At 63.5% G+C, this 229,792-nt stretch carries 207 protein-coding genes, 3 tRNA genes and 21 pseudogenes (2 of these 231 cut by a window edge); 128 read left to right on the forward strand and 103 right to left on the reverse strand.

Annotated features, from left to right (window positions below):
• The 5 genes from HQ394_RS13220 to HQ394_RS13240 form a co-directional block, all read right to left on the reverse strand.
• Positions 1–467 carry the 5' end (the start) of a hypothetical protein gene (locus tag HQ394_RS13220; protein ID WP_190260625.1) on the reverse strand. It extends 709 nt beyond the left edge of the window, so 467 of the gene's 1,176 nt are visible here — the first part of the coding sequence; its start codon is at positions 465–467; its stop codon lies beyond the left edge, outside the window.
• Positions 468–510: 43 nt separating this feature from the next.
• Positions 511–1,155, reverse strand: coding sequence for an acyltransferase (locus HQ394_RS13225; RefSeq protein ID WP_190260626.1), 645 nt, complete (start codon positions 1,153–1,155; stop codon positions 511–513).
• Positions 1,152–2,111 carry a Gfo/Idh/MocA family oxidoreductase gene (locus HQ394_RS13230; RefSeq protein ID WP_190263299.1) on the reverse strand — a complete coding sequence of 320 codons (960 nt, stop codon included), beginning with the start codon at positions 2,109–2,111 and terminating at the stop codon, positions 1,152–1,154. The genes HQ394_RS13225 and HQ394_RS13230 overlap by 4 nt, the downstream gene beginning before the upstream one ends.
• Positions 2,108–3,223 carry a DegT/DnrJ/EryC1/StrS family aminotransferase gene (locus tag HQ394_RS13235; RefSeq protein ID WP_190260627.1) on the reverse strand — a complete coding sequence of 372 codons (1,116 nt, stop codon included), beginning with the start codon at positions 3,221–3,223 and terminating at the stop codon, positions 2,108–2,110. Before HQ394_RS13235 ends, HQ394_RS13230 begins: the two co-directional genes overlap by 4 nt.
• 10 nt (positions 3,224–3,233) lie before the next feature.
• Complete coding sequence (locus HQ394_RS13240) at positions 3,234–4,406, reverse strand: glycosyltransferase family 4 protein (RefSeq protein WP_190260628.1); 1,173 nt, start codon at positions 4,404–4,406, stop codon at positions 3,234–3,236.
• Between the two features lie 1,399 nt (positions 4,407–5,805).
• On the opposite strand from HQ394_RS13240, the gene HQ394_RS13250 reads away from it, so the two are divergent.
• The 3 genes and pseudogenes from HQ394_RS13250 to HQ394_RS13260 all read left to right on the forward strand — a co-directional run bounded on the left by HQ394_RS13250 (position 5,806) and on the right by HQ394_RS13260 (position 8,153).
• Positions 5,806–6,990, forward strand: a complete 1,185-nt coding sequence (locus HQ394_RS13250; protein WP_190260630.1) for an IS701 family transposase — start codon at positions 5,806–5,808, stop codon at positions 6,988–6,990.
• Positions 6,991–7,151: 161 nt separating this feature from the next.
• A pseudogene (locus HQ394_RS13255) lies at positions 7,152–7,503 on the forward strand (IS21 family transposase); the annotation flags it as partial.
• Positions 7,503–8,153, forward strand: a complete 651-nt coding sequence (locus HQ394_RS13260) for an ATP-binding protein (RefSeq protein WP_190260631.1) — start codon at positions 7,503–7,505, stop codon at positions 8,151–8,153. The pseudogene HQ394_RS13255 and the gene HQ394_RS13260, both read left to right, overlap by 1 nt.
• Positions 8,154–8,659: 506 nt before the next feature.
• Here HQ394_RS13260 and HQ394_RS13265 read toward each other — a convergent pair.
• Complete coding sequence (locus HQ394_RS13265) at positions 8,660–9,823, reverse strand: IS110 family RNA-guided transposase (protein ID WP_190260632.1); 1,164 nt, start codon at positions 9,821–9,823, stop codon at positions 8,660–8,662.
• A 223-nt stretch (positions 9,824–10,046) separates the two neighbouring features.
• Here HQ394_RS13265 and HQ394_RS21575 point away from each other — a divergent pair, with 223 nt between their 5' ends.
• The 5 genes from HQ394_RS21575 to HQ394_RS13280 all read left to right on the forward strand — a co-directional run bounded on the left by HQ394_RS21575 (position 10,047) and on the right by HQ394_RS13280 (position 15,766).
• The gene (locus HQ394_RS21575) at positions 10,047–10,691 is read left to right on the forward strand and encodes an IS110 family transposase (protein ID WP_223291571.1); all 645 of its coding nucleotides are present in this window, start codon (positions 10,047–10,049) and stop codon (positions 10,689–10,691) included.
• Between the two features lie 75 nt (positions 10,692–10,766).
• Positions 10,767–10,961 (forward strand): transposase, encoded by a 195-nt coding sequence (locus HQ394_RS21580; protein WP_223292103.1) that lies wholly within the window; start codon positions 10,767–10,769, stop codon positions 10,959–10,961.
• On the forward strand, positions 10,874–11,080 hold the full coding sequence (locus HQ394_RS21585; protein WP_223291572.1) for a hypothetical protein: 207 nt from the start codon (positions 10,874–10,876) through the stop codon (positions 11,078–11,080). The genes HQ394_RS21580 and HQ394_RS21585 overlap by 88 nt, the downstream gene beginning before the upstream one ends.
• A gap of 541 nt (positions 11,081–11,621) precedes the next feature.
• The gene (locus HQ394_RS13275) at positions 11,622–14,735 is read left to right on the forward strand and encodes a LamG-like jellyroll fold domain-containing protein (RefSeq protein ID WP_223291573.1); all 3,114 of its coding nucleotides are present in this window, start codon (positions 11,622–11,624) and stop codon (positions 14,733–14,735) included.
• Positions 14,660–15,766: a hypothetical protein gene (locus HQ394_RS13280; RefSeq protein ID WP_190260634.1), complete on the forward strand. Its 1,107-nt coding sequence runs from the start codon at positions 14,660–14,662 to the stop codon at positions 15,764–15,766. Before HQ394_RS13275 ends, HQ394_RS13280 begins: the two co-directional genes overlap by 76 nt.
• Positions 15,767–15,777: 11 nt before the next feature.
• On the opposite strand, the gene HQ394_RS13285 is transcribed toward HQ394_RS13280, so the two are convergent.
• The 5 genes from HQ394_RS13285 to HQ394_RS13310 all read right to left on the reverse strand — a co-directional run bounded on the left by HQ394_RS13285 (position 15,778) and on the right by HQ394_RS13310 (position 21,423).
• Positions 15,778–16,887, reverse strand: coding sequence for an ExeA family protein (locus HQ394_RS13285; RefSeq protein WP_190260635.1), 1,110 nt, complete (start codon positions 16,885–16,887; stop codon positions 15,778–15,780).
• Between the two features lie 84 nt (positions 16,888–16,971).
• Complete coding sequence (locus HQ394_RS13290; RefSeq protein WP_190260636.1) at positions 16,972–17,577, reverse strand: CpsD/CapB family tyrosine-protein kinase; 606 nt, start codon at positions 17,575–17,577, stop codon at positions 16,972–16,974.
• Positions 17,517–19,541: a GumC family protein gene (locus HQ394_RS13295; protein ID WP_190260637.1), complete on the reverse strand. Its 2,025-nt coding sequence runs from the start codon at positions 19,539–19,541 to the stop codon at positions 17,517–17,519. Before HQ394_RS13295 ends, HQ394_RS13290 begins: the two co-directional genes overlap by 61 nt.
• Before the next feature lie 554 nt (positions 19,542–20,095).
• Positions 20,096–20,812 carry a surface lipoprotein assembly modifier gene (locus tag HQ394_RS13305; protein WP_190260639.1) on the reverse strand — a complete coding sequence of 239 codons (717 nt, stop codon included), beginning with the start codon at positions 20,810–20,812 and terminating at the stop codon, positions 20,096–20,098.
• A 32-nt stretch (positions 20,813–20,844) separates the two neighbouring features.
• Positions 20,845–21,423, reverse strand: coding sequence for a polysaccharide biosynthesis/export family protein (locus tag HQ394_RS13310; RefSeq protein WP_190260640.1), 579 nt, complete (start codon positions 21,421–21,423; stop codon positions 20,845–20,847).
• Between the two features lie 255 nt (positions 21,424–21,678).
• Here HQ394_RS13310 and HQ394_RS13315 point away from each other — a divergent pair, with 255 nt between their 5' ends.
• Positions 21,679–22,695 carry an IS1595 family transposase gene (locus HQ394_RS13315; protein WP_190260641.1) on the forward strand — a complete coding sequence of 339 codons (1,017 nt, stop codon included), beginning with the start codon at positions 21,679–21,681 and terminating at the stop codon, positions 22,693–22,695.
• A gap of 17 nt (positions 22,696–22,712) precedes the next feature.
• On the opposite strand, the gene HQ394_RS13320 is transcribed toward HQ394_RS13315, so the two are convergent.
• Entirely contained in the window at positions 22,713–23,144 is a 432-nt protein-coding gene (locus tag HQ394_RS13320; RefSeq protein ID WP_190260642.1) for a hypothetical protein, read from the reverse strand.
• A 174-nt stretch (positions 23,145–23,318) separates the two neighbouring features.
• On the opposite strand from HQ394_RS13320, the pseudogene HQ394_RS20040 reads away from it, so the two are divergent.
• From HQ394_RS20040 to HQ394_RS13335, 5 genes and pseudogenes are all read left to right on the forward strand, one after another.
• Positions 23,319–23,450 (forward strand): annotated as a pseudogene (locus HQ394_RS20040) (IS3 family transposase); the annotation flags it as partial.
• Positions 23,451–23,564: 114 nt separating this feature from the next.
• Complete coding sequence (istA, locus tag HQ394_RS13325; protein WP_190260643.1) at positions 23,565–25,064, forward strand: IS21 family transposase; 1,500 nt, start codon at positions 23,565–23,567, stop codon at positions 25,062–25,064.
• Positions 25,061–25,939 (forward strand): IS21-like element helper ATPase IstB, encoded by an 879-nt coding sequence (gene istB, locus HQ394_RS13330; protein ID WP_317628934.1) that lies wholly within the window; start codon positions 25,061–25,063, stop codon positions 25,937–25,939. Before istA (HQ394_RS13325) ends, istB (HQ394_RS13330) begins: the two co-directional genes overlap by 4 nt.
• A 142-nt stretch (positions 25,940–26,081) precedes the next feature.
• Positions 26,082–26,198: pseudogene (locus tag HQ394_RS21590) on the forward strand (hypothetical protein); the annotation flags it as partial.
• Positions 26,175–26,549 carry an ATP-binding domain-containing protein gene (locus tag HQ394_RS13335; RefSeq protein ID WP_456151613.1) on the forward strand — a complete coding sequence of 125 codons (375 nt, stop codon included), beginning with the start codon at positions 26,175–26,177 and terminating at the stop codon, positions 26,547–26,549. The pseudogene HQ394_RS21590 and the gene HQ394_RS13335, both read left to right, overlap by 24 nt.
• A 377-nt stretch (positions 26,550–26,926) precedes the next feature.
• Here HQ394_RS13335 and HQ394_RS13340 read toward each other — a convergent pair whose 3' ends face one another.
• Both HQ394_RS13340 and HQ394_RS21220 read right to left on the reverse strand, forming a co-directional pair.
• Positions 26,927–28,177, reverse strand: coding sequence for a right-handed parallel beta-helix repeat-containing protein (locus HQ394_RS13340; protein WP_190260644.1), 1,251 nt, complete (start codon positions 28,175–28,177; stop codon positions 26,927–26,929).
• A gap of 84 nt (positions 28,178–28,261) precedes the next feature.
• Positions 28,262–28,783 (reverse strand): peptidoglycan-binding domain-containing protein, encoded by a 522-nt coding sequence (locus HQ394_RS21220; RefSeq protein WP_190260645.1) that lies wholly within the window; start codon positions 28,781–28,783, stop codon positions 28,262–28,264.
• A gap of 336 nt (positions 28,784–29,119) precedes the next feature.
• Between HQ394_RS21220 and HQ394_RS13350 the strand changes: the two genes are divergently transcribed.
• Positions 29,120–30,040, forward strand: a complete 921-nt coding sequence (locus tag HQ394_RS13350; RefSeq protein WP_190263301.1) for a transposase — start codon at positions 29,120–29,122, stop codon at positions 30,038–30,040.
• A gap of 199 nt (positions 30,041–30,239) precedes the next feature.
• Here the strand turns inward: HQ394_RS13350 and HQ394_RS13355 are convergent.
• Positions 30,240–30,567: pseudogene (locus HQ394_RS13355) on the reverse strand (IS21 family transposase); the annotation flags it as partial.
• Positions 30,568–30,864: 297 nt separating this feature from the next.
• Between HQ394_RS13355 and HQ394_RS13360 the strand changes: the two are divergent.
• Positions 30,865–31,095: a ParB N-terminal domain-containing protein gene (locus tag HQ394_RS13360; protein WP_190260646.1), complete on the forward strand. Its 231-nt coding sequence runs from the start codon at positions 30,865–30,867 to the stop codon at positions 31,093–31,095.
• A gap of 878 nt (positions 31,096–31,973) precedes the next feature.
• Here the strand turns inward: HQ394_RS13360 and HQ394_RS13365 are convergent.
• Complete coding sequence (locus tag HQ394_RS13365) at positions 31,974–33,530, reverse strand: glycoside hydrolase family 71 protein (RefSeq protein WP_190260647.1); 1,557 nt, start codon at positions 33,528–33,530, stop codon at positions 31,974–31,976.
• A gap of 294 nt (positions 33,531–33,824) precedes the next feature.
• Here HQ394_RS13365 and HQ394_RS13370 point away from each other — a divergent pair, with 294 nt between their 5' ends.
• A complete protein-coding gene (locus HQ394_RS13370; protein ID WP_456151614.1) occupies positions 33,825–35,138 on the forward strand; it encodes a transposase in 1,314 nt (437 codons plus the stop codon).
• Positions 35,139–36,301: 1,163 nt separating this feature from the next.
• Positions 36,302–37,654, forward strand: a pseudogene (locus tag HQ394_RS13375) (transposase); the annotation flags it as partial.
• A 163-nt stretch (positions 37,655–37,817) separates the two neighbouring features.
• Here HQ394_RS13375 and HQ394_RS13380 read toward each other — a convergent pair.
• The 3 pseudogenes from HQ394_RS13380 to istA (HQ394_RS13390) all read right to left on the reverse strand — a co-directional run bounded on the left by HQ394_RS13380 (position 37,818) and on the right by istA (HQ394_RS13390) (position 41,590).
• A pseudogene (locus tag HQ394_RS13380) lies at positions 37,818–38,947 on the reverse strand (IS4 family transposase).
• 268 nt (positions 38,948–39,215) lie between these two features.
• Positions 39,216–40,066: pseudogene (istB, locus tag HQ394_RS13385) on the reverse strand (IS21-like element helper ATPase IstB).
• Between the two features lie 23 nt (positions 40,067–40,089).
• A pseudogene (istA, locus tag HQ394_RS13390) lies at positions 40,090–41,590 on the reverse strand (IS21 family transposase).
• A gap of 517 nt (positions 41,591–42,107) precedes the next feature.
• Here istA (HQ394_RS13390) and radC point away from each other — a divergent pair.
• Together radC and HQ394_RS13400 are read left to right on the forward strand one after the other, a co-directional pair.
• Positions 42,108–43,049, forward strand: a complete 942-nt coding sequence (gene radC, locus HQ394_RS13395; RefSeq protein WP_223291574.1) for a RadC family protein — start codon at positions 42,108–42,110, stop codon at positions 43,047–43,049.
• A gap of 75 nt (positions 43,050–43,124) precedes the next feature.
• Complete coding sequence (locus tag HQ394_RS13400; RefSeq protein WP_456151434.1) at positions 43,125–45,446, forward strand: CHASE2 domain-containing protein; 2,322 nt, start codon at positions 43,125–43,127, stop codon at positions 45,444–45,446.
• Positions 45,447–45,489: 43 nt separating this feature from the next.
• Here HQ394_RS13400 and HQ394_RS13405 read toward each other — a convergent pair whose 3' ends face one another.
• The gene (locus HQ394_RS13405; protein ID WP_190260650.1) at positions 45,490–46,317 is read right to left on the reverse strand and encodes a hypothetical protein; all 828 of its coding nucleotides are present in this window, start codon (positions 46,315–46,317) and stop codon (positions 45,490–45,492) included.
• A 293-nt stretch (positions 46,318–46,610) separates the two neighbouring features.
• Here HQ394_RS13405 and HQ394_RS13410 point away from each other — a divergent pair.
• From HQ394_RS13410 to HQ394_RS20045, 4 genes and pseudogenes are all read left to right on the forward strand, one after another.
• Positions 46,611–46,869: pseudogene (locus HQ394_RS13410) on the forward strand (transposase); the annotation flags it as partial.
• Between the two features lie 177 nt (positions 46,870–47,046).
• On the forward strand, positions 47,047–48,018 hold the full coding sequence (locus HQ394_RS13415) for an IS481 family transposase (RefSeq protein WP_190260651.1): 972 nt from the start codon (positions 47,047–47,049) through the stop codon (positions 48,016–48,018).
• Between the two features lie 18 nt (positions 48,019–48,036).
• A pseudogene (locus HQ394_RS13420) lies at positions 48,037–48,279 on the forward strand (transposase); the annotation flags it as partial.
• A 162-nt stretch (positions 48,280–48,441) separates the two neighbouring features.
• A pseudogene (locus tag HQ394_RS20045) lies at positions 48,442–49,210 on the forward strand (IS3 family transposase); the annotation flags it as partial.
• Positions 49,211–49,336: 126 nt separating this feature from the next.
• Here the strand turns inward: HQ394_RS20045 and istB (HQ394_RS13435) are convergent.
• Both istB (HQ394_RS13435) and istA (HQ394_RS13440) read right to left on the reverse strand, forming a co-directional pair.
• A complete protein-coding gene (istB, locus tag HQ394_RS13435) occupies positions 49,337–50,215 on the reverse strand; it encodes an IS21-like element helper ATPase IstB (protein WP_317628949.1) in 879 nt (292 codons plus the stop codon).
• A pseudogene (gene istA / locus HQ394_RS13440) lies at positions 50,212–51,799 on the reverse strand (IS21 family transposase). Before istA (HQ394_RS13440) ends, istB (HQ394_RS13435) begins: the two are co-directional and overlap by 4 nt.
• A gap of 113 nt (positions 51,800–51,912) precedes the next feature.
• On the opposite strand from istA (HQ394_RS13440), the pseudogene HQ394_RS13445 reads away from it, so the two are divergent.
• Positions 51,913–52,152 (forward strand): annotated as a pseudogene (locus HQ394_RS13445) (ATP-binding protein); the annotation flags it as partial.
• On the opposite strand, the pseudogene HQ394_RS13450 reads toward HQ394_RS13445, so the two are convergent.
• The 3 genes and pseudogenes from HQ394_RS13450 to HQ394_RS13460 all read right to left on the reverse strand — a co-directional run.
• Positions 52,147–52,848: pseudogene (locus HQ394_RS13450) on the reverse strand (DDE-type integrase/transposase/recombinase); the annotation flags it as partial. The pseudogenes HQ394_RS13445 and HQ394_RS13450 overlap by 6 nt on opposite strands.
• A gap of 976 nt (positions 52,849–53,824) precedes the next feature.
• Positions 53,825–54,082: a hypothetical protein gene (locus HQ394_RS13455; RefSeq protein ID WP_190260653.1), complete on the reverse strand. Its 258-nt coding sequence runs from the start codon at positions 54,080–54,082 to the stop codon at positions 53,825–53,827.
• Positions 54,083–54,280: 198 nt separating this feature from the next.
• Positions 54,281–58,099, reverse strand: a complete 3,819-nt coding sequence (locus tag HQ394_RS13460) for a FecR domain-containing protein (RefSeq protein WP_456151435.1) — start codon at positions 58,097–58,099, stop codon at positions 54,281–54,283.
• 130 nt (positions 58,100–58,229) lie between these two features.
• On the opposite strand from HQ394_RS13460, the gene HQ394_RS13465 reads away from it, so the two are divergent.
• On the forward strand, positions 58,230–58,937 hold the full coding sequence (locus HQ394_RS13465; protein WP_223291575.1) for a Crp/Fnr family transcriptional regulator: 708 nt from the start codon (positions 58,230–58,232) through the stop codon (positions 58,935–58,937).
• Between the two features lie 171 nt (positions 58,938–59,108).
• Here HQ394_RS13465 and HQ394_RS13470 read toward each other — a convergent pair whose 3' ends face one another.
• Positions 59,109–60,449, reverse strand: coding sequence for an IS1380 family transposase (locus tag HQ394_RS13470; RefSeq protein ID WP_190260656.1), 1,341 nt, complete (start codon positions 60,447–60,449; stop codon positions 59,109–59,111).
• A 543-nt stretch (positions 60,450–60,992) separates the two neighbouring features.
• On the opposite strand from HQ394_RS13470, the pseudogene HQ394_RS13475 reads away from it, so the two are divergent.
• Positions 60,993–62,125 (forward strand): annotated as a pseudogene (locus tag HQ394_RS13475) (IS4 family transposase).
• 163 nt (positions 62,126–62,288) lie between these two features.
• Here HQ394_RS13475 and HQ394_RS13480 read toward each other — a convergent pair.
• The 5 genes from HQ394_RS13480 to HQ394_RS13500 form a co-directional block, all read right to left on the reverse strand.
• Entirely contained in the window at positions 62,289–63,434 is a 1,146-nt protein-coding gene (locus HQ394_RS13480; RefSeq protein WP_190260657.1) for an IS3 family transposase, read from the reverse strand.
• A 45-nt stretch (positions 63,435–63,479) separates the two neighbouring features.
• The gene (locus HQ394_RS13485) at positions 63,480–63,728 is read right to left on the reverse strand and encodes a type II toxin-antitoxin system VapC family toxin (RefSeq protein ID WP_190260658.1); all 249 of its coding nucleotides are present in this window, start codon (positions 63,726–63,728) and stop codon (positions 63,480–63,482) included.
• A complete protein-coding gene (locus HQ394_RS13490) occupies positions 63,728–63,973 on the reverse strand; it encodes a type II toxin-antitoxin system Phd/YefM family antitoxin (RefSeq protein ID WP_190260659.1) in 246 nt (81 codons plus the stop codon). Before HQ394_RS13490 ends, HQ394_RS13485 begins: the two co-directional genes overlap by 1 nt.
• A gap of 198 nt (positions 63,974–64,171) precedes the next feature.
• Entirely contained in the window at positions 64,172–64,621 is a 450-nt protein-coding gene (locus HQ394_RS13495) for a transposase (protein ID WP_456151436.1), read from the reverse strand.
• Between the two features lie 7 nt (positions 64,622–64,628).
• The gene (locus HQ394_RS13500; RefSeq protein WP_190260661.1) at positions 64,629–66,080 is read right to left on the reverse strand and encodes a phospholipase D-like domain-containing protein; all 1,452 of its coding nucleotides are present in this window, start codon (positions 66,078–66,080) and stop codon (positions 64,629–64,631) included.
• Between the two features lie 143 nt (positions 66,081–66,223).
• On the opposite strand from HQ394_RS13500, the gene HQ394_RS13505 reads away from it, so the two are divergent.
• Together HQ394_RS13505 and HQ394_RS13510 are read left to right on the forward strand one after the other, a co-directional pair.
• Positions 66,224–66,745: an ETC complex I subunit gene (locus tag HQ394_RS13505; protein WP_190260662.1), complete on the forward strand. Its 522-nt coding sequence runs from the start codon at positions 66,224–66,226 to the stop codon at positions 66,743–66,745.
• A tRNA-Arg gene (locus tag HQ394_RS13510) sits at positions 66,736–66,812 on the forward strand. The genes HQ394_RS13505 and HQ394_RS13510 overlap by 10 nt, the downstream gene beginning before the upstream one ends.
• 101 nt (positions 66,813–66,913) lie before the next feature.
• Here HQ394_RS13510 and HQ394_RS13515 read toward each other — a convergent pair.
• Positions 66,914–67,807: an SDR family oxidoreductase gene (locus HQ394_RS13515; protein WP_456151437.1), complete on the reverse strand. Its 894-nt coding sequence runs from the start codon at positions 67,805–67,807 to the stop codon at positions 66,914–66,916.
• Positions 67,808–68,032: 225 nt separating this feature from the next.
• Here HQ394_RS13515 and HQ394_RS13520 point away from each other — a divergent pair, with 225 nt between their 5' ends.
• The gene (locus HQ394_RS13520; protein ID WP_190260664.1) at positions 68,033–68,554 is read left to right on the forward strand and encodes a DUF1269 domain-containing protein; all 522 of its coding nucleotides are present in this window, start codon (positions 68,033–68,035) and stop codon (positions 68,552–68,554) included.
• 48 nt (positions 68,555–68,602) lie between these two features.
• On the opposite strand, the gene HQ394_RS13525 is transcribed toward HQ394_RS13520, so the two are convergent.
• Entirely contained in the window at positions 68,603–69,202 is a 600-nt protein-coding gene (locus HQ394_RS13525) for a hypothetical protein (RefSeq protein ID WP_223291578.1), read from the reverse strand.
• A gap of 283 nt (positions 69,203–69,485) precedes the next feature.
• On the opposite strand from HQ394_RS13525, the gene HQ394_RS20050 reads away from it, so the two are divergent.
• Complete coding sequence (locus tag HQ394_RS20050; protein WP_223291579.1) at positions 69,486–69,869, forward strand: MliC family protein; 384 nt, start codon at positions 69,486–69,488, stop codon at positions 69,867–69,869.
• A gap of 34 nt (positions 69,870–69,903) precedes the next feature.
• Here the strand turns inward: HQ394_RS20050 and HQ394_RS13535 are convergent, their stop codons facing one another.
• The 5 genes from HQ394_RS13535 to HQ394_RS13555 all read right to left on the reverse strand — a co-directional run bounded on the left by HQ394_RS13535 (position 69,904) and on the right by HQ394_RS13555 (position 74,300).
• The gene (locus HQ394_RS13535) at positions 69,904–70,599 is read right to left on the reverse strand and encodes a pirin family protein (RefSeq protein ID WP_190260666.1); all 696 of its coding nucleotides are present in this window, start codon (positions 70,597–70,599) and stop codon (positions 69,904–69,906) included.
• A 243-nt stretch (positions 70,600–70,842) separates the two neighbouring features.
• Positions 70,843–71,052, reverse strand: coding sequence for a hypothetical protein (locus HQ394_RS13540; protein ID WP_190260667.1), 210 nt, complete (start codon positions 71,050–71,052; stop codon positions 70,843–70,845).
• Between the two features lie 336 nt (positions 71,053–71,388).
• The gene (locus HQ394_RS13545; RefSeq protein WP_190260668.1) at positions 71,389–72,045 is read right to left on the reverse strand and encodes an outer membrane beta-barrel protein; all 657 of its coding nucleotides are present in this window, start codon (positions 72,043–72,045) and stop codon (positions 71,389–71,391) included.
• Between the two features lie 648 nt (positions 72,046–72,693).
• Positions 72,694–74,037, reverse strand: coding sequence for an IS1380 family transposase (locus HQ394_RS13550; RefSeq protein WP_190260669.1), 1,344 nt, complete (start codon positions 74,035–74,037; stop codon positions 72,694–72,696).
• A gap of 68 nt (positions 74,038–74,105) precedes the next feature.
• Entirely contained in the window at positions 74,106–74,300 is a 195-nt protein-coding gene (locus HQ394_RS13555; RefSeq protein WP_190260670.1) for a hypothetical protein, read from the reverse strand.
• A gap of 166 nt (positions 74,301–74,466) precedes the next feature.
• Here HQ394_RS13555 and HQ394_RS13560 point away from each other — a divergent pair, with 166 nt between their 5' ends.
• A complete protein-coding gene (locus tag HQ394_RS13560; protein WP_456151615.1) occupies positions 74,467–75,495 on the forward strand; it encodes an alcohol dehydrogenase catalytic domain-containing protein in 1,029 nt (342 codons plus the stop codon).
• A 49-nt stretch (positions 75,496–75,544) separates the two neighbouring features.
• On the opposite strand, the gene dctP is transcribed toward HQ394_RS13560, so the two are convergent.
• The 4 genes from dctP to purB all read right to left on the reverse strand — a co-directional run bounded on the left by dctP (position 75,545) and on the right by purB (position 79,825).
• Positions 75,545–76,540 (reverse strand): TRAP transporter substrate-binding protein DctP, encoded by a 996-nt coding sequence (gene dctP, locus HQ394_RS13565; RefSeq protein ID WP_190260672.1) that lies wholly within the window; start codon positions 76,538–76,540, stop codon positions 75,545–75,547.
• A 40-nt stretch (positions 76,541–76,580) separates the two neighbouring features.
• A complete protein-coding gene (locus HQ394_RS13570; protein WP_223291580.1) occupies positions 76,581–77,318 on the reverse strand; it encodes a phosphatase PAP2 family protein in 738 nt (245 codons plus the stop codon).
• Positions 77,319–77,328: 10 nt separating this feature from the next.
• Positions 77,329–78,615, reverse strand: coding sequence for a type II asparaginase (locus HQ394_RS13575; protein ID WP_456151438.1), 1,287 nt, complete (start codon positions 78,613–78,615; stop codon positions 77,329–77,331).
• Positions 78,497–79,825 (reverse strand): adenylosuccinate lyase, encoded by a 1,329-nt coding sequence (gene purB, locus HQ394_RS13580; RefSeq protein WP_190260674.1) that lies wholly within the window; start codon positions 79,823–79,825, stop codon positions 78,497–78,499. Before purB ends, HQ394_RS13575 begins: the two co-directional genes overlap by 119 nt.
• A 114-nt stretch (positions 79,826–79,939) precedes the next feature.
• Between purB and HQ394_RS13585 the strand changes: the two genes are divergently transcribed.
• The 3 genes from HQ394_RS13585 to HQ394_RS13595 all read left to right on the forward strand — a co-directional run bounded on the left by HQ394_RS13585 (position 79,940) and on the right by HQ394_RS13595 (position 82,849).
• Complete coding sequence (locus HQ394_RS13585; protein ID WP_190260675.1) at positions 79,940–81,004, forward strand: linear amide C-N hydrolase; 1,065 nt, start codon at positions 79,940–79,942, stop codon at positions 81,002–81,004.
• A gap of 329 nt (positions 81,005–81,333) precedes the next feature.
• A complete protein-coding gene (locus HQ394_RS13590; protein ID WP_190260676.1) occupies positions 81,334–81,564 on the forward strand; it encodes a hypothetical protein in 231 nt (76 codons plus the stop codon).
• Positions 81,565–82,570: 1,006 nt separating this feature from the next.
• Positions 82,571–82,849: a BrnA antitoxin family protein gene (locus HQ394_RS13595; protein ID WP_190260677.1), complete on the forward strand. Its 279-nt coding sequence runs from the start codon at positions 82,571–82,573 to the stop codon at positions 82,847–82,849.
• A 69-nt stretch (positions 82,850–82,918) separates the two neighbouring features.
• Here the strand turns inward: HQ394_RS13595 and ahr are convergent, their stop codons facing one another.
• Complete coding sequence (gene ahr / locus HQ394_RS13600; protein WP_190260678.1) at positions 82,919–83,932, reverse strand: NADPH-dependent aldehyde reductase Ahr; 1,014 nt, start codon at positions 83,930–83,932, stop codon at positions 82,919–82,921.
• 243 nt (positions 83,933–84,175) lie between these two features.
• On the opposite strand from ahr, the gene HQ394_RS13605 reads away from it, so the two are divergent.
• Complete coding sequence (locus HQ394_RS13605; RefSeq protein WP_190260679.1) at positions 84,176–85,561, forward strand: chloride channel protein; 1,386 nt, start codon at positions 84,176–84,178, stop codon at positions 85,559–85,561.
• A gap of 67 nt (positions 85,562–85,628) precedes the next feature.
• Here HQ394_RS13605 and HQ394_RS13610 read toward each other — a convergent pair whose 3' ends face one another.
• Entirely contained in the window at positions 85,629–86,321 is a 693-nt protein-coding gene (locus HQ394_RS13610) for a lipid-binding SYLF domain-containing protein (protein ID WP_190260680.1), read from the reverse strand.
• Positions 86,322–86,608: 287 nt separating this feature from the next.
• On the opposite strand from HQ394_RS13610, the gene rpsD reads away from it, so the two are divergent.
• From rpsD to HQ394_RS13625, 3 genes are all read left to right on the forward strand, one after another.
• Positions 86,609–87,223 (forward strand): 30S ribosomal protein S4, encoded by a 615-nt coding sequence (rpsD, locus tag HQ394_RS13615; RefSeq protein ID WP_190260681.1) that lies wholly within the window; start codon positions 86,609–86,611, stop codon positions 87,221–87,223.
• 78 nt (positions 87,224–87,301) lie between these two features.
• Positions 87,302–89,119, forward strand: coding sequence for a cation:proton antiporter (locus HQ394_RS13620; RefSeq protein WP_456151616.1), 1,818 nt, complete (start codon positions 87,302–87,304; stop codon positions 89,117–89,119).
• Positions 89,120–89,350: 231 nt separating this feature from the next.
• Complete coding sequence (locus HQ394_RS13625) at positions 89,351–90,310, forward strand: hypothetical protein (RefSeq protein WP_190260683.1); 960 nt, start codon at positions 89,351–89,353, stop codon at positions 90,308–90,310.
• Positions 90,311–90,418: 108 nt separating this feature from the next.
• Here the strand turns inward: HQ394_RS13625 and grxD are convergent, their stop codons facing one another.
• The 5 genes from grxD to HQ394_RS13650 form a co-directional block, all read right to left on the reverse strand.
• Positions 90,419–90,766, reverse strand: coding sequence for a Grx4 family monothiol glutaredoxin (gene grxD, locus HQ394_RS13630; RefSeq protein WP_190260684.1), 348 nt, complete (start codon positions 90,764–90,766; stop codon positions 90,419–90,421).
• Between the two features lie 76 nt (positions 90,767–90,842).
• Positions 90,843–91,076, reverse strand: a complete 234-nt coding sequence (locus HQ394_RS13635) for a BolA family protein (protein ID WP_190260685.1) — start codon at positions 91,074–91,076, stop codon at positions 90,843–90,845.
• A gap of 23 nt (positions 91,077–91,099) precedes the next feature.
• Positions 91,100–93,295: a phosphoribosylformylglycinamidine synthase subunit PurL gene (gene purL / locus HQ394_RS13640; RefSeq protein ID WP_190260686.1), complete on the reverse strand. Its 2,196-nt coding sequence runs from the start codon at positions 93,293–93,295 to the stop codon at positions 91,100–91,102.
• Between the two features lie 572 nt (positions 93,296–93,867).
• Positions 93,868–94,023, reverse strand: a complete 156-nt coding sequence (locus tag HQ394_RS13645) for a hypothetical protein (protein WP_190260687.1) — start codon at positions 94,021–94,023, stop codon at positions 93,868–93,870.
• A gap of 1 nt (position 94,024) precedes the next feature.
• A complete protein-coding gene (locus HQ394_RS13650) occupies positions 94,025–94,360 on the reverse strand; it encodes a hypothetical protein (protein ID WP_190260688.1) in 336 nt (111 codons plus the stop codon).
• A gap of 429 nt (positions 94,361–94,789) precedes the next feature.
• Between HQ394_RS13650 and HQ394_RS13655 the strand changes: the two genes are divergently transcribed.
• Positions 94,790–95,311: a hypothetical protein gene (locus HQ394_RS13655; RefSeq protein ID WP_190260689.1), complete on the forward strand. Its 522-nt coding sequence runs from the start codon at positions 94,790–94,792 to the stop codon at positions 95,309–95,311.
• On the opposite strand, the gene HQ394_RS13660 is transcribed toward HQ394_RS13655, so the two are convergent.
• Positions 95,248–96,351 (reverse strand): hypothetical protein, encoded by a 1,104-nt coding sequence (locus HQ394_RS13660; protein ID WP_190263424.1) that lies wholly within the window; start codon positions 96,349–96,351, stop codon positions 95,248–95,250. The genes HQ394_RS13655 and HQ394_RS13660 overlap by 64 nt on opposite strands.
• On the opposite strand from HQ394_RS13660, the pseudogene HQ394_RS13665 reads away from it, so the two are divergent.
• The 12 genes and pseudogenes from HQ394_RS13665 to HQ394_RS13715 form a co-directional block, all read left to right on the forward strand.
• A pseudogene (locus tag HQ394_RS13665) lies at positions 96,287–96,613 on the forward strand (IS21 family transposase); the annotation flags it as partial. The gene HQ394_RS13660 and the pseudogene HQ394_RS13665 sit on opposite strands and share 65 nt — an antisense overlap.
• Before the next feature lie 308 nt (positions 96,614–96,921).
• The gene (locus HQ394_RS13670) at positions 96,922–97,380 is read left to right on the forward strand and encodes a lysozyme inhibitor LprI family protein (protein WP_190260690.1); all 459 of its coding nucleotides are present in this window, start codon (positions 96,922–96,924) and stop codon (positions 97,378–97,380) included.
• A gap of 329 nt (positions 97,381–97,709) precedes the next feature.
• Entirely contained in the window at positions 97,710–98,405 is a 696-nt protein-coding gene (locus HQ394_RS21225; RefSeq protein WP_407644703.1) for a lysozyme inhibitor LprI family protein, read from the forward strand.
• A complete protein-coding gene (locus HQ394_RS13675) occupies positions 98,351–98,719 on the forward strand; it encodes a hypothetical protein (protein ID WP_223291582.1) in 369 nt (122 codons plus the stop codon). Before HQ394_RS21225 ends, HQ394_RS13675 begins: the two co-directional genes overlap by 55 nt.
• A gap of 28 nt (positions 98,720–98,747) precedes the next feature.
• Positions 98,748–99,785, forward strand: a complete 1,038-nt coding sequence (locus HQ394_RS13680; RefSeq protein WP_190260692.1) for a hypothetical protein — start codon at positions 98,748–98,750, stop codon at positions 99,783–99,785.
• Positions 99,786–100,046: 261 nt separating this feature from the next.
• Entirely contained in the window at positions 100,047–100,463 is a 417-nt protein-coding gene (locus HQ394_RS13685; RefSeq protein ID WP_190260693.1) for a HigA family addiction module antitoxin, read from the forward strand.
• 556 nt (positions 100,464–101,019) lie between these two features.
• The gene (locus tag HQ394_RS13690) at positions 101,020–101,520 is read left to right on the forward strand and encodes a hypothetical protein (protein WP_190260694.1); all 501 of its coding nucleotides are present in this window, start codon (positions 101,020–101,022) and stop codon (positions 101,518–101,520) included.
• 103 nt (positions 101,521–101,623) lie between these two features.
• Entirely contained in the window at positions 101,624–101,812 is a 189-nt protein-coding gene (locus HQ394_RS13695) for a winged helix-turn-helix domain-containing protein (RefSeq protein WP_223292104.1), read from the forward strand.
• Positions 101,813–101,879: 67 nt separating this feature from the next.
• A complete protein-coding gene (locus tag HQ394_RS13700) occupies positions 101,880–103,166 on the forward strand; it encodes an imelysin family protein (RefSeq protein WP_190260696.1) in 1,287 nt (428 codons plus the stop codon).
• Positions 103,167–103,185: 19 nt separating this feature from the next.
• The gene (locus tag HQ394_RS13705) at positions 103,186–104,454 is read left to right on the forward strand and encodes a di-heme oxidoredictase family protein (protein WP_190260697.1); all 1,269 of its coding nucleotides are present in this window, start codon (positions 103,186–103,188) and stop codon (positions 104,452–104,454) included.
• 5 nt (positions 104,455–104,459) lie between these two features.
• Positions 104,460–105,581, forward strand: a complete 1,122-nt coding sequence (locus HQ394_RS13710) for an imelysin family protein (RefSeq protein ID WP_223291583.1) — start codon at positions 104,460–104,462, stop codon at positions 105,579–105,581.
• Positions 105,571–106,698, forward strand: coding sequence for a DUF1513 domain-containing protein (locus HQ394_RS13715; protein ID WP_190260699.1), 1,128 nt, complete (start codon positions 105,571–105,573; stop codon positions 106,696–106,698). Before HQ394_RS13710 ends, HQ394_RS13715 begins: the two co-directional genes overlap by 11 nt.
• A gap of 229 nt (positions 106,699–106,927) precedes the next feature.
• Here HQ394_RS13715 and HQ394_RS13720 read toward each other — a convergent pair whose 3' ends face one another.
• Positions 106,928–107,890, reverse strand: a complete 963-nt coding sequence (locus HQ394_RS13720; protein ID WP_190260700.1) for a patatin-like phospholipase family protein — start codon at positions 107,888–107,890, stop codon at positions 106,928–106,930.
• Between the two features lie 530 nt (positions 107,891–108,420).
• Here HQ394_RS13720 and HQ394_RS13725 point away from each other — a divergent pair.
• The 9 genes from HQ394_RS13725 (at position 108,421) to HQ394_RS13765 (ending at position 118,491) form a co-directional block, all read left to right on the forward strand.
• Positions 108,421–109,140, forward strand: a complete 720-nt coding sequence (locus HQ394_RS13725; protein WP_190260701.1) for a response regulator — start codon at positions 108,421–108,423, stop codon at positions 109,138–109,140.
• Between the two features lie 500 nt (positions 109,141–109,640).
• Entirely contained in the window at positions 109,641–110,471 is an 831-nt protein-coding gene (locus tag HQ394_RS21595) for an ATP-binding protein (protein WP_456151617.1), read from the forward strand.
• 235 nt (positions 110,472–110,706) lie between these two features.
• Positions 110,707–111,114 (forward strand): hypothetical protein, encoded by a 408-nt coding sequence (locus HQ394_RS13735; protein WP_190260703.1) that lies wholly within the window; start codon positions 110,707–110,709, stop codon positions 111,112–111,114.
• Between the two features lie 140 nt (positions 111,115–111,254).
• Positions 111,255–111,521 (forward strand): I78 family peptidase inhibitor, encoded by a 267-nt coding sequence (locus HQ394_RS13740; RefSeq protein WP_190260704.1) that lies wholly within the window; start codon positions 111,255–111,257, stop codon positions 111,519–111,521.
• Positions 111,522–111,528: 7 nt separating this feature from the next.
• Positions 111,529–112,056, forward strand: a complete 528-nt coding sequence (locus HQ394_RS13745; RefSeq protein ID WP_190260705.1) for a DUF2231 domain-containing protein — start codon at positions 111,529–111,531, stop codon at positions 112,054–112,056.
• A 65-nt stretch (positions 112,057–112,121) separates the two neighbouring features.
• Positions 112,122–112,505: a FixH family protein gene (locus HQ394_RS13750; protein WP_190260706.1), complete on the forward strand. Its 384-nt coding sequence runs from the start codon at positions 112,122–112,124 to the stop codon at positions 112,503–112,505.
• A 183-nt stretch (positions 112,506–112,688) separates the two neighbouring features.
• The gene (locus tag HQ394_RS13755; protein WP_456151618.1) at positions 112,689–113,879 is read left to right on the forward strand and encodes a TolC family protein; all 1,191 of its coding nucleotides are present in this window, start codon (positions 112,689–112,691) and stop codon (positions 113,877–113,879) included.
• Positions 113,876–115,330 (forward strand): efflux RND transporter periplasmic adaptor subunit, encoded by a 1,455-nt coding sequence (locus HQ394_RS13760; protein WP_190260708.1) that lies wholly within the window; start codon positions 113,876–113,878, stop codon positions 115,328–115,330. Before HQ394_RS13755 ends, HQ394_RS13760 begins: the two co-directional genes overlap by 4 nt.
• Positions 115,327–118,491, forward strand: coding sequence for an efflux RND transporter permease subunit (locus HQ394_RS13765; protein WP_190260709.1), 3,165 nt, complete (start codon positions 115,327–115,329; stop codon positions 118,489–118,491). Before HQ394_RS13760 ends, HQ394_RS13765 begins: the two co-directional genes overlap by 4 nt.
• 253 nt (positions 118,492–118,744) lie before the next feature.
• Here the strand turns inward: HQ394_RS13765 and HQ394_RS13770 are convergent, their stop codons facing one another.
• The 7 genes from HQ394_RS13770 to HQ394_RS13805 all read right to left on the reverse strand — a co-directional run bounded on the left by HQ394_RS13770 (position 118,745) and on the right by HQ394_RS13805 (position 126,472).
• Positions 118,745–120,082, reverse strand: a complete 1,338-nt coding sequence (locus HQ394_RS13770) for an IS1380 family transposase (protein WP_190260710.1) — start codon at positions 120,080–120,082, stop codon at positions 118,745–118,747.
• Positions 120,083–121,413: 1,331 nt separating this feature from the next.
• Positions 121,414–121,962 (reverse strand): CC0125/CC1285 family lipoprotein, encoded by a 549-nt coding sequence (locus HQ394_RS13780; protein ID WP_407644748.1) that lies wholly within the window; start codon positions 121,960–121,962, stop codon positions 121,414–121,416.
• A 48-nt stretch (positions 121,963–122,010) separates the two neighbouring features.
• Complete coding sequence (locus tag HQ394_RS13785; RefSeq protein WP_456151439.1) at positions 122,011–123,648, reverse strand: alpha/beta hydrolase; 1,638 nt, start codon at positions 123,646–123,648, stop codon at positions 122,011–122,013.
• Between the two features lie 84 nt (positions 123,649–123,732).
• Positions 123,733–124,362 (reverse strand): molybdenum cofactor guanylyltransferase MobA, encoded by a 630-nt coding sequence (gene mobA / locus HQ394_RS13790; protein WP_190260713.1) that lies wholly within the window; start codon positions 124,360–124,362, stop codon positions 123,733–123,735.
• A gap of 2 nt (positions 124,363–124,364) precedes the next feature.
• Positions 124,365–125,645, reverse strand: coding sequence for a molybdopterin molybdotransferase MoeA (locus tag HQ394_RS13795; RefSeq protein ID WP_190260714.1), 1,281 nt, complete (start codon positions 125,643–125,645; stop codon positions 124,365–124,367).
• Between the two features lie 88 nt (positions 125,646–125,733).
• Complete coding sequence (locus tag HQ394_RS13800; RefSeq protein WP_190260715.1) at positions 125,734–126,339, reverse strand: nitroreductase family protein; 606 nt, start codon at positions 126,337–126,339, stop codon at positions 125,734–125,736.
• On the reverse strand, positions 126,329–126,472 hold the full coding sequence (locus HQ394_RS13805) for a hypothetical protein (RefSeq protein ID WP_190260716.1): 144 nt from the start codon (positions 126,470–126,472) through the stop codon (positions 126,329–126,331). Before HQ394_RS13805 ends, HQ394_RS13800 begins: the two co-directional genes overlap by 11 nt.
• Positions 126,473–126,749: 277 nt before the next feature.
• Here HQ394_RS13805 and gpt point away from each other — a divergent pair, with 277 nt between their 5' ends.
• Entirely contained in the window at positions 126,750–127,220 is a 471-nt protein-coding gene (gpt, locus tag HQ394_RS13810; protein WP_190260717.1) for a xanthine phosphoribosyltransferase, read from the forward strand.
• A gap of 78 nt (positions 127,221–127,298) precedes the next feature.
• On the opposite strand, the gene HQ394_RS13815 is transcribed toward gpt, so the two are convergent.
• The gene (locus HQ394_RS13815) at positions 127,299–128,075 is read right to left on the reverse strand and encodes a TIGR04282 family arsenosugar biosynthesis glycosyltransferase (RefSeq protein WP_190260718.1); all 777 of its coding nucleotides are present in this window, start codon (positions 128,073–128,075) and stop codon (positions 127,299–127,301) included.
• A 270-nt stretch (positions 128,076–128,345) separates the two neighbouring features.
• Between HQ394_RS13815 and HQ394_RS13820 the strand changes: the two genes are divergently transcribed.
• From HQ394_RS13820 to HQ394_RS13880, 13 genes are all read left to right on the forward strand, one after another.
• Positions 128,346–128,489 carry a hypothetical protein gene (locus tag HQ394_RS13820; RefSeq protein ID WP_190260719.1) on the forward strand — a complete coding sequence of 48 codons (144 nt, stop codon included), beginning with the start codon at positions 128,346–128,348 and terminating at the stop codon, positions 128,487–128,489.
• A gap of 181 nt (positions 128,490–128,670) precedes the next feature.
• Complete coding sequence (gene gpmA, locus HQ394_RS13825; protein WP_190260720.1) at positions 128,671–129,417, forward strand: 2,3-diphosphoglycerate-dependent phosphoglycerate mutase; 747 nt, start codon at positions 128,671–128,673, stop codon at positions 129,415–129,417.
• A 299-nt stretch (positions 129,418–129,716) separates the two neighbouring features.
• On the forward strand, positions 129,717–131,084 hold the full coding sequence (locus HQ394_RS13830) for a S41 family peptidase (protein WP_190260721.1): 1,368 nt from the start codon (positions 129,717–129,719) through the stop codon (positions 131,082–131,084).
• A 94-nt stretch (positions 131,085–131,178) separates the two neighbouring features.
• Complete coding sequence (locus tag HQ394_RS13835; RefSeq protein WP_190260722.1) at positions 131,179–131,511, forward strand: divergent polysaccharide deacetylase family protein; 333 nt, start codon at positions 131,179–131,181, stop codon at positions 131,509–131,511.
• Between the two features lie 8 nt (positions 131,512–131,519).
• Positions 131,520–132,023 carry an RNA pyrophosphohydrolase gene (locus HQ394_RS13840; RefSeq protein ID WP_190260723.1) on the forward strand — a complete coding sequence of 168 codons (504 nt, stop codon included), beginning with the start codon at positions 131,520–131,522 and terminating at the stop codon, positions 132,021–132,023.
• 32 nt (positions 132,024–132,055) lie between these two features.
• Positions 132,056–132,847, forward strand: coding sequence for an SDR family oxidoreductase (locus HQ394_RS13845; RefSeq protein ID WP_190260724.1), 792 nt, complete (start codon positions 132,056–132,058; stop codon positions 132,845–132,847).
• The gene (locus HQ394_RS13850; protein WP_190260725.1) at positions 132,844–133,326 is read left to right on the forward strand and encodes a dihydroneopterin aldolase; all 483 of its coding nucleotides are present in this window, start codon (positions 132,844–132,846) and stop codon (positions 133,324–133,326) included. Before HQ394_RS13845 ends, HQ394_RS13850 begins: the two co-directional genes overlap by 4 nt.
• A gap of 379 nt (positions 133,327–133,705) precedes the next feature.
• Positions 133,706–135,649 (forward strand): excinuclease ABC subunit UvrC, encoded by a 1,944-nt coding sequence (gene uvrC, locus HQ394_RS13855; RefSeq protein ID WP_190260726.1) that lies wholly within the window; start codon positions 133,706–133,708, stop codon positions 135,647–135,649.
• Between the two features lie 34 nt (positions 135,650–135,683).
• Positions 135,684–136,298: a CDP-diacylglycerol--glycerol-3-phosphate 3-phosphatidyltransferase gene (gene pgsA / locus HQ394_RS13860; protein WP_190260727.1), complete on the forward strand. Its 615-nt coding sequence runs from the start codon at positions 135,684–135,686 to the stop codon at positions 136,296–136,298.
• A gap of 45 nt (positions 136,299–136,343) precedes the next feature.
• Positions 136,344–137,111: a molybdopterin converting factor subunit 1 gene (gene moaD / locus HQ394_RS20820; protein ID WP_190260728.1), complete on the forward strand. Its 768-nt coding sequence runs from the start codon at positions 136,344–136,346 to the stop codon at positions 137,109–137,111.
• Positions 137,086–137,733: an HAD family hydrolase gene (locus HQ394_RS13870; RefSeq protein WP_223291586.1), complete on the forward strand. Its 648-nt coding sequence runs from the start codon at positions 137,086–137,088 to the stop codon at positions 137,731–137,733. Before moaD ends, HQ394_RS13870 begins: the two co-directional genes overlap by 26 nt.
• 82 nt (positions 137,734–137,815) lie before the next feature.
• Positions 137,816–138,631 (forward strand): LOG family protein, encoded by an 816-nt coding sequence (locus HQ394_RS13875; protein WP_190260730.1) that lies wholly within the window; start codon positions 137,816–137,818, stop codon positions 138,629–138,631.
• A 57-nt stretch (positions 138,632–138,688) separates the two neighbouring features.
• The gene (locus tag HQ394_RS13880; RefSeq protein WP_190260731.1) at positions 138,689–139,318 is read left to right on the forward strand and encodes a glutathione S-transferase family protein; all 630 of its coding nucleotides are present in this window, start codon (positions 138,689–138,691) and stop codon (positions 139,316–139,318) included.
• 31 nt (positions 139,319–139,349) lie between these two features.
• Here HQ394_RS13880 and HQ394_RS13885 read toward each other — a convergent pair whose 3' ends face one another.
• Positions 139,350–140,249: a branched-chain amino acid aminotransferase gene (locus HQ394_RS13885; RefSeq protein ID WP_190260732.1), complete on the reverse strand. Its 900-nt coding sequence runs from the start codon at positions 140,247–140,249 to the stop codon at positions 139,350–139,352.
• A 162-nt stretch (positions 140,250–140,411) separates the two neighbouring features.
• Here HQ394_RS13885 and HQ394_RS13890 point away from each other — a divergent pair, with 162 nt between their 5' ends.
• From HQ394_RS13890 to HQ394_RS21600, 3 genes are all read left to right on the forward strand, one after another.
• Positions 140,412–140,960 (forward strand): MarR family winged helix-turn-helix transcriptional regulator, encoded by a 549-nt coding sequence (locus tag HQ394_RS13890; RefSeq protein WP_223291587.1) that lies wholly within the window; start codon positions 140,412–140,414, stop codon positions 140,958–140,960.
• An 89-nt stretch (positions 140,961–141,049) separates the two neighbouring features.
• Entirely contained in the window at positions 141,050–141,733 is a 684-nt protein-coding gene (locus tag HQ394_RS13895; protein WP_190260733.1) for a response regulator, read from the forward strand.
• A 546-nt stretch (positions 141,734–142,279) separates the two neighbouring features.
• A complete protein-coding gene (locus HQ394_RS21600) occupies positions 142,280–143,059 on the forward strand; it encodes an ATP-binding protein (protein WP_456151619.1) in 780 nt (259 codons plus the stop codon).
• Between the two features lie 33 nt (positions 143,060–143,092).
• On the opposite strand, the gene HQ394_RS13905 is transcribed toward HQ394_RS21600, so the two are convergent.
• The 7 genes from HQ394_RS13905 to HQ394_RS13935 all read right to left on the reverse strand — a co-directional run bounded on the left by HQ394_RS13905 (position 143,093) and on the right by HQ394_RS13935 (position 147,864).
• Positions 143,093–143,428: a tRNA-binding protein gene (locus tag HQ394_RS13905; protein WP_190260735.1), complete on the reverse strand. Its 336-nt coding sequence runs from the start codon at positions 143,426–143,428 to the stop codon at positions 143,093–143,095.
• 124 nt (positions 143,429–143,552) lie between these two features.
• A complete protein-coding gene (locus HQ394_RS13910; protein WP_190260736.1) occupies positions 143,553–144,026 on the reverse strand; it encodes a phasin family protein in 474 nt (157 codons plus the stop codon).
• Positions 144,027–144,360: 334 nt separating this feature from the next.
• Positions 144,361–144,837: a phasin family protein gene (locus HQ394_RS13915; protein WP_223291588.1), complete on the reverse strand. Its 477-nt coding sequence runs from the start codon at positions 144,835–144,837 to the stop codon at positions 144,361–144,363.
• Positions 144,838–145,097: 260 nt separating this feature from the next.
• Positions 145,098–145,745, reverse strand: coding sequence for a TetR/AcrR family transcriptional regulator (locus HQ394_RS13920; RefSeq protein WP_190260737.1), 648 nt, complete (start codon positions 145,743–145,745; stop codon positions 145,098–145,100).
• Between the two features lie 160 nt (positions 145,746–145,905).
• Entirely contained in the window at positions 145,906–146,724 is an 819-nt protein-coding gene (gene proC, locus HQ394_RS13925) for a pyrroline-5-carboxylate reductase (RefSeq protein WP_190260738.1), read from the reverse strand.
• A 118-nt stretch (positions 146,725–146,842) separates the two neighbouring features.
• Positions 146,843–147,343, reverse strand: a complete 501-nt coding sequence (locus HQ394_RS13930; RefSeq protein WP_190260739.1) for a type III secretion system chaperone family protein — start codon at positions 147,341–147,343, stop codon at positions 146,843–146,845.
• Positions 147,344–147,564: 221 nt separating this feature from the next.
• A complete protein-coding gene (locus HQ394_RS13935) occupies positions 147,565–147,864 on the reverse strand; it encodes an accessory factor UbiK family protein (RefSeq protein WP_190260740.1) in 300 nt (99 codons plus the stop codon).
• Between the two features lie 187 nt (positions 147,865–148,051).
• On the opposite strand from HQ394_RS13935, the pseudogene lgt reads away from it, so the two are divergent.
• The 3 genes and pseudogenes from lgt to HQ394_RS13950 all read left to right on the forward strand — a co-directional run.
• A pseudogene (gene lgt / locus HQ394_RS13940) lies at positions 148,052–148,846 on the forward strand (prolipoprotein diacylglyceryl transferase); the annotation flags it as partial.
• A 234-nt stretch (positions 148,847–149,080) separates the two neighbouring features.
• Positions 149,081–149,995, forward strand: a complete 915-nt coding sequence (locus tag HQ394_RS13945) for a class I SAM-dependent methyltransferase (RefSeq protein WP_317629041.1) — start codon at positions 149,081–149,083, stop codon at positions 149,993–149,995.
• Positions 149,996–150,152: 157 nt separating this feature from the next.
• Positions 150,153–150,560, forward strand: a complete 408-nt coding sequence (locus HQ394_RS13950; RefSeq protein ID WP_223291589.1) for a ComEA family DNA-binding protein — start codon at positions 150,153–150,155, stop codon at positions 150,558–150,560.
• Between the two features lie 51 nt (positions 150,561–150,611).
• Here HQ394_RS13950 and HQ394_RS13955 read toward each other — a convergent pair.
• Positions 150,612–150,687: transfer RNA gene (locus HQ394_RS13955), tRNA-Phe, on the reverse strand.
• An 842-nt stretch (positions 150,688–151,529) separates the two neighbouring features.
• Here HQ394_RS13955 and HQ394_RS13960 point away from each other — a divergent pair.
• From HQ394_RS13960 to HQ394_RS13995, 8 genes and pseudogenes are all read left to right on the forward strand, one after another.
• Positions 151,530–151,904, forward strand: a complete 375-nt coding sequence (locus HQ394_RS13960) for a c-type cytochrome (RefSeq protein ID WP_190260741.1) — start codon at positions 151,530–151,532, stop codon at positions 151,902–151,904.
• A gap of 13 nt (positions 151,905–151,917) precedes the next feature.
• The gene (locus HQ394_RS13965; RefSeq protein WP_223291590.1) at positions 151,918–152,604 is read left to right on the forward strand and encodes a hypothetical protein; all 687 of its coding nucleotides are present in this window, start codon (positions 151,918–151,920) and stop codon (positions 152,602–152,604) included.
• 273 nt (positions 152,605–152,877) lie between these two features.
• Entirely contained in the window at positions 152,878–153,261 is a 384-nt protein-coding gene (gene tnpA / locus HQ394_RS13970) for an IS66-like element accessory protein TnpA (protein ID WP_190260387.1), read from the forward strand.
• Complete coding sequence (gene tnpB, locus HQ394_RS13975; protein WP_190260124.1) at positions 153,258–153,611, forward strand: IS66 family insertion sequence element accessory protein TnpB; 354 nt, start codon at positions 153,258–153,260, stop codon at positions 153,609–153,611. The genes tnpA (HQ394_RS13970) and tnpB (HQ394_RS13975) overlap by 4 nt, the downstream gene beginning before the upstream one ends.
• A gap of 72 nt (positions 153,612–153,683) precedes the next feature.
• Positions 153,684–155,295 (forward strand): annotated as a pseudogene (gene tnpC, locus HQ394_RS13980) (IS66 family transposase).
• A gap of 90 nt (positions 155,296–155,385) precedes the next feature.
• Positions 155,386–155,955, forward strand: coding sequence for an RraA family protein (locus tag HQ394_RS13985; protein ID WP_223292106.1), 570 nt, complete (start codon positions 155,386–155,388; stop codon positions 155,953–155,955).
• A 181-nt stretch (positions 155,956–156,136) separates the two neighbouring features.
• Positions 156,137–156,331: pseudogene (locus HQ394_RS20070) on the forward strand (transposase); the annotation flags it as partial.
• Between the two features lie 428 nt (positions 156,332–156,759).
• Positions 156,760–158,121, forward strand: coding sequence for a hypothetical protein (locus tag HQ394_RS13995; protein WP_223291591.1), 1,362 nt, complete (start codon positions 156,760–156,762; stop codon positions 158,119–158,121).
• A 357-nt stretch (positions 158,122–158,478) separates the two neighbouring features.
• On the opposite strand, the gene tnpC (HQ394_RS14000) is transcribed toward HQ394_RS13995, so the two are convergent.
• From tnpC (HQ394_RS14000) to HQ394_RS14015, 4 genes are all read right to left on the reverse strand, one after another.
• Complete coding sequence (tnpC, locus tag HQ394_RS14000; protein ID WP_190260746.1) at positions 158,479–160,089, reverse strand: IS66 family transposase; 1,611 nt, start codon at positions 160,087–160,089, stop codon at positions 158,479–158,481.
• 72 nt (positions 160,090–160,161) lie between these two features.
• The gene (gene tnpB / locus HQ394_RS14005) at positions 160,162–160,515 is read right to left on the reverse strand and encodes an IS66 family insertion sequence element accessory protein TnpB (protein ID WP_190260124.1); all 354 of its coding nucleotides are present in this window, start codon (positions 160,513–160,515) and stop codon (positions 160,162–160,164) included.
• A complete protein-coding gene (tnpA, locus tag HQ394_RS14010; RefSeq protein WP_190260387.1) occupies positions 160,512–160,895 on the reverse strand; it encodes an IS66-like element accessory protein TnpA in 384 nt (127 codons plus the stop codon). The genes tnpB (HQ394_RS14005) and tnpA (HQ394_RS14010) overlap by 4 nt, the downstream gene beginning before the upstream one ends.
• A 175-nt stretch (positions 160,896–161,070) precedes the next feature.
• Positions 161,071–161,631, reverse strand: a complete 561-nt coding sequence (locus HQ394_RS14015) for a sensor histidine kinase (RefSeq protein ID WP_223291592.1) — start codon at positions 161,629–161,631, stop codon at positions 161,071–161,073.
• 162 nt (positions 161,632–161,793) lie between these two features.
• Here HQ394_RS14015 and HQ394_RS14020 point away from each other — a divergent pair, with 162 nt between their 5' ends.
• The 6 genes from HQ394_RS14020 (at position 161,794) to HQ394_RS14045 (ending at position 166,295) form a co-directional block, all read left to right on the forward strand.
• Positions 161,794–162,129: a winged helix-turn-helix domain-containing protein gene (locus tag HQ394_RS14020; RefSeq protein ID WP_190260748.1), complete on the forward strand. Its 336-nt coding sequence runs from the start codon at positions 161,794–161,796 to the stop codon at positions 162,127–162,129.
• Between the two features lie 40 nt (positions 162,130–162,169).
• A complete protein-coding gene (locus tag HQ394_RS14025) occupies positions 162,170–163,519 on the forward strand; it encodes an AAA family ATPase (RefSeq protein WP_456151440.1) in 1,350 nt (449 codons plus the stop codon).
• 8 nt (positions 163,520–163,527) lie between these two features.
• Entirely contained in the window at positions 163,528–164,388 is an 861-nt protein-coding gene (locus tag HQ394_RS14030) for a DUF4435 domain-containing protein (protein WP_190260750.1), read from the forward strand.
• Positions 164,389–164,651: 263 nt separating this feature from the next.
• The gene (locus HQ394_RS14035; RefSeq protein ID WP_223291593.1) at positions 164,652–165,062 is read left to right on the forward strand and encodes a DUF983 domain-containing protein; all 411 of its coding nucleotides are present in this window, start codon (positions 164,652–164,654) and stop codon (positions 165,060–165,062) included.
• 140 nt (positions 165,063–165,202) lie between these two features.
• Positions 165,203–165,718 (forward strand): hypothetical protein, encoded by a 516-nt coding sequence (locus HQ394_RS14040; protein ID WP_190260751.1) that lies wholly within the window; start codon positions 165,203–165,205, stop codon positions 165,716–165,718.
• A gap of 85 nt (positions 165,719–165,803) precedes the next feature.
• The gene (locus HQ394_RS14045; protein WP_190260752.1) at positions 165,804–166,295 is read left to right on the forward strand and encodes a hypothetical protein; all 492 of its coding nucleotides are present in this window, start codon (positions 165,804–165,806) and stop codon (positions 166,293–166,295) included.
• Positions 166,296–166,390: 95 nt separating this feature from the next.
• On the opposite strand, the gene HQ394_RS14050 is transcribed toward HQ394_RS14045, so the two are convergent.
• Both HQ394_RS14050 and HQ394_RS14055 read right to left on the reverse strand, forming a co-directional pair.
• The gene (locus HQ394_RS14050) at positions 166,391–166,708 is read right to left on the reverse strand and encodes a hypothetical protein (RefSeq protein ID WP_190260753.1); all 318 of its coding nucleotides are present in this window, start codon (positions 166,706–166,708) and stop codon (positions 166,391–166,393) included.
• Positions 166,709–166,833: 125 nt separating this feature from the next.
• Positions 166,834–167,010 (reverse strand): thaumatin family protein, encoded by a 177-nt coding sequence (locus HQ394_RS14055; RefSeq protein WP_190260754.1) that lies wholly within the window; start codon positions 167,008–167,010, stop codon positions 166,834–166,836.
• Positions 167,011–167,538: 528 nt separating this feature from the next.
• On the opposite strand from HQ394_RS14055, the gene HQ394_RS20525 reads away from it, so the two are divergent.
• Positions 167,539–167,814 carry a hypothetical protein gene (locus HQ394_RS20525; RefSeq protein ID WP_263053726.1) on the forward strand — a complete coding sequence of 92 codons (276 nt, stop codon included), beginning with the start codon at positions 167,539–167,541 and terminating at the stop codon, positions 167,812–167,814.
• Here the strand turns inward: HQ394_RS20525 and HQ394_RS21230 are convergent.
• A pseudogene (locus tag HQ394_RS21230) lies at positions 167,727–168,140 on the reverse strand (thaumatin family protein); the annotation flags it as partial. The gene HQ394_RS20525 and the pseudogene HQ394_RS21230 sit on opposite strands and share 88 nt — an antisense overlap.
• A gap of 417 nt (positions 168,141–168,557) precedes the next feature.
• On the opposite strand from HQ394_RS21230, the gene dnaK reads away from it, so the two are divergent.
• The 4 genes and pseudogenes from dnaK to HQ394_RS14085 all read left to right on the forward strand — a co-directional run bounded on the left by dnaK (position 168,558) and on the right by HQ394_RS14085 (position 174,623).
• Complete coding sequence (gene dnaK, locus HQ394_RS14070) at positions 168,558–170,486, forward strand: molecular chaperone DnaK (RefSeq protein ID WP_190260756.1); 1,929 nt, start codon at positions 168,558–168,560, stop codon at positions 170,484–170,486.
• Positions 170,487–170,587: 101 nt separating this feature from the next.
• Positions 170,588–171,710, forward strand: a pseudogene (dnaJ, locus tag HQ394_RS14075) (molecular chaperone DnaJ).
• 53 nt (positions 171,711–171,763) lie between these two features.
• Positions 171,764–172,570 (forward strand): 4-hydroxy-tetrahydrodipicolinate reductase, encoded by an 807-nt coding sequence (dapB, locus tag HQ394_RS14080; RefSeq protein ID WP_190260757.1) that lies wholly within the window; start codon positions 171,764–171,766, stop codon positions 172,568–172,570.
• 235 nt (positions 172,571–172,805) lie between these two features.
• Positions 172,806–174,623 (forward strand): patatin-like phospholipase family protein, encoded by a 1,818-nt coding sequence (locus tag HQ394_RS14085; protein ID WP_190260758.1) that lies wholly within the window; start codon positions 172,806–172,808, stop codon positions 174,621–174,623.
• A 64-nt stretch (positions 174,624–174,687) separates the two neighbouring features.
• On the opposite strand, the gene HQ394_RS14090 is transcribed toward HQ394_RS14085, so the two are convergent.
• Positions 174,688–175,167, reverse strand: a complete 480-nt coding sequence (locus HQ394_RS14090; protein ID WP_190260759.1) for a DUF2244 domain-containing protein — start codon at positions 175,165–175,167, stop codon at positions 174,688–174,690.
• 198 nt (positions 175,168–175,365) lie between these two features.
• Here HQ394_RS14090 and nth point away from each other — a divergent pair, with 198 nt between their 5' ends.
• Positions 175,366–176,022 carry an endonuclease III gene (gene nth / locus HQ394_RS14095; RefSeq protein WP_190260760.1) on the forward strand — a complete coding sequence of 219 codons (657 nt, stop codon included), beginning with the start codon at positions 175,366–175,368 and terminating at the stop codon, positions 176,020–176,022.
• A 49-nt stretch (positions 176,023–176,071) separates the two neighbouring features.
• On the opposite strand, the gene HQ394_RS14100 is transcribed toward nth, so the two are convergent.
• From HQ394_RS14100 to HQ394_RS14110, 3 genes are all read right to left on the reverse strand, one after another.
• Entirely contained in the window at positions 176,072–176,512 is a 441-nt protein-coding gene (locus tag HQ394_RS14100) for a hypothetical protein (protein ID WP_190260761.1), read from the reverse strand.
• 14 nt (positions 176,513–176,526) lie between these two features.
• Complete coding sequence (locus HQ394_RS14105) at positions 176,527–177,186, reverse strand: bactofilin family protein (protein WP_190260762.1); 660 nt, start codon at positions 177,184–177,186, stop codon at positions 176,527–176,529.
• Positions 177,187–177,249: 63 nt separating this feature from the next.
• Positions 177,250–177,933 (reverse strand): EI24 domain-containing protein, encoded by a 684-nt coding sequence (locus tag HQ394_RS14110; RefSeq protein ID WP_317628950.1) that lies wholly within the window; start codon positions 177,931–177,933, stop codon positions 177,250–177,252.
• Positions 177,934–178,323: 390 nt separating this feature from the next.
• Between HQ394_RS14110 and HQ394_RS14115 the strand changes: the two genes are divergently transcribed.
• From HQ394_RS14115 to pstC, 3 genes are all read left to right on the forward strand, one after another.
• Complete coding sequence (locus tag HQ394_RS14115; protein WP_456151620.1) at positions 178,324–179,166, forward strand: adenosine kinase; 843 nt, start codon at positions 178,324–178,326, stop codon at positions 179,164–179,166.
• A 170-nt stretch (positions 179,167–179,336) separates the two neighbouring features.
• Positions 179,337–180,704 (forward strand): AmpG family muropeptide MFS transporter, encoded by a 1,368-nt coding sequence (locus HQ394_RS14120; RefSeq protein ID WP_190260764.1) that lies wholly within the window; start codon positions 179,337–179,339, stop codon positions 180,702–180,704.
• 161 nt (positions 180,705–180,865) lie between these two features.
• The gene (pstC, locus tag HQ394_RS14125) at positions 180,866–181,870 is read left to right on the forward strand and encodes a phosphate ABC transporter permease subunit PstC (RefSeq protein ID WP_190260765.1); all 1,005 of its coding nucleotides are present in this window, start codon (positions 180,866–180,868) and stop codon (positions 181,868–181,870) included.
• A 134-nt stretch (positions 181,871–182,004) separates the two neighbouring features.
• Here pstC and HQ394_RS14130 read toward each other — a convergent pair whose 3' ends face one another.
• Positions 182,005–182,601 carry a TOBE domain-containing protein gene (locus HQ394_RS14130; protein WP_263053728.1) on the reverse strand — a complete coding sequence of 199 codons (597 nt, stop codon included), beginning with the start codon at positions 182,599–182,601 and terminating at the stop codon, positions 182,005–182,007.
• Between the two features lie 632 nt (positions 182,602–183,233).
• Here HQ394_RS14130 and HQ394_RS14135 point away from each other — a divergent pair.
• The 8 genes from HQ394_RS14135 to HQ394_RS14170 all read left to right on the forward strand — a co-directional run bounded on the left by HQ394_RS14135 (position 183,234) and on the right by HQ394_RS14170 (position 191,124).
• Positions 183,234–184,604, forward strand: a complete 1,371-nt coding sequence (locus HQ394_RS14135; protein WP_190260766.1) for a Rossmann-like domain-containing protein — start codon at positions 183,234–183,236, stop codon at positions 184,602–184,604.
• 66 nt (positions 184,605–184,670) lie between these two features.
• A complete protein-coding gene (locus HQ394_RS14140; RefSeq protein WP_190260767.1) occupies positions 184,671–184,838 on the forward strand; it encodes a hypothetical protein in 168 nt (55 codons plus the stop codon).
• Positions 184,839–184,864: 26 nt separating this feature from the next.
• On the forward strand, positions 184,865–186,487 hold the full coding sequence (locus tag HQ394_RS14145; RefSeq protein WP_190260768.1) for a sigma 54-interacting transcriptional regulator: 1,623 nt from the start codon (positions 184,865–184,867) through the stop codon (positions 186,485–186,487).
• 63 nt (positions 186,488–186,550) lie between these two features.
• Positions 186,551–187,108, forward strand: a complete 558-nt coding sequence (locus HQ394_RS14150; protein WP_190260769.1) for a NifB/NifX family molybdenum-iron cluster-binding protein — start codon at positions 186,551–186,553, stop codon at positions 187,106–187,108.
• A 483-nt stretch (positions 187,109–187,591) separates the two neighbouring features.
• Positions 187,592–189,007 carry a nitrogenase iron-molybdenum cofactor biosynthesis protein NifE gene (gene nifE, locus HQ394_RS14155; protein WP_190260770.1) on the forward strand — a complete coding sequence of 472 codons (1,416 nt, stop codon included), beginning with the start codon at positions 187,592–187,594 and terminating at the stop codon, positions 189,005–189,007.
• Positions 189,008–189,010: 3 nt separating this feature from the next.
• Positions 189,011–190,384 carry a nitrogenase iron-molybdenum cofactor biosynthesis protein NifN gene (nifN, locus tag HQ394_RS14160; RefSeq protein ID WP_190260771.1) on the forward strand — a complete coding sequence of 458 codons (1,374 nt, stop codon included), beginning with the start codon at positions 189,011–189,013 and terminating at the stop codon, positions 190,382–190,384.
• A gap of 13 nt (positions 190,385–190,397) precedes the next feature.
• Positions 190,398–190,886, forward strand: a complete 489-nt coding sequence (locus HQ394_RS14165) for a NifB/NifX family molybdenum-iron cluster-binding protein (protein ID WP_190260772.1) — start codon at positions 190,398–190,400, stop codon at positions 190,884–190,886.
• A gap of 22 nt (positions 190,887–190,908) precedes the next feature.
• Positions 190,909–191,124, forward strand: coding sequence for a hypothetical protein (locus tag HQ394_RS14170; RefSeq protein WP_190260773.1), 216 nt, complete (start codon positions 190,909–190,911; stop codon positions 191,122–191,124).
• 69 nt (positions 191,125–191,193) lie between these two features.
• On the opposite strand, the gene phnE is transcribed toward HQ394_RS14170, so the two are convergent.
• The 9 genes from phnE to HQ394_RS14215 all read right to left on the reverse strand — a co-directional run bounded on the left by phnE (position 191,194) and on the right by HQ394_RS14215 (position 200,018).
• Positions 191,194–192,024 carry a phosphonate ABC transporter, permease protein PhnE gene (gene phnE, locus HQ394_RS14175; protein ID WP_190260774.1) on the reverse strand — a complete coding sequence of 277 codons (831 nt, stop codon included), beginning with the start codon at positions 192,022–192,024 and terminating at the stop codon, positions 191,194–191,196.
• Positions 192,021–192,905 carry a phosphate/phosphite/phosphonate ABC transporter substrate-binding protein gene (gene phnD, locus HQ394_RS14180; protein WP_190260775.1) on the reverse strand — a complete coding sequence of 295 codons (885 nt, stop codon included), beginning with the start codon at positions 192,903–192,905 and terminating at the stop codon, positions 192,021–192,023. Before phnD ends, phnE begins: the two co-directional genes overlap by 4 nt.
• Positions 192,886–193,674 (reverse strand): phosphonate ABC transporter ATP-binding protein, encoded by a 789-nt coding sequence (locus HQ394_RS14185; RefSeq protein WP_223291596.1) that lies wholly within the window; start codon positions 193,672–193,674, stop codon positions 192,886–192,888. The genes phnD and HQ394_RS14185 overlap by 20 nt, the downstream gene beginning before the upstream one ends.
• 76 nt (positions 193,675–193,750) lie before the next feature.
• Positions 193,751–194,281, reverse strand: a complete 531-nt coding sequence (locus HQ394_RS14190) for a nitrogen fixation protein (protein ID WP_190260776.1) — start codon at positions 194,279–194,281, stop codon at positions 193,751–193,753.
• Positions 194,282–194,429: 148 nt separating this feature from the next.
• On the reverse strand, positions 194,430–195,815 hold the full coding sequence (locus HQ394_RS14195) for a nitrogenase component 1 (protein ID WP_190260777.1): 1,386 nt from the start codon (positions 195,813–195,815) through the stop codon (positions 194,430–194,432).
• A 79-nt stretch (positions 195,816–195,894) separates the two neighbouring features.
• Positions 195,895–196,200 carry a Fe-only/vanadium nitrogenase subunit delta gene (locus HQ394_RS14200; protein WP_223291597.1) on the reverse strand — a complete coding sequence of 102 codons (306 nt, stop codon included), beginning with the start codon at positions 196,198–196,200 and terminating at the stop codon, positions 195,895–195,897.
• A gap of 33 nt (positions 196,201–196,233) precedes the next feature.
• Complete coding sequence (gene vnfD / locus HQ394_RS14205; protein WP_190260778.1) at positions 196,234–197,649, reverse strand: nitrogenase vanadium-iron protein, alpha chain; 1,416 nt, start codon at positions 197,647–197,649, stop codon at positions 196,234–196,236.
• A 561-nt stretch (positions 197,650–198,210) separates the two neighbouring features.
• Positions 198,211–198,726: a GNAT family N-acetyltransferase gene (locus HQ394_RS14210; protein ID WP_190260779.1), complete on the reverse strand. Its 516-nt coding sequence runs from the start codon at positions 198,724–198,726 to the stop codon at positions 198,211–198,213.
• 41 nt (positions 198,727–198,767) lie between these two features.
• Positions 198,768–200,018: a polysaccharide deacetylase family protein gene (locus HQ394_RS14215; RefSeq protein WP_190260780.1), complete on the reverse strand. Its 1,251-nt coding sequence runs from the start codon at positions 200,016–200,018 to the stop codon at positions 198,768–198,770.
• A gap of 59 nt (positions 200,019–200,077) precedes the next feature.
• Between HQ394_RS14215 and ppa the strand changes: the two genes are divergently transcribed.
• Together ppa and HQ394_RS14225 are read left to right on the forward strand one after the other, a co-directional pair.
• Positions 200,078–200,614 carry an inorganic diphosphatase gene (gene ppa / locus HQ394_RS14220; protein ID WP_190260781.1) on the forward strand — a complete coding sequence of 179 codons (537 nt, stop codon included), beginning with the start codon at positions 200,078–200,080 and terminating at the stop codon, positions 200,612–200,614.
• 112 nt (positions 200,615–200,726) lie between these two features.
• Positions 200,727–201,263: an O-acetyl-ADP-ribose deacetylase gene (locus HQ394_RS14225; RefSeq protein ID WP_223291598.1), complete on the forward strand. Its 537-nt coding sequence runs from the start codon at positions 200,727–200,729 to the stop codon at positions 201,261–201,263.
• Positions 201,264–201,418: 155 nt separating this feature from the next.
• Here HQ394_RS14225 and HQ394_RS14230 read toward each other — a convergent pair whose 3' ends face one another.
• From HQ394_RS14230 to acsA, 5 genes are all read right to left on the reverse strand, one after another.
• Positions 201,419–202,402 (reverse strand): phytanoyl-CoA dioxygenase family protein, encoded by a 984-nt coding sequence (locus HQ394_RS14230; protein ID WP_190260782.1) that lies wholly within the window; start codon positions 202,400–202,402, stop codon positions 201,419–201,421.
• 610 nt (positions 202,403–203,012) lie between these two features.
• Entirely contained in the window at positions 203,013–203,300 is a 288-nt protein-coding gene (locus HQ394_RS14235; protein ID WP_190260783.1) for an Lpp/OprI family alanine-zipper lipoprotein, read from the reverse strand.
• 157 nt (positions 203,301–203,457) lie between these two features.
• A complete protein-coding gene (locus tag HQ394_RS14240; protein WP_223291599.1) occupies positions 203,458–203,970 on the reverse strand; it encodes a L,D-transpeptidase family protein in 513 nt (170 codons plus the stop codon).
• Positions 203,971–204,112: 142 nt separating this feature from the next.
• The gene (locus tag HQ394_RS14245) at positions 204,113–204,382 is read right to left on the reverse strand and encodes an acyl carrier protein (protein WP_190260784.1); all 270 of its coding nucleotides are present in this window, start codon (positions 204,380–204,382) and stop codon (positions 204,113–204,115) included.
• A gap of 121 nt (positions 204,383–204,503) precedes the next feature.
• Positions 204,504–206,189 carry an acetate--CoA ligase gene (gene acsA, locus HQ394_RS14250; RefSeq protein ID WP_190260785.1) on the reverse strand — a complete coding sequence of 562 codons (1,686 nt, stop codon included), beginning with the start codon at positions 206,187–206,189 and terminating at the stop codon, positions 204,504–204,506.
• 80 nt (positions 206,190–206,269) lie between these two features.
• On the opposite strand from acsA, the gene HQ394_RS14255 reads away from it, so the two are divergent.
• Positions 206,270–208,954, forward strand: a complete 2,685-nt coding sequence (locus HQ394_RS14255) for a bifunctional acetate--CoA ligase family protein/GNAT family N-acetyltransferase (protein ID WP_190260786.1) — start codon at positions 206,270–206,272, stop codon at positions 208,952–208,954.
• A 169-nt stretch (positions 208,955–209,123) separates the two neighbouring features.
• Here the strand turns inward: HQ394_RS14255 and HQ394_RS14260 are convergent, their stop codons facing one another.
• On the reverse strand, positions 209,124–209,330 hold the full coding sequence (locus HQ394_RS14260; RefSeq protein WP_190260787.1) for a cold-shock protein: 207 nt from the start codon (positions 209,328–209,330) through the stop codon (positions 209,124–209,126).
• A 616-nt stretch (positions 209,331–209,946) separates the two neighbouring features.
• Here HQ394_RS14260 and HQ394_RS14265 point away from each other — a divergent pair.
• The 5 genes from HQ394_RS14265 (at position 209,947) to HQ394_RS14285 (ending at position 213,977) form a co-directional block, all read left to right on the forward strand.
• Positions 209,947–211,512: an acyl-CoA carboxylase subunit beta gene (locus HQ394_RS14265; protein WP_190260788.1), complete on the forward strand. Its 1,566-nt coding sequence runs from the start codon at positions 209,947–209,949 to the stop codon at positions 211,510–211,512.
• Between the two features lie 82 nt (positions 211,513–211,594).
• Positions 211,595–211,942 carry a hypothetical protein gene (locus HQ394_RS14270; RefSeq protein WP_223291600.1) on the forward strand — a complete coding sequence of 116 codons (348 nt, stop codon included), beginning with the start codon at positions 211,595–211,597 and terminating at the stop codon, positions 211,940–211,942.
• A 26-nt stretch (positions 211,943–211,968) separates the two neighbouring features.
• Positions 211,969–212,376, forward strand: coding sequence for a biotin/lipoyl-containing protein (locus HQ394_RS14275; RefSeq protein ID WP_190260790.1), 408 nt, complete (start codon positions 211,969–211,971; stop codon positions 212,374–212,376).
• A 17-nt stretch (positions 212,377–212,393) separates the two neighbouring features.
• Positions 212,394–213,608 (forward strand): sodium ion-translocating decarboxylase subunit beta, encoded by a 1,215-nt coding sequence (locus tag HQ394_RS14280; protein ID WP_190260791.1) that lies wholly within the window; start codon positions 212,394–212,396, stop codon positions 213,606–213,608.
• A gap of 30 nt (positions 213,609–213,638) precedes the next feature.
• Positions 213,639–213,977, forward strand: coding sequence for a hypothetical protein (locus HQ394_RS14285; RefSeq protein ID WP_190260792.1), 339 nt, complete (start codon positions 213,639–213,641; stop codon positions 213,975–213,977).
• Positions 213,978–214,006: 29 nt separating this feature from the next.
• On the opposite strand, the gene HQ394_RS14290 is transcribed toward HQ394_RS14285, so the two are convergent.
• Positions 214,007–214,080, reverse strand: a tRNA-Gly gene (locus HQ394_RS14290).
• 150 nt (positions 214,081–214,230) lie between these two features.
• Between HQ394_RS14290 and HQ394_RS14295 the strand changes: the two genes are divergently transcribed.
• The 5 genes from HQ394_RS14295 (at position 214,231) to HQ394_RS14315 (ending at position 218,256) form a co-directional block, all read left to right on the forward strand.
• Entirely contained in the window at positions 214,231–215,190 is a 960-nt protein-coding gene (locus tag HQ394_RS14295) for a radical SAM protein (RefSeq protein WP_190260793.1), read from the forward strand.
• Between the two features lie 135 nt (positions 215,191–215,325).
• Positions 215,326–215,745 (forward strand): Co2+/Mg2+ efflux protein ApaG, encoded by a 420-nt coding sequence (gene apaG, locus HQ394_RS14300; protein WP_190260794.1) that lies wholly within the window; start codon positions 215,326–215,328, stop codon positions 215,743–215,745.
• Positions 215,746–215,807: 62 nt separating this feature from the next.
• Positions 215,808–216,485, forward strand: coding sequence for a GTP cyclohydrolase I FolE (folE, locus tag HQ394_RS14305; RefSeq protein WP_190260795.1), 678 nt, complete (start codon positions 215,808–215,810; stop codon positions 216,483–216,485).
• 61 nt (positions 216,486–216,546) lie between these two features.
• Positions 216,547–217,926 carry an acetylornithine deacetylase gene (argE, locus tag HQ394_RS14310; RefSeq protein ID WP_190260796.1) on the forward strand — a complete coding sequence of 460 codons (1,380 nt, stop codon included), beginning with the start codon at positions 216,547–216,549 and terminating at the stop codon, positions 217,924–217,926.
• A 144-nt stretch (positions 217,927–218,070) separates the two neighbouring features.
• Positions 218,071–218,256, forward strand: a complete 186-nt coding sequence (locus HQ394_RS14315; protein WP_223291601.1) for a hypothetical protein — start codon at positions 218,071–218,073, stop codon at positions 218,254–218,256.
• Here HQ394_RS14315 and HQ394_RS14320 read toward each other — a convergent pair.
• The 7 genes from HQ394_RS14320 to purE all read right to left on the reverse strand — a co-directional run bounded on the left by HQ394_RS14320 (position 218,249) and on the right by purE (position 224,604).
• Positions 218,249–219,430: a hypothetical protein gene (locus tag HQ394_RS14320; protein WP_223291602.1), complete on the reverse strand. Its 1,182-nt coding sequence runs from the start codon at positions 219,428–219,430 to the stop codon at positions 218,249–218,251. The two genes, HQ394_RS14315 and HQ394_RS14320, sit on opposite strands and share 8 nt — an antisense overlap.
• 43 nt (positions 219,431–219,473) lie before the next feature.
• On the reverse strand, positions 219,474–220,463 hold the full coding sequence (gene hslO / locus HQ394_RS14325) for an Hsp33 family molecular chaperone HslO (protein WP_223291603.1): 990 nt from the start codon (positions 220,461–220,463) through the stop codon (positions 219,474–219,476).
• Positions 220,451–221,362 carry an ornithine carbamoyltransferase gene (gene argF / locus HQ394_RS14330; RefSeq protein WP_190260799.1) on the reverse strand — a complete coding sequence of 304 codons (912 nt, stop codon included), beginning with the start codon at positions 221,360–221,362 and terminating at the stop codon, positions 220,451–220,453. Before argF ends, hslO begins: the two co-directional genes overlap by 13 nt.
• Before the next feature lies 1 nt (position 221,363).
• Positions 221,364–222,545 (reverse strand): aspartate aminotransferase family protein, encoded by a 1,182-nt coding sequence (locus HQ394_RS14335; protein ID WP_190260800.1) that lies wholly within the window; start codon positions 222,543–222,545, stop codon positions 221,364–221,366.
• Between the two features lie 157 nt (positions 222,546–222,702).
• A complete protein-coding gene (locus tag HQ394_RS21235) occupies positions 222,703–222,945 on the reverse strand; it encodes a winged helix-turn-helix domain-containing protein (RefSeq protein WP_223291604.1) in 243 nt (80 codons plus the stop codon).
• A 45-nt stretch (positions 222,946–222,990) separates the two neighbouring features.
• Complete coding sequence (locus tag HQ394_RS14345; protein ID WP_190260802.1) at positions 222,991–224,091, reverse strand: 5-(carboxyamino)imidazole ribonucleotide synthase; 1,101 nt, start codon at positions 224,089–224,091, stop codon at positions 222,991–222,993.
• Positions 224,092–224,604: a 5-(carboxyamino)imidazole ribonucleotide mutase gene (purE, locus tag HQ394_RS14350; protein ID WP_190260803.1), complete on the reverse strand. Its 513-nt coding sequence runs from the start codon at positions 224,602–224,604 to the stop codon at positions 224,092–224,094.
• 176 nt (positions 224,605–224,780) lie between these two features.
• Here purE and HQ394_RS14355 point away from each other — a divergent pair, with 176 nt between their 5' ends.
• From HQ394_RS14355 to HQ394_RS14365, 3 genes are all read left to right on the forward strand, one after another.
• A complete protein-coding gene (locus HQ394_RS14355) occupies positions 224,781–226,403 on the forward strand; it encodes an efflux transporter outer membrane subunit (RefSeq protein WP_263053729.1) in 1,623 nt (540 codons plus the stop codon).
• Complete coding sequence (locus HQ394_RS14360) at positions 226,397–227,602, forward strand: efflux RND transporter periplasmic adaptor subunit (protein WP_190260805.1); 1,206 nt, start codon at positions 226,397–226,399, stop codon at positions 227,600–227,602. The genes HQ394_RS14355 and HQ394_RS14360 overlap by 7 nt, the downstream gene beginning before the upstream one ends.
• 13 nt (positions 227,603–227,615) lie before the next feature.
• Positions 227,616–229,792 carry the 5' portion of an efflux RND transporter permease subunit gene (locus HQ394_RS14365; protein ID WP_190260806.1) on the forward strand. Its footprint extends 1,033 nt past the window's final position, so the window shows 2,177 of its 3,210 coding nt (coding positions 1–2,177); it begins with the start codon at positions 227,616–227,618; the stop codon falls past the right edge of the window.

A 229,792-nucleotide genomic window follows, 5' to 3' on the forward strand; every position in this document is an offset into this window, starting at 1 on the left:
GTTTCCTCGTAGGCCGCGAGGAAGGCGAGCCCGATTAGAGCGGTCCAGACGACGATCGGCGTGCCGGCGGGCAGACATCCGCGACGCGTCACGAAGTCGAAATGATTGCCCCAGGCGAAGCCGACGTGGTCCTTCGCGCTGTTCGCAACGAGCCAATTGAGGCAAGCGACGGCCTTGTCCTTGTGTGAGGACTCACCGGTGAGACGGTGCAATATGCAGTAGCCCGCCGCCATGTAGCCACGGCCCTTTGTCGAGTCGCTGGGTCGGATGCCGATGAACGGCCGAACGTTGACGGGAGCTTTCCAGACGAACTGCAGGAGGACACGCTCGATCAGAGGATTGCCGAACGCCAACGGCCGGAAAAAGGAGGTCAGGCCGTCTCCAGGGTCATAGCCCTTGTAATCGTTCTCCTCCACCCAGGCGGCGACGCTGCCAATGCTTCGTTCCAGAACATACTCGATCGCCATCTATTTCTACTCGACTGAAGGTTGTGGAGCGGTCGGCTCAATGCTATTGTTCGAATTCTCTGTATGACCTGCGCTCGGTCGTTGCCGCAGGAGGGAGCGCCTGGTCTTCCGAAATGTCGAGACAGCGCAGTTCGTCGGCACCCACCAACTGATAACGAAAGCCCGATTCGCGGCATCTGAACAGACCGTCGCTCCCCTGCGCCATGGGGTGACCGTGCCTGCTCATCCACCCCTTCCAACGAGCGGGAGCCCCCACGACGAGGGCGTAGTCCGCCATGTCGCGCGTCACCACCGCTCCGGCCCCGACGAATGCATAGCGTCCGATGGTCGCGCCACAAACGATCGTCGCGTTGGCCCCGATCGTCGCGCCACGGCGAATGATCGTCCGCTCGTAGACGGCATGGCGGTCGATCTGCGATCGGGGATTCGAGACGTTCGTCAGCACGCACGACGGACCGAGGAACACGTCGTCCTCTATGATCACGCCGGAATAAATCGAGACATTGTTCTGAACCCTCACATTGTTCCCGACGATCGCGCCGCCGGCGACGTTAACGTTCTGACCGAGGACGCAACGCTCCCCGATCTTCGCCCCGGACATGACGTGACTGAAGTGCCAGATGCGCGTGCCCGCGCCGATCTCGGCGCCCTCGTCGACGTAGGCTGACTCGTGTGCGAAATGGTTCACCGCAACGCCGCCCGTTTACCCGTCGCGAGCGGGTGCACCTCACCTTTGTGGCCGCTCTTCACCGCGCTGCGAATGTCGTGGACGAGTTGGATCGTGGGACGGACGTCGGCGGCGCCGAACCCCTTTCCGTCGAGGATCAGCCTGTAGGATTGTGTATGCAGATCCTTGAAACCTTCGGAGAACTCGTACTCCTCGCCGTTGAGGAGCAACGAGCGGTGCGTGCGCGCGCCCTTGGCGACGGCCTCCGGAGGCAGGTCGGCGGCGTCGACCGATAGGAACCAGCGCACGCGCGCGCGCTCCAACTCGAGGTACCCGCTCCCCTTAGTCTGGTCGAGAAAATGGACGGTGCTTCTCCGCACAGAGCCGAAGACCCAGATAAGAAGGTCGAAAAANNAATGAACGCCGATGTTCATGGCAATGCCGCCCGATTTCTCCTCGACTCCTTTCCATGAGACGGCGTACCAGCGTCCTCGGGACGTGACATACGTCAAATCTACGTCGTGCACGCGATCGCCGCAGGCGGCAATCTGCTCCCGTAACGCCACCAGATAGGGATGCAGTCTTAGTTGAAGAATGCACCAAATCCGTTGTCCGCTCTCCCGTTCGAGCTCCTGCAGCGCGTCGACGTTCCATGGCTCTAGCACCAGCGGCTTTTCGCAAATCGCGTCGGCGTGAACGCGCAGCGCGAAGCGGATGTGCGCATCGTGCAGATAGTTCGGCGAACACACGGTGACGTAGTGAATTCGATTTTCGGCCGGTCCGCGCCGGAGCTTCTCGACGTGGCGGTCGAAACGCTCGAACTCGGTGAAGAACGACGCCTCCGGAAAGTAACCATCGATGACGCCGACGCTGTCGTTGCGGTCGAGCGCCACAGTGAGGGCGTGCCGCGTCTCCTTGATCGCTTGCATGTGCCTGGGTGCAATGTATCCGCCGACGCCGATTAGAGCGAAATTCATATCGTACACTCTCTAGCACAAAACTCATTAACGAGTTCGACGATCCTGTCCTGGTCAGACTCCGTCAGAAAAGGATGCATCGGTAAACTCAAGACTTCTCGCGATGCCTTTTCGCTTTGTGCGAAGTCCCCGATGCGATAACCCAGATCGGAGAATACAGGTTGCTCGTGCAGGCATTTGGGATAGTAGATACCCGTGGGGACGCCCGCCGTCTCCAGCTTCTCCGCTGCCTGCTCGCGATCCGCGACACGGATCGTGTATTGCGCATAGACATGCGTGTTGAATGGCGCGACGACCGGAGGAACGCACGACGGCCGGAGCGAAGCCGAGTACCGCGCGCCAAGACGTTCGCGCTCGCGCACTTCCCACTCGAAATGAGGCAGTTTCGCGAGAAGGATGGCGGCTTGCATGGTGTCGAGCCGTCCGTTGGTGCCGAGCAGCGGATGATCGTGGCGCCTCAGGCCACCATGGGTGCGAATGGCTCTCATCTTGTCCGCGAGATCGTCGTCGCTCGTGAACAGGGCGCCCCCGTCGCCGTAGCAACCGAACGGCTTTGCCGGAAAGAAGCTCGTGCACCCGATCATCGTCACGCCGGCGCTTCGTCTACCCCGCCTTGTTGCGCCAAAGCTCTGCGCCGCGTCTTCGACCACGGGCACGCCGCGCTCGGCAGCGATCGAGGCGATGCGCTCGAGATCGGGCATTTGACCGAACAAGCTCACGGGAATGATCGCCCGAGTCTTCTCGGTCATCGCGGGCGCGAGGAGATCGACGTCGATCGTGTAGGTATGCGGATCGATGTCGACAAAGACCGGACGGGCGCCCACCAATCGGACGACTTCGGCGGTACTGATCCAGGTGAACGGGACGGTGATCACTTCGTCGCCGGGGCCCACGCCGAGCGCCCGAAGTGCGATCTCGAGACCAGTCGTTCCGCTGGCTACGGAAATACAATGTTTCACGCCGACATAAGAGGCAAGCGCGACCTCTAACTCGACTACTTCTGGACCCATGATAAAGCAGGCATGCTCAATGACGCGGTGGATGCGGAGATTGATCTCGTCAGCATACCTTCGCGTCTGTTCTTTTACACCGGAGAAATCTATCGGCGGCATAACGCGGGTCCTAATGTGTCTTTTCTCCGTTGTTCATGGTGAGCAACAATTTGATGTACTTCTCTTTCTCGCGGCTCCACAGGAAGCGCTCCCTCAAGACGGCCGCTCGCCGCTGGTAGCGGATCACCACCTCGGGCTCCTCGGCGAGCGAGTCGAGCAACGAGGCGAGCGATTGTGGCTTGCCGGCTTCGAAGAACAGGCAATCGTCCTCGCCGAAATAGTAGGCGATGGCGGCGTTCTGAACTGTGACCGAGGGCATGCCCAAAGAGAGATATTCCAACAACTTGAGGGGAAGCGCGTACTCCGTGATCGAGGATATCTCAAGAGAGGNAACGAAACCCATGTTGTACCCCGCCAATATCGATGGCAATTGAGGCAGTGGGTACATCCGGTTATCGAAATCTACGACCGTGTTGAGCGACAACGAAGAGATGAGGTTTTCCAAATCCTCGCTGAAATCACCCTCGCCGATGATTTTCAGCGTGATCTTGTCGAGGTTGCGCACTCGTGACAACGCGATCATGGCGTCGCGCAGTCCATATCGCTCAAGAATGGTTCCGTGGAAAACGAGGCGAAGCCGGCCGTCGTATGGCGTCGGCTCCTTCAGAGCAAACAGAACGTCATCCGCAAAGTTCGCGACGACCTTGATGCGGCTCGGATCGAGACCGTGCTGCTTTACGAGGATGTGGTCCTTGACCGGATCGTGGACCGTCAAGACCCCGTCCGCAAACCAAGCGCTGAGCCGCTCCTGCCAAAGCAAAAGCTTGTACAGCTTACCGCTATTGCCGCTTCTGAATTTCGAAGCGAAAGTGTTGGGCATCGGATCGTGAATATCGAGAAAAATCTTAGCTCCCAGCAGTTTCGGGACAATAGCCGAAAACACCAGGAAATCGGGCATGTTGTTGACGTGCACAAACATATAACGGCGCTGTATATGTAGACGAGTGATGCGCACGAGACACCTGAAGAAAAATAGCAGATAAGCTATAATATATTGATCGACGCGTCCCCCGCGATAGCGGGCCTGGTCAAGCCGGATGACCCGCACGCCATTGATGTATTGCTCGTCTTCCTCTCCGTCCTTCCGAAGGGCGATGAAGTCGACCTCGAAGCCCGCCTCGACCGCCGCCTGCGCCGCGCGCACGACCCGCGGGTCGGTCTGATAATTCGTGTAGGCGACCATCAGNNGCACGTCTTCCTGTCGCCTCCGCGCTCGCCCATTCGAAAATCCTCGTTTCGAGAGTGTCCAACAGCGTTATCAAATTCGCCAGCAAGCCGAAGTCGGCGAGAACGTTCTCTGGATGAATGAGCAGAACGACGTCGGTTTTCGCAGCCGCGTCGAGCAGCCAATCGATCGTGAACGTCTGCGTGTCCCGCCACGCTGGCTCCAACCAGAAAGCCGAAGGGTACGCGCGAAACCCCGTCTCGTCTTCCTCCCCCAATCGACGGATTTTCAAGATTGCCAAGAAAAATCTTCATCCCGCTGCGGCGAGCCCAGTCGATGTATTTCTCGGGCTCGTAGGGGGCGTAGTGACGGCGGCCGTACTTCCGGCCTCCCGATCCGTGCTTCGACACCGCCGAGATCGTTCGACCGAGATGATCTTCCAGCATGGCTTTCTCGGCGCGGAAGGTGTCGAGCGATCGAGAATCCTCGAGGTGAAGACCCATCTCGTGCCGACCATCGTCCATCAACACGAGAATGGCCTTGGACGGGAGGGTGCAGCGGCGAAAGAAGACGTACGCGCGCGCCCGACGGACGGCGAGCAGTTCCAGGATCGCGGAGAGCTCGCGCAGGTAACCGAAAGCCTCAATCTTCGGGAAGGCGAAATCGGAGCTCAATCGGCTGAGCGCGTGCCTCGCCAGAGGCCCGCGCCCGTAAGGTCGGTCGACGTCAATGCGAACAACGAGAGCCATCGTTCAAGCGCGGATGGCGAGCACGCGTGCGATTCGCCGTCGAAGGAGATCAGGACTCATGAACGGTGCAACGGTCTCGGGTTGGCGGTGGGTTACGAAGGCGGGCAGTCGCATACCTTCAGCCCCAAGCATCGGAGCGCTCGTTGATCCCTGAGGCCATCGACGGACCAAATATGTATATCCTACCGTCCATGCCAAGAACAAGCAACTTTAGACAGACCAACGATCGCGCGGCGCGCGAAGGCCAATGCGCGCCATCGTTCGGAACGTCCTGATCGGGCGGGAAGCGCATCTCGCCCTCCGGAATGCCACTGTAAATATATGTGCGATACAACGAATGGTAGCAGGGTGTATACTGCTCTCGGGGTCCGTCTCCAATTCCCGTCAAGGGAGGAAAGATCTCGAAGGCAGGCTTTCCGAGCGTTGTGGGGCAGTGCCGCGTTATGCGCAATTGAGGTAATGACGTGGACCCTAAGGGGATGAAACTTGAACTGATGGGGTGGATGCCCCCTTCGGCCGGCATCGTATGATGCCTGGTCAGCGCCACGGGGGGCGATGGAAGGAGGGACACATGCCAGAAGTTCATGTCTTGGCGATCGCTCTACTACTACAGTTGCATTTTATCCTCTAATATGGTTCCGTTGCCTGCGGCTGTGGGAGGGCGACGGATGGGTGTGGCGGAATGGGCGGGCACGCTTGTTGATTGGAAGGCGGGGCTCGAGGGGTTGAGGCGGGTGATCGCGCCGGCGCTGGGGCGGGCGGAGACGCGCCGTTCGGCCGGGATGTTCATCGACGGGCTGTTCTCGGCGGCATCGCGCAAGACCGGCTGGATGCTGGCCGAACAGGCGGGCCTCGAGGCACCCTATCGCCTCCAGTCACTGCTCGGACGCAGTTCATGGTCGGCAGACCAGCTTCGCGATCTGGTGCGCGGGTACGTGACGAACGCGCTGGGTGATCCGGGCGGCGTGCTCGTTGTCGATGAGACCGGTTTCCTGAAGAAGGGCCGGCACTCGGTGGGTGTCGGCCGTCAGTACTCGGGCACCGCCGGCCGGATCGAGAACTGCCAGGTCGGCGTTTTCGTCGCCTACGCCAGCCGCTGGGGCCACGCGCTCATCGACCGGCAGCTGTACCTGCCGAAAGACTGGGCGGACGATGCGACGCGCCGCCGGACGGCCGCCGTGCCGGACGACGTCGAATTCAAGACCAAGCCGGCGATGGCGCGGGAGATGATCGAGCGGACGCTCGACGCCGGCCCGCCTTGCGCCTGGGTTCTCGCCGATGCGCTCTACGGCTCGGACAGTCAACTCCGGCACCTGCTCGAGGGCCGCGGCCAGCCTTATGTCCTTGCCGTACGCTCCAACCACACCCTTCGCTTCCTCGAGGACGGGACCCTCGTCCAGACCGACCCTGCCACCATGCTGGACACGCTGGCGGACGATGCGTGGTCGTCGCTGACCGCCGGCGAGGGGGCGAAGGGTCCAAGGCTCTACGACTGGGCAAGGCTGCCGCTCGGATGGTCGACGGATGACGGTTTCGAGCGCTGGCTGCTCATCCGCCGCAGCCGGCGTGATGCGCAAGCACTCGCCTATTACCTTGCCTATGCCCGGCAAGGCACGTCCCTGCCCGAGCTTGCCGCTGCCGCAGGCCTCCGCTGGACGATCGAGGAGTGCTTCCTGCGGGCGAAGGACGACCTCGGCCTCGATCACTGCGAGGCGCGCTCCTGGCACGGATGGCATCGCCACATGAGCCTGGTCCTCGCTGCCGCCGCCTTCCTCGCCAAATTGTCGGCCGACCAGCGCCGGATCGCCTTCGATAAACGGGACAAAACGAGTCCGGCCGCCGCGGCCGCATGACCGTCCCGCTCGCCACGCCGGAAATCCGCCACATGCTCGAAAGGATCCTGTTCCGGGCGAAAACCCCCCGCCTTCGTCTGGGCCTGCTCACGATGGCGCCGCAGCCACCAAACGACAGCCGCCAGCAGTCACCGCAAGAAACGACTAGAAACGCAACTGTAGTACTAGCCCGCAAGCCGGGGGCGTTGCGCAACGGTGCGCCGTTCAAGGACTGGGTGCTGCCGGCAAACCTNGGAGCGGTGCGACGCAAGCTGCGGGGCTCGGATGACGGCGATTGGCAAATGGTGGCCATTCTCTCCGCCGTCCTCACCGACGGTCTGGCCGGTGTCGAAGTCGCCTGCGCCGAGGCGCTCGCCGATGGCGTTCACGCGGCCGACGTCGTCCTCAACATCCTCGCGCGCAAGCGGGATCCGGCACCGACGGTGACCATCCTGACCCCGGACGCGCTGCGGCTGCGCCACGCGCCGATCGCCGATTGCGCCCCGTTACGACCGCTTGCGGAGGGCGGGTTGATGGAAAGGGCCCAGATCTTTGATCTGATGGCCGCGCTCAAGCTGTACGGCATGCGCGCCGCCTACGATGAGGTGATGGCGACCGCCATCAAGCGCCAGCACGAGCCACCGCGCATCGTCGGCGATCTGCTCCAGGCCGAGATCGCCGAGAAGCAGGCACGGTCGATCAAATACCAGCTGACCATCGCCAAGCTGCCGCTGGCCAAGGATATCGACGACTTCTGCTTTAATGGCACGCCCATCAACGAGACGCTCGTTCGCGAGCTGGCAACCGGCGCCTTCCTTGCCCAGCAACGCAACGCCGTCCTCATCGGCGGCACCGGCACCGGCAAGAGCCAGGTATCCACAGCGATGCCGGGTTCGGGGCCGAGGGGAAGAGTCGCCGACTATCTCATCCGCCTCGACTTCGTCGTTCTCGACGAATTGGGCTATCTGCCCTTCGCCCAAGCCGGCGGCCAGCTGCTGTTCCATCTGATCAGCCGGCTTTATGAGCGCACCTCGATCATCGTCACCACCAACCTCGCTTTCGGCGAATGGCCGAGCGTCTTCGGCGACGCGAAAATGACGACCGCTCTCCTCGATCGTCTCACCCATCACTGCGAGATCATCGAGACCGGCAACGAGTCCTGGCGCTTCAAAAACCGCGGCTGACCGTCCTCCCCTCAAGCTTGCCCAGGTGGGCAAACAGGTAACCTCCCGCGCGCGCCGCTCCGTCGCTCGCATAAGGCGCTCCGCGGCGCGCGCGGGGCCCTCCTGTTCTCTGTCAAGCACCGGCGAGACGCTCTGGAACAGTTCCTTTGGTTGATCACGATGACCGTTCCTTCGGCCCGACCGGAGTTCGAGCCCAGCAGCGCGCGCAGCACAGGTCAAGGCCGGCAGAGCCGGCGCCGGAGGCGCCTTGGCCTTGACCGAGCGAGCACGCAGCTATGCTGGTTCTCGGCCGACCATCTGCCGTTCCCCAGGACATGGACCTCGATACGTGCCATGCGGCCCGCCGCATCAGCTTACATCCGGTCGGCTCACACTCGAGCCGCACCAATATCCCTCTGCACGAGAGGCTGAGGTCCAGAAAGGGCGAGACCCATCTACCTGGCGGCATGTTGCCCTGTGAACAGCCGGTCACGCGCCCGTCCCGGAGATCGGGAATCTCCCTTCGGTCAAACCCTGAGAACGGTTCCAGCCGGGATCATGCCGGTCTGGAGGTATCGCCAAAGCGCGACGATCAGTTTTCGCGCGACGGCGACGATCGTGATTTTCCGTATCCGACGCTGCAGTGTGCCGACCCGCTCGCGGAACCATCGAGACAACCCACTTTCAGGCTGATGCCTCAACCACAGCCAAGCCAGTTCGATCGCTGTTGTTCTCGCTCGCGGATTCCCGGCTTTGTTGACGCCCTGATCCCGTCGACTTTCGCCGCTGTTGAACGGAGTCGGTGCAAGCCCGACGTAGCTGCCGACCTCGCGGCGATTTGTGAAGTCCCTGTAGAAGACCTCCCGCGCAAGTACCGTGGCGAAGATCGGGCCAACTCCGCGGAGCTTCCGCAGCAACTCGATCTTCTTGCCGACGACGGCGGCGTTTTCGTTGTCTGCCTGTGCGTGCTCACGTTCGCTATCGACGGTCCCGATCATTGCGATCACGAGCTGCAGCCGCTGCCACTCGCGGCCGAGTTCGGCCATCAGGCGCGGCGGGAGCGGACGACCATCTCCCGTGTGCATCTTCTTGAGGAGCTCCGGCCAATCGGGGCGGAGCGGATTGGTCAGCGTGACCCCTTGCGTCGCCAACAGCCCCTTGATCCGGTTCACGTGCGCCGTCCTCGCTGCGATCAGCCGTTCGCGCTCGCGGTGCTGACGTTTGGCATCCTCTTCGTCGGCGGCCGGGACGCGAACCATGCTGCACACCTTCCTCTCGCCTCGGGCGTAGGCCATCAGGACTTGAACCAGGGCCTCTGCGTCGAGACGGTCGGTCTTGGCCCGGCGTGCGCGTCGGCTGACATGAACGCTGGCCGGATCGATCACGTAGTTGCTGATCCCATGCTGTGTCAGCAGGCGATGGAGCCAGAAGCCGTCGCGGCCAGCTTCGTAGCAACAGGCGATCTTGACTGCTGTCCCGCCCGCACCGGCCGTCCGCATCCGCAAGCGTTCGATTAGAGAAAGTAGTCCATCTACATCCCCGCCGTTTATCCGATACTGGCTGATCTTGTCGGACGATCGAACGTGGGTGGCGACCAACCAGGTCTTGCTACTGAGCTCAAGCGCAATGAACAGCTCAAGCGCCGAGCCATCGGCCACAGCTGCCGCGGGCAGCAAACTCGTATTCGACATGGCGAGCTCCTCCACTGGACCAACTCGAAGCATTTTGCCGAGTCGGCTACGGCATAGGATCTACCTGGACAAGTCCAAAACACCACGTCGAAGAGGGGGCCCTATTGCACGCCGATCGGGGTGCCCGTTTCCGCACGATGACGTAATTGCGGTCTGAGTTCGCCTGTAGAACGGTTTACCTCGCGGCTTACGCGATTAACACCAAGGGAATGGGGAGCGAACGGTGAAGCACTACGTCGGCTTGGATGTCTCGCAAAAAGAAACCTCGATTTGTGTCGTCGATGACGCCGGCAAATTCGTCTTCGAAGGCAAGGCGAAGTCGGAGCCCGGGGCATTGGCCGCGATGATCCGCAAGCGGGCGCCTTTTGCCGAGCGCATCGGCTTCGAGACTGGCGCCATGGCGAGCTGGCTCTGGCATGAGCTCAAGCGGGTCGGGCTGCCGGTCGTTTGCATCGACGCGCGTCACGCCAATGCCGCGCTGTCGGTGCGGATCAACAAGAGCGACCAGAATGATGCGCGCGGCCTTGCCGAACTCGTCCGCGTCGGCTGGTATCGCGAAGTCCGCATCAAGAGCGAGCAGAGCCAAGCCATCCGCTCGTCTCTGGTCGCTCGCGCCCGGCTCGTCGGCATCCGCCGGGATCTTGAGAACCAGGTGCGAAGCATGCTCAAGGAATACGGCCTGCTGTTCGGCCGGGCGATCGGTTCGCGCTTCCGCCAGCATGTGTGCGACTCCTGGTCGAGGACCACTTGCTTCGACCGATTATTGACCCGCTGCTCGCCATTCATGAGCAGGTTTGCCGCCAGCAGAGAAAGCTCGACGACGAAATCAGACGTCTTGCCCGGGCCGATGCGACGACCCGGCGGCTGATGACCGTCCCAGGTGTCGGCGTGGTGACGGCCCTGACCNNTTCCGCCACACCATCGACGATCCCTCGCGCTTTCAATCGGNNCCGCCGCCGTCGGCGCCTATCTTGGCCTGACACCCCGTCGTCGCCAATCCGGCGAGATGGACACCACTGGCCGCATCTCCCGCTGNNGGGCGATCGGCTGTTGCGATCCTACCTGTTCGAAGCGGCAAGTGTGCTTCTCCACCGCACCCACAAGTGGTCGACGCTCAAGGCCTGGGGCGTCCGCTTGATGAAGCGCATCGGCGCCAAGAAGGCCAAGGTGGCGATCGCCCGCAAGATGGCGATCATCCTCCACTGCATTTGGGTCGACGGCACCGTCTTCGAATGGGGCCAGCCGAAGATGGCTTGACCCACTACAATCGTCTCTCGGGCCCGCGTTGCGGAACCCGTGNNATGTCCCCGCCGGGACGGTGGTTGCGGTGACCTCGGTCAATCGGCTGATAGCGGCTCCGCCGCATGTCGTTCCACACGTTGAGGCACCCGACCCGAACATCATCATGAGGCCGCGACCTCGGAAAGGACCATGACCCCGGCGTTGGCACCACAAACAGGCCTTGACATGCCACCCGCAATTAAAGGGCCGATTGACAGACGGTACCGTCCATCCGCTCACGCTACCATCTCCCCAAAGGCCAGTGAAGAGGGCACCCATTTAGAGGGTATCAAATGGGGGCGTTTCGCTTCAAGGCCATTTTCGGACAATAATTGGCCAAAAAACTGCCCCATTTAAGGACTTTTTCCACCTCAGAGGCGTTCGGAAAACCACATGAATTGGAAACACAAGATGATTACTGATCATGGCGCTTGTATGCCTAGGAAGTTACGATTAGCGCTTCACGCCTCGTAGGATACACGCGCCGACCCAACCAAAACGTCTGTCGGGCGCAGTTTTGATCATTGGCCTAGGCGTTCTCGCTGGTTGGGCAGAAAAGGCGGATGCAGCCGCCATCACGGCTGCAAGTTGCTCCCTGTCCAACGTGCAGGCGGCGATATCGGCCGCGGCCGACGGCGACACCGTGAACGTCCCCGCCTGCACGGGGGTCACGTGGTCGACGACACTGTCGATGCCGTCGTCGAAGGGCATTCGACTGATCGGGGCCGGAAGCGACAAAACGATCATCACCTTGACCGGCGGTATCGACGCGATCTGCAGCGCGGGAAAGCCGCACCGCATCAGCGGCTTTCAGTTCAAGGACAAGACCTCCGGGACGGCGATCTCGTTGAGCGGCACGTGCTCCAGCTTTCGCGTCGACCACAATATCTTTTCTAACTTTGCGCCGTCGGTCGAAGGCATTGTGATTGACTGGTTCAGGGCGGGCGTCGGTCCGATTTACGGCGTGATCGACCACAATACCTTCAAGGCGCCGCTCAACCACCGTACGGTCCTGATCTATGGCCTGGGCCAGACGTGGCCGTCCTTCTCGCCACTGGGGAGCGCGCAGAACATCTATATCGAAGACAACACCCTCGACTTCGGCGACATCACGAATGGCACCGCTGGCATGGGCTGCGCCGACGCCAACTACGGCGCTTATTTCGTGTGGCGCCACAACACGTCGAGGAACTGCCTCCTCAGCATTCACGGAGACTACAACAACGCCGGAGGCGTCGTCTCGACGGAGGTCTACGAGAATTCCTTCAAGACGGACGGCCCCTCGAATTTCTGGCCGGACGGCTACCGCCTCGTCCATCATCAAGGATCGGGCGACTTCATGATCTTCAACAACACGTTTAGCGCACCTTCGGGAAAGAGCGTCTCGACCATCTCCCTTACCCACTATCGGTCGTGCCCGGGATACGGCGCGCGCTGCGACGGCTCGTCGTCGGTCGACGAAAATCGCCAACCGACGGCGACTTACAAGGGCTACGCCTGTCTCCATCAGCCGGGTAGAAAGTGGGATCGGTCACTCTCGCCGAACTACTCCTGGAACAACCGCTGGAGCGACTCCAATGGCGTCGTGAACATCGGGCTCGAAAATCCTTTTGGCGGATGCTCGAACCCGGATCCTTTCACCCACGTCAAACCGGACCGAGATTACTACAATTTTTCCACGAGCTTCAGCGGCGCGTCCGGCGTTGGGATGGGCACGCTCGCCAATCGTCCGACGACCTGCGCCACCAACGCCAACGAGGCGGGCGGCGGCGTTGGCTACTGGGCGACGGACACGGAAACGCTCTATCGCTGTTCCGCGACGAACACCTGGACTGCACATTATCAGCCTTACCAATATCCGCATCCCCTCGTGTCGACATCCTCCGCAGACACGACGCCGCCATCCGTCGCTCTCTCATCGCCCGCTTCCGGTGCCACTGTCTCGGGAGCGGTCACTCTCGCGGCAAACGCCTCCGACAACGTCGGCGTCGCCTCGGTACAGTTCAGAATCGACGGGGCGAACTTGAATGCGGCCGACACCAATGTCCCCTACTCGGTCGTGTGGAACACCACGAGCGTCGCGAACGGCGCCCACGCCGTCACCGCCCTCGCGCGCGACGCGGCCGGCAACGCGACCACCAGCGCCGCCGTCAACGTCACGGTCTCGAACGGCGTTTCGGCCCCAAGCATTGTCCAGCAGCCGCAGGGGGCGTCGGTCAACCTCGGTCAGTCGGCGACCTTCTCCGTCATCGCGACCGGCGCCAGTCCGCTCGCCTACCAATGGCAGGCCAACGGGATCAACATCAGCGGCGCCAGTGCGCCGTCGTACACGACGCCGCCGACCACGTCGTCGGACGCAGGGAAGACCTTCCGCGTGAAGGTGACCAACACCGTCGGCGCGGTCACGAGTAACGACGCGCTCTTGTCGGTCCGGTCGGACTCGACCGTGATCGGGAGCTACAAGTTCGACGAAGGCAGCGGTGCGGTCGCCGTGGACTCCTCGGGCAACAACCGCAATGGGACTCTCGTCAACGGGCCTACGCGGGTCACGGGAAAGAACGGCGCCGCCCTTCGGTTCGACGGAGCCAACGACTACGTGACCATCGGCAATCAAACGCTTCCGTCGACCTTCACACTCAGCGTCTGGATCAACAACCCCTCGAACGCCCCCTGCGAGGCGATCGCGAGCTTTGGAACCTATCGCGAGTTCGCTCTGTGCGGCGGCTCTCTCTGTTTCGGCGACAACACGAGCCCCGCACATGAGTTCGGCGCAGTACCGACGGGATCCTGGCAGCACGTCGCCTTCACCTACGACGGGACCAACCTCCGCGCCTACCTGAACGGCTCGCCGCTCGGCGCAGCCTGGAACAAGAGCCTCACGGCCGCGAGCGGCTTGACCTCCTTCGGAGCTTGGCCATACCTATCGGGCGGGTTCGGCGATTATCTGTCGGCAAGCCTCGATGATCTGAAGATCTATAATCGCGCCTTCTCGCAGTCCGAGATCCAAACAGTCATGAATCAATCGATCGCGTCGGCCGCGCGTGTCGTGGCGGCGGCGAACGCCGTATCTTCTACGGCGTCCGCCACGTCCTCGCCGGCGATACCGAACACGATGGACAAGAACGTTCTGCATGTCTCCGCCGTCGACGCCGCTTCAGTCGGAGATCGGTGGAGGAGCGTCGAGGTTCCCCTCACGAGCGGGGACGGCGTCGTCATCGCTGGTCCGCCGACTACCAGCGGCTCCCGGGCCGGCGTCGTCCGCGTCAACAACGTCGACCGCGGAGGGTTCGATCTCCGCCTTCAGCCCCTCGATGACGCGACGGCCGTCCGCCCGGCGGCCAGCGTCGAGGAGAACGTTCCCTACCTCGTCGTCGAGCCGGGGCGCGGGGTGATGGGTGACGGCTCGATCTGGGAGGTGGGAACCTTCCCCCTCAGCGGCGCGGACGCCTGGAAGCGCATCGCGTTCCGCGGCGCATTCTCGACCACGCCGTTCGTCTTCCTCACCATCCAGACCGCAAATGACTGGCGGGGGCGGCGGCGCCTCTGGCGCGAAAAGTGGGCGTGCACGGCTTCGACGCCGCGCTTGCTCAAGGACCGGGCGAAGAAAAAGGGCACGGTGCCGAGACCGTAGGCTATCTCGCCCTCCAACCTGGGACGGGATCGAGCGGCGTCTTCGACGTCACTGGCGACGCCGCGCCTTATCTTCTTCAGACCTTCAAGACGAACGGGCGTTGGCTCCCGGTCCTCAGCCAACGGCTGAAGCGCTCGAACGAGGCGAGCGAAGTTCAGCAGACCGTCGAAGACGTCCAGGTTCTCGCTCTCGGCCGCCAATTGTTCGCGCAGCAGGTGTCGGCGAAGGATCGCTTCCTCACTGCCATGAGCCGACTAGCACCGGTCGAAGACGGGCCGTTCGAGTGGGGGATGGTGCGCGGGTTGGACGCGTCCTGGACGGTCATGCCGTTCGCCAAGACCTACAACACGCCCGTGGTCGTCGTTCGGTCGGTCTCGCAGCACGACGCCAAGCCGGGGCGGGTCGATGTCCGCCAGGCGCTGGCGGACCGCGTCGAATTGCGGTTCCAATCGTCGGGCGACGATGCGGAGCACGGCAAGGAGGATGCATTCTACATGATCGCGGAAGCCGGCCGGCATCCCCTGGGAGATCTCGCCATTGAGGCCGGGCGCCTAATCGCCGAAGGGACCGACGAGAACCGCTCGATCAGATTCGCGAGCCCGTTCGCGAACGCGCCGATCGTTCTTACCAGCGTCAAGACGGCGGACGGCGAAGCCGTCGACGCGCGGGTCGACACAATCACCGTCGGCTCGTTCTCGACCGCCTTCGCCGCGCCGCTTGGCTCAAGCCAGATGATGGATTGGATCGCGGTCCAGGAGGGATCGAGCACGCTGAAGAGCGGGCGGACGATCGAGGCCTTCTCCAGCGACGTGGGGCTGGACTTCGGCTCGGTTTACTTCCCGATGGTCAGGAGCAATCAGCACCCGACCGTCGTCTCCGACGTGAACGGTGCGGTCGACGCCACGCCTCGGATCCTGCGTCACGCCAATCCCACGGGCGCGCGGATTCGGCTGAGGCTGGCGCCCGAGGATGTTCTCGACGCGTCGCGCGCCAACGTTCGCGAAAGAGTGGGTATCTTCGTCGGCGACTGACGATCGGAAGGTTAGGGAGCGCTTCGTTCCCTAACCGCCCATCGTTCACGATCCGTTCGGGATTTCCAGCGCTCGCCGCCCTGCCAGGGATGACCGATGCCGGCGCCCCGCGTCCTGCGGCCCTTCGTAGAAGGTGCACGCCGTTGAGCGTGCCGGGTCGCTTCCGAAGCGCACGCGGGACCGATCAGCGGGTCCCCCACGGCCGTCTCCAGCGGCGCGCTCTTTGCGCCGTCCTCCTCCCGCCCGATCTCCTTCAGGATCGCGCGCCGGCGCTCCTCCCGCGTGACGCCTTCGGGATCTTCGCGAAAGACGCCTAGGCCGGACGCCGCCCGCACCGTCACCGCGTCCAGGATAACATCGACGTCGATGCCAGCGCGGTTCTCGCCGAAACCGATGAGGAGGGCGAGATCGCACAGGATGTTGATGAGCCGGGGAATGCCGAACGCGTAATGGTGCGCGGCGGCGCATGCCCCGGCATCGAACAGGTCGGGCGAGCCGCCGGCGCAGGCGAGCCGGTGACGGATGTAGCCCACCGTCTCCTGCGCGATCATGGGCGTGAGTTCGTGAAAGACAGAGACGCGCTGCGCGAACTGGCGCATGTCGGGACGCCTGAGCGTCGCCTTCAACTCGTTCTGGCCGACGAGGATCAACTGCAGCACGAAGTCCTTGTCGGCGTTGACGTTCGAGAGCATGCGCACCTCCTCGAGCGCGGACGTCGAGAGGTGGTGGGCCTCGTCGATGATCAGTACGCACCGTTTGCCGTGCGCATACCGGTCGATGACGAAATCGATCAGCGCGTGGTAACGGGCTATCTTTCCTTCGTCGCCGAGATCGAGGTCGAACGCCTTGACGATGGCGCCGAGGAGATCGCCGAGATCGGGATGGGTGTTGCTGACGAGGCCGACGACGACGTCGCGCGAGGCGGTCTTGAGCAGGCGGCGGATGAGCGTCGTCTTGCCAGACCCGACGTCTCCCACGACGACGACGAACCCGGTCTGATCGGACAGGCCGTACTCGAGCAGCGACATCGCGAGTTTCTGGCTGCGGCCCGAATAGAAGAAGTAGGGGTCGGGGATCAGCGAGAACGGCTTCTCGCGGAAGCCGTAATGGGCTTCGTACATCGCTGGGTCCTTCTTCACCGCCCCCGCCCGCGCGGGCGACGCGACGCGCGGCGGCGACGCGGGCGGGGTCTCTCTCGCGCGTCGCTAGTAACCATAACCGTAGCCGTAGGTCTGCGTCGCGGCCCGCGTCTTGTTCAGCACTGTGCCGATCACGTTGATCTTCTCGAGCAGCTCGAGGCAGCGGGTGACGTCCTCGCGCCGGGTCCGGCCCTGCTCGACGACGAGGAGACAAGCGTCCACGTGCTCGAGAAAGACGAGGGCGTCGGCGATCATCAGCACCGGCGGCAGGTCGTAGACGATGATGCGGTCGGCGTGGCGATCCACGAGTTCGGCCGTCAGCTTCGACATCAGCACCGGCGACAGGAGCTCCGAGGACTTGGGCGAGGCCGCCCCGCCCGGAAGGACGAGGAGCCGGTCGATCCCCGGATCGACGAAGCAATCGGCGAGGGGAACGCCCCGCAGCAGGTGGTCGCTGATCCCGTTCGTGGGCGCGAACCCGAAGGTGCTGAGCACGGACGGCCGGCGCAGGTCGAGGTCGACGAGGAGCACGCCGAGATCGGTCAGGCGGGCGAGAGACACCGCGAGATTGCAACTGATCAGCGTCTTGCCCTCTCCCGCCCGCGGACTCGTCACCGCAAGCGTCGAGCCCTTGACCTCGCGCAGGCGCTGGACGACCTGGGTCCGCAGCATCCCGAAGGCGTCCGCGAGTTTGGCGTCGTCGAGTCCGGCGACGATCCGCTCGGAAAGTTGTCCCTGCGGGATCGCGCGGCGGACCTTCGGGACCCCGCGAGCCTCCGTCGACGCGGCGTCCACCGCGCGGGCGGCCGGTTGGTCGGTTGCGACCGCGACCGGCCGCAGCGCGCGACTCTCCCGCTCGCGCCGCGCCCGCTCGAGGGCGCGCTGCACTTTCTCGATGGGACGGCCGGCCTGATCGTTGACCATCTCAGGCGCCCCCGCGCGAACGTCGTCTCCAATCGCTGCTCTATCGTCGCGAGGGCCGCCTCCAGCGGCATCACCTCGAAGTGAACGAAGGCGAGCGCCAACACGACGAGGAGCGCGACGGCGGCCGAAACCGCGGCGCGCAGCTTGCGAACGCGTGCGACATCCTGTCTGGTCGCGATGTAGGGAATGACGGCGAGCGGCAGCCCGCCGGCGAGACGGACAAGATCGCGCGGCGCGCGGATCGACGAATCCATCATCTCAAGGGCGGCCGTGAGCGCGAACCCGAACCCCACGGAGACGGCGAATCCCAACGCCAGCAGCTTCTTGCGGTTCGGCTTGATCGGCGCGTTCGGCTCGACCGGCGGCTCGACCAGCGAGAAGCGCTCGCTCTTCCGCTCGATTTCGAGGAGTTCGCCCATCTGCGCCGCCGTCTGCTTGTTGCGGATCTCGTAATACCCGTTGCTGGCCGCGTCCAGCTGCCGCGTCAGCGCCTGGTAGGTCTGCTGGACGCCCGGCGTGGCCTCGACGCGGCGCTCGTACTCGGCGATCCGCTGACGAACCGCGTCCTGCTGCTTCGTCGCCGCGGCGAGTTCCACGTCGGTCGTCTGCAGCTGCTGCTGCACCTGGAGCGAGGCGGGATCGTTCGCGGCCAGGGCGGTCGGGGCCGCGGCGCCCGGCGCCGCGGCGATCCGGGCGCGGACCGCGTCCGCCTGACGCGACAGCCGCACGACTTCCGGGTGGCTGTCGGTGTAACGCTCTCGCGCGACGGCGAGCTGCGCCTCCGTCTGCGCCAGCTGCTTTAGCAGTGACGCCCGGTCGGTCGGCGCCTGCGTCTCCCGCTCGAGCGCGTCGACCTCCCGGCGCAGGCGGACGACATCCGGATGATCGGGCCCGTAGCGGCTCGACGCTTGCGTCAGCTGCAGACGCAGCGCCTTGAGCTGATCGAGGTCGGGAAAGATCTGTCCGCGGGAGGCGAGCTTAGCCGCCTCGGTCTGCAGATAGACGCGTCGTCCCTGGAGCGTCTGCGTTTGTCGATCGAGGTCGCGCAGTTCCTCCTCGGCGCGAGCGATCAGCTGCTGGTTGAACGGGAGCTGTTCCGGCAGGCTGCCGTACTGAGTCCGTCTGAGGTCGGCGAGCTTTGATTCGAGGTCGGCGATCACGCCTTCGAGCCGCTTCGTTTCGGACTCGAAGAACTCAGCCGTCTGCGTCGCGCGGAACTGGCGATCGCGGACGTTCTCACGGAGGTAGAGCGCGACGAGATCGTTTGTCACGTCCACCGCCACCTTCGGATTTCGATGCTGGAACGACACCGTGAAGGCGATCGTGGTCCCTCCGGCCCCCGCCGTGATCAGCTTCATGTCGATGTGCTGGCGGAAACGCGCGACGCTCTCCGCGGACGACATCTGCGCGCGATCCTCGGGGTAGAGATCGCGAGCCTCGAGTATGCGCGCCAGGTTATCGACAGTCATCACCCGCTGGTTGATCGTCTGCAGGCGCTTGTCCAGGGCGCTCGAAATCGTCGAGACGGCGAGCTCGCGCGGGATGTCGGGATCCTCGATGAGGATCTTCCCCGTGGACTCGTAGACCGGTGGCAAGAACAGGACGATCACGGCGGACAACGGGAAGAGGACGAAGAACGGCGCGACGATCCACCAGATCCGCCGTCGCGCGAGCGCGAGAAGCTCTTGCAGGTTGGCCGGGCCGTTGTCCATGGTTCCGATGTCTCCGCCTCGTGCTTCTGGCGTCACCGCGACATGGTTAAACGCGGTAGATCATAGGTGAGCGACGCGAACGCAGCGTTCGCGAAGGCGTCGCCACCGTCGCTCGACTGCCACCCGAATCTATAGCCCACGCTGAGGTCCCAGTCCCGGTGAATCCGCCAGCGCACCGTGGGCTCTATCGACGCGTAGTCGCGGGACTGNNCGTCCCGATCGTCGTCTGCCCGCCCCCGCCCCCGCCGCCGTTGCCGACCTGNATCACGATGAAGATAGAACATCGGTGTCTCGAGGAACACCCTGGGGTAGAGTTCGTAGCTCGAACTGATCCTGAGCGTCGTGTCTTCGTTCAGTTCGCCGGTCGAAGTGCTGGGCGTCAAGCNCATGGCCGACCTCTCCCTCGAAAGTCAGTCGCTCCTGGAAGGCGTAGCTCAGTTTGGCGTCGATGGCGTAGCCGGCGACGGTCCCGCTGCCCGAACTCCTCTCGGTCGTAGAGTCGCCCGAACCAGATCTGGTGCCGGCGACGCTCGGGCCCACAGCGAGGGAGCCCTTCAATGACCTGAGAACTCGTGGGTCGCGCCGAAGAGCACGGTGTAGTAGGTGCTGTCCTCCGTCCGCGAACTGGCTCTTGTAGCGGACGCGGTCGTGGTCAGCTTGATGCGCGGGTTGAGGTCGTGCGCCCATCCGGCCGCCACTCCATAGGTCGTCACATCTGGGAGGAGGTCGGTGCCGTAATGCGAATAGCTGTAGAAGGGCGTGAGGCTGAGTTGATCGAGGTGGGTGACGCCGTACCCGAGGCTTGGCGCGACACTGACGAAATTCCGCCGCTTGTTCTGAAGGATGAAATTGCCGGTCTCGGTGACGTCGCTGGTGCGGGATGTATCGCGGACGTACCGGGCCGCGAGACCGGCGTTCCAACGCTCCCGGATCTTTTCGCCCTGAAGGGTGAAGTACTGATCGTTTGAGTCGAGTTCGGAATTGCCGGGGAACAGATTGAAGGTGAACAGCGAGTTGAGAGAGAGCTTGGCGGCTGGCGCGCGCACGCCGGAGTTCAGGTCGATCGAACTCGTCGACTGCGTCCCCGAGATCCGTTTCGATCCCGACCCGCCGTCGCTCAGGCCGATGTTGCTGTCGTAGCTGAAGAGTTGTCCGAGTTCGCTCTCCTGGAACCATTCGGCGGCGCGCGCGTCTGGGGAGGCGGAGAGCGCGGCGGCGAGGCACGCCGCCGCGCCGACCGTCGCCACCACCCGATCGCGAGCCGCTCGCACGCAGCCCTCCCTCGTCGCGACGGCTCGCTCGGTCAGAACAGGGTCTGCCCGGCGACGACGACGGTGTCGCCGCTCCGCAACTCGATGTCGCTGTCGAGATCGCGCCCGCGCTTGACCTCGGAGTAGGCGAACGAGATCGAGGCAGTCCGTCCGTTGTCGTGACGGAGCACGCGGATGCTGCTCTCGCCCGCGTAAGGCGTCAGGCCGCCGGCGAGGCTCAGCGCCTGCATCACCGTGATCCTCCGCGGGGCGACGTACTCGCCCGGGCGGGTCACCTCGCCTATGACGTAGACGCGGTAGCCGGACGCGCCGGTCACGGAGACGGTGACGACCGCGTCGGGAATGTACTTCTCGAGCCGTTTGGCCAGCAGCGTCTCGACCTCGCTCGTCGTCAGCCCCTGCACGCTTAGCGTGCCCGCGAGCGGGAACGAGACGGTGCCGTCGGGCAGGACGACGAGGTCGCGCCTCAGGTCCTCCTCGTGCCACACCGAGACCGCGATCGCGTCGCCGGCGTTCAGCGTGTAGGGCTCGGGGTCCTGCGCCGAGGCGGCGTGCAGCGATGAATGCGCGGCCAACGACAGGATCGCTGCAACAATCAGGAATTTCGCCATGCTTCCTCACTATCCGCCGCCGCAGAATCGGCGGGATGCCCGACAGGGTATCAGGAGCGGCCGCGCTTCGACAGGTCTGTGACGCCGATCCCCTCATCCTAAGCAATCGCCAATTTACCGGACTTATGTAGCATGCGCCACTGGCGATCGAGTGGGACTGTCGGAACGGCTGAACGTAGAACAAAATACGAACATAGTGTTTCACAGGCGACCTCGCGGCGGCTATGTTGGGCGAACCACCTGTCGGAGATCGCCATGCCCCGCCGGAGCAAGGGTCAGCACTTCCTCCTCTCCGCCGCCGCGCGGACGCTGTCGGTGGCGGCGGTGCTGCGGATGACGGACAGGGAAGCCGAAACGGTGTTCGCGGCGATCCGCTGGGCCGACGGCGACAGTCACCCGGTATGCCCGCACTGCGGTTGTAGCCGCTGCTACGACTGCCGCCGGCCGAACGGCGCGCCACGCTGGCGGTGCAAGGCGTGCCGCCACGACTTCAGCCTGACCAGCGGCACGCTGTTTGCCTGCCACAAGCTGCCGCTGCGCGTCTACCTCGCGGCGATCGTCATCTTCGTCAATGAGGTGAAGGGCAAGTGCGCGCTTGCCCTGTCGCGCGACCTGGGTGTCCAGTACAAGACGGCCTTCGTGCTGGCCCACAAGTTCCGTGAGGCGATGGTATCGGAGAGCAAGGGCATCCGGCTCGGCGGCGCCGGCCGCAGCGTCGAGGTGGACGGCGCCTATTTCGGCGGCCACGTCCGGCCGGAGAACCGCAAGGCCGACCGCGTCGACCGCCGCCTCGCCGAGAACCGGACCGGCAAGCGGCAATGCGTGGTCGTTGCGCGGGAGCGCATCCTCGACGGCACCTCCGTCGGCCGGACCATCGCCACCGTCTTCAAGAACGAAGATGCGGCCCTGGACTTCATTCAGGCCCGTGTCGACCGCGCCAGCACCGTCCATGCCGACGAGGCCGGTGCCTGGAACGCGCTGCACGCGCGCTTCGATCCCAGACGCGTCAACCACTCCGTCGAGTATGCCAGCGATGACGCCTGCACCAACCAGGCGGAGAGCTTCTTCAGCCGTATCCGCCGGGCCGAGATCGGCCATCACCACCACATCTCCGGCCCGGACCTGAGCCGCTACGCNCAAGGGGCGGCGTGGCGCGAGGATCACCGCCGCGACAGCAACGGCATGCAGTTCCGTGCCACCGTCTCGCTGGTCGCCGCCAACCGCCCCAGCGTCGATTTCTGCGGCTACTGGCAGCGGCGTCGTGCGGCATAGCCGCGCCGTCGCTCCGGTCAGTCGGCGACCCGCCACGCCAACGCCTGACCATCCGCTGGCGCAGCGACCATGCTGGGCTCAGCATGCTTCAGCATGCCGTGTACCGTCTTCTGGATCAGCTCTCGCGTGCGACGATCGGCCGGATCGAGGCCGCGGCAGGCCATCAGCGCCTCGGCGATCTCGCGCGACGTCATCGGCCGCACGGCGGCGCACAGAATGCCGTAGACCAGGCGGGCACATTCACCCCTGCCGAACCAGGCGTTGCGTCGGTGGACGGATCTCGGCCTGATCCTGGCCACTTCGATGTCCGGTGCGAACATCCGCAACGTCGCGTCGAGATGCACCAGGTCGGCCCGGTGCCCGTCGATCCGCTTCTCCAACTCGCCGATGATACCCGCCAGTTCGGCGCGCTTGTCTTTCAATGCCGCGACGACGTGCGGTTCGGACATGCGACAGCCCCCATCGTTAATGACAAGCCATGGTCATCCCTCGCTGCCCGTTCCACAACCCAACGCCAGTGGCGGCTGCTACATAAGTCCGCAATTTACCTCACTTTATATCGGCTTCCGAATATCGGCTTCCGAGCGTGGGCGCGACACGCGATCAGGTATCCGGCGCGGGGCGCGCGGCGAGAGGCCGTGGCTCATCTGCGCGAGCATCACGCGGTGAGCGAGCGTCAGGCGTGCCGTTTGATCGGGGCCGACCGCAGCTCAATCCGCTACCGGCATCGGCGTGGCGATGACGCTGATGTTCGCACATGTGTATGGCGGTGACAAATTAGGCCACGTAGCGGCGGTGATTGGTGCTGCCGCGCCGGAGTAAAATCTGGCCAGTGGTTAGGCGGTCTCTTTTTGTGGGGGCGGCCGGGGATGTTTGCCGTGGAAGTCTACGCCGCCGTTCGGCATTTCGTTTTCATCGAGGGCAACAGCCGGCGTGAGGCGGCCCGGGTGTTCGGGCTGAGCCGTGAGACGGTTTCGAAGATGTGCCGGTTCTCGTTGCCGCCCGGCTACACGCGAACGAAGCCGGTGAAGAAGCCGAAGCTCGGGGTGCTGCTGCCGGTGATCGACGCCATCCTCGAGGCCGACAGGACGGCGCCTTCGAAGCAGCGGCATTCGGCCAAGCGGATCTTCGAGCGACTGCGCGACGAGCACGGTTATGCCGGCGGTCTGACGGTGGTGAGGGACTACGTCCGGGTNTGCTCGGGGAGATTGCGGGAGACCTTCGTGCCGCTGGCTCATCCGTCCGGTCATGCGCAGGTCGACTTTGGCGAGGCGATCGGCGTGATCGGCGGCGTCCGGCAGAAGATCCACTTCTTCTGCATGGACCTGCCGCAATCGGATACTCCTTTCGTGAAGGCCTATCCGGCGGAGACGACGGAAGCCTTCCTCGACGGGCATGTGTCGGCATTCGCATTCTTCGGCGGCGTGCCGTTGTCGGTGCTTTACGACAACACGACGCTCGCGGTGGCGAAGATCTGCGGCGACGGCAGGCGGGAGCGCACCCGGGCCTTTACGGAACTGCAGAGCCATTACCTGTTCCAGGATCGCTTCGGCCGTCCCGGCAAGGGCAACGACAAGGGCAAGGTCGAGGGGCTGGTGAAGTATGCTCGATCGAACTTCCTGACGCCGATCCCCCAGGCGGCAAGCTTCGACGATCTCAATGCCATGCTGGAAGAGCGCTGCCGGCAGCGACGAGGCGAACGCGCCGGTCGCCACGGCGAAACCATCGGCGAGCGTCTCGTCGCCGACCTCGAAGCCTTCCGGGATTTGCCGGCGGTGCCATTGGAGCCGAGCGAGAAGCGGGCGGCCCGTGTCTCATCGACCGCCCTGGTCCGCTACCGCGGCAACGACTACTCGGTACCGACGGCATACGGCTTCCGGGATGTTGTGGTGAAGGGCTTCGTCGACGAGGTGGTGATCCTTTGTGCCGGCGAGGCGATCGCCCGGCATCGTCGCTGCTATGGCACGGGCACCTTCGTATTCGAGCCGCTGCACTATCTGGCGCTGATCGAGACGAAGCCGAATGCCCTCGACCAGGCGGCGGCGCTGAAAGACTGGGATCTGCCGGAGGCGTTCCAGCACCTGCGCCATCTCCTCGAGGCGCGCATGGGCAACCGCGGCAGGCGGGAGTTCATCCAGGTGCTGCGGCTGATGGAGGCGATCCCGATGGAGATGGTGGCGAGCGCGGTCAGCGAAGCGATCCGGCTCGGCGTCATCGGCTTTGATGCGGTCAAGCAGATTGCTCTGGCGCGCGTCGAGCGGCGGCCGGCCCGGCTCGACCTGACGGCCTATCCACATCTGCCGAAAATGGACGTCAGGATGACGGCGGCGGCTGACTACGCCGTTCTCGTTCCCGGGACAACGGCATGACCGGCAAGGCGGGCGCTGATGCGATGCCGGCGGGAACGACAAGCGGCACACCGCAGGTTCTGCTGGCGCATCACCTCAAGCAGTTGAAGCTGCCGACCGTTCTGCGGGAATACGACAAGATCGCCCGCGAATGCGCACGCGACGGCGTCGATCATCCCCGCTATCTGCTGCGCCTGGTGGAACTCGAACTGATCGACCGAGAACGCCGAATGGTCGAGCGGCGGATCAAGGCAGCACGCTTCCCGGCGGTCAAAAGCCTCGACACCTTCGACTTCACCGCGATTCCCAGCCTCAACAAGATGCTGGTGCTCGAGCTGGCCCGCTGCGAGTTCATCCTGCGCCGGGAGAACGTCATCGCGCTCGGCAACAGTGGCACCGGCAAGACCCATGTCGGGCTCGCCCTCGCTCTTGCCGCCTGCCAGAAGGGGTTCACCGTCGCCTTCACCACCGCGGCCGCCCTCGTGCACCAGTTGATGGAGGCGCGTGACGAGCGCCGCTTGCTGAAGCTGCAACGCGATCTCCAGTCGGTGATGTTGCTCATCGTCGACGAACTCGGTTACCTGCCGCTGTCGCCGACCGGGGCGGAACTTCTGTTCGAGGTGTTCTCCCAGCGCTACGAGCGCGGCTCGACCCTCGTCACCTCCAATCTGCCGTTCGAGGACTGGACCTCGGTGCTGGGATCGGAACGGCTCACCGGCGCGCTGCTCGACCGCCTGACCCACCACGTCCATATCCTCACCATGAACGGCGACAGCTACCGGTTGAAGCAATCCGCCGGACGTCGTCGTCCCCCCACCGCAGCCGATCGGGCGGAGCAAAACCAGACCACCGCCGAGACCGTCGATCCCGAGACCGGCGAAACCAGCAAGCCCTGATCCCCGAGGCAAAGCCGACGCACGGCAAGGGGCCCGATCGGGCCCCTTGCCGTGATTGCACCGCTCTCGCCCAAATGGCCTGCTTTTACTCCGACACCGTGGCCCAGAATTGCTCCGCCGTTGACACCGCGTCGAGCGGTTCGGCTCGATCTATGGCATCGGCGACAAGGTGATGCAGGTCGAGAACGACTACGATCGGGATGTTTACAATGGTGACCTTGGCGTGGTCCAGGCAATCGAGCTCGATGCGTCGGAAATGGTCATCGACTTTGATGGTCGGCTGGTGACCTACGGCTTCGGCGAGTTGGACGAGGTGGTGCTCGCCTACGCGACGACGATCCACAAGAGCCAGGGGTCGGAGTACCCGGCCGTCGTCATCCCGCTCACCACTCAGCACTATCCGATGCTGCAGCGTAACCTGCTTTACATCGCGGTCACGCGAGGCAGGCGGCTGGTCGTCGTTGTCGGACAGAAGAAAGCAATGGCGATCGCGGTCAAGGGGAAACAGACGGGGCGACGATGGTCGAAGCTACGCGAGTGGCTGACGCACGACTGGCAAGCCACGGCGGCGGCGCTCAGCGTCGGCTGCGCGCGCGGAGCTTCTGCGTGACCGACGCTGCAGGTGCCGCGCCAGCCGCGGCTGGCGCGGCACAGGCGGAATCGGCGTCGTGGTGGGCTTCGGGGCCGACCCCGATCACATCGTTCGGCCGAGCGTCAGAAAAGCGTTCCTTGTTTCCCGCCGCTTGTCGCCAATCTCGTCGTTCTCGGCTTCGGTTGCGCTTGCGTCCGCAATGGATTCGTCGCAACTCCCTGCGGAGGCTGGTTCCGGAGGAAGAACAGACGGCCTTGCGCCGTAGATCTGCATCGTCAGTCTGCGCGTTACCTGCCTCAATTCCCGCGCAGATAACGTATTTTTGCCAGACACGGTCAAGATGAGAGGTAACAGGTCGCTGGGTCTCCCTCCCTCGTCGCCACCGTGCGTGTACCCTAATTGGTCGCTGCAGCCGGCCCGATCACGTCCGGAGTCTTGTTGTTCAGGATCCGGTTTCCGCGTAGCTCGGCACGGCTGTCCGCTTCGATAGCGATACCGTGCCCGCGGTTGCCATCAATGACGTTATCGGTGAATACGCCGCTGCCGCCCTTGGTCAGATAGACGCCATGCTCGGCATTGCCCTCAAGTCGGTTGCGTTCAAACCGGCCGGACGAACCCATGATGATCGCGCCCGACAGCCCGTTTTCGGCAAATTGGTTGCCGAGCGCTGTGGCATCGCTCTTGCGATTGAGGAAGAGCCCGGCTTCGCGGTTGCCGGACACGGCGTTATCGGCGATGACGGTCCCTCTTGTCCGCAGCACCTCGATGCCGGAGCTCCCGTTGTTGGCGACAGTGTTGCCGATCAGGCGAACCTGCGAACCGTCGGCAACAACGATCCCGACACCTTTTCCGCCGACCACCCGACTGTCGCGAACCTCCACTTCGCCCGCTCTGACGATCTGTGCGCCGACCCCGCCGCTGCCCTCGATTGCCGCCGCTTCCAGGATCAGCCGACCGCCATCGCGGATAACAAGGCCGTGCTGTGCGGTATCGACAATCCGGATGGCCCGGCCCAGGACCTCTCCCTGCGCGTCAACGCTCAGTCCGACGGCCGAGCCGGACATGATCTCCACATCCTCGAGACGTAGCCGCCCAGAGGACACGACGACGCAGGGTCCTGCCTCTTGCCCATCATTACGCAACGAAATGCCCGAAACGGACGCGTCAGCGGCTCTGGAGATCAGGCAGGACTTGCTAGAGACGGTGACATTGACCTGGCCAGGGTTCTCGGGCGTGCCAACGAGATGCACGTCCTTGTCGAGCGTCAGGACGCTCTTGTAAGAGCCAGGGCGAATGCGGATGACCGCGCCCGGCGGCGCGGTTGCAATCGCCGCGGCAATGTCTCTGCTGTCGCCATTTCCGCTCGCGTCGACGACGATCTCGCGCGCCTTCGTTCCGGTGACCCTCTCCGATGTCCCATTCGGCTTGCCGATCCCCAAAAGGTTGATGCCCGGCGCGAGGGATGCACTCGCCCCATCGTCGCCTTGCGGGGCCTCTGCCACGTCCTGGCTGAACCGTTCAATTTGGCGTGGCCACGCGTGTACCAAGTGGCGAACGACGTCGCGACGAACAGGACAACGACGATGCCGATCCCAAACAGCCGGCGGGGCGTCCAGCGGTAGCGGGCCGCGTTGCGTGACGTTCACCCATCACCCGCATCCTCCGGTTTTCGTTGTCCGAATGGGAGGTGCCGCTCCGAAAGCTGGGGTCGCCAGTGGTGTTGCTCACCATTACTCTAATTGTTTTCCTCGATCGTCAATCGGGGTCCGACAGCCGGGGAACTCGTCCCAATACACCACCCGTCTCGTTGCTGTCGTACTGTACCAAGTCAGTCTCCGCGACCGCGACCGACGGCGGCTGGGTCTGCGCGGTCGAGATCGCGGGCTTCCTCGGTTGAGGCGGTCGGCTCGCCTTCGGCGTCTGGGCCTGCCGCGCCGCCTGCAGCACCTGCGCCTCGCGGCGCAACTTGCGGAGCAGGGGGAGGTCAGCTGGCCGGTCTGCTCCAGCCCGTTGCGGCTCTGATAGTCGGCGATGGCGGAGCGCATTCGTGGACCGATCACCCCGTCGGCGGCGCCGGCGCCGTAGCCGAGCGCGTTGAGGAGGCGCTGCGCGTCGCGAATATCAGGCGGGGTGCTAACAACGGTCGTATGCGCCGGTGCCTCAAATGCGCCGGTCGGCGGCGTACCGGAACTCTGGCATCCTGACAGCGCGATCGCGATCAAGACAACTCCCGCGATGATGGTTCGCCGCATCGATCGTTGCTTTTCCCAAGCATTGTTCAACTTAGGTTATCACGAATCCGCACGGATCGACTAGAGGAACTCCCCGAGCATCCCCGGGACCGTCTATGGTCGCATTTTGCACTGGCGACCACGGCAGACCGCTCGAAAGCGACCATCTTCACCGCACCCTCATTGTCCAAAATTCTCATATCGACTTCGCCAACCGTGGTGAATGATGTCAGCACCAGTTTCGATCACGACAACGGCGATGTCTGCTATTCGATCAGGCCAAACGGTCGCGAATGGGAGTGGCTGTGTGAAAACGTCAATTCGGTTCATACTGTCGACGTTCGCTGGGAGGTCGGGATGAACCGGTTTGTTGAAGGTGAGGACCGCGCGCAGCAGAGTTTGTTACCCGCCAGTCTGGATGACTATGTCGGCGAGGAGAATTCGGTTCGGGTCGTTGACGTCTATGTCGAAGAGCTGGATCTGGCGGCGCTGGGATTTCATCGTGTCAGGCCGAAGGCGACGGGCCGCCCCGCCTATCATCCGTCGACGCCCCTCAAGATCTATCTCTACGGTTACCTCAACCGGATTCAGTCGAGCCGCCGGTTGGAGCGCGAGGCGAGGCGCAACCTTGAGTTGATGTGGCTGACCGGCCCGTTGGCGCCGGATTTCAAGACGATCGCCGACTTCCGGAAGGATAATGGCCCGGCGATCCAGGCGGTCTGCGCCCGGTTCATCGGTCTGTGTCGTGATCTGGGGCTCTTCGCCCGCGCCGTGGCCGCCATCGACGGCGCCAAGTTCAAGGCGGTCAACGCCCGCGACCGCAACTTCACCAAGGGCAAGCTGATGCGGCGCATCGGTCAGGTCGAACAGAGCATTGAGCGTTACCTTCAATCGCTGGACGCCGCCGACTTGCAGGAGGACGACGTCGCCGACGGCCGCACGCTCCACGCTTATTGGACGACAACATGCGGCGACTGCGCGCTGAAAGGCAAGTGCACGCCGGCCAAGGAACGCGTGGTGAGACGCTGGGAACACGAAGCCGTCATCGATGCCATGCTCGATCGCCTGGATCGCGCCCCCGACTGCATGACGATCCGTAGACGGACCGTCGAGCACCCCTTCGGCACGCTCAAGGCGTGGATGGGGCACACGCACTTTCTGACCAAGGGCCTCGAAAAGGTGAAAACCGAGATGAGCCTCAGCGTTCTGGCCTACAACCTGAAGCGGATGATCGCCATCCTGGGTGTAAAGCCGCTCATCGCCGCCATCAGGGCGTAACCCCCTCGACTCGCCTGCACGCAGACCGCAAAAAGCAACGACTGGCAGCCACGATCCGCCGAGGCATCGAAAACAGGCCGGGCCGGACCCGCCTTTTCACACGGCCTCGGGATGAAGCTGCAGTCGGAGCGCGGATGAACTTAGGCGGAGTTCCCGCGGAAGTGCTTTAACTCTTCGTCAACGTGGGGAGGCAACATGCAACCCGGACGTAGTCCCTCACCACCGTCAGACCGCCGGCATAGCCGTGCTGGCCGCGCAGTCGCTCAAAGATCCGCTTGGCAGAATGCCGCTGCTTCGCCGGCGCCGTCCCGTCCGCCTCGAGAATGGCGTCGATCACCGGCAGCAGCACCCCGAGCTTCGGCTTCTTCACCGGCTTCGTTCGCGTGTAGCCGGGCGGCAACGAGAACCGGCACATCTTCGAAACCGTCTCGCGGCCTCAGTCCGAATACCCGCGCCGCCTCGCGCCGGCTGTTACCCTCGATGAAAACGAAATGCCGAGCGGCGGCGTAGACTTCCACGGCAAACATCCCCGGCCGCCCCCACAAAAAAGAGACAGCCTAACCACTGGCCAGATTTTGCTCCGGCGCGGCAGCACCAATCACCGCCGCTACGTGGCCTAATTTGTCACCGCCCTACACACGTGGGAAACCACCGCAGAGTCCCGGCTCTCTGCAGATTAACATCGTAGTATCAATGTGATAGCCGCCCGCACAGGTGGATCGAGGGGTGGTTCCGGCAGGTGAGGCAGCCCCAGGGCGGAAGCCACCTCGTTGTCCCTGCGCCGCCGATTGGCGGCCGCATCACCAACCGATTGGAACGCATCGATGACGCTTTGCTTTCTGCCCGAGCAGATCGAGCAATGCCCGATCGCACGGCTGAAGCCCTACGCCAACAACGCCCGCACTCATGCGGGCGATCAGGTGGCGAAGCTGGCAGCCTCCCTGGTCGAGTACGGTTGGACGGCGCCGGTGATGGTCACCGACGACGGCGAGATCGTCGCCGGCCATGCTGGCATCAGTCTCGCAGAAAGGCGCGCCGCGCCAGACGCCGGCTGATCTTACTCAGCCGTTCGCCTGTTAAACGCGCAACACCCCACGCCCAGCAGCGCACTCGCTCCATAGCCGACGCTTGCGCTCAAGAGCGGTCCAACGCCAGCGACGAGCGGGCCCTCCAGCGAACCGTAAGTACAGGTCCGTCACCGTGACAGTAGGAGATGGAATGTCAGAAGCCCGCCGACGAGGTAGACAGCGAGTGGGATCGTCGTCACCAGCCATATATGATCTAAGGCTCGGTCCCAGGCCCTGAGCAGCGAGAATTCTCTTGCAAGATCGGCGACCGGTCCCTTCGCCATAGTACGGCGAGGATCAGGAGTGCGGCGAAAACGGCAGTTAAACCGTACAAAGGCCGAACGGAGCGTGGTCTGGGTCAGATTGTCGCCCACAAGTGCTGCTCTAAGAGCGACCAGAATGACGTGCTCGGCTTTGCCGAACTCGTTCGCATCAGCTGGTATCGCGAAGTCCGCATCAAAGAGCGAGCGGAGTCAGACCATCCGCTCGAGCCTGGTCGCGCGTGCCCGGCGTGTCGGCATTCGCCGGGATTTCAAGAACCAGGTGCGAAGCATGCTCAAGGAATAGGGCCTGCTGTTCGCCGGGCGATCGGTTGCCGCTTCCGCCAGCATGTGCGCGAACTCCTGGTCGAGGACCACGTGCTTCGGCGGATCCGCTGCTCGCCATTAATGAGCAAGCTCGATGACGAGATTCTTGCCCGGGCCCGGGCGTCAGGTCCATACGGGATACGGTCGGTCGAAACCATCGGCGGATTGCGTTCAGCTACTCCGCCTACGCGAGCGGAGCCGGTAAATACGGCCCGACGTCCTGGTGAAAAAATTGAATTGCGGGCCCGGAGGTGAGCCCGCACTTCTCAAGGGACGGTGTCAATTGGCACTGAGCGCGCAGGTTCCGGCGACGGAGCCGCTTCCGCTCCAGTAGGTCAGATCCTGGTAGCCCGAAGGCAGCCCCTCCGCCCCATAGATCTGGATTTTGCCGGGCACGGAAAAGACCTTAGCGCCATTGCGCACGAGCGAAAATATTGGCTTTCCGGGTTGCAACGGCACCTTGAACGATGAGACTCCAGCGGGCGCATCCTGCGTGTAGGTTGCGTTGCCAAGCGTGACCGTCAGCGTCCCCGGCGTCTTCAGGAAAGCGAGCAGCTCGATGTTATTCTCAGCCGGCGTCCCGATTGCCGTGCTCACCTTTTGGGACTGCATCGGGGCAACGGCGCCGACGGGCTCCCGACGGTAGAAGTAATAGAGAACGTCATGCGTGATCGCCGGCTGCGTGCCGGTGAGGAACCACGTCGCGTAGTACAAATTGAGGTTGTAATAGCCTGTGCCGATATCATTGGCGAGTGTTTTGTCGGTGTATGGTTCGACTTGACCAGATTCAGAGAAATCGCCCCAGGTCACAATTTGCGTCCAATCCGCACCACCATTGATTGCGCTCATCCACGACCTTCGGAANNGGGCGCTGTTACTCGCTTCCCACAGACGATTATTCTTCGGCCGGTACTGTTGCACCTCGATTGGCATCATGAACATCTTGCCGTAGGTGTTGAGCGAGAAGGCTGGTGCTGACTGGATATTTGCCATGGCGGGCACGGTCGCCGTTCCCCAGTCGCTATACCCATAGCTTATGGACTTGTAATCGCTCGCATATCTTGCCCAGCCCAGAAATGTCGGCACGAAGGCGACAGATATCCCCTCAGAAGCCAATTGATTGAAGATCGATTTCCACCAGTCACTCGTGACATCATAGCTGGCGTTGAAGGCCGTAACGACGAGTTTGCCGTCGCTTAGCCTGTATGAGGATTGGCTTTGTGCGGCGCGCCGGATGAATGCCAAGGCTGATTCTCTTTTGTCATCGCCCCGGGCTTCGGCGTTATCCAACGCATTCATGTCAAGCATAATCATGATCTTGAAGCGAGGATCCACCTGCTGAGCGGCGCGCAACAGGAGATTGANGTGGCTGTTTGGGTCGTTGACCTGATCGACGTCCATCGCATTGAAGGTAAAACCCGTGAGCCCGCGGGCTATGGCCATTCTCACTTCGCGCTTGATGTTGAGCAGTTTCCAATCCCGGCTGGAAACCGGAGTAACCGGCAGCGGGCGTTGCCGCAAAAACCCTCCCCGGTCGAGATATTTGCCATTCTCCCCGTAGGGATTGAGATACTGGGCGTTATAGTAATCGGTTGCAGCTGGCTGGTTGCTCATCGACAAGGGGAATGGATAAAAATAATGACCGAAGACCTCCTTCTTCGAGGCGAAAAGAACGTCAGTTGACACCGGATCAAAAGCCAAGCACGGGTCCGTAGTCCCAGCTGCGGAAGCATTCGAATGTAATGCAAAAATACCGCACAATATAGATGCTGCCGCAAAGCCCTGTATTGCCGAGGCAAATCGGCTATGTGACTTTGCATAGGTATGCGTATTCATCGATACAATCTCCGTAAACGAGGCCGTTTATTTTGGAGTGGGAGCGCCGCATGGACCGATCGATTGAAACTTCCACTCTAACGCCTACTTTTGATTGTACCAAAATGGCACTGCATAACGCAAAAGTTGTATTTTCACGGATAATTCTGACAATTTCGGCGCATCGCCTAACAGCCCGTTGACGAAGTCCGGCGACTCTGACTCCCTGGGTTGATCAGGAACTGGGGATTGCTTCCGATGGCGCTGGGTCGGCAGGGGGATCGGCAAGGTGATCTGGTGGTGACGTGGCGGGAGATGCCGCGGTCGCCGGGGCACGTTTTCTACGATCGGCTTCANGGGGTGCTGCTCGATGCCGGGTTCGATGCGTTCGCGGAGGTGACCTGCAAGCCGTACTACGCGGCGAAGTTGGGGGCACTGTCGGTTCCGCCCGGTCGGTACTTCCGGATGCACATGTTCGGTTATTTCGAGGGGATCGACTCCGAGCGCNNGGGGATCGAGTGGCGTTGCGCGGACTCGCTGTCGCTCCGGGAGTTTCTGCGGCTGCGGACGACCGAGCGGGTGCCGGACCACTCCTGGCTGTCGAAGACGCGCTCGCGCCTGCCCGCCGAGGTTCACGAGACGGTGTTCGGCTGGGTGCTGGCGCTGATCGCCGAGCACGGCCTCGTCAAGCGCGAGCGGATCGGCGTCGATGCCTCGACGATGGAGGCGCACGCTGCGCTGCGGACGATCGTCCGCCGGGACTCCGGCGAGACCTACCGGGAGATGCTGAAGCGGATGGCCGCTTCGAGCGGCATCGAGACGCCCTCGGCCGATGATCTCGTTCGCATTGATCGCGCCCGCAAGGGCAAGAAGCTGTCCAACGCGGACTGGGTGAGCGGGACCGATCCCGAGGCGAAAATCGCCAAGATGAAAGACGGGACCACGCAGCTGGCCTACAAGCCGGAACACGCCGTCGATCTCGACACCGGCGCCGTCGTTGCGGCCGAGATCCACCCGGCGGACGACAGCGACACGACGACGTTGCCGGGCACGNNCGTGGAGGCGGCGGAGGCTAACCTGGCGAAAGTCGATCGCGCGCCGACGGCGGCCGTGACGGCCGAACTCGTCGCCGACAAGGGTTACCACTCCCGNGGGGTGCTGAAGGATCTCGACGGCGGCGGCGTCTGGAAGACGCGANNGATCGCCGAACCGCAGCGCAAGTGTTTCTCTCGCTGGAACGGCGATACCGAGGCAAGTGACGCCGTCTACGCCAACCGCAACCGCCTTCGTTCCGAGATCGGCAAGGCAGCGATACGAAAACGGGCCGAGATCGTCGAGCGGTCGTTCGCTCACACTCTCGAACGCGGCGGCATGCGCCGGACCTGGCTCAGAGGGCGGAAAAACGTCCACAAGCGCTACCTGATCCACGTCGCCGGCTACAACCTCGGCATCCTGATGCGCCATCTGATCGGCGGNCCCCCGAAGGAGGCCGCCGCCCGCGGCCGGGTGCTGCTGTTCGTCGCTCACCGCGAGGAAATCCTGGCGATGCTCCTCTTTGCTGTCCATGACGCCGACGGCCGTGGCGACTTCGGCTTCCTCATCTTCGCCATCACCGCCAACCCGCCATGATCACGATGGGCACATCATCAACGGGCTGTTAACGATGTCTGCCGGCGCCCAGCGGTTGAAGGCGCCGGCATTGGACAGCGCCGCCAGACGGTGGCGGTCATCTGCTGCGGCAGCGGTCAGGAGAAAATCGCGGGTGAAACGAAGGAGCGGAGACCGGAAGCAACAGCTCCGGTGCCGTGACGATCGGGCGCCGCTGGCAGCCGAGGGCGACGTAGCGCCGCGCGGGCGGCGGCCACGGGGTGAGGTGCTGTTGCTGGCTCTTGGTTCAGCCGGCGGTGCACATTGCCACCGCCGGCGCCGCGGCGGCGTTAGTGGCGGGCGGGCGTCATCTTCGGCCGGGACATCGACACGTCCGCCAGTTGCACCAGTTGGGTCAATGACTTTCCGGCGCGTATGCCATCGTTTGGTGGTGGCTATTTCGGCTCCGTGCAACGTCGGATTCGTCGCCGATCCCATCTACGCCAACCTGAGCACTCGCGCGCCACCCAGGCGACAATCGTCGCCGACAGCGGGCAGAAACCCGAAGACAACGTCCACGCCTACGACGCCCACGACGTTACCACTCTTCTCAAACCGAAGCTGCAGCTCCGCCGAGCATGGGTAGGGTCGGCTACCGCCCCGCAAATCCGCCGACGCGAGGTCCTGATACCGAGCTCAGTAGAGCCCAACTTGAACAGTGAGAGCGGAACGCAGTGGGAACATTGGTGTGTAAGTCGTTGATATTATTAGATCAACGTTTTGGGTGGCGCTGGGTGTAGTAGAACATTTGCGCTCTTCTATCTGATTCTGATTGATTTTCTAGAGAGCATGTTGCGGAGAATCTTTATATTTTTATCCGCGAAAAGAGCTCGCTGAACAGATGCCGCCGCTGCTCGAACAACTGCTTTTCGATGACGTCCTTGACGCAGCGGGGTACCAACGCCCCGTCGGCGATCGGCCCCATCTCCTCGCCCAGCCATGGTGCAGCTGCAGGCCGACGGCGCCGGGAATCGCGTAATCGGCCATCCACCTCTCGCAGGCTTGGTCGGAGCCGGAAATGAACAGCCCGTGCAGGACGGCAACAAAGACCGCCCGCTAGCAGCCTGTCGGACTTAACGCGAGGCGGAGCTGTGGGTTATAGAATCCGGGCATGGATTCACGCCCCCGGCCCGGACCTCTTCGGCATGAGCAACTTCCGCCCGATCGACCGCGACAGCGGATTTCTGATGCCGCCGTCGGTGGACGAGTGGCTTCCGCAGCGGCACTTGGCGCGGTTCGTGGTGGAGGTGATCGCGGGGCTGGATCTGCGGCCGATGACCGGCAGCTACCGTGGCTCTGGGGAAGCGTCCTACCACCCCAGCCTTCTGCTGGGCATTCTGATCTACGGCTACGCCACCGGGGTGTTCTCCAGCCGCAAGCTGGAGCGGGCGACCTATGACAGCGTGGCGTTCCGCTTCATCGCGGCGAACGATCATCCGGACCATGACACCATCGCCGCGTTCCGCCGACGCTTTCTGCCGCAGATCGAGAAGCTGTTCGTCCAGGTGCTGGTGCTCGCGCGCGAGATGGGCGTGCTGAAGCTGGGAACGGTCGGGCTCGACGGGACCAAGGTCCACGCCAATGCCAGCCGGCACAGCGCGCTGTCCTATGACCATGCGGGCAAGCTGGAGGCCCAACTGCAGGCCGAAGTGGCCGATCTCATGGCCAAGGCAGAAGCGGCGGACCAGGTGGACATCGCTNNGACGGCATGTCGATCCCCGACGAACTGGCGCGACGTGAGGAACGGTTGTCCAGGCTCGCCGAGGCCCGGGCGAAGATCGAGGCCCGCGCGAAGGAACGCTTCGAACGGGAGCAGGCAGACCATCAGGCGAAACTCGCAGCACGGGACGCCAAGGCAGCGGCCACCGGCAAGAAGCCCACGGGCCGTGAGCCGAAGCCGCCGGTGGCGACGNCCGCTGCCCACGGATCAGATCAATCTGACCGACGAGGAAAGCCGCATCATGGCGGTGGCGGGCGGCGGTTTTGAGCAGTGCTACAATGCGCAGGCGGCGGTGGCGGCGGGCAGTCTGCTGGTGGTGGTCGCCGACGTGGTGCAGGCGCCCAACGACAAGCAGCAGCTTACACCCATGCTGGACAANGATCGGCACTCTGCCGGACGTGCTCGGCAGGCCGGACATGCTGTTNNGGCGGACAATGGCTACTTCAGCGAGGCGAATGTGCAGGCCTGTGTGGCCGGCGGGATCGAACCGCTGATCGCACTTGGTCGCGAGGCGCATCATCTCAGCCTGCAAGAGCGCTTCGCTGCGGCGCCACCGGCGCCCGAAGACCCCACCCCGGTTCAGGCGATGGCGTATCGGCTGCGCACACCGCAGGGCCGCGCGCTCTACGCCCTGCGCAAGCAGACGCCCGAGCCAGTGTTTGGCATCATCAAGTCCGTGCTGGGGTTCCGGCAGTTCCTGCTGCGCGGGCTCAATGCCGCCCGTGGCGAGTGGAGGCTTGTGACCATGGCATGGAACCTGAAGCGGATGTTCGCCCTCAGCCGCGCCGTCCAGCCTGCGCGGCCAGTTCCGCAGGCGCGCCAGCGCGACCGCACCGCCCAAAATGGCGCTGACAGAGGCGCCGACGCACCGATCCCTACGCAGGTCCGGCGACGCCCGAGACGCAAGTCCGACAGGCTGCTAGCCTCATCAATCCCCTCATTTAAGCTATGTTCGTCAGTTGGGCGGTGATTGGTTTGTTTTTTAGCATTTCGAGGAACCTTTCGATCAACGGCCGGAGGCGGGGTTCGGGCATGGCCGGGATGAGGTCGTAGAGCATGCAGCCCTGGCGGAACAGGGAATGGGTTCGGCGTTTGGCGGTGTTGACCTTGAGGTGGCGGTCCATGCCGAGCGCTTCGCCGGCCTCGCCGAGCAGGGTGAGGAACAGCACGGCGAAGGCGTTGAGCAGGAGCAGGCGGTCGCGGCGCTGCGGATCGCCGATGCGCACGGCGCCGAGCCCCATGCCGAAGCGCAGATCTTGGTGTCGCGGAAGCTGGGCTCGATGGTCCAGCGTCTGGCGTAGAGGTTGACGATTTCGCGGGCCGATGCGTCTGCCTTGCTCGTCGCCAAACACCAGGGCTCCTTCATCGCCTTGGCGTGGACACAGACGACGGCGCCGACCGGTTGCGCGGCGGCAGTGACCGAGGCGCCGCGCAGATGGCGCGCCCGGCCGCCCTTGCCGACCCACTCGGCCGCCGCCCGGCTTTCTCCGTCGGCGGCGTCGACGCGGATGTCGCCGCGGAACCGGATGACATAGGCGAAGCCCAATTTCGTCAGATAATCGAACAGTTTGCGGTCGCCGAAGCCGCGGTCGGCGAGGATCGTCGCCGTCGTCCCCGCCGGCAACACCCCGGCAAGGCGGCCGAGACACGCATCCTCGATGGCGTTGCGCTGGCCCGCCAGTTCCGCCTTCAGCATCGTCAGCCACAACAGCGGCGTCGCCCGGCCGTGCCCGGTCACCAGATTGAGCGCCAGCGTCGCCTGCCCGTCGGCGTCGAAATCGGTCCAGTCCATGGCGACGACGATTTCCTTGCGGCCGCCAACCGCCTCCGGAACCCATTGCCCGAACATCTCCCAGACGGAGACGCCGGCGTTGCTCAGCAGCCTGTCGACCTGTTTGACCGCATGCTTGGTCAGCAATCCCCGCGCCTGCGCCAACGCATGGCCGATCATCGAAACCGCCAGCGACGCACCGGTCATCACCCCCAGCGTGCCGTTGGCCAGCGACGCGATCCGTTTGGCGTGAACATGCCCCGCGAAAACCCCATCAAGAAACCGACGAACGTCGGTCAAACGAAACTCAGGACGCGCTACCCCGTTCACTTCCCCACCCCAACCCTCGAAACCTTCCTCTCACCCTGCATAACCGACCGCCGCCGCAAAGCTCATCCGTAGCAACCCATTGATCCGTATCAAAACTCAAAATGAGGGGATTTGTCAACGGCGGAGCAATTCTGGGCCACTGTAGCGGAGTCAAAGCAGGCCATTTGGGCGAGAGCGGTGCAATCACGGCAAGGGGCCCGATCGGGCCCCTTGCCGTGCGTCGGCTTTGCCTCGGGGATCAGGGCTTGCTGGTTTCGCCGGTCTCGGGATCGACGGTCTCGGCGGTGGTCTGGTTTTGCTCCGCCCGATCGGCTGCGGTGGGGGACGACGACGTCCGGCGGATTGCTTCAACCGGTAGCTGTCGCCGTTCATGGTGAGGATATGGACGTGGTGGGTCAGGCGGTCGAGCAGCGCGCCGGTGAGCCGTTCCGATCCCAGCACCGAGGTCCAGTCCTCGAACGGCAGATTGGAGGTGACGAGGGTCGAGCCGCGCTCGTAGCGCTGGGAGAACACCTCGAACAGAAGTTCCGCCCCGGTCGGCGACAGCGGCAGGTAACCGAGTTCGTCGACGATGAGCAACATCACCGACTGGAGATCGCGTTGCAGCTTCAGCAAGCGGCGCTCGTCACGCGCCTCCATCAACTGGTGCACGAGGGCGGCTGCGGTGGTGAAGGCGACGGTGAACCCCTTCTGGCAGGCGGCAAGAGCGAGGGCGAGCCCGACATGGGTCTTGCCGGTGCCACTGTTGCCGAGCGCGATGACGTTCTCCCGGCGCAGGATGAACTCGCAGCGGGCCAGCTCGAGCACCAGCATCTTGTTGAGGCTGGGAATCGCGGTGAAGTCGAAGGTGTCGAGGCTTTTGACCGCCGGGAAGCGTGCTGCCTTGATCCGCCGCTCGACCATTCGGCGTTCTCGGTCGATCAGTTCGAGTTCCACCAGGCGCAGCAGATAGCGGGGATGATCGACGCCGTCGCGTGCGCATTCGCGGGCGATCTTGTCGTATTCCCGCAGAACGGTCGGCAGCTTCAACTGCTTGAGGTGATGCGCCAGCAGAACCTGCGGTGTGCCGCTTGTCGTTCCCGCCGGCATCGCATCAGCGCCCGCCTTGCCGGTCATGCCGTTGTCCCGGGAACGAGAACGGCGTAGTCAGCCGCCGCCGTCATCCTGACGTCCATTTTCGGCAGATGTGGATAGGCCGTCAGGTCGAGCCGGGCCGGCCGCCGCTCGACGCGCGCCAGAGCAATCTGCTTGACCGCATCAAAGCCGATGACGCCGAGCCGGATCGCTTCGCTGACCGCGCTCGCCACCATCTCCATCGGGATCGCCTCCATCAGCCGCAGCACCTGGATGAACTCCCGCCTGCCGCGGTTGCCCATGTGCGCCTCGAGGAGATGGCGCAGGTGCTGGAACGCCTCCGGCAGATCCCAGTCTTTCAGCGCCGCCGCCTGGTCGAGGGCATTCGGCTTCGTCTCGATCAGCGCCAGATAGTGCAGCGGCTCGAATACGAAGGTGCCCGTGCCATAGCAGCGACGATGCCGGGCGATCGCCTCGCCGGCACAAAGGATCACCACCTCGTCGACGAAGCCCTTCACCACAACATCCCGGAAGCCGTATGCCGTCGGTACCGAGTAGTCGTTGCCGCGGTAGCGGACCAGGGCGGTCGATGAGACACGGGCCGCCCGCTTCTCGCTCGGCTCCAATGGCACCGCCGGCAAATCCCGGAAGGCTTCGAGGTCGGCGACGAGACGCTCGCCGATGGTTTCGCCGTGGCGACCGGCGCGTTCGCCTCGTCGCTGCCGGCAGCGCTCTTCCAGCATGGCATTGAGATCGTCGAAGCTTGCCGCCTGGGGGATCGGCGTCAGGAAGTTCGATCGAGCATACTTCACCAGCCCCTCGACCTTGCCCTTGTCGTTGCCCTTGCCGGGACGGCCGAAGCGATCCTGGAACAGGTAATGGCTCTGCAGTTCCGTAAAGGCCCGGGTGCGCTCCCGCCTGCCGTCGCCGCAGATCTTCGCCACCGCGAGCGTCGTGTTGTCGTAAAGCACCGACAACGGCACGCCGCCGAAGAATGCGAATGCCGACACATGCCCGTCGAGGAAGGGCTTCCGTCGTCTCCGCCGGATAGGCCTTCACGAAAGGAGTATCCGATTGCGGCAGGTCCATGCAGAAGAAGTGGATCTTCTGCCGGACGCCGCCGATCACGCCGATCGCCTCGCCAAAGTCGACCTGCGCATGACCGGACGGATGAGCCAGCGGCACGAAGGTCTCCCGCAATCTCCCCCGAGCAACCCGGACGTAGTCCCTCACCACCGTCAGACCGCCGGCATAACCGTGCTCGTCGCGCAGTCGCTCGAAGATCCGCTTGGCCGAATGCCGCTGCTTCGAAGGCGCCGTCCTGTCGGCCTCGAGGATGGCGTCGATCACCGGCAGCAGCACCCCGAGCTTCGGCTTCTTCACCGGCTTCGTTCGCGTGTAGCCGGGCGGCAACGAGAACCGGCACATCTTCGAAACCGTCTCACGGCTCAGCCCGAACACCCGGGCCGCCTCACGCCGGCTGTTGCCCTCGATGAAAACGAAATGCCGAACGGCGGCGTAGACTTCCACGGCAAACATCCCCGGCCGCCCCCACAAAAAAGAGACAGCCTAACCACTGGCCAGATTTTACTCCGGCGCGGCCGCACCAATCGCCGCCGCTACGTGGCCTAATTTGTCACCGCCATACACAGGGATTCCTGAGCCGCGACCCGGCAACTATGCCGTGTTGCGCAGATCTGCCCTATCTAAGGTGCGCACCTAACCTATGCGGCCCGCGTCAGCACTATAGCAACCTGGCAAATCGGTAAGTTACCACCATCGGCGGCCGTCGCTGCCGGCGCAGCGGAACGTACGTGGTTTGATCTCCGAATTCTCTTTGGCTTCACCCCGTCCGGCGCTTCTGTGAACTACCCGACAAATTTTGCGGTTTCTTCAGCGGTAATATGCCTTCTGTGACGAGGAAAAATAAATTCCACGGCACAGGAAACAAAAGCGCGCTATCGCCGATTTTGGTGAAAAATTAACTCACCAAGACAAAATAGACAAAGCGAAGCGTGGATTGAAGAGGCATTAATCTCTTTAAGAGTGAGCCACCATGACCGCGACATCAACTTACAGTATTTCGGTGACGCAGGACATTTCCATTGCTGGAAACAATTCTGATTGCAATTTTGACGGCGCCTCGAGTACGAGCGCTGGTCTTGCGGAAGCGATGGGATGGGTCGGTCATGGTGGGGTCGACGCGGCCACGCAGCGTGGCGAAAAAGGTCGCGTCACCGAAGTCGCACCGTCCGTGAGCGGCGAAGACGTCGATTTGCGTTGGAAGGTGTTGTGCTCGCAAGCCCTCGCAGCAAGCGAAAAAGCGCTGTCCGATGAAGATCTTCTGGCTCTCCTGCTAACGCACGGCGGATCCCCTGCCACGTCGCGCCGGATGGCTACACAGCTGATTTCTCGCTTCGAGACGTTCGGCAGCGTCATCAGCGCGCGGACCGAACAAATTCGCAGCGCGGCGGACATCGACCCGGGCACGATCGACTTTCTCCGGTTGGTTCGCGCCGCTGGGACACGGCTGGCTCGCGAAGAGTGCAGCGACCGCCCGGTCGTCGATAGCTGGGACAAATTGATCGCCTACCTGCGGACAGCGATGGCTCATGAGACGATCGAGCAGTTTCGCGTCCTCTTTCTCGACCGCCGCAACGTGCTGATTGCGGACGAAGTGCAACATCGCGGAACGATTGACCACACGCCGGTTTACCCGCGCGAGGTTGTCAAGCGGGCGCTGGACCTCGATGCCTCGGCCATCATCATGGCGCATAATCACCCGAGCAATCACCCTGCGCCATCGAAAGCCGACGTCGAGATGACCCGCACGGTTCGCGAAATCGTGGAAAGCCTCGGCATTGCCCTGCATGACCACATCGTCATCTCTCGGCGCGGCCATACCAGCTTTCGTCAGATGGGGTTGCTTGACGGCGCGCCCTCCCACCGGCGGACCAATCTTGCCGACCACCAGCCTACGCTGATGGAGGCTGCTTAGGCGGCGCCCGGTTTCACTGGCCATCGATAGCGCCTTCTTCTATCTGGCCCATTGGGGTTATAATGACTGCGCCAGGTGCGTAATGCGGCGCTATCTGGCCTCAACTGGGGTCCCCCTCAGATCGCGACTGCTTTGTCACTCCTTAGTCCTCCGAAGGCGGCTCTGAGCAAACTGACGGCCAATCGTCTGGGCCATCGGCCGTACGCCGTCTGGGGAGCGGGCATTGGACTAGCGATCGGTGCCTTGGCGATTATCCTGGCTACGATACCGTTCGGGCTCGCTTGGCAGCAACGCCTCGATCTGGCGTGGCTGTTTCGCCTGCGCGGAGCGCTGACGCCACCGTCGGACGTGGTGATCGTCGCCATGGACAAGGAGTCGGCCGACGCGCTCGACCTGCCGACAAACCCCACGGAATGGCCCCGGGCGTTGCATGCCCGCCTCATCGACACGCTTACCGCCAGCGGAGCCCAACTCATCGCGTTCGATGTCAACTTTGCAGGGCGGCGAGACGATGCGGAAGACCGCCTTGCTTTCGCCGATGCAATGTCCCGTTCACGTCGTGTCCTCCTGCTCGAACAGCTGGAGCACCGCCAAAAGGTCGTAGCGACAGGAGACGCGCAAAGCGGCCTTTCACTCGAAGAGCGGCGCTTGCCATTACCGATGTTTGCCGAGGCGGCTCTCGGAACGGCGCCGTTTCCGCTCCCAAGATGGCCCAGCCGCGTCGACCGGTTTTGGACCTTCCTCGATCGGTACGGGGAATCNCCGACGCTGCCAGTTTTTGCGGTGCAACTGGCTGCGGGGAACGTGGTCGAAGCCTTGCCAAACCTTGAGACTGACAGGCCGCGCGATCTCCCGGAGACCAGCCACACGCCGGTCGTGGAAAGCTTGCCGTCGCCAGCGGTGGCGCGCGCGCAAGCGCTCCGCATCCAGTTGCAAGGATCGAGCGTCGATTCCATGCTGCGGAACGGATCCGAAAAGCCCAACCTTCAAGCGCTTCTTCACCTGTTCGCCGGTCCCGACGCGCGCTATCTCAACTTCTACGGGCCAGCGGGGACGATCCGGACAATTTCCTACCATCGGCTGATAACCGAAGATCGCGAGGCGTTGATTAGCTTGGCTGGAAAGTATGTCTTTGTCGGTTATGACGAGCTTCAGGGGCCGAGTAAAGTCGACACGTTCGACACCGTCTTCGCCGGCAGGAACGGTGTCGAGATGTCGGGCGTTGAAATCGCGGCGACCGCGTTTGCAAATCTGCGTGCTGACCAGACACTAAAGCGTCCCGACCTTATAGTAGCGGTTGCGGTGATACTCGGCCTTGCCATCATCGGGGCCGTCCTCATTTGCTGTATGCCGGTTGCCGTCGGCGTTCCCGCGACCGTCGCTTTCGGGCTCTCCTACTTAGTCCTGGCCTGTCTCATCTTCGCCCATCACAATCTTTGGTTGCCGCTCGCTGTGCCGCTCGTAATCGAGTTACCGCTCGTGGTCGTGTTCGGGGTGCTGGCACAGTACCTGCGTGCACGTCGGCGGCGGGAGGCAATGCAGCACGTGGTCGGCTACTACGTGCCGAAGGAGGTGGTGCACGAGATGGCCGATCATGCGGTTAATCCCCTCGCGGTCCGTGAAACCACCTACGCCGTCTGCCTCGCACTCGATGCCGAAAACTTTACCTCTCTGTCGGAGGCGTTGCCGCCGGAGGAGATGGCGACGTTCCTTAACGATTATCTTGCCGCGATTGACGAGCCGCTCGCTCGCCATGACGTCGATTTTAAGGAATTCCATGCCGATAGCGTCATGTGTGCCTGGATGTCGAGCGACATCGATGTCGTGGTCCGGGCGCGGGCTTGTCAAGCCGCCCTCGACGTGATCGACGCAGTCGCCGCCTTCAACACGAAACGGTCGGTGCGTCTCGGCGTCCGCCTTGGCCTGCATGCGGGGCTTGTCTTCCTGGGCAATGTCGGTGCCGGCGGGCAGTTTTCGTTCCGCATCCTGGGCGACATCGTCAACACCGCGTCGCGCGTCGAGGGCTTGAACAAGTATGTCGGCACCCGTTTGCTCGCCAGCGAAGAAGTCGTCGCCGACGTCGAGGGACTGCTCACCCGCCCACTCGGCCAATTCCGCCTCAAGGGCAAGAAGGCTGCCCTCGGGATCGTCGAGATCATCGCCGATGCAAGACATGCTGGTGACGAACAGCTGTTGCTCTGCCAGCGGTTTACCGCGGCGCTCGATGCGTTCCGCGCTGGACATAGGCGGCAGGCCGCGGCGCTCTTCACCGACGTGCTGCAGGGCTTTCCGGACGACGGTCCGGCGCGGTTCTATCTCGATCGGTGCCGGGGCCAATGGGGCGGTGATACCGCGAGCCGGGACACCGACCCGGTCATCCTTTTGGACAAGAAGTAAGTATGCGCGGGATCGAGCTTGGACCACGTGACGCCCTTCGACGTCAGTTGAAGGCCACCGTTAACGAGGCAACGGTACGCCAATCCTGATAATCGGCCGCCCCGTACGTCGCATTGTCGGCGATCCACTGATGTCCCGTGGTTCCTTCGACGCTGAACGTTGCGGAATGCACCGACTGCTCCCAGCGAGCGCCGACGAGGGCATAGTGAGCTCGCCCAGAGTTGGCGATGAAATTGGGCGAGTAGGCGTACTGGCCGAGCAGGCTGAAGTGTTCGCTTAGCGGAATGCTCAGCTCCAGCGGGATTTCCCAGTACTGATAGCTTGCACTCGATTCGCCAGCGACCAAGCAAGTGAGGTGACGACCGCCGATAGTCCAGCCGAGGGCGGCAAGTGTCCCGGTGAGGCCGCCTTCAAGATCGAACTCGGTGGTGGCTGCGCCGCCGTCCTTGACTCGGCCATTCGCCCCGCGGACCCGCAGGTAGGGTCGGGCCCCCGCCAATCCAACGTCGACAGAGTAGGTGAAATTCCCTTCGCCGACAGGAGCGTCCATAGTGTTGCTGAAGGACTGAAATAGGGAGACGACGCTGATTTCGCCCAAGAGTTCGCCGGGAAGGACGCCACTCGCCTCGTCCTGCCGAGCGCGTCGCCATGCTTCAACGTCGGGTGCAGATCCGTCACCGTTTACATCCGCCGCTGTTGCCGCCGGCTGCATCGGCACCGCTACCGCTTGCAGGCCGGCATCTTTGCTTGGTGTCTGGTCCTTTCCCCCGGCGATTGCTGGCGGATAGACTTGCTCTCCGGCTCTCGCGGATGGCAAGAAGGTAGTTAGCGTTACCGCGATGACGATCAGAATGGCTCCGCAGCGGGTCATTGCATTCACTCCGGCCATTGGGCCCTATACTGTAGAGTCTCAATCTACCCCATTGAGGTTAATCTTCTGTTGCGCGGGTTGCGGTTTTTCTATGGGGAGTCGGAGGCTTCGCTCCGTTGGTCGCCGCGAGACTAGAGCGGAATCTGGGTCATAGCCGCACGACCGAGGTGCTGTTCCGCGAAGGGGCGATCGAGCGTTTTTGAGTTCGTCGGCATGCAGGACGACGAGCGCTGTCGCCCACGACACAGGCGACAGCGCGCCGCACGCCCATTGCTGCGGTCGATTCCAGGCAGTTCAAGTCAGGGCGGCATTTCGCCTCCCGGCTGGGGCTGACCCCGCGCAAACGTTCCACCGGCGGCAAGACGCGGCTTGGCGGGATCAGCCGCGCCGGTGACGAGCGGTTTCGCCAGTTGCTAGTTGCTGGCGCTGGGAGCGACCGCGGTGCTCAGACGGGCCAAGCCGGGAGAGGCCTCGGCATGGCTGATCGCTTTGCTGGTGAGGCGGCCGCGCAAGCTCGCGGCGGTCGCGGTGGCCAACAAGATGGCCCGCATCGTGCGGGCGATGATGTGTGGGGTTTGGTGACATCCTTTCACTTTTCGGGCTTCGGTCGTATGCTGTTTCCAGATTATCAATCGCTTATTGGTTGATGATGCGGTTGCGGCTGTGGAGCTGTGGGCGGTAACTGCCGTCCATCAGATCCACAGCCATCCGGACGTTGCCGGAGAGCTCATGGACGCAAAAACTCGTCTCGGCTGGGTTCAGCTTNNTTACGAGCAACTTGGCGACGCCGGCGTGGTTTGCCGCCGTTGTGGCATTTCGCGGCCGACGCTGCGGAAGTGGTGGCGCCGGTACCAGGCCGATGGCGTCGCTGGACTGAAGGACGACAGCCGGCGTCCACACCACTTGGCGAAGCAGAAGGTGTTCGCCGAACAGGAAGCGCTTGTTCTCGAACTCAGGCGTTCCCGCCACCTCGGCATCAAGCAGTTGCGCAGCGAGCTGTTGCGGCAGCACGGGCTTGGCCTGTCGCTCGACACGCTGCATCGCATCCTGGTCCGCCACGGCGAGCAGCATCTGAAACGACCAAAGCTGACCCGTAAGGGCAAGAAGCGATATAGCCGGCCAGTACCCGGCGACCGGGTGCAGATTGATGTCTGCAAGATCGTCCCCGCCGTCTATCAGTACCCGGCGATCGACGACTGTTCACGCTACCGCGTTCTCGGCGTCTATTCCCGCCGCACCGCCGCCAACACCCTGGACTTCCTGGACCGACTGATCGAGGAGATGCCGTTTCCGATCCAGCGCATCCAGAGCGACCGCGGCTTGGAATTCTTTGCCGAAAACGTGCAACGGCGGCTCATGGAGTGGGCCATCAAGTTCCGCCCGATCAAGCCGCGGTCGCCGCATCTGAACGGCAAGGTCGAGCGATCGCAGCGGGCCGACCTGGAGGAGTTCTGGCCTACGGTCGATCCTCGCTCGCCGGACGTTNNAGGGGCGCGTCTCGCCGAATGGCAGCACTTCTGGAACTGGGAGCGACCACATAGCGGGCTCGGCGGCAAAGCGCCGATCGACCGGCTCNNTGCGCGAGCTGCTGGCGAAAATCCCGTCNNGGCCGAGGCCGTCGAAGCCGCTTACGACCCCGCCAAGGAACGCATCCGCCTCGCAGACTACACCATCGACTCAACCCTCGCGCGGGTGAAATGATGTGTGCAGACCCTACAGTTCACCTTCACCCGCCTGCCGCCCGGCCAGTGGCGCTCGGCGCGCACCACCAACGCCGTCGAACGGCTGCACGAGGAGTTCAAACGCCGTATCAAGACCCAGACCGTCCTGCCGTCGCCGGAGACCGCGGCGATGCTGTTCTGGGCACTGCTCGCCTCCGGACAGATCACCATGCGCAAGGTCGACGGCTGGCAGACACTGGCCACCAAACCAACCGACGCGGTCATTGACCTCGCCGCCTGAGCCGTTAACCTCAACCCGTCGGAGATGCCCATCACGGCAATTCCAACCACATTCCAGACAGCACCCCATTATGGCCCGCTGACCACAACCGCTCTCTCCTTGAACCTCCCCCGAATTGGTGGACACCTTTGCTAGGCTCCGTGAGGGGCAGGAAGGTGTTTGATGACGAAACCGCGTCGGAGTTTCACGGACGAGTTCAAGCAGGAGGCGATTGCTCTGTTGGTGTCGAGCGGCCGGCCTTTGATGCAGATCGCCGAGGAGTTGGACATTCAGCCGTCGATGTTGCGGCGATGGCCCACGGCGGTCGGGGTGCCTGCGGGGGTGTCGTCGCGCCCCGACACGCAAGCGACGCCTCCGCAGGCTGGCAGTCCCGGTGACCAGTCGGCCGAGATCGCACGCCTTCGACGGGAGGTCGAACGGTTGCGCATGGAACGAGATATTCTAAAAAAACTGTGGCCATCTTCTCGGAACCGCCGAAATGAGGTTCCGATGCATCGAGGATCAGCGCGACACCTGGCCGGTGCGTGTGCTTTGCGACGCACTGCAGGTTTCGGCCAGCGGCTACTACGCTTGGCGAGGTCGACCGGAAAGTGCCAGGGTTGCGGCGAACCGCGCTCTGCTGGCCGACGTCCGGCGCATTCACGAGCAGCACCGCGGCCGCTACGGCGCGCCGCGTATCCACGCCGCCGTGCAGGCCGAGGGTCGCTCGGTCAGCCGCGGCCGCGTCGAGCGGCTGATGCGCCGGCACGGCATCCGTGCGGCGACGCACCGCCGCTTTCGCGTCGTCACCACCGACAGCAAACACGACCTGCGATTGCCGAAAATCTGCTCGCTCAGACCTTCCTGGCTACCCGGCCGAACCAGATCTGGCTGGCCGACATCACCTCCACTCCCCACCGACGAGGGCTGGCTGTATCTCTGCGTCGTCCTCGTGTCAACGGCGGAGCAATTCTGGGCCACTGTAGCGGAGTAAAAGCAGGCCATTTGGGCGAGAGCGGTGCAATCACGGCAAGGGGCCCGATCGGGCCCTTGCCGTGCGTCGGCTTTGCCTCGGGGATCAGGGCTTGCTGGTTTCGCCGGTCTCGGGATCGACGGTCTCGGCGGTGGTCTGGTTTTGCTCCGCCCGATCGGCTGCGGTGGGGGGACGACGACGTCCGGCGGATTGCTTCAACCGGTAGCTGTCGCCGTTCATGGTGAGGATATGGACGTGGTGGGTCAGGCGGTCGAGCAGCGCGCCGGTGAGCCGTTCCGATCCCAGCACCGAGGTCCAGTCCTCGAACGGCAGATTGGAGGTGACGAGGGTCGAGCCGCGCTCGTAGCGCTGGGAGAACACCTCGAACAGAAGTTCCGCCCCGGTCGGCGACAGCGGCAGGTAACCGAGTTCGTCGACGATGAGCAACATCACCGACTGGAGATCGCGTTGCAGCTTCAGCAAGCGGCGCTCGTCACGCGCCTCCATCAACTGGTGCACGAGGGCGGCTGCGGTGGTGAAGGCGACGGTGAACCCCTTCTGGCAGGCGGCAAGAGCGAGGGCGAGCCCGACATGGGTCTTGCCGGTGCCACTGTTGCCGAGCGCGATGACGTTCTCCCGGCGCAGGATGAACTCGCAGCGGGCCAGCTCGAGCAGCAGCATCTTGTTGAGGCTGGGAATCGCGGTGAAGTCGAAGGTGTCGAGGCTTTTGACCGCCGGGAAGCGTGCTGCCTTGATCCGCCGCTCGACCATTCGGCGTTCTCGGTCGATCAGTGCGAGTTCCACCAGGCGCAGCAGATAGCGGGGATGATCGACGCCGTCGCGTGCGCATTCGCGGGCGATCTTGTCGTATTCCCGCAGAACGGTCGGCAGCTTCAACTGCTTGAGGTGATGCGCCAGCAGAACCTGCGGTGTGCCGCTTGTCGTTCCCGCCGGCATCGCATCAGCGCCCGCCTTGCCGGTCATGCCGTTGTCCCGGGAACGAGAACGGCGTAGTCAGCCGCCGCCGTCATCCTGACGTCCATTTTCGGCAGATGTGGATAGGCCGTCAGGTCGAGCCGGGCCGGCCGCCGCTCGACGCGCGCCAGAGCAATCTGCTTGACCGCATCAAAGCCGATGACGCCGAGCCGGATCGCTTCGCTGACCGCGCTCGCCACCATCTCCATCGGGATCGCCTCCATCAGCCGCAGCACCTGGATGAACTCCCGCCTGCCGCGGTTGCCCATGCGCGCCTCGAGGAGATGGCGCAGGTGCTGGAACGCCTCCGGCAGATCCCAGTCTTTCAGCGCCGCCGCCTGGTCGAGGGCATTCGGCTTCGTCTCGATCAGCGCCAGATAGTGCGCGGCTCGAATACGAAGGTGCCCGTGCCATAGCAGCGACGATGCCGGGCGATCGCCTCGCCGGCACAAAGGATCACCACCTCGTCGACGAAGCCCTTCACCACAACATCCCGGAAGCCGTATGCCGTCGGTACCGAGTAGTCGTTGCCGCGGTAGCGGACCAGGGCGGTCGATGAGACACGGGCCGCCCGCTTCTCGCTCGGCTCCAATGGCACCGCCGGCAAATCCCGGAAGGCTTCGAGGTCGGCGACGAGACGCTCGCCGATGGTTTCGCCGTGGCGACCGGCGCGTTCGCCTCGTCGCTGCCGGCAGCGATCTTCCAGCATGGCATTGAGATCGTCGAAGCTTGCCGCCTGGGGGATCGGCGTCAGGAAGTTCGATCGAGCATACTTCACCAGCCCCTCGACCTTGCCCTTGTCGTTGCCCTTGCCGGGACGGCCGAAGCGATCCTGGAACAGGTAATGGCTCTGCAGTTCCGTAAAGGCCCGGGTGCGCTCCCGCCTGCCGTCGCCGCAGATCTTCGCCACCGCGAGCGTCGTGTTGTCGTAAAGCACCGACAACGGCACGCCGCCGAAGAATGCGAATGCCGACACATGCCCGTCGAGGAAGGCTTCCGTCGTCTCCGCCGGATAGGCCTTCACGAAAGCAGTATCCGATTGCGGCAGGTCCATGCAGAAGAAGTGGATCTTCTGCCGGACGCCGCCGATCACGCCGATCGCCTCGCCAAAGTCGACCTGCGCATGACCGGACGGATGAGCCAACGGCACGAAGGTCTCCCGCAATCTCCCCGAGCAACCCGGACGTAGTCCCTCACCACCGTCAGACCGCCGGCATAACCGTGCTCGTCGCGCAGTCGCTCGAAGATCCGCTTGGCCGAATGCCGCTGCTTCGAAGGCGCCGTCCTGTCGGCCTCGAGGATGGCGTCGATCACCGGCAGCAGCACCCCGAGCTTCGGCTTCTTCACCGGCTTCGTTCGCGTGTAGCCGGGCGGCAACGAGAACCGGCACATCTTCGAAACCGTCTCACGGCTCAGCCCGAGCTTCGGCTTCTTCACCGGCTTCGTTCGCGTGTAGCCGGGCGGCAACGAGAACCGGCACATCTTCGAAACCGTCTCACGGCTCAGCCCGAACACCCGGGCCGCCTCACGCCGGCTGTTGCCCTCGATGAAAACGAAATGCCGAACGGCGGCGTAGACTTCCACGGCAAACATCCCCGGCCGCCCCAAAAAAAGGAGACAGCCTAACCACTGGCCGGATTTTACTCCGGCGCGGCCGCACCAATCACCGCCGCTACGTGGCCTAATTTGTCACCGCCATACACATGCACCAGTTGATGGAGGCGCGTGACGAGCGCCGCTTGCTGAAGCTGCAACGCGATCTCCAGTCGGCGATGTTGCTCATCGTCGACGAACTCGGTTACGTGCCGCTGTCGCCGACCGGGGCGGAACTTCTGTTCGAGGTGTTCTCCCAGCGCTACGAGCGCGGCTCGACCCTCGTCACCTCCAATCTGCCGTTCGAGGACTGGACCTCGGTGCTGGGATCGGAACGGCTCACCGGCCCGCTGCGATCGCTCGACCTTGCCGTTCAGATGCGGCGACCGCGGCTTGATCGGGCGGAACTTGATGGCCCACTCCATGAGCCGCCGTTGCACGTTTTCGGCAAAGAATTCCAAGCCGCGGTCGCTCTGGATGCGCTGGATCGGAAACGGCATCTCCTCGATCAGTCGGTCCAGGAAGTCCAGGGTGTTGGCGGCGGTGCGGCGGGAATAGACGCCGAGAACGCGGTAGCGTGAACAGTCGTCGATCGCCGGGTACTGATAGACGGCGGGGACGATCTTGCAGACATCAATCTGCACCCGGTCGCCGGGTACTGGCCGGCTATATCGCTTCTTGCCCTTACGGGTCAGCTTTGGTCGTTTCAGATGCTGCTCGCCGTGGCGGACCAGGATGCGATGCAGCGTGTCGAGCGACAGGCCAAGCCCGTGCTGCCGCAACAGCTCGCTGCGCAACTGCTTGATGCCGAGGTGGCGGGAACGCCTGAGTTCGAGAACAAGCGCTTCCTGTTCGGCGAACACCTTCTGCTTCGCCAAGTGGTGTGGACGCCGGCTGTCGTCCTTCAGTCCAGCGACGCCATCGGCCTGGTACCGGCGCCACCACTTCCGCAGCGTCGGCCGCGAAATGCCACAACGGCGGCAAACCACGCCGGCGTCGCCAAGTTGCTCGTAAAGCTGAACCCAGCCGAGACGAGTTTTTGCGTCCATGAGCTCTCCGGCAACGTCCGGATGGCTGTGGATCTGATGGACGGCAGTTACCGCCCACAGCTCCACAGCCGCAACCGCATCATCAACCAATAAGCGATTGATAATCTGGAAACAGCATACGACCGAAGCCCGAAAAGTGAAAGGATGTCACCAAACCCCACATGGCGGTCTTGCATATAGACTCTCGCTTGCTGGTCGGTGACGGGTCTGCCCGGCACGTCGGGACCTCCGTTTCGCTACAGAGTTCCCGCTCATACCGGCCCGCAGCGCACCCATCCCCGAGGAAGACGAGCGCGCCGCCGTCTCCACCCTACGGCCGGGCTACGCCCGCCCTCCGGCTGGAGACGGCGGCCAACTTGGCTGTGTCGGCGCCGGACAAGATGGTTGTCGCTGCTCAGAGGACCTGGATGCGCCCCAAAGCGGCGCATCCGATAATGCCGACGATGCCGTCAATGCCTGCTGGAGAAGATCAGTCAGGGCCGACAGCGCATTCACGCTGACAAAGGGTGCCGTGGCCAGGCGCGGCGCATCCGGGCAAGCTGCCCGCTCGAACATCCAGGCCGGAACCTCCAGCCAGCGGTCCGCCGCCCACCTTCTCGATCGCGTCATGGATCGCTACCCGCGTTCCGAACCACGGATGCCACCGATAAATCAGCTCGCGAAAAACGGTCCCGTGGGCGTTCTCAAACCGTGTTGCACAACCGTCAGCGGCTCCACTCCGCCCTCGGATACCGCACTCCCGAACCGGCACAGCTTCAAGCCGCATAACCCGGTGTCCACGTTCCCGGGGAAGATCAGGAGGGAGAGGGAATGATACGATGCCCGCTGGCGATCGATCTTCAGTGCGTGACCGGTGAACCTGCGCGCGACGTGGTGTTGTTACCAAGCCCCGCAGGCTGCCGTCCGGTTCAAGCGACGTAAAGGAACATAGTCAATATTCGCGGCGATCCGGGCAACGTCGCCATTAGCGGAAAGCCTACTTCTTCTTCGCCACGGCCACCGACTTAACCGAGCCGCTCGGGGTAGCCACCGCCGCCCGCCTCGCCACCGAGATGATCATAAATTGCTTCGATGGGGCGGTGCCGAGGAAGGATGTCGGCTGGGACGCCGGCACCGCCGCACGCAGCACAACAGCCGATATCGGCGCGGCGGCAGTGGGCATCGGCGAAACAGCCCCGAAACCAGCAATGGCAAGAGCAATCGCGGCAACCCGAAGGTGGAAATAATACCTCATCTACATGTTCTCCTGTGAAGGGTTGCAGAATTAGCTTCCGCCTGCGCAAAAGTACCTCACATGGGGTAGATTATATGTGAGGGTGGCCACAATTTTCCAGTATTTTTACTTGCAGGTAGCTCGCGATACCCCGTTAGAGGCGAAGCATCCGCTTTAGCCGGCCGGCGGCACGGACCCCGACGCGCTACCTAGCGACTGTCAGTACTGCAGTGTCAGTGTCGCAAAAAAGGTTCGCTCGGGAAGGTAGGGTGACACCCGGGGGTTCTGACTTCCTGACTGGCGATAGGACTCGTCATAATAATTAAAGTGTTGATTAAGTAAATTGTTGCATTGGAAGCTCAACATTCCCAATCGTCGTGGCAGTCGGTAACCGACTTGCGTATTGAGTAGGAAAAAGCGATTATCAAGTTTGTCGAGATCATTTCCCAGCGCGTCACGCCCTTGAACCGCCTGATCGACAAACGTTGTTGCGACGCCGGCAAAAACGCCGGAGGGATCGAAATAGGTCAACGCTACCGGCGCGGCTAGGGTGGAGACGCGATCCGGAAACGGAGCCTCGTTTGCCCTAAACTGATCGAAACTGACTTCCGTACTTAGCGCCCACCGCAGGCTCGGCGTCCAATAGAGATAGCCGCGGTAGCGAGCTTCGTTGGCACCGATCCATTCGTCGACGTCACTTATCGGGATATTCAGGCTACGACCGACAACGTCGGCACCGAGGTATACGGATCGCGAAAGTCGGATGTCGAAGCCGGCACCGACCGTCGTCGCTTGCGTTCCGTTAATGTCGTCGAAGAACTGATTAAACCCTGCGATCTGGGTTGGCTCAAGTGTCTGACTGACGACGAGCGTCGGCTTGACGGTTCTGAAGGCGGCGAAGCGCAGGCGCGCAACCGACCACGGAGTCCACTCAAGACCAAATTTCGGATTAGCGCTCCAATAATTCGTTTCGAGTTCCTTGAACTGTGAGATACTCGTCCCAAGAGTCCAACTGAGATCCTTTGGATAGCGTAGATAACCGTACGAGTATGCTGTACGCTGATCGATCGAATACGCGTCGTTGCTTCGATCCGTCACCGTTTCAAAGCTAGCCGCGCCCGCATCGGCGGTAGGCGTATCCGTCCCCGCGTCGTTCTCCAGTTCAGCTGCAGGGAAAGTGAAGGAGAACGTGTCTCTATCCCTCTGCCAAACCTTATAGGCACTGATACCCGAAACCGCGTTGAACACGTCACTCCGATAAATGTGTTGGGTCTCTCCTTGCAGCGCGCTCTGACGGTTGCGCTGGTCAGAAGATAGCGTAGTTTCTGCGTCTAGCTGCGCATTGGGCTCGCCGAGGCGCGCATCGCGCCGCGTGTAGATGAGTGAGGCCAGGGCGTCCGACGACGGCCCGATTGAATAGCGCGCACCAAGGCGGGCCGTATCCTGGTCTATGTCCCGTTTGAAGCTCCCGCTGTAATCATTGGGGTCGTATTGGAGGCGTAGGTCGCCGGTAGAAGTCGCCCGACGGTCNNGGAATTCGCCCTGAACGTTGAACTCAGGCGTCACCGCCGCCTGGGTGAAAATGTCCGTCACTTGGCTGTCGGAGTCGAAGTTCCTGCGGAATCCATTCGTTGATGACATGAACTGGCCCGCGCTCACCGAAAGCCAGTCGTAAAGACCTGAAACGATCGCTTCCCCTCCCCGGGTCTGGTTGTTGCCAATGACGCCGGTGGCATCGAGTTGCACCTGATTGCGATCGAACAGTGCGGTGTATTCGTTGAACCCTGGACGGGCCGGGCCGCCGCGGGTGATGATGTCGAAATCGTTTTCCAGCAGGCTCGGTTGGATAGGGTTGATGTTCACCTCCTGCAGAAGCTGGGCCTGCAAGAGCTCGCTTGCCCGAGCAATTTCCAACCGCGGCTGCGACGCATAAACATCGGCAAGAAAGCGGTGGGCGGCACTATTCCCCGGGTCGAGTGTGAGTGCGGCGGCAGCTTCGTTCAACCCCGCCTGCTGAAAACCAAGATCGTTTANGATGCGGGCGAGGCTCGCGCCCCGGGCGGCACGGTCGTGGTCAAGCAGCGTTTGCGACCGGTAAACAGCCCGATCTTCGTTGAGGTCGATCGACGTCTGCAGATCGTGCAGGGCTTCGACGGGCCGGTTTTCCGTCTGCTTGCGGATCGCATCATACAGCCATGGGGTTGGATCATTGGGATCCAGCTCCTTTGCCATGCCAAATTGGTCACCGGCCAGAAAGTTGCGCTTCTCTTCAAAGTACGCCTTACCGAGGTAGCTCCGCAGCAGCGATCGCCCAGGGTCGAGAGCGACGGCGATTTCGATCTGGCGGCGTCCCGCGGCCAGATCGCCTCTTCGGATCATCGCCAAGCCTAGACCCAGTCGCGGCTGCGGGTCGGCGGAATCGAGAGCGATCGCCCGCTCAAAGAATGCCTTCGCTTGGTCCACCTCGATCGCTACGAGCGCCGTGAATCCGCGCGCCGTCCACACCTGGGCTACATCACTCGTTTTCTTCACAGCCCGCTTCGCCGCCTTCAATGCCCGACGTCGATCACCGAGCATCAAATTAACCTCTGACAACCGTGCCCAGGCCAAGGCATTGTCTGGCTCCGCCGTCGCCGCTTGCTCCGCAGCGTCCCGCGCCGCCTCAATGCGTCCTGACGCCTGCTCCGCGTAAGATAGAGCGATGAACGGAGGAGCCTTGGCCGGCGCCAAGTCGACGGCACGGCGAGCCGCCTCGAGGGCGCCCTCCCGGTCATCCTGGACGACCGCGATAACGGAACGCAGCGCGTATGCAAGGCCATCGTGGGGATCGCCCGCAAGTGCGGCGTCGATATCCGGTAAGGCCTCATCCACCCGGCCGACCGCAAGCAGGATGGCCGCACGATAGAGGTCGTATCGGGGATCCCTGTCGGCAGCAGCAACCGCGTCGAGAATGGCCAGTGCCGTGGTGACGTCGCCACGCTGCGCAGCTCCCAGCGCTTGCCACAGCGGAGGCGACATCGCAGTGTCATCTGCGCTAACCGTCAGCAGCGGCAGCAGGATCGGCGGATAGTACAGCGTCCACTGCACCGCGTCGCGCGGCCGAACGAGAAGATAGGGCGCCGGCACCGTATTCAGTTCGGCAACCGCCGCCTCGCCACTGCCGACCATGATTTGGCCGAGATCGTTGCGCCAAGCCACCTTACCTTCGAAAACCGCCAACAAAGAGCGATCCGGCTCGACCCGCAGCAGAAACTCGGTGCCTTCGATGCCCGCGGTAACGAACGGCGTATCAATCTCAAGGCGGCGCGGTTGCCGGCTGAAGAAGTAGGCGGCCCNCCGCAGCAAACTAAGCAACGACTTCCCTTGGTCCAGAACGCTGGTAAGCCGGAGCTCCGTATTCTGATCAATGCGTAGCTTCGTCTGGTTAGCGAGGGCGATCTCGGCGCGGCTGCGATCACCGACACGGACCAGTACACCGACACAAAGAACCTGATTCAGAGCCGCTGCCGTCCACGCCGGCGCCGTTCCGGCTGCCAGATCTTCGGCAACTTCGATCGTACCTTGCACGGAGACCAGTTCACCAACCGGCGACGCGCAGCCGCCCTCACCGTGGGCGGGGGAAGCGTGCCCCAGCGAGACGGATAGAACGATCGCGAGGCCGGCGCACGGGCGCAACCATTGTGAAAAGTGCATCGACCAAAATCCCGTCGAGTCGATCACCCGCCAAATGCTGCACCTCCCGTCGGAGCTTACGGTTGGGGAATGTGATCGTGGACGTGGAGAATGACTAAGACGAGGAATTGCGACCGTTATCCGCGACCGTTGGGTCGAAGCACCGACGCTTCCGCAAGATGCGGCCGACTTTCGGCGAAAGGGCTTGCCAAGCGAAAGGTCTCCCGGCGCCATCAATTTTCCCGCCAGTTGATGGGCGATGACCCTCTCGTAGACCGTCCGTCGCGCGCCCAGCCCATGGCGTACAGCCTGCACTTCACAACTCGAATGCACGGGTGTCTTTTTACACCCAAATGGGGATACCATCAATTGCGTTAGCCCTTTTTCCGGGATATATTGCCCAGGAAATTGGTCACGCTTACAATATCGTCTTGATTATTACCCCATTTTGGTAGCTGCTATCTGCTCGCCCGTGGCGGTCGAGGAGAATGAACCGATGATCGCAAGACCATCGAAAAATGACGTTGCCGACCCCACCCTCCTGCTCTCGAACAACCCCCTCTTTCGTGGCTGCTCGCACGAGGATATCAGCCACCTCCTTGTCTCCGGTGTGACCAAGCGATACGCGGCGGACGAATATGTCTTCGTCAAGGGGGAAGCAGGATTCTCCTGCTATCTTGTTATCGACGGCGCCGTTGGCATCGGGAGCTATTCACCGGACGGTCGCTACTGCCCGATGCGAGAATTAATGCCGGGGGATATTTTTGGCGAGATGGCGCTACTTGACGACCAGCCTCGCAGCGCCGACGCTGTGGCCATCATTCCTTCGAAACTCCTGATCATTCGGCGGGCGCCCTTCGTCCAAATGCTCGAGCGGAACGCCTGTGTATCGCTGAACTTCTTAAGGATGATTTGCGTCCGCGTACGCTCGGTGAGCAAGCGTGCTGATGAGGGGTATTTCCTTGACTTATCGACGCGGATGGCGAGGCGCCTGCTCACCCTGTCGACGCAAAGGCCCGATTCCTCTGCAACTCCACTCACGTGCTGTCTGACTCAGGAGCGGTTGGCTTCCATCGTCGGTGCGACGCGGCAGTCCGTGAATAAGCAACTCCGTATGTGGCAAGCTACGGGAATCGTAGAGCTGTCCCGCGGTTGCATCATTATTCGCGATTTCGAACGCTTGCGTTCCGTTGCATTAAACTAACCGCCATTATGCACCGCGCTGATGCTCGCACTTGACACCCGGGCAACCACTCTCCGTTAGGTTGCGTTTGGGCGTGGCGTCCCGCCGCCAGCCGGAGATGGGGACGGTATGTGGGGTGGGGCTGGTGGGTTCACGATGTGGGTGGCGTTTGGGGGCACATCGCCCCATCGGTCAGGTGACCAAGCGTGGGATCCGGCCGAGGGCGAGGCGCAGGATGTCCTGGCACGGGGTGGCGGTGGGCAAGTGGACCTTGATCATGGTCTTCATCTCGATCACCCGCGCCGCCATCTTGATCAGCCGCAGTCGGAGAGTGTCGAACTGGGCGACACGCCAGACCGAGTGCTTTGGCATCAGCCCGCGCAGGCTCCACAGCAGCCAATACGCCCCGGCATGGAGGAACAGGCGGAACTGGTTGGCGGTGGCCGCGTGGCAAGAGGTGCGGTCGGCGGCCAGGTGGGTCTTCCAGGACTTGATGTGGTTCTCGGCCTGTCTCCGCTGGCAGTAGATGCCCTGGTACAGGGAGCGGCCATCGCCGCCGGTCAGGTTGGTGACGATGAAGCGGGTGTCGGTGCCGTCTGGTCCTGCCTCGACGCAGGCGACGATGCGCTCGACCCGGCTCCAGCTTGCGGCGCCGTCGAGGAATTCCTTGAAGCGGCGGAGCTTGCCGCCGTCCGGGGTATCGTCGAACCGCTTCTGGGTGCGGGCTTCCAGGGCAAGGATATGGGCGCGGAGCGTCGGGGTCGGCGCCACGCCGAAGATGTAATCGACGCCTTCGCCCCGGCACCAGTCCAGGACCTCCGGCGCGCAGTAATGGCTGTCGGCTCGCAGCAGGACGGAGGTCTGGGGCCAGTTGGCGCGGATGGCGCGGAGCAGGCGGCGCAGAAAGGTGCGGATTTCCACGCCCTTGGGCCGCTTGGCAGGGCGCAGCACGGCGGTGACGAAGCGGCCTTCGCCGTCGAACACCACGATGGGCTGGAACCCGTATTCGTCATAATGGGCGTTGAACAGCCGAAGCTGCTGGCCGCCGTGGACGGCGTCGAAGGTGTCGTCGATGTCGAGCGTGATCCGCTTCGGCACCTGCCGGAACGAGGCGCAATAGAGATCGACCATGGCCCGGCCGATGCGCAGCAGCGCCCGCTTGCCCGGCAGGTTCTCCAGCCGCGAGATGGTCGATTGCGAACACAGCGCGCGGCCCGACGGCGCCTGATCCAGCGCCATCTTGAACACCGGATCGAGCCGCAAGCCGGTGGCATCGTTGCCGTCCTCGTATCCGGCGGCGATCATCAGCAGCCGGAACCGGATGATCTCGGCCAGTCCATGGATGGTCTGCCCCGGCGCCCGTGGATCATCCAGGCAGGCGGCCAGTCGCGTCGCCACGCCAAGGCGGGCCTCGATCTCGCGCAGCGCCAGCACCCCGGCAGCCGAGGAAAGCTCGCCACCATCAAACCGGGCCACCACCGTCTTGCCGGAGACGGGTGACAGGCCGGGGAGCGGTATCGTCGGATCAACCATGGCGGGTGCGGCCTCCGGAAACGGCAGGATCAGGCTTCAGTAACAATATCCTAAATCCGTTCAACGGCTTACGCTACACCCGCCAGCCAACGTGCATTTTTCGGGTTAGGAAAAAGTGAGCTGCCTGCACGCAAAGGCGATGTCAGAGGAAATCGGCTTAAGAGGTGACGCCCATGGCGAAGCGTCCGGCCGTGGGATTTCTCATGATGGATCGGGCCTAAACGAACGGCGGAGTTGCCGGATCGTGGGTCAATTACGCTCGGCACAGCAAGTACCGACCGGTCGAGCGTAATGATGCTGCCGTGCTCGAGCGCCTGCACGAGCTCGCCTCGGAGAACCGCCGCTACGGCTATCCACAACTGCACGCCCTGCTCTGCCGAGAGGGGCTGGTAACCCTCAGGAATCCCCTCATTTTGAGTTTTGATACGGATCAATGGGTTGCTACGGATGAGCTTTGCGGCGGCGGTCGGTTATGCAGGGTGAGAGGAAGGTTTCGAGGGTTGGGGTGGGGAAGTGAACGGGGTAGCGCGTCCTGAGTTTCGTTTGACCGACGTTCGTCGGTTTCTTGATGGGGTTTTCGCGGGGCATGTTCACGCCAAACGGATCGCGTCGCTGGCCAACGGCACGCTGGGGGTGATGACCGGTGCGTCGCTGGCGGTTTCGATGATCGGCCATGCGTTGGCGCAGGCGCGGGGATTGCTGACCAAGCATGCGGTCAAACAGGTCGACAGGCTGCTGAGCAACGCCGGCGTCTCCGTCTGGGAGATGTTCGGGCAATGGGTTCCGGAGGCGGTTGGCGGCCGCAAGGAAATCGTCGTCGCCATGGACTGGACCGATTTCGACGCCGACGGGCAGGCGACGCTGGCGCTCAATCTGGTGACCGGGCACGGCCGGGCGACGCCGCTGTTGTGGCTGACGATGCTGAAGGCGGAACTGGCGGGCCAGCGCAACGCCATCGAGGATGCGTGTCTCGGCCGCCTTGCCGGGGTGTTGCCGGCGGGGACGACGGCGACGATCCTCGCCGACCGCGGCTTCGGCGACCGCAAACTGTTCGATTATCTGACGAAATTGGGCTTCGCCTATGTCATCCGGTTCCGCGGCGACATCCGCGTCGACGCCGCCGACGGAGAAAGCCGGGCGGCGGCCGAGTGTGGGTCGGCAAGGGCGGCCGGGCGCGCCATCTGCGCGGCGCCTCGGTCACTGCCGCCGCGCAACCGGTCGGCGCCGTCGTCTGTGTCCACGCCAAGGCGATGAAGGAGCCCTGGTGTTTGGCGACGAGCAAGGCAGACGCATCGGCCCGCGAAATCGTCAACCTCTACGCCAGACGCTGGACCATCGAGCCCAGCTTCCGCGACACCAAGGATCTGCGCTTCGGCATGGGGCTCGGCGCCGTGCGCATCGGCGATCCGCAGCGCCGCGACCGCCTGCTCCTGCTCAACGCCTTCGCCGTGCTGTTCCTCACCCTGCTCGGCGAGGCCGGCGAAGCGCTCGGCATGGACCGCCACCTCAAGGTCAACACCGCCAAACGCCGAACCCATTCCCTGTTCCGCCAGGGCTGCATGCTCTACGACCTCATCCCGGCCATGCCCGAACCCCGCCTCCGGCCGTTGATCGAAAGGTTCCTCGAAATGCTAAAAAACAAACCAATCACCGCCCAACTGACGAACATAGCTTAAATGAGGGGATTGATGAGGGGTCGCGCAGCTTTCGGATGGACAGCGAACCGTCTTTCTCGTTCGACACAGCGTCCGGGCGACGTCATCACAAACCAGAGTCTGAACCGCGCCGGGTTTTTCGGAGGCAGGTTTGTTTGAGTTCTACTGAATAGCCCCTAGTTTTCTAGACGCCTTCGGCTTTCAAAAACTGCTGCCGTTCGAACTCGGCGGGTGACAGCATCCCGTTTCTGACCTGCTTGCGCACCGGGTTGTAGAACATCTCGATGTAATCGAACACGTCCTGCCGGGCTTCCTCGCGTGTTTTGTAGGTCCGGCGCCGGATGCGTTCGCGCTTGAGCGAAGAGAAGAAGCTCTCGGCGACGGCATTGTCATGGCAGTTGCCGCGCCGGCTCATCGAGTGCTCGAGATTGTGAGCTCTGATGAACGCAGCCCAGTCCATACTGGTGAACTGCGAGCCCTGATCCGAGTGNNGGATCAGCACCCGTTGCTTCGGTTTGCGCCGCCATACTGCCATGTGCAGGGCCTGCAGCACTACATCGGTAGTCTGCCGGCTCTNGATCGACCAACCCACCACGCGGCGGGAATAGAGATCGGTCACGACAGCCAGATAGGCAAAGCCCTCCAGGGTGCGGATGTAGGTAATGTCGGTCACCCAGGCCCGATCTGGCGCAGCCACGTCAAACTGGCGATCCAGAGTATTGTCGACGGCCAGAGACGGCTTGCCACCATAGCTGCCGGGCCTGCGCTTGTAGCCGATTTGCGCCTTGATACCTGCCAGCCTGGTCAACCGGGCAACGCGGTTCGGGCAACATGTCTCGCCGTGATCCAGCAGGTCATCGTGCAGCTTGCGGTAGCCATAGACCTTGCCGCTGTCATTCCAGGCTTGCCGGATCAGCTCTGTCTGCCGAGCATCTTCCCGAGCCCGTTGGCTCAGCGGGCTCTTTTGCCAAGCATAAAAACCGCTGGGCTGGATGCGCAGGCACCGACACATCGATCGAACCCTGAACTGGTCACGATGCTCGGCAACAAATGCGTATCTCACTTTGCATCCCTGGCGAAATACGCGGTNGGCTTTTTTAANGATGTCGCGCTCCTCGGTCACTCGGGCCAGTTCGCGCTTCAGCTGGCGGATCTCGGCATCCTTGCTGGCATCGCCGGACACCACCTTCGCCAGTCGCCGCTTCCAAGCATACAGCGAATGCTGACTGACGCCGAGCCGCTCGGAAACCTCAGCTACCGGATACCCACGCTCGGTGATCTGGGCCACCGCATCACGCTTGAACTCATCACTGAAATTGGGCTTCCCCATCGTCGTCTCCTGTCCTCAAAATTAGGATAGAAGGCGTCCAGAAATCTAGGGGCTATTCAGGTCAACGCTGACCGGCAATCGGGAAAGCGCGCGGAGGAAGGCGGCCGAGTCAGCCGCTGATAATCTTCCCCGCCGTTCGCTGACGATGAGGCTATTGCGAACCTCGAACCACCAAATGGCCGGCACGAAAGCCGCATCGGCGCGAATTCGCTCCATCGCCTGACTGGCAAACGGATGATCCTCGTCGTCGAATACCCAACTAAGTGTGACCGATGCATCAAGGACGAATGGCATCAGTATTTGTGGCCCTCGTGGCGGGTGGCGAGCAGGTCGTCGGCGGCGATCTTCCCGGTGCGCGTTCGCAGCGCCTTGATCGCTTCGATCGCGGCATCGATCTCCTCCTGCCGCCGATCGGCCTCCGGCACTAGGCGCGCGATCGCTCGCCCATGTCGGGTAATGACGATCGTTTCACCGCGCTCCACGTCGTCGAGCAGTTGCGGGAGATGCGTCTTTGCGTCGGAAGCCTGAACTTCACGCATGGTCTTTGCTCTCGTTCGACCAGTCTAATCAACCAACTAATCAATTTATCTTATACCCTGCGGTTGGCAAGCGGCAGCCAGCGTACCCTGGTTGAAATCCAGGATGCCTGCGCCAGACGTACTCGAAATGCGGACGAGGTGGGCACCGTCGCTTCCCAGTTGAAGGCTCGCCATGCCTAGGATAACTACCGGGCGGACCTACCCTGCGGCGGGCGGGTGCGGTTCGGCATCGATGACGTGCCACTGGCCGTCCTGTTCCCGGCAGGCCGCCCCGTTCATCGCTGCCATCATCGCGAGAATGATCGNCTCCGGGCAGCGGCGAGGGGCGCCACCACAACCTCGACAAACCCGTCCGGACCCGATCTCCCGCCGCCATCGATAGATCAGGCTGGGACAAACATCCGCCCGCCGCGCCACGTCCGAAACCATCGCCCCCGGCGCGAACGCTGCAGCGACGATCGCCCGCTTCTGCCCGATGCTGAACCGCCGCCGCCGCTCGGGGTGAGTGAGAACATGAACCTGCGCCATACCACGCACCGCCTCTCGCATCGGTGCAAACACCAGTGTCAGCACCGGTGCAAAGACAAGCCACACTCTTACCCGAGCCGGAAGACGGCCTTCACCGGACGGTTGCCCGGTATCCAACATCGGCCTTCTAAAGATATGGCGACAGCAGCCAAGCTGCACCGTCGCGGAGACGGGTGGGCAGTGAGCGGCGGCGGTCGTCCTCCAGGCGGTAGGCGGTGGCGCGGGCCAGGCGGGCGTCGATCTGGCGGTTGAGTTCGGCTGCGAGCGACGCACTGTAGCATTCGACGCTGAATTCGAAGTTCAGGCGCAGGCTGCGCGGGTCCCAGTTGGCGGAGCCGAGCAGCGCCCAGACGCCGTCGACGGTCATCAGCTTGCTGTGGTCGAAGGGCGGCGGCGTCAACCACAGCCGGCAGCCGCGTGCCACCAGCGGTGCCAGCTTCGCCCGCGATGCCCATTGCACCAGACGCAGGTTGCCGCGCTCCGGCAGGACGATATCGACGCGAATGCCGCGCATCGCCGCCAGCATCAGCGCCGTCATCATCGTCGCATCCGGCAGGAAATAAGGAGTGATGATACGAACGTGCCGGCGGGCGACGGCCAACGCTCCCAGCATCGCCCAGCGTATCCGCTCCAGCGCCTCATCCGGACCGGCGGCGATGCCGCGGGCGAACACTTCGCCGCGGGGCGGGCGGCAGCCGGCAGCCGGCGGCTCAGCGGCCGCGTCCGGCCGCTCGCCGGTGGCAAACAGCCAGTCATCAGCGAAGGTGTCGGTCAACTGGCGGACCACAGGCCCCTGCAGGCGAAAATGTGTGTCTGCGATCGACTGGGTTGAGTGGGTTGCCAGATGGCCGGCGCGGATATTCATCCCGCCGACGAAGCCGATGCTGTCGTCGACGATCATGATCTTGCGATGATTGCGCAGGTGCGCGTAGGGCAGGGCAAAGGGAAACCGCGTCGGCAGGAACTCGGCGGCGCCGATCATCCGCTGGTCAAAGAGGCTGATGATGGAGGGGCGGCCATACCGCGCGCCGACGCCGTCCACCAGCACCCGCACCCGCACTCCGCGGCCGGCGGCGCGTTGCAGGGCGCGCACGAACAGCCGGCCGAGGCGGTCGTTGTCGAAGATATAGGTCAGCAGCGAGACGGATGTGGTCGCGGTGTCGATGGCGTGCAGCATCGCCCGATAGGCGTCGCGCCCCGTGAGCAGCGGCTCGACCCGGTTGCCGGCGGTGAGCGGCACGCCGGTGACGTGGTCGATCAGTTCGCCGATGGCGCAGAGGTGATCCCGGCCGGCGAGTGGCGGCTTGCCGTGGGTGAGTGCGGTCGCCCGCTGCGCCAAGGGGACGCCGCAATCGCTGCGGCGATTGCGCAGGCTGCTGGCGCGGCGGCGAATCCGGTTGATCCCGAACAGCAGGTAGAGCACGGAGCCGCCGAAGGGGACCAGCCAGGCGAGGCCGATCCAGCCGATCGCCGCTCGCACGTCGCGCTTGTGCAGGACCACGTGCACCGAGGTGGCGACGGCGAGCGTGACCTGCATCACCGTCAGCAGAACGGGCCATAAGGTGATCAGGTGCTGCATGCGCGTCGTCCAGGCGTACCGCTGCGGTCGGCTGTTATTCTGTTGCCGCGTCGACGCCCAGTCGACGCGGCTGGAACCCAGCCTGCTCGCTCCCGCCCTTGATCGCAAGACGCGAGAGTTATGCTTGGGGGTGGGCAGCGACCATGGCCGCGGCCAAAGGAAGCGGCCAAAGGAAGCAGCCAAAGGAAGCAGCCAAAGGAAGCGCCAGGCTTGGCGATCGCCGGCTTTGCAGTCGCGGCGATTGGCGTTATGGTGTACCCGCCGTGCCGCGGGCGACGGCTCGCCAACGAGGCCGCAAGCAAGACGAGGAACCGGTGAACGACGTCCGGATTTACCAACCAAGCAAGACGGCGATGCAATCAGGGCGTCGCAACACCCATCAATGGCTGCTGGTTTTTGAGCCCGACGGGCGCCGGCCGATCGACCCGCTGATGGGCTGGGTCGGCTCGGAGGATACGCGCAGCCAGTTGCGGCTGCGTTTCGACACCCGCGACGAAGCCGTTGCCTTCGCCGAGCGCAACGGTCTGGTTTATGATGTGTTCGAGCCGCAGCCGGTGGTGGCTCGACCGAAGAGTTACGCCGATNNAAATTTCGCCCCTAACCGGTTGCCAGGCGAATCCGGCCATCGCCGCGGCGGCCGTGGGTGGGTGCCAACGCGCCCGTAGCTCAGGCGGATAGAGCAACTGCCTTCTAAGCAGTGGGTCGGGGGTTCGAGTCCCTCCGGGCGCGCCAAATGCACCCGTACGCCAACGTCTCGCCTGTACGGCTGACGCTGGCATGGCGCACCGTCGTTCAGCCCCTGGATAATAGCGCGCAGGCGAAACCAGGCGCGCCTAGGCGCGCGGGCGGCCGGCATCGAGCCGGCACAGGTTCACGCTCACGTCCCACAGCCGCTGTGAGGCGATCCGGTCATAGGACGCCTCGGAGGAGCGCTTCGGTCGGCAGCGGGAATAGTAAAGCCCGGAGATGCCGGCCACCTCCGGCGACGAGGCGAGATAGATGCTGGTTTTCGCGCCTTCCTCCGGAAATCGNNCCCGCAGAGTGCCGATCCGCCACAAAATCCCCGGCACGAAACTGTTACGGGTGCCAATGTCGGTGGCGACGAAGCCCGGATGCAGCGCGTTGATGGTGACATCCTCGCCGGCAAGCCGCTCGGCCATCTGGTAGGTAAACATGATGTTGCAGAGCTTGGAGCGCTTGTAGGCCAGCCAGCGATCGTAGCGTTCCTCGCCTTGCAGGTCGTCGAAGTTAATCGTCACCTTCTTGTGTGCGGCGGATGCGACGTTGACGATGCGTGCCGGTGCGGCGGCCTGCAGTGCCGGCAGCAGCAGATGCGTCAGCAAGAAATAGCTCAGGTGATTGAGGGCGAAGGTCATCTCCAGGCCGTCGGCGCTCAGTCGGCGCTTACCGAAGAGGCCTCCGGCGTTGTTGACCAGGACGTCCAGCCGCGGCGTATCGGCGAGAACCCGCTCCGCCAAGGCGTGCACTTGGCTCTGGTCCGAGAGATCGGCGCGGAGATAGCGCACCTGGCTTCCCGGCACCTTGGCGCGGATAGCGGCGACCGCGCTCTCGCCGCGCGTCTGGTCACGGCCGACAATGGTCACCGACGCCCCCTGGCGCGCCAACTCGCGGGCGGTGACGAAGCCGATGCCGCCGGTCCCGCCGCTGACCAGGCAAGCCTTGCCCGCCATGGCTGCTGCGCCAACGCTGTCCTGCTGCTCTTGCATGCAATCCCGACCTATCCAGAAACGCTGTTATACGCAGTCCCGATCCAGCGGCTCAATTATCAACTGGTTGTGATGCGACACATTAGCATGACGTTGGGGTAAGCAGCATGCTATAGGCGACGCGTCAGAATGCCGCAGCAATCACCGCGGCATCCGGGCAAGTTGCGTCCAAATAGGCGTTGAGGGAATACGTAAGTCTTCTGGTTTAACATGGAGGAGAGACTGGTGAGCGATCTCGTCGTCATCGCATTCAGCGGCCGGGATACCGCCGATCGAGTGCTCAACGATCTCCGATCGATGCAACGGGAATATTTGGTCGATCTTGAGGATGCCGTCATCGTCACCCGTGATGACGAGGGCAAGCTGAAGCTGAAACAGTCGGTCAATCTGGTCGGCCTGGGGGCGATGAGCGGCGGCACCTGGGGTGCCCTGTGGGGTGTTCTGGTGGGCGTTCTGTTCATGAACCCGTTGGCCGGGCTGCTTGCCGGCGCTGCCGCCGGTGCCGGTGCCGGTGCGTTGTCCGGTGCCTTGTCCGACTACGGCATCGACGACAACTTCATCAAGAAGATGGGCGAGGTGGTCTGCGCCGACTCCTCTGCACTATTTGTCCTGTTCAAGAAGGTGACCCTGGATAAGGTGCTACCGGAGTTCGAGAAGTTTTCCGGCAAGGTGTTGCAGACATCGCTGACCAATGAGCAGGAAGAGAAACTGCGTGCCGCCCTCTCACAGCACGTGGCCGCCAGCTGAATCCTTGATGGCAGGCGAGCGGGAGCGAAGGCTCCCGCACTACTACGATCACGGTGGCGGCGGTTCCGGCAGTTCTAAGGGCTGACTGGCGACACTCTTGCCCAGGACCGCCAGCAGTGCGTCGGCAAGTGCCTGATCCGTTGCGAGCGATTCGTCTTTGGCAAGGACGGTGCTTGCCGCCCCTTGCCAGATGGCCGGGCGGCCGGTCGCGCCGAGTGTCATCCAGACAGTGTAGCGATAGACCGACGCCGCCGCCGACCCAGGCGGCGCGGACCCCGGCCACTGTGGCAGCGGCACTTCGAGTCCGAGATCGGCCTTGCTGTCGCTGCCGATTCGCCCGCGCAGGTGGACCATCGATCGATCGCGCGGCAGGATCTCGACCGTGGTGGCGAACTGCAGCTGCCAGGAAGCCTGCGCATCGACGCGGTAGCCGCGACGGCTCAGCATGGCTTCGATCGCCGGCTGCAGCACGCCATTCCGCTCGTTGGCCTCCTTGGCAGCGACGGCGATGCTGATCTGCGGCGGCAAGGGGGCACTGGCGACGGCGCTGATGCTGCCGGACGGTCTGGCGGAGGCGGCCGTTGCCGTGACACCGAGGGTCAAAATCATCGCCACCAGCCGTACTGGCAGCGAACGCAGCGGCAACATCACGGCGCCGGCACGACCAACACGCGTCCGGCACAGAGGCCTCATCGCCCACGACCCGGCGAGTTGCGCCCTCGGCTGATCAATGCAAACTGCGTCGGGGCGACGATTGAAATCCGCTTCCTCCTCACCAGGATGGTTGTGGCCGCGTCGCTGCAGCAATCAGCGTGTACAGATTTCTCGATTGGGTATCGCACAACCTGTTCGCCAACGATACGATACAACCAAACATCTGTAGGCGGTTAGTCGCCAGCAAACGCCCGACGATATCATCGCAAAGGGCGCGATGCAGACAGGGGGAACGAATATTGTCCTCAAGCAAGCGTTGCAGTCTCTGCGGCACGCTGCCGCTGCTTATGCTCCTCGTGTCAGTCGATGGCGGCTGCTGGGCCGACGAGGAAGGCCGGTCTCTTCCAACCCGCCACCCCTGCCGCCGATGATCCGCTCCACCTTCCTCTGCGAGGATGGACGCGATCTGGTGGTGACGTTCTACACCGCCGATCCGGTGCGGGTCGTGATCGTCGCCGGTCGGCGAACGATCGAATTGCCGCAGGCACTCAGCGCTTCCGGTGCCCGCTACAGTGACGGAGTGACCACCTTCTGGAACAAGGGTGATCAGGCGCTGTTCGAATGGGCCAACGGCGCCACCCACTGCCGCGTCCGCCACTGAGCGGCGGTATCAGGCCGCCGCCGCGCACCAGAACCTAGCGCAAGTCGAACAGCAGCGCCTCCGCCGGCGTGCGCGCAAGGAGGCGGACCGTCTCGGTCTCGCTGATCGCTGCGCCGTCGCCGGCCTGCAGCGTCTCGCCGCCTACTTCGATGGTGCCGCGCGCCACCTGCAGCCAGGCATGCCGCCCGGCTGCGAGCGGGTGTTCCACCGCCTTGCCCTCGCTCAGCCGGGTGGCGAACAGGCGGGCGTCCTGATGCAGGTGCACGAGACCGTCACCGGCTGGCGACGCCACCAGGAACAGGCGGTCCTGCATCGCACCTTGCGGAATCGCCCGCTGCTCATAGCCGGGAGCAAGCCCGCGAGNTGCCGGGGTGATCCAGATCTGCAGCAGGTGCAGCGGGTCTGTGGACGAGTGATTGAACTCGCTGTGTCGGATGCCGGTGCCGGCGGTCATCCGCTGCACCTCGCCCGGCCGCAGCACCTCACCGTTGCCGAGGCTGTCGCGGTGGGCAATCCCGCCCTCCAGCACATAGGTGATGATCTCCATGTCGCGGTGTCCATGGGTGGGAAAGCCGCTGCCACCTTTGATCCAGTCCTCGTTGATGACCAGCAGATCACGGAAGCCGAGGAAACGCTCATCGTAGTAGTCGGCGAAGGAAAAGGTATGTCGACTCGAAAGCCACCCATGCTCGGCATGGCCACGATCGTCGCTGCGACGAACGGTGATCACGCGTTTTTCTCCTTTGCGGGTGCCACCGGTCCCGGCTGGGAGGGCGGCGCACAGTGATGTGGTTACGCTGCTGGAGATGTAATAATTCTCAATTCGTGATTAAGCCGTCTACAGCGAAACACATTGTCAAATATTGCGAAACAATGCCGCCGACCCGCGCTCCAGACCCTTGACAAGTTTGATCGTGATTTTCCAGGTCAGCGAGAGGCGTTTCGGCCTCGCGTAGCTGGGCGTGGGCGGTGGCTACATCCCGTTCGGCCTGCGCCAGTCGGCCACGGCGGACCGGGTGTCGAGATTGAACAGCGGGTCGCCGGCATTGGCCCGTTGGCATTCCACCACCGCCACGCGGGTGAACGACGCCGGCTTTGAGACTGCTCCGGCGACGTTGCGGGGATTGGCTTCTACGGGACCGCCGCCAGAGGCGGTGGCGGTATAGAGGCCCGCCGCCGGCATTGCTGGTTGGACACCTCGAATCGCCGTATTTTGTAACGGCGTTGGTGACTTTGGTCGCACTGCACGGTTCTGGCGGATCGCCTAGGTTAGGGTGACGGGGCGCGTAGGCGTCGGCTGAGTCGGCGGCGCGCCGCGCCGCGTCGGTACGCCCGGAATACCTCGAAATCGACCACCGCCAGCAGCTGCTCCTCGGTATCAAAAAACCGGACTTATTTCTTACCACTCACTCCCCGATCGCCGATCCAGCGAGGAATCATGGCCAAGCAGCAAAGGTGTGCAGTTTTCGCGGCGTCCTGTCGGCGGACGCTACCTCCTATCAGCCTGCCCCCTTGTCGGTCAGAATTTGTATCCGGCGTTTGCCGTCAGCATTAGTTGTTGAGTGGTCGCATCGACCCCAAAGAATTTCGCCCCGGCGATAAAGAATCGGCTACTGGCACCCGCGTACCAGTGATCGTCGATGTCTATATCGCAGCCGAGATAGACCTGACCCGCTGGGCCAACTTCCGTCATAGTGAATTGAGTGTCATCAAACGCTGGAAATGTAATCGCATTGCGGCCGCTGGCTTCAAGGCCGATGATGCTGACGCCAACCCCAACCCCGCCGTAGGGGTGAATATCGCCGTTGTTCTTGCGGTAAGCGGCATTAAACATGAAGTTACTTACATCCAAATCAGCATCGACGCGGGATTTGTCGCCTTCAGGACTTTTAATTTTTACTTCTGTCGAGTTGTGGAAAAACAGATACTGTAGGCCCAACGTCAGGTTTTCATAGCCCAGCCCATCAATCCATCCGGAAAGGCTGGCAACGGGGCCTGAACCGGTTCCGACGTTGCCGTCGGTCTGGTAACCATCGATGGATTGATCGACATCCGTTTCGCCGATGGCCCAACCTGCACCAATATCAACACGATAATCGATTGCTTGGGCGTGATTGGTCAGGAAGAAGACAGGAACTGCAGTAAAAACGCTGATGACAACGGCTTTAATCGACATGGTATGTGCTTCCCGCGGCTGCTGTGCGATATATTGCGCGCAAACTCCCATTGTGGAGCGCCCATGGGTAAGTAAACCTCATGACATGAGGGAATATTGATGCCAAAGCTGTAGGCATAACCTGCCGCAGCTTTGTACATACAATAGTAATGCCTTCATTAAATAGCGCTTGTGGCGCTATTTAATGAGTAGATACATAAGCAGATTAACCCCCTCATCCCATATACCAATAGGTACCCCTTATGAGATTTGGTGTATTCTTGAACGCGCCGCTTTCGTTGTCAACAGCTCTGCGTGGCAGGAGGGGCGACGCGATGATGGCCCCGGTGGGGCGAAAAGTACTTGCGCGGGGTGGTTGATCTCGCGGTTTGAGATGCGAGCATAACGTGACAAATTGTCGTCGCCGCCTTCGAAAGCAGTGCCGAGGGATGCAGGCTTCGATCAACCGTCGCCGGGAAGATCCTCGAGATCTGCTAACCGCCATTATGCACCGCGCTGATGCTCGCACTTGACACCCGGGCAACCACTCTCCGTTAGGTTGCGTTTGGGCGTGGCGTCCCGCCGCCAGCCGGAGATGGGGACGGTATGTGGGGTGGGGCTGGTGGGTTCACGATGTGGGTGGCGTTTGGGGGCACATCGCCCCATCGGTCAGGTGACCAAGCGTGGGATCCGGCCGAGGGCGAGGCGCAGGATGTCCTGGCACGGGGTGGCGGTGGGCAAGTGGACCTTGATCATGGTCTTCATCTCGATCACCCGCGCCGCCATCTTGATCAGCCGCAGTCGGAGAGTGTCGAACTGGGCGACACGCCAGACCGAGTGCTTTGGCATCAGCCCGCGCAGGCTCCACAGCAGCCAATACGCCCCGGCATGGAGGAACAGGCGGAACTGGTTGGCGGTGGCCGCGTGGCAAGAGGTGCGGTCGGCGGCCAGGTGGGTCTTCCAGGACTTGATGTGGTTCTCGGCCTGTCTCCGCTGGCAGTAGATGCCCTGGTACAGGGAGCGGCCATCGCCGCCGGTCAGGTTGGTGACGATGAAGCGGGTGTCGGTGCCGTCTGGTCCTGCCCTCTCGACGCAGGCGACGATGCGCTCGACCCGGCTCCAGCTTGCGGCGCCGTCGAGGAATTCCTTGAAGCGGCGGAGCTTGCCGCCGTCCGGGGTATCGTCGAACCGCTTCTGGGTGCGGGCTTCCAGGGCAAGGATATGGGCGCGGAGCGTCGGGGTCGGCGCCACGCCGAAGATGTAATCGACGCCTTCGCCCCGGCACCAGTCCAGGACCTCCGGCGCGCAGTAATGGCTGTCGGCTCGCAGCAGGACGGAGGTCTGGGGCCAGTTGGCGCGGATGGCGCGGAGCAGGCGGCGCAGAAAGGTGCGGATTTCCACGCCCTTGGGCCGCTTGGCAGGGCGCAGCACGGCGGTGACGAAGCGGCCTTCGCCGTCGAACACCACGATGGGCTGGAACCCGTATTCGTCATAATGGGCGTTGAACAGCCGAAGCTGCTGGCCGCCGTGGACGGCGTCGAAGGTGTCGTCGATGTCGAGCGTGATCCGCTTCGGCACCTGCCGGAACGAGGCGCAATAGAGATCGACCATGGCCCGGCCGATGCGCAGCAGCGCCCGCTTGCCCGGCAGGTTCTCCAGCCGCGAGATGGTCGATTGCGAACACAGCGCGCGGCCCGACGGCGCCTGATCCAGCGCCATCTTGAACACCGGATCGAGCCGCAAGCCGGTGGCATCGTTGCCGTCCTCGTATCCGGCGGCGATCATCAGCAGCCGGAACCGGATGATCTCGGCCAGTCCATGGATGGTCTGCCCCGGCGCCCGTGGATCATCCAGGCAGGCGGCCAGTCGCGTCGCCACGCCAAGGCGGGCCTCGATCTCGCGCAGCGCCAGCACCCCGGCAGCCGAGGAAAGCTCGCCACCATCAAACCGGGCCACCACCGTCTTGCCGGAGACGGGTGACAGGCCGGGGAGCGGTATCGTCGGATCAACCATGGCGGGTGCGGCCTCCGGAAACGGCAGGATCAGGCTTCAGTAACAATATCCTAAATCCGTTCAACGGCTTACGCTACACCCGCCAGCCAACGTGCATTTTTCGGGTTAGGTCCGTCGAAGTGATCGATAATGTTGCTGCCGACCTGGCCCGGTTCGGCCAACCGGAGGTTGACGGCGATGCGGCGGCCGCCGTCCTTGCCCGGGGTATTCGCCCGCCAATAGGCAACGCCGCCGCATGTCGGGCCGAAGTGAACGCCGCTCACACCTTGCCCGCGGGTTGGGCGAGGAAGGGCGTTCGCGTCCTTGGTGCAAACGAGACATGCGGACCCGTCAAAAAACGGGCAGCATGGGCAGAAGCGCGGACAGCACTTGTCAGGTTGCCAGCCGAGGTGATGAGACGGGTCGGTCGAGGAGGCGGCGATGAAAGCGATGGTTCTTGAGCGGATCGTCTCGCTGGCGGACGAGGCGGCGCCGCTGCGGCTGGTCGAGTGGCCCAGGCCGGAGCCGGGGCCGGGGAGNGTCCGGGTAAAGGTGGCGGCCTGCGGTGTCTGTCATACCGAGCTGGACGAGATCGAGGGACGGACGGCGCCGCCGCGTCTGCCGGTGGTTCTCGGGCATGAGGTGGTCGGCCGCGTCGACGCCCTGGGGGCCGGGGTGACGACGCTGGCTCCGGGCACGCGGGTGGGTGTCGGCTGGATCCATCATTCCTCGGGGAGCACGCAGGAAAACATCGACCCCGCCTTCACCGCCACCGGCCGCGACGTCGACGGCGGCTACGCCGAGTACATGACCGTCCCCGCCGCCTACGCCTACCCGATCCCCGACGCCTTCGGCGATGCCGAGGCGGCGCCGCTGCTCTGCGCCGGCGGTGTCGGCTATCGCTCGCTGATGCTGGCGGCACTCCGTGACGGCGACCCGCTCGGCCTGACCGGCTTCGGTGGCTCGGCGCACCTGGTGCTGCAGATGGCCCGTTATCTCTATCCGCGCAGTCCGATCTTCGTCTTCGCCCGCGACGAGGGCGCACGCGATTTCGCCCGCCAGCTCGGCGCCGACTGGGCGGGGGCGACAGAGGAGCGGGCGCCGCAGCCGCTGGCGGCGATCATCGATACGACGCCGGCGTGGAAGCCGGTGGTGGAAGCACTGGCTAACCTTCGCCCGGGCGGCCGGCTGGTGATCAACGCCATCCGCAAGGAGGATCGCGACAAGGGCTGCCTCGCTGGCCTCAGCTATCACGACCACCTGTGGATGGAGAAGGAAATCAAGTCGGTGGCCAACGTCACCAGCCGTGATCTGGCCACCTTTCTGCCGCTGGCGGCGGCGATCCCGCTCCGCCCAGAGGTGGAGCTCTATCCCCTCGAGGAGGCCAACCGGGCGCTGCAGGAACTGCGGCAAGGCGGCGTGCGCGGCGCCAAGGTCCTGGTGGTCGAGCAGCAGCGGGCGGCAGAGGGTCGCGGCTGACGGCTGCCGGCGGACGCCAGTTGACGGTTGCCGGTGCCTGACGCCGTGGTCAGTTGGCGGGCCAGCCGAAGGCGGCGAGTATGGCCGCGCCATCGGCGCCGGCGGTTGCCCGCCAGCTGTCGATCACCGTGCGCGCCGCCTGCCGCAGTCCCTCCTGCAGCGGCAGTGGCGAGGGCTGGACGATCAGCCGATGCGCTTCGAGTCCATCCACCTGGGCATTGCGCGCATCGACGCTGCTACTCCAGGCGTCGTTCTGCGCATCGACGGCAGCATTCAGCAGTGCGCGCTGCGAGTCCTCGTCGAGAGCGTAGAAGGCGCTCTGGTTGACGGCGACGATGCTCAGCGGGAAGGACGCTTTGACGTCATAGGCGTTGTTCACCAGGGTCCAGGCGTTGGCGCCGATGGCAACGTCGGGCGCCACCAGCATCCCTTTCGCCTGACCGCCGCCGATCGCCGCGGCGAGGTTGCCGGGCTCCGTGGCCACCGAGCGGCCGCCGCTGGCATCGATCAGCGCTGCCAGCCAGCTGTCGGTGGTGGCGAGCGGCAGCCGCTGCAGGTCGGCCAAGGTATTGACCGCACCCTTGCTGAACAGGGCAGCCGGCGTCGCCGGCAGGGCATAGAGCACCATCAGGCCACGCGCGGCGAGCAGCCGCTGCACCACCGGCCGTGCCGCGTTCCACAGCCGCAGCGAGTCGTCATAGCTGGCCGCCAGCAGCGGCAGCGACGAGACGGCGAGGGCGGGGGCTTCGTCGGCAAGCTGTGTAAGCTCGAGCAGGGCGATCGGCACCGCATTGTCGCGCAACGCTGCCGGGATCTGCGGCGCCGCTACCAGACTGCCGTTGGCAAACAGCACCAAAGTCAGCCTGCCGTCGCTGGCGCTGCCGACCGCGGCGGCGAACGCCTGGGCGCTGCGACTGCGGATGTCCGTTTCCGGATAGGGTGTGGCAAAATCCCAGGTTGCCGCCGCTGCCATCGGCACGCGCACCAGCCAAAGCAGGCTGAGGAGGAGGATGGCGAGACGGGCGGCAGGCAGCAACACACGCATGCGGGGATGCTCCGGTCGGTTGCGGCAGGGTAGCAAAATGCTAGTCGTCTTTCACCCTTGCGTCGAGGTCGGCCGAGCGAGGGAGCGTTTCGCCCGGGCGAGCGGTCCCGGCTGATCGCTGTTGCCAGCCGATCACCAGCCAGCAGCCCATCGCCCAGGCGGCGCCAACGCACCAGCCGGCGAGCACGTCGGTCGGCCAGTGGACGCCGAGATAGACCCGCGAGACGCCGATGAGGAGTGTCAGCAGCACGGCGATGGCCAGCACATAGACCGACTGGCGGCGGTGCAGCCGCGTCTGCGCCAGCAGCGTCCCCAAGGTGAGGTAGGTGACGGCGGAGAGCATGGCATGGGCGCTGGGGAAACTCAGCGTATGCACCTCCACCGCATGCACGACGATGTCGGGGCGTGGCCGATCGAACCCCGCCTTGAGCCCCATGTTCAGCAGCATACCGCCGCCGACCGACACGAAGACAAGCAGCGTGGAAGCGTAGCGGCGATCGATGAGGAGGTAGCCGGCGACGGCGAGCGCAACGAGGCTGAGAACGGTGATGCCGCCGAGGCTGGTGATGTCGCCTGCGGCGACTTCGACCCATTTGGGTCCAATCGGGTTGTCCGGGTCGCCGGCTGTGCGCAGCTGCAGCAGCACGGCGCGATCGAAGGCATGCGTTTCACCTTCGACCACCACGTCGCTGATGAGGGCGAAGCCGAGGAGGGTGGCGGCGAACAGCAGGATGGCGGCAAGAATACCGAGGTCGAGACGGCCGTGTCGGGTGCTCAAGACCACCTGCTCAGTCGGTGTGGAACATGTCCTGGATCTGCAGCGGGTCGCTGGTCTTCATCAGCGCCAGCTTGAGCAGCACGCGTGCCTTCGCCGGCTTCAACTCCTCCGAGGCGACGAAGCCTAGTTCGTCGTCGTTGACTTCGGCGTTGCGGGTGACGAGGCCGCTGGGCAGCCGGGTGCTGCGAACGACAACCACGCCCTGTTTGCGCGCGTCCGACAGCGCCTGCAGTGCCTCCGCCGTCATGTTGCCGTTGCCGACACCGGCGACGACGATCCCCTTCGCTCCGGCCTTGACCGCGGCATCGATGAGTTCGCGACCCATGTTGGCGTAGGCATAAACGATGTCTACCTTCGGCAGCGCGTCGACGCCGTCGAGTGAAAACGGGGCTTGTCGCGGATGCACGCTGCTCGGCGCGGCAAACAGGACCACGCTTCCCTCTTCGACGCTGCCGAGCGGCCCACGATCTGGCGCCTTGAAGGTGTCCACCTGGGTGGTGTTGGTCTTGTAGACGTCGCGTGCGGCAAACACCTGGTCGTTGAGGACCACCAGCACCCNCCGGCCCTTCGCCTTGGCATCGGCGGCGACGGTAACCGCGTCGTAAAGGTTGCCCGGTCCATCGGCGCTGACCGCTGTCGACGGCCGCATCGAGCCGACGAGGACCACCGGCTTGTCGCTATTGACGACGAGATCGAGGAAGTAGGCGGTCTCCTCCATGGTGTCGGTGCCGTGGGTGATGACGACGGCGTCGACGTCCTTCGACGCCAGCAACTCGTTGACCCGCTTGGCCAGTTTCAGCCAGACCGCATCGCTCATGTCCTGGCTGCCGATCTTCACCAGCTGTTCGCCGGAGATGTCGGCGATCTCCTTCAGCTGCGGCACGCCGGCGAGCAGGGTTTCGATGCTGAACACCCCCGACGTGTAACTGCCGCCCTGCGCCGTGGTCTGCGCCCCGGCGATGGTGCCGCCAGTGGCAACGACAGTGACGTGTGGTTTCGCCCATGCACTGGTTGCCGCCATGCCGATGAGAAACGCCGCAACTGCCAATCCCACGCCGCTGGTCCGCATTGCCTTCGTCCCCTTGCTGTTTTCAGCGCCTGCACCGGTGGCCGGTCTCTCGGAGCTGCGACTTTGCCGCAGCTGCCAGCATCCATGCTCCCCGTTTGCGCCAGGACGGTCAAGCCGGCGTTGCGGACGAACCGTCGCTATCCGCCGTGCCGAATACCCGGGCGAAGATGGTGTCCACGTGGCGGCTGTGCAGGGCCGGATCGAACAGCGCCGCCAGCGCCGGCGCATCGAGATAGCGTGCGACCTCGGCATCGGCGGCGAGCAGGGCGCGGAAATCGGCGCCTCTCTCCCACACCGGCATGGCGCAGCGCTGGACGGTGCGGTAGGCGTCCTCCCGGCTCATGCCGCGCTGGGTCAGCTCCAGCAGCACCTGCTGCGAGTGGATGAGACCCTTGAGCCGATCAAGGTTGGCGGCCATGGCCTCGGGATAGACCACCAGCTGATTGACCACACCGGCGAGGCGGGCGAGGGCGAAATCGAGGGTGATCGTCGCATCGGGGCCGATGAACCGCTCCACCGACGAATGCGAGATGTCGCGCTCGTGCCACAGGGCGACATTCTCCATCGCCGGCACCACCGCGGCGCGGACCATGCGGGCGAGGCCGGTGAGGTTTTCGGTCAGCACCGGGTTGCGCTTGTGCGGCATCGCCGAGGAGCCTTTCTGCCCCGGCGAGAAGTATTCCTCCGCCTCGCGCACCTCGGTGCGCTGCAGATGGCGGATCTCAGTGGCGATCCGCTCGATCGAGCTGGCGAGGACGCCGAGAGTGGCGAAGAACATGGCGTGGCGATCGCGCGGGATCACCTGCGTCGACACCGGCTCGATGGCCAGCCCCAGCTTCGCCGCCACGTGCGCCTCGACCCGCGGATCGATGTTGGCGAAGGTGCCGACGGCGCCGGAGATGGCGCAAGTGGCCACCTCGGTACGGGCGCGCGCCAGCCGCTCGCGGTTACGCGCCCACTCGGCGTAGAAGCTGGCGAGCTTGAGGCCGAAGGTCAGCGGCTCGGCATGGATGCCGTGGCTGCGGCCAATGCAGGGCGTGTCCTTGTGCTCGAAGGCGCGGCGCTTGAGCGCGGCCAGCAGTGCATCCACGTCGGCGAGCAGCATGTCGGCGGCACGGGTGAGTTGGACCGCGAGACAGGTATCGAGCACGTCCGACGAGGTCATCCCCTGGTGGAGGAAGCGGGCTTCGGGACCCACGTGCTCGGCGACGTTGGTCAGGAAGGCGATGACGTCATGCTTGGTCTCCCGCTCAATCTCGTCGATACGGTCGACCTCGAAGGCGCCGAGCGCCCAGACGGCCTTCGCCGCCTCGGCCGGGATGACGCCGAGCGCCGCCTGGGCGTCGCAGGCGTGCGCTTCGATTTCGAGCCAGATACGAAAGCGGGCCTCAGGCTCCCAGAGGGCGACCATGGCGGGACGGCTGTAGCGGGGAATCATCGCGTTCGGGTTCTCCCTTGTGGGCCGCGGGGCGCGGCGGAAGCTATACGCCCGGCGCTTCGTGTGGGATAGTCGCCAGCGATCGAAAAACGCGAGACTTTTATGGCTGATGCGATGAGTGTGCAACCGATCGGGAGCGGCGCGGCGAGCCTGCCGGCGATTCCGCTGGTCGATCTCGGAGGCGACGGTCCGGTCGCGCTGCCGCAACGTCTGCCGGAGTATCTCGGCCGTCTGCTCGACGCCTGCCAGCGTCACTACGGTCGACTGCCGCTCGCCATCGGCGACCGGGTCACCAGCCACTGGCTTGAGCTGAGACGCAACCCCTACCGCGACGAGATCGCCGCCATCGCCCGCCAGGTGGGTCGGGTGGGCGCGGTGATGCTCAATCTCTCCTATGAGTGGGCATGTTCCACCGGCGTCGCCGCCGACCCCGAGCGCCCTGGCAACCGGATGCTGCGAACGCTCGACTGGCCGACGGCGGGGCTCGGCGCCAACTTGGTGGTGACGGTGCAGCAGGCAGAGGCGGGCACGTATTATAATATCACCTGGCCCGGCTTCGCCGGCGTCCTGACGGCGATGGCGCCGGGTCGCTTCAGTGCGGCGATCAACCAGCCGCCGCTTAACCTCTACACCCCGGTGATGCGAGTTGACTGGGCGATCGGCCGCGCCCGTATCTGGCGCCGGGACGGGCTGCCGCCGGTGCACCTGTTGCGTCAGGTGTTCGAGCGGTGCCGGACCTATGACGAGGCCAAGGCGATGCTGAGCGAGGCGCCGCTGTGCGCGCCGGCGTTCTTTACCCTAAGCGGCGTCAGTGATGGCGAAGGCTGCGTCATCGAGCGGACGGAGGATGCGTCGCGGCTGCACGAAGCGCCGGCGACGATCACCAACCATTGGCTTGACTTCAGCATCCCCGGGCATGATCGCGGCAAGCAGACGGAGGCCCGCCGCGCCTGCATGCAGGGGCTGGTCGCCTCCGCCGCGGACGACTTCTCCTGGCTGGTGGAGCCGATCCTCAATCCGACCACCCGTGTTGCCGCGGTCGCCAATGCCGCGGCCGGTTATCTGCACGTCCAGGGATGGGAGGCGGACGGTCCTGCGACCCGCCCCCTCATCGTGGGGGCTGCGGTTGACGACGCAGCGGGAAGCAGCCGACACGCCGCCGAGGCAGGGCAGCTATGAGGGTAAACGCCACCCGCACGTCTTTGCGGTAACACCGGTTCTGGCAGAGATGCGGCGCGTTCACCGCCCGGACCAGGGTCTAGCGGAAAGATCTGGGGCGAAGACGGGCCAGGATCGCCTTATACGCACAATACATGCAATGGTATTCAATCTGTGCGCCCATGCATGAACAATTCTAGCAGGGAACTGCAAATAGCACTTAATATCACAATATTCTGCTGCTTGCGTTGCAGTTATTACTGGTAAATCAGTGTGATCTTAATTATTCTGTCCTCAAGATCGGATTTAACGATCAATAATAATAATAACCTGAAAATCGGGAGGATGCGATGACCGGTGGCGAATATCGCCGGCCACTGACGGTATACGGCAGCCTTGGCGGGTATCACGGCAACCCACGTACCGTGACCCGTCGTGATTTTCTCATGTTAAACCCGGGTGCCGTGCAGCACGCGCTCCCGATGCACCGTCGTCGGCAACCGCACTATCGCCAAGCAGCAGGTGGTGGCTCTCGGCAGTTCGAGCGCCTGACGGCGCTCTGCCGCCAATGCCATGGCTGAGGCCCCGCTGATCGACAATCGGGCGACAGCGGCGGCGAAACCGCTCGCCGTGCTCCGCAGTGTCCATTGCTTCGATCGCGGTCTCACCCGCGCCCCGGATCGGCTCGATCCTGACGGTGACAAGGTGGTCAGGCGCAAGCCGGCATCAACAGTTTTATGCGCTGCCACCCGGCGGCACTCTGCGACAAAGAGGGAGAGGTCATACCGCGCGCTCGGACGAAGAGAATTCCCGTCCCGTCAGGGGTAACAGGACCAACGTCGCGAACGGCAGGGGGCCTAGATCCCCGTGGAGCTCTCTCCCCTCCGGGTGAGAGGGCTCCACGAGGACGAATTAGACCGACGAATTCCAGCCAGCATGAATAGCGGCGGCGGCAGCCGCAGGCAACGCCAGTAAGCCGGCGCGGTCTCGCCACCGCGGCACCGCCATCGTCGCCTGGGCAGCGAAAGCGGGCGCATGTCGCCAAGGTGGTCGAGCATGATGACTGCCGCCCGGACGGGGGCACCGCTGACGTGGGCAATGCGGTGAACACCGCGGTTATCCGCGGACAATCATGCCGGGGCACGCGATCATACCGTTCCGCTGCCGTTAATTCACGTGCACATTGCGTCATCAACCCAAAAACAACTCACTGGTGCGTTGCCACTTTGCGGCAACGGTTCCACCACATTTGTTAAACTTTAGCTTTTGCTTGATCTCGACGCAGACTCACTGTCATAATCGGTTCCTGCATTGATCTAGTCTTGACGTCTTGCCATTAATGGTTGTTTTAGGGCATCCTGATCGTCTCAATGGGCGTTGTATTAATGTTCGCGTGGTTGCAGCACGCGTCGTTCGGATCGTCGGTGCCACTTAAACGCATAAGAAGCGCCGCTCAATACGGTTCGGGCGCGAATCTCCCGAAGGAGTTGTGTACAAACCTACGTGTCATGTCATGGGGGATAACTGAGGAAGCCGGAGGGTGCACCGGAATCCAGACACTTCGTTGCATGTGGGAGGGACAGGACCATGGCAAAGAACGACTTTAGCACCTACTCAGTTGAAGAGCTAAGAGCGATCGTCGAGCAGGCTGACAATGATGTACTCGATGGTTGCGGTGTTATCGGAGCGGAAGAATCCTCGTGGATGACAACACCGCTGCCCATTGCACCCGGTAAGACTTCAGTGCATTTACGCGTCGATAGCGACGTACTTCACTGGTTCCGCGGCCAGGGTAAAGGACATCTTACGCGGATGAATGCGGTTCTGCGTGCCTATATGCAGGCCAATCGTCGGCGCACCCAATGACTTAAGCTTGCTGCAAGGTCGCGCCGCCCCCAGTCGTGCTGGCCAGGGCGGCGCCCCATGCAGTTCAGGTTAACCGAGATCGTTCTGTAAAACCGCGCGATAGCGCAGCTTGCCGGAGCGCAGGCGCTCCAGAGCATCATTCACCTTCGACATCGGGAACGGCTCGACGATCGGCGCGACAGCGTGGCGTGCGGCGAACGCCAGCATGTCCGCCTGTGTTGCCGGGCTGCCGAGCGGTGTGCCACTGATTGACTTCTGGCCCCCAATCAGGGTAAAGCCGCCAATAGTGACCGAAGGAACGGCGCCAACGATATGGATGCACCCGCGCGGCTTTAATATTTTCGCATAGGCTTCCCAGTCAAGCGGGACATTTACTGTAACCAGGATCATGGCAAAGCTGTTGGCCAGTCGGGCCAGCGCATTCGGACCCGCGGTGGCGACGAAGTCGGTGGCGCCGAGTTGCTTCGCCTCCGCCTCCTTATCGGGCGAGGTGGAAAAGGCGGTGACGTGACAGCCCCAGGCGCGGAGGAACTGCAGCGCCAGGTGGCCAAGGCCGCCGATACCGACGACACCGACACGATCGGTGGGGCGGATGTGGTTCTGCAGGATCGGGTTGAAGACGGTGGTGCCGCCGCAAAATAGCGGCCCCGCCGTCGCCGGATCCAGTCCGTCGGGCAGGGGTAGCACCCAGCCCCAATGCGCCCGCAGCCGGGTAGCGAAACCACCATAGCGGCCGACGATCGTCGATTCAGCGGTGCTGCACAGGTTGTGATCACCTTGCATGCACTCGTGGCAATGCATGCACGAGCGGGAGTACCAGCCGACACCCACCGTCTGGCCCTGCCGCACGTGCGGAACATTCGCACCCACCGCCGCGACCTCACCGACGATCTCGTGACCGGGAACGAGCGGGTACTTACTCATATGCCATTCGTTGTCGATCATGCTGAGATCGCTGTGGCAGAGGCCGCAGTAGTGGACGGCCACCTCCACCTCGTCGTCGCCGAGCGGACCTAACTCGTAACTGAATGGCTGCAGCGGCTCCCCTGCTTGCAGCGCTGCCATAGCCTTGACCTCGGTCATGCAAGGATTCCTTTCGAACAGACGGGCTTGCCGATTGCAGGCGCCGCCCCTGCAGCGCCACCCCCTTGAGATTGGCACGCCGTCTGCGGTTGGCCAGCAGTGTCGCGCAGGCGTGAGGCGGCAAGGGCGTCGATTGCGTGACACGGCGGATTTTCTGCGCATGATGGCAAGGTCGTGATCGGCGAACCAGCTCCCTCTGGCGAAAGGCCAGCCGATGCTCCTCATTGCCCCACCGAGAGCCGGATGCCGAAACATTTGAAGCTGATCAATCGCCGCCTGCGACACGCTTGGTTTACGCCGATTAGCTGGCGCCGCCGGCTCGCGTTCTATGGCGGTGCCCTCATCGTTGGCCTGGTCGCCGTCGGCTTCGCCATGGCCGCCGACCAGGCGCAGCAGCTCAATCAGCAGCTGTTCGCCCGCTATCCGTGGCTGCCCTTCGTCATGACGCCGACGTTGTTCGCACTCGCCGCTTGGCTCGCAACGCGCTTTTCCCCTGGCTCGCAGGGCAGTGGCATTCCGCATTCCATCGCCGGGCGGCATCTGCGTGATAGCGGCCTCGGCCAGGATCTGCTGACGGCGCGCGTCGCATTTGGCAAGATCCTGCTGACATTGCTCGGTCTGCTTGCGGGAGCCTCGATCGGTCGCGAAGGACCGACGGTGCTGGTGGGGGCGTCGATCATGATGGTGGCGGCCGGCCTTGCGGGGCTGAAGCGGGAACGCGGCTTCATCCTCGCCGGCGCCGCTGCCGGGATCGCCGCCGCCTTCAACACGCCGCTGGCCGGTCTCGTCTTTGCCATCGAAGAGCTGGCACGCGCATACGAACAGCGCACCAGCGGCCTTGTGCTACTCGCCGTCATTCTTGCCGGCATCGTCTCGATCGCCACCGTCGGCTACTACGACTATTTTGGCCGCAGCACGGTTACGCTCGACTTGCACAATGGCTGGTTGCCGGTGATCATTCTTGGCGTGTTCTGTGGCTTCCTCGGTGGCCTGTTCGCCCGCCTCGTGCTGTGGACGAGCAGGCGACTTGGCCGCTGGTTCGGCAAGGATCTGCTGCATCATCCCGCCAGTTTCGCCGCGGCTTGCGGTCTGGTGGTCGCTGTCGCCGGCTATCTCACCCATGGCGCTGTTTTCGGCACCGGCTATGCCGCCGCGCGCAGCGCCCTTGAAGGCTCAGGGCTGATTGACTGGGACTTCGCCCTGGCGAAATGGGTGGTGACGGCGGCCTCCACCATCAGCGGCATCCCGGGTGGCCTGCTGGCGCCCAGCCTCTCCGTGGGGGCCGGCATCGGCTCGGCACTGAGCTCCTTGTTCGTGGGCACGCCGGCCGGGTCCTCGGCGATGCTGGGCATGGTCGCCTATTTCGTCGGTGTGACCCAGGCACCGATCACTGGCTTCGTCCTGGTGATGGAAATGACCGGCAATCACAGCATGATGGTGCCGCTGATGGCGGCGACCATGCTGGGTCTCGGGACGTCGAAACTGGTCTGCCGGGTGCCGCTCTATCACGGACTGGCGATGCAGATCATACACGCCCGCCGCGCCGCCGTCCGCGCTGCCAGTGCCGCGTCGGCGGCAGGGGCTGATGCAGGCGACAAGAGTGCCGCCCCACCCAACGCCTCCTCCTGAGAGAGCGCCCGCCGGCGATCGGGCGCTGCTGCGTGGCCCAGGCGCCGCCCCTTACGTCAGAGCGTTATTATTTTGCCAGCGCCTGCTTCAGCACCTTGGCATCGGGGCTACTGACCGCATGGTCGATGACAATTTGCGTCGCGGTGGCAGGTTGGCCGAAATAGTTGGCGTTACGATCGTTGGCTGGATCGACGACGCCGCTGCCGAGGTTGATCCCGGCGTAGGCACCGACAAGGCTGCGGGTAAAGACAATCACATCGGCTCCGGTCGTCTTGATCGGCTGTTCCGTTGCACTGTCACCAGCGACCACATTGGCCGAACCGCCGAACACCGGCTTGCCTTCGGCCAGCGCCTTCAGCGTCTCTTCGGTTTTGATCACCGCCATGACGCTTGCCGTATCGACGCCCGCCTGCAGGCCGAAGGTGGCGCCGCCATAGGACATGAAGGCGGGCGAACTCCACACCCCGGTCGCCGAGCGGCCGACGAGGACGCCGAAACCGCCGGAGCCGCCGCCCAGCAGCGCTGCCCGGGTGATCTTCGGATAGACAAGGACACCGCGCGCGTCGGCGAGGGCAGCGTTGACCGCCGCCGCATTGGCGCCGGTACGGAAGGCGGTGACCGTTTCCGCGGCCCCGTCCACCACGCCCTGTAGGGACTCCCGATCGGCGGCCTTCTCCTGCGGCGTGTCTGTGGCACAGGCAGCGAGCAAGAAGACGAGGATAGAGAAGGAAGCCAACAGCCGATATTTTGCTGGAAACATGCAATCGTCCTCCTGGAGACCGTGGTCTTGATTGAAGACTTGGAGTGGCGTGTCGCGCATCGATAGCGTTATGCTTGAGGTCAACGGCGGCTGGCAAGCAGGAAACAAGCCTTCGTCGGCGCGCCGGCGGCGTTTCACCGCGCGCAAGATTTGACATGTCGGGTGCGTTTCGGTTAAACCCGCGCCCACTCCCGGAAACGTGGGCGTACCTGCCCCGTCCGGCGCGGCGTTGTCGTGCCAGGGCCTACCGGGACAACAATCAACGCACATAATCAGCAGAGTGAACCGTGACCAAACGTATCGAAGCGAAGTACAAGATCAACCGACGCCTCGGCGTCAATCTCTGGGGCCGTTCCAAGAGCCCGCTCAATTCCCGCGACTATGGACCGGGTGAGCATGGCCAGCGGCGCAAGAAGCCGACCGACTACGGCACCCAGCTGATGGCGAAGCAGAAGCTGAAAGGTTACTACGGCAACATCAGCGAGAAGCAGTTTCGCCGCTATTACGACGAATCGGTTCGCCGTCACGGTGACACGTCGGAGAACCTGATCGGCATCCTCGAGCGGCGGCTCGATACGGTGGTCTATCGGATGAAACTGGTGCCGACCGTCTTCGCATCACGTCAGTTCGTCAACCATGGCCACATCAAGGTCAATGGGCGACGGGTCAACATTCCCTCATACCTGGTCCGCGACGGCGACGTCATCGAGATCGGCGAGAAGGCGCGCCAGATGGCGTTGGTGCTGGAAGCGCTTGGGTCGCCGGAACGCGATGTCCCGGAATATGTCAGCTTCGATACCCACCAGATGAAGGGCACCTTCATCCGCGCACCGAAGCTGGCCGACGTTCCCTATCCCGTCCAGATGGAACCAAACCTCGTTATCGAGTTTTATTCGCGATAACATCTTCTCAGCCGACCTCGCGGGCCGCCGCGCGGGCGGTCAGCCCGCGAGGTGTTCGTGGAAAAATCGCTGCTGGTGGTGCTGGCTCTCGTCGTTCTCGTCGGAGTTGGCAGCCAATGGCTGGCGTGGCGCCTGCGTGTGCCGGCGATCGTGCTGATGCTGGTCGCCGGTCTGCTGATGGGACCGGTCTTCGGTGTCATCTCCCCGGCACAGCATTTCGGGCCGCTGCTGCAGCCGATCGTCGCGGCGGCGGTGGCGATCATCCTCTTCGACGGCGGCCTCAGCCTCAACCTGCATGAGCTGCGCGAAGCCGGTCCGGGCGTCCGCCGGCTGGTGCTGCTTGTTGCCCCCATCTCCTGGATCCTGGGGGCNCTCGCCGGGCATTACGTGGCGGGCCTGGCGTGGCCGGTCGCCTTCCTGTTTGCCGGCATCCTCGTGGTAACCGGCCCGACAGTGATCATGCCCTTGCTGCGACATGCGCGGCTGCAGCCGCGGGTGGCGTCGCTGCTGAAATGGGAAGGCATCGTCAACGATCCCATCGGTGCGTTGCTTGCGGTGCTGGTTTTCGAATTTCTCAGCGTGGCGCACACCGCTGTCAGCCTCGGCGAAGCCTCGACGAGACTGCTGATCACGGTGGCAGTGGTTGCCGTGGTCAGTTTCCTGATCGGCCGCGGCATGATCATGCTGTTCAATCGCGGCCATGCTCCCGAATATCTTCGCTCCGCCGTGCTGCTCAGTGTCGTCCTTGGCTGCTATGTGGTGGCGAACGCACTATATCACGAGACGGGATTGCTCGCCGTCACCGTCCTTGGCATGACGCTGGCGAACGGCGGCTTGGTGGGCCTCGCCGAGGTGCGGCGGTTCAAGGAGAGCCTGGCCACTCTCCTNCTGGCGTCGGTGTTTGTCCTGCTCACCGCCTCGCTGCGCCTGGACGACATCATGAGCCTTGATCCAAGGGCTCTTGCCTTTGTCGCGGTGATGCTCTTCCTCGTCCGACCGGCCTCGGTGTGGCTTGGTACCATCGGTGCCGGCCTCCCCTGGCAGGAACGTGCGCTCGTCGGCTGGATTGCACCGCGCGGCATCGTCGCTGTCGCCGTCACCGGCTTGTTTGCCCCGGCCCTGGTGGGATTGGGCCACGCGGATGCCAGCCGGCTGGTGCCCTTGGCCTTTGCCATGGTGTTCGCAACCGTCATCTTGCATGGGTTCAGCATCGTCACTCTTGGCCGCCGGCTCGGTCTCGCTGACGCTGGCGGGACGTCGGTGCTGATCCTCGGCGCCTCGCCGTGGAGCGTCGATCTGGCACGGGCGCTGACGGACGTGGGCCTGGATGCGACCATCGCCGATCCCAGCCGCCACCGGCTGCGAACCGCCCGCTTGGCCGGCGTGTCGACCTATTTCGGCGAGGTGCTGAGCGAGGCGGCCTTTTGGCAGATGGAGGTCAGCCGCTTCGACTATCTGCTCGCGGTGACCGACAACGATGCCTACAACGCGCTGGCCTGTGCCCAGTTTGCGCCGGAGATCGGTCGCAACCGGGTGATGCGGCTGAAGCATGCGGAGAGCGAGGCCGCACATCGGACCACCATCGCCCTTGATGGCGGCCTGCTCACCATCGGCAACGGCGATTACGATCTGCTGGTGCAGCGCAGTCGCGAAGGCTGGACCTTCAGCCGGACGAAGCTGACCGAAACCTATGGCCTCGAGCGCTATCTGCAGGACAGGCCAGCAGCGGCCGAACTGTTTGCCGTCGCCCATCCCTCCGGCCGTGTGCAGTTCCTTGCCGGCGACGACAGCTTGGACGCAGCCGCGGGCGACGTTATCCTCGCCTTCACCCCAGCGAAGATCGCCACCGACAGCAAAGCAAAGCACAACAAGCAGGCGGACAGCCATTCCACCTGAGCCGTGCCCGCATCGCTCACGGCCCTAGCAAAAGAGCGGTCGGGTCCGGCCGCAGCTTAAATATGTGGCAAGCAACCGCCCCAAACCAGTAAGTAGATCAGTGGTCGGCCATAAAACGCCAAAACGGCGCTATTCCCCGTTGACGCGCGCACCCAACAACATGTACACAATTTAATCTATTACACGCGGAGCCGTACTAAGTGGCGACGCGGCGTGTCTATAGGGGGTCAAATGAAAGTGTTCAGGCGTATCACGTGGGCTATGCTCGCGTCCATGACTGCTGTCTCAATCATTTCACTAACAGTTCCGGCATCGGCGACAGAGATGCGGGCAGGATCATTCGTCCCGCTGCTTGCTGGTCCGGATGGTCCGGAAAGCTATGTTGCACCAGAACTGTCAATAGTCCCGCAAGCAGTCCCGGCGAAATTTGTCGTTACCTACGTTGGATTCCCGGCGGCTGCGAAAACCGCCTTTCAACGGGCAGTCAACATCTGGGCAAGCCTGATTTCATCACCGGTACCGATCACGGTGCGGGCGACCTATACACCGCTGGCTGTGGGTGTGCTCGGGGCGGCTGGACCAGGCGTGATCGTGCGCGACTTCCCCGGTGCTCCGCAAAAAGGAACTTGGTATGTAGAGGCGGTTGCCAACAAGCGCGCCGGCAAGCAACTCGCTGCAGCAAGCCCTGACATCGTTGCCAGCTTCAGCAGCGCGTTTCCCAACTGGTACTTCGGCGCCGGCACGTCCCCAGCGGGAAAGTATGACTTCACTACCGTCGTTCTGCATGAACTCGGGCATGGTCTGGGCTTTCTCGGCTTGGGACGTGTTTCGGGTGGCGTCGGCGCGATAAAGGCCTTGGGCTTTCCGTCGATCTACGACCGCTACGTTGAGAACACCGCCGGGACGCCGATTTTGAAATTCGCCGATCCATCGAAGGCGCTGGCGGGTCAGTTCCAGAGCAACGGTCTATGGTTAGACAGCCCGACGGTGCGCGCGGCCAACAGCAACCTCCGCGCCAAACTTTTCGCACCGAAGACATTCCTGCCAGGGAGCAGCTATTCGCACCTGGACGAGGCGACTTACAAGCAGGGTAACCCGAACTCGCTGATGACGCCGGCCCTCAATATGGCGGAAACGATCCACAGCCCCGGCCCGATCAGCCTTGCCATCTTCAAAACGGTAGGCTGGTAACTTTGCAAATGAAGTACTCGGCGGTCACGGGACGCTTGACCAAAGTCCCGTGACCGCCGAGCCACCGAACCGGTGGCCGACGATCCGAGTATGCTGTACCGTCAGCTGTTAGGCAGCCGGCGCGTCGGCGAACTCGATTCCCTTTTCCTTGAACAGCGCCTGCAATTCGCCCGTGCCATGCATCTCGCGGACGATGTCGCAGCCGCCGATGAACTCGCCCTTGACGTAAAGCTGCGGGATCGTCGGCCAGTTGGCGAACTGCTTGATCCCCTCGCGCAACCCGGGGTCGGTCAGCACGTCGATCCCCTTGAACTTGACGCCCATCACCGATAACGCCTGGACGACGGCGGCGGAGAAGCCGCATTGCGGGAACATCGGCGTGCCCTTCATGAACAGCACCACGTCGTTCTCGCTGATGTCCTGCTGGATACGCTTGAAAACCGGATTGTCGGTCATGGTTCATCTTTCCTCTATGGCTGGCCTGTATGGCTCGCTGTATGGCGCGGCGGCGCGGACGGGGGTGGCCGGCGACCTATTCGGGAATTGCGGTCTGCAGCGACAGCGCATGCAAGGCTGAGCCCATTCGCCCCTGCAGCGCCTGATAGACCATCTGGTGCTGCTGGATGCGCGACTTGCCACAAAACGCCTGCGAGACGACGAGCGCCGCATAGTGGTCACCGTCGCCGCGCAGATCCTCAATCGTCACCTGCGCATCCGGCAACGCGTCCTTGATCATCTGCTCGATATCGCTCGCATTCATCGCCATGGGCGCTTCCCCTCTGTGGTTCGCTACGCTTCACCGGCCATGTAGGTCGGCAGCCACACCTCGTGGGCGCGCGCTAGCTCGTTCACGGATATGGCGTGGGCCGTCGACAGCGTCAACCGATCGCCGCCGACCCGGCCAACGACGGTAAAGGGCACGTCCGCCGCTTCCGCGTCGGCCGCAACGCTCTCCGTTGCCGCCGCCGGCAGCGTGAGCAGATAGCGCCCCTGGTCCTCGCCGAACAGCATCCCGGCCGTGGCCTCCACCTCGAGGTCGACGCCGTGGTTGCCGGCGATCGCCATCTCGGCCACCGCCACCAGCAGACCGCCGTCGGCGATGTCGTGGCAGGCGGTGATGCGCCCGGCGGTAATAAGACCGCGGACGAAATCGCCATGGCGCCGTTCGCGCGGCAAATCCACCGGCGGCGGCGCGCCTTCGGCGCGCGCATGCAGCTGGCGGAGGTAAAGCGACTGGCCGAGCCAGCCACCGCCCGCCGGTTGGCCGATCAGCACGAGGACGTCGCCCTCGGACTTCAGNNACGCTGGTGTCGCCATTCGCGCAACATCGCCGATCAGGCCGACGCCACCCACCGTCGGCGTTGGCGGAATCGCCATGCCGTTGGTTTCGTTGTAGAAGGAGACGTTGCCAGAAACGACGGGGAAGTTCAGCGCCAGGCACGCCTCGGCCATCCCCTGCAGGCAGCCGGCAAACTGGCCCATGATCTCGGGCTTCTCCGGATTGCCGAAGTTGAGGCAGTCGGTGATGGCAAGTGGCGTCGCCCCGGCCGCGGTCAGGTTGCGCCAGGCTTCCGCCACCGCCTGGCGGCCGCCGATCAGCGGATCGGCGTAGCAGTAACGCGGCGTGCAGTCGGCGGTGAGCGCCAGGCCCTTCATTGTGCCCGGGATGCGGACGACGGCGGCATCGCCCCCGGNGCGTTGTAGCGTCGCGGCCATGACCATGTGATCGTACTGCTCCCACACCCAGCGCTTGCAGGCGAGGTCGGGCGAGGCGAGCAGCCGGCAGAGGGCGCCGAAGGGCTCGGCGGGAGCGACGATGCTGGCGGCCTCGATCACCGGCGACGGCGGCGTCGGTGCCGTCGGCCGGTCGTACTCGGGCGAGGCCAGCGCCAGCGGGTCGATGGGCAGGTCGGCGACGACGGCGCCATGATGGCGCAGCACCATATGGCGGCTGTCGGTGATCCGCCCGACGATGGCGAAATCCAGCTCCCACTTGCGGAAAATGGCCTCGGCTTCCGGCTCGTGGCCAGGCTTGAGCACCATCAGCATCCGCTCTTGGCTTTCCGAAAGCATGATCTCGTAGGCGGTCATGCCCACCTCGCGCACCGGCACCCGGTCGAGGTCGAGTTCGACGCCGACGCCGCCCTTCGACGCCATCTCGAAGGACGAGGAGGTGAGCCCGGCGGCGCCCATGTCCTGGATAGCGACGATGGCCTCGGTGGCCATCAGCTCCAGGCAGGCTTCGATCAGCAGTTTCTCGGTGAACGGATCGCCGATCTGCACCGTCGGCCGCTTGCTCTCGTTCTCCTCGGAGAACTCCGCCGACGCCATCGTCGCGCCATGGATACCGTCGCGACCGGTCTTCGAGCCAACGTAGATGATCGGGTTGCCGACACCGGCGGCGGCGGAGAAGAACAGCCGGTCGGCGCGCGCGAGACCGACGGTCATCGCATTGACGAGGATGTTGCCGTTGTAGCCGGCATCGAAGGTGCATTCGCCGCCGACGGTGGGGACGCCGACGCAGTTGCCGTAGCCGCCGATGCCGGCGACGACGCCGGCCACCAGATGCCGCGTCTTCGGATGCTCGGGGCTGCCGAAGCGCAGCGAATTGAGATTGGCGATGGGGCGCGCGCCCATGGTGAAGACGTCGCGAAGGATGCCGCCGACGCCGGTCGCCGCCCCCTGGTAGGGCTCGATGTAGGAGGGGTGGTTGTGGCTCTCCATCTTGAAGATGGCGGCATCGCCGTCGCCGATATCGACGACGCCGGCATTCTCGCCCGGCCCACACAGCACCCAGGGGGCGGTGGTGGGCAGCAGGCGCAGCCAGCGCTTCGAGGACTTGTACGAGCAGTGCTCCGACCACATGACCGAGAAGATACCGAGCTCGGTCAGGTTGGGGGCGCGGCCGAGGATCTCGACCGCCTTGGCATACTCATCAGGCGATAGCCCGTGCTGGGCGATCAACTCAGGGGTAATATCGGTCATGGCCCGCGGGGTCCGGAGAACGGGCCCCTTTCATAGCAGACCTTCCGCCCACGGCAACCCCGTCCGCCGCGTGCCGTGGCCGGTCGGGAGTGGACGAGCGGCGGTTCGCAGGCCGTTCAGTATCGGGTTAGCTCATCCTAACCGGCTGATCTGGCAGCATGTCCGCCCGGTTGCCGGCCAACCTGTCGTCTTTTGTCGTCATCGGTCGTCAATCGGCGCCCTATTCGGCCTGCCGCGAGCGGTATGACCAGCGGGCTCAAGGAATCCATGTAGAACATAGAGCGAACGCTGCGCCGTTGTCAACGACCGGCTGCTATCCGTCGCGTCTCAGTCTCAACGCCTGCTTCCTAAGGTCCCGCCGTGATCCGACGAATTATCCCAATTTCGACCGTTCGGAGGTCGCTCACCTTCGCTATGCTGCTCATTGCGAAGGTGAGCGACCCGGATCGTCGGTGATTGACTCCCTGTAGGGCAAGTCTAAAGCGAAGCGCAACCCGCCGCACACGGTGGATGCACCAACGCATCCGGCGGGTTGCACTTCGCTTCAAACCCGTCCTACAAAATTACTCGGGCTACTCGGGCGTTACCGGGAAGCCGGTTGTGGCGTGGCGCGCGATCAGCCGTTCGCGCGCATCAGGCTCGGTAAAGCCCTGGTCCAGCAGGCGCCGGAAACGCCCGTCGACGCGGTCGGCATAGGCGTCGGCTGTCTCGGGGGCAGGATCCGTCACTTCACTCTTCAGGAAGGATCAGGCCGCCGCCCCTGGCTTTGTGCTCGCGGAGTTCTTCGCGAAACACGCGGTCGGCTTCGCGCGCTGCGCGGCGGGATTGCGGCGGCGCCCATGGCGGGATACTCGCCTGAAGCGCGCTGAAATCGGCCATGAAGGCATCGAAGCATTCAGCAAACTGGGCCATCAGCCAGACCTCTTCGGGCGTGATCGTCGTGACGGCGAGGTTCACATCGACGAAGTCATGCAGATGGGCAAGACGCGCCTTGGCGCCATTGACCATAGCCGCCGCCATGCCTCGCTGGCGCTGCGCCAGGTCGGACGCGAGCGTCAGCATCATGAGGCCGGTTCGGGCGCTGATAAAGTCCCAGAAGTTCGGGCTGAGATCTTCGGCCAGCCCAGAGGTCGCGTGGCCGCGTCCATGTGATCAACTGGATGAGACCGCCCAGGTCGGCCTGCATCTCGCGCTCCAACGACCAGGGCATGCTCTCGTGAAGTAGGGCGTGGGTCAGTTCGTGGCCGATCACCCAGTCAGAGCTGAGCGACCAGATCGTGCGAACCGCGGGGTCGTCGAATTCGGCGATCGAGATGATGGCGTCATTGTACCAAGCGTGCTCGTTGCGCATCGCATCGAGCAGGAAGGAGTCGACAACTGGCAGTTGCGCCGGAATCGGCATGGCCGCGAGCAGGAGCCCCTTGGCCGGCCGCCGCCAGTCGGCCATCGGCGTGGCAGCAGGGAACATGCGCTGAAAGACGGGGATGCCCCTGCATGGGCCCGGAATGCGAGCATGAGCAGGCTGATCGCATTGTCCCAGCCGAACGGCAGGACGATGAACCGCCAGTCGGCATGGCGGACGCAATGGGGTTCGGCATCCTCAATGCGCCAGCGCAGATATTGCCGCGCTGCGATGCCGGAAGCCGGCGCCTTCGCATCCTGGGGTCGCACGAGTCCGCCCAGTGCATTCAGCACCCGGCTCTGGTTGAAGGCTTCCTGCGCGAAACGGTAGGCCGTTCGATCGAGAGTCCATTCGTAGCCCGCTTCCTCGACGAGCCAGGGCTGGGCTTGCAGGTCCTTGGCAATATTGCCGAGTATCGATTCGAACGTACCGGGACTGAAGGCCATCCGCTCGAGATGATCGACGATGTCGGGCTCACGAAAGGCGGCCTCGACCTGGCCCGCATGGGCTTCCCAGTCACTGACAACCTTGTGGCGCTGCTCCGGGATCGTCATGGTGGCGACAGGGCCAGTTCGTTTGTGCCGGTGACGATGATCTTCTCGACGAGCTGGTAGCGATCCGGCCCGGCCTCCGCGACCATCCCGAGCGCAATCAGCTTGCCGAGTGCATTGGTCAGCTTGTTCCGGTTGAACCCCGCGTTGCGGTAGACCGCTTCCACCTCGTCGAGCCCCTCGACCATCGCTTCGAGATCGACCATGCGAAAGCCGTGCTCGACGCGCGAACGTCGCCAAGCGAGATCGAGGGCGGTGGCCTCGTCGAGACCGAACGAGGATACGAACGGCTTTCCGCGGCCGACCAGCGCGAGGACGATGGCTGCGAGGGCGGCGGCGCCGGCCCATCCCGTAAGAGCGCCACTGGTGACGAGCGTGGCGATACCGCTTGTGCTACCGAGTAGCGCGCCGCCCAGGCCGAGCGATCCGAGGCGGTCGCGAGTGACGTTGCCAAGCTTGACGCTGTAGAAGCGCTGTTCCTTGAAATGCAGGAAGCCAAGGCCGGTGCGTATCTCGTCGTCGTCATCGAAGTTCGCGTTCGCGCTGGCGTTAATCGATACCAGTTCTGCCAAAGCGGCCTCCACGGCAGCTAGCACCGCATCATCGAGATCGGTGACACTGAGTTCGGCCATCTCGATGAGTTCGATCGTCAGGTCCTGATGATCCATCTGCGTCCTCCCACTTACCGGCAAAGATAAGGGGATGCCGAGGAGATTTCGAGGCTGGGCAGGCTGATCGCGCAGCCCTACAGCTTCTATGTGGCTTATCACGCGCCGACGAAGTCGCTTCGCGTCAGCTTCGTCGAGGCGGTGCTCCGCCAATATGAGCATAGCGGCAAGAACTGGACCGAGCAGCAGACCCTGACGATCCCATTCACCGAAGAGCTCACGGTCGAGCGTCTCGCCCGGTTGGCGGATCTTGCCTGTGGATCGGCGTTGAATAAGGACCCCGTATTCGGGGTGATCGGCGTCCAATCGGGCTCCCCGGGACGGAGGGTTCACATTGGCTTCCATGAGGGACATAGGAGCCGGGATTAGGATGTTGGTGGTGGAGGCGATCGCGAAGATCCGTCGGGCGTTTTTCGTCCAAGAGAAGCCGATCAAGGTGATCTGCCGCGAGCTTCGGGTGTCGCGGAAGGTTGTGCGTAAGGTGATCCGCCCAGATGATGCACGTTGGGGCGACGGAGTTTCGCTATGAGCGGGGGCTGCAGCCGTTGCCGAAGATCGGTCCCTGGCAGGATCGGCTCGACGCGCTGTTGCTGGCGAACGAGGTGAAGACGCCGCGGGAGCGTCTGACGCTGATTCGGATGTTTGAGGAGTTGCCCCGGCTGGGTTGCGCGGGGGCTATGACGCGGTTCGGCGATGGCGGAAGCCTATGTGCCGCTGAGTTTTGCGCCGGGGACTCGGTTATCCGCGCTTCCTAATGTCCCAATTTTCATCTCTCAGAGTGGCCGTGAGAAAGGATGTCTGCACGGATTTCGATACCGACGATAACATTGTCCCCTCTCCGCACGCTGAATTGGTCGCAAATGGCGAAACGCGTGAATTCAAGCTGCGACACCACCCTGCTAGCATCACGTTGCTGTATTTTGCGAACCTTGTTACGTTACTCCCCATACGGGTCGTGAGACGCGGCGATGGCGGCGCGTCTCCGAGGTTGGGGGAATTCTACCGATGATCGCTTACAGGATAATTGCCGGCGTGGCGCTGGCCGTCTTGCTGCTGGTTGCCATGCCCGCCATGGCGCAGACCCAGGCCGACCTCAACAACCAGGCCTGCGGCGCCTACAAGCAGGCGGACGCCAAGCTCAACGCCGTCTACAAGCAAATCCTCGCCAAATACAAATCGGACGCGGCCTTCCTCGCCAGCCTGCGCGCGGCACAGCACGCCTGGCTCGCCTTCCGCGACGCTCATCTGGCGTCCGTCTATCCGGCGACGGACAAGCAGACGGCCTACGGCTCGATCTACCCCACCTGCGCCTGCGGCGTCCTCGCCGAGCTCACCCAAGCCCGCACCGCGCAATTGCAAGTCTGGCTCAACGGCGCCGAAGAGGGCGACACGTGCGCGGGGAGTGTGGGGGGCGATAAGAACGGCGGACGTCAGGCGTTTGAGCAGATGGAGGGTGCGCCGTGACCCGCTAACGTGCGTCGGCGCTCGTGTGAAGTAATGGATTATGATCCACTTTACACTCTCGTAGGAGGTAATGGACATATTAGACACTCAAGGATGCAAAATAATATAACGTTTGCTGGCATGTTAATGACTTTAGAGGATTGCCTTAACCCGTCTTATTCAGGAGGTTGATACCGGGTGACGCTTTTGTCAGCATTGTCAATGCGTTACGCGAAACTGACGTGTGGCAAATTTTCGCCACGGCACGGACGCTGGAAACGATTGCGTTCCATGCGGTTGGGCTTGGATGGCGGCATTCGGCGCATAAGACGGGTTAAGAGGGGGAGTGCATGCGTCCAACGGATTATAGACCGAGAGGAATCAATTGGGTTCTTCTAACTGTGTTGCTCGCATCACCGCATGTCGTCAATGCTGCGCAACCAAGCTTTGAATGCGCTCTTGCGAGGACATGGTCAGAATTGGCAATTTGCCAGGATGAAGAGCTTGCCGTCCTCGACCAAAAACTCTCTGCTCTCTACAAACTGAGCAGATCTAATGCTAACAATGATAAACGAAACAGGATCAAAGCCGATCAAGTGCAGTGGCTCCGCGATCGCGAACTATGCAAGAACAAATCTGCTCCGAAAAATTGCCTGGTCGATTTATATAATTCTCGTATTTCGCAGCTATCGTCTAACAGTGACCTTGAGCGCGCAGCAAATACTCCTGTTCCCTCCGCGCCAGTGAGCAATCTGCCAGAGAACCTGTTGAATCCGCTTCCAAGGCAGAAAAGAACACAACGAATGAGCCGGCTGCTATCGCGCTCGCACCCGGCGATGGCAAGACGAATACAGGAAGCTCAGTCAATATACTTCATTCTGAGAAAACGGATACGCACCCTGACGCAACTCAAAGCGAAGAGCAGCGGCGGCGCAATGCCGATGCAATGCGGGACTACGAGCGACTGCGGACATTCGGAACGACAGAGCGATTGCGGTACATCAGCGGAGCATCTTCGGATATCGCCATTGAACTGGCAAAGCTGACTTTAGCCAAGTCGCTTAGAACCGAATATCAGGGCGTGTTGCGGGTTCATGACGCAAGCGGCAGGAAAGCCATCGCTGACTGGCCATTGCATTTGCAGATTATTCATGAAAATCAATTTCTGAAACCGGGATGGTTTATCGTAAGAGGCGAGCTCTCTCAAAGCCGAGATCGAGATGAAGACGATGGGCTCCCTGTAGGTACACTCACCGCGTTCAAGGCTCTAACGTGTGAGCAAGAAGGATGTTCTTCGCCGAACGATCTCATCGCCATGGTTCGCTTCCGCCTCGGGCTTGATGACTGGAGGCCGCAATGACCGGTGTTCCAATGAGAGGAACTCCCCGATGAAGAGGTTGAGGATCATCCTGGTATCGGCTGCAGCGGTCGTTGCGATGATGGCAGCGGGCGGGTGGTGGTATGCGCAGCGTGAAACCGCTCAGGCGGTGCGGCGCATGTTCATTGACGCCGACTTAGTCGGCCGCGTCGCGTATGGCAGTACGTCCTACAATCCACTAACTGGCGTGGTTTCTATTCATGACGTCAGGCCCGTTGGCGATGAGGAATCGTTTCCAATAACGCTCGGCACTCTGGAAATTATTGACTGGAAGCGCGAAGCCGATTTGGTAGCAGCAGCGCACGTCAAACTTGTTGATCTGCGCATCAATGTGCTGGATGTGGCTCGTAGACAGTTTGAAGAAGGCCATTCAATATTATCTGTCCGTCTTACGGATCCGCCTGCCAAGATACTGCAAGACCCCCTGCAGGCGCTCGTTGTTTTGGGGTACCGCGATCTGACAGGACATGCAGATGTCGACTATCAGTACGATCCTGGCGACGCTGCGTTACAGTGGTCCATCTCGTTTGGCTTCGCGCGAATGGGTGAGCTCCGGCTTCACGTCGGCTTGGATGGAATCAAGCCAAAGCTCATTCGTACGATCGCAGAAATCGCAAACCAAGCCTCAACGGATAATCCACTCGCCGCTCTTGGGGGAATGGCGATGTTGTCCGGGCAGAAAAAGGCTGCTGAACAAATCGGCATCACCGACTTCGGCTTGTCATACGTAGACGAGGGCCTTGTCAATCGCTACAAGCAATACTATGACGTACACAGGTTTCGCCTGCCCGGTGACCCCAGTCAGCTGGAGTTGAATCAATCTCAGGTTGGCGAATTGACGGCGCAGGTTCTGCGATTCGGGCTACCCGAAGATACCGCTCGCTCAAGCGTAGAAGCGATAGCTAGATTTTCCAAACAGCCGCGGCGGCTCGTTTTGCGCACGAACATCGTCGAGCCAATTCGTCTGACACGGATTGTTGATGGCTGGGGAGACCCAAAGGCGGTCAGCAAGCTTGTGTTCCTGACCGGAGCAGAGGTGACAAATTGAGGCAGACGGCGATGTCATATCTGTCAATGCCGCCAACAAAGCGCGGCGTTATATTCCTCGTTCAAAATTAGGAGTCTCGCCGATCCGGAGAGGGACAGGATTTGAGACGGTCGGCGGAGTCGCAGGCTGCCGGGTGGCCGGTGGTTGCCGCCGGGCAACCGGCCGGAGGCGCTGCGGGGAGACCGGGCCCGGCAGCACAGCATCCGGATCAATGCTCAATGGCGCATCNNTGTTTCGTCTGGACCGACGGAGGGCCACGGGATGTCGAAATCGTCGACAATCATGACTGAAGCAGGCAGCGAGGGTGACCTGCTGCCGAACCCGCATCCGGGCGAGATCCTGTTGGAAGAATTCCTCAAGCCGATGGAACTCAGCCAGAACGCGTTGGCGCGGGCGATCCGGGTACCGCCGCGTCGGATCAACGAACTCGTCTTCGGCAAGCGGGCGGTCACCGCCGATACCGATCTCCGCCTCGCCCGCTATTTCGGCCTCTCTGACGGCGCCTTCCTCGGTCTGCAGGCCAATTACGAGCTGATGCGGCGGCGTCGCGAGATCGAGGCGGAGTTGCAGGCGATCGACCCGCGGGCCGAGGGGATCACGATCAATCGCAAGCGGGTGCAGCGGCTGATGCGGCGAATGGGGATCGCCGCGCTGGGTCCGAAGTCGAAGACGACGTAGCCGGCACCAGGATCGGCTTTTACAACGCCGGACGCCCGCGCCAAGCACTGGACGACCGGACACCCATGGCGGTGCGGCGTGACGGCGTCAAACCATCTGCGTGGCATGAGCAAGGAGGTCGCAAGGCGGCCGGCCTGCCAATCAACAACGACCGTCAACTGGTCCTCACCTCGGGGGCCACTTCACCTCATCGTGCTTCCGATCGCCATTCACCGCTCTGTCACCGCAGGCTCTGCGGCCGGTATATTGCGATTGCGAATCGTTATCACGATACACGATTCCGGCATTACACGCAAAGAAAATCTGTGTATTTGACGCGAATGCCTCCTATTCGCGTTACGCATACCATCAATCGGCGGCTTGGTTCATATATAACCATTTGATTAGATTGTATTTATTCAACAATGCGCCAACCTCCGGTAAACATCGTGCGTCCGCTTTTCCCCTTGTTTCCACAAAAAGAATAGGGTAATCAGCATATGGTATTGATAATCACTCGCAATATTGCGGGATTCGAGTATGCTCTTGGGTGATTTGCCGGAGGAGGCAACCAACAATGAAGGTACCAGGCACCACAAATGATTCTGCCATCCTCCAAGCGCTATCGATGTGCTCTGCAAATGAAGTGTGTGCTCATGACAAGTTGACAGTATGCAATGGCGCTCACAGCAGCAAAAAAGTTCACTTGGTCTTTATCGCTGTTGCCGCACCCGACGTCGCCGCCATCTGCGGTAGCGTCGCCCGCGAGGACTGTGAGGTGAGGGTGGTGGACGACCCCGAACAGGCCCTCCCTGTCATCGCCGCCGCGGTGCCGGATCTGGTGGTCTGCCCCAGCGCGGCGTGGCGTCAATGGGCCGAGCGCATCACCGATGCGCTGGCAACTGTGGCGGTGCAACGGCCGCTGATCATTCTCCTGATCCCCCGCCGGACATCTCACCGCAGACCGGATCGTCGCGACTGGCGAGCGAGTCGACACATCAGCAGCTATTGCAATCGATCCAACGATTTATTGCTGTTGTCACCCGCAGCCGGAGTGGCGACAGTCGCGCGGAGATAGTCGCCCGTGGTGATATCGCCCTCGATCTGATCACCCATAGGGGCACCCGTGGTGGACACCCACTCCACCTCTCGCAGACCACATTTCATTTGCTTCTTTGCTGATGGAAGAACCGGAGCGCGTGTATACTCGCGAGCAACTGCTGCGAAGCCTCCGCGGTGATCATATTCACGTTGCGATCCGCACCATCGACGCGCATGTCCGGCGCCTGCGCAAGGAACTCAAGGTCTTCGGCGGCCCGGACGTCATCCGGACCGTTCGCGGCGTCGGCTACGCCTACAGCCATGAATAAGTCTGTACCGCCTGAAGGAACGCCGATCACCACGCTCCCGCCCCTGCCCCGTACAAGGAGGCTCGCCATGGCTTTGCTGCAAAGGATCGTCTATGTCGTTGTCGCAGCGATCATGCTCGGCACGCTGCCGCACGGTGCGCGCGCCGAGCCGCCGACGCCTAGCGCCGTGGTATCGACGTACGCCGATATCGCTCACGCCATGTATCAGGACGCTCACGGCACCGCGCTGACGCTTAAGTCGGCGATCGCCGCTCTGCTCGCCAACCCGACCGAGGAAGCACTGGCCAAGGCGCGCCGCGCATGGGTTGCGGCGCGGGTCCCCTACCAGCAAACAGAGGGGTTTCGCTTTGGCAATCCCCTGGTCGATGACTGGGAAGGGCGAGTCAATTCCTGGCCGCTCGATGAGGGGCTCATCGATTACGTTGACCGGAAATCATACGGCGATGCGTCCGACGAAAACCCGCTCTATACCGCCAACGTGATCGCCAATCCGTCGTTGCGCCTGGGCAATAAAGTCATCGATGCCAAGGTGATCGATGCCAAACTTCTCCGCGACACGTTGCAGGAAGCGGGCGGAGTGCCGACAAATGTCGCCACCGGTTATCACGCGATCGAGTTCCTGCTCTGGGGCCAGGATCTTAACGGTACCGGACCCGGTGCCGGCAAGCGGCCAGCCTCCGATTACGGTCTCAAGGACTGCACCGGTGGCCACTGCGATCGTCGTCGCACCTATTTACAGGTGGTCACCGACTTGCTGGTCGCGGATCTGGCGGAGATGACGGCAGCCTGGGACAAAAAGGGCCAAGCCCGGCTCGATCTCCTCGCCAAGTCACCGGCCGAGGGCTTGGCGACCATTCTGACCGGTCTCGGCTCGCTGTCCTATGGTGAACTCGCCGGCGAACGGATCAAGCTTGGCGTGCTGCTGCATGATCCCGAGGAGGAGCACGACTGCTTTTCCGACAACACCCATAACAGCCATTATTATGACCAAGTGGGGATGATGGCGATCTGGAACGCGAGCTACAAACGCAGCGACGGAACAACGCTTGCCGGCCCCAGTATCGCCGCCCTGAGCAAGGCCAAGGCGCCCGAGGTGGCAGCGCGTCTCGATCAGGCCATGGCGACGACGCTGGCGCGCATGGATGTGATGAAGACAACCGCCGACAGCGGCAAGATGGCCTATGATCAGATGCTGGCTGCCGGCAATGAGGAGGGCAACAAGATACTCCTCGACGTTGTCGATGCGCTCGTCGCCCAGGCCCGCGCCATTGAAGGCGTCGTTACCGCTCTTGGACTTGAAATCAAGGTGGAAGGGTCCGATAGCCTCGACAATCCCGCAACGGTCAAACAGTAGTCGGCGACGAATGGAGCGGGTGCAAACGGGTTGGCCGCTGGCGTTGGGCCTCGCTGCCGCGCTGACTGCAGCAGCACCAACGCACGCCAGCGACCAGCCCGCGGAAGCAACGCCGCAGCCTGACCTGGATGCAGCCATGGGCAAGGCACTGTTTGAACGCGCGTGGCTACCAGCACCTTCCTCCACCGACGCCGCCGACGGCCTCGGTCCGCTGTTCAGCGGCCGGGCCTGCGCCGCCTGTCATCGCGGCGGCGGTCCGGCCCAGGTTATCCGCGTTGCCGATGCGGCGGTGGCCCTACGCGGGATCGTCCTACGGTTCGGCACCACCGCGGGCGCGCCCGACCCTTTCTACGGCTATCAGCTTCAGGAGCAGGCAGTGCCGGGGCTGCAGGCCGAAGGCCGTCTGATGCTCGCGACCAAAAATCAGGACGGCGATGCCGCGGCCCCGATCACCTGGGCCTTCGAACTCACCGGCCCGCCGCTGACAAACGGCGTCCACACCGGGGTTCGCCTGGCGCCATCGCTTGTCGGGCGCGCGGATCTCGAACGCATCGACGCCGCCGCCATCCTCGCCGCCGCCGATGCCGACGACCGCAACGGCGACGGGATTTCCGGACGCGCCCGCCTTCTCGGCAGCGTCGACGGCCACCCGGTGGTGGGACGCTTCGGCTGGAAAGCGGCCGCTGCCGACCTGCGGGCACAGGTGGCGGGGGCTTTCGCCCTCGACATGGGGCTCGCCAGCAGCGATGCCCCGTTTCCCTATGGCGACTGCACGCCATTGCAGACGGAGTGCCGTGGCGCACCCACCGGTGTTCGTCCCGGTGCCAGCGGCCAGGAACTGGACGACACCATCATCTCCCTGGTGACCAGCTTTGTTCGCAGCCGTCCGGCGCCAGCCCACGCTGGCGAGCAGGCCCAGATGCACGAGATCGGCGCGCTTCGCCTGCTCGCCGCGGCCGGATGTACTGCCTGCCACACGCCCACCCTCCCCGATGCCGCCGGCAGACCCGTTCGGGCATTCACCGACCTGCTGTTGCACGACATGGGAGGTGACCTGGACGACGATGTCGGCGAACCAGGCGTCGCTTCGGCCGAATGGCGCACCGCCCCACTGCTGGATCTGGCGCCCCGCGGTGGTAGCCGCCGCTATCTCCACGACGGCCGCGCCGCATCTATCGCGCAAGCCATTGCCGCACATGGCGGGGAGGCAACGGCGTCGCGAACGCGGTATGCTGCGATGAGCGCTGCGGACCGCGCCGCCCTGTCAGGGTTTCTCGAAGGATTTTGAGGACAATGAGATCTGGACCCTTACCGATCGCCGTCGCTGCGTTGGGGTGGAACCGTCCGACGTTCGTCGCCGCGCTGCTCACCGCGATGCTTGCCACCACCGCGCTGGCCGCCACGCACGGCACCGCACGTGCCGCCGAAACGGATGAACAGGCCTTCCGGGATATTACCACCAGGGTGGTGGCTGGTTTCGCCACCGAGGCAACGAGCCGCTTCCGCACCCAGGCAACGCGGCTCGGCGCCGAGACGACGAGCGCTTGTGCTGACGACCATCCGCCAGCGGAAGCGCTGCGAGGGGTATTCCGCGACCTGGCCGCGGCCTGGGGACAGCTGTCGGTGGCGCGGTTCGGGCCGGTGATCGAAGATAGCCGTCTCGACAAGCTGGCATTCTGGCCGGACCCGCGCGGTGTCATCCGTCGCCAGATCGGGCAAATGGCCTCGACACTGCCGAGCGGATCTGCGGATGCCGCCACCTGGATCGCCGCGCAAAGCGCCGCGGTGCAAGGGCTGCCTGCCTACGACATCGTCACATTCGGTGACGCGGAGGTGCGCAGCTGTCGCTCGGCACGCGTCGTTGCCGCCAACATCGAACGCCTGGCAGCGGCCATCGCCGACGGCTTTGCCGAGCCGAGCCGCCTAGCAATGGCCAACCCGAAGCCGGATAGCCCCGTCTATCACGCCTATCGCGATTCGGTGGCGGAGATTTTCCGCGCCCTGTCGACGCAGACCGAATTGCTGCGGGTGACGATGATCATCGCCCCGCTCGGCAACAGCGCCGCCGAGACCAAGCCCAACCGGTTGTTTCTGCACAATGCCCCGGCGACGAAGAGCTACCTTCTCGGCGCCGTCGACGGCTTGCAAGGAGTGCTCGACGCCATGCGCCTCGATACCGTCCTCACGGGCGATTTGCGCGGCTTGCCTGCCAAGGCGCGCGCTGAATTGCAGACAGCGCGGCAGATGATCGAGCAGCTGCCGGTTGACCTGAGCGCGCATCTGGCGGAGGAGGAAACCTGGAACCGGTTGGCCGCTATCGACTTGGCACTGCAGCGGTTTGGCCGTGTGGTCAACGTCGGCATGGCGCCGGCACTTGGCTTCCAGGCGGGGTTCAATGCACTCGATGGCGATTAATCGGCGGACCCTGTTGCGGCGCACCGGTGGCGTCGCAGCGGGCCTGGCTGCGGCGGGGACGCTGGCGGCCATCGAGGTGACGACGCCACGATCGGCGCGCGCTGTTGGCTATGTCGGCGGTTGCCAGCAGCCAGACGGCCGTTACGCCGTCGCCTGCTTCGATGCCAGCGGCAGCGAGCAGTTGGTCGTTCCCCTGCCGGGGCGTGGTCATGGCATCACAACTGACGCAGGGACGGGCCTGATCGTCATCTTCGCCCGGCGGCCGGGACGCTTTGCACTGGTGCTACGCCCGAACCAGCCACCACAGATCTTCACGCCCCCAGACGATCGCCACTTCTATGGCCATGGCGCCTTCTCGCCGGCTGGCGACCTGCTGTATGCCACCGAGAACGATTTTCACCGGCAGCAGGGCATGATCGGCATTTACGCTGCAGCGGATTGGCGGCGGATCGGTGAGTTCCCCACCGGCGGCGTCGGTCCGCACGAGGTTGTCCTGCTGCCGGACGGCGTCACCCTGGCGGTTGCCAACGGCGGCATTGCCACCGATCCCGCTGTCGGCGACGGGCGCACGTCGCTCGGTGAGGCAGTTGCGTCCGATCTGGTGCTGCTTGACCGGCGCACCGGTGCGCCGCGCGGCCGTTGGTGGCTGCCGGAGCCGCTCGCCGACCTGTCGATCCGGCATCTGGCCGTCGATCGTTCGGGCAGCGTCTGGTTTGGTGGCCAATGGGAGGGCGCAGCCGAGGTGACGCCACCGCTCCTCGGCCGCCTCCGCCGCAACGGCGTGTTGGAGTCGGTGGCCACCGCAGCCATCGACGGCAATCTCGCCAACTACGTGGGTTCGGTAGCGAGCGACGCCGGCGGCCGGTTGATCGCCGCCTCCAGCCCGCGTGCCGGCGCGGTGGCGCTGCTCGACGCATCCACCACCCGGATCATCGACGTGGTCACCCTCACCGACGGCTGCGGCCTAGCCGGCACCGCTGTCCCCGGCCGGTTCATCGCCACCAGCGGCAATGGTGCCATAACCGCGCTCGACGTTACAGCCACCGCCGCCAGCGAGGAGCCGCTGCGCACCAGCACCGTTCGTTGGGACAACCACCTACACCGCCTGCAGGCATGAGCCGCAATAGTAGCGCCGCCATCCAGAGGTCGAGTCGTCCAGTGGGGCGCCGCGACCGGCCTCTGGGGCGTGGACGAACGAGAGGTGCGGGCGAGGTTGGCGGCCTTCAATCAGTCCATCCACCGCAGCCGCAGGCGGATGTTCGCCGCAACACCGCCGCTTATCCCCTTGTCATCCCAGCAAACATCACCAATCGTACACAGGTCGCAACTCCTTTGGGGAGCTTGAATCAGAACATTGCTGCAGCTTCGGCCAGGCCCAACTCGAAGTATCGCTTCTGCGCCGTCGAATCCTTCAGCGAGATGGTCATGCTCTCCAGGTTCTTCGGCCGCAGGATGTGCAGCGGCTTGCGATAGTAGGTTCGCTCGCCAACCGTCAGCTTGTCTTTGCCGACAGCCGCAAGCAGGGCGTTGATTGACTCCGCCTGGGCGAAGATTCGCTTGTTGGGCAAAGTGAGTTGGAGATCGCTGACGAGGAGGTGGGTGTCGATGCCGGTCAGTGGCAGCGTCAGCACGTTCTTGTGGTAGAGCTTGTCGAGTTCAGCGTGATAATCGTAATCGGTGAAGTCGACGGCGATGATCTCATCCACCTCCGGATCGGCAAAGATCGAGGCGAGCGGCGTGTTATCCATGTAGCCGCCTTCAATGTAGTACTCGCCGTCGATCTGGATGGCCTTGAAATAGGGAATGGTGGTGATCCCGGCGAGGAAGGCATCCATGAATGCATTCAGGCTCGTCTCGTCGATCGTCGCCAAGATGTCGTTGACGCGGAAGAACCGGGTCTGGCGTTTCGTCAGGTTGGTGGCGACGATGTCCCAGCGAACCTGCTGCAAGTTCTTCGCCAGCACCTGGCGGCGGAGCGGATCGTCGAGCTGCAATGACTTGCGACAGTTGTCCTTGTCGACAGTAAACAGATGCGTGCCGGTGGGCAGCAGTTGCGGCCGCAGACCAAGAAAATTGGCCAGAACATGGAAGATATCGCCCAGGCTCAGCCGCATGGTGCGGGCGAGCACCGGCGGCAGTTCCTCTTGCCCCACATCCCAGAGCAGATAGTCCATGGTGATGTTGTTGCCGGAACTGGTGGAAGCGATGTGGACCACAGGTTTGCCGAGGCGCTGCAGCCAGACCAGGGCGCCAGCGGTGTAAAAGCTGCGATAGCCGCCGCCTGAGGCGACGAACCCGTATTTCGTCATCGTTATTCTCCTATGGACGCGACGGGTCGCGAGAGGCTGATTGCCGGCATCAGCGCTCGCCAAACGGATCGCGTGCAGTGGTTCAGTCGGACGGGTCTTCGTCTGTCGACTGCGGCGCTTGCGATCGGTGGGATGGGCTCGGCACCGACGACCGGGGAGGACGGTTCTTTGCCTCGTTGCTCCAGACGAAACGGCCGAAAAGGATGCAACCCTTCATGCCCGGGTCGCAATCCCGCCCCTTGACGCGCTGGCAGCGGCCATTGATCTCGTGCGGGCAGCCCCAGGAGCCCATCACCTGTTTCTCCATTCTGCTGCGATGATCGTCGGCGATCGCCGTGGGTGTGACAAGCGATAACGTCTCGCAACGGCCATCGCACAAAATCACCGCAGCGACGCCCTGAAGACGGCGCCGCCAGTGAGAGCGTTGTCACCAACGTTACCGATGCGCATTATCAGCGCACGTCGGAGAGGCAGAGCAGACATCGTCGGCGCCGAAAGCGATCGGACATGCGCAACCAGCGACCGCCACAGTGATCGAGACGTTGCATATCCTCGTCGTCGATGATGACGCCCAGGTGCGGCAGCTCATTGGCCGCCTACTGGTGGAGCACGGCTATGAGGTGACCGGCGCGCGCGACGGTCGCGAAATGCGTGAAACGCTGTCGACACGCCGGATTGATCTTATCGTTCTCGATCTCATGCTGCCCGGCGTTTCGGGTCTCGACCTGTGCCGTGACCTGCGCGCTGCGTCTTCGGTTCCAATTATTATGCTGACGGCGCGAGGCGAAGACACCGACCGCATCGTCGGTCTGGAATTGGGCGCCGACGACTACCTGGCCAAGCCATTTAATCCGCGCGAGTTGTTGGCGCGCGTGCGGGCGGTGCTCCGCCGGGCGGGGGCAAAGCCTGACCAAGATCAGCCAATTGGCGGGCGGATGATCGCCTTCGCCGGTTACCGGCTCGACACGCAGCGACGGGAGGTGACGTCACCGGACGGCGTCGTCATCGATCTCAGCGGCGGCGAATACGATCTCCTGCTTGCCTTCATCGAACGTCCGAACCGCGTCCTCTCGCGCGAGCAGTTGCTGGAGATGTCGCGCCACCGTCTGGCGGACCCCTTTGATCGTAGCATTGATGTGCAGGTCAGCCGGTTGCGCCGCAAGCTCGAAGCCGGCGAGGCGATCGCGCCCTTGATCAAGACCATCCGCGGTGCCGGCTACCTCTTCGTCCCGACGGTGAAGCGGCTGTGAGGGCGTTGATCCCGGATACCCTCGCCGGACGCACCATCGCCATCCTGGTGCTGGGGCTTGGCTTGTTTCATCTGTGGAGTATCTGGATCTACCAGATTGGCACCGAGAACCTTCTCGGCTCAAGGCGAGATGGCGAACTGGCTGGTCGTCTCATCGTCGCCTTGCACGCCCTTGATGCATTACCACCGATCGAGCGGGAGGGGACAGCACACGCGCTGTCCGATCGCAACCTCAACATTCACTGGAGCCCAATGAGCCTGGTCACCGAGCCAGCAGCTGACGGCGAGCAGGCGCGGGCCTTGCGCGTTCGCTTGCACGAGCTAGCGCCAGAACTGACCGAGAACCGGCTTCGCTTCGGCTATGCGGACGAACCGGAGCAACATCATCACTTGCTCCTGGCGTCGGCACAGCTCAAGGACGGGACCTGGGTCACCTTCGGACTCGATGCTTTTCGGCGGGCAGCCGCAGCGGAGCATGACGTGCTGGGTTCGCTCACCGCCATGGCGGTGGGGATCCTGCTCGTTTCCATTCTGCTCGTTCGCTCGATCAACGCACCCTTGCGCGCGCTCGGCGACGCGGCCGATCGGATCGGGGCCGATCTCAGTGCCGCCGGTGCGCCCGAGGTCGGGCCGCGGGAAATTCGCCAGGTGGCGAGGGCCTTCAATGCGATGCAGGCGCGGATCAGACGGCTGATCGACGACCGGACACAGACGCTCGCTGCCATTTCGCACGATCTGAAGACACCGCTCACCCGGCTCCGGTTGCGCGCCGGCTTCCTCGACGACGTCGAGGCGCGGCGGACGATCGAAGCCGATCTCGACGAAATGGAGCGGATGCTTGACTCGGCGCTGGCGTTCCTGCGTGGCGAGGCGACGGAAGAGGCAAGCCGGACAATTGACATCATGTCGGTACTGCGCACGATCTGCGATCAGCAGCTTGATGCCGGTCATGAGGTCATCCTGCTCGGACCGCCCCGCGCGCGCCGNCTCGCCTGCCGGCCAACGGCGATCAAACGGGCACTGGCCAATCTGCTCGACAATGCTGTCAAGTACGGTCGACGCGCCCACGTCACCGTCGACGAACAGGCGCGCGAATTGCGGCTGGTGATCGACGACGAAGGCCCGGGTGTTCCAGCGGCGGAGCGTGAACGGGTATTCGATCCCTTCTACCGACTTGAGGCGAGCCGCAGTCGCGATACCGGCGGCACCGGTCTCGGCCTGACCATCGCCCGAACCGTCATCCGTGCCCATGGCGGTGAAATCGCCCTTGCCGACGCCCCGTCCGGCGGCCTGCGCGTCGCGGTGACGCTGTCCACGAACGCCCGCAGCTGAACCGCCAGCAACAGTTTTTTACATTCGAGCAAAGCTCGGGATAACCGCAGTGCTTATCGTCCTTAGCGTGGGCAGGAATGGGACGAGACACGGTACTCGAACGTATCGGTGCAGCGGTCCATCCAGTCGGTGCTGAACCTTTGGCTGGATAAGAATAATGGCGGTTCGTCTGCGTGTTGCCAACTCGTGCTTGCGCGCCCTTGCTTTGTTGCTTCCGTTGGCTCTGGCGTCTTTGGTGGCGCAAGTCGCCGAGGGAGAGGAGGCGTCGACAACGGCAGGGGTAACAGTCCAGATGGTGCCGGAGCCTCGTGCCATCATCCGCCATGTGCTTATCAGGGCAGACCCGGAAGCGACCGTGGTGCTTGGTCAGGTCAGCCGCCGAGGCGTGTACGATAACGCCTTTGCTGGCGCCAAGGTTATGGGGCGGGCGGTGCTTCCAGACGGCTCGGTTCACGAGCTAACGGATACCTTGCTGACGCCAGAGCCGCGTTTCCGCAACTATCGAACCATTTATCCCGACGCAGCCTTTCGCCTTGTCTTTCCGGAGCGACTGCCAAGTGGAACAACGCTCTACTTGAAGTTTGTCGCTGGCTCGGCCGCACCGATGTCGTCGCTCGGATGGATGGGCGATAGCATAGGTTGAACATCCATCACCAGCGACATCGCCGTGGGCATCAGCAAAACTTTGTTACAATGCAGCCAACCTGTGGACAAGCAGGCAAGGTAGGAATGGACCGCCCCGCAAGGGGCCAAGCGCCAGGTTGAATGATCAAGGCAGGCACAATGAAAGCATCAAACGTCACGTCGCGCCGTCAGACCCTGCAGGGTGCCGGCGTCCTCGCCGCGAGCGCGCTGGCCACGCTCCTGCCCATGCCCGGCGCCCGGGCGCATGAGGGGCACGATCATGCGCCGAAGACCATTCTCGACCTGAAGGGCAAGCTGGTGCGGATCGTCGGGCCGAACGAGATGGTCAGCCAGGAGTTCATCCAGGATCGGGTTACCATCCACGTCGACGCCGAGGGGCGCATTGTCGATCTGGTCTACGGCTGAGGTCGTGGTGTTCCCGCTGCATCCTGTCCTGGTGCATTTTCCCATCGCCTTGTTTGCCGTTGCGCTTGCGGCCGATGCCGTGGGGCGCCTGCGGGCGAATGCGCTGGCGAATGCCCTTGGCTTCTGCTGCCTGTTGCTGGCGGTGGTCGGCGCGGCTGGCGCGGTGGTGACCGGCAGCGCCGACATGCTCCGTGCCGATCTGGCGATGGCGACCCACGCTTTCGTTCACCTGCATCGGGACATTGGCCTGGTCCTGTTGGCGGCGCTTGTCTGCCTCGCTATTTGGCGCTGCCTTGAATGGCGGCGCGGTGGTGGTGGAGGGCAGGTTGGCTGGCCCTATCTTCTTGCCGCATCGGTTGTTTTCGTCTTGCTCACGTTTCAGGGCTGGTTTGGCGGGCAATTGGTCTATGGCCTGGGAGCCGGGGTTGCGGCTGCGGGGCAGGGCGTCGTCAGCCCTGAGGAAGGCCAATTGGGGCTCGCCCCCTTCGCGCCTTTGACCGGTGCGGTGCACCCGCATCAGGGCCATGCCCATTAGCGCAGCTACGCTCGGGTGGGAGCCTGTCGATACAAAGCTACGGGAGGAACGCAGATGATAAGCGGATGGTTTTGACTTGTCTTCTCATGGCCGCTCTGGCCGCGGCCGCTCCGGCCATGGTGGCTGCCGCAGTGACGGACTTTGTCTTCGAGGCGCAGCCGGCTCAGGTTACCGCCAGCCGCGATGCCGTCATTGGCGTTCGTTTGCTGAACAAGGCCTCGGGCCAACCGGTTGCCGACGCGGTGATTTTTCAGTCGCGGCTCGACATGTCGCCGGACGCCATGGCCGATATGGTCAGTCCGCTTACCCCGCTGCCGGCCGAGCAACCCGGGGTCTACCGGTTCAAGGCCGATCTCAGCATGGCAGGCCGCTGGGCGTTGAGGTTGGCGGCGAAGGTGCCGGGCGAACAGGAGACGGTACGCGGCGAGGTCATCGTTGTGGCGAAATAATGCGTCCGTAGCGACGGCGGACCGGAGTTAGCGGCGGTGGGTGACGGCAGGAGACAAGTGCAGTTGCGCAGGTGGGCGGTGCTGATCTTGGCACCGGCCATGGCAGCAGTGGCGGCAGCACCCGCCAGCCGTGCAACCGAAGCTGCAACCGCGACGACAGAAGGGGCGGTTGCGGCACCGACGATGCCGGGTGCTTCCGTTGAGGACCTTCTCGCCATGGCGCGGGAGATGAATCCAGAGGTTGCGGCGGCGGCACTCGACAGTGAAGCAGCGCTGGCGCGCGTCGATGCGGCGGGACGCCTGCCCGATCCGACGTTCACCACCGAGTTCAAGGACATCGGCCGGGAACGCGAGAACGCAGTGCCGGAAACCCTCGGCCGAGTCGAGTACAAGATCCAGCAGGAATTTCCCCTATGGGGCAAGTTGCGCCTGCAGGAAGACGGTGCCCGTGCCCGTGCCGGGGCGGCGCGCGAGACACAGCGGGCGATCGAGATGGAGGTGGCCGCGCGGATCAAAACGGTGTTCGCCGCTTACTATGCCGCCTTCGAAGGCTGGCGGCTGACCAAGGATTTGCAGGCGAACGTCGCCACCCTCGTTGACGTTACCCACNNAGATCGCTACGCCCAAGGCCTGGGTGAACAGGATGACGCGATCCGTGCCCAGGTGGAAGCAACCCGCCTGCGCACGGAACTGGTCCGCTTCGAGGCCGATCAGCGGCAGACCGCGGCGCAGCTCAACGCCTTGCTCGACCGCGGGGAAGAGGCACCGCTGGCGACGCCGTTGGCGCTGCGGCCGATGCCGAGCGAGACGTTGACTCTGCCGCAGCTGGCGCAACTGGCGTGGAGCGACAACCCCACCGTCGGGGCCGCCCAGTCGCAGATCACCGCTGCCGAGAAGGATCAGGCCCTGGTGGGCAAGAGCTGGTACCCGGACGTGACGCTGGGGGTCACCTTCCAGCAATTCGTCGATCAGGATCAACGCTCACCCGGCTACGAAGCGATGATCGGGGCGAAGATCCCCCTGCAATGGGGGCTGCGCGATGCCTGGGAGCGGGAAGCGGCAGCGAACCTGGCGGCGGCGCGGCGGCGGCGGGACGCAGCGTCGGCAAGCGTCCGCGGTGACCTGGCGAATGCTTATTGGGCGCTCGATGGGGCGCGGCGGATCAGCGCGATGCTGAAAGATGTCCAGCTGCCGCAAACCCGGCTGGCGTTCCAGGCGGCGATCCGCAGCTATGAACAAGGACGCTCCACCTTGAATACCGTCCTCGATACGGAGCAGCAGGTCTTCGCCACCATGCTGCGGCTGCTTGCGGTGCAGGTGGAGGCACAGGCGCAGCTTGCCGAAATCGAACGCCTGATCGGCAGGGACCTATGAGAGCGGCTGTCCTCATTGCCCTGCTTTTGGCTGTCGCCGCCGCCGCCGGTGCGGGCGGCTACTGGCTGGCGCAGCGGCAGCTCGCATCCACCACTGCCGCCTCGGCACCTGTCGCGGCAACCTCGGTGGAGCGAAAGATCCTTTACTACAAGGACCCGATGGGCAAGCCCGACTACTCGGCGGTGGCGAAGAAGGATGCGATGGGGATGGATTATGTCCCCGTCTATGCGGACGAGGAAGCTCCGCTCGCGTCGGCAACGTCAGCAGCAGCGCCACCTGCTGTCGCCTCGAAGGAGCGGACGGTCCTCTACTATCGCAATCCCATGGGGCTGCCCGATACCTCGGCGGTACCGAAGAAGGACTCCATGGGCATGGACTACATCCCGGTCTATGCCGATCAGGCGGACGATGACGGCTCGCTGGTGAAGATCAGCCCGACCAGGGTGCAGACGTTGGGGGTGCGCTCCGAGCCGGCGGCGTTGCGCACACTGGTGCGGCCGGTGCGCGCTGTCGGTACGGTGCAATTCAGCGAACGCCAGCTCACCATCGTCTCCACCAAGTTTGAGGGCTGGATTGAACGGCTTTACGTCAGCGCCACCGGCGAGCCGGTGCGGCGCGGCCAACCGTTGATGCAGATCTACAGCCCGCTGCTGGTGCAGACCGAGCAGGAATACGTCGATGCGGTGCGGATGGCGGCGTCGCTTGGCGCGGCAGAGGAGGGCGATGCGGACAGCCGCACCGCCGCCGATCGGCTGGTGGAAGGGGCACGCCAGCGGCTGCGTAACCTTGATGTTGCCGAAGCGGAAATCCGCCGCCTGGAGCGGGAGGAAACGGCGGCGCGGACGATCGCCTGGCCGGCGCCCTTTGCCGGCATCGTCCTGGCAAAGGAGGCCTTCGAAGGGATGCGCTTCATGCCCGGCGAAGCCCTGTACAAGATCGCCGGCACCTCGCCGATCTGGGTGATCGCCGAAGTCTTCGAGCAGGATCTGGCACAGGTGGCGGTGGGTCAGCCGGCGACGATCACCGTCAAAGCCTACCCGGGGCGGAGCTTCCAGGGCCGCGTCGCTTTCATTTATCCCACTGTTAGCAGCGAAACCCGGACCGGCAAGGTGCGGATCGAACTCGCCAATCCGGGCGGTGAGTTGAAGGCCGACATGTATGCCAGCGTCGAACTGGAAGCGCGCGCTGGCGGCACAAAGGTCCTGAGCGTTCCCGACTCCGCGGTCATCGACAATGGCGTTCGCCAGGTGGTGCTGGTGGAGCGCGGCGAGGGCCGGTTCGAGCCGCGGCCGGTCAAGGTCGGCAGCAAGGCCGCTGGCTTCACCGAGATCCGCGCCGGCGTCAGCGAGGGGGAGAAGGTGGTGGTCAGCGCCAACTTTCTTATCGACGCAGAAAGCAACCTGAAGGCGGCGCTCGGCGCCTTCACCGCTGGCGAGAGCCCACCGCAATGATCAGCGGGCTGATCCGCTGGTCGGCGCATAATCTCGTCCTGGTGCTGATCGGCACGGTGTTCATTGTCGCCGCCGGCCTTTATGCCGTGGCGAAGACGCCGCTCGACGCCATTCCCGATCTGTCCGACGTCCAGGTGATCGTCTTCACCGAGTATCCCGGTCAGGCGCCACAGGTGGTGGAGGACCAGGTCACCTTNCCCTTGACCACGGCGATGTTGGCGGTGCCGCATTCAAGGGTCGTCCGCGGCCTGTCGCTGTTCGGCGCCTCCTTCGTCTACATCATCTTCGAGGACGGCACCGACATTTACTGGGCGCGCTCTCGCGTCCTCGAATACCTGAACTTCGCCTCGAAGCAGCTGCCGCAGGGGGTAACACCCACCCTCGGTCCGGACGCGACCGGGGTCGGCTGGGTCTACCAGTACGTGCTGACCAGCGCCAAGCGGACGCTGGCCGAACTGCGGACGATGCAGGACTGGTATGTCCGCTTCGGCCTGGCGAAAGCGCAAGGCGTATCCGAAATCGCCAGCATCGGTGGCTTTGTGAAAACCTACGCGGTCACCGTCGATCCGCTGCGCCTCAAGTCCTACGACATCCCGCTGTCGCGGGTGCTCGATGCGATCCGCGCCAACAATATGGACGTGGGCGGTCGGGCGATCGAGATGACCGAGACCGAATACCTGGTACGCGGTCGCGGCTACCTGCGCGGCATCGATGATATCGAACACGTGGTGCTCAAGGCGGACGGGTTGACCCCGGTGCTGTTGCGCGACGTTGCCCGTGTCGAACTGGGACCAGACGAGCGGCGCGGCCTGACCGAGTTGAACGGCGAGGGCGAGGTGGTGAGCGGCATCGCCATCCAGCGCTACGGCGGCAACGCCCTCGACGTCATCGCCAACGTCAAGGCGCGGATGGCCGAAATCGCGCACAGTCTGCCGCAGGACGTCTCCATCCAGGCCGTTTACGACCGCTCGGACCTTATCCATCGGGCGATCGACACGCTGAAGCGGACGTTGTTCGAGGAAAGCATCATCGTCGCCCTCGTCTGCGTCGCCTTTCTCCTGCATGTGCGCAGTGCCTTGGTGGCGATCATCATGCTGCCGGTGGGGGTGCTGATGGCGTTCATCGCCATGCATGCGCTCGGTATCAACTCGACGATCATGTCGCTCGGCGGCATCGCCATTGCCATCGGCGCGATGATCGATGCGGCGATCGTCATGATCGAGAACGCGCACAAGCACTTGGAGCGGGCCGCACCTGAAACGCCGCGGCTGATGTCGATTGTCGATGCGGCNGTGGAAGTGGGGCCGTCGCTATTCTTTTCGCTCTTGATCATCACCGTGTCGTTCCTGCCCATCTTCACCCTGGAAGCGCAGGAAGGCCGGCTGTTCAAGCCGCTCGCCTATACCAAGACGTTCTCGATGGCGGCGGCGGCGCTGCTCTCGGTGACACTGGTACCGGCACTGATGGTGCTGTGCATCCGCGGCCGGATCATTGCGGAGAAGAAGAACCCGATCAATCGGGTGCTGATCTGGGTCTACCGGCCGGTGATTGCCTTCGTGCTGCGGGCGAAGCTGCTCACCGTTGCCGTGGCACTGATCGTTCTCGGCGTGTCGGTGTGGCCGGCCACCCGGCTCGGCACCGAATTCATGCCGACGCTGAACGAGGGGACGCTGTTCTACATGCCGGTGACGCTGCCTGGCCTCTCGATCACCAAGGCCGCCGAGCTGCTGCAGACCCAGGACAAGATCATCCGCTCCTTTCCGGAAGTGGCGTCGGTCTATGGCAAGGCCGGCCGCGCCGCCACCGCCACCGATCCGGCGCCGACGGAGATGTTCGAGACCGTCATCAACCTGAAGCCGGAGAGCGATTGGCGCAGCGGCATGACCGTCGATGCGCTGATCGCCGAGATGGATCGGGCGCTGCAGTTCCCCGGGGTCAGCAACGCCTGGACGATGCCGATCAAGGCGCGCATCGACATGCTATCCACCGGCATCCGCACCCCCGTCGGCATCAAGCTGTTCGGCCCTGACCTTGAAGGCCTGGAGCAGGTCGCCCGCGAAATCGAGCAGGCGGTGCGCACGGTGAAGGGGACCAGCAGCGTCTACGCCGAGCGGGTGATGGGCGGCTATTACATCAACATCGAGCCCGACCGGGCGGCGCTGGCCCGCTATGGGCTGATGGTCGGTGACGTGCAGGAGGTGGTGAAGAGCGGCCTCGGCGGCGAGGCGGTGACGACGACGGTGGAGGGACGAGAGCGCTACACGGTCAACGTCCGCTATCCGCAGGCGTTACGCGCCGACCCGCAGGCAATCGCCGAGAACGTGCTGATCCCGCTGCCGAACAAGAGTTACATCCCCCTCGGTCAGGTGGCAACCGTGAGCCTGGCGAAGGGGCCACCCAGCGTGCGCACCGAAAACGCGCAACTGGTGGTCTATATCTACGTCGACTTCCGCGATCGCGATATCGGCGGCTACGTCGCCGACGCCAAGAAAGTCGTCGCCGAGCGGGTGCAGTTCCCGCCGGGCTACTACATCACCTGGAGCGGCCAGTTCGAATACCTTGCGCGCGCCGAAGCGCGGATGAAGATCGTCGTCCCGGTAACGCTGCTGATCATCTTCATGCTGCTTTACCTCAACTTCCGCCGGCTGACGGAAACGCTGATCGTCATGCTGAGCCTGCCGTTTTCTCTCGTCGGCGGGTTGTGGTTCGTCTGGTATCTCGGCTTCCATTTCAGCGTCGCCGTCGTCGTCGGCTTCATTGCGCTGGCCGGTGTCGCGGCCGAGACCGGCGTGNNGATCATGCTGATCTATCTGGACCACGCTTGGGCAGAGGCCAAAGCCCGCTGTGCTGCCGCCGGCCGAGCGCCGACTCGTGCCGATCTCTACGATGCGATCATGGTCGGCGCCGTCGAGCGGGTGCGGCCAAAGATGATGACGGTGATCGCGATCATGGCCGGGCTGCTGCCGATCCTGTGGGCGACCGGCACCGGCTCGGAAGTCATGCGGCGGATCGCCGTGCCGATGATCGGCGGCATGGTCTCCTCCACCGCGCTGACGCTGATCGTCATTCCGGCGATCTATGGGTTGGTGAAGGGGTGGCGCCTGCCCGATGCTGGCGCCGCTACCGTCGAGCCAGCAACAACACCCCGCGCGGCCGGCTGAGCTTGGCGCAACCGCAGCTTCACCTCGGCAACCGAACGCTTGATCCCAGGTGCGGCGTTTACGGGCTTGGTCGGACGCAAGTCCGCTAACCCGTCTTATTCATGACGCCGGCTGGGAGGTTGAGATTTTGGGCGACGCTGACTGATGGGACGAGCGTGGGCTTTCGGGTTTTCCCGGCTTGGTCGGATTGGATTTGATGGTGGTGTGGATGGTTTCCGGGAGGGGTTCGGCGGGGCGTCTCTGGCCCCAGTGCTCAGGGTCCGGCGAGGGCGGTGGCGAGGTGGCGGATCAGCGCCGCGTCCGGGCAGGCGGCGGCGAAGGCGAGGCGGACGCGGCATGCGGTCTCGATGACGCGGGCGCCGAGCTTCAGCAGTCGCAGTCGGAGGGTGGCGAACTCGGCGACCGCCAGGGCGTGCGTTTTCGGGATGGCGTCGCGCAACTCGAGGATGAGCCAGTAGGCAGCGGTATGCAGCAACAGTCGTACTTGGTTTGCCAGCGGCGAGCGGCAACTGGTGCGGTCCGAGGCGAGCTGGCTCTTGTGCATCTTGATCAGGTTTTCGGCTTGGCCGCGGGCGCAGTAGAGAGTGTCGTAGACGTGCTCGGCCGAACCGGCTTCGAGACTGGTGACGACGAAGCGGATGTCGAGGCCGCGGGTCGTCGCTTCGATGCGGGCACACGCCCGGCGCTGCTGTTTCCACGACTTCGCCCGGTAACCGGTCTCGGTGAAGCCGCGCAGGCAGGGCTTCTTCTCCAGCGCCCGGCGGGTACGGATGTCGTCGGCGGCCTCGTCGACCAACCGGTCGAGCACCCTGTTGCCGGGCAGACCGAAGACGTAATCGATGCCGTTCGCCTCGCACCAATCCATCACCTCCGGGCGGCCGTAGTGGCCATCGCCGCGGATGGTGATGCGGGTGGCGGGCCAGCGACGGCGGACGTGACGGACGAGGCGGCGCAGATGGCCGCGGATCTCCTTGCCGGACGGCGTCTTGCCGGCGCGCAGGATCACCGCCACCGGCCGGCTCGTCGCCGTATCGTAGATGTGGATCGGCAGGAAGCAGCGCTCGTCGTAATGCGCATTGAACAGCGACAGCTGTTGATGACCGTGGACGACGTCGCAAGTGTCGTCGATGTCGAGCGTCACCGCGGCGGGCGGCGCCGGATAGCTGTCGAGCCACAGATTGAGCAGGATCCGGCCGAGCCGGATGACGCTGCGCAGGTCGGGGGCGTTCTCCCAGCGCGAGACGGTCGGCTGCGAGCACAGGTCCCGTCCGCTATCCGGCAACCGGCCGCAGGCGAGCTTGAACGCCGGATCGAAGCGCAGGCTGTCGAGATCGTCGGCGTCCTCCCAGCCGCAGGCGATGGCGAAGATGCGCGCCCGCAGAATGTCGGCCAACGGGTGAGTGATCCGGCTCGCGTCGCGGCCGTCCGGGATCACGGCGGCGAGCTTTGTGGAAATGCCCAGCCGGCGCTCGACTTCGGCCAGCAGCAGAACCCCGCCGTCCGAGCTGATCCGGCCGCCGTCGAAGGCGGCGGTGACCTTCTTGCGTCCGACGGCTGGAAACGAGAACGGCAGCGTCGTATCGTCGGTCATGGCGGATGTGGCCGGCCAGGATGTCGTCGAAGGGTTGGCTTCAGCAACCGAATCCTACGCCACATCAACCGCTTACGCTACATCCGCCAGTTCACTACGCCCGCCGTCGTGAATAAGACGGGCTAAGGTGCTATTCCCGACCGCGTGGGCGAGTGCTCCGGCAACTCCGCGATTGCCACAACCGGGCGTTATGAGAGGTATGGCGCGCCGTCACAATGTCCATCGAAATTCACGGAGCAGGAACGCTATTAACGAGACAGAAAATTCCCCATCCTCGTGGGAAATATCGCGGATATGCTTTCCTTCCTCTGCTTGTCTATCTCTTTCAGACGATTTGCCGCGCGGATGCAGTCTGTTGATGATTTCGGCAGAAGATCTGATTCCTACATAGGCACCAGGAATATTTTTTATAATCTTTCCAAGATCGCCCTTCGGCGTACCCCCAACTGTTGGCAACCAAGCTGCTAACATGCAGCGAGCAGATTCGCGGCAAACATCCACGATAGGCACCGGCAGGTACTTATGTGCAGCATCAGCTACTTNTTCGATACTTTCTAATATATCTACACGCTTTTCTCGCGGTAAAGCACTCTCATTCAGGTCTGGCAAAACGCCCATTGTGTTAGAAGACTTGAGTGTGAACAGTGTTTCACCGTTAAATAAGCGCTCTCCATCAATGATGTTCCATACGGTCCTGTATGTTGAATCGCCGAGCGACATAATTGGCCGTTTGGACACCTTGATCTGGGTATTTGGGATGAAGGATTGATACGCCTTAAACCAAGGTGAACTTTCACCAGCAGAGTGCGGATATGGATAGTAATTTACTCGATCATCCTGCCACTGTTTTCGATCGGGATCGCAAGGAACATAAAATCTGCCTCTCCGGATCCGTGTCGTCGGATCGAAGAAGTCTTCGCGAAAGATAGGCTCAGAAATAAAAGATTTGCTGCCGAAAATTGCATCATCATGATCCCATACCTTTGAGAGCCTCGGCATCGGATAGACAGCGTTCAAGAAAATTTCGTTCCCCTCAAAGACACGTTCACCATCAGCTATCGCAAGTAACATATGATGCCCCATTGAATTCGAGCTCGGGCCAACCGACGCTGTCCGCGGGTTAGGCGCGGCCTTGAACGCACCGGACAAAGTCTCTTGAACGTCGCATACCGTACGCTGCTGGCTTCCGCAATGGAGACACCTCCAAGGTCGCTTCTGGCGATTCGTGTCAATTTCGGCCTGACGCCGCCGTGGTGTCCGGAACGTCTCGACGGTGACGGTGCTCGTCGCACCGTCTAATCGGCAGCCGATGGCATGAGGTCACCACCTTCCTAACCCGCGGCCGGCGCGAGCTGAACCTTGGGTTGCAGGCGGGTGATGACGTCGCGGGCGTCGTAGGCGTGGACGTTGTCTTCGGGCTTTTGCCCTGAGTAGACGACGATCGTCGCCTGGGCGGTGTAGCGGGTGCTCGGGGTGGCGTAGACAGTGCCGACGCCGACGCCGAAGCCACCACCGCCGCCCCAGCCGTAATAGCCGCCGCCGAAGGGGGCGTAGGCGCCGGGATAGGTGTTGACCCAGCCGGAATAATTGGTCGAGGCATCGATGTCGCGGCTGGAGATGACGAACCAGTCGTGGCCGCTGGCAAGGGTGATTTCGGCCGCGCGGTAAAGAAGGTAGGTCTGGACGACGGTAAGGGGCGTCACCGCGTTACCGGCGAAGGTGACGAGGTAGCGGTTGCTTTCGATCTGCTCGTCGGCATAGCCGTAGCCGTCGGTGCTCGGCTGATAGGGCGTCGGCGTCGCGCAGCCGGCGAGGCCGAAAAAGCAGAACAGAACACCAGCGACGAGGTTGCGCCAGCGCGATGCTCTTGCCTTTGACATGACGGTCACCTGCGACTTCGCTGCCGAACGGAAATGGCTGCGCCAGATTCAACGCACTTCGCGCGCCGCGGTTCCGGCGTCCCGCCCGCGGTCTCGCGCGTCGATCGCCGTGTTGCCGTGCGGCGACGCAAACGGGACCGCGTCCTGTCGGCAGACCGTTCCNNTCTCCGGCGGCAGCGTGCCGCTGATCAGGTAACGGCTGGTCAGGGCATCGGCGCAGCTGCTGGGGTTGAGCAGCGCGGTATGGCCGTAGCCGTCAACGGTCAGCAGGCGGGCACGGGCGAGCAGGCTGGCCATGGCCAGCGAGCCCTCATAGGGAGTGTACGGATCGAAGCTGTTGCCGATCACCAGGATCGGCTTGGCGGTACGTCGATTCCACGGACCGTCGTACACATCGGCGGCTACCGCCGGCCAAGTGGCGCACGGCTCATCGTTCCATGCCCAGTTGGACCCCACATCCTCGGCGCGCTGGAAGGCGAGGACGGCAAGCGCCCGATAGAACGCCGGGTAGCGGGGATTGGGACTCTCGGCGCACTGCACCGCCAGCCTCTGTTCGCGCTCGTCGTAATCCTTTGGGCTTGGCGTGCCGCCGTTGCCGCCATTCCATAGCGTCTGCAGCAGCTCAGCCGCCGCGCTCCAGCCGGGAAAGCCCAGCCCCGCCGGGACGACCGAGAGCATGTTGGCCATGCCGCTGACGAGGGCCGCATAAGTGACGGGCTCGCCATGCAAGGGAATCGGCTGCTGGCGAATGCGCACCAGCAGGCTGGCGAACTTGGCGCGTGTGGCCGCGGCATCGGCGGTCGCGAAGGCGCAGAGATCTGTTCCCGCCTCAGTACAGCGGTCGAGGAACGCGTTGAGCACATTGTTCGAGGCAAGATCGGTGCCGAGGCGCAGCGACGTGGTGAGGAAACGCTCCCTGCCCGACGCGGTCCAGGCGCGCGGATCGATGTTGCTGTCAAGGACCATCGCCCGAATGCGTTCGGGAAACAGGTTGGCGTAGGTGGCGCCGAGCAGCGTTCCATGCGTGATGCCGACGTAGGTCAGCCGCGGCTCACCGACGGCGCGACGCAGCAGATCCAGATCACGCGCGCTATCGGCAGTCGAGAGGTGGGCAAGCAGGTCGCCGTTGCGCGCATGGCACAAGTGGCCGAAGGTGCTGTAGCTGTTGATCCAATTGCTGACCTGCGTCGGCCCGACGGGAAATCCCACCGGCGTTGAAGCAAAGAAGTCGAGAGCTTCTTGCTTGGTTGCAAAGCAGGAGATGGCGGTGCTGGCGCCGATCCCCCGCGGATCCCAGCTGATGAGATCGAAGCGCTGGCGGACCGCCAGCGGAAAGCGCTCAGACCACTTGGCGAGTGCCTGGACGCCTGATCCGCCCGGGCCACCGGGATTGAAGAACAGGCTGCCGATCCGTCGCCCCGGCTGGGTCGCCCGATGGCGGATGAGCGCCAGCGAGATCGTCGGGCCGGCCGGCTGCCGGTAATCGAGAGGCACGTTGGCACTGGCGCAGTCGAAGCCGGCCTGATCTGGTGCGGCACAGCTATGCCAAGCGAGGACCGGCACCTCCGGGGCCTCGACCGGGGCTGCCGTCGCCCCGGCATGCGCAGCCCAGCACAGCAGGGTGATTCCCGTCGCCGCAGCAATGCATAGCCGACTGCAAGCGGTCTGAATGGCGCGCATCGCCATGCTCCGTGAACCCCGCCTCGCCAAACGAGAGGATTATACCCATGGTTTTTCCCGCAGGCGACGCGAAACCTGCGGTGTGGCGAGCTACCGCAGCAGGGATTCTGCGGTAGCGAGATCCTCGGCACAATTGATGTTCAAAAAAGGGTCGACGGGAGAGGCGGCGAAGGTTACCCGCACGCCGTTCAGCCGGGCCATCAGCCGGTGCAGGCTGATGTCCGGCTCGTGAGCGAGCAGGTCGAGGGTGCTGCGGCGCGCATCCTGTGTCCACAAGGCGACGATGGGGTGATCGCGGCCCCCGCTCGCCGCGTACGCGACGGTAGCCGCAGCGGCAGCAAGGGTACACCCTAGGCGTTCCACCAGATCGTCCGGCAGCAGCGGCGTGTCCACCGGGACGCTGAGCAGTGGGGCGCAGGTTTGATCCAGGTCCTGTAGCAGGTGGAACAGCGCACTCAGGCCGGCAAGCGGACCGGTTGCCGGCCGTGAACCACGGCGGTCGGCACAGATGCGCAGACCGTAGGCGCGAAAGCGGACGTCGTCGCTGTTGGTGTTGATCAGCAGATCATCAACCTGCGGTGCCAGGCGCTCGAGCACGTGTTCGATCAGCGGCCGGCCAGCCAGGGTGAGGAACGCCTTTTCAACCATGCCGAAGCGGCGACCATGGCCACCTGCGAGGACGGCGCCAATAACCGGCTGGGCGGTGAGCTGATTACCCATCTCTACGCGATGAGCATGGCGTCGAAGGGTAGATAGGTCAGGCGACTGCCTGGCGTCACTTCGACCACTTCGGCGGCGACCATGGCGAGGCCATCGCCGTCCACCAGCGGGCGCAGGCGTGCCGAGCCGCCCCGGCCGAGTTTCTCCAGCATCGGCAGCCCTGCGGTATCGAAACCCGCATGACGAACCGGGAAAAACTCCTCGCGCCCCGGCTTGCGGCACCAGCGAAAGGCGGCAACGGCCGGCCTGCCAATGGGCGCGCTGGCGCCGGCGTGGCCGCTCAGGCTCTCGATCGCCGGGCGCCCGAGGATGAGAAAGGCGACGAAGGCGGCAAAGGCGTTCCCCGGCAGGCCGAGCCACGCTGCCTGTCCCATCAGCCCGAGCATCGCCGGCTTGCCGGGTTTGACGGCCATCCACAGCCGTGCATGGCGGTGACAGTGCTCGCGGATCAGGCGGCTGACGTGGTCTTCGTCGCCCACCGAGATGCCGCCGCTGGAAACCAGCAGATCATGCTGTTGCGCCAGCGCCCGCACTGCGGTGGCCAGATGCTGGGAGGTNNCGTCGGGCAGGATGCCGGCGTCGGTGGTCGTGGCACCCGCGGCCGCGAGCAGGGCAAGCAGCATCGGCCGGTTGGAGTCGTAGATCGCCGCCGGCTGCAGCGCGCTGCCGGCGGCGCGCAGTTCATTGCCGGTGGAAAAGACGGCAGCGCGCAGCCGCCGATGCACCGAGAGGTGCGAAAGCCCGATCGCCGCCGCGAGCGCCAGATGGCGCGNCGCATCGAGCCGCAGCCCGGCGTCGAGAATGAATTCGCCGTCTGCCACGTCCTCGCCGCTGCGGCGGACGTTGTCGCCGAAAGCCGGCTGTCGCAGCACGACGACGTTGCCGCCCTGCGCCTCGCATTGCTCCTGCATCACCACCGCATCGTAGCCAGGCGGCAGAGGGGAGCCGGTAAAAATCCGCACTGCGCCAGTGGCAGTGGCAGTGGCAGTGGCAGGCAGGCCGGGTGCGGCGCCGGCGATCAGGCGGTGCACCACCGGCAGGGTAAATGGCGGCGAGCCGCTGCTGAGCAGACGGCTGTTCACTGCGTAGCCATCTACGGCGGCGTTATCGAACCGCGGCAGTGGCACCTCTGCTGCCACCGGACGAGCAAGGATGCGCCCGCTGGCGGCGGCGAGCGGCACCTGCTCTGTCCCGGCAATGGGGGTGAGAAACGCCCGCACGCGTGCCTGCGCCTCGGCAAGCGAGAGGAGGGAGCATTCTGTTGTCCTTGTCCCGTCGCTCACGATGATCGCGCCGGCGGCAGCGATGGGTCGGCGGTGTCATCTCCCGTCCCGGTTGACGATCCCGGTGCTCCGTGCCTGCCGTCGATGGCTATGGCTGATGCTGCCGCATCGCTCCAGACGGAAAAAACGCATCGGCATGCTGCGGCGGGCGTGGCGGCGACGGGGTGGCGATGCTGCCGATACTGAGGAAACCGACGAGGATCTCGTCGAGCGCGACGCCGAGACAGGCGCGGACGAGCGGATCGCGCGCCTTCTCGCCGCTGAGCAGACTGGCGCCGTAGCCAAGGACATGTGCGGCGAGGAGCAGGTTCTGTACCGCGGCGCCGACGGCAATCAGCTGCTCATAGGCCGGTATATCGGCACGGTCGCCGCGCGGCCGGGCGCAGACGACGAGGAGCGTCGGCGCATGCAGCGCCTTGTCCCGCTCGCGAGCGAGAATGGCCTGCGGAACGTCCGGCGTCCGCCGGCGCTTAGCCTCGACGAACGCCGCGGCGAGGCGTTGGCGTCCGCTGTCCGCGACCTGGATGATCCGCCACGGGCGTAGCCCACCGTGGTCCGGTGCACTCAGTGCCGCATCAATCATCGCCGCAAGTTCCGTTGGCGTCGGCCCAGGCGGCCGCAGCCGCTTCGGCGCCACCGACCGACGCCGGTTGATCAGCGCCAGCAGTTCGCTGCTGTCACCCTCATGCGGCATCGCGCACCACGACGCTGGGCAAACGGACTCTGACGCGAACGATAGTATCGGAGGCGACGAAAAATTTCAGCTGGTCGAGGCCGGCCTTGCCTGCATCGACGCGCGGCATACTCACCACCGGATTGGTTGCCATCACCCACAGCGCCTTGGCCTCGACAATCCGCGACCGCCTCGAGCATGTCAACCGCCATCAAGCGCCTGCAGGCCCTCGCGTGCGGGCTGCCCACGTGGCGGATCCTGGTGGCGCCGGACTGGGGCGGGCTGGCGCCCATCGCCTGTCTTGCCATCGTTCCTCCCACCAACTTGTCGCTCTCTCCACCATCGCCTACGATGCGGCAGAGAGCAGCGCGACCAAGCGCCGGAGAATATTCGTAAAAGTAGTACCTTGCGGCGGCAGGGGAGGAGCACCGATGAAAAATTTACAGTCCGCGGGTGCGGTGCACGCATCCTCCTGGCACGAGATGCACCGGGAGGCCACCGATCTGGGGCAGCGGCTGGCCAGCCAGGGGCCGTGGCGCGGGATTGTCGCAATCAGCCGCGGCGGCCTGGTGCCGGCAGCCATTCTTGCCCGCGTCCTCGACCTACGGCTGATCGATACCGTTTGCATCGCCAGTTACGACGGACGCGAGAAAGGGCCGCTGGAGGTGCTCAAGCCGGCGTCGCCGGAACTGGGCGATGGCAGCGGCTGGCTGCTGGTGGACGATGTGGCCGATTCCGGCGCCACCGCCGAGCGGGCGCGGGCGATGTTGCCAAAGGCGCACTACGTCACCCTCTACGTCAAGCCGGCCGGCCGNGCGTTCGTCGACGCCTTTCTGCGCGAGGTGGGCCAGGACGTCTGGATCGATTTTCCCTGGGATCGCGATCCGGCGACCATTGGCTGAGTTGAGCATAGTGCCAGTCTTACCTGTCATCGACTGATCATCTGCGATCAGACCCACGCCTTTTGCGCCGCGCGCCAACTAACGCGTATCGCTATCCGGTTCCTCTTTGCCGAATTGGTGGGTTTCGGCGTCTTCGAACAAGGCTAGCAGATACCGGCGGGTCTCAGGCGCAGGGGAGGGTGGATGCGCCGCAGTGGCGAGGCCCGCGCCGCTGCCGAAGAGGTCCTGCCGCAGCAGGCTGAGCGCGGCGTGGTCGTCGACGTCGTACCACAGTGGCAGCATCGTCACCGGCAGGCCGAGCGAAGCGGCGCGTGCGAGCGTCTGCGTCAGGACTTGACTGGTGCTCCAGCTGATACCGTCCAACAGGGCAGGCACCACGTCCTGGTGGGCACGCCGCAGGCCGAGCAGATAATAGCCGCCGTCGATCGCCGGGCCGATGACGATGCCGTTGCCGGCCTGGCGCAACGCGGCGACTGCCGCGCCGAGCAGGCTGGGCGGCAAGGTGGGGCCATCGGCGTTGATCAGACAAAGGGCGCTGCAGCCGTCGGCAAACAGGTCTGAGGTAGCGTTGCGCAGGCGTGCCCCAAGATCGGTGCCGCGCTGCGCCAGCATGACGAAGCCCGGTGGTAGCACCGCATCGAAGGCGGCCACGGCGTCGGCGGGGGTAAAGACGGCAACCGGGCGGCAAAGGTCGGCGTCACTCACCCGCTGAATGGTCGCGGCAACGTCGGTGATGAAACAGCGGGACAGGGTAGACGCCGCCTCAGGAGAGAGCGGCGGACTGAGCCGCGTCTTGGCTTGGCCGGCCACAGGCGCTTTGCAGACGATGGCAAGGGCGATGACGTCGCTGGTCATGCGGGATCAGGCAAATTAGGCCGCGGGACGCTTCGCTCGCGGCGGCAGAGCTTACGAACGTGCACCCTATCTGGCGCTGTGTAGATGCGAAAGGTGCAATTGCATTCTGCAAAATTCGTCCTATCAGTGTGCATATGCTGCGATCCGCAACTCAAGCATTGCAGCATTGCAACATGTGCGTTCCACCTCCGCCGCGGTTGGATGCAGTCTCACCGCCGTTTCATGACGCTTGCCCGACGACCTGTGCGTGGCTGGCGGGAGGATGATGTGATGAGTGCAGAGACGATCCAGATCAAGCATGAGGAAAGCTTGGTTCAGTTGATATGGGCGCTGTTTTCGGCACTGCTGGGCGAAGCCCTGCGTCGTAGCCGCGCGACCGCCGACCCCATCGAGTCCGGATTCCTGCCGTCCTAAACGCAGCGGCCGCCGTGCCGTGCTCGGGGCTGCGACGTGGCGCTGGCCATCGCCCTCGACAGGAGGAGGGCCGGGCCGCGTCAGCGTTTGATGGGCGGGGATGAACTGGCTACACTCCCGGCCGCGAGCGACCGCGGCGGTCGCTCAAACAGATAATCGGTCAGGAGGGAGAGGGAATAAGATGGCGTCCACACTGATTTTGCTTCGCCATGGCGAAAGCGAATGGAATTTGGCGAATCGCTTTACCGGCTGGGTCGATGTCGATCTCAGCGAAAAGGGGCGAGGGGAAGCGAAGCGTTCGGGCGCCAGCCTGAAAGAGGAAGGGATCAAGGTCGATATCGCCTTTACCTCGGTCCTCAAGCGCGCCATTCGCACTCTCTGGATTGCGCTCGACGAGATGGACCAGATGTGGGTGCCGGTGGTTCGCGCCTGGCAGCTCAACGAGCGCCACTACGGCGATCTGCAGGGGCTCAACAAGTCGGAAACAGCAAAGAAATTCGGCGAAGACCAGGTCAAGATCTGGCGCCGCAGCTTCGATATTCCGCCGCCGCCGCTCTCGCTCGACAACCCGATGCACCCGCGGTTCGAACGCCGCTATGCCCATCTCGACCCGGTGGTGCTGCCGGCGACCGAATCGCTGAAGATCACCCTTGATCGGGTCATGCCGTTCTGGGCCAACACTGTCGTCCCGCACCTGCGGGTCGGTCAGACGGTCATGATTGCCGCGCACGGCAACAGCCTGCGCGCGCTGGTCAAGCACCTGAACAAAATCTCCGATCAGGACATCATCGAGCTCAACATCCCAACCGGACTGCCGCGTCTCTACAAGCTCGACGACGATCTGAATGTGCTTGAAGACCGCTATCTTGCCGACGAGGCCGCGGTGAAGGCCGCGGCGGCTGCGGTCGCCGCCCAGGGCAAGGCCTGATCGAAACCACGGCGGCAGCGTTCCGCGCTGCCCCTAATCGCTCAGTTTCGGCCGCGGGTACCCGGATTGGGTGCCCGCGGTTTTGCTGCCCATCCGGCGCCCTCTTGATTGGCAACGCCGGCAACGCATATCATGCGCCAATGAGTATCCTCCCGCTGTCGGGCCTGTCGGCGCCAGGCATCGTTTGCCATTACCTGGCCTCAACTTCCAGAAAGCGTTGTGCGTGATCTGGACCGCCTGTGGCGGGGCCGGTCGGCGGCCTCACCTCGTCCCCAACTGTAAACGCGAGAAACGACGCCATGGGCGAACGCACACGGACTTTCGGTCGCGCACTGCTGTCAGCGGCGCTGCTTGCAGGCGCCTGCTCCATAGCGGCAGCCCAGGATAAGCCTATTGACGGCAAACCCGCCGACACTAAGCCGGCCGATACCTATGAACTGCTTAATCTGTTTGGTGATGTCTTTGAGCGAGTGCGCGCCGACTACGTGGAGGAGACCACCGACGAGCAACTGATCGAGGCAGCCATCAACGGCATGCTGACCGCGCTTGACCCTCATTCCGGGTACATGAACGCCAAGCGCTTCAACGACATGAAGGTTCAGACGCAAGGGCAGTTCGGTGGCCTCGGTCTCGAAGTGACCATGGAAAACGGCGTTGTTCGCGTTGTTTCACCGATCGACGATACTCCAGCCTATCAGGCCGGGCTGGAGCCGGGCGACCTGATCACCCACATCGACGGCGAGCAGGTACAGGGGATGTCGCTGCCCGATGCGGTGGACAAGATGCGGGGCGCCGTCGGCAGCACCGTGCGCCTGACGGTCCGGCGGGAGGGCCGAGAACCCTTCGACGTGACGCTCACCCGNGGGGTGATCAAGATCAAATCGGTTCGCGCCCGGCTCGAAGGCAAAGTCGGCTATATTCGCATCAGTTCCTTCAGCGAGCAGACGGAAGACGGACTTGAAGAAGCGATTACCAAGCTGAAGCAGGAGGCCAAGGGGGAATTGCAGGGATTTGTCCTCGACCTGCGCAATAATCCCGGCGGACTGTTGTCGCAGGCGGTGGCGGTGTCCGACGACTTCCTTGATAAGGGTGAAATCGTTTCCACCCGCTCGCGCAAGCCGGACGACGCCCAGCGCTACAACGCCCGCCCGGGTGATCTCGCCGGCGGTTTGCCGATCGTCGTCCTGATCAACGCCGGCAGTGCGTCCGCCTCGGAANNACTCGTCGCCGGAGCGCTGCAGGACCAGGGACGGGCTATCCTGCTAGGGACCAAGTCCTTCGGTAAAGGCTCGGTGCAGACCGTCATTCCGTTGGGAACGCACGGCGCGATGCGGTTGACCACCGCGCGCTATTACACACCATCCGGCCGCTCCATCCAGGCCGTTGGTATCGAGCCGGACATCGAAGTGGAACAGGCGAAGATCGAGAACGTGGACGCTGGCAAGTTGCGACGCGAAGCCGATCTGCCCGGAGCACTACGCCAGGAGGGGGCACCGGCGCCGAAACCCGATGGCGGTGCGGCAAATCCTGGGGCGGCAAATCCCGATGCGGAAGGTGAGGGCGGCGCCGATCGATCGGCGACCAAGGATTATCAGCTGCAGCGGGCACTTGATCTGGTGCGTGGCTTGGCGCTTTACAGCAATCGATCATCTGCCACCACTCACTGAAACGAGCTTGATCGACGCGCGATGGGCTTGCGCAAGCGTTTGCGGCGCGTGTGGGCCGGCGCCATTGGCGACCACGAAGGGGGAGATGACGACGATGGGGGCACGCCGCAGTAACAGTGCGCGTCCCTGGCGGGCTATCGGTTTGGCGGTGGGCGTTGGCTGCGGGCTGCTGGCGCTGGTGCTGCTTGCGGCGAAACTGGATGTTCCCCGACTGGATGTGGACGTGATGCTGGACGACGTACTGGACGCTGCCGCCATTGACAGCCGGCTGCAACGCCTGGAGCAATTGGCCTGTCAACGATCGGTGGCGGTTGGGCTCGGCCAGCCGCTGCCGCTGACCTTCGCCCGCATCCAGGCCTGGGCCGAGAAGTCGACGGCGGCCGGTATCGTGCTTGCGCCGGCGACCGCGATCGTCGACAGGCAGTAGGCAAACCGATGACTGGTTCCCACGAAGCTCTACCCTATCGCCGCGGCGTCGGCGCCCTGCTGTTCAACACCGCCGGTGAGGTGCTGGTCGCTCGGCGTACCGACACTGCGGAGGCCTGGCAGTTTCCCCAGGGCGGGATCGACAAGGGCGAACGGCCGCGGCTGGCGGTGCTGCGCGAACTGGCGGAAGAAATCGGCACCGATCGGGCCGAGATCATCGCCAAGTCATCCCAATGGTACCGCTATGATCTGCCGGCCGAACTGTTGGGTCGGGTGTGGCAGGGCAGGTATCGCGGTCAGGAGCAGCGCTGGTTCGCTCTGCGCTTTCTCGGTCGTGACGCGGAGATTGATCTGAATGCCTCGTCGCACCCCGAGTTCGACGCATGGCGATGGGTGCCGTTGGCGAGCACGCCGGCCTTTGCGGTACCCTTCAAGCGCCACCTCTATGAGGCGCTGGTGAGCGAGTTTACCCCGGTTGCCCAGCGGCTGGCGGCGCAGCGGCCGTCAACCTGAGGCGACCGCCTGTATAGAGGATCTCAACGTCCGTGACCATCTCCCCGCTCGAGCGGCGGCCGCAGCCGCCACCCTGTGCGCTGGTTACCGGTGCCGCCCGGCGCATCGGTCGGGCGATCGCGCTCGATCTCGCCGCGCACGGCTGGACAGTCGCGGTGCATCACAACCGCTCCGCTGCGGCGGCGGCCGAAGTGGTGGCGACGATCCTCGCTGGCGGTGGCCGCGCGGCGGCATTTGCGGCCGATCTGCGCTCAGAGCCAGCGACGGCGGCGCTGGTCGCCGCCGCAGCCGCCGCGCTTGGACCGATCACCTGTCTGGTCAACAACGCCTCGGTGTTCGAGTACGACAGCCCGGAGACGGCAACCAGGNNGTCCTGGGACCTGCATATGCAGGTCAACCTGCGGGCGCCGTTTCTGCTCGTGCAGGGCTTTCTGCGCCAGTTGCCGGCGGAAGCGTCCGGCAACGTCATCAATATTCTCGACCAGCGGGTGTTGAATGTGACGCCCTACTTCACCTCCTATACGGTGAGCAAGGCCGGGCTGTGGACGCTGACACAAACCCTGGCCATGGCGCTGGCGCCGCGCGTTCGCGTCAACGGCGTGGGTCCAGGGCCGACGCTGCCGAGCAAGCGGCAAACGGACGAACATTTTGTTCGCCAATGGTCGCGGACACCGCTTTCCCGCCAGGTGATGCCGGAGGAAATCAGCGCCGCCGTGCGCTATCTGCTGTCGGCGCCGTCGGTCACCGGACAGATGATTTCGGTGTGCGCCGGCCAGCATCTGGGCTGGTCGCACAGCGATCGTGAACAGGGAACTCAGGAATGACCCAGCGCCCGGCCATTGATCCGCATCATGGAGATCCGCAGCACGGGGATCCGCCGCACGCGCCGCGCGGCGAGCCGGCTTCGCCGGTGCATCCTTTGCGGATCGCCGACGCGCGCAATGCCATTCGCCATGTGTTCGTCCGCGATCTCGTTCTGTCTTGCTGTATCGGCGTCCACCGGCACGAGCACACTGCGGCGCAGCGGGTACGGATCAATCTCGATCTGGCGGTGCGCGACAACCACGATCTGGGCGACGATCTCGCCAACGTCGTCTGTTACGAGCGCATCACCACCGCGGTCCGCGCCATTGTTGCCCGTGGTCATATCAAGCTGGTGGAGACCTTGGCGGAAGAGATCGCCGCCATGTGTCTGGCTGATCCACGCGTCCGCTCGGCGCGGGTGCGGGTGGAGAAGCTTGATGTTTTCCCCGATGTCACCAGCGTCGGGGTCGAGATCGAACGCTTTCCTGCGCGGGGTTGACAGGCGCTTTCATCTTAGCAGGGCGGAAAGCACGATTGAAAGGAATGCTGTTGCATTGCACCATTCGGGTAAAGCGGTTGTGCACAGCACCCCTTGGCTCTCGGTTAGGTTGACCTCGTTTGGGGTGAGTTGGCTACAGGGGTCACTCATTCGTCGCGGCGTTTATGCACATAAAGATGTAAAATCAATGCGTTGGCATTCTGGCGGCAAAACGGGCACGAGGGCGAAAAGACCATCCTTTCGGTAGTTAAGGTCGGTTCAGGTCGCATTATCTACAGCTTTATCCACAGATTCGGTGGACAACACGAGCCACCCGGTGCCAGTGATTAAGAAACCAGCGGCAGTTGACCCGTGCCCAAATGACGGTCACATCAGCAGCATGAGCGACGAAACAGCCACCTCGCGAAGCGATGCTGTCCCGTCCTCTCCGCCAGTGGCGGCTGAGGATGTGGTGCCGGCGCCGGCGGCTGCGGAAACGAGCCAGACGCGCGGCCCGGCGCGCATCGCCACCTATCTGCCGACCTTGGCCAATACCCCCGGCGTCTACCGGATGATCAACGCCACGGGCGAGGTGCTTTATGTCGGCAAGGCACGCAGCCTCAAGAAGCGGGTGACCAGCTATCTGCAGGCACCGCGGCTGGGGCCGCGGTTGCATCGGATGGTGGCGGAAACAGCGGCGATGGAGTTCGTCACCACCCATACCGAAGCGGAAGCGCTGCTGCTCGAAGCCAACCTGATCAAGCGGCTCAAGCCCCGCTACAACATCCTGCTGCGCGACGACAAATCGTTTCCCTCGATCCTGTTGACCGGTGATCACCCGTTTGCGCAGGTGGTCAGGCATCGCGGCGCACATGCGCGGAAGGGGGAGTATTTCGGCCCCTTTGCCTCCGGCTGGGCGGTCAGTCGGACGCTGGCGGTCCTGCAGCGCGCTTTTCTGCTGCGCACCTGCTCGGATGCGGTGTTTCATGCACGCACCCGACCATGCCTGCTGTATCAGATCAAACGGTGCTCGGCACCCTGCGTCGGCTATATCGACCAGCCGGCCTATGCGCAGCTGGTGGCGGAAGCACGCGCCTTTCTGCGTGGCGACAGCCAGCGGGTGCAGCGGGACCTGGCAGCGCAGATGGAGGAGGCGAGCCAGGCGCTCGCCTTCGAGGATGCTGCCCGCTTCCGCGATCGCATCCGCGCGTTGACGGCGATCCAGGCGCACCAGGACGTGAACCTGGCCGAGATCGGCGACGCCGATGTCATCGCCGCCTATCAGGCCGGGGGCAGCACCTGCGTCCAGGCATTCTTCTTTCGCGGCGGCTGCAACTACGGCAACCGCGCCTATTTCCCCGACCACACCAGCGGCGAGGAGGTGGCGGCGGTGGTGGAGGCGTTCGTTGGCCAGTTCTATACCGACCGGCCGCCGCCACCGCTCCTGCTGCTGAGCCAGCCGCTGCCGCATCAGGCGTTGGTGGCTGAGGCCTTGTCCGTCAGCAGCGGCCGCAAGGTGACGCTAGCGGTGCCGCAACGTGGCGCTAAACTGAACCTGCTGACCCATGCGCTCGATAATGCCCGCGAGGCGCTCGGCCGCCGCCTGGCGGAAAGCGCAACACAACAACGACTGTTGGAAGGGCTCGCCAGCCTCCTCGAGCTGCCGCGGCTGCCGCAACGAATCGAGGTCTACGATAACAGTCATGTGAGTGGCAGCAATCCCTTCGGGGCGATGATCGTTGCCGGCAGCGAGGGGCTGCTGAAGACCGCCTACCGCAAGTTCAGCATTCGCGGCCCGGTGACNCCCGGTGACGACTACGCGATGATGCGCGAGGTGCTGGCGCGGCGATTCGGCCGGGCGCTGCGTGAAGACCCTAATCGCGCCGATGGCCAGTGGCCGGATCTGGTGCTGATCGATGGCGGTGCCGGGCAACTGGCGGCGGCGCGCGCCGTATTCGACGATCTTGCCATCACTGATGTGACTCTGGTTGCCATCGCCAAGGGGCCCGATCGCAACGCCGGTCGCGAACGCATCTTTTGCGAGGGGCGAGAGCCCTTCTCGCCGGAGCCGCGCGACCCGGTGCTGTACTTCCTGCAGCGCCTGCGGGACGAAGCACACCGCTTTGCTATCGGCAGCCATCGCGCCCGACGGTCGGCGCGATTGACCCGCTCGGCCCTCGACGAGATTCCAGGCATCGGTGGCCACCGCAAGAAGGCGCTGCTGCATCACTTCGGTTCGCTCAAGGCGATCGCCCACGCCGGCGTTCCCGATCTTGCGGCAGTGCCGGGCATCAGTGCGTCGATGGCAAACAAAATCTATGAATGGTTCCATCTCGAGCGATAGAATGTCGTCTTGCGCCGGTGCAGCATGGACAGATATGGAACGTAATCTTCCGAACGCATTGACCGTATCGCGAGTGCTGGTCACGCCGCTGGTGTGTGTGCTGATCATGCTGTCGACGCCGACGGCGAACTGGCTGGCGCTTGCAGCTTATCTCTACGCGTGCGTCACCGACTTTCTCGACGGCTATCTGGCGCGCAGCCGCCATCAACAGTCGCACTTCGGCCGCATGCTCGATCCGATTGCCGACAAGCTCCTGGTCGCCTCGATCCTGTTGATTCTCGTTGCCGTTGACCGCCTGCACGGACTGAATCTCATTCCGGCGGCGGTGATCCTGTGGCGGGAAATCCTCGTGTCCGGCCTGCGCGAGTATCTGGCTGAGCTGCGGGTGAGCGTGCCGGTGACCCAACTCGCCAAATGGAAGACCACGCTGCAGCTCATCGCGATCGGCTTTCTCGTCGTCGGCGATGTGTTGCCGCTGACCAACGGCTTTACCGCGACGCATGTGGGCATCATCGGTTTGTGGCTGGCTGCGGCGCTCACCGTGTTCACCGGTTACGACTACCTGCGGGCCAGTTTCCGGCATCTGGTAGGCAATTCCTCACGGCCACCGGCGCCTGCCGCCAATGTCGACCAGCCGCGGCAGGTGTGATGCGAGCTCGCTTGCTGCCGGACTGTTGCAGACTTGGCTAGCGCGATGAAGATTCTTTACTTCGCCTGGGTGCGGGACAAGGCCGGCATTGCCGAGGAAGAGGTGCAGCCGCCACTCGAGGTGGCCAGCGTTGCTGCACTCGTGGGATGGCTCCGACAGCGCGGCGGTGGTCCGGCGCACGCGCTGGCCGACCTCAGCCGCATCCGCGTCGCCGTCAACCAGGAATATGCGGCCATCGATGCGCCGATTGGGCCGGCCGACGAGGTTGCATTCTTNCCCCCGGTGACGGGTGGATGTGANGCGACGAGATCGGCGGCAATGATCAGAGTGCAGGCGGAAGACTTTGATCCTGGCGCTGAGTTGAGCCGGCTGACTGCAGGACGAACCGACATGGGCGGGGTATGCCTGTTCGTCGGTCTGGTGCGCGACATGACCTCCGACAGAGTGCTCAGCGCCCTTACGTTGGATCACTATCCGGGGATGACTGAACGCGAACTGTCGCGGATTGAGTCGATCGCCCGCGCACGCTGGCCGCGCATCGAGACCTTGATCATTCATCGCTACGGCCGGCTGGCGCCCGGCGACCGCATCGTTCTCGTTGCCGCGGTTTCCGCCCACCGGGATCCCGCCTTCGACGCCTGTCGGTTTCTCATCGACTGGCTGAAGACCAGGGCGCCCTTCTGGAAGCGTGAAGAGACGCGGGCTGGCACACGCTGGGTCGATGCGCAAGATGCGGATACGGCGCGGGCGAAGCGCTGGGGCAAGGTCGACGTTGGAAGGGACGAGAATGCCAACAACGGCGAGCATGATTGAGGCAGTGTTTCTCGACTTCGACGGCGTCATCGTCGAATCCGCTGACATCAAGACCGCGGCGTTTCACGCCATGTATCGGGCGTATGGCGAAGCAGTGGTGGAGCGCGCGGTCGCCCACCATCGCGCCAACGGCGGCATCTCGCGGCGGAAGAAGATCCGTCATTGCCATCGCACCTTGCTCGGGATCGAGCTTGCCGAGGCTGACCTCGACCGGCTGTGCCACCGCTTTTCGATGCTGGTGGAGGATGCCGTCGTCGAAGCGCCACTGGTGCCGGGTGCGGGCGACTTTCTCGCTTCGCACCACCGACGGCTTCCGCTCTATGTGGTTTCGGGCACGCCGGAGACGGAACTGCTGCGTATCGTCGAGCGCCGCGACCTGGGACGGTTTTTTGCCGAAGTGCACGGCTCGCCGCGGGAGAAGCCACCGATTATTCAGGGGATTCTCGCCAAACTTGGCCTGACGCCGGAGCAGACGCTGTTCGTTGGCGACGCCCGCACCGACTACGATGCGGCCGATGCCTGCGGTGTTCCCTTCGTCGGCCGGGTGGGTACGGACGGGTTTAATCCATTTCCGCCGCAGACGCGGGTCGTCCGCGACCTTGTCGGCCTGATGCTGGCTTAAGACAGCCGGGATCGAGGTGCGAGATACCGGCGCCGTCGCCGGGGAGCGAGGTCAACGCTCGGGGCAGGGGGAGAACCGCTGGATGGCAAGCAACGACGGACGTTCGAATAAGGCCTATCTCAATCAGACCTTCCTCAGTAGCGCCGCCGCGCGACCGCTGCGCATCCTTGCCGAGTATCTGCAGCCGGAAAGCCGCTTCGAATCATTGGGGATCAGCGACACCATCGTTTTCTTCGGCTCGGCGCGTCTGATCAGCCGCGAGGCGGCTGAGGCCGCCCTCGCCAACGCACGCAGCAGCGGCGGGGACATCGCTGCGGCCGAGCAGGCGCTGGCAATGTCCCGCTACTACGAGGATTGTCGAGATCTGGCGCGCCGGGTGACCGAATGGTCGAAGAAGCTGGAAAGCAGGACGCGTCGCTTCGTCGTCTGCAGCGGCGGTGGGCCGGGGATCATGGAAGCCGCCAATCGCGGCGCATCAGAAGCAAAGGGATTGAATATCGGCCTGGGTATTTCCCTGCCTTATGAACAAAGCGGGAACCCCTATATTACCCGCCACCTGGAATTCGAGTTTCATTATTTCTTCATGCGCAAGTTCTGGCTTGTCTATCTGGCGAAGGCACTGGTTGCCTTCCCCGGGGGCTTTGGAACCCTGGATGAACTTTTCGAAGTGATGACGCTGCTGCAGACGCGCAAACTTGAGAAGCGCGTCCCTATCGTCCTGTTCGGCACGTCGTTCTGGGACAAGGTGTTGAACCTGCAGGCCTTGGTCGACTTTGGCACCATCAGCGCCGAAGACCTGACCTTGTTCTATAAGACCGACGATGTGGAGGACGCCTACAACTTCATCATCGATGAGTTGACCGAGAATGCGCTGGCCAGCCCCGGCGGTCGCTGGTGACGGCGCAGCCATAGTCCGTTAACAAAGGCCGGGAACGCGACGATACGGAGATCGACGATGCAGCTCTACGATTTTGCCCCGGCGCCAAGNCCCCGACGGGTGCGCATCTTTCTCGCCGAAAAGGGCGTCAGTATTCCGACGGTGCAGGTGAACCTGCGCAACGGCGAGCAACTCAGCGACTCGTTCCGTAAGCTCAATCCATGGTGCACCGTCCCGGTCCTCGAACTGGACGACGGCACCACCATCAGCGAGGCGATCGCCGTCTGCCAGTATCTGGAAGCGGCCTACCCTGAGCCGCCGCTCATGGGCCGGACGCCGGAGGAGAAGGGCGTCATCGCCATGTGGGAGCATAGGGCGGAAATCGATGGCTTTTCCGCCGCTGCCGAGGCGCTGCGCAATTCGACCCCCGGCATGCGCGGCCGGGCACTGCCCGGTGCCAACAATTTCGAGCAGATCCCGGCGCTGGCCGAGCGCGGCAAGGCGCGGGTGACACAGTTTTTTCAGGCACTCGANCGGCGCCTCGCCGAAAGCGAGTACCTCGCCGGGCCGGTCTATACCGTTGCCGACATCACGGCACAGGTTGTCGTTGATTTCGCCGGCTGGTTGAAGCTGACGCTGGGCGAAGATCTTGTGCACGCCAAGCGCTGGCATGCTGCTGTCAGCAGCAGACCAAGCGCCAAGGCGTAAACGGCGGTATGTACCTCAAGGGACGGGCGCTTCAGGCGGCACTTGCCGCCGACCGCGTCTGTCCGGTGATTGCCTCGTAATCGGCGATCATCAGTCGGGTCACTTCGCCCGGGGTAAAGCGGTATTGGTCGATTTCGCCCACCGGCGTGACTTCTGCTGCGGTCCCGGTGAGAAACACCTCCCGGGCATTGGCGAGTTCTTCCGGTCGGATTGCCCGCTCCACCACCTCGATGCCGCGCGCCCGGGCCAGATCGATGACCGTGCGCCGGGTGATCCCGTCAAGGAAGCAATCGGGGAAGGGTGTGTGCAGCCGTCCGTCCGGCATGACGAGAAAGATGTTGGCGCCGGTGGCTTCCGCCACTTGGCCCCGCCAGTCGAGCATCATGGCGTCGTGGTAGCCTTCCTTCTCCACGGCGTGCTTCGACATGGTGCAGATCATGTAGAGGCCGGCTGCCTTCGCCTTCGTCGGTGCCGTATCGGGCGCTGGCCGCCGCCAGGGGGCGGTCTTCAACCGGATGCCGCGCATCCTTGCCTCTTCCTGGAAGTAGGATCCCCAGGCCCAGGTGGCGATCGCCAGATGAATGCGGCTTGATTGCGCCGAAACACCCATCATCTCGCTGCCGCGCCAAGCGATTGGCCGGACGTAGCCGTCAACAATGCCGTTGGCGCGAATTACCTCTTCGCAGGCCCGATCCACGGCGTCGACACTGCAGGGGAGTTGAAAGCCGAGGATCTGTGCCGAATCGGCCAAGCGCTGCGAATGCTCGGTGAGCTTGAAGATGCTGCCGTTGTAGGCCCGTTCGCCTTCGAAGACGGCGGACGCATAATGCAAGGCATGCGTAAGGACGTGCACGCGGGCATCGCGCCAGGGCACCATCTCACCGTCGAACCAGATGAAGCCGTCGCGATCATGATATGGTTGCGTGGACATGCTACCTCTCTTCCCCCAGACATCCGTCCCTGCAACCCATGCGGCCGGAACCGGAGCTAACGTAATTTTATTCCAACTTTCGTTCTAACGCTTGCCACCCGTAACATTTGCGTGCATATATGTCAATAAGGCTGACGTGTTTTGCGGAGGAGGCGTTCACGGGTGGACCACGCCGATCGCGCCACGCGCCGGACCGGCGCCGCAGCGAAAGCGGCAGCAAGGGCGCTGCAATCGCCGCCACCGCCGCCACTGCCGCAGCCGCCCGGCGCAGCGGACGTGCGGCTGCGGCGCGCTGTTGAACTCCTCTACTTCGCCTATCGGGATTTCACCGCTGACGCCGATGCGCTGCTGGTGCGTTACCAGTTCGGTCGCGCCCACCATCGGGTCATTTACTTTGTCGGCCGCAGTCCGGGCATGGGGGTGGGCGACCTCCTGGCGCTGCTGCGGATTACCAAGCAGAGTCTTGCCCCGGTGTTGGCCCAACTCGTCGAAGGTGGCTTCGTCATCCAGCGGGCCGACGATGGCGATCGTCGCCGGCGGCGCCTCTACCTGAGCCCGGAGGCGGAGGAACTGGAGCGGCTGCTCACCGAGCGGCAGACGCAGCGGATTGCCGAGGCCTACGCTGCTGCTGGGCCGGAGGCCGTAGATGGGTTTTGCCGTGTCCTGTTGGCAATGATAAATCCGGATCAGCGGGGGCGCTTCGGCGACTAGCTGCGGATACCACCGCACGGCCGGCGTACAAGCAGAAGACCACCAGCGTTGCGCAGACAGCATTGCGCCAATCACCGGGGTGAGCACGGGTGAGCATCGACCAGCCGCATATCCTCCTGATCGACGACGACGCGAAATTGCGGGCGCTGCTGCAACGCTACCTATCTGATCAGGGTTACTTGGTTGCCGCCGCGTCAAACGCAGCGGACGCGCGGGTCAAGCTGACGAGCATTACCTTCGATCTTATTGTCCTTGATCTGATGATGCCGGGCGAGAGCGGCCTCGATTTCGCCGCCGACTTTCGCCGGCAGAGCACGGTACCGATCCTGATGTTGACGGCGATGGGCGAGGTGGAGGACAGAATCGCCGGCCTTGAGCGGGGCGCCGACGATTACCTCGTCAAACCCTTCGAGCCGCGCGAACTGCTGCTGCGCATCGGCAACATTCTCCGCCGCGTTCCCCAGACCGATGGCGATGCGCGCGAAGTGCGGATGGGCGAGATGGTCTTCGATCTCGAACGCGAGGAACTGCGCGAGGGATCGGAGGTCGTTCGCTTGACCTCGGTGGAGACGGCACTGTTGAAGGCGCTCGCGGCGCGTCCTGGGGTGCCACTCAGTCGCGAGGAGTTGATCGGCCTGACCGGCGCCGTGGGCGGTGACCGCGCCGTGGATGTCCAGGTGACCCGCCTCAGGCGCAAGATCGAGCGGGAATCACGCGAGCCCCGTTACCTGCAGACGGTGCGTGGCCGCGGCTATGTCCTGAAACCGGACTGATCATTGGCCCTGACAATGCTCCGGCAATTCTTCTGGCCGCGCACACTTCTCAGCCGCGCGCTGCTGATTGTGGTCGTTCCGGTCATTCTGGCGCAAATGCTTTCTGCCTACGTGTTCTTCGAGAGCCATTGGGACCAGATCAGCAAACGCCTCTCCCTGGCACTCGCCGGTGAGATCGTCCTGCTCGTCGAAGCCCTGAACGGGTTGCCCGATCAACACGCGCGCGACTGGCTGTTCGACGCGGCTGCGCGCCGGCTCGAACTGGACGTCCGGATGGAGCCGGAGGCGATCCTGCCCAACGCTCGCCCGCGACTGAGCTCGCTTGAAGGCGAATTGCGCCGCGCGCTGATCAGCAAGCAGATCAACAAGCCGGTCCGCGTCGACGAGCACGCCCGCGCCGGCAGCATCATCGTTTCGGTGCAACTGTCGCAGGGGGTCTTGACCGTAGCGGTGCCGCGAGGCCGCCTCTACAGCTGGACGACGCTGGCCTTTCTCCTCTGGAACCTCGGCTTGTCGCTGATCCTGATCGGCATCGCCACCTTGTTCATGCACAGCCAAGTTCGTCCCGTGCGCCGGCTGGCGCGGGCCGCCGACGAGTTTGGCAAGGGTCGGGACGTCCCCAATTTTCGCCCGGAGGGGGCGCGCGAGGTTCGCCAGGCGGCCGTTGCCTTTATCGCCATGCGCAATCGTATCCAGCGGCAGATCGCGCAGCGGACGGCAATGCTAGCTGGTGTCTCGCACGATTTGCGAACGCCGCTGACTCGGATGAAGCTGGAGTTGGAGATGATGTCGCCATGCGAGGCGGTGCGTGATTTGCAGGAGGATGTGGTCGAAATGGAGCGCATGCTCAACGGCTATCTTGCGTTCGCCCGCGGTGAGGGGACTGAACGGCCTGAGCCCTGCGATCTGACCAGTCTTNNTTTTGATGATGTTGTCCGGCAGGCTCGGCGCAAGGGTGGCATCGTTGAGCTGGTGACCGAGGACGATCTGATGTTGCTGCTACGCCCGGATGCGTTTCAGCGTTGCCTCAACAACCTGCTCGACAACGCCTTGCGCTACGCCCGTCGGGTTGTCGTTTCGGCGCGGCGTCTCGGTCACATTATCGAGGTGTTGATCGACGATGATGGTCCTGGGGTGCCGGCGGCGATGCGCGAAGAGGTGTTCAAACCCTTCTTTCGGCTGGAGGAGTCGCGCAATCCGATAACCGGGGGCGTCGGTCTGGGACTTGCCATCGCTCGCGACGTGGTGCGGAGCCATGGCGGTGATATCCTGCTCGATGACTCGCCGCATGGAGGGCTGAGGGTGCGCATCCGGCTGCCGATCTGAGGCGCGGCCGGTTGGCTTCGCCGACCTAGCTAATTAATAGAGGCGGCCGCCATCAGGCACGGGGTGGTCGGGTGTCACCAGCACCACCTCGCCGGCGGCATCGGGCACCCCCAACACCAGCACCTCGGAGATGACGGGGCCGATCTGGCGTGGCGGAAAGTTGACGACCCCAAGAACCTGACGCCCGATCAGGTCTTCCGGGCGGTAATGGCGGGTAATCTGTGCCGAACTTCTGCGCTCGCCGATTTCGCTGCCGAAATCAATCCACAGCTTCAGCGCCGGCTTGCGCGCGGCCGCGTTGACCTCGGCTCGGCGAATTGTCCCGACACGAATGTCGATCCGGCTGAATTCATCGTAGCTGATTGTCATCGCTACTAATCGCAAGAGTCAGGGTAGGGGAGCGGTCATTCACAACGAACACGGCCTCCCACCGCTTGGCTCCACAATCAAAGCCAAGCGAAGGAGGCCAGTCGTTACAGTCTGAAGAAGACGCTTACTTCGCCTTCTGCACCAGCTGCTTGAACTCGTCCAGGCTCGCGGTGACGCGGCTGTTGATCTGGCTGGTCGCATCGGTCTGCGACTTCGCAACCATCTGGCTGATCTCCTGCAGGCTGGCGAAGGTCCGCTCCAAGCCGCCCTTAACCAGATCGACCTGTGCCGCAACCAAGTCTTGCGGTGAAGAGCCGGCCTTGCCGAGCATCCCGGCCGCCTTCGTCATTTCGGCCATTGCTTCCTGCATGATCTCTGCCTGGCGCTTCATGACCGACTGCACGCCTTCAACTACGGTGCGGTTGGCGCTGACGAGTGCTTCAACGTTCTTTTTCTGGCTGGCAACGACAGTGTCCATGTCGACGCCGGGGATCTTGTACTGTCCCAACATCTTGGTCATCTCTTCGGCCATTTTCGACGGGTCGAAGCTCTTGAACATTTTGGTGAAGTCCATCAATTCCGGAGGCAGGCTAGCCATGTTCGTCATCCTCTTCTTAGCGCAACACGTTGGAGTATCGCATGCGATCAAACCCGTATTTACGGGCAGTGTCCACCGGATCGACTCGCGCCATCAGTCATTCTAGCGTCCGTCATCGTCACTACCTCTGCGGCTCTGGCGTGATCCATGATCTCGCATGACCCGCCTGACCACCGCAATCGCACACGTTCCGACTTTCTGACAACGGCATGTATGGGCAATGCAGTTGCCGATACCGATTCCTTCGAAGTGAGGGACCTACCCGCCTTCGCAGGAATCTCGGGGCCGTTCTTACGAACGGCCCCCAATCCGCACTCTTAAACGCTTCGCAGACCTAGCTCTGCTTCGCCTTTACCGCCAGTTCCTTGATCTCGCCGAGGGTGGCCGAGATGCGGGAATTGATCGTATCGGCAGCCTGTTGGTTGGCTTTGGTGACCATGTCGGCTAGTTCGCGCATGTTGCCGAGGGCGCGCTCGAAGGCGTTCTTCGCCAGATCGGCCTGCTGCGCGGCGATGTCCTGCGGCGACGAAGCTTTCGTCAGGGTATCGAGCGCCTTGGTGGCTTCGTTCATGGTCTCCTGGAGGATTTCAGCCTGCCGCTTGGCGACCGACTGAATGCCTTCGATAACGACGCGGTTGGCGCTCGTCAGGGCTTCCAGGTTTTTCTTCTGGCTGGTGACGATGCTCTCCATGTCGACGCCCGGCATGTTGTACGTCTTCAGCATATTCGAGAATTGATCAACGACTTTGGTCGGATCGAACTCCTTCATCATTTTCTGAATATCGAGAAATGACTCAGGCAATGCGGCCATGTGTAGGTCTCCCTTGTTCGCGTAAGCCCTAGCGCACCAGGGCTATCCATCTGAGGGAAAGTATGCTGAGCCGGCCGGCCGAGGTCAAGGCGAATGTTGCGCTGCAAAAGTCATTTTTGTGCAGTGCAGCAAAGTTTCTATCGGATTGAAATAGAATGGAAAAATAAGACGCGGGCATGCCATAGCGCAGCCGCGCAGCGGGCGCAAAGCAGCCATGCCGCAGTCGCACAATGAAAATGACGAATCGCGCCGTTTCTGGCTCAGATGAGCGTGGCTAGGTGGGTTGGACGGCATCCGTCGCATCGCCGACCGGAGGCGGGAGCGGCCGTGTCCGGCAGTTCCAGGAACGGCAGGCGGCGGATCGCCCCGTCGACCCGGGTCAGTGTCCGGTCCAGTGCGGCCATGGTGCGGGCCAGATCCGGACTGTCGTCGCTGATCCAAACCCTAAGCGTGTTCAAATAGATGAGAGCGAGACCGTGCGCGCGCAGGCCACCAACGACGCCGCTCGTCGACACCCCGGCCGCCTCCAGCATCCACAGCATCGACAAAGCAAACTGAGGCAGCAGCGGCAGCGCCAGCAGCGGATCGCGCGGCAGGTCACGGAGCAGCGCCGTTACCGCCGCCTTGTGCGCTTTCAGTACATCAAACCGGCGCATCAACACATCGAACAGGCGATCGCGCACCGGTTCGCTGTCGTCGGCCGCCGCACCTTCGAGGACTTGCTGGTCCACCCGGGTTAACAGGGCGGTCATCAGCTCCGCCTTGCTGCGGACATGCTTACGGACGTCGGCCAGTGGCAAGCCGGCCTCCCGGGCGATGTCCGCCATCGTCAGTGACCGCCAACCCTTTGCCGTGGCAACGGTCAGGCTTGCATCAATGAGCCGATCGGTGACCGAATGTGTCATCATCGCGAGTTGGGTATCCTTGCAGTTGCCGACGCGTGGCTGGTGGCAGAGGAATCCTCAGACCGGGTGCCGTAGTTTGGTACCGGGGATGATAGATCCAGACATGTCGAGGCGGGAGGGGGCAGGATGGCACCGCTGCCGGCGGCGGATGGTGCGCGGTCGATCAGTGGGAGAGTTCGCGCGACCGTGCAGCGGCGCGCCGCACCGCCTCTGTCAACAGCGGCTGCAGGCCGTCCTGCGCCATCAGCGCGGTGAGCGCCGCTGCGGTTGTTCCGCCGGGGCTGGTGACGCGGCGGCGCAGTTCATCCGCCGGTTCGGCGGCGCGAAACATCAATTCGCCGGCGCCGGTGATCGTCGCCCGCGCCATCTGCCGCGCCAGCGACGGTGGCAAACCCGCGGCGACTCCTGCTTCGGCGAGGCATTCTGCCAAGTAGAACACGTAAGCGGGACCGCTGCCGGAAACAGCGGTGACCGCGTCTATCAAGCTTTCGTCATCGAGCCAGACTACCTCGCCTACTGCCGACAGCAGGGCGTCGACGAGGCCGCGTTGCGCCGCCGAGACCGTGGCGGTGGCACAGGCGGCAGTCATGCCGCGGCCGACCGCGGCCGGCGTGTTGGGCATGGCGCGGACGATCGCCGCAGCATCGCCAAGAGCGCCGGCGAGCGACGCGAGCGTACGGCCGGCGGCGATCGACAACAGGACGGCACCAGCGGCGGCAAAGGGTAGGTACGCCGGCGCCACCTCGTCGAGCACCTGCGGCTTGACCGCAAGCACGACCACATCCACGTCTGCCAAAGACAGCCCGTCCGGGCGTTGGACAACGGTGATCGGCGCAAGTGCCACCAAACCCGCAGCCTTGCTGGTATCGGGTTCGATGATGGTGACACGGTCGGCAGCGACGCTGGCAGCCAGCCAACCGGTCAGCAGGGCATTGCCCATATGGCCGCAGCCGACGAGAACGATACGCGCGGTGGACAGCATGGCAGCGGCAACTGGCTACAAGAGGGGCGTTACGGTCGTGGATAGTGTCTTGATCACGATTGGCTGCGCCTGACAGCAGCGGAACGGTTCGAATGCACCGCTGCCTGTTTGCGAACGGTCAGGCTTCGCCGACTGTTTCGATCATCGCCGCAGCAAGCGCATCAGTGGGGGATTTGCCACCCCAGATCACGTACTGAAACGCCGGATAGAAGCGCTCGCAATCATGGATGGCGTTTTCCAGCACGTCTTCCACCTGGCCACGGCTCGGGCCCGGACAGCCGCGCAGCGGCAATGCGTGGCGGTAGGCAAGCAGGCCTTCCTCACCCCAAATGGCGAAGTGACCCATCCACACCTTGTCGTTGATCAACGCAAGCAGTTCATGCACCGGACCGCGCCGTTCACGCGGAACGCGGGTATCAAACGCCAGGGTAAAATGCATGGCGTCGGCCACGTCATTCCAGGCACAGAGAAAATTGTAATCGCACCAACGCCCAGGGACGTGCACTGCCATTTCCTGATCGTTCGGGCGATCGAACAGCCAATCATTGGCGGCAACAATCTGCTCGATTACGTCAAGTGGGCTGGTTTCTTCAGCCTCAGTCACAGACATCAGCGTCATCTGTCGTCTCTCCTCGAACGATGGGACGATGAGATGCAGGCAAGCGCTTTCCCCGTTCAGCTTCGGCGTGTTGGGTGTGTCCCCAACTTTTTGCGACGCGACCACGCTTCTCCCCAACATCTAGGCTGCCAGAACCGAAGATGCGTAGCAAGTCACGATTGTGAATCACCGCAGGCTCCTGTGGATAGGCGGTGGATGGGAAGGAAAGATCCCAAATCACGTCACGCCGCTGGCCCGTCAGTCGTCTGCTCCGCCATCGGCGGGGTCTCAACCTCGGGGGAAAGGCGCGCTTCCAGGGCGGCTAGTCGCTCTTGCATGAGTTCCATCGCAGCGACGGCCTCGGCCACCATCTCCCGGGTTGCCTCGAATTCCTCCCGGGTGACCAAGTTCAATTCGGCGGCAAGGCGCTCAACGCGCTGGCGGACGATCGCATCCACCTCTTCCTTCATGCCGACAACGGTCGACGCTGCGCCACTCGCGACCTTTGCCAAGTCCTCGAGCAGGCGGTTCCTGGTTTGCATGCTGGCGTTCCCAAACAGCGCGGCCAAAAAGCAGGGTCGATCACACGTTACCGCGCAGACATGGACGACACTCTTATTATAGGAGGCGGCGGCAGAGGCGCAACCTTTCGAGGGTTGTGAGTCATGCCGCGGGCGCTTATAAGCCCCGCAGCAATCCGACATGTGTGGCAGAAAGGCAGCGGACGGTATGACATTCGTCATCGCCTATCCGGCAATCGATCCTGTGTTGGTGGAAATCGGCCCCTTCGCTATCCGCTGGTACGCACTAGCCTACCTCGCCGGCATCCTGCTTGGCTGGCGGTATGGGCGATGGCTCGCGCGGCATTCGCCGCATCTGGTGCGGCCGGAGGACGTGGACGACGTGGTCGTTTGGGTGACGCTCGGCATCGTCATTGGCGGTCGGCTGGGCTACGTGCTGTTCTATCGGCCGGGCTATTACATCGAGCATTTGCTCGAAGTGCTGATGGTCTGGCACGGNGGGATGTCCTTTCACGGCGGACTGTTGGGCGTCATCGTCGCCAGCGTCGCCTACTGCCGATCGAGGCGCATTGCGGTGCCGGCGTTCGCCGACATCCTCTTCTGCAGCGCGCCCTTCGGGCTGTTTTTTGGCCGGATCGCCAATTTCATCAACGGTGAGCTGGCTGGCCGGCCCAGCGATGTTCACTGGGCGATGGTGTTTCCCGGCTACGGACCCCTCCCCAGGCACCCGAGCCAGCTCTACGAGGCGCTGCTGGAGGGCCTGCTGCTGTTTCTCATCCTCCACATCCTGTGGCGGTTTCCAGCGGTGCGGGAGCGTCCCGGGGTGCTATCCGGCGTCTTTCTCATCGGCTACGGCATCATGCGCTCGATCGCTGAACTGTTCCGCACCCCCGATGCCAACCTTGGCTTTATCGTCGGCTCGTTCACCATGGGTCAGCTATTGTCGCTGCCGATGATCCTGATCGGCGCGGCGATCGTCTGGTGGAGTGCCAACCGNCGCTCGCGTCACAGTCGTCCAGTGACNACCGCTTGCCCGTCTGTTAAGCGCCCGCCTCGAGGCCACCGGACCGATCAGCGTCGAGACGTTCATGGCCGAAGCCCTTGGCCATCCGCAATTCGGCTACTACCGCCAGGGGGCGCCGATCGGTCGCAGCGGCGATTTCATCACCGCACCGGAGATCAGTCAGATCTTCGGCGAGCTGATCGGCCTGTGNNGGCGGTGACGGTCTGGGAAACGATGGGGCGCCCCGAGCCGCTGCGGCTGGTGGAACTGGGGCCGGGGCGGGGCGTCCTGCTAGCCGACGCCCTGCGCGCCATCGCTCAGGTCCGACCGCAGGCGCTGGCGGCCCTGGCGCTGCATCTGGTGGAGATCAATCCGGATTTGCGGGCGCAGCAGTCCCAGCAGCTCGCCGGCGCCGGTCTCACGGATCCGCCCACTTGGCACACCGACGTGAGTGACATCGTCGCCGGGCCAAGCATCATTCTTGCCAATGAGTTCTTCGACGCGTTGCCAATCCGGCAATTCGTTCGCAGCGGCGAGGCGTGGTGTGAGCGCACCGTTGGCTTCGATGCGTCGACGGAGCAATTCCAGTGGCGTGACGGCGCGGCAACGCCACTGATGCTGCCGGTGTCGCTCACCGACTGTGCCGAGGGTGATGTGGTTGAGCAGTGTCCGGCGGCCGACGCACTGATCGACCGCATCGCCCGCCGGCTGCAGGCGTTCGGCGGTGCCGCGCTGCTCATCGACTACGGCTATGCCAAACCCTCCTTCGGCGACACGCTGCAGGCGGTGCGCGGCCATCGTATCGTCGATCCCCTGGCGGACCCTGGGCAGGTGGACCTAAGCCATCACGTGGACTTTCCGTCCTTGCGCCTGGTGGCGGAGGCGGCCGGGGCCAGCGTTTATGGTCCAGTGCCGCAAGGCCTGTTCCTCGGTCGGCTTGGCATCGATGTTCGCGCCCGGACGCTGGTTGCCGCCGCACCGGAGCGGGCACAGAGCATTGAAGGCAGCGTCCGCCGGCTGGTTCATCCCGGACGGATGGGGGTGCTGTTCAAGGCGATGGCGCTTGCCGATCCGCGGATGCCCCCGCTCCCCGGGTTCGCGGCGCCCCCGGTCGCTGACAGCGGCTGCGAGCGCCGGGTTACGCTCTAACGATGCACCGATGCATACTAGCCCGCCGTGCGCGGGCTTTTTGTCATGTGGACCTGTGACCACCGCACCATCAATTGCCGCGTGCGGTAGGCCATGCAAGGATCATGGACAATAGGCGCGCCCGACTCAGCGAGACGCGTCGGATAGGAGGTTGACGATGTGCAAGCGGTTGGCGATCGCCGCAACTCTCGTGTTTGCGGTTGCCCTGACGAACACGATGGCTCGGGCCTTGTCGCCGAATGACACACTGTTGGCTCAGGCAACCCAGATGCCGACCACGGCGCCGAAGTCGCCGGCGCCGACCACGGCACCAAAGGCGCCAACGACGGTCACACCCAAGGCACCGGAGGCATCATCAGCACCGGAAGCGTCCGCGGCGCTCATCGATATCAACAGCGCCAGCGCCGACGACCTGCAGACGCTCTCAGGAATCGGCGCGGCACGTGCCAAAGCCATCATGGGCGGTCGCCCCTATAAGGGAAAGGATGATCTCGTCAAGAAGGGCATCCTCCCGTCGGCCGTCTATGCGGGGATCAAGGACAAGATCATCGCCAAGCAGAAGTAGGACTTCGCACCGACCGGCGATCATGCGGATCATCGCATTGAGTGGGGGCGATGGTGCCCAGGGGCGGATTTGAACCACCGACACGCGGATTTTCAGTCCGCTGCTCTACCAACTGAGCTACCTGGGCATCAGGAAGGCCGACGATCGCAAAGTCGCCGGCAGCGATGGACTCGCTTATAGCAAGCTCATGTGAAGCCTGTCCAGTGAGTGAACGGCCGGGCGAGCCCATGGTTTGAAGGGACAACTTGCAGGCTGCCGTTATCATGGTGCCGAAGAATCATGGGGCATAGATTGGCCTTTGCGAGTTGCGCGGACGACAGCGGCCGAACTTGGATCCACGAATGAAAACAGAACCCTGCTGCCATGTCTCAACAGAGAGTTGGTCAATGCAGTGGCAGCTATTTCGATTAAGGAATTTGGAGTGAAATAAGATGAGATATATCGTTTCTTCGTTCGGCATAGAGTGCCTGGAGACTGGTCGTGCAGCCAACAGAATAGACGGCATCGACAACCGTCGATTCTGCGTCCGCAATATTGGGAACGCGACAACGAATATAAGAGCCCGGCCGAGGCTGTCGACGCCATAACGTCCGACGATGCGAACCCGGTATTTGTTACCACGCGCGGCAAGATAATTGGCCGAGCCGCCGCTGAGTTGTTGATGCGCAAATGAGCATAAGCGCTGCCAACGGCCGTCGATGTCGTCAGTAACCGATCGATGCAGCGCCCACCAGCATTCACACGCGGGTCGGCAGGCGATCGTGCCGGCCGGAGATATGGACTATAAATTAAATAAAATAACTTACCGAAAGTGCCCATTCGTCGTCAGTTGACCCCTGCCGGCAACGGCGATAGGGAAAGTAAGGTCGTCATCGGTGTTTCACATAAGGGCGATGCCTTCCGCTTAGCGGCGCTGCTCACGCTGCTGTCCACGTGCGTATTCGACCTTGAGAACCACGGAGCTAAACCATGAAAACGGCCATCGTCTTGAGCGTCGCGACCGTTCTTTCGACCATGCTCGCGGTCGGTCACGCCGTCGCTGCCGATGCCGAGGCCGGAAAGAAAGCATTCGGCAGGTGCGCCGCCTGCCACACGGTGGAGCCCGGTAAGTCAAGAATGGGGCCAACCTTGTGGGGTGTCGTGGGGCGCAAGGCGGGCACGGTCGAAGGCTACAGCTTCTCGCCGGCGATGAAGGACTCGGGCCTGACCTGGGATACCGCTACCCTCGACAAATTTCTCGAGCAACCGTCAGCGGTGGTGAGGGCAAGCAAAATGGCATTCTTCGGCGTCAAGGATCCGGGCGAGCGCGCCAACCTCATCGCCTATCTCGAAACGCTGCATTAGCCGGCTCACCGCAGTGACCACTGTTCTTCTGCCCGCCACTGTCCGGAACCGGTTGCCCCGGAACCACTCACCCCAGTGCCATGCGTCCCGGTGCCGGGCGCTGGCGTGGCTGGATCAGCGCGGCCGGGCCGCCTTGTTCATCGGCGTGCTGCTGGCACTGCTGGTCAGCATCGCCCCGTCGATGGCGGGGGCAGCGGAGCGGCTGATCACCACCACCGGCGTCGGCACGGTGCAGCTTGGCATGTCTCTCGATGCGGCGCGGGCGGCGACACCCGGCTTCATCTTGAGCGAAAGCGTTGACGCCGTCGGGGACGGGTATGTGGCGGTGGCGGAGGACGACATCATTCTTATGCGGCTGTTCGCCGACGCTGGCGATCTTGGCCCGACGGTGGATTGGCATGCGGCGATCGTGGCGATCGAGGTGCTGGCGCCCAGCTATCGCACCACAGCCGGGGTCAGTCCGCAATCGCCGCTGGCCGAGGTGGCACAGGCCTACGGCCCGCTGATCCGTATTCGCCGCAGCGAGATCGATCGCCAGGAGTACGCCCTGTTTGCCAATCAGCCGCTGAACCTCGTCCTGCGCGTCGACGGCGGCAGCGAGGGTAGCGAAGCCGGCATCTACCTCCCCGGCACCGACATGACCGAACGCTTCCGCCTCGGCGCCCGCATCGCCTCGATCACCGTGCAGCAAGCGCTGTAGCGCGGCGCTGGTGGCGTCTTACTGTCTGTCGCCAAGCATACAGGAGGAAGCCGTGATCAATGAAGTGATTGCAAGACCACCGGCCGATCTCGTGCAGCAGTTCCGGGCGTTGCTCCGCCATGACTCCATCACCTGTGCAATCTCGGACTGCATGGGACGCTTTAACGCCATGACCGTAAGCGGAGCTCTGACCCCACGTTGCGGCCGGTGATTGCTCGCGGATGATGGCGGCTCCCAGGACGGAGGCGCCGCGTGGATCGTTTGCCAAGTAAGGTGCCAATTAATTGGCAAAGCGCCCGTCAGGGCGAGGTACTGCCGTGGGGTGAGCGGCGGCGGCGGTGGAGCTGGGAGGAGAAGGCGCGGATCGTCGCCGAAAGTTTCGCCCCCGACGCCGTGGCGAGCGCGGTCGCCCGCCGGCACGGGCTGCACCGCAACCAGCTGTATGCCTGGCGGAAGGAGTTGCGCCAAGCGGCGGACGCGGCGACGGCGGACGCGGTACCGCTCGACTTCGTGCCGGTAGTGGTGAGCGAGGGGCGTTGTCCAGCCGGCAGTCCGGCGATCGAGATCGAGCTTGCCGGTGCTCGGGTGCGGGTGTCGCCGGGCGCCGATCCGGTGCTCCTGGCGGACGTGCTCCGGACGCTGAAGGCGCTCGGATGATCGTCCCGCCTTCAGGCGTCCGGGTGCTGGTGGCGACGCGGCCGGTCGACTTCCGCTGCGGCGCCGACCGACTCGCTTCGATCGTGCAGACGGCGCTGGGGCACGACCCCTTCTCCGGGACAATTTACGTCTTCCGTTGCAAACGATCGGACAGGCTGAAACTGCTCGTCTGGGACGGCAGCGGCTTGGTGATGGTGTGGAAACGGCTGGAGGCAGGCGTCTTTCGCTGGCCGCCGGTGACCGGGGGCGTGATGCGGCTGTCGGCGGCGCAGCTGGCGGCGCTGTTGGATGGCCTCGACTGGTCGCGGATGCACGCGCCGCGTCTCGGTCGACCGAAGAAGGCACAATAGGCTGTGCCGGCCTGCCGGGGAAGCCACAAGAACTCTGGTAAGCGTCTGGCATCGTGCTTAGAATCGCCGCTCATGACCGACCTCGACGCGATCCCCGACGATCCTTCCGCGCTGCGCGCCGCGCTGCTGGCGATGCGGGCCGAGCTCGCCGCCGAGCGGGCCCTGCGCCGCGGGCTGGAGGACCGGAACGAGCGGCTGCAGCACTTCATCCGCCAGCTGCAGCGGATGCAGTTCGGAAGGCGGTCGGAGGCGCTCGACCCCGACCAGCTGAACCTGGCGCTTGAAGACCTCGAGCAGGCGGTGGCGGAAGCCGACGCCGAGGCGGAGAAGGCCGATCCGCCGCGACGCGAGGCCCGCGCCCGCGAGCGGCGGCAGAACCGCGGCACCCTGCCCGGACATCTGCCGCGGATCGAGGTGGTGATCGAGCCGCCGACGACCATCTGCCCGTGCTGCTCCGGTGCGATGCACATCATCGGCGAGGACCGCTCCGAACGCCTCGACGTGATCCCGATGCGCTGGCAGGTGATCGTCACCCGCCGGCCGAAGTACGGCTGCCGCGCCTGCGGGAGTGCTGTGGTGCAGGCGCCGGCGCCGCCGCGGCTGATCGAGGGCGGCCTGCCCACCGAACGGCTGGTGGCGCACGTGCTGGTGGCGAAATATGCCGACCATGCGCCGCTCTACCGCCAGGCACAGATGCTCGCCCGGCAGGGTATCGCCCTCGACCGCTCGACGCTGGCCTCCTGGGTCGGCACCGCGGCGGCCGAGTTGAAGCCGCTGTGGCGGCTGCTGCGCGACGATCTGCTCGGCTCGGCGAAGCTGTTCGTCGACGAGACGCCGGCACCGGTGCTCGATCCCGGCCGCGGCCGGACGAAGACCGGCTGGTTCTGGGCGATCGCCCGCGACGACCGGCCGTGGGGCGGCGCCGATCCGCCGGCGGTGGTGTTCACCTACGCACCCGGCCGCGGCCACGCGCACGCGGCCACGCTGCTGAAGGACTTCCGCGGCATCCTGCAGACCGACGCCTATGCCGCCTACAAGGCGGTGGCCGGGGCTGCGGGCGACGAAGCGGCTGCCGGGTCCGCCGACGGCGGCGTCCTCCTCGCCCACTGCTGGGCACACTGCCGCCGGCGATTCTACGAGGTCGCACAGAAGCGGCCGGCGCCGATCGCCCATGAGGCGCTGCGGCGGATCGCCGCGCTGTACGAGATCGAGGCGGAGATTCGTGGCAGGCCCGCCTGCGAACGGCGAGCCGTCCGGCAGGCGCGGACGAAGCCGCTGCTGGACGCGATGCGGCCATGGCTCGAGCAATGCCGGGCGCAGCTGTCGAAGAAGTCGCCGCTGGGCGAGGCGATCGGCTACCCGCTGAACCAGTGGGAGGGGCTGACCCTCTTCCTCGACGACGGCCGGATCGAGATCGACTCGAACGTCATCGAGCGCTCAATGAGGCCGATTGCTCTCAATCGCAAGAACGCACTCTTCGCCGGCCATGACCTGGGAGCGGAAAACTGGGCGGTGCTGGCGTCATTGATCGAGACCTGCAAGTGGCACGCGGTCAACCCGGAAGCCTGNGCTCGCCGACGTGCTCGCCCGCCTCGTCTCCGGCTGGCCGAACCGCCGCCTCGCCGAGCTCACCCCCTGGGCATGGAAGGCCGAGCAGGACGCCCTCCACCGCGCCGCCGCGTGACCCATTCCGCTGCGGCCGAGGTCAAGACCGAGCACTCTGGCAAGCGAAAAGCAGGTGCGGCCGGAGCTTCGCTTACCCATGACCTCGGATATGCGGCCGCTCTTCAAGGGCATCCGTTTTGTCGGCACGGCGGTGACGGTGAGGACGCTCGCGTCGGATCTCGCCGCGGCGTTCAAGGCCATCGACATCAGTCAGCCAGGGGATGTAGTGGTCATCGACTCGCACGGATCGGTCAACACGGCCTTCTGGGGCGAGAACATGACCATGTCAGCGCTCAACCGTGGGGTTGTCGCCGCGGTCATTGATGGCGCCTGCCGCGATGTGGAAGAAATCCGTAAGATGGGCTTCCCGGTGATATGCAAGGGAATCGTGCCGAACGTTGCCGCGATCGCCGGCTATGGTGACGTCAATGTGCCGATTCAATGCGCCGGAGTGACGGTGTCGCCAGGGGATATTGTCGTCGCCGACGGCAATGGGGTGGTGATTGTGCCGACGGGCGAGGCTGCTGCCATCCTGCTCAAGGCACAACGGCTGCTTGCAACCGAAGGCATCGTTCAGGACAAGATCCGCGCCGGTGCCACCATCGGCGAACTGATCAACGTGGATGAGGTGCTGCGTAGCACATTCGCCTATCAGGACAAGGCCTCGAAAAGCGATTGAGGTCGCCATATCGACCCCTGCAACCGCGGTGACAAAGCAAAGGCTGCCGCAGCGAAACATGTATGGCCGAGTAACGACGAGCCGCACCATGCTTTGATCGAAGCTGTATCCCGATCATGTCGATTGCCGCCTGAACCGCTCCGGTTTGTTCGGAGGCTCCAACTTTTGAGGGTATGGAGCGATGACGAGCAAGACGACGAACAAGTTTTCCCCGGAAGGGCGCGGCCGGGCGGTGCGGATGGTCCTCGAACACGAGGGCGAGAACGCTTTGCGATGGGCCGCCATTGCCTCGATCGCCACCAAGATCGGCTGCACGCCGGAGACGCTGCGGCGGTGGGTGAAGACGGCGGAGCAAGACAGCGGTCGGATCGACGGCGGCAAGTCTCTTACCCCCAGATGCGACACCACCCCAGGCGACGTGATCGGGTGCTGCTTTTGCAGGCTAAAGTGCCTCGCGACAGTCAAAAGCGACCGGGCGACGGGAAGGGGGTAAAGAGTCATGCGGATGACAGACAAGGGTCACGCTGAAGTAGATAATCTCGCCGAGAGGCGCAACTTCCTGTATTTGTGGCCATTCGTGGTGGAAGCGGAGAGGAATAAGGCGGTTCTTGCGAGTCGTTCGCTATAGACAACAAGCATGCGACGGAATATTGTCTACCTATAGTTGTTATAAGAAACGTAGGTATTGTAGGGGCGAGCAATGGTGGGAATCGGGGCGGCTTTATCGCCTGTAGGTGGAAGCTTTTTCTTTTTTCTGCTTTTCTGCTGATTGCTGTGCCGGCAGTGGCATGTGACGACGCGGCGGTGTTCGAAGGGCTCCGGTTGTTTACCCAGGAGACCTTTGGCGGTAACGGCCGGACCTGCGCCACCTGTCACCCGCCCACCCATAATTTTACCATCGACCCGGCGTACATCGGCACGCTGCCGGCCGATGATCCGTTGTTCGTCGCCGAGAATAATCCGAAGCTGCGCAGTCTCGAGCGGCCGGAGCTCCTGCGTCAGGAAGGCTTGATTTCGGTCAATGTCGACGGTTTCGGCAGACCCGCTGTATCGCGCAGCGTCCCGCATCTGCATGGGCTGTCGCAGTCGATCAAGCCAGGGGCCACACCTTTCCCAAGCGCACATATGACAGGCTGGTCGGGAGATGGCTCGCCCGGTCCCGGCTCGCTGCGTACCTTTGCCATGGGTGCCGTCCGCCAACATTTTACCCGGACGATTGCCAGGCGCGCCTGCGGCTCCGCCACCTATAATCCCGACCAATGTGACTTTCGCATGCCGTCCGAAGCCGAACTCAATGCGCTTCAGGAGTTTCAGCTTTTCCTCGGCCGCCAAAGCGAGATCAATATCGAGCCGTATAGCAACAACCCTGGCGAGATCGTCTTCCGCGATTGGGATGTCGAGTACGGCAAGATGCTCTTTCATACCGTCGCTGGCGGCGAAAACCTGAGCTGCGCCAGTTGTCACCGCAATGCTGGCGCCAATGACCAGGACGGCAATGGCACCTTGTTCGATGTCGGTGCGAACAAGGACCCACGCATTCCCGCCTGTCTCGATCCGGGCAAGGTGCCGGGTGATGGCGGTTTCGGCCGCGTTACCCAGGCCACCGCAAGCGGCAAGGCAATATGCGGCACGGCCAAAGACTTCAACATCGTGTTCACCGGCGATAATCGGTTCAATACCCCCTCGGTGATTGAAGCCGCCGACACCGGGCCCTTCTTTCACAATAACATCGTCAACACGATCGAGGACGCGGTGGCGTTCTATTCGGACGCAGCGTTTGCCGGATCCGAAGCCGCCAAAGGCGTCGCCTTTCAATTTTTGCCCGAGGAGCAGCAACAGATCGCCGCAATGTTGCGAACGGTGAACGCCCTCGACAACATGAACAATAGCGATCGCTTCGATTTGCTGGCGCTGCGCGGCGCCGCTAGCCAGCCGACGTTGACGAAGCTGGTGATCAAGATTGCCGCATCGGAAACCAAGGATGCCATCGGGGTGCTGACCGGGAGCCCGCTGCCGATTTATGCCGACACCGACGTCATATCGCTGCTGAACCAAGCTTTGGCGGAGGAGCAGCAGGCGATTACGGCCTGGAATCCGCAGTTGATGTATCGGGCAGTGAACTTACGCAAGCGTGCTCGCGCCGAGATGATCCGCTCACGCGAGTAGCTGCGCGCCGCCGCTGAGGGTTGTGGCAGATTTTAATGTCGGCAAACAGGTCGCGGCGCGCGTGGCGTCGCGAGTGTGGTGCACCTGCCCAGCATTGAACGAACTCTGGGAACGAGCCCTGGCGATCTCTCGTAACATACGGTGACCGGCTCGAGACATGGGTGACGGTTTGCACCGGACACATGGGGTAACACTTTCCGCTTTCGGGCGGGACGGGTTGATGCCGTGGAGAGAGTGTTCGGTCATGGACATGGAAGAGCGCTTGGTCTGCCAGCCTCACCGTAAGCGAAGCTCCGGCCGCACCTGCTTTTCGCTTGCCAGAGTGCTCGGTCTTGACCTCGGCCGCAGCGGAATGGGTCACGCGGCGGCGCGGTGGAGGGCGTCCTGCTCGGCCTTCCATGCCCAGGGGGTGAGCTCGGCGAGGCGGCGGTTCGGCCAGCCGGAGACGAGGCGGGCGAGCACGTCGGCGAGCCAGGCTTCCGGGTTGACCGCGTGCCACTTGCAGGTCTCGATCAATGACGCCAGCACCGCCCAGTTTTCCGCTCCCAGGTCATGGCCGGCGAAGAGTGCGTTCTTGCGATTGAGAGCAATCGGCCTCATTGAGCGCTCGATGACGTTCGAGTCGATCTCGATCCGGCCGTCGTCGAGGAAGAGGGTCAGCCCCTCCCACTGGTTCAGCGGGTAGCCGATCGCCTCGCCCAGCGGCGACTTCTTCGACAGCTGCGCCCGGCATTGCTCGAGCCATGGCCGCATCGCGTCCAGCAGCGGCTTCGTCCGCGCCTGCCGGACGGCTCGCCGTTCGCAGGCGGGCCTGCCACGAATCTCCGCCTCGATCTCGTACAGCGCGGCGATCCGCCGCAGCGCCTCATGGGCGATCGGCGCCGGCCGCTTCTGTGCGACCTCGTAGAATCGCCGGCGGCAGTGTGCCCAGCAGTGGGCGAGGAGGACGCCGCCGTCGGCGGACCCGGCAGCCGCTTCGTCGCCCGCAGCCCCGGCCACCGCCTTGTAGGCGGCATAGGCGTCGGTCTGCAGGATGCCGCGGAAGTCCTTCAGCAGCGTGGCCGCGTGCGCGTGGCCGCGGCCGGGTGCGTAGGTGAACACCACCGCCGGCGGATCGGCGCCGCCCCACGGCCGGTCGTCGCGGGCGATCGCCCAGAACCAGCCGGTCTTCGTCCGGCCGCGGCCGGGATCGAGCACCGGTGCCGGCGTCTCGTCGACGAACAGCTTCGCCGAGCCGAGCAGATCGTCGCGCAGCAGCCGCCACAGCGGCTTCAACTCGGCCGCCGCGGTGCCGACCCAGGAGGCCAGCGTCGAGCGGTCGAGGGCGATACCCTGCCGGGCGAGCATCTGTGCCTGGCGGTAGAGCGGCGCATGGTCGGCATATTTCGCCACCAGCACGTGCGCCACCAGCCGTTCGGTGGGCAGGCCGCCCTCGATCAGCCGCGGCGGCGCCGGCGCCTGCACCACAGCACTCCCGCAGGCGCGGCAGCCGTACTTCGGCCGGCGGGTGACGATCACCTGCCAGCGCATCGGGATCACGTCGAGGCGTTCGGAGCGGTCCTCGCCGATGATGTGCATCGCACCGGAGCAGCACGGGCAGATGGTCGTCGGCGGCTCGATCACCACCTCGATCCGCGGCAGATGTCCGGGCAGGGTGCCGCGGTTCTGCCGCCGCTCGCGGGCGCGGGCCTCGCGTCGCGGCGGATCGGCCTTCTCCGCCTCGGCGTCGGCTTCCGCCACCGCCTGCTCGAGGTCTTCAAGCGCCAGGTTCAGCTGGTCGGGGTCGAGCGCCTCCGACCGCCTTCCGAACTGCATCCGCTGCAGCTGGCGGATGAAGTGCTGCAGCCGCTCGTTCCGGTCCTCCAGCCCGCGGCGCAGGGCCCGCTCGGCGGCGAGCTCGGCCCGCATCGCCAGCAGCGCGGCGCGCAGCGCGGAAGGATCGTCGGGGATCGCGTCGAGGTCGGTCATGAGCGGCGATTCTAAGCACGATGCCAGACGCTTACCAGAGTTCTTGTGGCTTCCCCGGCAGGCCGGCACAGCCTATTGTGCCTTCTTCGGTCGACCGAGACGCGGCGCGTGCATCCGCGACCAGTCGAGGCCATCCAACAGCGCCGCCAGCTGCGCCGCCGACAGCCGCATCACGCCCCCGGTCACCGGCGGCCAGCGAAAGACGCCTGCCTCCAGCCGTTTCCACACCATCACCAAGCCGCTGCCGTCCCAGACGAGCAGTTTCAGCCTGTCCGATCGTTTGCAACGGAAGACGTAAATTGTCCCGGAGAAGGGGTCGTGCCCCAGCGCCGTCTGCACGATCGAAGCGAGTCGGTCGGCGCCGCAGCGGAAGTCGACCGGCCGCGTCGCCACCAGCACCCGGACGCCTGAAGGCGGGACGATCATCCGAGCGCCTTCAGCGTCCGGAGCACGTCCGCCAGGAGCACCGGATCGGCGCCCGGCGACACCCGCACCCGAGCACCGGCAAGCTCGATCTCGATCGCCGGACTGCCGGCTGGACAACGCCCCTCGCTCACCACTACCGGCACGAAGTCGAGCGGTACCGCGTCCGCCGTCGCCGCGTCCGCCGCTTGGCGCAACTCCTTCCGCCAGGCATACAGCTGGTTGCGGTGCAGCCCGTGCCGGCGGGCGACCGCGCTCGCCACGGCGTCGGGGGCGAAACTTTCGGCGACGATCCGCGCCTTCTCCTCCCAGCTCCACCGCCGCCGCCGCTCACCCCACGGCAGTACCTCGCCCTGACGGGCGCTTTGCCAATTAATTGGCACCTTACTTGGCAAACGATCCACGCGGCGCCTCCGTCCTGGGAGCCGCCATCATCCGCGAGCAATCACCGGCCGCAACGTGGGGTCAGAGCTCCGCTTACGCCTCACCACGGCCGCGCAATCCCGTGCAAAACACGCCGAGACTCTAATCGTCGCTGGATGACAAACCAGTCGCAGGTCACTTTGGAAAGGCAACCATAACGCAGAGGCCGGGGGCGTTGTCAGCGAGAGCCACCGTTGCAGCGTGGAGCTCGGCAACGGCCGCAACCAAGGTCAGACCGAGACCGCTACCGGACGAGGTGCGGCTGTTCTCAAGCCGGTAGAAGCGGCGGAAAACCTTCTCGCGCTCCGTCTCGGGGATGCCGGGCCCGGTGTCGGTCACCGTCAACCGCGGACCCTCTGCCACCATCGCCAGCCTCAGGGAGATGGAGGAACCGGTCGGCGTATGGCGGATGGCATTCTCGACCAGATTGACGAGCATTTGCGTCAGGAGGTTGCCGTCGCCGGACACAGCAATGCCGGGCTCCACCCTGGCGGCGATGGTCTGCCCCACGTCCTCGGCGACCGCCACATAGGCCTCGACCACTTCGCTGCAGAGATGCGACAGGTCGACGCGGGCAAAGTGCGCCCGTCGCACCCCCGCCTCGATCTGGGCGATGCGCAGGAGGGCAGCGAAGGTGTTCGAGGATGGTGGTCGTCCGCTCTTCCATGAGGGGAAGATAGCACCGTCTGACCGCATCAGCACGCCGGTAGGGCGGGCCGCGACCCGCCATCCCGCGACCGCGGCCGGGAGACAAGGCCGACCACGATCCGCCCCACATTCGCCGCATTTTCCGATTGGCTCACGCGGGTTACGCTGCTATCGGATGGGGAGACTTGAGCGACCGAGGGTGGGCGGTCCGTGGCGATCCCCGACTACCAGACGCTGATGCTTCCCGTGCTTCGTCTCGCCGCAGCGGGCGAGACGGATATCCGGCACTGCACGGAGGCGATCGCGAGGGACTTCCAGCTCACGCCGGATGAACTGCAGGAGCTGTTGCCGAGCGGCAAGCAGACCCTGCTGTCGAACCGCACTCACTGGGCGAAAACCTATCTCGTCGGTCGTGGGGCCTGCTCCACATGGTATACTAAGAGCAATAATGCCGATGCAGGTGTTCGCCACCCCGCAACTGCAAAAAATAGCGCGAAAGGCTTTCTCCGATACAATCTGTCGCCACTAAAAGATGTTGTTTTATAGAACCGAGCACAGATCTCCATCCTGGAACGGGCATGAAACCATGAGGCTCACAGCATTTAAGGCAAAGAAGGTGTACGGCTACCTTGAGTTCGATTTCACCTTTTTAGANAATGTTTCCTTTATCGTGGGTGTTAACGGGAGTGGGAAAACAACTGTACTTCGACTGATTCAAGCTTTGCTAACACCATCCCTTCGTGAACTTATTATTTTGCCATTTGCCGAGGTTTCCATAATTTATGAAGAGGGCGACACAACATGCAAAGTGTATTGCACGAAATCTCATGACGCTGTCTCTATAGGAACTTCGCACACTCGAACAGAGCTATCATTTCCTACAATTGATGCCGATGAACTGGAATACATTATAGATCGCTCGGACAACAACCCCGACTTATTCGAAGAGTTTCAACTAAAGAATGTCAACCATGAAGTGTTCCAGTTTATATCCAACATCAATGCTCCATTATTCCTTGGCCTTGATCGCACATATAAAGGTTATTCAGACCATTCTCAATATCGTTATTATATTCAGAGCGGAACGACGGCTCTTAAAACTCGTCAGGGTCTGCGCGGGAAACGCATCGTCCAGGGTTCACTCGCGGCCGGCCTGATGGAGTCCCAAGCTCTCATTCAGGAAGCATATCGTCGGCTTAGAAGATCGGAAGACAAGGTCTCAGAGCGCCTTCGGGAAAGTATTCTTATATCTACGTTTCGTTACGTCGAGTTCGATCTACCTCGCGACGGACAAGATCCGGCTCCGCCAGACTGGGGAGAGCGCAGCAAAATGCTTCAGCGCAAAGGAGAACTGCAGGCCGCTCTTCGAAACATAGGATTATCCGGAGAAAGAGTAACAAAAGAGCTGGACGAATTTTTCACAAAGCTAAATACCCTCTTTGCTTCAATGTCAGGAAAAGGTCAAGCGCGAGGATTCAATATTGAATGGCTAATAAACAGGTCCCAGATAGACCGTCTTTCCGCACTTATTAAAATTATTGATGACAACCGATTAGAAGTCGCGCGCATATACGCCCCAATAAATACCTTTCTGGAAACACTAAAAGGTTTTTACGGCGATACTAAGAAGTCGATACAGGTCGATACCGTCGGACAACTTTCTATTGTGAGGGAGGACAACGCTATTGTCCCCATTGAAGCTCTTTCATCTGGAGAGCGGCAGCTTCTGATTATATTTGCACATCTTCTTTTTAATGAGTATGGAAGTAGGAGCAATGTCTTTATTATTGATGAGCCAGAGCTCTCCCTTCATCTCAAGTGGCAGGAAAACTTTGTCTCAAAGGCCATTGAGGTCAGTCCGAAAACACAATTGATAATGGCGACACATTCTCCTGAGATAATTGCCGGATTCGAAAAATACAGCATCTGCCTCTAGAGATAATAATGGGTATTGCGCGGAGTGAAAAAGCCCGCAGGGCTAAGTCTGTGTTCTACCGGGCATTTAACGATGTCGATATTTACGTAGAGGATACGGCACGTGGTAGTCTAAAGCTGTATACATGCATATTCCAGCGCGTNGTGATCGGGCCTTCTAAGCGAATTGATACCGTATTTGCGCTCGGTGGTCGGGATGCGGTATTGAGAGCGTGTTCAGAAGATCAGGAAGAAGGTGGGCGTCGACGTATATACGTAATTGACGGTGATCTGACATTATTCGCGGATGCGCCAGGACGGTCGCTCAAACGGCTCCTAACATTGCGCCGATATTGTATAGAAAATTATCTTATCGATGAAGATGCTATTATAGATCTACTTGACGAGGAAGATATTGAAAGCACAAAGATCGAACTTCGGATGCAATTTGCGTTTCGTACGTGGGTGACTCAGACCGAGCGGCCTTTGTTTGCGCTGTTCCTGCTTTACTCGGTGCATCACCACGCGATGTGTTCAGAGCCCACGGTTTCCTATCCCGTTAACAAACTAGTTTCAAGCAGTGACGGAACCATAGATATTAACAAAGTCTGTTCGAGAATGAAAGAAATAAAGGAAGGCATAGTAGCGGCGTTATCAGCGCATGAATATAAGAAACGTATGACGGCGTCGTTGACACATTGTAAACAAGTTAGCAGTAGCAAGCTTTCGTTTATCTCCGGTAGGGATTATTTATTACCGCTTGTAATTATGCGCATGAGAAGCATAACGCGATTAAGAGCTGACAACGCAGTGATAAAACAACGGCTTGCCATGAAATGCGATCTATCGGAACTGATGGAAGATGTTACCCTGATTTTTTGTAGTGTGTAGGCAGCGCGGTAGGTCGGAAGACGCATGTCTTCACCCGCCGCATTTGCCGGCCTGCGTCCTTCGCCGCATCACCGATCGATCCCGCCGCATGCTTGCGCGGTGCGTTCGTCGGCGGGCGTCGCGGCTGACCCCATCCGGCGGATTACGCAAAGCTAATCCGCCCTACACGGGGCTGGGGCGTACCGCCCCGCGGTCGGCGTTGTCGGCGGCGGCGGGGGCTGCTACAGGTGAGCGGGGCGGCGGCCTGCGGGCGGCGCGCCCCCATGCCCCCGGACGAACAGGACCAGCCGATGCCGGAGACGCCCGGACGCGACCGTCCGCCTTTGTTCCTCGCCCTCGGCCGCGCCGTCATCGGCCGCTGTCCGCAGTGCGGGCGGGGGCGGCTGTTTGCCGGCTACCTGCGGCAGGTGGAACACTGCAGCGTCTGCGGCGAGGCGTGGGGACACATCCGTGCCGATGATGCGCCGCCGTGGCTGACCATCCTGCTCGTCGGCCACATCATCCTGCCGCTCGCCATCACCGTCGAACGCGTCGCCGACTGGCCCGACTGGGTGGGGATGACGCTGTGGCCGACGCTGGCGCTGGCACTGGCCGCGCTTATTCTGCCGCGCGCCAAGGCGATCATGCTGACACTGATCTGGCTCACCCGCGCGCACGGCTCGGAACCGGCGTAGACCGCAGCGACGCGCAAATGGGCCATGTCGCTGTTGTGCCGGGGGCCTGTTTATCGTACTGATTATCAATCATAACAGGTTATCGGTGGCGGTTCGATCGGATCGGCCATCATGTCACCCGCGACACGGGAGTGCTTCGAATGCGGCTGTTGTGTGGTGTTGCGCTTGCACTGGCGATGACCTGCGGGCCGCTTGCCGCCCGTGCAGCGACCTATGTCGTGTGGCAGGGCGAAGCCGCGATCACCGCCGCCTCGGCCGCCTGCAGCGTCAATGTGCCCGAACGCAGCCGCATCGCCGTCGGCGCGGTGCTGAAGAGCATCTTGCGTCCGGCGCTCCTCGGCAATAACGGCAACGATGCACGCATTTCGTTTATCCACGACTCGCAGGCGATTTTTGGCCTCGACCTCGCTGGTGGCTTGAACCTGCCCGGGACTGGAACCTACGCCGCCTATGGGGTCACGGAATACAGCAGCGCTGCCGCAAGTCCGCTGATCAAGGCCAATGTCGGCGGCCAATACCAGGCATTCGCGCTGACCCCTGTCGCACCCACGGCAACGACGAAGTTCGTCAGCTTGCGGGGAACGGTGGCGGATTTCATGTTCATTCCCGGCTGTAAAGTGACGTTCCGCGCGAGCTACTCCCTACGCCCGGCCTGAGCGGACAGGGTATGGTCCGCTTAGCATGCGGTCCCAAGCGGGTCCACGGCAGCGAAATGGCGTCAAGAACGAGCTGGAGATGTCGATGAAGCGATCAAACGGTTTCATCCTACCGCTTGCCGGTGTGGTCGCCTTGCTGCCGGTGATGGCGAGTGCACAAACCACCTGGATCGGCAATGTCTTCGTCAGTGCCGTTCCGGCGCCGGCCAGCTGCCTCAATTCCAGCGGGGTCAGCGTCGCCGAAGTCGGTGACGCCTACCGCGGCGTGTACCGTCCCGCAGTGTCCGGGCTCGGCAACGGTGCCGACAGTTATCTTGCTTTGGTTGGCGCGCGCAGCAGCTTCACCATCATGGTGCCCAACAACACCTTCCGAGCCGGGATCAATTACGGCTCGTCCTATGTCAGCAGCACAATCAATTTCGGCTCAAACACCGCCGGGATCACTGCTTGGACACAGGTGCCGGTGACACCGGCAGCGACCACCCTCAACGTCACTGTCACCGCGACACTCGCCAATTTCTGGAACGTCAAAGGCTGCACCGTCACCTTGCAGGGCGGCTTTACCCTCGCTCCCTAACCGACGCGGCTGCACCTTCACCACTTCGACGAGATGCCGGACGGGCACGACCCGCCACAGCGGAGCGGCGGGCGGGGCAAACCATCATGCCGCGCTTAGTTGCAGGTCATCGCCGCGGCAGTGAGACTGACCGCTGCCTTGCCGTCGCCGATTGCCTTGATGACGATGCTCATGAAGTCGCTGAAGCTGCCGCCCGGGCTGGTATCGGCTTTGGCCGCGGTCATCAGCTGTGCGTACTGCTCCTTCGACAGGTCCTCGCCAACCTTCTTGGCGATGCATTCGCAGCGGCTGACTGAGGAGTCGTACTTGCTGCACCACTTGACGAATTGCGCCTGCGGCCCGGGTTCGCACGCGGCGACGAGCGCCACCAGACCAGCGATCCCGAGGCTGGCCCTCAGCTTGCGACCGTTCATTGGCTTTCTCCTCTCCTAGTTGACGCCCGCATCGGCACGATGCGTCAAAGGCGAGCGATAGCAAGATCCGCCGCCGCGGACAATTGCCATTGCCGCCCGCCGTCGTTGTTTGGTGTCGTGCAACCTCAGGGTTGCAGCGCACCGACAGTGGCACAGAAGGTGAGAGTAAACCCCTCCAGCGCCGTGCAGTGATAGAGGGCGGCCACGTCATCATAGGGCCAAGTGTAGGCGCGCGGGCAGGCGCGGTTGAAGATGCGGAAGAAGGGCTCCTCGCTGCCACCTGCCTGGTGCGCTGCCGCCATCCAGCCGGGATTCCACACCCCGCCGATGCCGGAGTAGAGCGGCGGTTGCGGGGGTCGCTGCTACGGGTGCAGGCGCCGAGGCCGCTCGTCGTCGGCGGCACGCAGGGGTGGGCGGTGTGCGACTGTCCGTCGGCCATATTATAGGTGAGCCGCCGGCAACTGTAGCCAAGCCCGTCCGGATAGCCGACCTCGCGGTAGCCACCACAGGCTTCACCCACCGGCGCACTGGCACACCGTACCGAGGCGGAGGCGTAGTCGTTGACCGCCTGCTGCGCCGGATCGGGGTTGATGCAGACGCCGGCGCCGTGCGGCGGGGCGATGCCGGGATCGAAGCCGCTGGTGATGCAGCGCGGCAGCGCTGCCGGGCAGTCGGCATCGGCGAGACAGGTGGGGGTACCCTGATGCGGCGAGGCCATGGCGACGCCGTCGGCCAAGTTCTTCAGGCCGTACATCTGCTGATGGGTGACGGGGCCGCGACCGCCGGCGCAGTCAGTGTAGTCGGGGACGCCCGGGATCGGCGCGGCGCACATGAGCGCCGCCGGCGGGTTCGCCTCGCCACAGGCATCAAAGGGGGCGAAGCAGCCGATGACACAGGCGCCGGCAACGCAGTGGCCGGTGGGGCAGAAGGTCCCCGGGCCGCAGGGAATGGGTCCCGCCGCCGTCGTTGGGGCGGTGGTCTTGCGCAGTGCGGCGGGACAACTGGCATTGAGGTCGGCGACACAGCCAGCGGTGCTGCGCGTGCAGCGACCTTGCGCGGTGGCGACGATGGGCACGTTCGCTCCGTTGACGACGCTCACGTCGTAGTGGGCGCTGCCGTCGGCGTGCGTGGTTATCTCGAACAGCGTCTGCGGATTGTCGCCCGAGAGTTGTGCCGCGCCGGCGCCGCAGTCCACCTGACCGGGGCGACCGCATTGGCCGGTGAGGCAGGTGAGGTGACCGGCGGTATCGAGGCTGCAGCCGGTCCGCGCCCAGATGCGGGCGGCACCCCAGGCCCGGGGGCGCAGATTTGCGCGCTGCCGCCGCCGAGTGCCAGTTGCCAGCGGCCATCGGTGAGTGGATAGGCCGGATCCTGCCGTCCGTTGACGGGCGGGTAAGACTGCGTGGCGTCGCCGGCGCTGACGCCGATCCACAGCGGGTAGGCGCAGTGATTGACCATGGTGTAGGGGACCAAGCCGGCGGTACAGGCAGGCGCCGCCGCCGCGGCCGCTGCATTGCCGAAGCCGATGGCCAGAGCGATTGCCAGAGCGGCAGCCAGCCCGCTGATCGTCAGCACTTTCGTTCTTATCCAGCGCATCGTCGTCACATGTCCCTTGCCATGGTATCGGCTATTTTCAGCCGCTGATCCGCCTTCGCCCACCGCGGTACACCGTGTTCATCGGTGCGCATCGCGTCTGTTGGCCAGGGCGGACCGTTGCGCGTTCACAGACCGCCGCATATATAACCGCGCGAGACCGGATACCCGGGCAAGTCACGGGCCATAACCCACCAGGGGACTTGCGCGACGCCGACCCGGGTCGTGGAAGTCTGCCATCAATGAGGTTCATCATATGAGTAAAGTCATCGGCATCGATCTCGGAACGACCAACTCCTGCGTCGCAGTGATGGAGGGCAAGGACGTTCGCGTCATCGAGAACACCGAAGGCACGCGGACGACGCCGTCAATTGTAGCCTTCACCGAAGCGGGCGAGCGCCTTGTCGGCCAACCGGCGAAGCGTCAGGCGGTCACCAATCCAGAAAATACCCTCTTTGCCATCAAGCGGCTCATCGGCCGGCGCTACAACGACCCGATCACCGAAAAGGATAAGGGCCTCGTCCCTTACAAGATCGTTGATGGGGCGAACGGCGACGCCTGGGTCGAAGCACACGGCAAGAAGTACAGCCCGAGTCAGGTATCGGCCTTCATCCTGCAGAAGATGAAGGAGACGGCAGAAAATTATCTCGGCGAAGAGGTCACCCAGGCGGTGATCACCGTCCCGGCCTACTTCAACGATAGTCAGCGCCAGGCAACCAAGGACGCGGGCAAGATCGCCGGCCTCGACGTGCTGCGCATCATCAACGAGCCGACTGCGGCGGCTCTCGCCTATGGGCTGGAGAAGAAAGGCGCGGGTACCATCGCCGTTTACGACCTCGGCGGCGGCACCTTCGACATCTCGGTTCTCGAGATCGGCGAAGGCGTCTTCGAAGTGAAGTCCACCAACGGCGATACCTTCCTTGGTGGTGAGGATTTCGACCAGCGCATCCTCGACTATCTTGCCGACGAGTTCNNAAAAAAAGAGAACGGCATTAATCTGCGTCAGGACAAGCTTGCCCTGCAGCGCCTGAAGGAAGCGGCCGAAAAAGCGAAGATTGAGCTGTCGTCGACGATGCAGACCGAGGTGAACCTGCCGTTCATCACCGCCGACGCCTCCGGCCCGAAGCACCTCACCATCAAGTTGACGCGGGCGAAGCTGGAAGCGCTGGTCGAGGAACTGATTGAACGCACCATCGAGCCCTGTCGCAAGGCCTTGAAGGACGCCGGCCTCACCGCGGGCGAGATCGACGAGGTGGTTCTGGTCGGCGGCATGACCCGGATGCCGAAGGTGATCGAGAAGGTGAAGACCTTCTTCGGCCGCGAGCCGCACAAGGGCGTCAACCCGGACGAGGTTGTGGCTGTTGGTGCGGCGATCCAGGCGGGCGTGCTCAAGGGCGAGGTCAAGGACGTTCTCCTGCTCGACGTAACGCCGCTGTCGCTGGGAATCGAGACGCTGGGTGGTGTCTTCACCCGGCTGATCGACCGCAATACGACGATCCCGACCCGCAAGAGCCAGGTGTTCTCCACCGCCGAGGACAGCCAGACGGCGGTCACCATCCGCGTCTTCCAGGGCGAACGGGAAATGGCGGCTGACAACAAGCTGCTCGGTCAGTTCGATCTGGTGGGCATCCCGCCGGCACCGCGTGGCATGCCGCAAGTGGAGGTCACCTTTGACATTGACGCCAACGGCATCGTCAACGTCTCGGCCAAGGACAAGGCCACCAACAAAGAGCAGCAGATCCGCATCCAGGCCTCGGGTGGGTTGACCGACAGCGAAATCGAGCGGATGGTCAAGGACGCCGAGCGTCACGCCGCCGACGACCAGCGTCGCCGCGAGAAAGTGGAGGCACGCAACCAGGCGGACGGCATCATCCACGCGACGGAGAAGGATCTGAAGGAATACGGCGATAAGATCGCCGCGGCGGATCGGGATGCGATCCAGCATGCGGTCACCGACTTGAAGAGCGTGCTCGACAGCGAGGACGCCGATGCGATCAAGGCGAAGACCGAAGTCCTCAGCCAGGCACGGATGAAACTGGGCGAGGCCATGTACCACGCCAGCCAGGCGGCTGGGGCTCAGCCGGGTGGCGATGCCGGCCCAGGGGGCGGTACTTCGGCCGGCGACGAGAAGGTGGTCGACGCCGAGTTCGAGGAAGTGGATCCCGAGAAGAAGAAGGCAAGCTGAGGCGAGCTAAGGCTTGCGACTGTAATTGCGAAGGTAACAGCGCCGCTTGACGACCGGCGCTGTTGTCGCATGGATGGATGCTAACCCGTCGGAATGTGGGAATGGCCAAAGAAGATTATTACGCGGTCCTCGGCGTCGCCCGTGATGCGAGCAAGGACGATCTAAAGAAGGCCTACCGCAAGCTGGCGATGCAGTATCATCCCGATCGCAATCCGGGTGATCATGACGCGGAGCGCCGTTTCAAGGAGGTCAACGAGGCCTACGAGGTGCTGCGCGACGACCAGAAGCGCGCTGCCTACGACCGCTTCGGCCACGGGGCCTTCGAACACGGTAGCCCGGGCGACGCCGGCTTCGGCAGCGGCTTTGCCGACATCTTCGAGGAGATGTTTGGCGAGTTCATGGGCGGCGGACGGCGCGGCGGCCGCGCCACTACCCGCGGCGCCGACCTGCGCTACAATCTAGAGATCAGCCTCGAAGATGCCTTTGCCGGCTCGAAGACGTCGATCCGGGTTCCCACCGCGGCGACCTGCGAGAGCTGCAACGGCTCCGGGGCGGCGGCCGGCTCGCGCGCCGAGTCCTGCGGCACCTGCCGCGGCAACGGTCGTGTTCGGTCGCAGTCGGGTTTCTTCACCGTCGAGCGGACCTGTCCCTCGTGCGGTGGCAGCGGCCAGGTGGTGCGCAATCCTTGCCGCAGTTGCAACGGTGCGGGACGGATCCAGCGGGAGAAGACGCTGCAGGTGAGCATTCCTGCCGGCGTCGAGGATGGCACGCGGATCCGGTTGTCTAGTGAGGGCGAGGCCGGGGTGCGCGGCGGACCGTCCGGCGATCTCTACATCTTCGTCACAGTTGCCCCGCACCAGTTCTTCAAGCGCGACGGCGCCGACCTGCATTGCCGGGTGCCGGTATCGATGACCACTGGGGCGCTCGGCGGTACCGTCGATGTCCCCACCATCTCCAACGAGCGGGCGCGGGTGGGCGTCCCGGCGGGGACGCAAAGCGGCGAAACGTTCCGGCTGCGCGGCAAGGGGATGAGCGTGCTGCGGTCCGCCGCACGCGGCGACATGTACGTGGAAGTGGTGGTTGAAACACCGGTCAATCTGACCGACAAGCAGAAGCGCCTGCTGCAGGAGTTTCAGGAATGCGGCTCCGATGAGGAGCANAAGTCCGGAATCACACGGCTTTTTCGCCAAGGTCAAAGAGGTCTGGAACGACCTGACCGACTAGACGTGGCTGGCGAGGCAGCATCCCGGCTTTCTTTCACCAGGGAGACACCAACAATGAATATCGGGATCGTCGGCGCAGCTGGGCGAATGGGGCAGATGCTGCTGGCGGCGGTTATGGCGACGCCGGGGGCACGGATCGCCGGCGGAGTCGACCGCGCCGATCATCCGGACCAGGGCGAAGATCTGGGCACCCTCGCCGGCGCAGCGCCGACGGGGCTGCTCCTTGGCAGCGATCTGGACGCTTTGGTTACCGCCTCAGACGTGGTCGTCGACTTCACNCACCCCCCCGCGACTCTGCTGTTGGTCGCCCCTCTCGTCGCCCGCCACGGCAAGGGGTATGTGGTTGGCACCACCGGCCTTGGTATTCCCCAGCACGAAGCGCTGGCCACCGCGGCGCAGATGGTGCCGGTGGTGCAGGCGGCGAATATGAGCATCGGCGTCAATCTGCTGCTGGGCCTGGTTGGCAGGCAGGCAGCGGCGACGCTCGGCCCCGAGTACGACATCGAAATCGTCGAGATGCATCACCGTCACAAGGTGGACGCGCCCTCCGGCACCGCGCTGGCACTGGGCGAAGTGGCGGCGGCGGCGCGCGGCGTCAGCCTTGATGCGATGGCGGTGCGCAGCCGCGACGGCGAGGTGGGCGCGCGCCCGCATGGCGCCATCGGTTTCGCCACGCTGCGTGGCGGCGACGTGGTCGGTGATCACACCGTCATCTTCGCCGGCGACGGCGAGCGTCTCGAGTTGACCCACAAGGCCTCCTCCCGCGCCGTCTTCGTCCGCGGTGCCGTCCGCGCTGCGCTGTGGACCAAGGGCCGCGCCCCTGGCCTCTACGGCATGCGCCACGTTCTGGGCTTTGTCTGAGCGGAGAAAGCAAAGGGGTCGCTGCTTCGTCCCGGAGCGGTGCGTTGATGGAAGAATAACGCCATGGTCACGGGCGGTGCTGTTTTGTTTGTTTCGTATGTAGGCAGTCTCAAGGAATAAAATTTCCGCAAATGCCATAATTGTGGTACCCTGTTTGTTGTAGCGGACTTTCTGCCGGCCTGAGAACAGGTCGGCCAAAGAGGTCTTGCTGCATTTCATGGAGGGGGATTCAAACATGGTACCGCCCGTGGCAGGCGCCCCTGAGGCGCCGACTCAACAGACCATCGATCAGCTCTTTCCTCTGAAGACGGCAGTTCCGGCGCCAGGTACGTTCGAGATCGGCTTGGTGCTTGCCGGCACGGTCTCGGCCGGCGCCTACACCGCCGGCGTCCTCGACATGCTGATCGAAGCCCTCGATACGTGGTACCTNCGCCAAGGTGGCGGGGAGTCCAAGGTCCCGCCGCACGATGTGCAGATCAAGATCATCACCGGCGCTTCCGGCGGTGGCGTCTGCGCCGGCATCCTGGCGAAAGCGCTTCGCTATCGGTTTCCGCACGTTGTCGCCACATCGCCTGCCGCTGATGCGGCAAAGAATCCCCTCTACAAGCTCTGGGTCGACATTCTCGAAAGCGACGGGATGCTCGCCACCGATGACTTGGCGGGTGGGGTCAAGTCGCTGCTCAGCGGTGCGCCAATCGACAAGGGCAAGGAATACATCGTCGATTATGCCGGTGATCCGCTGCCTTTTGCCGATAAGGTGCGTCCCTACGTGGCCAATCCGCTGCCGATCATCCTCACCCTCGCCAACCTTCGCGGCGTGCCCTACGAGACGGACTTCGGCGGCGGCAAGAACATCGTCTTTACCCGCTACGCCGATTACGTCCGCTTTTCCTGCAATGTGGCGGCGGAGGCGATCGGTTCGGCCATTCGTCCCGACGACTTTCCCGTCGGCTTTGCGAATGATGCGACAACTGATCGCGGCAGCTGGGACGTCCTCGGCGATGTCGCCCGCGGAACGTCAGCGTTCCCGCTCGGCTTTCCACCGCGGCAACTGGCGCAATTTCTTGACGCCTACAGCTATCGCGTGGTGCTGGTCCCGAAAGAAAACGAGCCCGAGAAGGTCCGGGTCCAGGCACTGGCCCCGGCATGGAAGCGCATGCTCGATAAAGGCAGTGACGGGAAAGACAGTGACAGGCTCGGCGCCACCTATCCCTTCCTCTGCGTCGATGGTGGAACCTTCAACAACGAACCGTTGCAACTAGCGCGCACCTACTTGGCGGGTGAGGCGAGCCACAACCCGCGGGACGGCAAGTCCGCGCACCGGGCAGTCGTGCTGATCGATCCGCTCATCGAGTCCAGCCAAGGGCCGGCGTTCTTCTCCGGCATCTTCAGCGCTGCTGGGGGATTGATCACCGGTCTGGTGGGCCAGAACCGCTTCGGCACCGCCGACCTGGCACTGCTCGCCGATCCCAACTGCTACAGCCGCTTCCTGATTACGCCCGAGCGGGATGACCGTCCCCGCGGCGACAAATCGATCACCGGTGGCGCATTCGAGGCTTTCATCGGCTTCATCGATAAGCGCTACCGCGAGCATGACTACCTGCTCGGCCGGGCGAACTGTTGGGAGTTCCTGCGCAACGAATTCGTCCTGAACCAGTGCAACAGCCTGTTCCACGACTGGGGCACACTGAAGGACGATCGGCGCTTCCGCATCGATGGCGAGNNTCTCCCGATCATCCCGCTCCTTGGTCATTTGGAAAACGCTCCGGCGCGGCCGGCTTGGCCGACCAGCCGACCCGACCTGGACGCCCTTCAGGCCAAGATCAAGAAAAGGTTCGAGCGTCTCTTGGCCGCGGTGCCCGACGTCGATGACCTCTTCAAGGGCGGGGCGACCAACGGCACGGGTGGGACATCGCATCCGAAGGCTGGTGCTTGGCTGCTGGAATCACTGCTACACCTCTATCTGGCACCGCTGAAAAAGAAAGGACCTGACTTTGCCGCCAGGCTTGTTCGCGCCAAAATCGAAACGGCGATGGGCGAGTGGAAGCTTTGACAGGAATCCGGTCGACGGCGCCAGAGTGCGGGCTGCCGCAGGCGCCGTTTTATCCGGCGATGTGTCACCCGGCGGTCAGCCTTCTCAGGGCGCGGCGGAGGCTGAAGGCCAGTTGCTCGCGCTCTTCGGGAAGTAGAAAGCTGCCGATGATCAGCGAGCGGCCATGCGAGCGGAGTTCGAGGCGATTATCGCGCGTCGGGTCCGGCTCCAGGTTGACCTGCAGCCAATGCGGCGGAAACGACACCTGCGATTGCTTACCCCAATGGTCCGTGCGGCGCACCGTCAGTGCCGCCGCGGTCAGCGCGATCGCTTCGCAGGCGTTGCCGGCACGCTGGTTGAGCCGGAACAACAGCAGCAGCAGCAGCAGTTCGAGGCCGAGGAACGGCAGCACCGGCCAGGCGCCGGCGGCGACGAAGGTCGCGATGACGATTGCCCAGACCACGGCGACGAGAAGGACGATGGTCATTGCCGTGCGCGGCGTCGCACTGCGATGCGGCCGGAGCTCGGCGGAGTAAAGGACGACGCCAGCGGCGATCTGGTGCATGTGAGCAGTCCTCGTGGGCGCAACCGGCACGCGGCCGGCTAACGCTAGTGCGAAGCGCTTTCACTGTAGCAAATCGATGATGCGGCCGCCAAGTCGGGTCTGCAGGCGTTCCGGTGGCCGTTTCTGCCAGTCTTCGTGGCGGCGCGCTGTTGCCCCCAGCCCTTCTCCGGTTTACAGCCCTTGGCGATGGACGCTGAAATGACTCCCGCGGCAATCGATGCCTTCTACGCCCGGCTGGCCGCGGCCAATCCGCAACCGAAAAGCGAGCTGAGCTACCAGAACGCGTTTACGCTTCTCGTTGCCGTCGTGCTCTCGGCGCAGGCGACCGACGCCGGTGTCAACCGGGCCACCTCCGGCCTATTTGCCGTTGCCGATACGCCGGCGAAGATGCTGGCGCTGGGCGAAGAGAGCCTGCGCCAGCGGATCAAGACCATCGGCCTGTTCAACACCAAGGCGAAGAATATCATCGCCCTCAGCCAGCTGCTGCAGGATCGGCACGGCGGTCAGGTGCCATGCGACCGTGAGGCGCTGCAGGCATTGCCGGGTGTCGGCCGGAAGACGGCCAACGTTGTCCTCAACGTCGCCTTTGGTGTGCCGACGATCGCCGTCGATACGCATGTCTTTCGCGTCGCCAACCGCACCGGCCTTGCCCCGGGCAAGACACCGGAGCAGGTGGAGGCACGACTGCTGGCGCGCACACCACCTGCCTGGTTGCCGCATGCCCACCATTGGCTGATCCTGCATGGCCGCTACGTCTGCAAGGCACGCAAGCCCGACTGTTCGGTATGTCCGGTCGCATCCCTCTGCCTGTTCGAGGGCAAAACGGCCGGCCCCATGTTAGCCGTTGAATGCTGACCACCGTGGGGGCTGACCACCGAGGGCTGACCGGCGAGCCGGTGCCGGCTCAGCCGCTGATTTGACCGCTTCGGCTGCGCATGACGCTGGTGACGCATGTCTGCGGCGCCTGTTGCGCCAGCGAGCGATCTCGCGCCTCGATATACTTGACGCGATACTCGCCGCTACCGTCATCATCGCGATAAAGATACAGATCGAGGACGCAGGTGGGGCTGCGGTACTGGAGGATTTCCGCTGGTCCGTCGTCGCGGCGAAAATCGGCGGCACCGAGCAACCCCGTCACCTGCGCCGACTCAAGGCCCACCAGTTGGCTGGAGTCGACGCTTCGCACATGAGCCGACTCTTTGCCATGGTATCTGGCGGCACCCTCGTCGCTGGCGCAGCCGGTGGCGAGCAATGGCAGCAGAATCAGGGCACAGGTTCGCCAGCCGGCCTGGGCATAGCCGGACGTGCGTCGAAGCCGGTGCAGCGCGGATCGATCGGCTGCCATCGCCAGCCGGGGCGCTAGGACGCAGCGGCGGTCGTGGTGCCGACCACCGCTCCCGGGATGGTCAGCACGTCGGTGCCGTTGTCCGCCGCGGCGTGCATCGCAGCTGCCTTGGTGTCGAGGGCGCTGATCTCGCCGGCAATCTGGCCGCCGGCATCGATGACGAGGGTGCCATAGCGAATTTTGCCGGAAGCGTAGCCGCTGGCGCGAACCACGAGGCGCTCGTGCACCACCAGTTCGCCTTCAAAGCGGCCGAGGATCTCGGCCTCGGAGACCTCGATGTTGCCGCGAAAGACGCCGGTGGGACCCACGTGCAGCAGCCGGCAATTGGCGGAGCTAACTTCAACGACGCCTTCGACAATCAACTTCTGGCACGCCCTGATCTCGCCGGCGAACTCCACGTCTTTGCCGACGATCAGCGTCTTGTCGCGCGCGGCCGTAGATGTTGCGTCGCTGCGCACCGATGCGCCGATCACTTCTCCCGGACGCCTGCTCAGGTCCAGCGGCGACGACGATGTCGACAGCGAACGCAGCGCCGGTGGCGGTGTCCGCCGTTGCGGTAGCTTGGGTTCCTGCGGCTCGCTCAGTGAGGGTTCGGCGACGGCGGTGAGAGGCGGGGCAATGGTATCGGACACGGTGTCCGCACCATTGCCTGCGGGCTTCTTGATACGAAACATACGAAGTCGGTCTCCCTGCTTCCCTTCAGACGCGGATGCGATCGCGAACAGGCGCACGAGCGTTCAGTGACGTTTGGTCATGCCGTGAAAGATATGAACCATGGCGGCGGTTCCAATCACCGGCGCCAGGAGGTTGACGACCGGTAGCGTCAGCAAAAAAGCGATAACGAGACCGGCGATAAACACCTTGAACTGGTTGCTCCGACGAAGCCGGGCCGCAGTCGGCGGGTCAAGGCGGCGCAGTGCAACAACCTCAAAGTACTCCCGACCGAGAAGATAGCCGTTCACGCCGTAGAAAACAAAAGGGAACACGGGTGGCACCAGCAGAAACAGCAGCGTGATCAGATTCAGTCCCAACATCAGCGCCAGAAACTTGGCCGAACTAAGAAAAATTTCCTGAATCGACTGCTTTCGCGGTAGCGGCAGTTGCGGATAGTGCTGGCGTTCCACCGCATCGGCGGCGTCATCAAGGAAAACGCCCATGATCGACGTGACCACGGCGGGAAAAAGCAGCCAGGTCAAGGCTAGTGTCGCCAGTCCGCCGAGGACATCCACCACGGTGTCGAGCCAGCCGGTCTGAAAAATCGTCGTATGCGAGAGGAGGAGATAGACGCCACCCCAAAGAAGAGCAAAAACCACGGCGGCGAACAACAGGCCGATCCAAACGATTCGCCGCAGTGCCCGATCCTGCAACTGCTCGACGGCTTTGGCGAATGCCTTGAGCACCACCGACCTCCCGCATTTCACCCGGGCGATAATTGATCGCCCGCTTCGTTGGCCCCGCTGTGCCGGCCCTCTTTAGGACTGACGGCGGAGTGGCGCAAGGGCGATGCCGGGCGTCCCATCTGTTGCCGCGCCAGCGCGGCTGTGGTTGCCGGTCGGGTGGCGGAGGGTGTATGCAGCGCTGGCACTGCTCTAAGCACCCCGGCGTGCTGCCGCGTGTGGCGGCGTGGCCAGCAAGATATACCTGCGAGGACCCAACCGATGACGGACGCAGACTTGGATACGGTCGGCATCGGCAACGCCATCGTCGACGTGATCAGTCACGCGGATGATGCCTTGCTCCTCCGTCACGGCCTGAACAAGGGGACGATGACGCTAATCGACGCCGCCCGAGCCGATGCCCTCTATGCGATGATGGGGCCAGCGGTCGAAGTCTCCGGTGGTTCCGCTGCAAACACCATTGCCGCCTTGGCGTCACTGGGCGGCAATGGTGCGTTCATCGGCAAGGTCCGCGACGACCAGCTGGGTGCGATCTTTCGCCACGACATCACCTCGCTTGGCATTTGCTTCAGCACACTTGCTGCCAGCGAAGGGCCGCCCACCGGCCGGTGCCTGATCTTCGTCACTCCGGATGCCGAACGGACGATGCAGACGTTTCTCGGCGCGGGCGGCTATGTGGGGCCGGAGGATGTGGACGAGGCGGTGATCGCTGCCGCGCGCGTTACCTATCTCGAAGGCTACCTCTGGGACCAGCCGCGGGCGAAGCAGGCCTTCGTCCTTGCCGCCGAACTGGCGCATGCGCACCACCGCAAAGTGGCGCTCAGCCTGTCCGATCCCTTTTGCGTCGATCGCCACCGCGACGAGTTCCTGCGGCTGATCGACGAGCATGTGGACCTCGTCTTCGCCAATGAGGACGAGATCGTCTCGCTCTATCGCGAGCACTCCTTCGATGGAGCACTGCAGCGCTGCCGTGCCGGCGGCAAGCTGATGGTGTTGACCCGCTCGGAGAAAGGTTCGGTGATCGTCGCCGGCGACGAGGTGCATATGGTCGATGCGGAGCGGGTGGCGAACGTCGCCGATACCACCGGTGCCGGCGATGCGTTTGCCGCCGGCTTCCTCTTCGGCTACACCCGCGACCTGCAGCTGGCGACCTGCGCGCGANNGATCGCCGCCATTGCTGCAGCAGAAGTGATCAGCCATGTGGGCGCGCGGGCGGAGGTTTCGCTCGCTGAACTGCTGCGGCAGAAGCTCGGCTGAGCAAGGACATTGCCGGATTTGTCGCCTCCTTGGTGGCGACCGCTTGCCGCTGCGGCACAATTGTCTCAGGGTAATCGCGGAGACATGGTTTTTCCTGTCAGCCCGGCCCTGGCCGGCGAGCCGCGAGCGGAGGTAAACCCGCAATTGGCGAACATGCCCGTACGTGAAACATGCCCCTGAGTGAACGGTTCGGCCTGTGGTGGCAGGCAATCGCGGTCTACCGCGAACCGCGGGTTGTCCTGCTGATTTTCCTCGGCTTCGCTAGCGGGCTACCCTTCGGGGTGCTTGCCGATCCGCTGATTGCCTGGCTGAGCGAAGCCGGAATCAGCAAGACCGAGATCGGTCTGTTCGCTCTGGTCAGCCTGCCGTACTCGTTGAAGTTTCTGATTGCCCCTTTCATCGACCGGCTGCCGTTGCCGCTGTTGAGTGCGCGCTTCGGCCGCCGCCGCAGCTGGGCGCTGCTGGCGCAGGCGGTGCTGATTGCGAGCCTCGTCTTTCTTGGCACCACCGATCCACGCCTCAGCCTGGTGGCGGTGGCGGCGCTGGCGACGGCGACGGCGTTTGCCTCCGCTTGTCAGGACGTAGTGCTCGATGCCTACCGGGTGGAAAGCCTGAGCGAGCGGCAGCAGGCGGCGGGCGCGGCAACAGTGGTGTTCGGCTGGCGGATTGGCCAGATGGCGGCTGGCGCCGGCGGCCTGCTCCTCGCCGAAGTGCTGCCGTGGACCGTCGTCTACGCGATCATGGCCACCCTGGTTCTCGTCGGCGTCATCGCCATTCTCCTGGCGCCGGAACCGGAGGTGCGGATCAGCACCGGCTCGCAGGCGCTGGAGGCGGAGGGCAGCGCCTTTCTCGCCCGCTGGAGCCACTTGCCGCCGCGGCTGGCCGCTACGCTCGCCTGGCTCTATGGAGCCTGCGTCTGCCCCTTCCTCGAGTTTCTCCGCCGCCGCGGCTGGCTCGCCGTTCTCCTCTTCATCATGCTCTACAAGTTCGGCGATGCGATCCTGGGGGTGATGAAGGTGCCGTTCTTCCTCGGCATCGGCTTCAGCAAGGCGGAGATTGCCGAGGTGGTGAAGCTGTTCGGCTTCGTTGCCACCATTGCCGGCGGCTTCATCGGTGGCATTGTCGTTGCCCGGATGGGGCTGATGCGTGGCCTGCTGGTCTGCGGCGTGCTGATGGCGGTCTCCAACCTGGTGTTTCTCCTCCAGGCCTGGGCAGGGCACGACATCGGCGTTCTGGCGCTAACCATCTCGGTGGAAAACATCACCACCGGCATGGGCACCACCGCCTTCGTCGCCTACATGTCGAGCCTGTGCAACGTTGCCTACACGGCGACGCAATATGCACTGCTGACATCGCTGATGGCGATGTCGCGCACCGTGTTGTCCTCGGGCGCCGGTTGGCTCGCCGATCAGGTCAGCTGGCCCACCTTCTTCATCCTGACCACCGTCGCCGCCCTGCCGGGGCTGGCGCTGCTGCTGTGGATGATGCACCGCTACCCGGTCGCCCCGGCGGAGGTCCAGCCGGCGGCAGCCGAATAGCGAGGAAAGGCGCGCCGCGGCGCCGATCCACGGAACGTGCTCCGAATGAACTCATTGTTATCATGACACGTTTGGCGCGAGCGTTGAACCCTGGGGCGGGTTCCCGTAGCGTGCCTGCGGTGAATGGACGATCGCGGCATGAAGAAAAATGAGGTTCGAGCATGAGCGCGGGAGAAGAAACCGCAAACGCCTTATCGGCGCTTCTTGCCCGACGTTCGTCCGGTCAGACGATTGTCCGTGCGCCGAGCCTGACGGACTACGGCATCGATCGCTGCTTCCGCCATCTGGTGACGGCCGCAGCGCTGGCGGTCATTCTGCTCGTCGCCGTCATCCTGTGGCAGATCGGCGCCAAGGCGNNCTGCCGGCGATCACCACCTACTGGTTCCACTTTTCTCGTCTCGACCGCCTGGAACGTGCACAGCAAAGAATTTGGCGTGCTGCCGCAGATCTGGGGCACCCTCTACAGCTCGTTTTTAGCGCTGGCTATCGGCGGATTCGCCGGCCTGACCCTCGCCATCTTTCTCACCCAGGGCTTTCTGCCGCAGCGCCTGGCGGAACTCTTTCGCGCCATGATCGAACTCCTGGCGGCGATCCCGAGCGTTGTCTTTGGACTCTGGGGCATCTTTGTCGTTATCCCGGCCATCCGGCCGATTGCCAACTGGCTCCATGCCGAGGCCTCGTGGATACCGTTCTTCGGCACCCAGTTCGGCGGCCCGAGCCTGATCGCCGCCGCGGTGGTGCTGGCGATCATGATCCTGCCCACTTGCGCCTCGATCTCGCAGGAAGCACTTGCCCTGGTGCCGACACCCACAAGGGAGGCGGCGCTGGCGATGGGGGCGACCCGCTGGGAAGCGACGCTGAAGGTCATCGTGCCCACCGCCTCGGGCGGCATCTTTGCCGCCATGGTGCTGGCGTTCGGTCGTGCCATCGGCGAAACCATGGCGCTCGCCATGCTGATCGGCCACGCCAACCGCATCGGCTTGTCACTGTTCGCCCCCGCCGACACGCTGGCTTCGCTTCTGGCGTCGCATTTCCCGGAGGCCGGGTCGATTGAGGTGGAGGCGTTGCTTTACGCCGCCCTTGTGCTCCTGGTGATCAGCTTCGTCGTCAACGTGGCGGGGACCCGCCTGCTTGTCCTCACCCAGCGACGAATTTCCGGGACGTGAGCCCGGTGCTCTGCCGCCGCACGGCTGCCGCCTTTACCACCGCATCTCCGGAGCGGCTGTAGACGACATGTCTTCGCCGGAAGGTGGGGCGACTGCAGCCGCAAGTGGCTGCAGTCGCCCCCTTTCCCTCGGCGTCAATCGATGGCGAGAATGATGTGGGAGGCCTTGATCAGGGCGCTGGCCTGGTCGCCGACCTTGAAGTTGAGGCTGTTGGCACTTTCCTTGGTGACGATCGCCGCAATCGATTTGCCGCTGCCGAGGTCGAGGATGATCTCGCTGTTGACGGCGCCGTCTTCGCGACGCGCCACGGCGCCGGTGACGTTGCGGGCCGACGTCCGGCCGACCTCGCCCGCCGGGGCAAGAAGAACAAAGCTGGACTTGATCAGGGCAAATACTTCCTTGCCTGGAGCCAACTCAAGGTTCTTGACACTTCCTTCGGTAATAATCGCTACCAGTTGAATGGTATCGGAAACGTCGAGAAGGACTTCGGCGTTTACAGCACCACTGGTTATCTTCACAACCTTGCACAATAGCATATTGCGGGCGCTGGTTCTCATGAGATGCCTCCAAGATAAAGCTGGAATAACTACGTCGCTGCCAAGCTCGATACTGACCGTATGCGCCATGCGATGCAACTCGCGTCTGATCAGTTGCACCGCCCGGAGGAATCGCCGGCCTTCGTCGGTCAGTAATGCTCCTCCGCCCGATCTGCCGCCGGTGCGTCCAAGCACCAGGGGCTGCTCCGCAAGTGCATTGATCGCCGCGACAGCATCCCAGGCGCCGCGATAGGTGAGACCGACGGTTCGCGCCGCGGGCGGAGATCGAGCCCAAGGCATCGATCGCCTCCAGCAGGCGGATTCGTTGATCGCTGATTTCGACGCCGTCCTCGCTGCGAAATCCGACGACGGGCTGCAGGTGCTTCAATGACATGGAACCCAACCAGCCGGAGATGCATGCGAGGCGGAATAGATCCGCACGAGAGCATGATGAACCGTAGCACATAAAGCCGCGGATGCAGTACGCGCTGTTGTTGCTCCAGCACCGAGGGGAGGCTTGGCGCCGAACAGACGATCGGTGTCTGCCGCTTAAGTGACGTCGATGCGCCCGATTCGACGGCGCTCTGTCGGATTCCCAACAGCCCTGTCGCAAACCTCCTGTGGCGTGCCAAGGTCACCGTGCGTCTGCGTGCCGCGATAACCTGTTTATTATCAATGGAATGCATGACGGCGGCAGCGGCAAGCAGGCTTTTGGCACCCGTTATGCATTATGCTTCATATCGATGTGCGACATTGGCGTCAGCTAGAGGCACCGGGCGCAGCGAGTCGATCGTAGCGTCATTTGAAGGCAGGGGAGAGAGCAGGCAATGGAACCGGTCAGAGCGCCAAGGATCCGTCCCGGGGCGGTGGTGCACGATCCGTCGATCAGTGTTGACGACCTCCTCGCCGATTTCGCATTCGCCTTGCGCCATCGCGGGTTTCGCGTCGCCGGTTTCGTGCAGTTGAATAATCATCAGACGTGCGGTTCGAACTTCGGTGTCGGTTGCGCCGAGCAGATTGATCTCCTCGACCTCGCCAACGGCAGGATCATAGCACTGGATCGCGAGCCATCCGTCGCCAACGAGCGGGCGATCAGCCTGGCGCTGGCGTCGCTGAGGGCGGCGATCCGCGACAACGCCGACCTCGTGATCATCAGCCGCTTCGCGGCGCTCGAAAACGTCGCCTATCGGCTGATGGCGCTGGTAGAGGACAGCATCGCCCAGGGCATGCCGGTGATGACTTCGATCGCCGGACGCTGCCTGCAGCGCTGGTTCGAGTTCGCCGGCTCGGGCGGAGCAATGCTGGCTCCTGATATGGATACCCTGTGGCAGTGGTGGGGCGCTGAGCGCCTCTATCACGACCTTACCCTAGGCGTCGCTGACGCACCGGTGAAGCGGATCGTCTGCGGTCCGCGTTGGCTGATGGTGGAGGGGCCGCAGGGTGCGGGACTGGCGCATTTGCCAAAGTCGCCGGCGGCGTTGCTGCCGGAGCTTCCCCGGCTGCAGCAGATGAGCCTGCGGGAATTGGCGGACTTGACCAGCTCCTGGGACGGCCTCGAGATGGCGCTCGGCATCGCCGCGATCAACGCCCACTACAACCGCTTCGATCTTGACGCCGCCCCCGGAAATGGCGCGCAGACCTTCCGCGGTGCGTCCGGCCGGGTGATGGTGGTCGGTGCTTTTCCGGGCCTGGCCGAAATCCTGCCGCAGGCGCAGGTGATCGAGGCGCAGCCGCGACCGGGCGAACTGCCGACCATCGCCATGGATACGGTGCTGCCNGGCTGTTCCACCGCCGTTGTCAGCGCGTCCAGTCTCCTTAACCGCACCCTTCCCCGCATCCTCCGGCTGACGCAAGGCGCACGGGTGGCGCTGATCGGTCCAGCGGCACCGCTGACGGCGCGGCTGCACGCCTACGGCGTCGATGTGCTGGGCGGCTTACGCGTGCGCGATGTGGACGGCCTTGCCGAAGCCATCACTGCCGGCGTCCTGCCGCGCGATTTCTGCCGCTTCGGCGATTTCGTGCACCTCCGCGCCAGCCATCCGGCGGTGCAGCCGGCCGTCCATCCGGTAAGCCAGCGTGGCGAACGCCGCCGGCTGCCGGCGGTGACGGTGCGCGCTGGAGGCGTTGCCTGTGCATCCAGTGGCCGCTACGGGCGCGAACAGGCTGAGCATCGGGGTGCGGTTGCCCTTGGCCACTGATGACCGAGCACAGGAACACCCGGACTTGTCGCGTCGGACGGGTATCACCCCGCGGGGAGCTCATCAATGAGGCGGAAGCGCGACGAGGATATCTGGGCCGATCGACCGCTGCTGGAGGTGCCAATGGTCGAGACAATCCGTACAGATTACGCCTGTTCCATCGCGGCACCAGGCGATGCGACCAGTAGCGTGACCGGCAGTCAGCCGCGACGGCGTGCTACCGCCATCTCCTGAACGCCGACACAGGGCGCTACCCCTCGGTGGCAGCAGCAGATCATGCGGCGCGCCTCGGGTTCGAGGTTGATCTGGACGAGATCGGTGGCGAATTCACCGATTGCAAAACCGGCGAGTGCCGGATCAAGGTTCTGCCCACCCTCTACCGGATCATCCGGGTGATTGCCGATAGCGAGGATCTGGCCGACGCGCTGAAGATCATCCTCGAAGTCATGCAGCAGCGGCTGCGAATGGTCCGTGGCATGGTCACGCTGTTCGACCGCGAGGCAGGCCAGATCTTCGTGCACGCCAGCTTCGGGCTGTCGGAAGAGGAAAAGGCACGCGGCATCTACGCGCTCGGCGAGGGCATCATCGGCGCCGTGGTTGAATCCGGCAAGGCGCTGGTGACACCGCGCCTGCGCGACAGCCAGATTTTTCTCAATCGGACCGGCAGCCGCGGTGCGGGCGACGAACTGGACTGCTCCTTCCTCTGTGTGCCGATCGTGAGCGGGCGCAAGGTGTTGGGGACGATCAGCGCCGAACGGCTCTACGAGCACAGCCGCCTGCTGCGCCAGGATTTCGAATTCCTCGCCATCGTCGCCTCGATGATCGCACCGGCAGTCGAACTTTATCTTCTGGAGCGGATCGAACAGAAGAACTTGCAGAACGAAAACCGTCGCCTGCACGATGCGCTGAAGCAGAAGTTCAGGCCTGACAACATCATCGGCAATTCAAAGCCGATGCAGGACGTCTACGAGCTGATCGGCAAGATCGCGCCAGCGAAGACGACCGTTCTCATTCTTGGCGAAAGCGGCGTCGGCAAGGAGCTGGTGGCCAACGCCATCCACTACAACAGTCCCTTCGGCGACGGGCCATTCATCAAGTTCAACTGTGCCGCTTTGCCAGAGACGATCGTCGAGAGCGAATTGTTCGGCCACGAGAAGGGCTCGTTCACTGGTGCCACTGGTTTGCGCAAGGGGCGGTTCGAACTGGCCGACGGCGGGACGATCTTTCTCGACGAGGTGGCCGAACTGCCGCTGGCGGTCCAGGCAAAACTCCTGCGGGTGCTGCAGGAAAAGACCTTCGAGCGCATCGGCGGCAGTCGCTCAGTCAAGGTTGAGCTGCGCATCATCGCCGCCACCAACCGCGAGCTCACGGCGATGGTGGCCGACGGCCGGTTTCGCGAAGACCTCTATTACCGGCTCAACGTCTTTCCCATCACCATCCCGCCGTTGCGCGAGCGCGGCAGCGACGTGATCGCCCTGGCCGACTTCTTCGTCGCCCGCTTTGCCAGGGAGACGGGCAAGGACATCAAGCGCATTTCGACGCCGGCGCTGAACATGCTGCTGAGCTACCACTGGCCCGGCAACGTCCGCGAGCTCGAGAACGTCATCGAGCGCTCGGTGATCCTCGCCGACGACGGCGTCATTCATGGCTACAACCTGCCGCCATCGCTGCAGACCCCGGCGGAAACCGGGACTACGTTCGGCTGTGGCCTGCAGTCGAAGCTGGATCTCGTCGAATACGAAATGATTGTCGATGCGTTGAAGACGTACAAAGGCAATATGACCGAAGCGGCACGCGAACTGAACCTGACTCGTCGCGTCCTCGGATTGCGAATGCTGAGGTATAACCTCGACTACAAGACCTATCGCAAGATTAAAGAATAATAAATGTCGAGTTTGATTTTCAATGCCAGCCTGTTGGCTGGACGTTTTAATGTGGAGGCGATAATGACGGTGGCACATCAGACTGAACGCCGGCTGCGGGTGGTCTGTGACGGGGAGCAGGCGGCGGTACTGCGGATCGCCATTGCCACGCGCAATAATGAGCTCGCCGACGTGCCCTTTGGCCGGACACCGATGTTCGCTGTCTACGAGGTCGGGCTCGATGCCAGTTCCTTGCGCGAACTGATCGAATTCGCCGTCCCGCCGCACCGCTGTGCTGCCGACAATGACAATCCCGACGACTGCGAAGGTCGCCTCGATGCCCGCATTGCCGCGCTTGCCGGCTGCCAGGTGCTGTTTGCCCGATGCATCGGCGAGGCTGCCACGGCGGCAGCGATGAAGGCGCACATCCATCCGATCGAACTGGCACGGAACGAAACGGTCGTCGCCCTGCTGCGCCGCTGCCAAGCGATGCTGGCAACGAACCCACCGCCGTGGCTGCGCCGTGCTGTGGGTTCGCCAGGCGCCATCGCTGGCGCACGGAATGGTACGGAATTGGCGGGTGGCGTACGACGGGGTGCAGATCCGCTCTCCGTCACGGCCACCGCTGTCGGCGGTCGCTGAGCCAAGGGGGCCGACTCAGCGCCGCCAAACGGCCATCGGGGGCAGGAAGCCCTCTTGGAAGGATTTCTCCAGAGCATCGCGCCCATCGGCACCGCGGGAATCCATTCGTTGCCCATGTGGCCCAGTAATTGCTCCGGTACGAGCGGGGCGGATACAAGACTAAAAAGGCACCGATGTGAAAATAAGCGAAATGAACGTTTTGTCGCCAATGTTCGGCTCTACGGCGTGCAAATGCAGCGACATCCACCCGAAATATATTTTGTTTCAACCAGCGCGTTTTTTCGGCTATTTCCTGAAATGTTGGGAGCAGGCATCATAATTTTTGCTTTTATCTGCAGAACGAGGCGGAGTACTTTAGTTTATCGCTCGCCGCTATTCAGCTATTTCGATGGTTGTCTCATTCCGTTTTGCAATTTCGCCGAGTGATGATCATGGCCATGGCGGCTGCAGAGGCCTGCGCACCGCCGCGACGGGAGACCAGCGATGAAACCGGACGAGATCCTTGCCCTGCAGAACGAACCGGCCTGCGATCACAACCGCAAAAGCAAATCCGGTTGCGCCCGCCCGCAGCCTGGAGCGACGCAGGGCGGCTGCTGCTTCGATGGCGCGCGCAACGCGCTGGTGCCGATCACCGATGCGGCGCACATCGTCCACGGACCGATCGGCTGCGCCGGCAGTTCCTGGGATGGGCGTGGTTCGCGTTCCTCGGGGCCAATGCTTTATCGTATAGGCATGACCACCGATCTTGCCGAACTGGACGTGATCCTCGGCTCCGGAGCCGAGCGGCTGATCGAAGGCGTCGGCCACGCCTTGGAGCGTTACCAGCCGTCGGCGGTCTTTATCTACAACACCTGCGTTACTGCGATGAGCGGCGATGACTTGGCGGTGATCGCCCGCGCCGCCAGCGAACGGTGGAACGTTCCGGTGGTACCGGTCGATTGCGGCGGCTTCTATGGCAACAAGAATCTCGGCAATCGCATTGCCGGTGAGGTGCTGCTGAAGCACGTGATCGGCACCGCCGAGCCTGAGCCGCTGCCGGCGGCGGCGTACCCACATGGCATCCGTACGCATGACGTCAACCTGATCGGAGAATGGAACGTTGGTGGCGAATTCTGGAACGTCGCGCCGCTGTTTGACGAACTGGGCCTGCGGGTGCTGTGCACGCTCAGTGGCGACGCCCGCTTTCGCGAGCTGCAGGGGATGCACCGGGCGAAGGTGAACATGGTTGTCTGCTCGAAGGCGATGCTCAGCGTCGCTCGTGGCATGCGCGAGCGTTGGGGGATGCCGTTCTTCGAGGGCAGCTTCTATGGCATCGCCGATACGTCGCAGGCGCTGCGCGACTTCGCCCGTCTGCTCGACGATCCCGACCTCAGCGAACGCACGGAGGCGCTGATCGCCCGCGAAGAAGCGAATGCCGAGGCGGCGCTGGCTCCCTATCGTCGCCGGCTGGCCGGCAAACGGGTGATGATCTTCTCCGGCGGTTTCAAGTCGTGGTCGGTGATCGCGGCGATGCAGGAACTGGGGCTGACCGTCGTTGCTTCGGGCACGGAAAAATCGACCGAGGAAGACNNAAAGGCGCGTATCCGCGCGCTGATGGGCGAGGACGCGCAGATGATCGACGACAACGATCAGGCAACGTTGCTGCGGCTCTTCGACGAGCACGAGGCCGACATTCTCGCCGCCGGTGACCGCTACATCTACCCGGCGCTGAAGGCGCGGGTGCCATTCCTCGATCTCGATCATGTGCGTGACATCGGTTATGCCGGCTACACAGGGATGCTGCAGTTCGCCCGTCAGGTTGCGGTATCGGTGGAGAGCCCGGTGTGGGCTCAGGTGCGGGCGCGGCCGCGCTGGGAGGCGAGTGGTAGTCGGCGCCTGGCAGCGGTGGCGGGAGCCTGACGGATGGCCGAGGTCACGCTGACCGGCAAATCCCTTGCCGTAAGCCCGCTGAAGGTTGGCCCGGCGATGGGGGCCTCCCTCGCCATGCTTGGCCTCGATCGGGCGATGCCGCTGGAGCACGGCTCCCGCGGCTGCACCTCGCTCTCCAAGCTGTTCTTCATGCGGCATTTTCGCGAGCCGATCGCGCTGCAGACGACAGCGATGGAGCAGCTCACCACCATCCTCGGCGCCGACGACAATGTGGTCGAGGCGCTACGCACCATATGCGCCAAGGATCGACCGGAGATCATCGGGCTGATCAGCACCAGTCTTTCCGAGACCCAGGGCGCCGACATCCCGCGGACGCTGGAGGCGTTTCGCCGGGCGCATCCGGAGTACGCCCAGGTGGCGATCGTTCCGGTGAACGCGCCCGACAGTGGCGGCGGTCTGGAGACCGGCTATGCCGACGCGGTGGAGGCGATCATCGACACGCTTGTCCCGCGCAAGCGGCCGATTGCCGGGCGGCTGCAGGTGGTGAACGTCCTCGCCTCGCCGATGCTGACCACGGGCGATATCGAAGCGATCCGGGAATGGATCGAGGCCTTCGGACTCTGCCCGCTGATCTTGCCCGATCTTGCCGCTTCGCTCGACGGTCACCTGATCGAGGCTGGCTATTCAGCCCTCACCTATGGCGGCATTGCGCGNCGCGCCGATGTGGCGATGATGTCGGCATCGGTGACGACGCTGGTGATCGGGCCATCACTGTCGCGTGCCGCCGATGCGCTCAAGGCGCGCACCGGCATCGACGACGTTCGTCTGCCGCACCTGATGGGGCTCGACGCCTGCGATGCGTTCACGGATGCGCTGCGGCTGATTTCCGGGCGACCGGTTCCGGCGCAGATCGAACGGCAGCGGGCGCAGCTTCTGGATGCGATGGTGGACTGTCACTTTCTTCTCGGCAACGCGCGGGTCGCAGTCGCCGCCGACCCCGACCTCCTCGGCCAGCTTACCGCCTTCCTCGTCGGCATGGGGGTGGATGTTGCTGTCGCGGTGTCCGCCACGCGGGCGGAGACTTTGCGCACGCTGCCGCTGACGCGCGTCATCGTTGGCGATCTCGAGGATCTGGAGGATGTGGCGCGGCCGGCCGGGATCGAGCTCCTTATCGCCAATTCACACGCGGTACAGACGGCCGAGCGGCTGGGAGTGCCGCCGCTGCTGCGCGCCGGCTTCCCGCAGCATGATTACTTCGGCGGCCACGCTCGCACCTGGGTCGGCTACCGGGGCAGCCGCCAGACGCTGTTCGATCTGGCAAACATCCTGTCCCGGGCACGCCAGCCGATTGCCCCGTACACCTCGCGCTACCGCTGCGGTGAGGCTGCCGTCGGCGCCGCCTCCTGACCGGAGAGATCCCATGCTGAAGATCGCCTTCGCCTCCACCGATCGCGCCCGCGTCAATCTGCACTTCGGCGGCGCCGACAGCCTCGTCGTCTACGACGTCTCACCCGGCCGCGCCGATCTCATCGGTGTCGGCCAATTCATCAAGGAGGAGCAGGCTGGCCACGACGTTCGCACCGGCCTGGAGAACACGGCGCAGGACAAGCTAGCCGCAAAGCTTGCCTTCCTGCAGGACTGCACGGCTGTCTACGCCGCCAATATCGGCTCCTCGGCGATCGGCCGGCTGATGCGGGCGGGGATTCAGCCGATCATCNNAGTCGATGAGGGCCACGACATCGTCGATCTGCTGAACGAGGTCAGCCTCGCCATCTGCTGTGGCGGCCTGCCATGGGTCGAGCGCGCCGTCGCCAAGAAAAAGCGTACGCCCGATACTTGCGCTGTCGCCGTTCCCTCGAACGAGGGGGACAGCCATGTTCTGATCACCTCGATCGACGACGTGGCATGACTGCCCATCCGATGCCGCAGCGATGAGCAGCGAGGATCCGCTCGGCCAGCTGCGCCAGCGCTTGGCCGCCGTTCAGCTTGAGCTGCGGCAAGCGATCGGCAACGTGGACGACCCGCAAGGGAAAGCCCTGCTGGAGGTGGCCGCGGAAGTGGTGGGCGGGCTGCACAAGGCCTTTGGACACTACAAGGACAAGTCTGAACCCGCCTGGAGGCAGGTGGCGAAGCGCATTTTTCCTTAGTTACCAGGCGACGCAATACTTGCTCCCAGCTGCCGCTTTTTAGTCCAGCGGCCTTCAGTCACCGGCTTTTCACTCACCGGCAAGGAAGCGGTTGCGCAATCGATCACTCAGCGAGCTGATCACGGTGACCAGCGCCAGCATGACCAAGATCAGCGCCGCTGCCTCCTGGTACTCGAAAAGGTGGAAGGCGGTGACGATTTCGAGACCGAGACCGCCGGCGCCGATGATGCCGAGCACCGTTGCCGCACGCACATTGTGTTCCCAGCGGTAGATCGTCACGTCGGCCAGGCGCGGCAGCACCTGCGGCAGCACCGCGAAGCGCAACACTCCCAACTGCGACACGCCCTGGCTTTGCAACGCCAGGCCAGGAGCCGGATCCACGTGCTGCAGAATTTCGGCGTAGAATTTGCCGAGCATGCCGGTGGAATGGGCGGCGAGGGCGAGGACGCCTGGTAGTGGGCCGAACCCCACCGCGGCGACAAAGATGACGCCCCACAGCAGGTCGGGAATTGAGCGGGCGGCGTTGAGCGTGAGGCGGGTGAGCACACGGCATGCCTGCCAGCGCCGGCCGTCCTGCACGGCGACCAGCGCCAGCGGCAGCGCTATTGCTGCGGCGAGCGTGGTCCCGGCAATGCTGGTGGCCAGTGTTTCCAGCAGCGGTCTACCCCAGGCATGCCAGCGACGGAAATCCGGCGGTATGGCGTCCCCGGCCAGCGTCACCAGGGTGCTGAGAGCATCACGGTAGCGAAGTGGATCGAAGGCCCCAGCGTAGACGAAAGCGGCCGCGACCACCGCCAGCAGCAGCGTCAGGGCGACGATACGCCGAAAAAGCGATTNTCGACCGCCCGCAAGGACGGCCGAAATCTCGAGGTCGGTTAGTGAGGAGCCAGGTGGGCTCATGGCACGGGGATAGCGTCCGGATTGGCCTTGGCGATCGCCTCGATCCAGCTGCGGACCCGATCCACATCGGAATCGACGGCAGGAATGAACGCTTCGGCACGGAACACCTTGAGCGCGTCGGGATCGGTGACGTCGAGAAAGGCTTGCCGAACCTCTTCCTTGAAGGCCGGATCGAGCCCTTCGCGGAAGGTCCACATGTACTCCGGAATCGGCGGCGATGCGGCGAGCAGCCGCGTCGAGCCGGCTTCCAGCTTCTGTTCGCTCAGTAGACGATTGTAGATCGGCATGCTGAGGCCGCCGGCGCCAGCCTTGTGATTGGCGACGGCCATGGCCACGGCGTCGTGGGCGCCAAGAACGCGCAAGGTGTAATCCCGACCGGAAACCAGTCCGGCCTCCAGCAGCATGTAACGCGGCACCCAGGTGCCGGAGGTGGAGGCGGGGTCGCCGAAGGCCACCTGTGCGCCTTTCAGGTCGGCCAGCGACTGCGCCGGGCTGTCGGTGGGAACGATGACAACGGCTTGAAAGGTCGGTCCCACCCCGGCGTGGGTCGGCCGGGCGAAGGGCTCCAGCTTTACCCGCCGGCTCTGCAGGATGTAGGTCACCGGACCCAGATAGGCGATGTCAAGGTGGCCGAAACGCAGTGCTTCGCCAGTGGCGGCGTAGTTCGCGCCGACGACGAGTTCGACCGGCAGGCCCAGTCGCTTCTCCAGATAGGCGCGCAGCGGTTCGTTCAGACGCATGACCGTGGGGGCAGACTCACCGGGCAGCAGGCCGATGGTCAGACGATCCGGGCGTGCCTCGGCAGAGCCGACGGCGGTGGCGCTGGCGATAAGCACGCTCATGACAAGGCCCAGGATAAAACTACGCATTGAAACACCCATTTTTCTCCCGCTTGGTTGGGCTGGCGTGAAAGAGACGAAACTCCGCTGCGGCGTCGAATTCGCGCGGCGAGCCGTTGAACCGGATGCGGCCATCGACGAGGCCGATGATCCGGTCGGCCAGCGGGCGTGCGGTTTCCATCTGATGTAGGACGATAACGAGGGTGACCCCGCGCTCGACAACCAGCCGCCGCAGCATGCCGGCAAAGCGCTGGACCAGCGCCGGATCGACGGAGGCGAAGGGCTCGTCGGCAAGCAGCAACCGCGGTTCGCGGACCAGGGCACGCGCAAGACCGACGCGCTGGCGCTCGCCACCACTCAGTCGTCCGACCCGCTCGGCGGCACGATGTAGCAGGTCGACGCTGGCAAGCGCCTCGGCCGCACGGCGTTGGAGGGCACGCGGCCACGGCAGGAATGACAGCGGGTGGCGGCTGTCGGCAAGTCCGAGAAGGACGTTGTCCAGCGCCGACAAGCGATCGATCAGGGCGTGCTCCTGAAAAACCGTTGCCGTTTGCCGACAGTGCTTCCGCATCACCCCCGGCGCAGTCAGCCGGCCGAGACCGCTGACGATGATCGTGCCGTCCGCGGCTGGGATCAGGCCGTTGATCGCGCCGATGAGCGTACTCTTGCCAGCTCCGGAGGGGCCGACGATGGCGGTGATCATGCCGACCGGAATGGTGCAGGTGATCTCCTGCAAGACCAGGCGCTGGCTACGGCTGACACTGAGGTCGTGGATGCTGACGGCCGACCGGCGCATCGGTTGGAACGCCACCACATTCTCAGCGCAGGATGGAAGCGCTGCATCGCCGCTTCCATTGCCCGCTTCGGGGGAGGACGGTGGCAGCATCTCAGACGGCGGCTGGCGCCGCGTCGGCGACGCGTAGGGCGCGGCGCAACCACAGGGGCGGCGATCCCTGCAGCATCTCCTGCAGTCGGTCGAGGACCTCGTAGGTCGCCCGCGGTCCGGCCAGCTTGACCGGGAAAACACCGAGATCGGCGACGCGAACCGCCTGCGGATCACTCATCCCGAGGGTAAACAGCACCGACGTGCCGCGCAGAGCTTCGATCCGTGCATCGATGCTGTTGCCGACGGCGGGCGCCGGTGCGCCGGCAGCACAGCAGCGGCCTCCACCCTTCTTCTCGCTATTCCCTTCACCGCTGTCATCGCCAGTGCCGCCGCCTCCACCACCTGAACCGCGCGGCCGGTCCTTGAACTGGACGCAATCAAGGAAATCCGCGGTCTCGCTGCTGACGGAGTAGAAGACGAACTGCCGCGCGGTCAGGAAGTCGGCATCGACCTGGGTCAGGTCGTTGGTGGTCAGGGCGACCTTTACGTGGCCCGTTATCGGCTGGATATCGCGCTGAACCAGGTCCGGCATCTTGGTTTCTCCTCGCGCTCGGCGCCGGTAGACACACGCTCCCGGTCCGGACCTTCGAGCGGTCCGGTGCCGGCGCCAGTTGCTGTCGATCAAAGCGTTGGAATGGTCAAAGCGTTAGAGTGGCGAGGCCGGTGGGCCTTGAGTGGAGCTACCAGGTGTTCAGGATCCACTCCCGGTCCTTGGTGTATTCCATGTGCGCGAACATGGTGTTGGCGATGGTCTCGCCCAACCGCAGCGCGCCGCGATAGCCGATGGCCGGATGCCGCTGCAGTCCGGCGCGGTCGAAGGTCGGGAAGCCAACCCGGACCATCGGGATGTTGGCATCGATGGCGATGTAGCGGCCCTTCGAGTGGCCCATGATCAGGTCGAGTTCGACCTCCTTGTCCTTGATCCGCCGCTCCAACTCCCACAGGTCGGCGTTGCAGACGATCTCCATGTCGAAGTCGACCGTCTTTTTCATCTCGAGGATGCGGGGATCGCGCTTGTACTTGCCGTTGTCGTCGCCGAACAGCAGCAGCACCGGCTTCATCTCGACTTCCATGCAGAACTGCGCCAAGCCGATGACCATGTCGGGATTGCCGTAGATCGCCACCTTTTTGTCGGCGAAGAACATGTGGGCGAGGTCGGTCAGCGCGTTCAGCGCCCGGCCACGCTCCCAGACCAGCGACGCCGGGATCGGCTTGCCAGTCAGTTGGCTGATGTTGCGCAACAACGCATCGGTGTTGGCGATGCCGTAGGGCGTGGGAGAGAGCACACTCGGCACGCCAAATTCGTTCTTGAGGTAGTCGCCGGCGCCGGCGCCTTCGTAGCGAGCGAGGGCAATCGAGCCGATGGCATTCGCGCTATCCTGCAGATCCTCGACGGTGGTCGAGCCCTCGGTCTGCAGCGACTTGTCGGGCAGCATCGGCGAGTCGAAGCGGCTGGTGTCCATGTAGATGTTGGCGTCGACACCCATCTCGCTCAGATAGAACTTGAGCTCAGCGACGTCGCCGGGATTGACCCAGCCCGGGAAGATATTGAGCTTGCCCGACGCCTCGCCCTTCTTCGCCAGCGTCTTGACCAGCGACTTGACCGCTTCGTCGTAGCCGCTGACCATGCTGCCCTTGAAGCTCGGCGTGTGCACCGGCACCAGATGCACGGTGCGGCCGGGGAATTCCGTCGCCAGCATTTTGTAGCAGGCGGTGATCGTCCCCTCGATGTCGTCGCCGATCACCTCGGTGGAGCAGGTGGTGATGATCGGAATGACGCGCAGCTCAGGATAGCGGCGCGCCAGTACCTCGACGCCCTCGACGATGCGTTTGACGCCACCGAACACCGCCGCCTCCTCGTGTACCGAACTCGACGCGACGGCGAAGTTCTCTTTGAAGTGCTGGGCGAACAGCAGCCGCACGAACATCGTGCAGCCCTGGCCGCCGTGGACGAGCGGGATACAGTCCTNGACGCCGATGCCGGCGTACTGGGCGCCGGCCGGCTGGCAGGTGTACATCGGATTGATGATGCCCGCCCGATCCTTGGATTCAACGGTGCAGGTCATGATGAAGCCTCTCTTTGGAGATGAGCGCCGAGGAGGGCGGGACGGCAGATGGCTCTAGCGCCGTCCCGCTTCGCGGCGGCTAATAGAGGGTGTGGGTCAGCTCGTGATTGCGGGACCGGGTGATCGCGAGGTCGACGAGCCGCTCGCGCAGACCGCCGAGCAACTCGCTGATCTCCGCCTCGTCCGCTTCGCCGAGCCAGGGAAAGCGCGAGCGAAAGTCGGCGACCATGATCTTCGCGTCGGCGACGAAGCAGCGTTCGTTCGGTGTCTCCGCCGTGGGCTCGCGTCCGGCGAGCAGGTCCTTGGCCTTGGCGATGACGCCGTCGATGTTCTCCGAACGGTCCCAGGTGCGGGAATGGAACTGCCAGAGGCAGCGCTCCTGCACGTNAGTCGAATAGTTCGTCCACCTTGCTCGCCATCATGCTGCCTCCTCGACCAGGCGGGCGCCATCACCGCGAATGTCGATCGCTGCGAGCCGCATCAATGGGTTATGGGTGGCGTTGTACATATCGCGGGCCATGTTGACGAAGCCCTCGAAGCCCATGTAGGGGCCGTTGTGGTAGCCGTGGCCGTTGACGTATGGGATGTGCAGCTTCTTGACCAAGTCGCCCACCCGCGGGCCGGTGAAGATGATGTCCGGCTTCGCCTTGTCCATGATCTCGAAGAATTCGAGTTCGTTCGGATCGTCGATGTAGTAGGTGCCGTGGCGACCGCGGGCGATCACCTTCTCGAAGTCTTCCTCGTGGCCGAACTTTGACGACATGGCGACCACTTCGACGCCGAGATCGTCTTCCACTGCCTTGGTCCAGTGCCAGAGGCGCGGACCACCGGTCCAGATCGCCATCTTCTTGCCCTGCAGGCGTTCCTTGTACCAGTCGAGTTGCGGCTGCCACTTCGCCGTCTCCTCGGCGATCAACTCCTCGGCCTTCTCGTCGAGGCCGAAGAACCCAGCGACCTTGCGGATCGCTTCCGCGGTGTAGTTGAAGCCCCAGCTGTCGATGTCGAGGCGGGGAATACCGTAGAGCCGCTTCAGCTCGTTGGCGATGTAGCCGGCCGAGCGTGCGCAGTTGACGACGTTCAGCTTTCCCCGATGCATTGCCCGGCAATCATCATAAGTGGAATTGCCGGTGAAGTGGGCGATAACCTGGATGCCGAGACGCTCCCAGTACTTCTCAAGGACGAACGTATCCCCTTGGATGTTGTAGTCGCCGATGAAGTTGATGGTATATGGGCTGGTGATCTCGGGCTCGACGGTGCCGACTTTCTCGCTCACCCAGCCGATATTGAGCACATGGTGGCCCTTCGACTGGCTGACACCGGCGAATCCCGGGCATTCGACGACGAACACATCGACGTCCGGCCGTGCGTCGGTCACCTTCTTTACCACCGCTTTGACGTCGTCGCCGATCAGCGCCGTCGGGCAGGTGGTGTAGACGATCATCCGCTTGATCTCGGGCATGGCGTCGAAGGCTTCGTTCATCGCCTTCTCTAGGCGCTTCTCGCCGCCGAAGACGATGTGGCTTTCCTTCATGTCGGTCGACCAGCTGTACTTCAACTGGAAGTGGCCGTTGTCGCTGGGGTAGCGCTTGGTGTGCCACGTGTCGTAGGCACAGCCGACCGGGCCGTGGATCATCTGAATGGTGTCTTTCAGCACGCCGCCGATGACCAGCTTGGCGCCGCAGAAGGAGCAGCCGCGCTCGGACAGGGTGCCCGGGATCGTCGGTGCATTCGCCACCGGCAGGTAGTCGCGCGTGTCCTCCCCGGGCGCTTTAAAATAAATATGCCGCTCGCGCTCAGGAATATCCCGGTCGCAATTGAGCAGGACCATTGGCATGACAGATAACTCCCTGCTGAAGATGACCGCTTTATTGGCCAATCCAGCATCGATGATTTGATGCGATGTCCTCGGGAGCTAAATTGCACGATTGGTGCCAAGAGCAAAAACAGCCCTCGGGGGCAGGGCGCATCGCCATGGAGAGCGTGTTGCCCGTGTCCTCCTGGGCGGCTGTGGCAGTATAACGCCTTGAATTCGCTGAAAGAACGCTGTCTGCTATATTGGCACCGGTCCGGCTGGGGCGGTGGCAGTGGTCCGCCCGTCGTGCGGCGGGGCGTTCAAGCGCGAACACTCAAACGGTGATCGTTCCTGCAAGTACACGGGCAGCCAACTACAGGGGCCTGCAAGTACACGGGAACGTGGCGCGGTCTGGATCGCCATCGAAGGTCTGCGCCGGTATATGTTCGGGGGTGGACGAGGGGAGGCTGGGTAGAATCCGGCCGGCGGCAGCCGCTATGGCCGGGGGCGAAAGGCATGTTACTGCGGCTGCCGCTCAGTTGAGATGGGGCGTGCCGGAAACGGCGACGATCGTGCCGTGTCGCCCACTCCACGGCCGGAGAGTCAGATCTGCTTGCGGACCAGGATTTCTTCGTAGCCGGTGCAGATGAGATCGGGCAGCGTCGCCACCTCGACGAAGCCGCGGGCGGCATAGAAGCGGCGGGCAGCGCTGTTGAAGGAGGAGACCACGGCCCAGAGATTGCCGCCTTCGCTACGGGTGTGCTCGACCAGCCAATCAACCAGCGCCGAGCCGAGGCCACTGTTCTGGTGCGTCGCGGCGACGCCGATCACTTCGATGGTCGCGCCACGCAGCCAGGGATAGCGGACACCGATGACGCCGCTCGGCTTGTCGTCGATGCGGACCAGATAGCGATACAACCCCGGATCGTCGCGAACCATATAGCGGGCAATCTGGTCGGCGGTGTAGCCAAGGGTACGCCAGGGGTCCATGGCCGCCAGCATGGCGCTCATTGCCAGCGCCTCGTTCCACTGCTGCAGCCGTTCCAGCGTGCACTGTTCGAGACGATAGCGATAGCGGGCGAAGGGGCGGTCAGCTTCGATGTTTCTGTCGTCTTTCATGTTGGCGTTTCCGAAACCGTCGTCCACATGGTAGCTGCGCCTCAGCCGGTACCTGCACCAAAGAGCCTATCGTAGCGTTGGTTGTCGCCCGGGCGAAGCTCGTAGCACTCGCCGTAAGCGACGGGCTGCCCTGCGCCCAGCAGATAGCTCACGTTGACGAAGCGATAGCCGCGGTGGGCGAGTTCGCGGACGATTGCCGGCAACGCCGCTACGGTCCCCGAGCCGCGGCCGTTGCCGTGAAAGACGACGATGGATCCCGGCTTCACCTGGTCGAGCACACTGCGCCGAACCGTCTCCGGCGATTGGCCTTTGACCGCATCGCCGCTGATGACGTCCCACTGGATTGCCGGCAGGCCGAGCCGGCCGACCATGGCCAGGGTCGCCTCGCTGCAGGTGCCGTAGGGAAAGCGGAAGGTGCGTGTCGAAAGCGGGATGCGGGCGATCTCCTCGGCATCGACACCTTTCGCCTCCGCCCGCGCCGCCAGCCGCTCGCGCAGGATCTCGTACTCGGCCATCGTCCAGACCACCTGCTGCTCCGCCGCCTCACCTTCCAGGACCCGCATGTTGCCGTGTGTCCAGCCGTGATTGCCGACCTCGAACAGCGGATCGGCGATCAGCTGCAGCGCCCGCTCAGCGTGACTGCGCAGCCATTTGCCACCGGCATAGAAGGTGGCCGGCACCCGGCCTTCGCGTAAAATGTCAACGATGCCACCCTCGTAGCCGGCCACGTCATCGGCGCGTTCGCACAGATCAAAGGTGAGCGCCACCAGCTTCTCGTCGTTCTCGGTCTTGACCCGGCGGATCGAGCCAGTGAACGGCGGTGACAGCGGTGGAAGCGGCTGGCGCAGCGAGGCCCGATCGGGCGGCGTATGATCGGCCGGACGCAGACGGACGATCCGCGCCTCGTTGGGCTGGCTGCGCAACTCGTCTGTCGTCCACAGCGCCGTCAGCACCGCTGCCGAGCCGAAGGACTTGGCCCGACGGTCGGCGTTGCCCTGGGGCTCGGCAGCAGGAACGGCGACCTCGGCCTCCGGCTCCTTGGCCACTGCTCGCGGCACCGCACGCGGGCGCGATTTCGCGGCGTGATGTGGTAGTTGGCCGGTGCGGACCGCGAGCGCGATGACGACACCTGCGGCAAGCCCACCGATCAGCCGCCGGCGGGTGAGCAGCGGCCCTGATCCGCCCTTGCCCGGCTTGCCGCGCGCCTGATTGCCGCTGACCCGGCTGCTGCCCGGTCGTTTTGCCGCGCTGCTGCCGCGTTTGCCGAATGGCGATTGATCTCTCTTCCTCATGCTCCTAACAAGACGGCTTCGTGGTCGAGGCTGATTGATTTTTTTGGAAAGGTGCCAGGATGGACCTCACGCGTGTACCGGTTGGCAAGAACGCGCCCTACGACGTGAACGTCATCATCGAAATTCCGATGGGCGGCAACCCGGTCAAGTACGAACTCGACAAGGATTCCGGCGCTATGTATGTGGATCGGTTTCTACACACCGCCATGTACTACCCCTTCAATTACGGCTTCATTCCGCACACGCTGTCGGAAGACGGCGACCCGGTGGACGCTGCGGTCATCGGCCAAACGGCTGTCTCGCCCGGCGTCATCATTCGTTCGCGGCCGATCGGCGTGCTGATCATGGAAGACGAGAAGGGCATTGACGAGAAGATCCTCTGCGTTCCCGTCGATGACCTCCACCCCTATTTCGCCGACATCGCCTCGTATCGCGAACTGCCGCAGATCCTTCGCGATCAGATTGCGCATTTCTTCGGCCATTACAAGGATTTGGAGGAAGGAAAGTGGGTGGAAGTGAAGCGTTGGGGCGAGCCCGACGAGGCATTTCAGTTGATCCGCTCCGGCGTCGAGCGGCTCCACGCCAAGGGTGAATGATCGCCATCGGTGATTGTTCCCCGTGCCGCCTGACAGAAGCCACACGGCAGAGTCGCCAAAGGGAGAAGCGGCATGGACGCAGAACACTGGCGGAACCGGGTGNTCAATCGTCGTGGGCGATATCACACGCCTCGCGCTTGATGCCATCGTTAACGCTGCCAACGAGTCGCTGCTCGCTGGTGGTGGGGTCGACGGCGCAATTCATCGCGCTGCCGGCCCGGAGTTGCAGGCGGCCTGTCGGACGATTGGCGGCTGCCCCACCGGCGAAGCGCGCATAACCGACGGCTTTGGCCTGCCCGCCAGGTTCGTCATCCATACGGTGGGGCCGGTATGGCAGGGCGGTGGTTCGGGGGAGGATGCGGCCCTGGCCTCGTGCTATCGTCAGGCGCTGGAATTGGCGTCACGCCACGGTGTCCGGACGATTGCCTTTCCGGCCATCTCCACCGGAGTGTTTGGCTTTCCAGCCGAGCAGGCGGCACGGGCGGCGGTGGCGGCTGTCCGTGCCTATCTTGGCGATCGCGGGCTGCCGGAAGAGGTGGTTTTCTGCTGCTTCAGCGCCGAATCCGCCGCGGCGCATCACGCGGCACTGGCCGAAGCCATCGCGGCTGGGGACGATGGCAGCGCTGAAGTCGTGTCAGGGCAGATGTGACAGGTAGCGTAATGGAATCCAGCCGCCGTTCCAGCCCGCGACCCAACAAGCAGGCCACACGGCGTTCTCGAAACCTCTCTCGTTGCAACCGCGCCCGCGCCTGTCTGGCGGCTGTACCCGACCGGTTCGGGCGGGCGCCAGAGAGAATGACCGTGTCAGCGCGTCAGCGCCTTGATCGCCAGCTTCTTGGCAAAACCATACACGCTGGGCAGGTGCGCAGCCGCCTCGAAGTCGAGGCGGTTCATCATGTCGTCCAGATCCTTTGGCTTATTGACTGCCATGCCGTTCACGTGGGTGAGATTCAACTCGCGGATCCGGGCCTGGAACTGGAGGAACCGTTGATTGCTCGGAATGTAATGCGCCGTCAGCGAGGAGCGGGAGAACTGGTGCTGGTTCGTTTCCAGGCTGCCATGGATTGTTTTCGCGTTCCAGAGCAGCACATCGCCCTGACCCATGTACGGAGCGCGGCACTCAAGCTTCTGGTCGCGAATGATCTTCTTGATTAACTCGAGATAGCGATCATGGTGGAAGGCTACATCGAAATCGCCGCCGTTCTTGGCGATATCGATCTTGTGACTTCCAGGATAGACATAGAAGCGTCCGGCACCAGGTTGAATGTCCTCAAGCGCAAACCATCCCGCGGCCATACACCCCAGCGTTTCGGCATCGAGATAGTAAGTATCCTGATGCGCAGGTGTCTGGGTATTGCCTTGAAAGTGCATTGTCTGGACAACGATGCCGGGCACTCCGAACAAGCTGGCAACAGCTTTCTGGACTCCTGGCGCAGTGATCACTTCCAGGGCTGCGGCGCGATAAGGAGAAAATTGACGGGTTGGTAAATCCTGGAAATTAAGCACCGGATTCATAACAAAACCGTGCTCATTAATCTTATTTCTTTCTGGAATTCCTGTGGTCTGACGGTAAATATAGCCTTTATATTGCGATGATGNGCGGCTGAAAAGTTCGCGTGTCCGACAGCAAGCGGCTGGATCAACCAACTTGCGGAAAATAACATAGCCATTTTCTTGATAGTAACTTGCCGCTTGAGATAGAGAATCGAGGCTGAAGTACGGCTCATCCTCTGCTAGACTGGCTGGTATTTCGATTTTGTCTCCGGTGGGAGAAGTTATGATATGCATAGCGCCCTACACCCCATTATGCATGAGGCCTATCCGGCCCCATCCGGCCCCATCCGGCTCATCAACGTCCTATAGAATAGCTACCTGAAGTAGTTAAAGTACGCGACTATTGCCGCAACTTCAAGTGGAAGCATGTGTACGCATTGCGTTGGGCGGAATCAGCGGGGCGTTCCTGAAACATCGCCGATGGACGCGGGATGCCTGCAGCTATGGAGCGCGTGCGGCACAAGGGCGAAGGCACTGGTGGTGGGGGCGTCGAATGAGGGCGTGCTGCCGCTCACTGGAGCGGTCTTGAGCAGTCGGACCCTGTGTCGTAGTGCGTAACCGCGCATTGCTGCTTGTGGCAAATGGCCGGTCAGCTTCGATCAGATGGCAGAATCAAAAGGCGGCCAAGTTAAAGGCAAGTTGCTTGCCTGCTTGGCCGCCCATCGATACCCAGAAAACCACCCAGCCACTGCAACAAACTGAGCGGGCTGAGGCGATTTCATTAGGAAAATCATATCAGAAGAAACACCGCCACCGGTTTACAGCGACGGCTTTCTTCAGGCATCTGCGCTTTCGACGAGGATCCGCCAGGAGCGGGTCCGCCGATCGCGGATGTGGAATGGTACTACTTGCGCAGACCCTTCTGGAACATCCGGTCCGCACGCTCGGCAGCGGCGTTGGCAGCGGCTGCGGCGTTCTGGGCCTGCTGAGCGGCGGCAGAAGCCTGCTGCGCAGCGCGTGCTGACTCGGTCTTGGCCGCGGTTACGTCAGCCTGCAGCTTCGCAACGTCGCTCTTCAAACCGTTAACGTCTTTACGCAACTCGTCAACGTCACCTTGGGACGCACACGCACCGAGCGCGAGCGTAGCGGCAACCGCAACAACCGGCAGTGCCTTACCAACAGACATCCTCATTTTCCCCTCCGCGGTGAAAATCTCGGCTCCAATGCACGATGACCGTAGTAACCCACCACGATCAACGGGCTTTATTAAAGCCTCTGATCGATAAATCAAGTCTCACTTACGCTTGAGACGATTAACTCGCATCCGGCACCCATCTGCGCGGGGCGCCCTACGGCAAAATCTCGATGAGCGTCCCATCGTCGACGGCCATCCAGACCTCATCCATCTCCTGATTGCTAAGCGCTATACAACCCTCCGTCCAGTCAAAATACGGATTGCTGCCATTAAAGCCGTCGACGGGCTGACCATGCACCATGATCAGACCACCGGGATTGCTGCCAAATTGCCCCGCGCGCGCGGCGTCGTTATTGTTCGGATAGGAGATATGTATCGCCCGGTAGAACCGGCTGTTGACGTTTCGCCAGTCAAGGATATAGAGCCCTTCGGGCGTCCGGCCATCGCCTGCAAACATCTTCGCACCGACCGGATTGGGGCCGAGGGCGACGCGAAAGCTGCGCAGGACGTTCCCATCCTGCAGCAGATAGAGCCGCCGTTCCGATTTGACCACGAGGACCTTGTCGGCCTTGGTGAAACCGGCCGTGTTCCACGTCGCTGCGGCGGCGGGAAGAGGGGTGAGGGGCAGCAGAAGTGCCACGACGCCAGCGAGAAAACTACGCATCATCAATGCCTGAGCAGACCAGAAACAAAATCATGGCGAAAATTAGGGGTCTCGCCCGCCGATCGCAAGCTGAAGCCGACGCATCGCCGAGCAGCGCACGGCCCGTGGCGAGCGCTAGACCGTCCCGACGATGCTGCCGCAAGATTTAGGGAACGGGGCATTCGTCCGGCTGTTTCGGCTGACCGCTGAGGACGGCGAGGCAGCCATTCAAGCTCGACAGTTTGGGGTAATCGGCTTCGGCGATTCGCACGCCGAGGGCCTCTTCGATGCCGAAGACGAAGTTCAGATAGTCGACCGAATCGATTTCGATCTGTTCGTTGAAGGTGCGGGCGGGGTCAAGGTCTGCCAGATTGGCCTCGGGGGCGACGGCCTGCAGGCAGCCAAGGACCACCGCACGGAGGTCAGTTTCGGCCATGACTCATGCTCTCAATTCAATGGTGGAGACGATGCGATGCCAGCACAGAGACGTGGGGAGGGCAATCGCAAAAGTGGCGTCGTGTAACCGGTGGATGCCGACCGGACGATGAGTGCGCCGCTCATGCCTCTGATTCCGTCTCGTCCACATCGGAACTTGCCGGGTCCGGCTCGGTGATGCCCAATTCGCGCGCCTTCAGGACGCGGCGCATGATCTTGCCGCTGCGCGTCTTTGGCAGATCGTCGGCGAAGACAATCTCCCGCGGCGCCAGGGTCGGCCCCAGCCGTGACCGGGCGAAGCCGAGAATCTCCTTGAGCAGCGCCTCGTTGGCGAGGTGTCCCGGTCGCAGCGAAACGAAGGCTTTCACCGACTCGCCGATCATCGGGTCGGGCTTGCCGATGACACCGACTTCCGCCACCGCTGGGTGTTCGAGCAACGCACTCTCCACCTCGAAGGGGCCGATCAGGTGGCCGGCCGACTTGATCATTTCATCGGCACGGCTGACGAACCAGAAGCGGCCCTCCGCATCGCGGCGCATCAGATCGCCGGAGAGATAATAGCCGCCGCCGAAAACGGCGCTGTAGCGGGCCGACTCGCCCCAATAGCCGCGAAACATGGAGGGCCAACCGACGCGGATCGCCAATTCGCCCTCGGCACCCGGGGCCACGGGTGCTGGTACGCCGCCGGCGCCGTTCCGCGCGACGATGTCCGCCTCGATGCCAGGCATCGCCCGACCGATGGCGCCGGGTGTTACCGTCTCATCGGGTGGCGTGGCGATCATGATCGCACCGGTCTCCGTTTGCCACCAGGTGTCGTGGATGTCACGGCGGAAGGCGCTGCGTCCCCAGCGGACCAGTTCCGGATTGAGCGGCTCGCCGACGCTGGCCACGTGTTGAAGCGCGCTGCAATCGAACGAACGGGCGAGTGCCGAGCCGCCTTTCATCAACATCCGCAACGCGGTGGGCGAGGTATACCAGCGGGCGACCTGGTGATCCTGCAGCACCTGATACCAGCGGCTGGCATCGAAGTCGCCGCTGTCGACGACGGTGGTGGCACCGCAGACGAGAGGCGCTACCAAGCCATAGGAGATGCCGGTGACCCACCCCGGATCGGCATTGCACCAGTAGACATCGCCCGCCTGGAGGCCCAGCGCGTACCGTGCTGTCGCCCGATGCGCGACCACCGCGCCGTGCGCGTGCAGGGCTCCCTTTGGGGAGCCGGTGGTGCCGCTGGTGAAGTGCAGCAGGGCGTGTTCGTCGGGATCAGTGGGCTGAATACGGTATGCGTCGCTCGCGGCATGCATCAATGTCTGGTACGACCACGTGGCAGGCGTCGTTGCACCGATGACCACCACATCACGAAGGGCGGTGAGTGTCGGGCGTAACGCTTCGATGCGCCGGCGGTAGAGCAGGTCGGTGGTGATCAGGACCGAGGCTTCTGCCTTGCTCAGGCGCAGGCGGATCGGCTCCGGGCCGAAATTGGCGAATAGGCAACAGAGAATGGCACGCGCCTTCAGCGTTCCCAGCGCCGCTACGTAGAGTTCTGGAATGCGGCCAGCGAGGATGAAGACGCGATCACCCGGGCGTATGCCGAGATCGGTGAGCACGTTGGCAAAGCGATTGCTTTGTCGGGCGACCTCGCCGTAGGTTAACGTCGTTACTGTATTTAAGCGATCGATGAAGCGAAAGGCGACTCGATCACCATCGCCTTTGGCGACGTGTCGATCCACCGCCTCATAGGCGATGTTGAAGCCTTCACCACCTGGAAGGCCGTCGAGTGCCGCAGATGCCTCTCCCCAGTAATCCATCTTATTTGCTCGCTTTAGGCCCACCTCGGGATAAAAAATCGTCGCATGATCAGCGGAACGAGTCGAAGGACATTCGGGCGATGAGCATCCGAAATCTTGATTATCTGTTCAAGCCTCGGTCTATCGCCCTGATTGGCGCCAGCCGGCAACCGCTCTCCGTCGGCAATGTCGTTGCCCGCAATTTGTTTGATGCCGGCTTCCGCGGGCCGATCATGCCCGTCAATCCAAACGACAAGGCGGTGGAGGGCGTGCTCGCCTATCCCAACGTGGCGTCGCTGCCACTCGTCCCCGACCTTGCGGTCATTGCGACCGCGCCCGAGACCATTCCGGGACTGATCGACGAACTTGGCGCCCGCGGCACCCGGGCGGCGGTGGTGATCAGTTCCGGTTTCAGTCTTCTCGGCGAGGAGAAGAGCGACGCGCTGAAGCAGGCGATGCTCGATGCCGCCCGGCCGCACACGCTGCGCATCCTCGGACCCAACTGCCTCGGTATCCTGGCACCGGCGATCGGGTTGAACACCAGCGTAGCGCCGCTCACCTCGAAACCTGGTCATCTTGCGTTCATCGCCCAATCGGGCGCCATGGTGGCGACGGTGCTGGATTGGGCGGCGGCGCGCGGCATCGGCTTTTCCCATTTTATCTCGCTGGGCGACATGGTTGACGTCGATTTCGGCGATCTCCTCGACTTCCTCGGTGGCGAGATGGATGTTCGCGGCATCCTTCTCTATATGGAAACCGTCACCGATGCGCGAAAATTCATGTCTGCCGCACGNCGCGCAGCGGCGCGGGTCAAGCCGGTTATTGTTGTCAAGTCCGGGCGCTATCCGGCCTCGGCGCGTGCCGTTTCGTCGCACACCGGGGGCTCGACCGGCCAGGACGCCGTCTACGATGCGGCGTTCCGGCGCGCTGGCATGCTGCGGGTGCAGGGCATCGATGAGTTGTTCGGGGCCGTCGAAACACTGGGCATCGGTCGGGTGGCCCGCGGTGACAGACTGACCATCCTGACCAACGGTGGCGGCGTTGGCATTCTCACCTCCGACGCCCTGCTCGAACATGGCGGCCGCCTCGCCGAACTCCCGCCAGAGATACTGACGGCGCTGGATGCATTCCTGCCGTGCGACTGGTCGCATGCTAACCCGGTGGATATCACCCGCAATACGCCGGCTGACCACTACGGCCAGGCGCTCAAGGTTCTCCTCGGCAACAAGGATTCGGACGCCATTCTCGTGCTGCACTCGCCCTCGGGCATGGTGACCCCGGTCGATGCGGCGCGGGCGGTGGTGGCGACGCTGAAGGGGAGCAACGCCAGCGTCCTCACCTGCTGGTTGGGAGAGACGGCAGGACAAGAAGCGCGTCAGTTGCTGACCGAGCACCGCATTCCCACCTATCCTACTCCCGAACGGGCGACGCGCGCGTTCATGCACATGGTTACCTATCACCGTAACCAGAAGATGCTGACGCAGACGCCGCCCTCGGTGCCGGAGGACTTCAGCCCCGACCGGACGGCGGCCCAACAGATCGTGCGCCAANNCGTGCTGGCACAGGGACGCAGTTGGTTGACGGAGCCGGAGGCCATGGGCGTGCTGCTCGCCTACGCCATTCCGGTTGTCTCGACGCATGTCGCCCAGGACCCGACGGCGGCGGCGGCGGCGGCGGCGATCTTTGGCGGCCCGGTAGCGCTGAAAATCCTGTCGCCGGATATCCTCTCCAAGACCGCGGTGGACGGCATCATCCTCGATATTCGTTCCCCGTCCGGCGTCCAGCGCGCCGCTCAGTCGATGCACGAGCGGGTGAAGTTGCACGCGCCGCAGGCGCGCCTCGATGGTTTCACCGTGCAGCCGATGATTTTCCGCCCCGACGGGGTGAGTCTTGCGATCCGCGTCGTCGATGATAGCCAGTTCGGACCGGTGATTTCCTTCTGTCCCGGTGGCCGGGGCGCCGAGTGCATGGACGACGTGACCGTCGCGCTACCGCCGCTCAACATGCACTTGGCGCGCGACGTGATCCGGCGGACCCGCATCGTCCGCATGCTCGACGGCGGCGGCGACCAGCCGGCGGCGGCGATCGACCAGGTGGCACTGACGCTGATCAAGGTGGCGCAACTGGTGATCGATCTGGCCGAAGTGGTCGAACTGGTGATCGATCCGCTGGTGGGCGACCGCTTCGGCGTCATCGCCCTGGATGCCAAGATCCGCGTCGCCAAGCCTACCCGATCGGCAACGCAGCGCCTCGCCATCCGCCCCTATCCGAAGGAGTTGGAAGAGACCCTGGAGCTGCCCAACGGCCGGACGTTTCTGCTCCGCCCGGTGTTGCCGGAGGACGAGCCGGCATTCCAGGATCTGTTCAGCAAGTTGTCGCCACGCGACGTGCGGATGCGCTTCTTCGCCCCGAAGAAGGCGCTGACGCATCCGCTCGCTGCGCGGATGACACAGATCGACTACGACCGCGAGATGGCTCTGGTACTGGCCGAACCGGGAACCCCGGCAAAAGCCCCATCTTCNGGTGCGGTGCATGTCAGCGCCGATGCCGATAATGAGCGAGCCGAATACTCCATCATGCTGCAAAGCGATATGGTCGGTCTTGGTCTCGGGCCGTTGTTGATGCGGCGCATCATCGATTACGCGCGTCGACGCGGCCTCAAGGAGATCTACGGCGAGGTTCTGCGTGAGAACAAGCCGATGTTGAAGATTTGCGATCTACTGAAGTTTCAGAAAAAGGCCAGCCTCGAAGATCCTGGCACAATCGAAGTTCGACTGACGCTGTGATCAGGTCTGGCCTGTCGTCAATTTACCAATGCAATTACTAGCGCATTGCCTGTGGTGACGTTTCAGTATTGTCGATCGCTACGCTTTCGTTTTCACGACATGGAACGCTTTCACATCATCGCTGGCGGTTAGCGCCGCAGCGGCTGGTTCGAGCCGACGAATGCTGTGCTCAGTCGCTCAGTGCCAGATCGACCGCCCTCAGCCCCTTGGCCTCGCGGCGGAGTTGGAAGGTGACCCGCTGCCCTTCGGTCAGCGGCCCCATGCCGGAACGCTCCAACTCCGAAACATGGACGAAGGCGTCCTTTTCACCTTGGTCTGGAGTAATAAACCCATAACCCTTTGAGGTGTTAAACCATTTAACAGTACCCGTCGCCATAGTTATTCCTCATTTAACTTGCCCCTGAACGATTTGGGCAGCACCATACCTACGGAAACGAACCGTCTATAAGGCAGATCTTGTTCGCTACTATGCCGTAGCTCGGCACAGGATGCGCAAGGCACGTCAGATTTTGTGCCGAAGCTTGCTTTGTCTGTCAGTTCGAAGTCAATTGAAAAGCTGATGACGTTTTTGTGCACGCATTACGCGGCGTCGATCTTTATTCGCGCCGCCGCTTGACGAGATCTTCCCCGGGTAGAGGTAAAGCGAAGGCAACGTTTTGATTTGCTGCGATGCAGCAAGTGCTTCTACATCAAGGCCACTATCGGTAGCAATCACAGCGAGTTCGACTATAGTCTAGGCGCGATCAACCCTAAGGTTTGCTTGACACCACGGATCACCGCCCCTATGGTCCGATGCAAACGGGTCGTATATTGCAAAAATGAGATGAAGTTGCTCTTGAGTCTCTGAGAGTGGATCGCGGTCAGGTGGGATTTCTCCCTGCGAATGTACGACTGAGTGTGGTCGGGTCGCGGATGCGTACTCGGCTGCAGAATTAAGGGCATGGGGCGACGGCAGAGGCCGATCGCCTCAAACATAGGGGACGGGGTTATCTATGTCACTCGACAGCAAACTCCGCAAACGGCTGACCGAACGGCGGGAAGTGATTCACGCTGGTGGCGGCAAGAAGAAAATCGAGGAGAGGCACGCAAAGGGCCTGCTCTCGGCGCGCGAGCGTCTGACGACTTTCTTCACGCCGGACACGTTTCAGGAGTATGGCGCGCACATCAAGCACACCTGCACCCACTTCGGGATGGCCGATAAGGACATACCGGAAGACGGGGTGATCGTCGGCACCGGCTATGTCGGCGGTCGTCAGGTNGTGTCTGCGTTCAGCCAGGACTTCACAGTCGTAGCCGGAACGCTCGGAAAGATGCATGCGCGCAAGATCGTCTGGGCGATGGATACTGCGCTCAAGAACGGCACGCCGCTTGTGGGGTTCAAGGACTCCGGCGGTGCGCGCATCCAGGAGGCGGTGGACGCCCTCTCCGGTTACGGTGAGGTGTTCTACCGCAACGTTAATCTGTCGGGCGTGGTGCCGCAGATTGCAGTGATTCTCGGGCCGTGTGCTGGTGGAGCATCCTATTCGCCGGCATTGATGGACTTCATCATCATGACCCGGACCAACGCACAGATGTTCATCACCGGCCCGCAGGTGATCAAGGCGGTCACCGGCCGTGAGGTGCGGATGGAAGACGTGGGCGGCGCCGACATGCACGCCTCGGTCAGCGGCAATGTCCACTTCGTGGCCGAGAACGATGCCGAGGCGATCGCCATTGCTCAGCGCATCCTCAGCTTCGTGCCCAACAACAACACCGAGGATCCGCCGCACGCCCCGCATCCGGAGATCGATTTCGGGCCGGACGAAGGGATGGACGCGCTGGTTCAGTCCGACCCGTCGCAGCCGATGGACATGCACGCCATCGTCCGTCGCGTCCTCGACAACGGCGACCTGCTTGAGGTCCACGCCAGCTTCGCCCGTAACCTGATCGTTGGTTTCGGCCGCGTCGAGGGCATCGTCGTCGGCGTCGTCGCCAACAACTCGATGGAAAAGGCCGGCTGTCTCGACATCGATTCGTCGGACAAGGGCGCGCGGTTCATCCGCTTCTGCAACGCCTTCAACATCCCGATCGTTACCTTCGTCGATGTCCCCGGCTTCCAGCCCGGCATCGAACAGGAGCGGGGCGGCATCATCCGGCATGGCGCGAAGTTGCTGTTTTCGTACTCTGCCTGCACGGTGCCGAAGATCACCATCGTCTGTCGCAAGGCCTATGGCGGTTCCTACCTCGCCATGTGCAGCCAGGAACTGGGTGCGGACGTGGTCTTCGCTTGGCCGACGGCAGAGATTGCGGTGATGGGCGCCGAAGGTGCGGTCAATGTTCTCTACAGCCGCGAGCTGAAGGAGATCAAAGATCCCGACGAGCAGAAGGCGAAGCGCAAGCAGCTCATCGACGAGTACCGGGCCGAATTTGCCTCTCCCTATCTCGCGGCATCGAAGGGCTATATCACCGACATCATCGATCCGGAGCTGACCCGCTCGGTTGTCTCACTGTCGCTGCGCAAACTCCTCACCAAGCGTGAATTGCGGCCGCCGAAGAAGCACGGCCTCATCCCGCTGTGAGCGGGTTGTCCGCAATGATACCGACCACGTGGATGCCCATCGCCAGGCTTGGCCTGGGCATCCTGGATTGGGGAGAAGCGTAGTGACGGACTCCGCACTCAACTTAGCCATCCATACCGCCTTGTTTGCTTACGGGCTGATGGCGGTCATCGCGGTGCTCTCCGCGTTGATGATCAGAGCTATCGTCGTCATCCTCGCCAGGACTCAGGCTAAGAAAGCCGCCCCGCTGCCGACTCCAGTCATGGTTTCGGTCACGCCAGCACGTGACGAGAATGCTGCCATCGCTGCTGCCATCGGCGCCGCAGTGTATGCGATGCTGGGCGCGCATCGTCTGGTCTATATCGGCGAAGCCAAGCCCGGCTTTGGTTGGACGACGGAAATTCGAACCCGGCAGCATACATCGCACACGCCACGCATGGAGCGCCGGTAACGGCTCTGCTTTAAGGAATTTGAACCATGATGAAGCACTTGCGCATCACCGTTGACGGCAAGATCTACGACGTCCTGGTCGAGGATCTCACTGATGACAGCGGCGGTACACTCTATCCTGCACCCGGAACGATGGCGGCGGCTCAGGCGCCGCGTGCCGCGACGGTGGCACCGCCTCCCTCGGCTCCAACCGCCGCACCAGCAGCAACGGGCGGCGGCGGCGATGGTGACAAACTGGCGCCGCTTGGTGGTGTCGTCGTCGAGATCTGCGTCAAGATCGGCGATGCGGTGAAGGCCGGTGACAGGGTCGCCACCATCGAGGCGATGAAGATGAAGACGGCGGTCTCGGCGCACCGCGACGGTACCGTATCGGCAATCCCGGTCAAAGTGGGTGATGCGGTGGACGCCGGCCAGTCCCTGATGACGATTTCCTAATCTGAAAGGGGGCCGAGATGGCCGATGTTGACTTTCTGTCGCTCTTTCAGGGGATTGCCACTCTCGTTGCCTCCCCGCCGAAGATTCTGATCGGACGAATTTGCCTTATCTTGTTTGGCTTCCTGCTGATCTACCTGGGTAAGAAGGGTGTGCTTGAGGCACTGCTGATGATCCCGATGGGACTCGGCATGGCCGCGGTCAACGCCGGTGTCCTGTTCTTCGAACACGGCCGGATGGGAACATTGTTCCTCGATCCGCTGGTGAGCGAGCCAGCGGCCGTTATTAACGTGCTGCAGATCAACTGGCTGCAGCCTGTCTACACACTGATGTTTTCTAACGGTCTCATCGCCTGTCTGGTCTTTCTCGGCATCGGTTCGCTGCTCGATGTGGGCTTCGTCATGCAGCGACCGTTTCGGAGCATGTTTATCGCCATCTGCGCCGAGCTGGGCACGCTAGTGGCGTTGCCGGTCGGCGTCTGGATGGGGCTGCCCATCAACGAGGCAGCGGCAACGGCGACAATCGGCGGCGCCGACGGGCCGATGGTGCTGTTCTCCGCCCTGATCCTCGCACCAAAGATTTTCGTGCCGATCACCGTCGTCGGCTACCTGTATCTCGGGCTGACGTATGGTGGCTATCCTTACCTGATCAAGGCGCTGGTGCCGGCCAAGATCCGCGGCATCGCCATGCCACCGGAAAAGGTCCGGGCGATCTCGGCGACGGAAAAGCTTGTTTTTGCAGTGGTCGCCTGTGTTGCGCTGTGTCTACTGTTCCCTGTCGCGGCGCCGTTGTTCCTCTCTTTGTTCCTTGGGGTGATCGTCCGTGAAAGCGGGCTGACTTACTTCTACGAACTGTTCAGCAACCAGGTTCTCTACGGGGCAACGTTCTTCCTTGGTCTTACCCTTGGCGTATTATGCGAAGCCAATACCATCCTTCATCCGACGGTGTTGATCCTCCTCGTCCTCGGTATCCTGGCGCTGACCTTCTCCGCCATCGGCGGGCTGATCGGCGGATATGTTCTCTACTTCATCTCTGGCGGCAAATATAACCCGGTGATCGGTATCGCCGGCGTCAGTTGCGTGCCGACGACGGCGAAGGTGGCACAGAAGACCGTTTCGGCGGTGAACCCCGAATCGATCATCCTGCCGCATGCGCTAGGTGCCAACATCAGCGGCGTGATCACCAGCGCCATCTTCGCTGCAGTGTTGGTGACGCTGGTTCGCGGTATCGGTTAGTCCCGCAGAGACTCTCGGTAGCAAGTGACCATGTTTCGGCGTGCGCCCCGGTATGCCTTCTGGCTTGCCGGGGCGGCGATCGCTTTTGGGGGAGCATTGGCGGCACGACTGCTCGCCGATGGCGTTCTGGCGGCCTACCGCGTTCCCGTTTGGATCACCGGCTGTGTGTTTATCTTTATCGGCCTTGCCATTGTCTCACTTGGCAACCGCCAGCGACGTGAAGGCGACGGCGACGATAAGGACGACCTAGGGCACGCGAAAACGGACGCGGAGCAGACGGGGAGAAGGAGCACGCTCATCAGCGAACTGCGCGCCTATCGCCGCCGCCGTAGCGGCGATGGCATGGGCGGCACCGAGGATAGCCGCTAGCCGAAAAGCAACCATCCAAACAGTGCGATTGGAGCGGGTGAAGGGAATCGAACCCTCGCCTAAAGCTTGGGAAGCTTTCATTCTACCATTGAACTACACCCGCGCGCTCGCAGCCAGCGCATCAAGAATCTATAGAGCGTCTGCGAGGCGCAGGCAAGGGCGAGGGCTTTGCTGCGGTTAACGCGAATGTCAGTTGCGAGCGGCGCCTGGATTGCCATCTGACTGACGACTCCGACCAACAAGGCAGGTGCCGATGCCCGATACCACGCTCCAGGCGCCCGAACCGGGCGCCCCGGGCAAATTTCATGATCCGGACTGGACGGCCAAGGGCGAAGTCCGCGCCGTGGTTGCGCCAACTGCGCTCAGTACGCTCTGGTTTAACACTGGCAGCCTGTGCAATATCGCCTGCCTTGACTGCTATATTGAATCATCGCCCCACAACGATCGACTGGCCTATCTGACGCTGGCGGAGGTGCGCCAGTATCTGGACGAGGGCGCTCGCGAGCGCTTCCCGGTGGTGGAGATCGGCTTCACCGGTGGCGAGCCGTTCATGAACCGTGCGCTGCCGACGATGCTGGCGGAGGTGCTCGGCCGCGATCTGCGCGCGCTGGTGCTGACTAACGCGATGAAGCCGATGCAGCAGCGCCAGACTGAGCTGCTTGCCCTGGTGCAGCGTTTCGGGACGGCGCTGACCATGCGGGTGTCCATTGATTCCCCGACGCCGGTGCTGCATGAGGCGCTGCGTGGCAAGGGGACTTGGGAGACGATGCTGGCAGGGCTGCGCTGGCTCGTCGCGCACGACTTTCGCGTCCACGTTGCCGGACGAACCCGGTGGGCGGAGGATGCGGCGGTGGAGCGAGCGGCGTACGCCCGCCTGTTCGCCGCCGAAGGCATTGCCATTGATGCCGACGATCCCGTCGCCCTGATGCTGTTCCCGGAAATGGACCTAGCGCGGGATGTACCCGAGATCACTACCCGCTGCTGGAACATTCTCGGTGTTTCACCCGATGCAATGATGTGTGCGTCGTCGCGCATGGTGGTGAAGCGCAAAGGCGCTGCGGCGCCAACCGTGGTTTCCTGTACGCTGCTGCCCTATGATCCCGCCTTTGAGATGGGAACGACGTTGGCAGAGGCGCAGCGTCCGGTGAAACTCAACCATCCCTTCTGCGCTCAGTTCTGTGTCCTCGGTGGTGCCTCCTGTGCCGCTCGCTGAAGGCAGCGGCGAGCTGCCGGCGGCCGCGTTGGCCGCCTTCCGGGCCACGCTGGACAATCGGCGCCGAGGCGTTCATCTTTAGCCGCACGTAACGTATCGACAGTGTCTGTCGATGGCGAAGGAGGTTTTAACGCGATGTCATTCACAGCCACCGAGCCGGCGCATTACATCGCAACCACCCGGGATATCACCGTCGTCGTCAAGCCGGTGTTTCTTGAGGAGCAGTCGGCGCCCGACTCCCGGCATTTCGTCTGGGCCTATCATGTCCGGATCGAAAACGGCGGGCAGGAGACGGTCCAGTTGGTCACCCGGCATTGGCAAATCACCGACGCCAACGGCCACGTGCACGACGTGCGAGGCGAGGGCGTCATCGGCCAGCAGCCGGTGCTGCGACCGGGAGAATCTTTCGAATATGCCAGCGGCACGCCCCTCGGCACGCCGTTTGGCGTCATGGTCGGCACTTATCAGATGCGCGCCGAAAACGGTGAGCAGTTTGACGTGGACATCCCGGCCTTCTCGCTCGACAGTCCCCACCACCGTGTTGTCGTCCATTGAACGGTTGACGAACACCGGGGGCGCAGGGGGCAGTCACGGAGATCGGTGGGAGACGTGCCGGCATGAGCGTCAGTTTTATTGACCCTGAGGCGGCCGAGGCAGATGCCTCTGGTTGCGCTGCGCCCACTGGCGTTGGTGCTACGGCGGGGCGTCCGGCGCGCGCTGAGGCGGAGGCTGCGGTGCGGACGCTAATTCGCTGGGCCGGCGAGGATCCGGACCGCGAGGGATTGCGCGACACGCCGCGGCGCGTGGTCAATTCCTACGCCGAGTTCTTCGCCGGCTACGAAGCCGACCCGGAAGAGATTCTGCGCCGGACCTTCGAGGAAACTGATGGCTACGACGAGATCGTCCTGCTGCGCGATATCCGCTTCGAATCCCACTGCGAGCATCATCTGGCGCCGATCATCGGTCGCGCCCACGTCGCCTATCTGCCGCACCGCCGCGTCGTCGGCATCAGCAAGCTGGCGCGCGTCGTCGACATCTACGCAAGGCGGATGCAGATCCAGGAGAAGATGACGGCGCAGATTGCCAATGCGATCAACGAGATCCTCGAACCCAAGGGGGTGGCGGTGGTGATCGAGGCGGCGCATCAATGCATGACCACCCGCGGCGTGCACAAGCCGGGCGTGGTGATGACCACGAGCCGGATGCTGGGCGCCTTCCGCGACGATCAGGCGACGCGCCGCGAACTGATGGCGATGATCGGCAAGACCACCGGCGGCGAAGGTCTGCTCGCTTGAATGCGGCGCCGGGCGCCGTGCCGCTGGCGGCGCCGGTGGAGCGATCTGGCACGGTGAAGCGATGAGCGATCTTGCCAGTGTCGTTCGGCATATGCGGGCCTTGGTGGCGCTTGATACCACCTCGCATGGCTCAAACCGGGCGCTGATCGATCTGGTTGCCGAATGTCTGGCCGCCGTCGGCGTCACTGCGCACATTCTCCCTGACGCCACGGGTAAGAAGGCAGGGCTCCTCGCCAGCATCGGCCCATTACGGGCCGGTGGCGTCATCCTATCCGGCCACACCGATACGGTACCGGTGGATGGGCAACTCTGGCGGAGCCAACCCTTTACCCTGGTGGAGCGAGGCGAGCGGCTGGTCGGTCGCGGCACCGCCGATATGAAGGGCTTTATTGCCGCGGTGCTGGCGATGCTGCCCGAATTCGCCCGTGCTCCGCTGCAGGTTCCCATCCACCTGTTGCTTTCCTACGACGAGGAGGTGGGCTGCCTTGCCGCACCGGATCTGGTGGCCGTGCTGCAGCAGCGGTTGCCGTTGCCGGCGCTCGCCATTGTTGGCGAACCGAGCGAAATGCGGGTGGCGACCGCCCACCGCGGCATCGCTACCTACACGACGACGGTGCACGGGCGTGCCGGTCACAGTGGCCTGCCGGCTTCGGGGGCGAGCGCCATCGTTGCCGCCTCGCGCTGCGTCGTCTGGCTCGATGCCTTCGCCAACAGCCTGGCGCCAGGGACCCCGGAAATCGCCGGTGATGACGACGGTGTGCTGACGACGACGCTCAACGTCGGTGTGCTTACCGGCGGCAGCGCCGTCAACATCATCGCCTCCGAATGCCGCCTCGACTGGGAATGCCGGCCGGCGCCGGATTTACCNGTGACGGCGGTGGAGTCGCGTTTCAACGCCTTCGTCACCGATGAACTGCTGGCCGACATGCGCCGGCGAGCGCCTGAGGCCAGGATCGAAACGGTGCGCCGGGTTCTGGTGCCGCCGCTGACGCCGCCCGACACCGCCGAAGCGGTGGCGCTGGCGGCGACCACTGTCTCCTGGGCGGGCAATGGTCCGCCCACCACCGTTCCCTTCGCATCGGAGGCCGGCTTTCTCCAGGCGATCGGGCTGCCGACGGTCATCTGCGGTCCTGGCAGCCCGCGGCAGGCGCATCAGGCGGACGAGTACGTCACCGCCCGGCAGTTGCAGGCGTGTGTCGCATTTCTGCAACGTCTCGGGTCTGGGCGCAGCAAGCCGACGACGAGCGCCGCCCGCCTCTTGCGTCGCCAGCGTAGGTTTCGTAAACCGCCGCAGTGGCTCGGTTGGCCGGAAGCGCTCTGCCGTGGCTGTATCGGGCCGATGCTGGTTAGGGTTTACGATACCGAATCGGCGTTGTTTTCTCGAAACGTAACGCTAAGCTGTGAAGTGATTCGCGCTCGTAACACTGCGGAACGTGGGTAGAATTGCCCCGCACGGGTTGGTACTAAGAAATCCATGCAATGCATTCAAGCGATTAGCAGAAAATCGCAAATCGCTTTTGACGTTAGGCACGTAATTCGCCTAGTGTCCCAGCCATCCAACAGGGTTCACGCTAAGAAGCGGTAATTGAAAATGCTCCTCCGGTACATGGATAAGCTTTTTGCCCTGCAACCGCGCGCCAATGCCGTCGAGTACGGCGTCATCGCTGCCGTAATCGGTACCGCAGTGCTTGCTATCCTCCTCGCTTTTGCTGATCCGATCGCCGCCGCTTGTCTTTCCTTCGTCGGCGACTCCGCCCAGACCATCAATTGATCGCAGCCCCTGGCGCCTGCGGTGAGGGCGGCACCAGCGTCTGCACCCCGGCGCAAGGTGGGCGAGGCGGCGCAGTTGTGTCGCGCTCCTGCAACACCGCGTAAACCGCAGCCACCAGGCCCTTAGCGTCCCACCAGCTGATCTCCTTCGGCTGAGCGTGGTCCAGCCCCTGGACCAGGAATGCTTCGGCGTGGCCGGGATTGGCGTTGCGGACGAAGATTAGGCTCTGGTCGGCAGGGATGATTCGGTCGTCTGCGTCATGGACGAGGATAAAGCGGGTGTCGAGGTCGGCGATCCGGCGTTGCTTCAGGTCGAGCGCATTCATCTCGTGCAGCACCGATGGCGGCAGAGCATCGATCAGCGCCGGCACCCGATCCGGATCGGTGTTGGTCAGTAGGGCATAGACCGACTGACCTTCCGCTCCCAACTGCGTTGCCAGATCGTCGACCTTGGCATCGGGATTGTTGAGCTTGCGGTCGGCCATCTCGATCAACGTCAGCTTGTCCTCCTGATCCTGGAGGCGGGCGGCGTTGGTGAGGAGGAACAGCCAGCGCCCGTACCGTTTCGGCTCACGATACTGCCACGGCGCGTCGGCACTGGCGCGATAGTAGCCGGTGGTGACGTAGGTGATCAGCGCCGTCATGTCGTGATACCCGCCGACGGTAAGCAAGAAATCCACCCGATCCCGCGCCTCGGGCTCGAACAAGGCGCCCACGGCTGGACCGACCGCGAAGGATACTGCCCCCACACCCAGCGGACGCCCCGTTGGCTCCGCTTGCATAAAGCAGATGGCGTCGGCGATGGTAACGGTGTCGGTGCCACTCACCTGAAAACGGCGCAGGTTCGGCAGATCGGGGACGAGGACGCGAAACCCGGCCCGTCCCATGGTGGTGGCGAAGGCAACGACCCGGGGATCGTCGCGGCCAAGCCGGGTCAGCCCGGGCACAAGTACCATGTCGGCGAGAATGGGCTGAAAGTTGGGGCGGTACAGGTCAGCGTCGCGTCGGCGCCCATCGACGGCGTAGACGATCTGATCGCGGGTCGGTCGCACCGTCTCCTTCTTCAATTCGCTTGGGCTGGAGCCCGCCTGCACATCGGTCAACACGTGCACCGAGTCGAGCGTTCGCGCCGGCGAACAGCCGCTGGCGAGGGCCACGAGCAACGACAGCAGCATTGCCGTCCGCGCCGCCCGCCGCGGTAGCCGCCTCGCGTGGCGCCTAGCGCGTCGCATAGAGCCGGTCGAGGGCTGGCGCATCGAAGGCATAGGTGAGCTTGCAGAATTCGCAGGTGACCGTGATCCGCCCATCGACCATCAATGCCTCGATTTCTGCCTTGGGAAAGGCGCGCAAGGTGACCTCCACCTGGTGCTGCGAACACCGGCAGCGGTGGCGAAGCGGCCGCTGTCGATAGATGCGAACCCCATCTTCGTGGAACAGCTGGAACAGCAGCCGCTCGTCATCGAGGTCAGCCGACAGCAGCTCCGCTGGTGATACGCTGCTGAGGAGTGCCACGGCTCGTCGCCAATCGTCGTCGCTATCGGACAGGAATGGGTCGATGACGCCTTCGGGCGCCGCCGCCGGCAGCCGTTGCAGCATCAATGCGGCAGCCCGCGGTCGCTCCTGTGGCAACGAGGCGTCGGCAGCGGCAAGGCAGATGGCGGTCTGGACCTGCTCGGAGTGGTGAAAGTAGGCGTGGGCGCACTCGCCGACCGTCGCCCCCTCGAGCGGCGTCACTCCCTGGTAGCGCTCGGTATTCGGGCCCTGATCGACGGTGAACAGCATCTGTCCGGCGCCGATCAGCCGCGGCACCGGACCCGAGGCGACAATGCTGCCGGCGGCCAGCCGGTCGGCATCGAAGCGGGCATAGCCGCGCATGTCCCCGTTGCTGCGGAGGTCCATCATCACCATGTCGACCGGACCGTCGCCTTGCAACTGCAGGGTAAAAATACCGTCGTACTTCAGCCCGCTCGCCAGCACCGCCCCCATCGCCAGCGTCTCGGCGAGGATGATGGCGACGGCTGGCGGATAGCGATCGGGGCCGGCAATGGCCTCCACCGCTGGACCGAGACGAACCAGCCGACCGCGAATACCCGGGGTCTCGATCTGGAACGGCAGGACGTAATCACCGAAGGGGCCGTAGTCTACCACGCCCATGACAGATGTTCGGCGCAGGATGGCGTCGGCAGGCGCGTTGCTCAGCTTAGGCACCAAGCGAGGATGCCCTTCTGGGCGTGCAGGCGGTTTTCCGCCTCGTCCCAGACCACCGACTGCGCACCGTCAATCACCGCTGCCGTCACCTCCTGATCCCGGTGCGCCGGCAGGCAGTGCATGAACAACGCATCAGGCTTCGCCAGCGCCATCATCGCTTCGTCCACCCGGTAGGGCAGGAGCTGGGTCTGGCGCACCTCCGCCTGCTCGATCCCCATGGAGAACCAGGTGTCGGTCACCACCAGATCCGCGTCGGCCACCGCCAACTCGGGCCGCTCGGTGACGGTGACGTCGCCACCTTCACTGCGCGCCCAGTCGAGCAGCGGGCTTCCGGGCTGCAGCGGTAGCGGGCAGGCGAGGCGCAACCGAAAGCCGAAGCGGACCGCAGCGTGCACCCACGAGCGGGCGACGTTGCTGGCATCACCGCTCCAGGCGACGGTGCGTCCCTCGATGCTGCCGCGATGCTCCTCGTAGGTCATGATGTCGGCCATCAACTGGCAGGGGTGCGACTGATCGGTCAGCCCATTGATCACCGGAACCGTCGCGTGTTCAGCCAGTTCCCACAGTTTGCGCTGGTCTGAGGTGCGGATCATGATCGCATCCACGTAGCGGGAGAGGACGCGTGCCGTATCGGCCATGGTCTCGCCGCGGCCGAGCTGTGACTCGCTGTCCGTCAGCAGCAGCGAGTGACCACCCAACTGCAGCATCGCCAGCTCGAAGGAGACGCGGGTACGCGTCGACGGCCGCTCGAAAATCATCGCCAGCGCCCGACCCTCCAGCAGGGCCGCGTCCGCGCGCGTCTTGTGCCGCGCTTTCAGTTCGCCGGCGCGGACGAGAATGCGCCGCAGCGTGGCCCGGTCGAAGCGGTCGAGGTCGAGGAAGTGGAGGGGAGTTGTCATCTCAGGCCGCTTTCGCCGCCAACTCGGTGCAGCTCTGCTCGATGATGCGGACGGCCTCGTTCACCTCGGCCGCGCCAATAATCAGCGGCGGCAGCAGGCGGACCACGTTGTCGGCAGCGGGAATGGCGAGAAGGCCGTTCTGCTGCAGCCGGTCGATCAGCATCCGGTTCGGCACCACCGATTTCAATCCCAGCATCAGCCCTTTGCCACGCACCGCGGCGAGGACGCCCGGGTGTTTGGTGGCAATCTGCTGCAGTCCTTGCTGCAGCGACGTGGCAACGGCGCGGACATCGGCAAGGAAGCCCTCGTCGTTCACAAGATCGAGAACGGCATTGGCCACGGCGCAGCCAAGCGGGTTGCCGCCAAAGGTGCTGCCATGACTGCCGAAGGAAAAGGCGGATGCCACCGCGGCGGTGGCGAGACAGCCGCCGATGGGGAAGCCACCGCCGAGGCCTTTGGCGACGGCCATCAGGTCGGGAGCCACATCGTCCCATTCGTAGGCAAACAGCCGGCCGGTGCGACCCATGCCACACTGGATTTCGTCGAAGAAGAGGAGAAGACCGTGCCGGTCGGCAAGCGCGCGCAACCCCTTGAGGTAGCCGGCGGGGGCGACGTTGATGCCACCTTCGCCCTGCACCGGCTCCACCAGGATGGCTGCCGTCTGCGGGGTGATCGCCGCTTCGACGGCGGCAATATGGCCGAATGGCACGTGATCGAAACCGTCCACGTCGGGCGCGTAGCCTTCGCGATACTTGGGCGAGGCGCCGGCAGCGATCGTCGCCAGGGTGCGGCCGTGGAATGAGCCTTCGCAGCCGATGATCCGATAGCGGTCCGGCGCGCCGTTGAGGTCGTGGAACTTGCGCACCAGCTTGATCCCGCACTCCACCGCCTCGGCGCCGGAGTTGCAGAAGAACGCCGCATCGGCAAAGGTTGCCGCCGTAAGCCGTGCGGCCAGCCGCTCCTGTTCGGGGATGCGGTACAGGTTCGAGCAATGCCAAAGCAGCTTGCCCTGTCGTTCCAGCGCTGCCACCAGATGCGGATGGCAATGGCCGAGGGCGGTCACCGCGACGCCACCGCCAAAATCCAGGTAACGTCGACCGTTCGTCGCGAAGAGGTAAGGGCCTTCCCCTTTCTCGAACGCGAGATCGAAACGATCATACGTCGCCATAACGGCCGGCTGCATCCTGGCCTCCCAAAACAGTTCGGGCCGGTGTTGCAAACCGGCCCAGCGTGCAAGGGCGTATAATTAGGGCGCTATAGCGAAGGTTGTCAACGCACGGACGGCCAAGCAGCGTCGCAAGTTTGTGCAGCCATCGGCCGTTGCCTATTGCGGCAGCGGTTCATCGTCCAAGCACTGTCCACGTGACCTGCACCGATGTGCTGCGCATCGTCATAGGCCTGTTCTGTCCGCGCTGGGTGGCGACAAAGCGACCTCGACCGGTTATGCGCAGCAGGCTCGCTTTTGCGATGTAGCTTTTCGCCCGCTGGGTGCGGTTTGACAGGACGGTCTGCTTGCCACTCGGCAAGAGCTCCTTAACGCCTCCGGCGTAAGAAGGAAGTCTGTTGCGATCGTGTCCGTGCAATGCCCCGAATGTCCGCTTCGCATGCCGCTATTATAGCGAACGCGGTCACCCTCGGGGTTTGAGCCAGGTGACGTGGCCCATCTTGCGGCCGGGGCGGGCTTCGTGCTTGCCGTAGATATGAACGTGCGCTGCGGGGTCGCCGACCAGGTCCACCCAGCGTTCGATCTCGTCGCCGATCAGGTTTTCCATCACCGCATCGGCGTGGCGGGCGGCGTCGCCGAGCGGCAGGCCGGTGATGGCGCGGACGCACTGCTCGAACTGCGAAACGACGCAAGCGTCAATGGTCCAATGGCCTGAGTTGTGCGGGCGCGGCGCCAGTTCGTTGACCACCAACTGACCGTCACGGGTGAGGAACATCTCCACCGCGAGCAGGCCCACCAGTTGCAACGCATCGGCGATGCGGCGTGCCAACATCACCGCGTCTTCCGCCACCGCCTCAGGCAGCGGCGCCGGGGCGATGGTGCGCTTGAGGATATGGTTGGCGTGGATGTTCTCCACCGGCACGTAGGCGGCGGTCGCGCCACCGACAGTGCGGGCGACGATGACTGACAGTTCCATGGTGAAGTCGATCCAGCGCTCGAGCACCATCGACGGCGCGGCGCCGGGGGCGCCAGGGGCGATGGCCTGCCAGGCCTCTGCCGCCGTCTGCTGTCGCAGCATGAACTGTCCCTTGCCGTCGTAGCCGAGCCTGGCCAGCTTGAGCACCGCCGGCCGGCCCACGTCGTCGATGGCGATGCTCAGATCGTCGGCGGAGGCGACGGCACGAAAAGCCGCCACGGGGGCGCCGATGCCGTTGAGGAAGCGCTTCTCGGCGATCCGGTCCTGACAGATGGCGAGGACGCGTGGACTCGGGTGCACCGGCGTCAAGCGTCCCACCAGTTCGGCGGCGACGAGGGGAATGTTCTCGAATTCGTAGGTGACGACGTCGACGATGGCAGCAAAGCGGGCGAGCGCCTCGCTGTCGTCGTAGGCAGCGATGGTGCAGCGATCGGTCACCTGCACCGCCGGCGCTTCCACCTCAGGAGTGAAGATATGACAGCGATAGCCAAGCCGCGCCGCCGCCAGCGCCAGCATCCTCCCCAACTGCCCGCCGCCGAGAATGCCGATCACCGATCCGGGGGCAACATGNNCGAGCGTGTGTTGCACTCATGGCTGGGTCGCGTTTCCTTCGTCAACGGGGACCAATGCAACTGCCGCGGTCTGACGTTCACGCCAGGCATCGAGTGCGGTGGCGATCCGCTCGTCGGTCAGTGCCAGCACCGCGGCGGCGAGGAGTGCCGCATTGATGGCGCCGGCTTTGCCGATGGCCAGCGTGCCCACCGGCACCCCTGCCGGCATCTGGACGATGGACAGCAGGCTGTCCATGCCCTTCAGCGCATGGCTCTCCACCGGAACCCCGAATACCGGCAGTGGCGTCAGCGCCGCCAGCATGCCCGGCAGGTGGGCAGCGCCACCCGCCCCGGCGATGATCACCCGCAGTCCGCGCGCCCGCGCGCCGGTCGCGTACTCCACCAGACGCTGCGGCGTCCGGTGCGCCGACACGATGCGTACCTCATGCGGCACGTCAAGCTGCGCCAGCGTTTCCGCCCCATGGCGCAGCGTCGCCCAATCCGATTGACTGCCCATGACCATGCCGACCTGCGGCTGCGCTGCGCTCATCCGACCTGCCTTGCCTGGAAAAAAGCGGCGATTATTTGCAATCGCTGGTCATTAGGCAAGGGGTGCGATTGCACGACGCTGGCGTTTGCTAAAAAGCCCTGCGGACATGCCGACAATTGACTTCGCCCCTTTGCCTCCTTTACGACTTCCCTAGTCAACAACCAGGGCGATGTCGCGTGCATAGGTCACAGCTTGGCAAGCGGCCGAGGCAAGGTCGAACAATCGCTGCCCTCCTGACAACGCTTATTGGTGTCAGCGGCTGCATGGTTGGGCCGGACTATCAGACACCAAGCACCCACGTGGCCGATCAATGGCTCGAAGCCGGCACCGAAGGCGTTGTCACCGAGCGGCAGGATGATCGCGTCTGGTGGGCCGTTTTCAACGATCCGGTCCTCAATCAGTTGATCGATATCGCCTATCAGCAAAACCTGTCGCTGATGCAGGCGGGGGCGCAGGTGCTGCAGGCGCGCGCTCAGCTCGGCATCGCGGTTGGCAACTTCTATCCGCAGCAGCAGCAGGCGACCGGTGACCTCGCCTACACCCGGCAAAGCCAGAAGGCGCCGTTCGCGACAACCGGCAACTCGGACCTTTTCACCTTCACCCAGGCGTCGCTGGGAATCGGTCTGTCGTGGGAAGTGGACTTCTGGGGCAAGTTCCGCCGGGCGATCCAGAACGCCGATGCGCTCTTCCTCGCGTCAGTTGCCAACTACGATAACGTCCTGGTTACGTTGACCGCCGACGTTGCCTCGACCTATGTGACGATCCGAACGCTGGAGGAGCAGCTGGCGATTGCACGCGAGAACGTGCGCATCCAGAAGGAATCGCTCGAAATCGCCCGGGCGCGCTTCGAAGGCGGCGCCACCAGCGAACGCGACGTGGCGCAGGCGGAAACGGTTCTGGCTTCGACCGAAGCCAGCATTCCGCAGATCGAACAGCAGTTGCAGCAGGCGAAGAATGCCTTGGCGCTGCAGCTCGGCATGCCGCCGACACCTCTGAACAACCTGTTGTCCGCTGGACATGGGATCCCGCAGGCGCCGAAGGATGTCGCCGTGGGTATTCCGGCCGACCTGTTGCGGCGTCGCCCGGACATCCGCCAGGCGGAGTTGCAGGCGGTAGCGCAGAACGCGCGCATTGGCTTCGAGAAGGCGGCGCTTTATCCCTCGCTGTCGCTCACCGGTAATTTCGGTTACCTCGGCAGCGACTGGAGTACCTACGACCTCAGCGACATCTTCACCAGCAAGGCGCGGCAATGGTCAGTCGGCCCGGCGGTGCAATGGAACATTCTCAACTACGGCCAGATCACCAACCAGGTGCGAACACAGGACGCAGCGTTCCAGGCAAGTATTTTCGCCTACCAGAACACGGTGCTGCAGGCGCAGCGCGAGGTTGAAGACGGTTTGGCCCAGTTCCTCCAATCGCAGCAGCGCACCGTATTGCAGGCGCGCGCCGCCAGCGCCGCCAAGCGCTCGCTCGATCTTTCGATTCTGCAATACCGCGAAGGTATCGTTGATTTCACCACCGTGCTGACGGCGCAGCAGGATCAGCTCAGCGCTCAGAACCAACTGGTGCTGGCGTCGGGTGACATTCCGCAGGGGTTGATCCTCACCTATCGCGCCCTCGGTGGCGGCTGGCAAATCCGCGAGGGGCGGGACTTCCTGCCGCCGGAGGTCCAGGAAGCGATGGCGAAGCGGACCGACTGGGGCAATGTTCTGACGCCGGTCAACCTGCTGCAACCGAGCGTCCCCGCCCTGCCGGGGGCCGAGGATGTGAGCGCAAAGGTGCGAGTACCCGAATGGTAAACGTCCAACCTGCTCGGCGACGCGCGCATCAGCGCACCTCCCTCCGACTGCTGGCGTCGCTGTTGACTCTGGTCGTTGTCGCCGCCTGCAAGGAAAAGAATGCCTATGTGCCGCCGCCGCCGCCGGAGGTGACGGTGGCGACGCCAAGCCGGGAGGCAGTGACCAACTACCTGCAGTTCACCGGCAATACCCAGGCGATCTCTACCGTCCAGCTGCCGGCGCGCATCGAAGGCTATCTGGTAGGCATCCACTTCCAGGACGGCGCCGACGTCAAGAAGGGCGACCTCCTGTTCACCATCCAGCCGGAACAGTATCGGNNCGCGCAGCAGCAGCAGGCGGAAGCCGAAGTGCTCACCCAGCAGGCGGCGCTGGATCACGCCGAAACAGAATTCGCCCGCTATACCAAACTGTTTCAACAGAAAGCGGCGCCGGCAACGCAGGTGGACGAATGGCGCTTCCAACGCGATAGCGCCAAGGCAGCGCTGATCAATGCGCAGGCGCAGGTGGACTTGGCGAAGCTGAACGTCAGCTATACCCGGGTTGTGGCGCCGTTCGATGGCCGCATGGGCCGGCATCTGGTCGACGTCGGCAATCTGGTTGGCAGTGGCAGCGACACCGTCCTGGCGGAAATCAACCACATCGACCCGATCTACGTATACTTCACCATCAATGAACTCGATCTGATGCGGGTGAAGAAGCTGCGCCTGGATAGCAACGCGCCCGATTATCGGAGCCAACTGATACCCGCGTTCATCGGCCTCGCCAACGAAGACGGCTATCCGCACGAAGGACGGATTGATTTCACCGCCATTACCGTCGATCCCTCCACCGGTACGTTGCTGGTGCGTGCCGTCGTTCCTAACCAGAATCGTTATATCGTTCCCGGCTTGTTCGCCCGCATTCAAATGCCAATCGGCCAGAATCCGTCGGCGCTGCTCATTCCGGAGGTGGCGCTCGGCTCCGACCAACTCGGCCGCTATGTTCTCGTCGTCAATGACAAGAACGTCGTCGAGCGGCGCGGGGTGAAGCTCGGGCAACTGTTCGGTGTGAAGCGAGTGGTGGCGGAAGGCCTGAACGGTGATGAGCGGGTCATCATCAACGGCCTGTTGCGTGCCATCCCGGGCCGGGAGGTGAAGCCGGTGACGCAAGAGGCGGAGGCGACGGCGAAGCCGCCTAGCAGCACCGGCAGCGGCGGCTGAGCGAGCACCGGCGATGTCGAAATTTTTCATCGAACATCCGATCTTCGCCAACGTCATCGCCATCATCACGATGATCATCGGCGCGGTGTGCATCATCAAGTTGCCAATCGCGCAATACCCGGAGATCACCCCGCCGACGATCCAGGTGACGACCAGCTACCCCGGCGCCAGCGCCGAGACCGTGGCAAAGACGATCGGCATCCCGATCGAGCAGGCAGTGAACGGCGTCGAAGGCGCCATGTACATGTCGTCGACCAGCGGCAGCGACGGCAGCTACACGCTGACGATCAGCTTCGAGGTCGGCAGCAACCAGAACGCCGCACTCTCGCTGGTGCAGAACTACGTCAACAGCGCCCTGGCACAGATGCCCGCCGCCGCCAACAGCCAGGGCATCACCGTCCGCAAGGTCAGCACCAACATCCTTTTGGTGGTCAATCTTTATTCGGATGACCCGGAGAAATATAGCGACACGTTCCTTGCCAATTACGCCATCATCAACATGCAGTACCCGCTGGCGCGGCTGCCGGGTGTCGGCCAGGTGGCGGTGCGCGGCGCCGGCAAGTACGCGATGCGGGTCTGGCTCGATCCCGACAAGCTCAAGTACTACGGCCTGACGACCCTCGACGTGCAGGACGCGATCAAGGGTCAGAACATCGAGGTGGCGTCGGGGCAGCTGGGCGGCCCGCCGGTGCCGAAGGACCAAGTCTTCCAATTCACCGTCAACGCGCTTGGCCGGCTCTCCGATGTAGAAGAGTTCGAGAGCATCATCGTCAAGAGCGTGCGCGGCGAGACGGCGCAGATCGTCCGCATCAAGGACCTGGCCCGCGTCGAACTCAGTCAGCAGACTTACACCGGCTTCTCGCAGGTTTTCGGCAAACCTGCGGCACACCTCGTCTTCTACACCCTGCCGGGTGCCAATGACCTCGCCACCGCCAAACTGGTGTTGAGCGAAGTCGAGAAGATGAGCAAGTCCTTTCCGCCGGGGATGAAATACGCCTCGGTCTACAACACGACCAAGTTCGTCCAGTCGGCGATTAGCTCCGTCTATCATACGCTGTTCGAGGCGGCGATCCTGGTGCTGATCGTTATCACCGTGTTCCTGCAGAACTTCCGGGCGATGCTTGTTCCCGCGACAACGGTTCCGGTGACGATCATCGGCGCCTTTGCGGCAATGGCGGCGCTTGGTTTCAGCATCAACCTGATGACGCTGTTCGCCCTCATTCTTGCCATTGGCATCGTCGTCGACGACGCGATCATCATTGTTGAGAATGCGTCGCATTATATTGAGAAGGGTCTGACGCCGCATGACGCGGCAATCAAGGCGATGTCGGAGTTGACCGGTCCGGTGATCGGCATCACCCTCGTCCTGACCGCGGTGTTCCTGCCGGCGGCGTTTCTTCCCGGCATCACCGGCCAGCTTTTCCGTCAGTTCGCTCTGGTCATCGCGGCGACGGCGGTGATCAGCGCGATCAACGCGGTGACGTTGAAGCCGGCGCAGTGTGCCCTCTACCTCCGGGCGAAAAAGCCGGGGAGCCAACCGAACGCGTTCTATCGCGGCTTTAACAAGGTCTATGAGGCGATCGAGCGCTTCTATATCGGCATCGTCAGCTGGATGGCGCACCGGGCCAAGCTGATGGCGCTGGTGTTCGCCGGCATCATTGCGCTTGCCGGCTGGCAGTTCACCCAGCAACCGAGCGGCTTCCTCCCCACCGAGGATCAGGGGTACTGCATTATCGCCAGCAGGCTACCTGACGGAGCGGCGCAGCCACGCGTCCGCGCCGTTGCCGACAAGATCAGCGACATCGTTTCCAAGGAACCCGGTGTCGCCGGCTGGGTGACCATCGGCGGCCTCTCGATCCTCGACAACGCCAATCTGTCGACCGCGATCACCACCTTCGTTCCCTACAAGGACTGGAAGGAGCGAGGATCGGATCTGAGCCAGGCTCACATCGTCGCCAGCCTGCGCAAGAAGCTGGGTGCCATTCAGGATGGCCTCAACATCGTTCTGATTCCGCCGCCGATCCGCGGACTAGGCCAGGCCGGCGGCTTCCAGATGATGGTTGAAGACCGAGCGGCGCACGGATTGGTCGAGCTGGATGCGGCAACCCACGAGCTGATTCGCGCGGCCAGTTCGCAGTCGGGCCTCGTCGGGCTCGCCACCACCTTCAGTGCGCGAAGCCCGCAGCTTTT

Origin of the sequence: Defluviicoccus vanus (assembly GCF_014672695.1) — a bacterium.
In the GTDB taxonomy this organism is placed as follows: domain Bacteria; phylum Pseudomonadota; class Alphaproteobacteria; order Rhodospirillales; family Defluviicoccaceae; genus Defluviicoccus; species Defluviicoccus vanus.

What these genes read in the sequence shown, in the direction of transcription:
- proC (WP_190260738.1), bottom strand. Translation starts at nt 146,724, where the DNA reads ATGCTGTCCACCGCGCGTATCGTTCTCGTCGGCTGCGGCCATATGGGC.
- HQ394_RS13850 (WP_190260725.1), top strand. Translation starts at nt 132,844, where the DNA reads ATGACCCAGCGCCCGGCCATTGATCCGCATCATGGAGATCCGCAGCAC.
- HQ394_RS14170 (WP_190260773.1), top strand. Translation starts at nt 190,909, where the DNA reads ATGAGCAGCGAGGATCCGCTCGGCCAGCTGCGCCAGCGCTTGGCCGCC.
- argF (WP_190260799.1), bottom strand. Translation starts at nt 221,362, where the DNA reads ATGACAACTCCCCTCCACTTCCTCGACCTCGACCGCTTCGACCGGGCC.
- phnD (WP_190260775.1), bottom strand. Translation starts at nt 192,905, where the DNA reads ATGGGTGTTTCAATGCGTAGTTTTATCCTGGGCCTTGTCATGAGCGTG.
- purB (WP_190260674.1), bottom strand. Translation starts at nt 79,825, where the DNA reads ATGATTCCCCGCTACAGCCGTCCCGCCATGGTCGCCCTCTGGGAGCCT.
- HQ394_RS13690 (WP_190260694.1), top strand. Translation starts at nt 101,020, where the DNA reads ATGAAGGTACCAGGCACCACAAATGATTCTGCCATCCTCCAAGCGCTA.
- HQ394_RS13740 (WP_190260704.1), top strand. Translation starts at nt 111,255, where the DNA reads ATGAAAGCATCAAACGTCACGTCGCGCCGTCAGACCCTGCAGGGTGCC.
- HQ394_RS13295 (WP_190260637.1), bottom strand. Translation starts at nt 19,541, where the DNA reads ATGGACAACGGCCCGGCCAACCTGCAAGAGCTTCTCGCGCTCGCGCGA.
- HQ394_RS13260 (WP_190260631.1), top strand. Translation starts at nt 7,503, where the DNA reads ATGGAAAGGGCCCAGATCTTTGATCTGATGGCCGCGCTCAAGCTGTAC.
- HQ394_RS14040 (WP_190260751.1), top strand. Translation starts at nt 165,203, where the DNA reads ATGCGGCTGTTGTGTGGTGTTGCGCTTGCACTGGCGATGACCTGCGGG.
- HQ394_RS13490 (WP_190260659.1), bottom strand. Translation starts at nt 63,973, where the DNA reads ATGCGTGAAGTTCAGGCTTCCGACGCAAAGACGCATCTCCCGCAACTG.
- HQ394_RS14035 (WP_223291593.1), top strand. Translation starts at nt 164,652, where the DNA reads ATGCCCCCGGACGAACAGGACCAGCCGATGCCGGAGACGCCCGGACGC.
- HQ394_RS13710 (WP_223291583.1), top strand. Translation starts at nt 104,460, where the DNA reads ATGAGATCTGGACCCTTACCGATCGCCGTCGCTGCGTTGGGGTGGAAC.
- HQ394_RS13835 (WP_190260722.1), top strand. Translation starts at nt 131,179, where the DNA reads ATGGGGGCACGCCGCAGTAACAGTGCGCGTCCCTGGCGGGCTATCGGT.
- HQ394_RS13770 (WP_190260710.1), bottom strand. Translation starts at nt 120,082, where the DNA reads ATGACCGACGATACGACGCTGCCGTTCTCGTTTCCAGCCGTCGGACGC.
- HQ394_RS13470 (WP_190260656.1), bottom strand. Translation starts at nt 60,449, where the DNA reads ATGGTTGATCCGACGATACCGCTCCCCGGCCTGTCACCCGTCTCCGGC.
- HQ394_RS13605 (WP_190260679.1), top strand. Translation starts at nt 84,176, where the DNA reads ATGCCGAAACATTTGAAGCTGATCAATCGCCGCCTGCGACACGCTTGG.
- HQ394_RS14055 (WP_190260754.1), bottom strand. Translation starts at nt 167,010, where the DNA reads ATGGCGGCAGCGCACCAGGCAGGTGGCAGCGAGGAGCCCTTCTTCCGC.
- HQ394_RS13590 (WP_190260676.1), top strand. Translation starts at nt 81,334, where the DNA reads ATGACCGGTGGCGAATATCGCCGGCCACTGACGGTATACGGCAGCCTT.
- HQ394_RS21225 (WP_407644703.1), top strand. Translation starts at nt 97,710, where the DNA reads ATGCGTCCAACGGATTATAGACCGAGAGGAATCAATTGGGTTCTTCTA.
- HQ394_RS14190 (WP_190260776.1), bottom strand. Translation starts at nt 194,281, where the DNA reads ATGCCGGACCTGGTTCAGCGCGATATCCAGCCGATAACGGGCCACGTA.
- HQ394_RS13840 (WP_190260723.1), top strand. Translation starts at nt 131,520, where the DNA reads ATGACTGGTTCCCACGAAGCTCTACCCTATCGCCGCGGCGTCGGCGCC.
- HQ394_RS20050 (WP_223291579.1), top strand. Translation starts at nt 69,486, where the DNA reads ATGCAGACAGGGGGAACGAATATTGTCCTCAAGCAAGCGTTGCAGTCT.
- radC (WP_223291574.1), top strand. Translation starts at nt 42,108, where the DNA reads ATGACCGCGACATCAACTTACAGTATTTCGGTGACGCAGGACATTTCC.
- HQ394_RS13885 (WP_190260732.1), bottom strand. Translation starts at nt 140,249, where the DNA reads ATGTCCACGCAACCATATCATGATCGCGACGGCTTCATCTGGTTCGAC.
- apaG (WP_190260794.1), top strand. Translation starts at nt 215,326, where the DNA reads ATGTCATTCACAGCCACCGAGCCGGCGCATTACATCGCAACCACCCGG.
- nth (WP_190260760.1), top strand. Translation starts at nt 175,366, where the DNA reads ATGACTCCCGCGGCAATCGATGCCTTCTACGCCCGGCTGGCCGCGGCC.
- HQ394_RS14295 (WP_190260793.1), top strand. Translation starts at nt 214,231, where the DNA reads ATGCCCGATACCACGCTCCAGGCGCCCGAACCGGGCGCCCCGGGCAAA.
- HQ394_RS13500 (WP_190260661.1), bottom strand. Translation starts at nt 66,080, where the DNA reads ATGCAGCACCTGATCACCTTATGGCCCGTTCTGCTGACGGTGATGCAG.
- ppa (WP_190260781.1), top strand. Translation starts at nt 200,078, where the DNA reads ATGGACCTCACGCGTGTACCGGTTGGCAAGAACGCGCCCTACGACGTG.
- HQ394_RS14150 (WP_190260769.1), top strand. Translation starts at nt 186,551, where the DNA reads ATGACGGTGGCACATCAGACTGAACGCCGGCTGCGGGTGGTCTGTGAC.
- HQ394_RS13760 (WP_190260708.1), top strand. Translation starts at nt 113,876, where the DNA reads ATGAGAGCGGCTGTCCTCATTGCCCTGCTTTTGGCTGTCGCCGCCGCC.
- HQ394_RS13545 (WP_190260668.1), bottom strand. Translation starts at nt 72,045, where the DNA reads ATGTCGATTAAAGCCGTTGTCATCAGCGTTTTTACTGCAGTTCCTGTC.
- HQ394_RS14275 (WP_190260790.1), top strand. Translation starts at nt 211,969, where the DNA reads ATGATGAAGCACTTGCGCATCACCGTTGACGGCAAGATCTACGACGTC.
- HQ394_RS13610 (WP_190260680.1), bottom strand. Translation starts at nt 86,321, where the DNA reads ATGTTTCCAGCAAAATATCGGCTGTTGGCTTCCTTCTCTATCCTCGTC.
- tnpB (WP_190260124.1), top strand. Translation starts at nt 153,258, where the DNA reads ATGATCGTCCCGCCTTCAGGCGTCCGGGTGCTGGTGGCGACGCGGCCG.
- HQ394_RS14280 (WP_190260791.1), top strand. Translation starts at nt 212,394, where the DNA reads ATGGCCGATGTTGACTTTCTGTCGCTCTTTCAGGGGATTGCCACTCTC.
- HQ394_RS20525 (WP_263053726.1), top strand. Translation starts at nt 167,539, where the DNA reads ATGAGCGCCGCCGGCGGGTTCGCCTCGCCACAGGCATCAAAGGGGGCG.
- HQ394_RS13750 (WP_190260706.1), top strand. Translation starts at nt 112,122, where the DNA reads ATGGTTTTGACTTGTCTTCTCATGGCCGCTCTGGCCGCGGCCGCTCCG.
- HQ394_RS13985 (WP_223292106.1), top strand. Translation starts at nt 155,386, where the DNA reads ATGCGGCCGCTCTTCAAGGGCATCCGTTTTGTCGGCACGGCGGTGACG.
- HQ394_RS13360 (WP_190260646.1), top strand. Translation starts at nt 30,865, where the DNA reads ATGACGCTTTGCTTTCTGCCCGAGCAGATCGAGCAATGCCCGATCGCA.
- HQ394_RS14090 (WP_190260759.1), bottom strand. Translation starts at nt 175,167, where the DNA reads ATGCACCAGATCGCCGCTGGCGTCGTCCTTTACTCCGCCGAGCTCCGG.
- tnpC (WP_190260746.1), bottom strand. Translation starts at nt 160,089, where the DNA reads ATGACCGACCTCGACGCGATCCCCGACGATCCTTCCGCGCTGCGCGCC.
- HQ394_RS13310 (WP_190260640.1), bottom strand. Translation starts at nt 21,423, where the DNA reads ATGGCGAAATTCCTGATTGTTGCAGCGATCCTGTCGTTGGCCGCGCAT.
- HQ394_RS13635 (WP_190260685.1), bottom strand. Translation starts at nt 91,076, where the DNA reads ATGGCGATGAATGCGAGCGATATCGAGCAGATGATCAAGGACGCGTTG.
- HQ394_RS13250 (WP_190260630.1), top strand. Translation starts at nt 5,806, where the DNA reads ATGGGTGTGGCGGAATGGGCGGGCACGCTTGTTGATTGGAAGGCGGGG.
- HQ394_RS14105 (WP_190260762.1), bottom strand. Translation starts at nt 177,186, where the DNA reads ATGTTTCGTATCAAGAAGCCCGCAGGCAATGGTGCGGACACCGTGTCC.
- vnfD (WP_190260778.1), bottom strand. Translation starts at nt 197,649, where the DNA reads ATGCCAATGGTCCTGCTCAATTGCGACCGGGATATTCCTGAGCGCGAG.
- HQ394_RS13820 (WP_190260719.1), top strand. Translation starts at nt 128,346, where the DNA reads ATGAGTGCAGAGACGATCCAGATCAAGCATGAGGAAAGCTTGGTTCAG.
- HQ394_RS14050 (WP_190260753.1), bottom strand. Translation starts at nt 166,708, where the DNA reads ATGAACGGTCGCAAGCTGAGGGCCAGCCTCGGGATCGCTGGTCTGGTG.
- HQ394_RS13405 (WP_190260650.1), bottom strand. Translation starts at nt 46,317, where the DNA reads ATGACCCGCTGCGGAGCCATTCTGATCGTCATCGCGGTAACGCTAACT.
- HQ394_RS13585 (WP_190260675.1), top strand. Translation starts at nt 79,940, where the DNA reads ATGAGTGTGCAACCGATCGGGAGCGGCGCGGCGAGCCTGCCGGCGATT.
- HQ394_RS13935 (WP_190260740.1), bottom strand. Translation starts at nt 147,864, where the DNA reads ATGCAAACCAGGAACCGCCTGCTCGAGGACTTGGCAAAGGTCGCGAGT.
- HQ394_RS13290 (WP_190260636.1), bottom strand. Translation starts at nt 17,577, where the DNA reads ATGCTGCGGACCCAGGTCGTCCAGCGCCTGCGCGAGGTCAAGGGCTCG.
- HQ394_RS13870 (WP_223291586.1), top strand. Translation starts at nt 137,086, where the DNA reads ATGCCAACAACGGCGAGCATGATTGAGGCAGTGTTTCTCGACTTCGAC.
- HQ394_RS13595 (WP_190260677.1), top strand. Translation starts at nt 82,571, where the DNA reads ATGGCAAAGAACGACTTTAGCACCTACTCAGTTGAAGAGCTAAGAGCG.
- HQ394_RS13455 (WP_190260653.1), bottom strand. Translation starts at nt 54,082, where the DNA reads ATGAGGTATTATTTCCACCTTCGGGTTGCCGCGATTGCTCTTGCCATT.
- HQ394_RS13910 (WP_190260736.1), bottom strand. Translation starts at nt 144,026, where the DNA reads ATGGCTAGCCTGCCTCCGGAATTGATGGACTTCACCAAAATGTTCAAG.
- HQ394_RS13550 (WP_190260669.1), bottom strand. Translation starts at nt 74,037, where the DNA reads ATGGTTGATCCGACGATACCGCTCCCCGGCCTGTCACCCGTCTCCGGC.
- grxD (WP_190260684.1), bottom strand. Translation starts at nt 90,766, where the DNA reads ATGACCGACAATCCGGTTTTCAAGCGTATCCAGCAGGACATCAGCGAG.
- HQ394_RS13525 (WP_223291578.1), bottom strand. Translation starts at nt 69,202, where the DNA reads ATGTTGCCGCTGCGTTCGCTGCCAGTACGGCTGGTGGCGATGATTTTG.
- HQ394_RS13915 (WP_223291588.1), bottom strand. Translation starts at nt 144,837, where the DNA reads ATGGCCGCATTGCCTGAGTCATTTCTCGATATTCAGAAAATGATGAAG.
- acsA (WP_190260785.1), bottom strand. Translation starts at nt 206,189, where the DNA reads ATGGATTACTGGGGAGAGGCATCTGCGGCACTCGACGGCCTTCCAGGT.
- HQ394_RS13800 (WP_190260715.1), bottom strand. Translation starts at nt 126,339, where the DNA reads ATGCCGCATGAGGGTGACAGCAGCGAACTGCTGGCGCTGATCAACCGG.
- gpmA (WP_190260720.1), top strand. Translation starts at nt 128,671, where the DNA reads ATGGCGTCCACACTGATTTTGCTTCGCCATGGCGAAAGCGAATGGAAT.
- istB (WP_317628934.1), top strand. Translation starts at nt 25,061, where the DNA reads ATGACCGGCAAGGCGGGCGCTGATGCGATGCCGGCGGGAACGACAAGC.
- HQ394_RS13720 (WP_190260700.1), bottom strand. Translation starts at nt 107,890, where the DNA reads ATGACGAAATACGGGTTCGTCGCCTCAGGCGGCGGCTATCGCAGCTTT.
- HQ394_RS13700 (WP_190260696.1), top strand. Translation starts at nt 101,880, where the DNA reads ATGGCTTTGCTGCAAAGGATCGTCTATGTCGTTGTCGCAGCGATCATG.
- tnpB (WP_190260124.1), bottom strand. Translation starts at nt 160,515, where the DNA reads ATGATCGTCCCGCCTTCAGGCGTCCGGGTGCTGGTGGCGACGCGGCCG.
- HQ394_RS13805 (WP_190260716.1), bottom strand. Translation starts at nt 126,472, where the DNA reads ATGGCAACCAATCCGGTGGTGAGTATGCCGCGCGTCGATGCAGGCAAG.
- HQ394_RS13695 (WP_223292104.1), top strand. Translation starts at nt 101,624, where the DNA reads ATGGAAGAACCGGAGCGCGTGTATACTCGCGAGCAACTGCTGCGAAGC.
- HQ394_RS14100 (WP_190260761.1), bottom strand. Translation starts at nt 176,512, where the DNA reads ATGGCAGCCGATCGATCCGCGCTGCACCGGCTTCGACGCACGTCCGGC.
- HQ394_RS13920 (WP_190260737.1), bottom strand. Translation starts at nt 145,745, where the DNA reads ATGATGACACATTCGGTCACCGATCGGCTCATTGATGCAAGCCTGACC.
- HQ394_RS14215 (WP_190260780.1), bottom strand. Translation starts at nt 200,018, where the DNA reads ATGAGGAAGAGAGATCAATCGCCATTCGGCAAACGCGGCAGCAGCGCG.
- HQ394_RS13350 (WP_190263301.1), top strand. Translation starts at nt 29,120, where the DNA reads ATGAACCGGTTTGTTGAAGGTGAGGACCGCGCGCAGCAGAGTTTGTTA.
- HQ394_RS13670 (WP_190260690.1), top strand. Translation starts at nt 96,922, where the DNA reads ATGATCGCTTACAGGATAATTGCCGGCGTGGCGCTGGCCGTCTTGCTG.
- HQ394_RS13655 (WP_190260689.1), top strand. Translation starts at nt 94,790, where the DNA reads ATGGGCCCGGAATGCGAGCATGAGCAGGCTGATCGCATTGTCCCAGCC.
- HQ394_RS14285 (WP_190260792.1), top strand. Translation starts at nt 213,639, where the DNA reads ATGTTTCGGCGTGCGCCCCGGTATGCCTTCTGGCTTGCCGGGGCGGCG.
- HQ394_RS13930 (WP_190260739.1), bottom strand. Translation starts at nt 147,343, where the DNA reads ATGACGCTGATGTCTGTGACTGAGGCTGAAGAAACCAGCCCACTTGAC.
- HQ394_RS14235 (WP_190260783.1), bottom strand. Translation starts at nt 203,300, where the DNA reads ATGAGGATGTCTGTTGGTAAGGCACTGCCGGTTGTTGCGGTTGCCGCT.
- HQ394_RS14015 (WP_223291592.1), bottom strand. Translation starts at nt 161,631, where the DNA reads ATGCGGTCAGACGGTGCTATCTTCCCCTCATGGAAGAGCGGACGACCA.
- HQ394_RS14260 (WP_190260787.1), bottom strand. Translation starts at nt 209,330, where the DNA reads ATGGCGACGGGTACTGTTAAATGGTTTAACACCTCAAAGGGTTATGGG.
- HQ394_RS13905 (WP_190260735.1), bottom strand. Translation starts at nt 143,428, where the DNA reads ATGACAATCAGCTACGATGAATTCAGCCGGATCGACATTCGTGTCGGG.
- HQ394_RS14140 (WP_190260767.1), top strand. Translation starts at nt 184,671, where the DNA reads ATGAGGCGGAAGCGCGACGAGGATATCTGGGCCGATCGACCGCTGCTG.
- HQ394_RS13685 (WP_190260693.1), top strand. Translation starts at nt 100,047, where the DNA reads ATGTCGAAATCGTCGACAATCATGACTGAAGCAGGCAGCGAGGGTGAC.
- HQ394_RS13650 (WP_190260688.1), bottom strand. Translation starts at nt 94,360, where the DNA reads ATGATGCTGACGCTCGCGTCCGACCTGGCGCAGCGCCAGCGAGGCATG.
- HQ394_RS13265 (WP_190260632.1), bottom strand. Translation starts at nt 9,823, where the DNA reads ATGTCGAATACGAGTTTGCTGCCCGCGGCAGCTGTGGCCGATGGCTCG.
- folE (WP_190260795.1), top strand. Translation starts at nt 215,808, where the DNA reads ATGAGCGTCAGTTTTATTGACCCTGAGGCGGCCGAGGCAGATGCCTCT.
- HQ394_RS13680 (WP_190260692.1), top strand. Translation starts at nt 98,748, where the DNA reads ATGAAGAGGTTGAGGATCATCCTGGTATCGGCTGCAGCGGTCGTTGCG.
- HQ394_RS21220 (WP_190260645.1), bottom strand. Translation starts at nt 28,783, where the DNA reads ATGCGGCGAACCATCATCGCGGGAGTTGTCTTGATCGCGATCGCGCTG.
- HQ394_RS13945 (WP_317629041.1), top strand. Translation starts at nt 149,081, where the DNA reads ATGGGGCGCCCCGAGCCGCTGCGGCTGGTGGAACTGGGGCCGGGGCGG.
- HQ394_RS13485 (WP_190260658.1), bottom strand. Translation starts at nt 63,728, where the DNA reads ATGCCATTCGTCCTTGATGCATCGGTCACACTTAGTTGGGTATTCGAC.
- HQ394_RS13465 (WP_223291575.1), top strand. Translation starts at nt 58,230, where the DNA reads ATGATCGCAAGACCATCGAAAAATGACGTTGCCGACCCCACCCTCCTG.
- HQ394_RS13235 (WP_190260627.1), bottom strand. Translation starts at nt 3,223, where the DNA reads ATGCCGCCGATAGATTTCTCCGGTGTAAAAGAACAGACGCGAAGGTAT.
- HQ394_RS13950 (WP_223291589.1), top strand. Translation starts at nt 150,153, where the DNA reads ATGTGCAAGCGGTTGGCGATCGCCGCAACTCTCGTGTTTGCGGTTGCC.
- ahr (WP_190260678.1), bottom strand. Translation starts at nt 83,932, where the DNA reads ATGACCGAGGTCAAGGCTATGGCAGCGCTGCAAGCAGGGGAGCCGCTG.
- HQ394_RS14240 (WP_223291599.1), bottom strand. Translation starts at nt 203,970, where the DNA reads ATGATGCGTAGTTTTCTCGCTGGCGTCGTGGCACTTCTGCTGCCCCTC.
- HQ394_RS13285 (WP_190260635.1), bottom strand. Translation starts at nt 16,887, where the DNA reads ATGTACGAAGCCCATTACGGCTTCCGCGAGAAGCCGTTCTCGCTGATC.
- HQ394_RS13320 (WP_190260642.1), bottom strand. Translation starts at nt 23,144, where the DNA reads ATGTCCGAACCGCACGTCGTCGCGGCATTGAAAGACAAGCGCGCCGAA.
- HQ394_RS14210 (WP_190260779.1), bottom strand. Translation starts at nt 198,726, where the DNA reads ATGAAAGACGACAGAAACATCGAAGCTGACCGCCCCTTCGCCCGCTAT.
- dctP (WP_190260672.1), bottom strand. Translation starts at nt 76,540, where the DNA reads ATGCGTGTGTTGCTGCCTGCCGCCCGTCTCGCCATCCTCCTCCTCAGC.
- HQ394_RS13780 (WP_407644748.1), bottom strand. Translation starts at nt 121,962, where the DNA reads ATGTCAAAGGCAAGAGCATCGCGCTGGCGCAACCTCGTCGCTGGTGTT.
- pgsA (WP_190260727.1), top strand. Translation starts at nt 135,684, where the DNA reads ATGGAACGTAATCTTCCGAACGCATTGACCGTATCGCGAGTGCTGGTC.
- HQ394_RS14120 (WP_190260764.1), top strand. Translation starts at nt 179,337, where the DNA reads ATGCCCCTGAGTGAACGGTTCGGCCTGTGGTGGCAGGCAATCGCGGTC.
- HQ394_RS14245 (WP_190260784.1), bottom strand. Translation starts at nt 204,382, where the DNA reads ATGGCCGAAACTGACCTCCGTGCGGTGGTCCTTGGCTGCCTGCAGGCC.
- HQ394_RS13625 (WP_190260683.1), top strand. Translation starts at nt 89,351, where the DNA reads ATGAAAGTGTTCAGGCGTATCACGTGGGCTATGCTCGCGTCCATGACT.
- HQ394_RS14320 (WP_223291602.1), bottom strand. Translation starts at nt 219,430, where the DNA reads ATGCTGCTGTCGTTGCTCGTGGCCCTCGCCAGCGGCTGTTCGCCGGCG.
- HQ394_RS14335 (WP_190260800.1), bottom strand. Translation starts at nt 222,545, where the DNA reads ATGCAGCCGGCCGTTATGGCGACGTATGATCGTTTCGATCTCGCGTTC.
- HQ394_RS14045 (WP_190260752.1), top strand. Translation starts at nt 165,804, where the DNA reads ATGAAGCGATCAAACGGTTTCATCCTACCGCTTGCCGGTGTGGTCGCC.
- HQ394_RS13715 (WP_190260699.1), top strand. Translation starts at nt 105,571, where the DNA reads ATGGCGATTAATCGGCGGACCCTGTTGCGGCGCACCGGTGGCGTCGCA.
- HQ394_RS13815 (WP_190260718.1), bottom strand. Translation starts at nt 128,075, where the DNA reads ATGACCAGCGACGTCATCGCCCTTGCCATCGTCTGCAAAGCGCCTGTG.
- mobA (WP_190260713.1), bottom strand. Translation starts at nt 124,362, where the DNA reads ATGGGTAATCAGCTCACCGCCCAGCCGGTTATTGGCGCCGTCCTCGCA.
- istB (WP_317628949.1), bottom strand. Translation starts at nt 50,215, where the DNA reads ATGACCGGCAAGGCGGGCGCTGATGCGATGCCGGCGGGAACGACAAGC.
- HQ394_RS13875 (WP_190260730.1), top strand. Translation starts at nt 137,816, where the DNA reads ATGGCAAGCAACGACGGACGTTCGAATAAGGCCTATCTCAATCAGACC.
- HQ394_RS13540 (WP_190260667.1), bottom strand. Translation starts at nt 71,052, where the DNA reads ATGCCGGCGGCGGGCCTCTATACCGCCACCGCCTCTGGCGGCGGTCCC.
- purE (WP_190260803.1), bottom strand. Translation starts at nt 224,604, where the DNA reads ATGAGCGCAGCGCAGCCGCAGGTCGGCATGGTCATGGGCAGTCAATCG.
- HQ394_RS13960 (WP_190260741.1), top strand. Translation starts at nt 151,530, where the DNA reads ATGAAAACGGCCATCGTCTTGAGCGTCGCGACCGTTCTTTCGACCATG.